This is a genomic window from Rudaea sp. 3F27F6 (assembly GCF_005503555.1).
Classification (GTDB): Bacteria; Pseudomonadota; Gammaproteobacteria; order Xanthomonadales; family Rhodanobacteraceae; genus Rudaea.
The window spans coordinates 634,387-864,106 of record NZ_SCNG01000002.1 but is presented as its reverse complement, the minus strand read 5'-3'; the positions used below and the strand labels follow the sequence as shown (position 1 = coordinate 864,106).

The window sequence follows — 229,720 nt, the reverse complement described above, 5'->3', positions numbered from 1 at the left end:
ACTGCCAGTCGAGCTGGCCGAGCGGACGGTCGTGCACGGCGATGCTCGCGGCATGGCCGTTCCAGATCGTGCCGCTGAGGTCCGAGAGGACGACCGTCTTCGACGGCTTCATCAGATAGCGGTAGCCGATGCTGGCCGGGCAGAAATAGATCGCCGCGGCGGCGGCCACGATCAGCAGCAGGATGACGACGAGAAAACGGCGCATGGGCGGGCTTCCATTGGAATGTGCGAATTCTAATCTGTTGCGGATGCGCTCTCATCCAGTCATTCGAGCCAAAGCGGGAATCCGATTCTTTCTCAATGCTCTTCGGCGAAGAGCAGGATCAGAAGCGGGATTCGCGCTTTCGCGGCAACGACGGACATGCAGGTGCGGTGTGTTGCGCCTACATCAAACCTTTGAGGCGGTAGAGCAGATCGAGCGCCGCGCGCGGCGTCAACGCATCCGCGTCGACCTCGCGCAGCGCGTCTTCGACCGCGCTCGGCTTGGCAAGTTCGAACAGGCCCATTTGCGGCGACGGTTCTTTTTCCACCGCGTTCGATGCGGATGCGCGTTGCGCGCCCTGGATCTGGCCGAAACGCTCCAGCGCGGCCAGATGCTTGCGCGCATCGGCGATCACCGCCTTGGGTACGCCGGCGAGCGCGGCGACGTGCAGGCCGAAACTGCGGCTGGCCGGGCCTTCCTTGACCGCGTGCATGAACACGAGCTGGTCGTCGTACTCGACCGCGTCGAGATGCACGTTGGCGATGCCGGAATACGCCGCCGCGAGTTCGGTCAGTTCGAAGTAGTGCGTCGCGAACAGGGTGAAAGCGCGATTCTTGGTCGCGAGCTGCACGGCGCAGGCCTGGGCCAGGGCAAGGCCGTCGTAGGTCGAGGTGCCGCGGCCGACTTCGTCCATCAGCACAAGGCTGTGCTCGGTCGCGTTGTGCAGGATGTTCGCCGTCTCGCTCATCTCGACCATGAAGGTCGATTGCCCGCGCGACAGATCGTCGCCTGCGCCGATGCGCGTGAAGATGCGGTCGATCGGCCCGATCTCGGCCGAGTCCGCGGGCACGAAGCTGCCGATATGCGCGAGCAGCACGATCAACGCGTTCTGGCGCATGTAGGTCGACTTACCGCCCATGTTCGGACCGGTGATGATGAGCATGCGCCGGCCGCCGCGTTCGGGCTCGCCGTCGAAGACGAGATCGTTCGGCTCGAACGGATCGCTGCGTACCTGCTCGACGACCGGATGGCGGCCGCGCACGATCTTGACCGCGGCCGCATCGACGAGGCGCGGCGCACGCCAGTTCAAAGCGTCGGCGCGGTCGGCGAGTGCGGCGAGCACGTCGAGTTCGGCGATCGCCGACGCGGCTTGTTTGAGCGCAGCGAGGCGTTCGATCAGGACATCGAGCAGGGCTTCGTACAGCGCGCGCTCGCGCATCAGCGCACGTTCGCGCGCCGACAACACCTTGTCCTCGAACGATTTCAGTTCTTCGGTGATGTAGCGCTCGGCGCCCTTGAGCGTCTGCCGCCGCGTGTAGTGGGTCGGCGCCTTGTCGGCTTGGCCTTTGCTGATCTCGATGTAGTAGCCGTGCACGCTGTTGTAGCCGACCTTGAGCGTCGGAATGCCGGTCGCGGCTTTCTCGCGTTCTTCGAGATCGATCAGAAATTGATTGGCGTTGGTCGACAGCGTGCGCAACTCGTCGAGTTCGGCGTCGTAGCCCTCGCGGATCACGCCGCCGTCGCGCAGCAGCGCGGGCGGCTGTTCGAGCACGGCGCGGGCAAGATGTTCGGCGGTTTCGGTGTGCTCGCCGATGCGTTCCAGCAGCGATTCGATCAGCGGCGAACCGAATTGAACAGAGTCCGCGGCCGCTTCTCGATCTTCACCGCCGGCAATGCGCGCAGAAGTGACCGCGGCGCGCAGGGCCGGCAGCGACAGCAGGCCGTCGCGCAGTGTCGACAGATCGCGCGGCCGCGCCGAGCGCAGCGCGACGCGCGCGAGGATGCGTTCGAGGTCACCGACGCCGCGCAGTACTTCGCGCAGGCTGTCGAAGCGGCGCTGCTCGATCAGGTTCTCGATCGCCTGATAACGGCGGCGCAGGGTTTCGCGGTCGCGTAGCGGCCGATGCAGCCAGCGGCGCAGCGTGCGCGCGCCCATCGGTGTGATCGTCGCATCGAGCACGCCGAGCAGGGTGTGTTCGTGGCGGCCGCTCGGGTGCGTATCGAGTTCGAGATTGCGCCGTGTCGCCGCGTCGAGCGCGATCGTCTCGTTCGGATTTTCGGCGGCGAGTCCGGACAGATGCGGCAGCGCCGATTTCTGCGTCTCGCTGACGTAGCCGAGCAGGGCGCCGGCTGCGGCGATCGCGAGCGGCATATTGTCGATGCCGAATCCGGACAGGTCGCGCGTATTGAAAAATTTGGTGATCTGGCGCTGTGCCGTCTCCGTGTCGAAATGCCACGGCGCGCGCTTGCGCAGACCGGGCAGGGACGAGACGAAGTTCGGCCAGGCGACGTCTTCGCTGACCAGGGTTTCCGCGGGTGCGAGGCGTGCGAGTTCGGAGGCGAGCTGTTCCGCGTTCGCCGCTTCGCTGAGCAGGAAACGGCCGCCGGCGAGATCGACCCAGGCGAGGCCATAGCTCGTCTTGCCCGCGGCGATCGCAACGAGAAGATTGTCGCGGCGCTCTTCGAGCAGGGCCTCGTCGGTCACCGTGCCCGGCGTGACCACGCGCACGACTTTGCGCTCGACCAGACCTTTCGCCGCCGCCGGATCGCCGATCTGCTCGCAGATCGCGACCGACTCGCCGAGCTTGATCAGCTTGGCGAGATAGCCTTCGACCGCGTGGAACGGCACGCCGGCCATCGGGATCGGCGCACCGGCCGACGCGCCGCGCTGGGTCAGGGTGATGTCGAGCAGGCGCGCGGCCTTGCGCGCGTCGTCGTAGAACAGCTCGTAGAAATCGCCCATGCGGAAGAGCACGAGCGTGTCCGGATACTCCGCCTTGGCGCTGAAATACTGGCGCATCAACGGCGTATGTTCTTGGTGCCGGGGCTCGATGGGTGGGGTTGGCGGCAAATCAGTCACTTAGCTCGATCTCGATCGCGTATCGGAAGGTTCAGCATTCCCGAATTCTTCAAAAAAGGCCCCTCGGTGTGTCCATTTTGTGTCATGGGAGAACAAAATGACCTAATATCCATGTGTCCATGAAAAACGCGAATTTCGCGGTTTCCCTGTGGACACACTTGGGCACAACCGTGGGGTCTCTTCATCATGGCAAAGGGCACGGGCGAGAAGTATCACCTGACCACTCGCGAACTGCGAGAGTTGAACGTCGACACGAGGCCGGCTCTGAACCGCAAAGGCGGAACAGTGATGGTGGAGAACCCTGGAGGGAAACCCTACCGGTTCGTGCTGGACGGGACAGGACTGACTGTCTACGTGGGCCCGAAGGGCGGCTTCTATGAGCTCCGGACGCGCATCGGGAAAAAGGCTGTTCGCATATCGCTGGGCGAGGTGAATTTGCTGACCGTCAAGGACGCGCAGCTGCTCGCGCAAGAGCACAAGATTCACATACGTCAGACGGGCGAGGATCCCCGCGAGCGCACCCGCCTTGTGGCGGCAACTCGCCTGGCGAAGTCGGCAACCGTGGGCGACGCGATGCGCGGTTACATTGAGCACCTCACCAGCCTCAAGGGCCGCGGCAAGGTGAAGTCCGCCGGCGTCGATGGCGCAAGGGATTCGCTGGCACGCCTGGAGCGGCCCGAGGTCGGGTTGGCTTCCCAGGAGATCGCTCAGCTGACAGACAAGGAAGTGACGGACGGCTGGAATCGCCTTAGGCACTCGGCCATGTTGCGATCGAACCGTCTGCCGGAAGCAGCGCGAACCAAGCTCAAGCGTCACGGTCCCTGGTGGGAGTTGGAACGCGGCGAGCTCGTGACGAAACTAGGATTGACCGGAAAAACCGTGGAGCTGGCCTACGCGGCCGGCCTGGCCGCCGCCGAGCACACCATGAGCGATGCTCGGCGCGGGGTCGAGCGCGTGCTGGCTGCGGAGCGGAAGAACGCCACGCGCGAGAACAGGACACCGGTGCTGTTCCACAACCCGTTCGACGTCCTCATCGAGACAAAGCTCTTCCGCTCGACGCGGGACCTGCGCAAGCACTACGAGGCGGCGAGGGTTCGGAACCCGCTGGGCGTCGACGACACCCAGACTGGGCAGAAGTCGCTTCCCAACGTGCTCAAGTCGTTGCTGGCACGTCGCGACATGAAAAGCGGCGCGAACTCCACCGCCATCGACTACTGTTTACTCATGCTGCTCTGGGGCACGCGCCGAAACGAGGGCGCACGCCTTCGATGGTATGACAGCTGCTCGAAGGACGAGCTCGACCTGCAACTGGCCTCGTGGGCCTGGCTGGCCCCCCGTCCGGATGTCAGGAACCCGACCACCGGACTGCGCGGGTCGCAGGTCTTCCTCCACGACACCAAGAGCGGCGAGTTCCAGCTGCTACCGGTGGCCTATTTTGCCGAAAAGGTGCTGCGGTGGCGGGCGGCCGCCCGCAAGGAAGTTGAGCAGCTCCTGGAACGCCAGGTAGAGCGGGGGAAGAAGCAGGCGGCGAAAGTGCGCGAGCAGACCATCGACTACATCAAACGAGCCAAGGCCGTTGCGTTGCACGAGCGCGCCCAGTGGCGATTGGATAACGCGCGGCGGTGGGTGTTTCCGGCGCGCAACCCCAAGGCCAAGGACGGGTATTACTCGGACAGCAAGTCCTTGCTCACCACGGTGCGTGAGGACGCGGGGTTGCTCAACCTCGCCAAGGAAATCGACATCGGCCTGACGCCGCACGACTTCCGGCGCACGATGGGACGCTTTGCCGCAAAACTCCTGCCCGGCAACGTCGTCAGCCAGCTCCTCCATCATCACAAGCCCGACGACGGCAGCGGAATGGCCAAGGTGTCCGAGCGATACTCCGAGCAAGAATGGCCAGAGCTGCGCGAGGCCATGGAAAAGGTCGACGAGGCGATCGTTCGCACCAGCCCCCGCGCTTGGAATATCCTGAAGGGGTCTGACCGCCAACTGCTCGATGAGCGGGACGATCCAGAATTAAAGGTGCCCCTTTATCGTGCCAGGCCCAGTGGAAGCAAGAAGACGACCAGAAAGCGCCGCGGAGACCATCGCGCGGCGGCGTGAGGAAGCCAAGGACCGTCTGCTCGATGACATCCAGACGCTGCGCAGGTCTGCGGCGATGCTGCGCCATCGCCACACGGCAACTGTGCTGGAGAAGCTGATTCTCAGCGGCAAGCGCTTCGTCTTCGACACCGCGGCCCAGCTGTTTGCGCCGCAACCGTGGGCCATCGACGACGCCGGCGCACTGCTGGGACATTTGCTGACCATCGACGATGAGGTGTTCGACCAGGTCGCCGAAGAGTGTTCGGTGGAGATCCTGACATTGCCCGAGGCCTTCGACCGAGCGTGGGCCGACTTGGAACAACGATCGGCCTGGGTGGCGACCTACACGGAAGCGCTGCGCGGATTGGCCGACAGGGAGGAACAGCGCGACCGCGCCGTTCGTCTTGAGCACGACCTGCGGCAATCCGTGCCGGAGCCTGGCAAGCAGCAGACTTGAGAGCCCGTTGACGGCGATTGGGCGAGCCGGTCACCATCTGGGCCATGGGCGAGCATCTCACCATCCGACGGCAGCCGCGCGATATCGCGGACCAGGCCGCCCGTGTTCCGGCGCTCAAGAAATGGCGCAAGCGATTTGAAGAAGAACATGAAGACGCCGACGCGCCGCTGTTTGCGCTCGTGGCCGACACCATGCGGCCTGAGCCCTGGGTGGTGAGCGCGGGCCGCGTGGTCGGGCACGCCTTGGCCGTCACGCAAGACGAATGGCTAGAAGCACTCGCCGGCGAGCGGCACGCCGTTGTCTTCCACTCTTTGACCGAGGTGCTGGCTTCGCACCCATGGGCTGACCAGGCCACGCGAAAGAACTACCACGCTACGCTCGATGGCGCTGTGCAAAGCAGTCTGAGGGAGAGTGAAGCGCGGGCAGCGGAAACGTCCGCGCTCGCGTTGGACGGGCTGTTCTCGGCGGCCGGCGCCGAGCGTTGCCCGAAATGCGGGAAGCCCGACCACCCGGGCGCACGCTGCAAGAGGCTCTAGGCATGCCGGAAATCGATAACTGGATCGCACACCGAGAAAGAATCCTGATCAAGCTGAAGAATAAGCGGGTGGGTGATGGCTTCGACGCACTGGTGAACGCGGTGACGTTGCTTCCGGACGACCATAAGATGCCGCCCTACATGGCCGCAGTTCGATGCCGCTTGAGAACCGTCAGCGGCTTGGCTTACCGAGAGAAAAATTTCAAGCCAATTCGTTGGATTCCGGTCAAGACTACGCACCGGGGGGCAATGTTGCTTAAAGGAGCAATGAGCAGCAGGCAGACGGGGGTTTTTAAGGGCGCTCAGCCGAAACGGATCAGCAAGAGGAAAGAACGCCGCGTCATACATGTTGATATCGCGCAGTGGAACAAGGACTTTGAGCACCACGTCCAGACCGTGTGGAGAGACGCCGCGGTTACTCGCGTGACACGCAAGAAGGAAGGCAAGGGCCCGCTGACCCGTGACGAAAGAATTAAAAGGGACCTCATAAAGCTCGCTAACCGGGAGGCCGGCGGCGATGTGGGCGCGGTCCAGAAAGTTCTGATGACTATCATTTCCCCGAGCGGCGCAATCGCCTGCTTTGCAGTCCGTCATTCCCTCTCGGTGCCAGAACTCGCCAAGATCCTGGGCGACGGCGGGCAGATCGAAAACGTTTCGTTGGACGAGGCAATCACCCGTCGCGTCTGGCTCAACCCCGACGAACGCGCGCCCTGGGCGGCCTTGTATACCGCCGCCGTCGAATCCATCCTGGCCCTGACCGAGACGGCGAAAGAGTCCGGGTAAGCCGGACGCACGACCACCCAAAGCCTTTCCTTCCCGGGCTCCGACTTTCCCGATCACCTCCTCATCCGAAGGCATCGATTCCCGGTGCTATTTGGAACAGGAGAAAGTCATGAGCGCACTTACAGTGCCACTTCGCAATCCCAACGCCACGACAACGACCACGTGGCTCACGCCGCGGTCGTTGATCGAGGCACTGGGCCCGTTTGACCTGGATCCGGCCACGCCAGAGTCGGGTATGCCTTGGCGCACAGCAACCCGTATGCTGCGCCCGAGCGATAACGGGCTCACGACGCCTTGGCCGAAGGAGTCGTTTGTGTTCCACAACCCGCCCTACGGCAAAGGGATGGGTGAATGGATGGCAAAGGCGGCACAGCATGGAAACGGCATCACGCTCATCTTTGCTCGCACTGAAACCGGCTATTTCCACCAGAACGTTTTTCGTCATCCCAACACGACGGCGATTTTTTTCTTCGCGTCGCGCTTGAAGTTCAGCGACGCAGACGGACTGGAAAAGAACGCCGCGGTCAGCCCGTCGGTTGCGATCGCTTACGGGGAAAAGGCTCGCGGGCGCCTCGTTGCTGCGGTCAACGCAGGGACTATCGAAGGTCGTCTCATCCTGCTTGGCACGGATCAGGCTGGCGTGTGGCAGAAAGGGGCGAAGTCCAGGAGCAGGAAAAAAGCAGCGTAAACGGAACGTGTAAACGTTCAATTTAAGACGGCGCCGAAAGGCGCCGTTTTCTTTTTCGCGGTGGGGAAAGACTTTCCTTCCCGCACTTCCACTTTCCCGATTGCTTGCCCCGCTTCAGCGCTGATTGCCAGCGCTCCGAAGCGAGGAGCAGACGGTGGAAACCACGAAGGCCAATTCGAACAAGCGGAGGCTTGGACAGTATTTCACGTGCGGAAACCCATTCCACCACGAGGCGTTCAAACGTTGGCGGCGCTTGTTGCCCACGGACGACCGGGCGGTTATCGAACCGTTTGCGGGGGACAACCACATCGTGCGCCTGGCCGCGCAGGCAGGATGGTTGCCTGCGTGGGCGTGCTGGGACATTGAACCCAAATCGCAATTCGCCGAAGGTTGGGCCATCCGGCGCGGCGATTCGTTGAAGAACTTTCCCGGAGGGTTCCGCGTTGCCGTCACGAACCCGCCGTATCTGGCGAAAAACTCTGCCACGCGGCGAGGCCTAGAGTTTCCTACCTTTGCGCACGACGACCTCTACAAGGTTGCACTGGACGTCATGCTCCAGCACTGCGATTTCGTGGCCGCTGTTGTGCCGGAATCGTTCATCACCGCAGGCCTGTTTCACGACCGCTTACACAGCGTGGTCTCCCTGGCCGAGCCCATGTTCCACGACACCGAGCATCCAGTTTGTCTGGCCCTGTTCGTGCCGGGAAAATGCGGGGATTTTGATGTATGGAGCGGCGACCGACTGCTCGGGCCGTATAGCCAACTCAAGAACGTGCTGCCGGCGGCTCCTGCCGCACACCGATGGAAATTCAATGCGAGCGGGGGAAGCGTCGGTTTGCGCGCTCTCGACAACCTAGCTGGGGCGAGCATTGCTTTCGTTTCCGGCGAGGAGATCCCCGGAGGCGACGTGAGCGGGAAGTCGCGTTCAATCACCCGTATTGCTGGATGCCCCCGCGGCATGGAGCGCGACGTTATCGCCGCCGCCAATCACTGGCTGAATCGCTTTCGGGAGCGGAGCGGGGACTCCTTGCTCACCGCGTTCAAGGGCTTGCGTCGCGACGGTCTCTACCGACGCCGACTCGACTATGGAACCGCAAAAAAATTGCTCGACCTGGCCTTGGCCGATGTCAAGAGCGGCCGGAACCCGAGCAAAGCCTTTCCTTCCCGAACGCCCACTTTCCCTAAAGCCTCGCTTCCACAGGGTGCCGATTGGCGGCCCCTTTTAGGCGGAGAAAATCATGAAACAAAGTGAAATGGACAAACTGAGCAGCGTGCTAAGCCTTGTGGAAGGGCGGGGCAGTATTTGCCCCGCTCTAAGGAGACCGCTCGACCGCTACGAGCTTGATGTTCTCGAAGAGATGGAAGGGCTTTCCCAGGAGGCGTTACGGGCAGCTCTCGCCGGCGCGCGCGCATGGTTCCGTCTCGATGATGAAGCGTTCGAGGAATATTTCACGGAGGCCGGCGAAGAAGCCGCCAAATACTGGAAAGGAAGCCCGGAGGTCCACGCCGAGCAGGCGGCAAAGCAGGAAGGCACGACGCAGGATTTCGTCGAGGCCTTGGTCGGGTGTCCGTATCTGTTGGACGCGCTAAGTGAAGCTTTTGGAGTCTAGCAGTGAGCGTTCAATCGCCTCATCGCTGCCATCAACGCAGGAACCATCGAGGGGCGCCTCAGCAATCCGCGGCGCGACCGAAGGCAATCAAGCGGGGGAACCAGGGGAGCTGCCGAAAGCCTTTCCTTCCCGCGCGGCCACTTTCCCGAAATCTTCGATTCCACGAGTTGCCGATTGGTGGTGCCTCTTCTAAAAAGGAGAAAGTCATGAATACCTATATGTCCGCGGCGAAATTTGATGAACTGATGCTCGGCGTGGTCGAACGGGATTTTGGTTCCAGAGTGTCCATCACTGTTAGAGAAGGAGGATGGAATGGAGGTCCGCTTAAGAAATTTCGGTTTGGTCCACAACATACGGTCATTGGCCTCGCCGCAACCCCGAGGCTGACCAGGGAGATCATTAAAGCCCTCGGGCAGTCTCAAATTAAGAGCTTCCCATTTGAAGCAATTGAGGCGTGCTATCAGTCCGTCGAAAGGGTGAATAAGACATGGACGGACGCCGATTTATTCTTTGTAAACTTCATCGGCACGGAAATTCAACTCCTCGCGTTGATGGCTCCGGCCCAACCGGACAGGTCCCTGCCGCGGATGTTGTTTATGGATCTCGCAATCAAGTCCGAAATCGAAAGCGCTGTAGAAAACTACATTAACGGACGGGAAGATGTGGCGGAGGTTTCGCCATGAGCCAGAAAGAACAACAACCAGTTAAGAAACTACAGCGCGCCATCGAGCAGCTGGCGCATGTGAAGGGAATCGAGCTGCGTGATGCACTCGGCATCACGTGCCGGATGGCCGTGACGGCGTTGACGAACGCGCTTCACCAAGCGAGGTCGGCAGGTTCCGATGAGTATGGTTTGGCGGCTTTACCGGAGTTCGATTTTGGTTTTTTTCTGGAAGAGCGGAACGTCATCGACGAGCCCTCCGTTGAAGCGGCGAGCGCCTACCTCGACGCCGTGGTGCGCGCGGAGCCGTTTGCGGACATTCTTGGTGACATGCACCAGCACTCAATTGGGTCAAGACAACTGGCCCAATTCTTCACACCTCCTAACCTCGCAACGGGGGCCGCACGGTTTCTCGACCGCGCAACCCCAATGCGACCAACACTGTATGAGGTTCTAGACCCATCCTGTGGGGCAGGTGCGCTTTTGTTGGCTCACATTCGCAGGCGCTTACAGGTGGAGGGTTCTGCGGGGGTTTGGGGCATGGTTCTTCAGGGGAATGACCTTGACCCGCTTTGCTCGCTCATGACGGCGACGCAGATTTTTGCGAACGAGATTGCTCACGGCGTCGTCGTCGGAGTCGTTTACATCTCCGTTGGCGACGGTCTCACTCTCGAAGGCCCCCCGTTGCACTGGAGCATGCGGCGAGATGTGCAACAGCACATCGCGGGCTTGGAATTGCTGCGTCGCTTGGGTGAAAAGGAACGGAGGCTTGCCGAAACTCTCCGAACCGGCTGATTGGCCTTCGATAGCTGGATCGGAACAGGGGCGTGGTCTTTCAGGAACACGCCCCCTGTTCCGCTGTAACCAGAATTCAATCAGGAAGTTAGTGGTGAAAAATCCCAACGGAACGGCGGAACAGGGGGTAGGCGCATTTGCGGTTTGCAATGGAGTTTCGCGAGGTAAGGAGTCCTCCTGCTTTTCGACAAACTCATGCAAACCCCTGTGAGGTATGTGAGGCCTGTGCTGACTCTGATTCAAAAGGATTTTTCCGGGAACAGGCGGGAACACCCCCCTGTTCCGGCGCCAACTATGGGTGGGGCTTGACGTTCGCGAATGTTCTGATTGCATCGAAAACGTATAGACAACGTATCGACGTCTGCAGCACTGGAGAAAAGTAATGAACAACGTGAGCCCACTGATGGTCCGTCGGCCAAAGCAAAACAAGATGGTGGCAATGCGACTGGACCGCACTCTCATCGACCGGTTGGACCGCGAAGCGGCTAGCCAGCGACGGACACGAACGGAGCTCGTGCGGCAGTTGTTGCTGGGTTACTTGGCGAGGCAGTCGGGACTGCGCCAGGAAAAAGCGGCCTAAAGCCAAAAAAGCACAACCCCGCCGACCAGGGCAGGGTTGCGTATACAAACTAGGAGCAAAAACATGTTCGCCCCAGAAGGCTTTGCAGTCAAGGGCCGCCCAAAAAAAGGCGGTCAAGCATCAAACGTTGTCCAATTCCCGGCTTCCAAGAACCGGGGTGGCCCGTCGTTCGAGTTGCGCTATGCCGACTCCTTTTTCGCCGACTCGGATTTGCGAATCGGTGGAAGAGCCGGTGCGGGTGAGGGATCTGAAATTGACCGAACGGTTTACCGATGGCGAGACGTCAACGGTGAGGCCTATTGGGAGGTATTGAAAACCGAGCAGGCTCACGCGCACGCGCTTCAGTGGCTCAAATCGTTCTGCCCGAACAAGTGCTCCGCTCAAGGAGCCAAGAGCGCCTCGATTACCGCCACACTCCTGGCCTCCGAAAGCAAGGAGAAGTGGGTCAACACGTCCCAGCAAGGGACCGTAATCGGTGTGCGAGGAGCCTACTTGAGGCTCGTGACGGACGAGGCGGGGAAAGTATCGCTCAAGGCAGAGAAGCCGAGCAAAGACGTTGGGCTCACCTATGTCGTGCCGGCTGTATTCGATGCGAGTCGTGTGGCTGCTGATGGCACCTACACACCACGGCCAGTGAGTCCCAGCGGGGCCTTCGGAAAATACCTCAACCTCTTTATGCCGGATCTCGACGTGCGAGGCCTGCTCCAGGAGGCCGTCGGTTCGACCGTGCTCTCACGCACTTTTGAGAAATGCTTTTGGCTCCAGGGCGAAGGAAGCAACGGAAAGTCCACTTTGCTTCACATCCTTCGGCAGCTCCATCCGCGCAATCAGGCGCTCTCGCTCCGTCATTTGGACGGACGGTTTGCCATGACTCAACTGGTCGGTGCGACGCTGGCGACCGTGTCGGAGTGTCCGGACTTTCTGGGAGGCGATGTCGAGCAAATCATGAAGGCCATCGTGTCGCGTGACCCGATTTCGGTCGAAGAAAAAAGTGGCGGCTACCGGACGATTGTCCCCCGTGCCTCACTATTTCTTGCAATCAATAAGGCATTGCGTGTTACCGACCATTCCTATGGTTTCTGGTCCAAGGTCTTGCCCATCCCCTTCCTCGTGCAGATGGACCGCTTTTCCAATGAGCGCGTTGTGGATTACCACAAGCTCATTACTGAAAACCCAGAGGAGATGGCACAGGTTCTGGATTGGGTGCTTGAAGGCGCCGTCCGTCTCGAATCGCGTGGCAACTTCCCAAACCCATTGCCCGCCGCAGTCCAGGCGCTCGCGCGCACTCAGAAATACGCTGCCGACAACGTCCTTCAATACATCGAGGACAATTCGGTGCGTCATGACCCCGAAGTGCGCACGAAGCGTCAAGACGTCTACCAGGACTACAATCAGTTCTGCCTGAACACCAATGTTAAGGCCGTTCAGAACAATGAATTTTGGACGCGGCTTTACAACCACCTCGGAAAAAACTCCGATGACATGATGGCGGGTCAGGTCTCTGAAGCCGTTGACTCGAAAAAACCGCGCCTCGTTTATCTCCATGTCAACGGCGTCAAACCCTACGCGCGGAGCATGCCGTGAAAACGATCCGGGTAATGGACGCCGCGCCCAGGGCGAAAGCTTCCGCCTTGGCGCGTGCATACCAAGCATTTGGTGAAGACAGACGTGCTGGCGCGGTGGCGGGGCGATGGGAAATTTCTGTAGAAGCTGATGGGCGCGAAGGGCTCTGGCTGGGCGGCGATCTCGACGCGGTGGCTCTGGCAGCATTGGGCGCGCAGCTCAAGGCGTTGCGCGCCGCGGTTCTCTCCGACGAGCCTTCGGCTGTTGCGGTCTATGAAGGCGGGGACCCTTTCGACTTCGACACCGACGGAAAACGTGAGCCCTGCGCATGGATGGTATCGGGTGGTGCGCGTGCAGCAGTCACGGTGAGGAGCAAAGCTGCGATGGAGAGCGAGCTGAACCTTCGCAAATGCTCTTGACAACCAGCAACCCGCTGCTTAACTGGTGACCAAGAAGGCCCCTCGTTAATAGGGCCCCCCTAAAACAGGTGCCACGATGCTTACTATCGGATGTTCTCATTATATTGCTTGCTGGAAACCCTCCACAACGAGCAAGTCAAATCAAGCGGCAGGCAAAGCGATACAAGCCTTGGTAACCCGCCGAGTCCTCCATGCGCTCGCGCAGAAGCAGGCACAAGCCTTGTCCGGGTCGATCAACGCCGGGCGCTCAGCGCCAGCTCGGCGCCGCATCTAATCCGTTAGCCCATCAAGGACTACCGTCATGTTGACCACCGGCTCTTCTCTCATCCACCTGGCTGCCATGCGGCGCAGTCCGGCGCAAATCGCTCGGGCGTTGGCGCTCGGCGACGATCCGAACCGCGAAGACTCGCTCGGCCGAACGCCGCTCCACTGCCTGCTCGCCCCTGTGAGCGCGGTGAAGAATTTTGACCAGCACGACGTGGTGCGCGAAAGCGTCGCCCTGTTGGTCGCCGCCGGCGCCGACATCGAGCGCATGAATATTTTCGGACGGGCGGCCTCGTCCGAGTTCCATCGCCTGGCCCAGCAAGGGTGGAGCGATTTGCTACCCCAGGCTGCCCCTGCGGCTCTTCGACCGCGGCCGCGGATGTAACCGCCATGGCCCTCCTGCCGTTCGACGAGCGTTGTTTGCTGAATGCCTGTTTTGCCGGCGACACGCCGACTGTGCGTCGCCTGCTGTCCCGTCCTGATCCGCCGCGCCCCGAGGTTGGCCTGTCCGGCCTCATGCTCGGATGGAGCGCGACGCGCTGGCAGGACACGTATGCGGACGAGGCAGCGGCAAAAGTCGAGCTGCGCGCCATCGTCGGCTCTTTGCTCGACGCCGGCCTTCGACTTGAGGGACCGACCGAAGCCGACGACGTGAACGCGGCGGTCGAAGAATGGAAAGCAAGGCGCAACGGTTAACTTCTGGGAGAGATGGAAAATGAATGCCTCGAAAATGGCGAAGCTGGCTAAGAAGGACGGCGTATTGATCTGGGACGGAATGGGCTCCCTCCCCGATATGGAGACTCACGGGCCTTGGCCATTTCTCATTCGAGTAATGCCATCCGGCATTCTCGAAGGATTGACGCTATCGGATATCGAGACCGCGGTCCGGGCCGTGAGTGACCATAAGCCGCAAGGCGAATGCCTCGATTGCACCGATAGCTCGCGCAAGGTAATTTCGGGTGACCATCATCCGAAAGCATGACTTCATGATTGCCATCACAAACGCCGACGCTCCGCGTCTCCCCGAACACCTGTTGGCCTCTTAGCAGTCGTGGCCGCGCGGAAGGTCAAGGCGCCCCCCGGCGCGCGGGCTGAAACGATCACCGACGGTGCGTTTGCTCCGGAGCTTTGCCGGTCGCAGAAGGAACCGCCGCGGGGCGACGACTGGCTGCACGAAACGAAATGGGACGGCTACCGCATCGTCGCCGCGGTTGCCGACGGCAACGTGCGGCTGTGGTCGCGCAATGCCATCGAGTGGACACGCAAGGTGCCGGAGCTCGCGGCGGCAGTGGCGGCGCTGAAACTGAAAAGCGCGCAACTGGATGGCGAGATGGTAGTGCTGCGCGATGGGCGGGACGACTTCAACGCGCTCCAATCCCGCCTGTCGGCCGAAACGAAAGAGCCGGCCGTCTACGTCCTCTTTGACCTGCCTCATTTGGACGGCCAATCCCTGCGTGCCGTTCCGCTGGTGGAGCGCAAGCGCTTGCTCAAAGACTTGATCGAGCGTCGCCCGCACCCCTTGCTGCGCTACTCCGAGCACGTGGTGGGGCCCGGCGCCGGCGTGTTCGCGCAGGCGACCAAGGCAGGCCTTGAAGGCATCGTCTCGAAACGCGTGGAGAGTCATTACCGCGGGGACCGAAGCGGTGCCTGGGTCAAGGTGAAGGGCCGCCCATCGGACGAGTTTGTCGTGGTGGGCTTCACCGAGCCGAAGGGTTCGCGATCGGGCATTGGCGCGCTGTTGCTCGCCAAATACCTCGACGGGCAGCTCGTCTATTGTGGGCGTGTCGGCACCGGGTTCAAAGACGAGGAATTGAAAACGTTGCGGAAGCGGGTCAACACAATGATCGTCGACGAGCCGCCGGCGAACATCACACTGATGGAACGCAAGGACCGAGCCTTGGCAATCTGGATCAAGCCCGAGCTCGTGCTCGAAGCGTTTTACCAAGGCGTCGGTGGGCAAGGGTTGCTGCGGCAACCCGCGTTCAAGGCGTTTCGACTGGACAAGAAGGTCCAGGACTTGCGCCGGGAGAGTCGAAAGAAGTCCGCTTAGCCGGCGGGCTTGTCCTTGGTGACCAAGCTGGACGGGTCGTTGACGTCCGAGCGTCGCCATTGGGCAACGTCGTTCCAGTCGCGTGTTCGTTTGCCGTCCGACAGCACGACCTTGCCGTCTTGGTATTTCCCGATTTCCGGACCCGTTTCCTCGGTGAAGTAGGCGAGAACGATGTCGTTCTGTTCGGGGCGCTCGTTGCGTTTGAAGAAGTGTTGCATGGTGGTTCCTTATTGTTGTTATCCGGCCGGTTCTGGCCGTGTGAATCTTAGACAACGAATTCGCGAAAAAGTTCCCGAATCATGACAATAAAAGGGCCCTACTTAATCGGGTCTGGCAAACACTCGGTGAAGCGGGCGGTGATGCCAAGGATGTCGTGTTGGAGCGGCTGCCGGCCGCAGATACCCACGAGCTGGAAGTAGCCAACCACGCCCAGGCCGTTTGCGTTTCTCAGCAGATTTTCGGAGAGGCCAGCAGGGTAGCCGTCTCGATGGCGGCTGATGGCGTGGATACCGGCGTGCGCGTAGGAGGTAAGGGCACGCCACGAGTTGTCCTTGAAGCGCCCCAACGCTTCGATGGCCTGCGGCGGAGCCTTGCCGGGAAGCGACGCCATCATGGCGAAAACCGAAGGAATGTTCTTCGCTGATTGTTCCGTCTCGACGTTGAGGTCCGCGCTGAGCTTGGCCACGTCGCCGTCCGTCGCCGCATAGGTCAGCCAGATGGAACGAACGGTGGCCTCGAACTGCGCGCGGTGAACCACCACTGCCGACGGAAGCATTCCCGACGCCAGCAGCGGACGCAGTCCATCCCAATGCTCATGCGCCAGAGAAACTGCTACGGCGCTCGCCGTTAGCCGTGGGCTGTCGTTGGCCAGCTCAAGGTGTTGGGTGAGCGCGAACAGTTCCTGGGCGAGGGTAGCGGAGCGTTCGTAGAGGTTAAGGTCTGGCACGAGCTTGATGGGTAAGGCGGGCTCGGCGATATACTCGCCCCCTCCCTAAGGACTTTCAACCGCGATGGATGCCCATACCCGCCAGCTGGAAGCGATTTTCGATCCGAATGTGTTCTTCCAGGTGCCGCTTTTCCAGCGTCCCTACGTCTGGAAGCAAGCCGAGAACTGGGAACCGCTTTGGGAGGACATCCAAGCACTGCTCGACCGCCAACTGCTGGGCGCCAAAGCCAAGGCGCACTTCCTGGGGGCCATCGTCCTTGAACAGCTCCCGCATTCTGCGGGATCGATCGAGACGCGCCAGGTCATCGATGGCCAGCAACGTTTCACCACCCTGCAGCTTTTCCTCTTGGCAGCGCGCAATCTCGCCAGGGCCAACGGATCAACGAAATTCGGCGACCGGTTTTCCGGCCTTGTCGAAAACGACGCGTCGCGTGTGGAGGACAAGGAAGAGAAATACAAACTCTGGCCGACGAACGGCGACCGGCCGGCGTTCCAATCCATCCACGCCTGCGGGTCGTTGAACGACGTCGACAAGGCCGTGAAGGCCAAACCCGAAGTGGCCAAGAGCAACTTGGTCGGCGCCTACCGCTATTTCCACCTCAAGCTTGACGACTGGCTGCGGGGTGCGTTGGACGAAGACGACGACAAGCCTGCGCTTGCCACAAAGACGGTGGACGACCGCCTCGATGCCGTTTGGTCCGTCGTCAAAGCGGGCTTGCAACTTGTCGTCATCGACCTTGGCCCCGAGGACGAAACGCAGGTCATTTTCGAAACGCTCAACGCACGCGGTGCCGACTTGCTGCCGGCGGATCTCATCAAGAATTACTTGTTTCGCAAGGCCCGCACCCAGAACGCCGACGTCGAGACGCTCTACGAGGACCACTGGTCCCGCTTCGAGACGGACTTTTGGCGCGAAGAGGTCAAGCAGGGCCGCCTCATACGCCCGCGCATCGACCTGTTCGTGAACCACTACCTGACGCTCATGACGCAGGACGAGGTGCGGAGCAACCACCTCTTCACCGCGTTCAAGTCGTTCGTGGAAGATGATGAGCCGGGTCAGCCGAAGGACGCGGCGGGGCACATCGAAAAGTTGGCGCAATACGCCGACGTGTTCTTCAAATTCTACGTGCCAGGCGACCACGTCGAACTCGCCCGGTTCCTCCGGCTGCTCCAAGCCATCGACACAGCGACTATCTTTCCGTTCTTGCTGTTCGCCTATGCCGAGTTGATGCCCGACAAGAAGGCGGAGTTCGATCGCGTTCTCCTCGTGCTCGAATCCTTCCTTATGCGCCGGTTGGTCACGAACTGGACCAGCAAAAACTACAACCGCTTGTTCGTCGATCTCATCAAGGCGGTCGCCCCCGCGCTGAGCGCCAACGCGGTGGCGGCGCACCTGGCCAAGGGCACAGGGGAAAGCACAAAGTTTCCCAACGACATGGAGCTGGCCACGTTCGTCCTCGAACAGCCGCTCTACGATCGCATCGCGCAATACAAGGTTCGCGCTGTTCTCGAAACTGTGGAGGAGGCCAGCCAGTCAAAGAAAAGTCCCGTGTTGCCGTTGACCGAAAAGCTCACCATCGAGCACGTCATGCCACAGACGTGGCAAAAGCACTGGCCTCTGCCTGCTAGTGTGACGGCTGATCCCATCACCGAGCAAAAGACTATCGTGAGGCGGGGAATGTTGCTCAACTCCTTGGGCAACCTCACGCTCATCACCGGCAGCTTCAACTCATCGCTTCAGAACGCGGCGTGGGCCGACAAGCGCCCGGAGCTACTCAAATACGGCAAGCTCAACCTGACCCAGTATTTCCACGGCAGCGATGCCGACGAGTGGGGCGAGGTGGCGATTCAACGGCGTTCGACACATCTGCTGAAACTCCTGGTGGGTGTGTGGCCGGACATCGCAACCTTTGCTTGAATGATGAGCGAGGCGGTTGCTTCGATTGCACCGAGAGCTCGCGCAAGGTATTTTCCGGTGATCATCACGGACCTCTTACACCCAATGGCCACCTCGAATAAGCGACAAGGCACCAAGGGCAAGGCGCGTCCCGCTGGAAAAGCTGAAAGCAAAGAGCCGGAGGCAGCCTCGGTAGTGGATCTGGCTCGCCAACTGTTCATGCGGGCGCCGAAATTCCGGGAGCTCTCGGATCACCTGAAGAAGGCGTGGGGAAGCGAAGCACCAAGCACTGCGCCCCCAAAAACTACAAAGCGAAAGGCACCATCCAAGAAAACCACAGGCGTCAAGAAAGCCAGCGCCGCCAAAAAAGCTGGCGCTCGCAAGTCGCCTAAGCGCTGACGCGAACGCGTGCCAAAAGCGCCCAGCCGCTTCGCAGCTGGGCGCCATGCTCGTCAATTCGCCTTGGGCTTCCCGACGATCGCAAAGCCGCTGGCGGCTATCTGATCGAGCGCCGCGAGGCGCTCTTTTTCGGACAACCCGCTTCGACTTCCTGGCTTGTTCAGGCTGACGGTTTTCATCCGCCTGACGGGCCTGCCGTCGTGACGGGCGAGCGACGGCGGTAGGGGATTGCCGTGCGGGACGAATGCGAAGACGCCGCGGGCGAGAGGGTAGATGTCGATTCTATTCATGTCGATTTCCTTCAGTTCGAGCCTGGCGAATTCCAGGATCTCACCTTTACTTATGATTCGCGGATTCTTGCCGGCGCATAGGCAGTAACAGCGGTGCCGGCACCAGCAAGCGGCCTATTCCAGCGTATCGGTGAGGCATGTGCCCAGGTCTGGTGACAGCGCAGGCTCGGAGCGGTTTCCATCTCCCGTCGGCTGTTCGCCTTAGAGCGCATTCGGGCACCGCCGGCGTGCCGCGCAACAGGTCTGTCCTCCTCTGCGCTGCGGCCCTGCGGGTGCGCAGCCCGCCTAGTGACGGTGCCTTCCGAACTCCACCGGCGCACCGTGCGCCGACGGGAGAAGAAAATGGAAACCTCGATCGTCAGAGACCTGCTGGGCAATTACCGCCTGGGGCACACCATCACCGACCAAGACGTGCTCGAAGCCGCCGAGCGACTGCTGGAGCAAAGGCTCGTTCGAGATGCCTGCCTAAGCCGCCCCGAAGACGCGGCGCAATACCTGCGGATGCGCCTGGCCAAATATCCGTTCGAAGTCTTCGCCTGTGTCTTCCTCGACCAGCGCCACCGAGTCCTGGCAATTGAAGAACTTTTCCGCGGCAGCATCGCCGCCTGCAGCGTCCCCATCCGCGAGGTGCTCCGTCGGGTCCTTCACCACAACGCAGCAGCCGTCATCCTGGCCCATCAGCACCCCTCCGGGGTCAGCGAGCCGAGCCAGGCTGACATCGACATCACCCGCGAGCTCAAGACGGCGCTGGGCTATGCCGATTGCCGGGTGCTCGACCACTTCGTGTGCGGCGCCACCGATCACGTGTCCTTGGCGCAGCGGGGGCTCGTATGAGCCCCTTCCAGGAGGCCGCGGAATCATCGCGGTTCACGCGATTTTCTGGTCGCTACATAGAAAGAGGCCTTTGAAACCTCAAAAAACTAACTTAAGGAAAATAAAATGAGTAAAAATAAACAAAATAATAAAATCCACAATGCAGCAATGACCGAGGACGACTTCAAGCGCATGGCAGTCGTGGCGCCGGCGGCGGCGCGCGTCCAATCGACGCCTGTGGCGGGCGGTAAGACCATTTGGCGCCTGGTGGGCAACCAGGGCCTCTACCACGACGCGAACGGCAAGACCGACTACGAAGACTTGGCGGAGCTCCACGCATTGCTTCACCGCTGCGGCTTCACGCGCTTCCACCAAGACGGAGTGCTGAAACTGTTCTTCGAGGATCCCGACTTCGCCAATGGCTGAACTGGGCGCGGGTAGGGCACGGAAGGGGGTGGCGGGCAGTGTTAAACTGAAATGCCGCCACTCCGGACCTTGGGCAATGCCAAATTTGGCAAAACTGTTGAAAGATGAAATCGTGCGGCTCGCCCGGCGCGAATTGAAGAGCCAAACCGCCGCCTTACAGCGGGCATCTACCCGTCAGCGCAAAGATATCGCTGCGTTGAAGCGCCAGCAGCTTCAGACGGAGAAGGCCTTGAAAGCGCTGGCCAAGCACGGCGGAAAAGCCACGGCGGCGGTGATGCGTCCCGAACCGGAAGGGAAGGCGGGTTTTCGTTTTCGTGCCGACGGTTTTCGCGCTCTGCGTGAACGCCTGGGGATTTCTGCCGAGCAGATGGGCAAGTTGCTGGGCGTCTCCGGGCAGTCCGTCTACGGGTGGGAACAGAAGAAAACCACGCCGCGTCGGTCCCAGCTTCCGGCCATTGCCGCGGTGCGCGCCATGGGCAAGCGGGCAGTGGCCGAACGCCTGGCTCAAGCTAAGAAGTAGCTCGGCCTGCTAATCCTGGAGCGCCTTTGCGCGCTGCCGGCAGACATTGACGACATGCGGATTCCGATCAATACCTTAAGGAGGTAGTTTTTTCGGAGTGGCGCCGTGCGCCCTTGTTCCGTGTCGCGTAGTCCTGTTCCGGCACCGCTGCCCACCGCGGTTCATAACGCTTTGCACGGAGCGCCCCAGGGCCTGGCACTCGTCGAACTCCTCCTCGTATCGGCTGTTTCGGTCGCCGTCCTGGCTGGCGGCTACATGCTTTACCAGAAAGCCGAGACAGGCGCCCAGGTCGATCGCGAGGTCGACAATGTAGGCACGGTGGCTGAAAGCGTCGTGCGCGTTTACAGCAGCCGTGGCGGCTTCCAGGGCATGACCAACGACGACGCCATGGCAGGGCGGGTGTTTCCGTCGCAGATGGTGCTTCCGAGCGGCAGCGTCATCAACACCTGGGGCGGGGCGGTCACCGTGTCGAGCGCACCGGTGTCGGTCAACGGTGCGCCGGCGAGTTCTAATAATGGTTTCAAAATCGCCTACGCCAACGTGGGCAGTTCGGCGTGCGCCAACTTCGCGATGAACGCCGGCGCCGGCTTCTACGATGTCCAAGTCGGCGGCACCAGCGTGCTCAACACGTCCACGCACGCCATCGACATGCCGACGCTCACGCGCTTGTGCGCGGCCGCTCCCGCGTCGGAGGTCGATTTCATTTACGGCGCGACGACGAATCCACTGGGGCCGAACAGCTGCTCCACGAGCTTGCCGCCGGGCCAGACGCAAACCCAAACTTTCAACTGCCCATCCGGCGAGCTCATCTCGAACGCGGGCCCCTATCAATACCTCGCCAGCGCTCCGCAGACGAGCGCACGCAACGCATTTTGTTCGGGCGGCGGCACCGTCAGCTGGACGCCTTGGAGCGCATGGTCGCCGACGTTCTCGTGCGCGCCGATTTGCACCGGCACGAGCACGCCGGAGAGCGCTCCCGCCAACTGTCCACCGGGGGAAGTTTCTTCCGCCGCGCCTTACGGTTCGACGAGCGGCACCGAATCGCGCGTCAACTCGCAGGCGTGCGCCACGCCCATCGGCCCGCTCGGCGCGCCGTCCAATCCGTCCTGGACGATCACCGGGCAATCGTGTGCGCCGGTTTGCGCCGCGCCGGCGCCGACGACGGCAACGCGAGCCGCACCATGTCCACCAGGGCAATTCGATTCAAGCGCGCCGTATGGAGCGACGAGTGGAACGCAGAGCCAGACCACCACGTATTCGTGCTCGACTCCCGTCGGACCGGTGACGTCAGCAACGGGCGCGTGGGGCGCGCCGAGCGGTCAAAGCTGCTCGCCCGCGTGCACGCCGGTTTCGACGGCGGAGAGCGCTCCAGCTCCATGCCCGCCGGGGACGATTTCTTCGACCGCGCCGTATGGCGCGACGAGCGGAACCGAGTCCCGGATCAACACGCAGACGTGTGCCACGCCCGTCGGCCCGCTTGGCGCGCCGTCGAATCCGCCGTGGACCGTAACCGGCCAAAGCTGCTCGCCTGCGTGTATCGCGCCGCCGTCGTCGACGACCACGGTGGCCGCGCCGTGTCCCCCGGGGACGGTGGCGAGCACCGTGCCCTACGGCCCGACCAGCGGCATTCAAACACAAACGACGACCTACTCGTGCGCGACTCCGGTCGGGCCGCTCAATCCGCCGTCAGCTGGCGCGTGGGTGGTGAGCGGGCAATCGTGTGCGCCGGTGTGCGCGGCGCCGCCTACGACCACTGCGACGCGCGCAGCGCCATGCCCACCAGGAACGCTGGCTTCGACCGCGCCGTATGGCACGACGAGCGGCACGCAAACCCAGACCACGAGCTACGCTTGCTCGACCCCGGTGGGGCCCGTTGTTCCGACCGTGAGTCCGTGGGGCGCGGCGACTGGGCAGAGCTGCTCGCCGATTTGCTCGGCGCCGCCGCCCACTTCGACCACCACGCCGACACCGTGCCCGCCAGGCCAGCTTGCTTCAACCGCGCCGTATGGCACGACGAGTGGATCCACGACATCGGGCATCACTTACAGTTGCTCGACGCCCGTCAGCGCGGTGACCGCAACACCTTTCACCACGACGACGCCTGGTTCGTGCTCACCCACGTGCTCGCCGACGAGTGGGACGCAGACGGCCGCGGCGCCCTGTCCCCCAGGCCAGCTGGCTTCGACCGCGCCGTATGGCGCGACGAGCGGCACGCAGTCGCGCAGCGTCAACCAGACGTGCTCTACGCCCGTCGGCCCACTCGGCCCGCCTTCGTATGGCGCATGGAGCGCACCGATAGGGCAGAGCTGCTCGCCCGCGTGTAGCGCGCCGCCGCCTACGGCGAATACCAGCCCGACACCGTGCCCGCCAGGTCAGCTTGCTTCGAGCGCGCCGTATGGCACGACGAGCGGAACGACGACGACCGGGAAAAACTTCTCGTGCTCGACACCGATCGGCCCTGTCGTTGGCACGCCGTATAGCACGTCGACGCCACAGTCTTGCTCGCCGATTTGCTCGGCGCCGCCGCCGACGGCGACCACCAACCCGACACCGTGCCCCCCAGGTCAGCTTGCTTCGAACGCGCCGTATGGCACGACGAGCGGGACGACGACGACCGGGAAAAACTTCTCGTGTTCGACGCCGGTCGGTCCTGTCGTCGGCACGCCTTACAGCACGTCGACACCGCAATCTTGCGCGCCGGCCTGTTCGGCGCCGCCGCCTTCGACGGCGACGCGACCGGGCGCGTGCCCCATCAACACGACCGGCTCGTGGACGCAGACTCAGACGACGGATTACACCTGCTCGTCGCCGGTCGGAACGGTCACGCCCACGACAGGACCGTGGTCGCCAGCGACGGCTCCGCCTGGCGCGTGTGTGGCACCACCGCCGGTGTGCGCCAGCCCGTCGAGCCCGTTCACGTATGTCAGCTGGAAGGGTTGCTCGGCGCCGGGCAGCGGCATGACCGGACAGACGTGCAGCTCGAACTCGTGCCCGTCCGGCACGCAGGGCAGCTGCGGCAACTTCAACGCGCCGCAGCTCAACGCGCAGGGCAACTACTACTCGACGTTCCAAGTCACCATCAAGTGGAACGGCATCACGAGCGTGTGTTCGTATGGACCGCGGTTCGTGTCGAGCAGCTCGACAAACAACCTCCCGGGCTCGTGCTCGCCGGCCATCCCGGGCGTCATCCCGCAATACGTCGACATCTTCAACACGGGCGGCAACACCGGCCTGAACGTGCTCGGCCCGGGACCGGGCTTGAGCGGCACGTGTCCGTGAGACCGATCACTTCGGCCTGCGCGATCTCGACGACTAAATGGAACAGGCACTCGCGAATCTTGCCGACGACGTGAAGAAATAGCGGGGAAGCCCAGCGGCGCGTGGCCACGCGCCAGAGCGTTCAACGCCTCCGCACGGCTTGTTCGGTCAAGGGCCAGCCACGGCCCGAGTCGTCGCTTTGCTCCAGCCCGCGCCAGCCGTGGCTTGCTCCTGACGTCGCCCTCCTTGACCGCGCCTCACTGCGGCCGGTTTGGCTCCCATCCGGGAGCGGTTCACACCGCTGCCCGGGAACCGGGCCAACGACCACTGAAGAGGAGAGAGTCATGTTCGAGCAACGCGACATTGTCCACACGTATACACGCGCACAGGCAATCGCTGACGGGGTGTTGGTGGACGTGAGCGAAATGGCAAGAGAGGCGGGGTTCAAGATCCCAGTGGCACTGACTTCTGCGGCGTGGGGCGATTGCGTCGAGTGGAGCGAGGCCGATACGAAAAAGACGGGCATGCCCCAGGACGAAGCGGGGCGGCTCTGGGACGTTCTGTGGATGGCAGGGCTGGCGGCAAGGCAAAAGCGAAACAGCAATGGCAGTCGGGTGCAGTTCGAGCTGCGACGGGTCGAGCGTGGTCATCGGCGGGCGACGCGCGTGACGTTGGTGATGGCAATCGGGCCAGGGGATGAAGCCGAGCCCGTGATAACCATCATGGAGCCGGGCGAGGACTGAGAGCAAAGCAAAAGAAGAGGGAAGAGAAGAGCCGGGTGAAGAGCCGGCTTTTTCGTGGGTGAGGCACAGAACGCGAGAGCGGAAAACGCGGTTGGCAGTATCCCGCTATTAAAGCGGGCCCTATAAAGTGGATGACATCATGTCATCCTCCGAATCTTGACGTTCGGGCGTTTTGTGGGAAGCTGACTTTAGTAGCTTCAAGGGTCCCCTTCGGGGGGTAGTGAGTAAAGGACTTCATTCCGGTTCCCCATCGGGGGTAGTGAGTTTCGAGTAGCCGGGCCACAGAAAAGCGTCGGTCATGGTATCGAGACTTCCCTTTGACCTTTTTGGAGACTCCCATGAAACAACCACGCCTTTTTATCCGCACCCTCACCGACGCCCAGGGCGAACCGTTGGAGCGACCCATCGAACACGGCGACTTCGCCGACGGTCCGAAAGGCCGGCAGGCTGCCAAGGCCACGCTCGATGACGATTATCGCCAGATGGATTTTGTCGCCACGTTTGCCCGCGAACATCAGGGGAAGTTTGGTTCGCCAATCATCGAACGTCGCTTTGTCGATGGCGTCCAAGAGCTTTCACAGATCCCCCATCACACCGATTTTCAGCCACACACGTTGGCTGAGGCCCGGGCAGAATCGGCCGCGTTTCAAGCTTGGTATGAGAAGCGCAGCCAGTTGTCGAGTGTGGAATCGGCGCGACTCGGTGACTTTCAGCACGCCGGATTCTCGTATCCCGAGCGTTCGGCGATCACAGACGATGAACAGTCAACGGTCATTCGTTCGGACCAGGGGATGCGCGAGCCGGAGCTGCCCCAAAAGCAAGGAGCACCGGATTGGTTGACGATGCGATCGCGGCCCACTGAACAAGCCAGGGAAACGCAAGAGAGCAAACCCGATTGGTTGCGGATGCGCACCCGCCCAGATCCCAACGTCGAGCCGGAGCGGCAGCCCGAACAAGTTCAGGAGCGAGGCCTTCTGATGCGAATGTAACGCCGACGACAACAAGAGAACGAAGCCCGCACAAGCGGGCTTCTCAATCAGGCGACAAGAAACTCTTGGCCAAGCCCTCGTTGCGCCGCTGGCGCCGGCGGGCGGCAAAGTCTTTCCTTCCCGCGCCTCCACTTTCCCCAGAGCTTTGCTCCAACGGGTGCCGATTGGCGGCCCCATCAGGAGCAAACATGACAGACAAAAACACATTGACGAGGTTCCCCGCCGGCGGCGGTGACGAGAAGGCCGGGGGCATCACGCCGAGCGTTTCGCTCGCCGACATGCTCGAAGAGCGTGAGCGGCACTTCGAGATCGCCCGCGCGAGCATTCGGACGCTGTTCGAGTTGCCGCATGGCCCAGATCTTTTCGACAGCAGATGGTGCCGTCCAGAACAACATGACGAATTGATCGGAAGCCTGTTTGAAAGGTTTCAAATCTCATACGACTGCGCCAGCTGGCAGTCGCTGATGAAGCGATCGGGTCTTTGGACTTTCATGGACGCCGAGGCTAGAGACGCTTGGAATAAGTCGTTCAATGAAGACGAGGTGCGCCGAAGCACAAAAGCGAGACTCGGCGGGGAGCCGCAGATGCCCCCCTTCACCCGCGCCGCGGTGGAGGAAATGTTTGAGAAGCTCTACCGGGCGCGAGGAGAGATGGTCGAGCGCGGCATCGTCTCTCTCTTTCGCAGCCTCTCCTGGGACTACCGTTCAAACTCTCCGGTGGCCTTCGGCCAGAAGCTCGTGTTGCGGAATGTCGCGAGATGGTGCCATTTGAGTAAGAAATATTTCGGCGATGGGAAGGGAAACGAGCTCGACGATGTGTTGCGGACCCTGTCGCTGTTGGACGGAAAGCCCGAGCCAGATTATCGCCAGAGCGTTTCGGCTGGAATTGCACAGGGCATCCTCGATGGCGAGGCTTGGAGAGACTATTTCGACCTGAAGCTTTTCCGAAACGGCAATGCGCACGTCCGATTCAAACGCATGGACCTCGTCGACCGCCTCAACGTCATCATCGCGAAGCACTACCCGGGCGCCTTAGCGGATAACCGTGAAGGGCTGGGGAAGGCTCGTAGGCGGGGGAGGCGGCGGCTCTAAGGCCACAATTTCTATCGGTATGCTAAATCATGCTTGCCCCTTTGAGCGCCGCTGTTAACGGCGCTCTTTTTTTGCTTCGTTTCTCTCGACGATCGTTCCACATGGAACGGAATTTCAGGCGGATTGACAATAATAGGTCCCTCTAAGATCTATTGACAACCTCAATATCTGGCTTAGTTTTGGTCAAGACTTCAACAATCAAGCCGGGTATATCTATGAAACGTTCCAACACCGACACAAAGGGTGGCCAGCCATGACCATCCCCGCCTTCCCCCTCACCTGGCCGGTCGGCTGGAAACGCACCGAAGCGCACGGACGCGGCGCGGCCCGATTCAGCAAGCGCGCCGGCCACTCCGGCTTTCAGCAAGGCCTGACCATCGCTGACGGTGTCGGCCGCGTCCGCGCCGAAATCGCCCGCATGGGCCTAGGCGTGGGCGAGGTGGTCGTGTCCACGAACTTGGAGCTGCGCCGCGACGGGTTTCCGCGCTCGGCCCAGTCCGAACCGGCAGACCCTGGCGTAGCGGTTTACTGGCGTGACGAACAAGGGCGAGCCCGCTGCATGGCGGTGGACCGCTACCTGCGCGTCGCCGACAACCTCGCGGCCATCGCCGCCACGCTCGACGCGCTGCGCTCTATCGAGCGGCACGGAAGCGCTGAAATTCTGGACCGGGCCTACAGCGGCTTTGCGGCTCTGCCTGCGCCCGAGTCGGCGCGTGCCTGGCACGTGGTGTTGGGGTGCGCTCCGATCGACACGGTGGACGTTGTCCGGCTGCGTTATCGCAAGCTGCGTGGAGAGAGGCACCCGGACCGCGGGGGGAGCGCGGCAGAATTTGAGGAGCTGCAGAAAGCGTGGGCGGCGTTTTGTGAGGCCCGAGGAGTGTCCGAATGAATACATCAAACCGATCTGTCAGCGGTGATGTTGGGCCAGGAAGTCCCCACGGAGACCGCCGGGGCCGGCATGCGGCAGCGGCTCTGATGGGGCTCAACTAGAGCAACCTCAGCGAGCTGGGGTCAGCTTGCATTTATACTTCCAACGCTGAGCACCAATTGGCGATGGGATTCGATGGCCGATCTGACCTACACCGAGCGGGGGAAGCTGGAGCGCTTGTTCGGCATGGGCAGCGGTTACGTGCTCAATTTTTCAAACCGCAGCTTCTCCGAATTCGTCACGGAAAGTGTCCGGCGGTCGATCTACGAAGACGTGTATATGCGAGATCACAGCGGGTCGAAGGCGAACTGTCTTCGGGCGTTCTGGAAGGTTGAGAGCAACCCCGTTGTCGGCAAGCTTCTGGGCGACCTCATTGACTTCTCCGCTGACGTTCCCGAGTTTGCGAAGGATGCGGAGCTCACCGTCCAGTGTCGTGCCATCGCTGAGCGCCTGAAACAGGGCGGCGCCATCGGAGAGCTCGACGCCCTCGTGGGGGCCGGAGACGGTAAGGATTTCGAACTACTTGCTTCCCAGGTTCGCCAGGCCATCGAGGGGGACCAGCCCGGGGCGGCGCTCGACCGCCTGCACACGTTCGTGGTGCGCTTCATCCGAAGTCTGTGCGAGGAGCAGGGGTCGGCCGCGGCGAAGGACACCGCCCTTCATGCGCTCTTCGGGGGCTACGTGAAGAAGCTCAAGGAGGCGGGGCACCTTGAGTCGGAGATGACCTCTCGGATCCTCAAGTCCAGCATCTCGGTGCTGGAGGCTTTCAACGACGTCCGAAACAACCAGAGCCTTGCGCACGACAACCCGACGTTGAATTACGACGAAAGCTTGCTCATTTTCAACCACGTGGCCGCGTCCGTTCGGTTTCTGCGCGCCCTGGACACTCGAATCAAGGCGGCCAGGGCTGCCAAAAGCCCTCCTGATTTCGACGATGAGCTACCGTTTTGATGACGCGGTGAAATCGTCGCGCGTGAGTTAATAGGGCCCTCTTATTCTTGGGGTTTGGGAAGATCCAGCGGTGGGACTTTCTTGACGGTGACGGAAAGGGAATATTCGAACAGCTCTACGTCGCCGATACTCGCGCAAGCCAGCCTCAAGTCCTCCGACATCGTCCGGCACACGATCATCCCGCGCACGCGCTGACCTTGGGCCGCCACGTTCAAGCGGAGCCAGTTCATGTAACGGAGCAATTGGCCGACAACCCGGTCATACCCGCGGGACACCTTCAATTCCAGGACCACGAGCGATCCAGACTTGTCGAGCGCGAGGATGTCGATCCGGCGGCCGCCTACTTCGAACTCGAATCCCCGCATGCCGTCGGACTCGTAAAGCACGAGGCCTGGCTCAATCGTGGAAAGGTTTTCCGCCAGATAGCGCTGGAGGTCTTTTTCAAGCAGGAACTCGCTGGACGACGCGGCGCGGGCCTCATCCTCTAAGTCAGCCTCGTCCTCGGCTTCTCGCTCCTGTTCCAGTTCTTCCTCACGCGCGACGTCGCCTTCGACGAGGTCATGGATAGGGGCCGGATCCTTTCCCGGCTCATAAAGCCGGTATTGGCTTCGTCCGATCTTGAAAAGCAGGTCATCGGCCGATGTGATGGGCGGGTGGTGAAGACGGCTCGGTTCGTTCGTGGAAGCCTGGCGCAAATGAGCGCGAATGGTCGGCTCCTGGATTTTCGGGTAACGCTGTCCGAACCATTCCAGGGCGCGGGTGGTCGTCAGGACTTGGCCCGGCTGAAGGCCGAGTTCTGCGAGCATGTCTCTGACGAGGGCGCGGGTGGTCTTTTCGTAGAGGGTCTTGGCCATGAGCGATGTTGAGAAAAGAAGAAGGAGTTTACAGCTTAGTGCTGTGGGCATCGAAACACATCCAGGCCAATCAAAGTTTACCCAGATCGTCGAGCATGAGAGTTATGGGGGCTCTCTTATTCTCTTCCCTAGGGGGCGTAAGCCCCGCCTTCTTTTCTGCCACCCGCGCTCTTCATCGCGCGCGGGGGCTGGGGAACCCAGCCAACGCGCGCGATCGCCATGCACTTGACAACCATAGTGTGCGGCTTATGTTGAATTCAGGAGCACAGAGCTCCGTCAACATAGAACTGAAGATGACCTCTCTTGCACACATCGACCTTCACCGCGCCGCTTTTGACGGCCGCTCAACCCTCGTCCGCCGGCTCATCGCCGAGGGCGCCGACCCCAATGAGCCGGATGACCACGGACGAAACGCCCTTCACTGGGCCACGGTCCCTGGCGACCGACGCAGTGCCGCGATGGTGGGTGTCTTGCTCCGCCGAGGCGGCAATCCGTTCCAGCCCGACAATAAGGGGCTCACTCCCGAAGACTGGGCGCGCGCACGCGGCAACCGAGGAGCTTTGCGCTGGATCCGCCGCGCTGGCTCCATCGACGCCGCGCGCCGCGCCTCCCGTTCCGCTGGCTTCACCCTGGTGGAAGTGCTGTGCTCGATTGCGGCCAGTGTCGTTCTATCGGCCGGCGTGTTCGGCTTCTACGGGCACGCACGGGACGCGGCCAACTTGGAAACGACTACGGAGACGGTGGTGGCCATTGTCACCGCAGCCGAGCGCGCGTATGCCGCGAGCGGCGACTACCGGAACCTTACTACCGAGTCCGCCGTGGCTGAAGGCTGGCTTCCGGAAAATGGGCGCACGCCGGCCGGGCCGGTGAACGGCTTCGAGCAACCCATCACGCTGGGCCACGCCGACGGCGCGAAGCCAAACGGCGCGTTGGTGCTCACACAGGACTTGCCGAGTGGCGCGTGCGCGGCTCTCGTAGCCAACACGGGGCCCTCGTTCAACCGCGTCCTGGTGGGCGGGCAGGTGGTCGATCCTAGCAACGCAACAGGGGTTGCCGCGGCGTGCGCCGGCGGCGACCTGGTGACGGTGGAGTTCGACCGTTGGAAGTGAGGTCAGCTGACCGGCTTTAGGTAGCGCTTCAACCGCTGGTGAACCCGTTGGCGGGAAAGGTTGAGACGTTGCCCGATCGAAGCCAGCGACTCGCCGCTGGTGCGGGCCTTCAAGATTTCGAGCTCGACCTTTTCGGATCCCGACGAAGACGCGATCGCTTTATCGATGGCGGCGAGGCTCCACTTCGGCTGCTTGTAGCGCGCCATGGTTTCCACCAAGCCGTCCAGGCCGTGCTTCTTGTAAGCCCTCAACCACTCGACCACTGTCATGTCAGCGACCTGAAGCCGCGCAGCAATGCTTTTTATCGTTTCGCCCGTTGAACGGGCCAGCACCCCCTCAAGGCGCAGCTTCTCGCGTGGCGCCTTCGACTCACCCATCCGATTGACCAATGCCTGGCGGGCACCGAAAGACAGCGCGATCGACGTGCCGCGTGTTGCCGTGATCAACGAGCGCGCGCCACCGGCGCGAAAGCGCCGCAGCCACCGCTGGACGGTTTGCGGATGGACGCCCAGCTTCACGGCGGCAACCGGCTGGCTGTCGCCGTTGAGAAACGCAAGCACGGCTTTGGCGCGCACGCGCGCGTCAGCCGGCCCCTTTTCCGCGATGCGGGCCAGCTCCTGACGCTCGGACGCGCTGATCGTCTTCTCACTCATGCTTTCGTTTTCCGGGTTCGAACCCTTGTTTTCTTGTCGGCCAAGCCAGCCAGGCCGCGGGCTTTGAAACGGGCTACCCAAAGGCTGACCGAGGCAAGCGACACATCGAGGCTCGCTGCCGTTTCCTTGAGCGACTTTCCCCCGCACAGGGAGAGCACCGATTCTAACCGCAGGCGCTCACGGCGCGACGCATGCTTCAACGCATGGGAAACGGCACGCACGGACTTGCGGTCCAACGTCGCGAATAGATGCTGGACTTGGCGAATGCCACGGTGACGTGCCCGTGCGCGGGTTGCGGCCGCGGGCGGAGAGGACTTGGAGAAAGCGTAAAGCATTACCCGCTCCGCCGCGGTAAATGTCTTCCTATTCATGACGTCGACGATCCCTTTGCGCCCTTCAAAAATTTCAAACCAGCTGCCTTAAACCACGCCGCCCAAGAGGAGACCTGGAGGCGCTGGTGTTCGGTGTTTGACTGGATCACCGAACAGATGCTGCTCGCCCTTTGCTGTGACCTTTAGCCTGTTAAGGCGAACTGTTACCTGGCCCTTTGTGAAGGGGCCGGCGTCGCGATTCACCAGCGCAACGAGTTCTTTCCTGCGCCGTTTGTTTGCCAGCGATGGATCCGACCGCAGGGCGGCGACCAATCCTTTGGACAAGGGCGAGCTTGGACGAAAAGCCGAATCCTCGGTGGCCTGAGAGAACACGACGCGCACCGGCAAACCACCACGTTCGAGTTGTTCGAAGGCGAATAAAAGGTCGCTGGAGGAAATCTGGAGAAAGTCCGTGCCGACCGATTTGACGTTGAATGTTCTCGCTTCGCTTTTCATTGCTTCCTCCGAGGGTTAAGAGTTAAGGTTCCTGGCACCAGCCGTATTCGGGGCTCATCCAATAGGGGCGCCCCCAGGGGTCCCACTCGATTTGGATTTGGTCGACGAAGTCGCTGCTCGTGCAGGCGGCCACCAATTTCGAAGGATCCGTGAAAGGCTGGACGCATACCGTTTGCTCACCCGAGCGCACGATCTCGATTTGCTGCGCGCCAAATGCATGAACGCCGTTCTGAAGAAGCTGGATACATTGCGTCGCCGACAAGTCGGAAAAGGTCGCTTGGAGCTGGAAAGGATTGAGCGTGCCATCCGGGTTGCCCAGCGACATCGTCGACCAATAGAACGGATGGCCGAACGCGTCGTTGCACAGGTAAGGCACTTTGGAAGTGTCGGACCACGGGTGGCACAGCTGGCCCGGCAACGCCCACGCGAGCTGACCGCCGTATTGAAGGTCGGACAAGAAGGAATCGTCGGTGTCGTGGTTGGGCCCGAACTGATGAGATCCTTGAAAGGCACTGATGATGTTCGTGCTTGCGGCCATCAAGAACTCCCGGTCGATTTTGCCCTGGCGCGCGTCGTTCACCATCGGGTATACGATGAAGGCGGCAATACCGAGCACCGCGATGACGCCCAGCGTAAGCACGATTTCGACCAGGGTGAAGCCGCGGACGTTCGTGTTCATGGCTTATCTCCGACGATGATGGCGCGCCAGGGATGTTTGGGGTTCGGCGTTTGCCAGAAGGCCACCCGCGTCGACCAGTGGTCGCCAGCGTCGAACTCGACTTTGCAGACGAGCTGGGCACCGGCTTGGCATCCGGAAAGCTCCACGTGCTCCACGCGCACAGGCGCCGGCCGCTTCCCGTCGGCACGAACCACGGATGCAGCGCGCTGGCTCAGCGCATCGGACAACGCCGCGGTCGCGGCCTGAGCAGAAACCGGTGGATTGTCAACGGGAACGGGCGCCTGACTCTGGCTGCAAGCGGCCAGGGCGAAGATGAGGATGACAAGGCATTGACGCATGACGCTCTTCCTTTGTGGTGCTGCTTCTCATTTTGTAAGGGCGTTTCATGGACCTGGCAATAGGGGCCCCTGCAAATACTTGACAACCATGCTTTGGGGGATTAACTGTAACGCATTAAGAGGGGCCCATTAACCCTTCACTGAGTAGCCGCTATGACCCCCGACTCGGCGACAAGTAATCCTCACACCGGCCTCTGGCCGGAAGGCGATCGACCGGCTAGCGAAGGGCGGGCGCCGACGCGGCTTCACCTGGCCGTCCTCGATGGCGACGAAACCGCCGTGCGATCGATGCTCGCCGCAGGCGAAAATCCGAACGCCGTTTCCTTCTTCGGGCTGACCCCGCTCCACCTGTGCGTGCGCCGCTACGCCCACCGCCGGACGCTGTTCAAAGAGACGGCCCGAGAAGAGCGGATTTGCGAGCAGTTGCTCGCCGCCGGCGCCAACCCGCGGGCGCGAGACTTCCAGGGCGCCATGCCTGCGGCATGGGGAGAGGGCTTTGCGCCGGGGGCGCTGCGGAACGTGATGCTTGCCTACGCCGAAAGCGGGGCTTGGCAGGAGGACTTCGAGATCGCAGAAGGACGTAACCGGCGGGTTGGCAGCGGGCACGGCCGGCTCGTGGCGAGGGTTGCCGCATGACGCGCCGGGTGAGCGTGTGGTCTTCCGGGCGCGGTGGAGCGGGCAAGACCACGCTTTCTGTGAACCTCGCCGCGGGGCTCGCCAAGCACGGCTTGAAGGTTGTGCTCGTGGATTCGGACCCGCAGGGCGGCTCCGAGCTGTGGCACTCGGTCGGGACCGAATTGGGCCGAACCATTCGTTTCCGCGTGGCACGCGGCACGCCTTCGAACACCGAAGATTATGATTGGATTATCTACGACCATGCGACGGGTCCACGCACCGTGCCCTTGCCCGCGCCGCTCGTTATCATGCCGGCGACCGCAGACGCCGTGAGCCTGACGTCGGTCATTCTGGGTCGACAGCGATTGGCGCAAGAGCGCAAGCGTTGCCTGGTGGTCGCCAACCGCTGGCGTCCGGATCTGTCAGGGCACCGCGCGGCGCTGCAGGCGCTGGGCGATGTCCAGGTGGTCCGAGACCGCGCGGTGTTCCCCACCGCTTTCAGTCGGGGAACGTCGGTATATGATGAGGACGCGCATCTGCTCAAGGCCGATGAGGCCCGTGCTGAAATCGACGCACTGGTGAAGCACGTGCTATCAGACGGAGGTCGAGTTGGTCACCAAAAGCGCCACTAGAAAACCCAAGGCACGTGCCAAGCCGGCGCCCAAAGCGATCGTGCGCAAGCCCGCCAGAGCCGCCCCGAAGAAGGCGGCTCGTGTCGTTTCCAAGGGGGCACCCAAGAAGATTGGCAAGGGTGCTTCGTGGCTCGACGTTCAAGTGAAGACCCTTCGTGCCGCGGCCAAAGCAGCACGCAAGCGGCCTCGCGGCCGGCCGGCCGGGGCACGCGATTTTGCATTCAAGCTCGTCGCCGGAGCGGGGCGGGTGGAGATGAAGACCTTCGTCTCGCGCGAGAACCGCGTGCGCGTGAGCATGCCTGAATCGGTCCGCTCAAAACTCATCGAAGCCACCAACGGCCGGCTCTACACCGCCGCGGTGTCGGCGCTGGTGGCTTGGGCGCTCCAAGAGCTGAAACGTCGGAAGCAGACCCTGGTAGTCAACCGGGATGACCGCGAGCAGCCCGAGTCGCCCCGCAAACCGGCCAAGCCGGCGGCGAAGAAACGCCGCTAAGCCGCTTTGGCGGCACGCGTCGCCGCGATGCCGCCGTATACTTTTGACCATTCGGGATCCCCGGGCGCATCGCCCGGGACGCGCACTCGATTGAAGACCGCGTGGTGCTCAATCCATTCCCGCGCCCAGCTTTCCCACGTGTCTACCGGCAGCCTCATCACGCCATCCGTGAGCACTTCGCCTCCGGCTTGCCGGGCCGAAAGCAACAGAGCGACCGAGTAAGCGGAGGCCGGCACTGCGCAGGCCACGAACACATCGGCTGACCCCAGAGCGAACACCACGGGCACGCGAGCATGGGTCCACCGGGTCTGCGACAGGTGCTCCCGGCACACCTCCATCGAGCGGGTATACTTTTTCAGAACGGGATGCTGACTAGCGAACGCGAGGGCCTCATCGCGATACTGGAGCTGCGCGACGGACAGGCGCCGGCGTTTTTCTTCGGCCCATTCCAACGCGTCCCTGGCCCCCCGTTCCCGCCGGCATGCCGCGCAAACCGGGACCATGTTCTGTATCACGACCGCACCCCCGGCGCGTTCGGGAATCACGGGCTCTGCCATCACAGCGGGTTGCCCGCACAGCCAGCACTTTGCACCAGGACGCATGACCGCTTTGAGCATCGCCCCGCGGATCTGGGTCGGTTTGGCTTGCCGAATTTTCGACACGACCGAACAGAACGCGTCTACCGGCAGCCTCTTGTCCGCGGAATAAGAGGGGCCCTCACTCATGGTGTGCGGATGCCTGCCGGTGACGTAACGCGTCTACCGGCAGCCTCTTCCCGGCGGCCCATGATGTCCCCCAGAGCTGACCCTCGATCGGGTCCACGGTTTGCCAGGGTTGAAAAACGGGTTCGGCTTGAGCGCGCATGACCAAGGTTTCCTCAAGTCGACTTGGTGCGCTTGAAGATCCCGGAGCGCGCGGGACGATGGAGGAAGCGGACGGCATACAGCGCTTCGACCTCGTGCATACGTGAGGCCGTTCGGTTGGCTTCGGGCAGAGCAGCGTGAAGCGAAGCGGCAACGAAACCGGCCGTGCTCATCTTCGAAGTCGCGGCGGCCTTGTGAACAGCATCGAGCAAAGCCCGAGGCAAAGAAACATCCAAGCGAGCCCGTGTGTCTTTGTGAACCTGCCGCCACACGTGCCTTCGATTGCGAACAGAGCTTGCCACTTCGAGCACCTCTTCAAGTGAAATAGAGCTAACTCTCACTATGGAACAGAAGCGCGACCTGGCAAGAGCGTGAGGTCGCCAAAGTGCATGAGTCACCGCTTTTCCCGCACCACCCGGAGCCCGCAAAAGAAACGAATGTGGCTCCCGTGGCATGCGTTGGGATGGCTGACTCGTCGGTTTGAGCTTGTATGACTTGGCCGCCGAGTAGCAACACACCTCTCGCACCCGAGGTGTGCAGGGCTTTGCCCTAAAACAACGTCAATAGCGAGCCAGCACAAGGCTTCGAGCCGGTGCAAGAGCCGACGCGAGCTGTCACCAAAAATAGAAACAAAATCGCCTGAAAGCCTTTGGCAGAGCCAAATTCGCCTCGTGCACTTGCCAGGTCGCCGATCTTGATTACCGTGGAATTAGAAGCCTGCGAAGAGAAGGAACGATGCGAACGAAAACAGCAAAGAGCCAGCTCGTCGTGTGGGCCGACACCGAGCTGGTCGCTGCGGTAAGGACAGAGGCCAAGAGCCGGCGTCTGTCCGCCGCCGAGTTTCTGCGCCAGACCCTGACGAACCGACTCGACACTGGTGTCATCGCGGCTGAAGTAGCTGAGGCAGCGTTCGACCGATACGCCGGCAGATTCGAACTCGCCATCCAAGAGATGTTGGAAGTAGTGCGCGAGGAAACGGCACTCGCACGCACAGAGCAAAAAAAAGAATTGCAGCAAGTGCTCGCCGTCCTAAGGGCCGCTCTCACCGGCGACCAGGTGGAGCGCGTCGCCGCCACCGATACGCCAAAGCAGCCGAGCAGCCAACAAGGCAAAGACGACTGGCTGACCAAAAAGTCACGCCCCGAAACCATCTGACAGTTTACGGAGAACGGTATGTATCGCCTCTTGAATGAAATGCTGGAAGCCCACGACCGCTTTCGCGGGTCGGTCATGGATCAACTCGGCGGCATCGTTGTCGTCATCGCTTTCGTCGCGCTCGGGCCGCAGTTCGGGGTGCCGGGTCTGATCGCTGCCGGCGTCATGGCCGTGGTTGGCCTCCTCACGCTTCCGTCGATGGTGGTCGGAGCGGTGGAAGCCATCCGCGAACGAAACGACGTCTGAAGCACTGAACAATAATTGGGGAGATAGGCAGTGAACACCGACAAGAAAAACGACCTTTTCAACTTCGACGAACTGTCGGGACCTTCGGACGATGGTCAGCATCCTGATGACAAAGTCGCGGCGCCGGAGATCCTTGAAGGGCTCCGAAACATGCGCGACGTTGCCGTTGATCTCAATCAGCGAGGAGAACGGCTGGTCCAGCGAGTCAAACAGGCGACCGCAGAAAACAGCAAACGAGTTGCGGCGCAGTCGAAACAAATCCGTTGGCCGCTTGTCCTGCGTTGGTGGGGCAGCGCGACCGCGGTCGCCCTAGTGGCGATCGGGCTCATCCTATGGAACGGGCATCGGCTGGTGGAGCAGGGCGCGGTCGAAGGGAGAAACAGCACTGAACAGGTCGAACAACATCTGAAGGAAGCGGTGCCGGCGCCCGCATCGACGATCGCCGCCGCGGGACCGACTGGCACGACTGCGAATGCGGGACAGGCTCGGACATCGCCGGTTAGCAGCGCACCGATTGCGGTGCCCGGTGCGCCCTGGCCACCCCAGGCCGTGACGGCTGAAACCTGCGTGGCAGGAATCCCATCGATCAACGAAGGGGCGCAAAACCTGAGTCCGGACAAAAGCGACTTGGCCCGACTCAATGCATGGCATGCGTTCACTGCCCGTTGCCTCGGTTTGACTCGACTGCCTTTCGACGGCAACTACGGATCCTACATCGCCCGACGTCAACCGACATTGGAACCGGCGCCGTCTCCAGAGCAAGCAACGCCGGAGACGTGTGCGGCCCGCCTTCCGATTTTCAACCAATTGCGGTTGAAGGCGAGTGGCCAGGTCGAAGGCATCCAGGAATGGAACAAATTTCAGGCGGCTTGCCAAAAATTGGCAGAGGCTGGTGGAGCGAGTGCGAGCCGCGCGCCTATGACTCCATTCAATGCAGCGGAAGCGGCGCCCATTTCGGAACCAATGGCCTCGACGGCGCCAACGCGCGCATCGAGCGAAGGGCTGGCGGAGGTGGTGCCTCCGGTTCCGCCGACTGCCACGGCGCAGACGTGCGCTCTCGGGCTCGACAGCCTCAATCGCGTCCACGAACTGAAGCGAGCACTCACGGTGCGTGAACAGGACTGGACGCAATTTGGCTACGCGTGCCTGGGCCTGTCTCCCGCTCCGCTCGTTGCCGACGCGCGTGGCTATGGCCTGGCACAGAAGTCGGCGCCGAAAGCCGCGCCGGCCACCCAGTCCGAACCGGTAGCAAGAACGCCCGCCCCCAAGTCAGCTCCCGCGTCTCCGGTGGCGGTCGCGACGGGGTCCATTGACCGTGCGACGTGCGAGGCCCGGTTGCTCGATATCAATTCGAGCAACGGCAAGACGGTGGTGGACATGACGCCCGCCCAGCGTGATGCGGTGGGCGTGGCCTCTCGCTGCCTGGCGGCTCGCCTCATCACGGCGACGCGGAACGGCTTCGTCATGGCGAAAGGCGGCGGAGCAATCACCACGACGGTGACCACGTCCGGGTCAGATGGCAAGAAATGCGTCATCAAAGGTGCGGTCGTGAGCCAGGACGGCACGCCTTTGTCCGGAGCCACGGTATCGCTCACGGGGCAGGGCATCGCGGTGAACGCGACGTTGACGACTGACGCCAACGGTGGGTGGGCGTCCGGTCCACTTCCGGACGGGTCGGTGCTCGCGGTGTTTTCCGCTGATCGCCACTTTTCTGCCAAAGCGACTCTTTCCACGTGCTCGCCCGTGGCGCAAGCCCCAGTGAGCCTCGAAACCTGCAACGCGTTCAGCTGTGCGGCGCGGCGTCTGGATGAAAAGCTTCACCTGGGCGGGCACTGAATTAAGGGGGCCTTTTAACGGGCCCCCTTGCCAGGTCCGGGACTCGTCGTAGAAAGGATAGAGACAGGGGAAAACGTTATGAAGAATGCCAATTACTCGCTGACATCGCTGCTGCTCGATTTTCTCGGACGTCGCCTGATTGCCAGCCATGAGCGGCTTGGGCTCAATGAAGAGTTCGGGGATTTTTATTTTCAACCCGGAGATCGAGCGATCGTAGACGTCGAGGACGCGAAGGTGCGCGGGCGGCTGGTCGTGAACGAACTACGCATCCGCCTCTTCCAGCGCGCAGCTTGGACGGCAACCGCCTTGGCTTTCATCCTTTCCCTCGTCGGCATGCTAGCGCTGGTGGGGATTCGGGGTGTGGGCTCTGTCTTCCATAGCGTGAGTGTATCGATAGAACAGTCTGCTCTGGATAGAGACTTGGCGAACGTCGACTGCGAGGAACTCGTGAAACGCTACGGCACCACGCAGCTAAAGCCAGAACAATTTGCCGCATTCCGCAAACGTTGCGGCGACGCGGGCCAGTCCAAACCTTCTCACTAAGAATAGGGCCAGGGGTATTCAATGAACACGAGCCAAGTTCCAACCGGGTCAGCCGGCGCTGCGACGACGACTCCGCAAGACGGTGCGAATCAACGATCGACGCGCGCGTTGTTGCGCAGTCTTCTGCCCTCGGCGTGGCTTCCCCTCGAAGAAATCATCAAGGAAGCCAAGGCGGAAGCCTTTGACATAACCGAGCGTTGGGACGTGCCGAAGATTGCTTTCCTGGCCGCCGACCTCCACGACAAACTTCCGAGGCTGTTTGGTCTGCGGTCGGGCCATCGAATTGCGGGTCGCATGCTCCCCGAAGACGCGCAGGTCGGGTTCCTGTCGGCCTCGACGCCCATCCTGTTCGCGCTGCTGCCTGTGCTCTCTGTGCTCGCCGCTCTTGGGCAAGCTCTTCTGGGCACGGCAGGGCTCGTGCTGCCGCTAATCGCTGCGGCCGGCGTCATTGTGGTCATATCGAACATTACCAGCCGGATGTGGACGATTCTTGCTGCGGTGTTCGGCGTCTTGCTTCCTGTTTTTGGCGTCCAATCCGTAGGGTTATTGGCACAGCTGCCCGGGTCCGTGGGCGTCATGGCGTGGCTATTTCCTGCCACGGTCGTCCTGTGTCTGGCCGCTGTGGTGATCAACAACTATCGCCTGAGGCTCGTGGCAAAGTGGCTCGCGGGCTTGCTCCTGCTTCAGACGATCTCGGCCCTGCTGCCGGCGGGCCTCTCCCAACTGTTTTGGATTGCGACGGCTTGTTGCCTTGCACCCGCCTATGCGCGCAGTTGCATGGTGCGACGCTGGCTTCGCTTGGAACACCAGGGCAACACCTGCCTTCTGGAAACCATTGGCCCTGCCGATCGCGGGTATGACGCGCGCTTGAAGCAAGCAAAAAACGTCGAAAGAGACCTAAGCCCTGTCATTCACTTCGGCGACTCGAAAGGCGTCTTCACGAAACGCTTCGATCCCTTCGCGCCAGACCCCGGGATGCCCATGGTGATGTCCCTGAACGACCTATCCACGCATTTTGTTTGTTTTGGAACGACTGGAGCGGGGAAGAGCAACCTGCTCAGCATCATCGCGTGGAATTACTTCAAATCAAAAATGGGTGGGATGCTCGTTCTCGACGGGAAAGGAGTGCTTCCTGCGATTTTCACTAACTGGCCCGGTTATCGGATCATTCGACCGAAAGTGTCCACGCTGGCTTTGGTGGAAGGCCTGTCTCCGAATGAAATTCGAGACGCAATCTATCAAGTTTTCAACGTGCAGGGTGACGTGACCAACAGCGGCACGAGCAACCACGGCTTCTTCGTCTCTTCGGCGAGCACGATGTTGTTTCATGCGGCGGTCTTCCTGGATGCCCTGGTTCGGTCGGAAAAGATCCGAGAGACACTGCTGAAAGAAAAGAAGCAGCACGAGATCGCTGAAGGCGAGGTGGAACCGTCAGCCGAAGCGGACGAACCTTTCGAGGTTCAGTGGCGCTGGACCTACAGCGAGATCGGCAAAGTTGCAGCATTCATCCAGCAAGATATTACGGAGGACATCAAGAGCCTTGAGAACGCCGTGACCGTGGTCAAGAACGCCTTGGCACACGAGGTGGCACAACCTGGGCGATTCAATATCGCCGACACCCTGACTTACATCAGATCAATCCCAGGCATGCCCAAAGACACGCGCGGTGGTATCTACCAAACGCTTTGTTCTTGGCTTCGGCCGATCACGGAAAACGAAGATCTGAAGCCGTGGGCGAGCGCCGAAACAGGTGTGGACCCAACCGACTGCTTGCGAGGCGCGGCCATCGGTATCCTAGTTCCGACGGCGCAATACGGGCAGGCGGGAAAAGTCATTCAGGCGCTGGTGAAGGCGCGCGTGACGACGAAACTTCGCCTTCGCGGGCCTGAGGAAGAGCCAGGCAAGATGAGCCCTTGGAAGATTCGCGGGGAAAAAACCGTTGCCATTTTGGTCGACGAAGCGCAAGAAATCGGAGTGGGAGAAGCCGACCAGGTCATGACGCAGCAGGGGCGCTCAATGGGGTGCATCTGCATCTACGCTACACAAAGCATCGAAGAGTTTGAGAAGAAACTCGGGGAAGTCGGCACCAGAGCGTTTCTTAGCAACTTTCGCTCAAGGGCAACCTTTACTACATCGGCTAAAACGATGGCGTGGTTCCAGGAACAGCTTGGGACGTCTTGGTCGCTCATCTTCGGCTCGCGTGGAGTGGCCATTGACTACCGGAACGGCTGGAAAATGCTGGCCCAAAGTCCGCTAGCCGACCCGCACCACCCGGCCAGGAAGTTCTATAACCGGCGGCGGCGATTGGGTGCAGGCACGTTCGCGGAAGACATTGGGCAGCGTGCTCCCATTGCCCTGCCCAACGGAGGCACGGCGGGGGCGTCCAGCGGGTATGACATGGAGAGCAATCTCACGCTTGCGGTGGCGCGCGGGGGCGAATGGAAGATGCAGCCAATCTTCATTGACGCCGACGCGGCGGATCTGAAGGAGCCCTATGTCGCCGTCATTGAAGTGATGCGCGGCGGCGTTCCTCGCAGGGATCTTTGCGCCATCGCAAAATTTGAGGAGCCGCAGTCGGTTGACAACACAGGCAATGCATCGGAGGTTGGTAGTAAGGCGGATTCCGTCGCCAGCAAGCCGAGCTCGACAGGGGGAGTGAAATGAGTGCGATAGACGTTGACCTCGAACAGGGATTTATCGAAGGGCTTTCGGCTCGCCTGCAAGCCCGACGCAGCCGCATGGCCGAAGCCCATCTAACGAAATCTGGGCGTTCAGGCGGGGCGGATGAGCAGCGTCAAGGTCAGTCTAATGGCGTGGCAGCAGGAGGCGACTTCGGATACGGAGGCGTGAGTTTGTCGCATGCCGGCAAGGCAAAAGATTGGACCCCGGACGAGCAGGCAGACGCGCGCCTGGGTTCGCATGCACCGAAAAAGGAGGATTGGTTAAAGCTGCGCTCCCGCCCATCGGAGCAGGCTGCGGAACAAAAGCAAGACGCGCGTGATTGGTTGACGATGCGATCGCGGCCCACCGAACAAACCAGGGAAACGCAAGAGAACAAACCTGATTGGTTGCGGATGCGCACCCGTCCCGACCCCAACGTCGAGCCGGAGCGGCAACCGGAACAAGTCCAGGAGCGCGGCCTACGGATGCGAATGTGAGATTCGACAACATCGAGAACGAAGCCCGCAGAAGCGGGCTTCTTTTAATCAGCCGACAAGAAGCGAGATATCTTTAGATGAGCATACCCTTGACAACCCATATTTCACGGCTTATTCCTGATAATAAGAGGGGACCTTTTATTCTCAAGGAGTCAAGCATGCTCGATCTTACCCATGCTGCGCCGGCAATGAGTCCTGCTGTCGCCGAACGAGCTCAAGCGGCCTACGAATGTCATGCGTCCGAGGAGGGCAGGGCTACCAGGCGTTTGATTGTCGTTGACATGAGCTTGCCCAGCTCCCGCCAGCGCCTTTGGGCGTTCGATTTAAGTGACCCCGAAAATCCGACGGTGATCGTCAAGTCTAAGGTCGCCCACGGTTCCGGATCGGACCCGAAAGACGATGGTATGCCGTCCAAATTCGGAAACCTCCTAGACAGTGGCATGACGAGCCTTGGGCTCTATCGAATCGCAGAGCGTTTCGCGAACGCAGAGGGCCGCCGAGCTTATTCCCTCGATGGCTTGGACGTCGGATTCAACGATGCTGCCAGAGCGAGGCACGTGGTTTTTCATCCATCGTCCTATGTGCAAGAGCGAAGCTACGGCCATCCAGGGCGGTCGCTTGGGTGCCCGGCTGTGGACCCGGGCGTTTTCGACCGGCTGGACAAGAGCGGCGTCGAAGGCGCACTGATGTGGATCGACGGGCCGGACCCTGCGCTCGGCAACGCACCATCGCTTTCTTGTGGCATTCAAGTCCGTCCGCCTCAGCCGGCCGTATGCACGGCGCCGGACTGGTTCGAATTGCGCGGGGGGCGACAACCCAACATGGAGCAAGCGACGTGGCAGCTATTGGCGGCTTCCTGAAGATGCTGCTCGGCATGTCGAGCGCGGCGGTGACGGTCCAATCCGACGACTTGTTCGACGGGCTGGATTCGTTCGAGCGAGACGGACACCGGAGCGTCGCGAACGAAGATCGCGGGGCGGTGGATTCCGAGAGCGAGGCGGGATGCCCGAAGAACAATCAACTGGAGAAAACCATGAAAGAAATGGAAGAAGAGCACGTTGATGATGTGCGGTTTCCGGCCGTGGCGAGTGAGGAGCCTGGGGAGCCTGATGGTAGCGACGTGTCGGAAAGTAGCGCGCGTTCCGCCCAGGAAGAGCGGCTGCGGATGTCCGCGCCACGACCGAAGTGGGCAGGCCCTCGGCCTCGGCGCGGTCAGGCGCCGAGCGGCTGACCCAGTGCTACTGAATGACATAGGAAATGTTTCTGAATGAAAGTGAGCTGCGATGTGCTTTTGCTCAACGCTTTCCTCGGATCAGCCCTGCGTGCATGTTCGGCTTCTCAAGAAGCCTTGCGCGCGCCGGCCGGGTCGGGCGCTCGTGTGCGGGCGCTTGCTACGCGAAACGGTGCGGCTGCAGAAGCCGAACAGCTCCTTGCTGAAGCGGCAGATTCCGGAGTCATCGACGTTTCTACCGTTCGCAAAATGGCTGGCCAAGTGGTCGAAATGCTCGTGGCGCAACGGGCGGCCTGGACTCGTTTGGATGCGTTGACGCGGACCATGGTCGCCTCGTGGCCATCCGAGCTTGTCTCCAAGGCACCGAGGTGAGCCGTGCTCCACGGACCTATCCATGACTGCTTCGGACCGCCGCCGGCCTCGCTGGCGCCTTCGGTGCGTGTGCGGCGATGGGACGAAGCCGCGCTAGCGGGCCTCTTCGGGTTCTCCGCCGCCTACATCTTCATTGGTCTCGCGCTATGGCGCGATCTTCCGCTGCTGGGGGAATGCCCAGGTCTTTCGTTTTTCGGATTTCTCGGAGAAGCCCTCCATCCCATCGGCGTCGTGGAAGAAGGCGCCGAACTCTGGACCCGGGCATGGCTTTCACTCGGCGCGGGTCTACTGTCCGGGTCACTTTCGTTTGCTTACGGCCTGCGCCCGCATTCGCGCCTCCGGCACGTGAGCGGCCCGCGCTTGCTGTCGGGCGACGCCGCGCGTAAGGCCGCGCGCGCGGCGGCGGTCGCCGACCGAGGCGGTAAGCCAGGTTTCCTCAAGCTCGCGCCAGATCTCGAATTGGACAGGGACCGGTTTACCCGACATCTCTTCGTAATAGGGGCGGTGGGAGGAGGGAAAACGCAAATCCTGATGAACTTGCTCGTGCAAATATTCGCAATGCCTCGTCAGAAACGACCGAAGCTCTTTTGCTTGGACGTGAAAGGCGACTTCACCCAAAAATTTAAGGCCCCTATTATTTCTCCTTGGGATGCTCGGTCGCTTATTTGGGACATCGGGCGCGACCTCGATACACCGGCGGCGGCGGCCACGTTTGCGCAGACGCTGTTGCCGGTGGAAGGCAGCAACCCGTTTTGGCCCGAGGCGGCGCGATCCGTTTTGGTTGGCGCGATTACCTCGCTCAGGATCGAGCGGGGCACGCAATGGGGTTGGGGGGCGCTGGCCGACCGTGTGAACTCCCGCCGCGAGGCAATGGCCGAACTTTTGACCGAGCACGCTCCGAAGGCCGCGGTGCTGATGGGTGATGAGGACTCGCCGACATCGCTCGGAATTCTCGCAACCCTTGCTGCCCACACCGTCTGCATCGATAACCTTGCAGCCGCCTGGGGCAACGAAGAAGGTCGGAAGAAGATTTCGTTGCGCGAATGGGCCGTAGACGAGTTTCGTGGGCCGGGCCAGTTGATCGTTCAAGCCGGTCAAGACGCGGCGCTCACGCGCAGCTACATCGGCGCCATGGTCAAGCTTCTGGAGCAGACCATCATTAACCCCGCGATGCCGGACTCAGCGGAGCGAACGCTTCTCTTCGTCCTCGATGAACTGCCCGCCCTCAAGCTGAACGTGTCAGCAGCCATCGACAAGGGCAGAAGCAAGGGCGTGGTGGTGGTCGCCGCGTGCCAAAGCATGCTCCAGCTGCAAAATGCGATGAACCAGCAGGAAGCACAAGCGTTGATGGGAATGCTTGGCACGCACGTGGTGTGCCGCATGCAAATGTCGGAAGACCGTGACCAGGTGGCAGCGCTGTTCGGTCGGCAACGGGTCTGTTTCTCCAACGGCCCGACCGCGCATGAAGAGACACGCTCCGTCGTCGATCCGAGCGTTCTTTCAACCGAACTTGGTAGGCGTCAGGTGAGCAGAAAGGTTTCGGAAACGGGCTACGCCATCCGGGCGCTGGTCGCCGGCGTCGGTCCCGACGTGCTGATGCTCGACTGGCCTGTCATCGCTCCAAAGAATGTGCGGCCGGCTCATGTGCCTGCAGCATGGACGCTGCCGGACAAGACAAGGCCTGAGTCAGGACCAAAGGTCCCTGTTCAACCAGAACCTCAAACCAAACCGACCAATGAGGTCGGTGCGGTGGTCGAGCAGTTGCTCGCCCAGCTTTCCGAAACGCCAGTCGATCAGAACCGCAAGGAGAGCGTGCCATGATGAAGATTACGGAGCTGAATGCCCAAGGCAAAACGAAGGGGGGAGAGGCCGTCATCCAATACATGCTCGCGGTCGAATACTACCGCGACAAAGACGGATTGGCCGTCTCGGCTTCGGAGTGGTGGGGCGGTGGCGCCGAAGCGCTCGGACTCAAAGGAAAGGTCAAAGAAGAGCAGATGAAATCGCTGACCCGCGGCTTCGCGCCTGGCGCTGACGGCAAAGACGGAAGAGCACTGTGCCGGAACGCAGGCCAGCCGCCTCGGGAAGAGGTCATCAAGGACAAACATGGCAACCCGCGGCTCGACAAGGACGGCAACGAACTGAAGCGTTTGCGCGGCGGCCATCGTGTGGGCGCCGACTGCACTTTCCACACGACGAAAGCGGTCGACGTCGCGTATGCGGATGCCACGCCGGAGATGCGCGACAAAATCATGAATGCCCACATCACCGCGACGAAAGCGGCGCTCGGTTATCTGGAAGAGCATGCTGAGACGAGGCGTGGGCGCGGCGGAAAACGAGTCATCGGCGCCAAAATGGTTGTCTCGATGCATCACCACGTTGGCAGCAGATCTCTTGACCCAAAAATTCACACCCATGCACTGCGCTACTCGGTCGTTCAAGGCGAGGATGGACAGTGGGGAAAGATTTCTGCGGAGGAACACTACAAGCAGCAGAAGACGGTAGGAGCATTTTACCGGGCGACCTTGGCCTACGAGATGCGCAAGTTGGGTTTCGGCATCGAGAAGCGCTATGAGCTTGACAAGGACGGCTTGCGCACTGGAAATGTATATTTTGGGATTGCCGGCATCGACAAGAGTGTCGAGGATATTTTTTCAAAGCGACGTGAGGCAATCGTCGAATACTTGAAGCAAAATCCCGGGGTGTCTTCCCAGGCTGCAACGTTGGCGACGCGCCAGGAAAAAGAGGAGCCACCTTTCGAGGAGCTCGTGGCCATCTGGGGTGAGACGTTCGCGAGCCTTCGGCGCGAAGATCCCAAGCTCTTTGCGTCCACAGAAGCCGTCGTCGGTCTGAAAGATAATTTTGGCGAGGCGGTTACCGATGAGGAGACCCTCGAAAGGCTCCACGAAAAAAACGCGGTATGGACACGTGGTGAATTGCTGGAGCGGATTGCGCTGGAGTCGATGGGGCGGCTTAGTCCCGAGGCCATGATCCAAGAAGTCGACAACTTCCTCGTGCGTAACAAGCTGGTGCAGGTGGCTGCGCCGGAACTTCACCCCGACGACGCCAGCTACCAGCTGGCGATCCGTCATCGAGAGGTCAACTTCGCCAGTCAAGAGATCCTCGACCGCGAAAAGCGGATCGTTGAAAACGCCAAGGAGCGGCGCGAGGACCAAGTGGTTCGCCTTGACCCCGTTCGGGTCGCCGAATCTGTAGCGAGCTACGAGCAACTCAAGGGTGTGACGCTCGATCCCGAACAACGCAAGGTGGTTGAATGGGCGACGACCGGCACCGGAGGTGTGTGCGTGATAACCGGAGTGGCCGGGGCAGGGAAGACCTTTACGAGTGGCGCTTGGGTGAAGGCTTTCGAGGACCAGGGACACGAGGTCATTGGCACCGCGGTCAGTTGGAAGGCAGCCAAGAAGCTTGAGTCCGAAAGCGGCATCACCTCTTACTCCACTCGCTCCCTTCTGTCGCAACTGAAAAGCGGCAAGGTCGTGCTTCACCCCCGCAGCGTCGTGGTGCTCGACGAAGCCGGCATGGCCGGCTCTCATACGGTCGACCAGCTCCAGCAACACTGCGACACGGCTGGCGCAAAACTGGTGCTTCAGGGGGACGCCTTGCAGCTGCAGCCGATTGAGTCGGGCGCGCCGTTTCGACTTGCCGTGGAAGCGGTAGGCGAAGCGAGGCTGACTGGCATTCGGCGTCAGAAGCGCCAGGTCGACCGGGATACGGCCAGCACGTTCTACGAGGAGGGTCAGGAGATCCGAAGCCGGGCCCAAAACCGCGCGCTGGGCGAGAAAATCCTGGAGAGACTGGAGGCCAACGGGCAACTGGCGCCGTATCGCACTCAATCCGATGCCGTGGACAACCTGGTGAGCGAGCATATGGCTTCTACCAAGCCCGATCGCGAAAAGCTTGTGCTCGGGTGCACGAACGAGGATGTCGCGCTGCTCAACCGAAAGATTCGCGACAGCATGCGCACGGCGGGGCGATTGAAGTCGGAAGATGTTTTGATCAAGGGCACCGAGGCCGGCAAGGATATCGACCTGCCGGTTGCGGTGGGCGACCGCATTCGGTTCGGAAAAGGCGAACGAGACATCGGGGTCGACAATGGCGATGTCGGCGTAGTCGAGCGCGTGACCCAATCGAAAGGGCGGACCAAAATCGCCGTGCGGTTGGAAAGTGATATTTCGATGAAAGACAACAACTTGGTGGAGTTTGAAGCTGATCGATACACCGATGTGAGCTACGGCTTTGCCAGCACCAACCATAAAGCTCAAGGACTAGGCATGTTGGAGGTAAGGCAGCTGGCGAACCTGGGAATGTTCGACCGGCAGTCCGTGTTGGTGAGCTTCACGCGCATGAAAGAAAACTATCGCCTGTATGGCAATGACGATGCCCTCGATCCCGAGGTGCTGGCCGAGCGCATCGGCACAGACCGGCTCAAGGTCAACGCGCTGGAACGACTGGCGCTCAAGCGCAAGCAAGACGCCGCGCGAGCTCGCAAGCCGAGGGCGCCGACTGTTGCGCGCGGAGAGCAACCCACTGCTCAGTCGCGGGACGACCGGAGGCGGCCGGGTCAGACGCGTCAGCGCCTGGCAGATGCGGTGGCTGAAAAACGGATGAAGGAACTGTTGGGCCAGGTGAAGAAGGAGCGGCAACCGCTGCGCGGTAGGAAGCCTGCGCAGGACGAGGATCGGAATCTGGCACGGAATTTCAGCAAGCTCATTCGAGAGCTGGGACAAACCGCAGAGCGATTGATCGCCCGTATCAAGTCGAGGCCGGCGCACAAGCGGGAGCACAAGCGCCAACAGGGTCAAGGGCTGGGGATGTAGGGCGAGTGCGTTCCGGCTAGCCCTGGCTGCGCAAGCCTGGGCAGACCCGCGGCATGGGCAGGTAGCAGTGCTGCGGTGATCTGGGACTGTTCTTATTTATAGGGGACCCATAAAAAACGGCAGCGGTCACCCGCTGCCGAAACACCACTTGGACCCCATGAAATCAGAACCCGACGCTGACCGCCCCACCCACCGTGCGCTGGCTACCCGCGAAAGCGACGCCGAGGGTGAAATTGATCGGGTGGCGCGTGTTGAAAATGTGCTGGTAGGCGATCGCCGTTCCCGACTGGCCGTTGAAATTCGCGTAGCCCATCGCAAAACGGTTGCCCGACGGATTGCCGGCAGCGGAGGCGGCCACGAGACCGAGGGCGGACGAAGCGGCGCCCGCCTGGTTGATTTTGCTGTTGAGCACGTTGAATTTCTGGGTGGTGTAGTCGTTGGCCTGCTGAAGCGTTTGCTGGAGCTGGCCGATGTTGGCCGCGTCGTCGGGCAGCACGCCAGGAGCGACACCGGAAATCGTTCGGCCGCCGACGTCCACCGTGTTCGCCCGGTCAGTGTAGGTGTCGTTGCCCACAATGACGCTGTTGATCGCATCGGCACCGAGTCCCGAGTTGTTGCCGAGGATTACCCCGCCGGCGACCTGGTTGGTATCGTGGTTGCCCACCACCACGCCTTGGGAAGCGGTATTCGTGTTGCCGTTGCCCACGGTGATCGTTTGATCGTTCGTAACCGTGTTGCCGTTTCCGAGAATGGCGGTGTCGCTGGCGTTCGTAACGTTGTTGAGAAACCCGTCGATGGTTCCGCGGGTCACGTTGCTGACGGTGTTCACGGAACCGTCGATCGTGCCGCTCGAACTGTCGACCTGATTGCTGCCTCCGTTGATGTTCAATCCCCAGTTTTCACCCTGGGTTCCCGTGACGGTGTTCCCCGACCCCGTGATCGAAATATTGGAATCGTCAGAGTGAACGTTGTTGGCCTCACCCGTGATCGTCAAGTTCCCGAGCTTGCCAGCTGCCGTATTGCCCCAGCCCGAAATCATGTTGTCGGCGTTGGAAGCGGACAAGGTGTTGTTGGCACCATAGATGAGATTCGAGCCGGAAACCCTTCCCGAGCCGGCGGGGTTCAGATCCTGGAAGATGTTGGACGATGCGTCGGACCCGCCGTAGATCGCCGTGCCATCGCCGTTGGCGCAAGACGTCGAGCCGGGTGCGCACGAGAAGGCTGGCGGCAGGGTTTGTCCTGGAGGCGAGGTCCCGTCGTCCGCAGGCCGCGCGAACTGCGGCGACAAGCTCGCGGTGAAAGGCCCTTTGAACAACGGTGTGGCCGTTAGCGGCTGCGGCTGGACTTGCGCGGTCACTGGACCACCGATGGCCTGCGCAGCCGACTGGCCCCACGCGTGTGCGCTGATGGCCAGCGAGGCCAGGGCGATTGAAACGCGACGAATCGAGAACATGCCAGTCTCCGGTAGTTGGTTGTCAAGGGAAAAAGTCCCCATGACTCCAGATCTACGACAGATCCCGGACCTGGCAAGCCCTCCGGATTCAATTTATTTTATTCGATTATCTAATTTTAGCTTCGACCAGCGCCGGAACATTTACAGGCCCCCTTTAATCGTCGTCCTCCACACAACTCATCCGGCAGCGTATAAGGCGAGCCCATTGACCACTGCGAACGAAGCGTTGCCACGGACACGGCGGGCATTCGGGAATTTGCGTTTGAGTATTTCGATCAAATAGGGTGATCGCGACATTCCGCCGGTTACAAAGACCGCATCCGGTGAGCAACCTATTTCGGCCAGCAGCTTGTCGAGTTCTTTTTCCAGGTTGAACCGCAGGCGATCGGAGGCGTCGAGAAGCGAAGCCTGGTCGACGGTGGCTGCCAATCTTTTCTCGATGAACCCCAGTGCGATACGGCGGCGGTCCTCGGTGGACAACTCGACCTTGGCTTGCTCGATGAGTCGCGCCGTCTTCTGCGTGTTGCCCGTCCTTTGAAGCGCGCGTAACCGAGAGAGGAATGGCTCCTCTTCTTGCTTGTAGTCGCGCTTAGCAAATTGCCGCTGGCGTTCGGGGTTGTGAATGGAAAGGGCGTCCACGTAGTGGTGAGCCGGGGCGCCCCCGTCCAGATCCCTGCCGAACAAGGGCATGACTTGCTGACCCAGGTCAAGGTCCACATCGGTTCCACCCATGGGGAAGCCGCGAGCCTTGATGACGTTTGGCTTGCGGCTGCCACCGAGTTCCACGAAGGCGAAATCGGTTGTTCCTCCGCCCACATCGACGACCAAGGTCTTGGTTCGCTCTTCGCACTTTCGATGAAAATCATGAGAAGCGGCGACAGGCTCTTCAAGGAATTCGATGTCGTCGTCGTAGCCGGCCTTGATGGCTGCTTCGGTCATGAGTGCCCGTGCCTGCTCGGTGCCAGCCGGACCGAGCGAACTGCGAAATTCAACAGGCCGGCCAATTACCGCTTTGTGAACCGCGGACCCCAATTGCTTGGTTGCCGTCAGTCGGATGTGCTCAAGGATGTGGCCCACCACGTTCAAAATTCGAGCGCGGCCAGTGGCGTTCAAATCGAATCCAAGCATGGACTTGGGCGATTGAATGAGGATGCCAGTGCCTGCGTCCAGGTAGTCATCAATGGCGTCATCTCCGAACACTGCGCGGGACGTGTCCACTTCAGCGACACTCGCCGTTCGGACTTGCTCTTCGCGCCAATGCTGGCGGGCAACCCGCAGGGCCATTTTCCGAAGGTCATTGTCATCGGGTGCCTTGGGTTCAGTCAGAAGAGCCAGCGCTCTGTTCCGAGCATTCTCGTCCCGCAGCTTCATCGCCTCTTGCCAGCGTGCGGTGGCGGTGACGAAAGCCTTGGTGGCCTGCCTCCTGTCTTGGCGCAAAATGCGTTCGAAATCTCTTTCAATTTCCGGCGTCATCTGGAACTCGTCCATGTTCGGGACGGCTTCCGGAAAATACACCGCCGTCCGGAACTGATCCCCGGCAGCGAATCGTATCTTCTCAACGCGATCGTTTCTGAAGACGGCAGCCGCCGAATAGCTCGTGCCGAAGTCGATGCCAATCCTCACGCGAATCCCCTGGAGAAAGCCCAACCGAATGATAGCGGTAGGCGCTTCTCTAGGGTGGTGACGGGTGCCCAGGGCCTATGCGCAAAGCCTTGGGCGAGGAGGGCTAGCGCCGTTTTCCGCGCGGCGGAACCTGTGCCTTGCCCCAATTCATCCATTCGGCAGCCACGCGCTCTTTTTCCGCGATCAAGGTTGGATCGGAAGCGAGAGCCCGCTGTTTTTCAGCCACCATTGGTTGGACCGCCAACGCAGGGGCGGTGGGGTCTGCTCCCCTTGGCTGCCACGCGTTCTCTAGGTGGACGACGACTTGCCACAGAGCTGTATTCCGATCGAGCAAACCCGACATCACAGCCTTGAGCGCTGCGTTCTCGTCTTCGAGCTTTATGTTTTTCCTGTTGAGCTCGCTGCACAGCATTTCGGATTGGATGACCTTTCGGGTCATGCGCATGCGAGACAGTTGCGCGGCGGCTTGGTTTTGAAGAGACAAGTTGGCCCAGCCGTTGGCCGTGATCGCGTCCAGTTCATTGCTTTCGTCGTCCCACGACATCGTTTGCGCCTTCTCGTTAGAGCGGTTCTGATTCGGTAACTACCATGCACTTAATGACACTGCAACTGGTAACGCTACCAGTTCTTCGCGCGCAGGTTTCCGTTCAGCCGCTTCGGTCTTCAGGGTGCCGCGTGGGGCGCGGCGAGGATGCGGCGCCCAGGATGCGGGCGCCGCCGAAAAAGTAGCTTTCAATCGGGGCGGCCGCTCTGTGCCCTGGCCATGCGTAGTGCGTGGCCTGCGTGGAGAGTCGAAGCCTTGCACGCGTTGAATTCGGTCACGGTGACCGAGCGCTGGTCGGCGAAAGTGACGCGCAGGTCGTAGACGCATCCATGACGGAGCGCGACCTGGACGCTCTCGCCTGGGTGGAGATCGCTCGACGAGCGCTGGTCGCCCACGTCGATGGCTTCCCACTTATTGATGCCCTCGGGTTTGAATTCGAAGGTGCGGATGGTGGCCTGGCCGTCGTTCACGACAGTCAAGTAATGGGGGGGCGAAGAAGCGGCCGGCGCGGCCGCGGAGGCAGCGCAACACGAAAGAGTCAACAGACGAAGAAGGTGCTTGTTCATGGGTTTTTCCTTGACGAGGTGTTTAGGGTTGGCGATCCTTTGCACCGCGCCCGGTGGAGCGCCGGACGTTGTAGCTAGGGTCGCGCAGTGGTTGGAGATGCCGAGGGCGCGTCAGTGAGCGGCGGCGAGGACGTGCTGGATTCGAATGAAGCGACGGGTCGCCATGGCGCCGAAGGCCAAGCCGGCGAGGCCGATGGCGATGACCAGCATGTCGCGGCTGTCGAGCACGACGGGCGGGTCGAGGGTGGAAGCCAGGGCGGTGAAGGTAACGAGCGCGGCCGAGGCGACCAGGAGCATGGCGGGGGTCAGAACGTTCATGGTTTCTCCAAGGGCGGGATGCCGATGCGAACGGTGACGCCGAGTCGGCCGGAGGTCTTCGCGTAACGCTCACGGATTGCCAACGGATCTCCCACGTCCTCCATTTCGAGAATCGATTCGGGGCGAAAACGCGAACGGTTTGGCAGGTGCAACCAATTTCGCGTGATAACGTGCAGCCGGAACACAGGAGCAGGCGATGAACCGAACAAGCACCTCCATGAGCGAGCCGGCGCGCTGGCGCTTTGGCGCCGCAGAGTTCGACGAGCTCCGATGGGAGCTGCGCGTCGCCGGAAAAGTCGTTCCGATGGAGCGCAAGCCGCTTGAAGTGCTTGGCCACTTGGTGCGGCGGGCGGGCGAGGTCGTGAGCAAGGACGAACTGCTGGACTCCGCATGGGCGGGTCGCGTCGTCGTCGAGAACGCGCTTTCGAATGCCGTGGCGAAACTGCGGCGGGCTATCGGTGATGAGCAGCAAACCGTGCTGGCCACGGTGCCCCGGATTGGTTACCGCCTCCAGGCCACGGTCGAGCGCAACGCGCCGGTCGAGCGCCCGTTGCCGGCACGACGCTTGAGCGTGTATCCGGCCGTAGGCGTCCTCATGCTCGCCGGCGCGCTCATGGGGTTCGCTCTGATTGCTTACGTCATACATCCCTGGAAAGGCTGGCTTCCAGAAGACAGCCGCGATCTCTTCATCGCGGCCGACTTCGTGGGTGGGTTCGGACTCTTCGCCGTGGCGCTGTGGCGCATACGCCAGGCCAGTAGGCCCTCACCGGCGCCGTTGGCGCCGCTGAATTCAGTCCTGGCCTAGGAACGCATCGGCGGAAACGGCGTCAGTGCTGCGTCTCGATTTCTGGGACGCGGGGTGTGCTATCTTGATTACTGAACAGTATTCAAGGGGTGCGCTGATGAAGTCTCAAGGCCACGGTGGTGCCCGAGAGGGCGCGGGGCGCAAATCCGGGTCAGGGCCCTACCGCGAGCCAACCCATCCGGTGCGGGTGCCCGAAAGCCAGACGCCGGCTGTCATCGAATTCCTGGCCGCCTACCGCGATCGCCGCACCCTCGAAGACGAGGGCGTGCGCGCAACCATGCCGCGCGGCGTCCAGCGTTCCCGGCGCTTGCGCTCCATCCCGCTAAGCGGCTTTCGAGTCGCAGCCGGGTTTGGCAGCCCCGCCGAGGACTACATCGAGGAGCGCATCGACTTCAACGCGCACCTCATCCGCCAAGGCCACGATGCGAGCACCTTCGTCGTGCGCGCGCAGGGCTGGTCCATGATTGGAGCGGGTATCCACGATGGCGACGAAATCGTGGTGGACCGTGCGTTGGAACCGAAAGACATGAGCGTCGTGGTCGCGACGGTGAACGGGGAGCTGGTCATCAAGCGGCTGAAGATGCGCGCTGGCAAAATTGCCTTGGTCAGCGACAACCCGCACTACCCAGAGCGAGTGCTGGCCGAGGGCGAGACACTGGAAATCTGGGGCGTGGCGACGCGTGTTCTCCATCCGCTATAAGGTTCACCGATGGATTCGTTTCTCGGATTGAATGCGTCGTGGGATAAGCCTGGCGTGCCGCCGTGGAAAAAACGGCGCTATTGGAGGCGCGAGTATAAAGAACCGGGACCGCGCCTTATCTACAAGTTCCGCGCTTTGCCGCCCTTGGCGGACATCGATAGGTGGAACGTTTTACGGGCGTTGCTGGTCGACGGCGAAATCTGGATGGCGGCGCCGGCGACGTTTACCGATCCGATGGACAGCCACATCCACTTCGAGTTTACGAGCACGGACGCCGTGGCGCGGCGGCAGGAGCTAGAAAAATACCTTCGAAAGGCGGGCAACTTGAACAGCACCCAGTTTCGGAAGTGGGTTGTCGCAAGCAAGGTCGACATTACGGGGATGGTGGCCGACCCAGCGAAACTCGACGCCTTCTTCGAGCGCGTCGTGAAACTTCACAAGGAAGTCTCAGGGGTGTGCTCGTTTTGCGAAACAGTGCGCCAGCTTTCGGTGTGGGATGGCTACGCGGACGGCCATCGCGGGATTGCGCTGCAGTTCGAACCATCGCGCAATCCCGCCGCCTTCCTCGGTTACTCCGTCAGATATAGCGATGATCCGCCCGTCATAAGAGACTGGATGACCAAGCGCGATACCTTGAAGTTGCTCGAAACGTTGTTGAGGAAGTCCACGGACTACGATCACGAGCGCGAATACCGTGTATTCGATCCCCAGCGGGCAAACTACGGGCGGCCCTATCGTCCCGAAGCTCTAAGGGCTGTGATTTTCGGGATGAGGTGCGACGACGCACAACGCAACCAGATGCTCGCATTGCTCGATGAACGCGAAAAGCGAACGGGCCTTCGACCGAAACTATATCAGGCCCACATGGACCCGCGGTCCGGCCGGTTGCGTTTCAAGCGCTATGCTCGTTGAGACCGCTGCTCGGCGCATCGGCCTGGTCGACGTCAATAATTTTTATGTTTCCTGCGAACGCCTGTTCCAGCCGCGTCTCAATGGCCGACCCGTCGTGGTCCTGTCGAACAACGACGGCATCGTGGTTGCCAGAAGCCAGGAGGTCAAAGATCTCGGTGTGAAGATGGGCACGCCCTGGCATCACCTGAAGGACCTCGCGCGCGAGCATCGCATTGTCCACTTTTCGTCAAATTACACTTTGTATGGCGATCTAAGTCAGCGTGTGATGTCGGTGCTTAGTGCCTTCACACCGGACCAAGAGATCTATTCGATCGACGAATCGTTTCTGGACTTCACGCGCTTGCCGCGGCTGAATCTGACGACAATCGGTGTGGAGATGAGGGAAAGGGTTCGGCAGTGGGTCGGGCTTCCCGTGTGCGTCGGCTTTGGGCCGACGAAGACCTTGGCCAAACTGGCCAACCACGTGGCGAAGAAGCGTTCGGCTTGGAAGGGCGTCTGCGATTTGTCGGTGCTCGATGAGCAGGCGCTGGCCGATTTGCTGGCGGGAATCGAGGTCGGAGAAGTCTGGGGAGTCGGACCGCGAACAGAGCCGAAGCTCCAGGAGCTCGGGATCCGAACCGTGGCCGACCTTCGCGCGGCAGGACCGTCCCGAATGCGTGCCCTGTTTTCGGTCGTGCTGGAGCGCACCGTCCGTGAGCTGCGCGGTGAGGCGTGCCAAGGGCTGGATTCGCCCGAGCCCAAGAAACAGATCATCTCGTCGAGGAGTTTTGGGGCCCCCATAAATGACCTCGAAGAGCTGGCTCAACCCGTCCAGGTTCACATGACGACTGCCGCGGAAAAACTACGAAGGCAGGACAGCGTCGCCGGCGCCGTTGGCGTGTGGCTGGAGACCAACCGTTTTCGGCCGCAGGATCGCCAGTATTCACCCCGGGCCTCGATGAGGTTGCCGGAGCCGACCGACGATACGCTGCGGTTGATCGCCGTAGCGCACGCGCTGGTTCGGCACATCTATCGGCCCGGTTACCGTTACGCCAAGGCAGGCGTGATGTTGATGGAGCTCGGCGCGAAAGCGGTCGCGCAAGGGATGCTGTTCGGTGCGGACCTTGTGAAGAATGAGCGCCGCGACCGATTGATGGCCGTCATGGACCGCGCGACAGCGCGTTGGGGTCGAGGTGTTCTAGCCCCCGGTGCGGCTGGGCTGAGCGAACGACGATGGTCGATGAACCGCGAGCACCTGTCGCCGTGTTACAAGACGCGGTGGAGCGATTTGCCCGTCGTCAGCGCTTGAGAGGCGGTCGCCTGTTGCATAATCCCGACACGGCGCCTGCGCGCGGGCGCGGGGAGGCCGCTACCCGAGAGAGACAAGCGGCCACCGATGGCTAGGCGTGGAAACCCATGAACGCGGTTGAGATTGAGGCAGCAATAACTGAGCTGGCAGCGCAGCCCTTCGATGGGGCAGAGTTTCCTTACGCCTTCCTGGCAGCCTTCGGAAACAAGGAGACCACGCTCAAGCGCTTGCGCAAGGGAGACTCAAACGCGTCGGACGTTCTGGGCGGAGTCTTGCAGCGCAACAACATTCACCTGGCAACGTGTGCGGTGGGCGAGGTTGGGCGCACACTTAGAGCACTGAAGAACAGTCCCAGGACGCTCTCGGCGAAGGCGAAGTTTGTCCTAGCAACTGACGGTGAGACCTTGGAAGCTGAGGATCTGGTTAGTGGCGAGCCCATTTCCTGCGGTTTTGTGGAGTTCCCGGACCACTTCGGGTTTTTCCTGCCCCTCGCAGGGATCACAACCGTCCGAGAAATCAAAGAAAACCCGATAGACATTCGGGCAACCAGCCGTCTAAACAAGCTGTATGTCGAGCTTCAGCAACACAACCCAGATTGGGCGAAGGCCGAACGACGCCACGATATGAACCACTTCATGGCGCGGTTAGTATTTTGTTTCTTCGCTGAAGACACCGAAATTTTCGACGGGCTGAATCTCTTCAGTGCAACCGTGGAGAAAATGACAGAGCGGGACGGGTCCAATACGCATGAGGTATTGGAAACGATCTTTCGTGCGATGAATAGCAGAAAGGAAGATCGCGATAAGGCTCGCGTGCCCCGATGGGCTGACCCGTTTCCCTACGTCAACGGTGGACTATTCTCTGGCAGCACCGACGTCCCACGTTTCACGCGAACCGGGCGTTCCTATCTATTGCGTGCGGGCGAGCTGAACTGGAAGGAGATTAACCCGGACATCTTTGGGTCGATGATCCAGGCCGTCGCCGAGGATGAAGAACGCGGCGAACTGGGCATGCACTATACGAGCGTGCCGAATATCTTGAAGGTTCTTAACCCACTCTTCCTTGATGATCTGCGCGACCAGCTGGAATCGGCTGGGGATAACAAGGTGAAACTGATCAATCTGCGCCGTCGCATGGCACGCATTCGCGTGTTCGACCCCGCCTGCGGCAGTGGAAACTTCTTGGTAATCGCCTACAAACAAATGCGGGCGATCGAGGCGGAGATCAATCGACGACGCGTGGAAGTCAACTTGCCGTCTGAGATACCGCTTACAAACTTTCGCGGCATAGAGCTCCGAGATTTTCCGGCTGAGATAGCTCGTTTGGCCCTTATCATCGCGGAGTTTCAATGCGACGTGCTCTACCGTGGCCAAAAAGAAGCATTGGCTGAAGTATTGCCTCTTGACGCTCAAAATTGGATCACGTGCGGCAATGCTCTCCAACTTGATTGGCTGGCTATCTGTCCGCCAACAGGCGTAGGCGTTCGGGTGCTGAGTAACGACCTTTTCAAAACGCCACTCGACCAGTTGGAGATCGATTTTGAGAACGAGGGCGGAGAAACGTATATTTGTGGAAATCCTCCGTATCGAGGTAGCCAATGGCAGACCGAGGAGCAGAAAAGTGACCTTGGGTCGATTTTTGAAGGGCGCGCCAAAAACTGGAAGTCGCTCGATTACGTGTCCGGTTGGTTCATGAAGGCGGCTGACTATGGTGTCAATACACAAGCTGGTTCGGCATTCGTAGCCACAAACTCCATCTGTCAAGGCAGACAGGTTGAAACACTTTGGACGCTTATTTTTTCAACCGGTCACTCCATCTCCTTCGCGCACACCTCATTTAAGTGGGCGAATCTTGCCAGCAAAAATGCGGGCGTGACGGTTGTCATCGTAGGTTTGGCGGTGAATCCCGGAAGCGCTCGGAGGATTTTTAGTGAGTCGATCGACGGCGAAGTAAGCATCAAGGCCGCCGAGCACATCAATGCTTATCTCGTGCCGGGCCCAGACATTATCGTTGGCCCTCGCACTTTGCAGCTGAGTGGGATTGGCGAGATGACCTTCGGCAATATGCCAAACGATGGCGGAGGACTGTTGCTAGAACAGAAAGACGTTGAGGAAGCGCATCGATACGGCGTGCCGGCAAAATTTATTCGGCCCTTCGTCGGATCTCAGGAATACATCCAGGGAACTGAGCGGCGATGCTTGTGGGTGGAAGACAACGAGTTTATCGAAGCGTCGTCCAATCCTTGGATGGCGGGGCGATTTGGTTTGGTGAGGGCAACACGGTTGAAGTCAGACCGCGCAACAACAAAAAACCTCGCGAAGGTTCCTTACAGGTTTGGCGAAATTCGGCAACGAGGTTCGGAAGTGGTGATAGTTGTCCCTGGCGTCAGTTCGGAGAACAGACCTTACCTTCCGGTGGGTTTGCTAGCCCGAGGAAGCATAGTAAGCAATAAAAATTTTGTATTGTTGGATGAACCACTTTGGAATCTGGCATTGATTGCTTCGCGCCTCCACTGGGTGTGGATCGGAGCAGTTTGTGTGCGAATGCGAACAGATTTCTCATACTCGAACACACTGGGATGGAACACGTTTCCGGTTCCAACGCTCACGGATCAAAATAGAGCCGATCTGACCCAATGCGCCGAGGAAATCCTTTTAGCCAGGGAGGCACAGTTTCCCGACACAATCGCCGATCTCTACGACCCGCAGCATATGCCGGAACAGTTGCGTCGTGCGCATGAGCAAAACGACGAGATATTGGAGCGGATCTACATCGGACGGAAATTTCGAAACGACACGGAACGGCTTGAGAAGCTGTTCGACCTCTACACCAAGATGAGTGCGGGTCAGGTCAAGATTAACAAGGCGAGGAAAAGCAAATGAACGAGGCAGGGAATCCCACCAACCGGTTCACCGTGCCCTCTGTCTCGATTGCGACAGCCAGGACGGGGGCCTCAAACAAGGTAAACGCGCTCGGCATGCGTCCGATGCAGGAGCGGGCCTATGCGAAAAGAGGCGAGCAATATCTACTAATCAAGTCGCCGCCGGCTTCCGGCAAGTCGCGTGCGCTGATGTTCATCGCACTGGACAAGGTCCGCAACCAAGGATTGAAGCAAGCGATCATTGTCGTTCCAGAAAAGTCTATCGGTGGCAGCTTTGCCGATGAGAAGTTGAGCGCTCAGGGTTTCTGGGGCGATTGGACCGTGCGTCCGGAATGGAACCTCTGTAACGCGCCTGGGGACGACAACGGAAGGGTATCCTCCTCGAAGGTAAAGGCGATGGGTGCGTTTCTGGCCAGCGATGATTTGTTTATCGTGTGCACGCACGCAACCTTTCGTTTTGCGGTAGATGAGTTCGGCATAGAAGCCTTCGACAACCGGTTGGTCGCTATAGACGAATTCCACCACGTCAGTAGCAACCCGGAGAACAAGCTCGGGAGTCAGCTCAAGCTACTAATCGAAAGGGGCAAAAGTCACATCGTTGCGATGACGGGTTCGTATTTTCGAGGCGATGCGGAGGCGGTGCTTTCACCTGACGACGAAGCGCGGTTCGAGACAGTGACCTACACTTACTACGAACAACTAAATGGCTACTCATATTTGAAGTCCCTTGAAATCGGTTACTTTTTCTATACAGGCCGCTACGTCGACGCGGTGATGAAGGTGCTGGACCCCCGGCAGAAGACCATCGTCCACATTCCCAACGTCAATGCGCGCGAAAGCCTGAAAGACAAGCACAAAGAAGTCGAAGAAATCATGAGTCATCTGGGGAGCTGGACCGGCGTCGATGAAAAAACTGGCTTTCACCTTATTCAGCTAAAGCCGGAGTTCGGGGGCGGTGTGGCGAAGGTCGCGGATCTCGTCGACGACAGTGACGCCGGCAAACGTTCCAAAGTGCTCGCAGCACTCAAGGGCCCCGCGCAAAACAACGACCGTGACAACGTCGACGTCATTATCGCTCTCGGCATGGCGAAGGAAGGGTTTGACTGGATCTGGTGCGAGCATGCACTGACCATTGGCTACCGAAGCAGCCTCACGGAGATTGTCCAGATCATTGGACGCGCCACACGGGATGCAATGGGCAAGGAAAAGGCACGGTTCACCAACTTGATTGCCGAGCCCGCAGCCGAGCAGAACGAGGTCGTTCAGGCCGTCAACGACACGCTGAAAGCCATCGCAGCCAGCTTGTTGATGGAGCAGGTTCTGGCACCTAGGTTCGAGTTCACTCCGAAGGACAACGGGCCGAAAGAAGGTTTCGATTACGGCGACGAAGGCTATCAGGAAGGTAAGGGCAACGTCGGTGTTAACTCCGCAACAGGACAGGTTCATGTCGAGATCAAGGGCCTTGTGATGCCCAAGTCTCCGGAGGCCGTTCGTATCTGCCGGGAGGATCTCAACGAAGTGCTCACTGCCTTTGTCCAGAACAAGAACGCGCTGGAGCGCGGGCTGTTCGACAAAGAAAATACGTTGCCCGAAGAACTCACACAGGTTCAGATGGGCAAGATCGTCCGGGAGCACTACCCGCAGCTGAGCGACGAGGATCAAGAGGCCGTCCGCCAGCACGCCGTTGCCGCATTGAACCTGACTCAGCAAGCCAAGTTGAAACTGGCGGAAGCAGACGCCAAGGGCGAGCAGGGCAACACGTCGCTCATCGATGGCGTCCGGAAGTTTGTCAACGTCAGGGACCTCGACATTGACTTGGTCGATCGCGTCAATCCTTTCGACGCCGCCTATGCGGTTCTAGCTCGGGCAATGGATGAGCGCGTCCTTCGTCAAGTCCAGGCCAGCATCGCGGCAAAGCGCGTGTCGCTGTCGGTGGAAGAAGCCCGCGATTTGGCCAAGCGCGCCGTGCTGTTCAAGCAAGAGCGAGGGCGCGCTCCTGACATTAACTCAGCCGACGCCTGGGAGAAAAAAATGGCGGAAGGCGTGGCCGCGTTGGCCCGCCACATTGCGACGCAGCGCGCTCAAGCTGCAGGTGCGTCCAATGAATGAGATGGACGACGAAGCGATCTTGGCCGAACTGGGCGTATCGGTCACTCCCCTAAAGGACGGCGCGCACACCGCGCAGGAAGAGCGCTTGATTGCCGGGTTCGAGGACATCCTGCGCTTCGTCGAGACCCATGGACGTGTGCCCGAGCACGGCGAAGATCGCGACATCTTCGAGCGGCTTTACGCGGTTCGCCTAGATCGCCTGCGCGCGATTCCTTCGGCACACGCACTATTGGCTTCCTTGGATACGCAGGGCCTGCTGGGGGCCAAGCCGGCGGTCGTGGACGTCGAAGAGCTTGAAGGGATGGACGATCAAGCACTGCTTGCCGAACTCGGCATCGCTCCGGAAGACGACATCACTCAGTTGCGGCACGTCCGTTCTTATGAAGATCGCAAAGCTGCGGAAGACATCGCGAATCGCACGCCTTGCAAGGACTTCGAACGGTTCGCGCCTCTGTTCGAAAAAGCCGAAACGGAGTTGAAAAAGGGTGAGCGTCGAGCGTTGCGCTTTGGCCGCAACGCCAGCGTCGAGGAGGGCGACTTTTTCATCCTCGGTGGGCAGGTCGTCTATGTCGCCGACATTGGCGAATCGTTTCGGACACCCAACGGGGAGACGGACGCACGTCTTCGCGTCGTCTATGGAAACGGCACCGAGAGCAACCTGTTGCTTCGCTCGTTGCAGCGCGCGCTTTACAAGGACGAAAGTGGCCGGCGTCTGACCGCTCCCGGAGCCGGGCCCTTGTTCCGTGATGTCATGGAACGCGACGACGTGGAGAATGGGACCATCTATGTGCTGCGAAGTCGGTCGGCTAACCCGTTTGTTGTCGAGCACCGCGAGCTCATCCACAAGATCGGCGTCACCGGTGGCAAGGTCGAGACCCGTATCGCCAATGCGGCCAACGAAGCCACTTACCTGTTGGCCGACGTCGATGTGGTAGCGACCTACAAGCTGTCGAACCTCAATCGGACAAAGCTGGAAAATCTCTTTCATCGTTTGTTTGCCCCGGTCCTGCTCGACCTGACGATTGAGGACCGATTCGGTCGACCTGTGAAGCCGCGGGAATGGTTCCTCGTGCCGTTGCCCGTCATTGACGAGGCTGTTGCCAGAATCGTCGATGGGTCGATTACGGGCATGGTCTATGATCCTCAGACTGCAAGGCTTGTGAGCCTCTGATTGGTATCCCAGCGCATGAAATCAAAATCCTTGCTCATTTCGAGCGCGAGGGGCTATACATGAACCAATGTCTGGATCGGGGCGCGCAATTGGATGCCCGTGGCTGACAGACTTCGCGCCGAAGCATTCTGGGTTCTGACAGGCCGAACGACCTGCTGGAAATGCATTGGAACAACTCGGGTGAGCTGTGTGCTGGTCGACGGATACGATGAGCAGCTCGATGACGGGGAATGGGAGCGCCGGGAAGAGCGAACCCTTCTCAGCTACATCGAGTCCATCAATGCCGAGGCCGCCACCGGCATCTCGGCCATCGCTCCCTGGATGAAGATGGGCCGATCCGAAACCGCGGACACGTCATACCTGGCCAACCATTGCGAGGCCTGTGGCGCTCTTCAGGGCGACTGGTTTCTTTCGAAACTGGACCACGCGTTTTTCCCTCAAGACCTGGAGGCGGCGCGACGCCTTGCCGTTCGACCGGTCGCTGGCCACATAAACGTCGAGGCCTCACTGTCGTGGTCGTCCTGGCACGACTGGCTGGCTTTGAATGATTCAGACGTCCGGCCCTCCGATTAAGAGGGCCGCTTAAATCCGTGCTATCGGATGTCAGGGCACAAACCGCGCGTAACCATTGGCGAGGAGGGATGCCTGAACAATTTCCCATGGGATGACTTGGCGAATGGCGCCGGCTCGTGCCATCTCGGTGCCGGGCGACGCAGCGATCCGCTTCGCTTGGCGCACCAAGTTGCGCGCAACGCCCGACGCGTCTGCAAGATACGCCAGCAGGCCTGGGCACACGGCGTGGTTGTAGACGAAGCGGGCATCCCGGCCGCGCGTGACTTTGCGATCGTAGGCGCCGGGGCTGTTGTAGTGAAAGAGCCAGCCAATCCAGTGCTCCTTCTGGCTCTCATACCAGGCCTCTCGCCGCTGCCGTTTGTCTTCGGGTAGCCGACCTACCGCGATCAGGAGCTCGACGATTTCCAATGACCTATCCATGCGTTGAGGTTCTCGTTGAAGCGGGCGTTGACGATATCGCTCCGTTGACGGGTGGTGACGAGGGCTACTTGGTAAACGGACGGCTATTTGCGTGGACACACTGTGCAGAGCGTTTTCGCCGTTCTTGCGATTTGGACGTCCATTTGATGTGTCCATGAGTGTGTCCATGGAAGAAATGGCGGCGAACGGCGTTCCGTAACTCGTTGATTATAATGTTGTTGGTAAAAGCAACGCGGATACTGGCGCATGGACGCCGAGTGCCGCTTATCTTCTGCAAGCTCTTGATAATTCAAGAAAAGCCGTATCCATTTTCGCCCATGCGGAGAACTAATTATATGCCCACAAGTTCTTGATCTAGCGGACTAACGAGAAAATCAATCACTTTCCCTGTCAAACCTTTGTGTGTCCATATTGTGTCCATGCCGCAATGACCGCCCGGCAACGTGTGTCCACAGCGGAAGGGCGACTTTTTTAGCTAATGGTTCGGCTATTCGGCCGATTCGCCAACGCCCTCGGTGGCTGGCACCAAGTGGCGCGGTAGCGCCAGCGATAGCAACGCGGCCAAGGCTACGAAGCCGGCCGACCACGCCAGGCACGCCCACAGCCCGGCGGCTTGAAACACCAAGCCGGAGAGCACGGTGCCAAGCAAGCGCCCCATGGCGTTGGCCATATAGTAAAAGCCGACGTCGAGCGACACCCCATCGGTTTGCGCGTAGCTGACGATGAGATAGCTGTGCAGCGAGGAGTTAATCGCAAACAATGTTCCGAAAACAGCCAGGCCACCCACCAACGTGGCTGTGATCGCGACTCCGTGCGCGATCAGCACGGCCATCACGGCCGGTGCGAAGGCCAAGACCACCGCCCATCGGAACGCAGAGCGGCCATCCGGCAGCCTACCGGTGCGGCGACCGGTCAGCGCGGGTGCCGAGGCCTGGACGACGCCGTAGCCGATGACCCACGCGGCGAGGAACGCGCCCACACCCCAAAAATCCCAGCCAAGGGTGTCGTAGAGAAACACGGGCAACGCCACGACGAACCAGACATCGCGCGCGCCGAACAAAAAGAGGCGCGCCGCCGACAGCACGTTGATCGCTCGGCTCTTTGAGAAGATGTCCTTGAACTTTGGCTTGGCCTTCGCCTTGCCCAGGTCGCGCGTCAAAGTGAGGAGGCTCGACACGCCGACCACCGCCAACACCGCGGCCATGGCGAGGACTGCGGTTCGAAATCCGAGCACGGTCAGCAGGCCTCCCCCTAAGAAAAAGCCCACGCCCTTGAGTGCGTTCTTCGAACCGGTGAGCGCGGCCACCCAGCGGTAGAGCGAGCCCTCCTGGCCCGCGGGCACCAGCAGCTTGATGCTGCTCTTGGCGCTCATCTTGTTGAGGTCTTTGGCAATGCCCGACAACGCCTGCGCGGCCATCACCCAAGGCACGGTCAACCAAACGTGGGGCACAGCGAGTGCGCCGAGCGCCACAACCTGGAGCAGCAGGCCCACGTTCATGGTGCGGTTCAACCCGATGTGTGCGCCGAGCCAACCGCCGACCAGGTTGGTGATGACGCCAAAGATTTCGTAGAACAAAAACAGCATCGCGACCTGAAGGGGCGAATACCCGAGCTCGTGGAAGTGGAGCACCACGAGCATGCGCAGCGCGCCGTCAGTCAGGGTGAACGCCCAGTAGTTGCCCGTGATGAGCAGGTATTGGCGCATGTCGGGCGAGAAGCGCGCGGTCATGAGCCTTACTTCGCGTTGCCCACCATGCGGACCAGCTCGGCCGTCCGATTCACGTAGCCCCACTCGTTGTCATACCACGCGTAGATTTTTACGTGCGTGCCGTTGACCACCAGGGTCGAGAGCGCGTCGACGATGCCCGAGCGCGGGTCTCCTCTGAAGTCGATGGAGACCAATGGGCGCTCCTCGTAGCCGAGGATCCCCTTGAGCTCGCCTTCGGCCGCGGCCTTGAGCAGGCCGTTGACTTCCTCGACGCTGGTGGCGCGCTCGACCTCGAAGACGCAATCGGTAAGCGACGCGTTGGTCAGCGGCACGCGCACGGCGTGCCCGTTCAAGCGGCCCTTGAGCTCGGGGAAGATTTCGGCGATGGCCGTGGCCGATCCGGTCGTCGTCGGGATGAGGCTGGAACCGCACGCGCGCGCGCGGCGCAGGTCCTTGTGGGGCGCGTCGACGATGACCTGTGTGTTGGTCAGGCTGTGAATCGTCGTCATGCTGCCGTGGCGAATCTTCAAGTTTTCATGGATGACCTTGACCACCGGTGCCAGGCAGTTCGTGGTGCATGAAGCGGCGGTGACGATGCGGTGGATGGCCGGGTCGAAGCGGTGATCGTTGACGCCCAACACGGTGTCGAGCACGCCGGCCTCTTTCACGGGGGCGGTCACCACGACGCGCGGCACGCCCTGGTCGAGGTAAGGCTGCAAGAGGGCCTTCTTGCGGAACTTGCCCGAGGCCTCGATGACGACGTCGCACTTGGACCAGTCGGTATCCTCGATGGCCTTGTTGCGCGAGAGCGCGATGCGTTGGCCGTCGATGACCAGCGCGTCGCCGTCGGCGCGCGCGTCATGCGCCCAGCGCCCGTGGATGGAGTCGAAATTGAGTAAGTGGGCGAGCGTGGCCGCGTCACCCGCTGGATCGTTGACCTGGACAAACGCAAAATCGGGCGAGCCCCACGCCGCGCGCAAGGTCAAGCGCCCCATGCGGCCGAAGCCGTTAATGCCCACACGAATCGTCATGATGGTTTCCGTTGGAAGAAAAATCGAATCACGAGCTGGTGCGCGCGCCGGCGTCATACCACCGTCGCGTGCCATTCACGATGCGCACCACCGAGAGCATCACCGGCACCTCGACGAGCACGCCGACCACGGTCGCCAGCGCCGCGCCCGAGTGAACGCCGAACACGCTCACCGCCGTGGCGACGGCCAGCTCGAAAAAGTTGCTAGCGCCGATGAGGGCCGAGGGACCGGCCACGCAATGGGACACGCCCAGGCGGCGGTTGAGCCAGTAGGCCAACCCGGCGTTGAAGTAGACCTGGATGAGGATCGGCACCGCGAGCATGGCGATGATGGCCGGTTGCTCCAGGATTTGCCGACCTTGGAAACCGAACAGGAGCACGAGCATCAGGAGCAACGCGACGAGCGATGCTGGCTGCAAGCGTGCCAGCAGCGCGCTGAGCGCTCGCTCGCCGCCCTGCCGAAGCACGACGCGTCGCAGGGTAGCAGCCACGATCACCGGAACGAGGATGTAGAGGCCCACCGACAACAGGAGTGTGGCCCACGGCACGGTGATGGAAGAAAGGCCAAGAAGAAGTGCGACCAGCGGCGCGAAGGCAACAACCATGATGGCGTCGTTGAGCGCCACTTGGCTCAAGGTGAACTTGGGCTCGCCCCCGCACAGGTTGCTCCACACGAACACCATCGCAGTGCACGGGGCGGCGGCCAGCAGCACGAGTCCGGCGATGTAGGCGTCGGCTTGGTCGGCGGGCAGGTAGGCGGCGAACACGTGCCGGATGAAGATGTAGCCGAGCAGCGCCATCGAGAACGGCTTGACCGCCCAGTTCACGAACACGGTCACGCCGATGCCGCGCCATTGCGCGCGCACGTCGCCGAGCGCGCCGAAGTCAATCTTGAGCAGCATCGGGATGATCATCACCCAGATGAGCACGGCCACCGGCAAGTTCACGTGCGCCACTTCGGTCGCGGCGAGCGTGGCAAACACGTCGGGCACGAAACGGCCAAGCAGCGTGCCGAGCACGATGCACAGCAGCACCCACACGCTCAGGTAGCGCTCGAACACGCCCATGCGTGAGGCCAGCGACTGCGGCGACTGAACGACGGTCGCGTTCACGCCGACACCGGTGTGGGCGCGTGCTCGTCGGCGATTTTCGCCAAAGCTGCTGCCAATGCGGGGCGGTCGAATTGCTCCACTGGCAACGCCACCAGCGCGCCTGTGCGCGCGGTGATGATGGCCAGGGTTTGCTCAAAGGCCGCGGCGATTTCCTCGGGCGTGCCGCGCACGCCGGCCGGATCGGGCAGGCCCCAATGCGCGCGCACGAAGTCGCCCAGGAACACGGGGCACGGGTCGAGCTGCGCGCTGTCGCAAAGGGTGATGACGAGGTCAAGGGGCGGGGCGTTGTCGCCAGCAAACTCGTCGAAGTTCTTGCTGCGCAACCCTGCCGTCGGGATGCCGGCGGCGGTGAGCACGGCGAGCGACTGCGGGTGGACGCGACCGGCCGGCTTGCTGCCGCCGCTGTAAGCCACGAAGCGCGGCGACCCCAGGTGGTTCAACACCGCCTCGCTCAGGATGCTGCGGGCCGAGTTGCCCGTGCAGAGAAAAAGAACGTGGATGGCCATCGCCTCACCGTCGCGCGGACGCGGTCCTGCGGGCGGGTGGGGCTGCCTTCTTCGCCACCCGCTTGGCCGGGGCCGGCGCGCATACGGGCGCGCACTTGGAGGCATCACCGCCGCAGCAGTTTTCGGTGAGGAAGTTGACGACGTTTTGGACCACGGCGAGATTGGCCGTGTAGCGGATGAAGCGACCTTCTTGCGTGCTGTCCAACAACTCGGCGTGCGTCAATTCCTTCAAGTGGAAGGACAAGGTGGCCGCCGCGAGCGACAGGTCTTCGGCGATGGAGCCGACGAACGCGCCGTCTGGCCCCTTCTCGACGAGGTAGCGAAAAATGCCCAGGCGCGTTTCCTGCGCGAGGGCGGCCAGGGCTTTGAGGGCGGCTTTAGTTTCCATAGTTCGATTATTATCGAAATCGCTGAAACAAGCAACCGCCGTGTCGACAAGGTGGAGGGTCATCGTCGGCTCAATGCTGAAAATCTGTGGCCCAGTAAGCTTCGACTTGCTGCACCAAGGTGGGCGGCAACGAGATGTATTTCAGCTCCGTGGCCTGCGCCTGGCCCGTGTCCAGCGCCCATCGAAAGAAATCGAGCGCGAGTTTCGCTTTCGCTTTGTCGGCGGACTGCTTATGCATCAGCACGAACGTGGTCGCCGTGATGGGCCAGGACGCTTCTCCGGGCGCGTTCGTGATGACGAGGTAAAAATCCTTGGCGCCCTTCCAATCGACGCTGGACGCCGCGGCCTGAAAGCTCGCCGTGCTGGGCAGGACGAACTGGCCGGCCGCATTTTGGACCGCCGCATAACTCAGCTTGCCCTCTATCGCGTAGGCCAGCTCGACATAACCGATGGAGTTTTTGATCTGCTTGACCCATGCCGCCACGCCTTCGTTCCCACGGCCGCCGACGCCCACCGGCCAGGCAACCGAAGCGGCTTCGCCGACTTTGTTCTTCCAAGCAGGGCTCGTCTTCGACAGGTAGTCGGCCCAGTTGAACGTTGTGCCCGAAGCGTCCGAACGGTGGACAACGACGATCTCTGCATCGGGAAACACAACGCCCGGATTGAGCTGGACGATCTCGGGGTCATTCCACTTCTTGACGTTGCCGAGGTAGATGTCGGCTAGCACCGCACCGGTGAAGCGGATGCCGCCCGGCGACACGCCGTCGACGTTGACCACGGGCACCACGCCGCCGATCACGATCGGCCACTGACCAAGCCCCGACTTCTGCAGGTCGTCCGGCGGCAGAGGCATGTCGGACGCGCCAAAGTCCACGGTCGAGGCGCGGATTTGCTCGACGCCCGCGCCGGATCCGATCGACTGGTAGATGACCCGGTTGCCGGTCTTCTCGTTATACCGCGCGGACCACTTGGCCAAAATCGGATACGCGAACGTGGAGCCTGCGCCGGTGATTTCTTCGGCGGCCGAAACCGTATGGACCAGCGCCAGAACCAGCGTGGCGCCAGCAAGCAATCGCGAAAGCATGGGGAACCTCCCGGAGTTGAGTGTGCAGCAGAACGTTTCGACACTTCTGCTTTACTATTATTCTATAATGATAGAATCATAGAACTAAACGATGACCGTTATGTGACTGTCGCTGGGAGATCCGCCATGTTTTTGCGCGCGGTGATGTTCTTGCTTGTGGGCGCGATGACGATGGAATGGAACCGCTGGGTGGGTGCCGACGCGTCAGTGCTGCCATGGACGTTCGTGCTCGGCGGGTTGGGCGCCGTGGCCGCGGTCGACGTGGCGTGCCGCTGGTTTCGGCGGCCGCCGCCTTGAGTGCTACGTCGCCGGCACCGATGCCTTATGCGACGATGCACGCCGCGCCATCCAGGACGCCAGCGGCCAGAGCACTGCCAGCAAGAAAGCCAGGACAGCGAAAACGGAGGCACTGCCCACGCGCTCGTAGGCGATTGCCACGCAGAACGGCCCGGCGGCTCTGGCGATGCCTTGCGCGCGGGCGATGGCCCCGTTGACTCTGCCAGCCGCGGACACGCCGAACAGGTGTGGCACAAGCCATGGGCGGGCGAGCGTGTGTAGCCCCGCGCCAATGCCGAAAGTGGCCACGCCGACGAACGCCACGACCAGGTGGCTCGACACCGCGAGCACGGCCAGGCCCGCGGCTTGGAGCAGCACCGGAGCGACGAGGAGCACGCTGGCGGGCACCGCGCGCGTGCCGCGCCACAACCACAAGCGCCCGGGCAGCTGCATCACGCCGAACGCGCTCAGCACCCAGGCCGCGCGTTCGAGCGGCTGGCCGTGATCGACCAGCATCGGGATGACGAGCGTGGTGAGCGCCATGGCTGCGAACGTCGTGGCCACGAATGGCAAGCCGGCCAACGCGACCAGGCGAGCGTCCGGCAGGGAAACCGATGCGGAGCGCGGTTGACCCATCGCGTGGGACTCGGCCGCGCGCAGCGCACGCAACGCGAAACGGTCGACAACGAGCGCGGCCAGAAACCAAACGACGGCCAGCGCGCGCAACGTCGCGCGCCAACCCCAGTGCGTGGTGGCCGCGCCGGCCAGCGGCAAGAACAGCGTGCTGGCCAGGCCGCCCATGACGGTGACGCTGGCAAGCGCGCTCAAGCGGCGTTGCGGGTCGGCCAGTGCGCGCGTCACCAGCGCGAAAGCAGTTTCATACAGGATGAGCGCCATGCACGCGCCGAGCGCGGCCCAGACGGCATACAGCATCACGACGTCGGTGGCGGCCGACCAAGCGAGGAGCAACGCGCCGCCCACCCACGCCCCGCATCGCATCAACACCACGCCGTGGCCTTCGTCGACCCAGCGGCCGACATGCGTCGCGACCATCGCGGCCACGCCCAGGCCCACGGAAAAGGCACCGGCGATGACCGCGCTCGATACACCGAACTCTTCGCGCATCGGCACGAGCAAAACCGAAAACGTGTAGTAGGCGATGCCCCAGAAAACGGTCTGGCCCGCGCCTAGGATCCAGACCGCGGGCCAGCGTAAGGTCATGCCGTGCGCACAGCCCCGCAACAGCCCGATTTTTTCGCAGGCGGCGCCATCTCGACCGCGACGGGCGCGGCGCACCCGCATCCCTCCGCGCCGCCGGCCTTGGCTTCCGCGTCGGCCACGCAACACGCGTTGGCTTCGGCGGGGGCAGGCCCGCCGCAGCAGCTTGCCGCCTGAGCGGCGACCTCCTCCTCGGCTTCGAACTGCGTGTTGCACACGCCGGTCTCGGGCAACACGAGCTCGACGCGCCGCGCCGCTTCCCAGTCGCCGGCAATAGCAGCGACCACCGAGCGCACCTGCTCATAGCCGGTCATCAGCAAAAAGGTGGGCGCGCGACCGTAGCTCTTCATCCCAACGATGAAAAAGTTCTGATCCGGGTGCTGGAGCTCCACGGCTCCGTGCGGGCGCACGCTGCCACAGCTATGCAGGTTCGGGTCGATGAGCGGAGCCAGCGCTGACGGGCTTTGCGTGCCCGGGTCGAGATCCAAGCGCACCTCGCCGGCCACCGACAAGTCCGGACGGAATCCTGTGGCGCCAATGATTTCGTCAACGGCCGGCAACGCGATGCCGTCGCCCGAGGCAAGCAGACCGTCGGCGGTTTCCTCGATGCGGTCCACGTGCGCGTTGAGGTGAACCACGACGATGCCGTCCTCAACCAGCTTGGCGATCCGCAGGCCCAGACGACCTCGCTCCTGGAGTTGGTCGTTTTCGCCGCCGCCGAGCACGCGGCGCAGCGAAGGGCGGCGCACCGCCCAATGGATCTGCGTGTCGGGTGCTTCGCGACGCAGGCGCGCCAAGTCGACGAGCACGTTGAAGGCGGAGTGGCCGCTGCCGACCACGAGCACGCGCCGGCCTGCGTAACGCGCGCGCTGCTCGCCAAGCACGTCCGGCATGCTGTAGGCGATGTGTTCGCCGGCTTCCATCTCGCCGATGGCGGGGATGCCGGCCGCGCCGATGGGATTGGGCGAGTCGATGGTGCCCGACGCGTCGATGACCGCCCGGGCCAACACGTCGTGCGCTTGCCCGCCTTCGAGGAACCGCACGAGGAACGGGGTGTTCTCACGTTGCGCGTTTTTCATGCGATCGCGCCGCTGCTTGGTGACGGCCACCACGCGTGCGCCGAGGCGAACGTGCTGGCGAAGTTCTGGCACTGCGGCAAGTGGTTCCAGATATTGCGCGACGACCTCACCCCCGGTGGGGAAGTGCTTTGGATCCGGCGGTGTCCAGCCGTGCGCGGCGAGCAACGCGGCCGACAGTTTGTCGAGGTTGTATTCCCACGGTGAAAACATGCGCACGTGCGACCAGCGTCGGATGCCGGCACCGATCTGGTTGCCGGCTTCCAGCACAAGCGGGGTGAGTCCGCGCGCGCGGACGTGGACGGCGGCAGCCAGACCCACGGGGCCGGCACCGATGATGACGACGGGGAGCACGTTCGACATGACAACCTCTCGATCAGGAAACGGGAACGGCCACTTCGGCGGCCGGGTTGGAAAGAAGGCGCTCGACGATGACCACGTCGAGCCAGCGGCCGCCGAGCTGGCCGTGCTTTTCGTAGGTGCCCACCTCGCGGAACCCGCAGGTGCGGCATAACGCGCGGGAGGCCGCGTTGAACGGAAAAATGCGCGACACGAGTTTCCAAAACCCGCGCGCCTCGGCGGTTTCGATGAGCGCGTTGAGCAGCGGCCGGCCCACGCCACGGCCACGAGCGGCGCGCTCGATGTAGATGGAAAACTCGGCGATGCCCGCGTAGCACGCGCGCGGCCGGTAGCCGCTGAGCGCCGCCCACCCGAGCACGGCGCCATCGGAATCGACGACCACGAGCACCGGGTGGTCGACGGCTTCGATGCGACGGGCCATCTCGTCGGGCGTGCGCGGCGTGGTTTCGAAGGTGGCGCCCCGGTCGGCGATCCCTTGGTTGTAAATCTCGGCGACTGCCGCGGCGTCGGCGGGAGTGGCAAGGCGAATGGTGGGATGATTTGGCATGATTGTCAGTAGCAACTAATGGTTCAAAAAAACTCAGCCGCAGGTGGTGTCGCAGCCCGGGGCGCACGAACCTACGCTAACGCCCGACACGAAGCGCGCCTGGGCCGCCTTCGCGAGGCGCCGGATGACGTCGGTCACGCCGGCGCGCACCGTGGGGTCGAGTTCGGCGAGCATCTTGGCTTGCTCTGCGATGAGCTCGCGGTTGATCTTCTCGTAGAGGCCTCGGCCGCTGCGGGTGATGCGCAATGACAGCGCGCGCCCGTCATCGGCGTCGGCGGCGCGCTCGACGTAGCCCTTCCGAACGAGCGCGTCGATGACTCGGGTCGTTGTGCTTTTGTCGAGCAGCATGATCTCGGCCAGCGCCTGGCTGCGCATGGCCCCCCGGTCCACCAGCGCTTCGAGGGCGTAGCACTGCGTGACCGAGATGTCGTAGCAGCAAATCTTGTCGCGGTCCCGGAACTGGTAGACACGCAGCAGCTCCGACAGCGCGTTGTGCAACGCTTCGGCGTCGGCCATGAGGTTCTTTGCCTGGGTGCGTGAACCTGATTTTGGTTTCAAGGCGATTAGTTGCATGTAGCAACTATATTTGGCGGCGGTGTGGCAGTCAAGTCCGGCGGCATCTAGATAAGCAACAAGCGATTGGTCGTTCCGTACAGCTCAACGCCATAGGTGAATGGGCGTAAGCAACAAACCGGCCGCTTCAATTTCGGGGTGCCCGATGCGTATAGACGTATCACCGGCTACAACTGTTTCTGTGGACACACTTTGTAAGTTAACCCATTTTTTTGCGTTATGGACGTCCATTTGGTGTGTCCATAGATGTGTCCATGAGCCAAACTAGCTCCATTAGTATTCCGTAAGTCGTTATATATCATAGCTTTCTAAAAACACACGCGGATACTGGCGCATGAGCGGTGTGTGCTCTTGCGATTTGGCCTGATTCGCAGGCGTTGGAATGTTCAATCGGGTCTGTCCAGAATGAGCTTGTCGTGCGACCGCACGCGAAATACGCTGACGATCCAAAGGTGCGAAGTTTATTCGATCGAGCCGCGTGCGGCCAAAGAGAGACGTTGCCTCGCCAGCGTGGCGATGTTGCATTGCCAGATGACTTCGGGTGCTATGCACATGCCTACTTCTCCGATGCGTCGGCGCGCCGCGCGGGGCACCATTGAAATTCCATCGATCCGAATCATTGCCTGCAAGGAAGGCAATACGCCCCGCCATGACCGAAACCTTGACCCGGAACTTGCTGCTGCTGACACCTGTCGCGGATGTGGACAGGGCGCGCCGTTTCGAACGCTTTCTTGCCGAGCAGCGCGAGGCGCTGATCGGATTCCTGCGCCATCGCACCGCGAACGAAACCGATGCGCAGGACGCGGCACAGGAAAGCATGGTGCGCCTGATGCGCTATCGCGAGCGGCAGCCGGCCGAGGCGTGGAAACCGTTGCTGTACCGCATCGCGATCAACGTCGCCCATGACCAGGCGCGGCGTCAGCACGGCCGGCGCGAAGAGGCGCATCATTCGATCGGCGAGGCCGAGCAGGAACTTCCGTCCGACCAGCCGCTGCACGAGCAGCGCGTCGCCGACCAGCAGGAGCTGCAGGCGATACGCGAGCTGATCCTGCGCCTGCCGGCGCGCTGCCGCGAGGTATACCTGATGAACCGGATCGAGGGCATGAGCTACAGCGAAATTGCCCGGCACTGCGGCATTTCGGACAAGGCGGTGGAGAAGCACATCGCGAAAGCCCTGGCCGCGCTGCGCCGTGGGTTGGGTGAACGCGGCCTGCGTGCGTTCAAGGAAACATGAAGATGGCGGCAATCACGGAGCAAGAGGCCGACGGCGCCGAGACATGGGTCGCGCGCCTGCATGCGGCCGATTGTACGGCCGCCGAGCGCGAGGCGTTCGAACGCTGGCGCGCAGCCGATCCGGCGCATGCGCTCGCCTATGCGCAGGCCGAACGCATTCATCGGCGCAGCGCGGAACTCGCGCATGACCCGCTGCTGGCGGCGGCCGCAGGCGCCGCGCGCCGCAAAAACGCGCGGGGCGGAAGCCGCCATCGCACGCGCTGGGCTCAGGCGCTGCTCGCTACGGCTGCCGTGCTGCTGGTCGCGGTCGTCGTGTGGCGCGGCATCGGCGGACGCGAGCCGCTGCAGCAGTACGCGACCGTGATCGGCGAGCAGCGCACGCTGCAGCTCAGCGACGGCACGACCGTGGTGCTCGATACCGATTCGGCGATTTCGGTGCGCTATGGCAGCGGCGGCCGCGAAGTCACGCTCGACCGCGGCCGCGCCCAGTTCGACGTTGCGCATGAGGCGCAGCGGCCGTTCCTCGTGCGCGCCGGCGCCGGCTTCATTCACGATATCGGCACGCGATTCCAGGTACGCGAGCAAACCGGCGACGTCACTGTGACCCTGATCGACGGCATCGTCGCGGTCAGCGTGCCGGCGACCGATGCGCAGAGCACGCTCGCGCCGGGCCAGCAGGTCAGCTTCGACCGCGGCGGCCGGCTCGGCACGGCGAGCGCGGCGGACTTGGCCGTCGCGCAAGGCTGGACGCGCGGCGACCTCGTGTTCAAGAACCGCAGCCTCGCCGATCTGGTCGCTGAAATGAATCGTTATTCGGATACCAAGCTGCAGCTCGGCGACGAATCGCTGCGCAAGCTGACGATCAGCGGCGTGTTCCACGCGGGCGACCAGGCGTCGCTCGTGCAGGCGCTGCGCAGCGGATGGTCGCTGCAGGCCAAGCAGACGTCTCCGCGCGAGATCGTGCTGCAGACGGCGCCGCGCTGAGGCGATCGGCTCGCGCAATCATCGCGCGCAAACGACGGGTAGGGAGATCGCCACCGCATCGCGTTACAGGTCGCAACGGCGGGCCGAGGGCCGCCGTGACACTACACGGCCTGGGGAGCGAAGCACGTGGTCAAAAGAAAACTGGCGTTGATGTTCAGCGCGGCGTTGTTGTTCGGGGTGGACGTCGCGGTATTCGGAAACTTGCATGCCGCAGCGGAAGCCGAGCAGGGCTACCGCATTCCCGCGGGTGATCTCGACAGCGCGCTGAATGCGCTGGCTACGCAAAGTCATTTGCAGATCGTCTATGCGCCCGAACTCGTCGCCGGCAAGAAAAGCGCGGGGTTGTCCGGCAGCTACGCGCCGGCACGCGCGTTGAGCCGCCTGCTCGAGGGCAGCGGCTTGAACGCCGAGGCGATCAATGCCGGCACCTACGTGATCAAATCCGCCGCCAAGACTGCGGAGCCGAAACCGGTTGCGGCGCCGCCGGCACCGGCCGCGGAACCGGCGGCCGAGAAACCGGCTGATCTCTCCGCGGTCGTCGTCACCGGCTCGCTGATTCCGCGTGCGCAGATCGAAACCGCGTCGCCGACGATTCGCATCACCGCCGACGAAATGAAGCGGCAAGGTTTCAACACAGTCTATGACGCGTTGAAGGCATTGCCGATTTCCACCGGCGCGGTGCAGGGGCCGCAGGGTGCCTCGACTTACACGACTGCGGCGCAGGCGCTGAGCCTGTACGGCCTCGATCCCGGCTTCACGCTGGTGATGATCGACGGCCATCCATTGCCCGACTATCCGCTGCTTTACGACGGCGCGAGTAACTTCTCCGATCTGTCGGGCATTCCGGTCGCGATGGTCGATCGCATCGACATCGTGCCCGGCAATCAGTCGGCGGTGTACGGATCGAGCGCGATTGCGGGTGTGGTCAACATCATCCTGAAGAAGCGCGTCGAAGGCGTGCATCTGACTTTGCGCGGCGGCACGTATTCGCAGGGCGGCGGCAACAGTCAGCGCATCGAACTGGTCGGCGGCTACGGCGGTTTCGAAGATCGTCTGCATTTGATTTACGGGTTTCAGTATTCGAACCAGCAGCCGATCTGGGCCTACGACCGCGCGCTCACGCGCAGTACGGCATCGAACCCGACTACGCCGACGCCGGTCGCGATCCAGACTTTCATGCACGGCGAGACCGACGCGAACGGCGCGACCCAATACGTCGCCCCGCCCGCCGGTGCCTGCGACAAACTCGGCGGCTTGTTCAACGGCAGCACTTATCTCGCGCATGCGCGCGCGGGCGACTACTGCGGCTCGAACGCGGCCGGCTATCGCACGATGATGAATCAGCAGCGTCAATACGTCGGCTATCTGTCCGGCACGTTCAAGATCAACGACGGCGCCGAGCTGTACGGCACGGCGCTCTACAGCCTCGGGCAATACGAGTTCGCACCGCTCGGCGGATTCATCTGGCTGCCCAATATCGCCGGCTACGGCCAGTTCCACGATGCGGGCACAGGCAAGAACGCCACCGCGTGGCGGCAGTTTTCGCCGGAGGAACAGAACTACAGCCAGTCCGTCGATCGCCAGGTGCTGCATTCGTACCAGACCGTGCTCGGCATGCGCGGCAATATCGCGGGCAGCGACTGGACCTACGACGCCTATCTCGATCGCGCCGAACAGACCATCAAGGATCGCCAGCTCTATCCGCTCAAGGCGAAGATCGACGCATTTTTCGAGAAGCAGTTTCTCGGCCCGCAGCAAGGCATCGATCCGAACAGCGGCTATCCGATCTACACACCCGACTGGGCGAAGTTCTACCAGCCGATCACGCCGGCCGACTATCGCAGCTTCAGCGACTACAAGCAGACGAATTCGTCGAGTTTGATCGAGCACGGGACCTTGCAGATCGGCAACACGAATCTGTTCGCGCTGCCGGCGGGCAATGTCAGCCTCGCCGCGCAATTGCAGGGCGGGCATCAGACCTGGAGCAATCCGACCGATCCGCGCATCGTTGCGGGGGATTTCTGGGGCCTTGCCGGCACGGTCGGTGCCGGTACGCGCAGCAACTATGCCGGCGCGCTCGAGATCAACATGCCGATCACGAGCATGCTGACCGCCGACGCCGCGGTGCGCTACGACGAATATCGCTATGCCGGGCGCAGCGACGGCAAGGTCACATGGCGCGCGAGCCTGGAATTCCGTCCGTTCGAAGGCCTCTTGTTGCGCGGCAACTACGGCACCGCGTTCCGTGCGCCGGACATGGGGCGCACCTTCCTGGGTTCCAGCGGCACCTTCCTCGCGGTCACCGACTATTACCTCTGCGACAAGCGCGAGCCCGGCGTGCCGCTGGCTGACTGCACGTATAACAATGTGAACCTCGCCGGCGTGCACGCGGGCAATCGCGACCTGAAGGACATCACGGCGAAGTCGCGCGGCATCGGTGCGGTCTGGTCGCCGACGTCCAACTTCAATCTGCACGCTGACTATCTGCACATCGCCATCGCCAACGAGATCACCGATCTCAACGTCGACCAGTTGATGCGCGACGAAGCGCAGTGCCAGAAAGGTGCGCTCGACAAGAACTCGCCTACCTGCCGCGACGTCGCCGCGCGCGTCGAGCGCGATGGCCTCGGCAATCTGCAATTGATCACGTTCGGCCCGATCAACGTGTCGACGGAAAAATTGAGCACGCTCAGCCTCGGCGGCAGCTATCGCATCGAAACCGAGCGCCTGGGCAATTTCACCCTCGGCCTCGAGTACAACAATGTGCTCAACCACACGCGCGTGCAGTACGTCGGAGATCCGCAGTTGGACCTGCTGCACGATCCGACCCAGTCGCGCGAATTCAAGACGATTCTCAACGGCAACATCAACTGGACGATCGGCGACTGGAGCGCAACCGCGTACGCCATCCGCTACGGCAAGACGCCGAACTACACGGCCACGCGCTTCGGCTACTCGGCGCCGGGCGCGGGTACGCTCGCGCCGTGGACGCTCTACAACCTCAGCGTCGGCTATCGCCTGCTGTCGAATGCGCGCCTGACTTTCGTCGCGAACAATGTCTTCGACAAGGCGCCGCCGTTCGATCGCACCTATTCGCGTTGGCCGTATTACAGCGGCAACAGCTACAACATTTATGGCCGCGCCTACTTCCTCGAACTGAACTGGGACTTCGGCGTCGACACACGCTGACATCCCGCGGTGCAGCGGTCTCCGCGCGCCGATCATCCGATTGCCGGAGAAAAACATGCACCTGATACGCGCAACGCTTCCGTTGCTGATTGCGCCGCTGCTGATGGCGGCCACGAATTCTCCTGCGGAACGCCGGGCGACGCCGCCGGCTTCGATCGAGTCGGCGGCGAATCCCGATGCCGCGCCGATTCCGGTCGATGCGCTGTATACCTCGCGCCGCGTTTCCGGCCCGGCCTGGTCGCCGGACGGGCGCGAGATCGTGTTCACGACCGACATCACCGGACGGCCGAACCTGTGGAAGGTGCCGGCCGGCGGCGGTTGGCCGATTCAGCTTTCGGTATCGAACGAGCGCGAGGAAGGCGCGGCGTGGTCGCCCGACGGCAAGTGGATCGTGTACGAGTCCGACCGCGGTGGCAACGAGATGGGGGACCTGTTCGCGCTGCCTGCCGACGGCGGCGCCGCGGTGCAATTGACCAAGACGCCAGACATCGCCGAATCGGGTCCGCGCTGGTCGCCCGACGGCACGCAGTTGCTGATCGGCTACAAAGAGAAGGCTGCGTCGGTCGCCGACGTCGCCGTGTTCCACTGGGCGACGCGCAAGACGCGCGTGATCGCGCACGAGGAGACGAAGAATCACCGCTGGGTGCCGGTTGCATGGGCGCCGGACGGCAAATCGGTGTACGCGAACCGCATCAACGCGGGATTCACCGAGTCCGAGATCTATCGCATCGACGTGGCCGGCGGCAAGTCCGAGAAGCTCTCGCCGTCGAAGGGCGCATCGCTGGACCTGGCCAGCGACGTCTCGCCCGACGGAAACACCTTGCTGCTCACGTCGAGCGCGCGCAAAGGCATCAACAACGTCGCGCTGCTCGATGTCGCGAGCAGGAAAATCACATGGGTCACCGACACGGGCTGGGAAGCCACGGCAGGCGGCTTTTCGCGCGACGGAAAATCGTTCACCTATGTGGTCAACACCGACGGCCGCAGCGAAGCCTATGTTGCCGACAGCGGGACGCTGCAGGCGCGCAGGCTCGCGTTCTCTTCGGGCATGGTCGTGCCGGGCGGTTCGCCGAGTCCGTTCTCGCCGGATGGCAAGCATCTGCTCGTCGATTTCCAGAACGCGCAGCACCCGGATGATTTGTGGGTCTATGACCTCGCCGACGACAAGGCGCGGCAGCTCACGTATTCGGCCGTCGCCGCGCTCAAGCCCGAGCGCATTCCCGAAGCGCAGCTCGTGCACTACAAAAGTTTCGACGGGCAGATGATCAGTGCGTATTTGTGGATGCCTTACAACCTGAAGCGCGACGGCAGCAATCCGGCGATCGTATTGCCGCACGGCGGCCCGACCGGACAGACCAAGGATTACTTCAACGGTCTGGCCGCGGCGCTCGCCTCGCGCGGCTACATCTGCATTGCGCCGAACGTGCGCGGTTCGACCGGCTACGGCATGGCGTTTGAAAAGGCGAACTATAAGGATTTCGGCGGCGGCGATCTCAAGGATGCCGTGTACGCCGCGCGCTTCATGGTCGATACGGGCTATGCCGACGCGAAAAAAATCGGCATCACCGGCGGCTCCTACGGCGGCTACATGACCTTGATGGCGATAGGACGGACGCCGGACGTGTGGGCCGCGGGCGTGGCGCAATACGGCATCATCGACTGGCTGGCGATGCTCGAGCATTCCGATCCGCTGCTGCGCGAATATGAAATTTCCAAGCTCGGCGATCCGGTGAAAGACAGAAAGGTCTACATCGACGCCTCGCCGATCACCTACATCAAGCAGGCAAGGGCGCCGCTGCTCGTCTTGCAGGGCGACAACGACATCCGCGTGCCGAAGTCGGAAACCGAGCAGGTCGTGCGCAGCATGAACGGGCCGGGGCAGGTCGTCGCAGCGCATTATTATCCCGACGAAGGCCACGGCTTCCTCAAGCGCGAAAACCGCGTCGATGCGCTCGAACGCACGCTGGCCTGGTTCGATCGGTATCTCAAACTCCGCGTGGCCGATCTTTCCCAAGGCAGCGGCGCGGAGGCCAAGCCTGGCATGAAACTGTCCGCGCACTACACCGGCTGGCTCTACGATCCCGCGGCGAAAGACAAGCACGGCAAGCAGTTCGACAGTTCGCGCGAGCGCAAACCGCTCGATTTCACCTTGGGCGATCCGCGCATGATCCGCGGCTGGACCCTCGGCGTCGCCGGCATGCGCGTCGGCGGTCGCCGCGAAATCGTGATCCCGGCGGAACTGGGTTACGGTGCGCGCGGTGCCGGCGGCGGCGAGATTCCGCCGAACACGGCGCTGGTGTTCGACATCGAACTGTTGAGCGTCAATCCACCCGATTCGCCCGCTGCGCCGGCGCAATAGCGATCGAGCTTCGCAGCGTCCCGGTTTGAAAATTTCTTTACCCGTCCGCGCTGAGTGCAGCTTAGGCAGTGAGCGGAGTCGAAGCGGCGCTTCGACTTCGGCGCTGCGGGCGGTAGTCTGTCCCGAGCTTGCTGAAGGGCCCAGTGCGAACGGAAATTCAAACAAAGACAGTATCGGACTTCACGCGCTTTGCGTGCGCGCGGAATCGGTGATGAAATAGGGGCGCGAACACGCCCGAATTTCCACCGATCATGTCTTCATCATCCACTGCGGGCGACCGCGAACTCAACGAACTTGCGCAGACGATCGCGTCGATCTTCGTCCAGCGCGGCGCGACACTGGCCACGGCTGAGTCGTGCACCGGCGGCTGGATCGCGAAGACGCTGACCGACATCGCGGGTTCGTCCGCCTGGTTCGAGTGCGGCGTCGTCACCTACAGCTACGAGGCGAAGGAGTCGCTGCTCGGCGTGCGCCCGGAGACGCTCGCCCAGCACGGCGCGGTTAGCCGCGAAACCGTGGTCGAAATGGTCGCCGGCGCGCTCGCACGCTTCGGCGCGACCGTGGCGGTCGCGGTCACCGGCATCGCCGGGCCGTCCGGCGGCACCGCGGACAAGCCGGTCGGCACCGTTTGGATCGGCTGGAAGCGCCGCGGCGGCTACGCCCAGGCGGAGCTGTTCCATTTCGACGGCGACCGCGAGGCGGTGCGCCGCCAGACGGTCGCTGCGGCGCTGCGCGGCGTGCAGAAAATTCTTACGAGCTGACGCGTCGATTCGCGCATGCCTCGGCGCGGGCGGGTGTGGGATAATTCACACTGTCGCAATCGGTGAGATCGTCGCACAGCACGATCCCGTTCAATCTCTTTCAAGGAACCTGCAATGGACGACAACAAGCGCAAGGCGCTCTCCGCCGCACTCGGCCAGATCGAAAAACAGTTCGGCAAGGGCGCCGTAATGCGCATGGGCGATCGCACCGTCGATGCGGTCGAAGCGATCCCGACCGGCTCGCTGATGCTCGATCTCGCCCTCGGCATCGGCGGTCTGCCGCGCGGCCGCGTGGTCGAGATCTACGGACCCGAGTCCTCGGGCAAGACCACGCTGACTCTGCAAGTCATCGCCCAGGCGCAGAAGCTCGGCGGCACCTGCGCGTTCATCGACGCGGAACACGCGCTCGATCCGATCTACGCGGACAAGCTCGGCGTCAAGGTCGAAGATCTTCTGCTGTCGCAGCCCGACACGGGCGAGCAGGCGCTCGAAATCGCCGACATGCTCGTGCGTTCGAGCGCGGTCGACGTGATTGTCGTCGACTCGGTCGCCGCGCTGACGCCGCGTGCGGAAATCGAAGGCGAAATGGGCGATCAACTGCCCGGCCTGCAGGCCCGCCTGATGTCGCAGGCGCTGCGCAAGCTGACCGCGAACATCAAGCGCTCGAACACCCTGGTCATCTTCATCAACCAACTGCGCATGAAGATCGGCGTGATGATGCCGGGCCAGAGCCCGGAAACCACGACCGGCGGCAACGCGCTCAAGTTCTATGCTTCGGTGCGCCTCGACATCCGCCGTATCGGCGCGGTGAAGAAGGGCGACGAGATCGTCGGCAACCAGACCAAGATCAAGGTGGTCAAGAACAAGCTCGCGCCGCCGTTCAAGCAGATCGTCACCGAGATCCTCTACGGCGAAGGCATCAGCCGCGAAGGCGAGCTGATCGACATGGGTTCCGAGAACAAGATCGTCGAGAAGTCCGGCGCGTGGTACAGCTACGGCGGCGAGCGCATCGGCCAAGGCAAGGACAACGCGCGCCAGTATCTCAAGGAGAATCCGAGCGCGGCCAAGGAAATCGAAGACAAGCTGCGCGCGGCGCTCGCGCCGAAGGCCAACGCGGCCGCGGCGCAGACCGAAGAGTTGGAAGAAGCCTGAGTCGAACTCTCCGCGGGCGCGGCGCGATTCCGATCTCCGCCGATCGCGAGTATCTCCCTCTGATCCAAGCCGGCCAAATTCATGGCCGGCTTTTTTTGCGCCCAAGTTCGCGGTCAGTGCGGATTGCCTGAGGCGACCGTTTCGGTGCGATTCCACCAGCCGCCGCCGAGCGCCTGGAACAAGGCGACGCTGTCGGACAGCCGCGCCGCCTGGGCCTGGACGAGCGCCATCCGCGCCTGCTGCTGTGCCTGCTCGGCGCTGAGCAGGGCGAGGTAGCTGACGTTGCCGAGAGTTTGCAGCTTCTGCGTGATCGCCAGTGTGCGCGCAGTGGCCTGATCCGCTTTTATCGCTGCGTTTTCGGCGTCCGCATCGGTGCGGATCGCATGCAGCGTGTCGGCCACGTTCTGAAACGCCGAGATCACCGTGCTGCGGTATTGCGCGGCGGCCTGGTCATAGGCGGCTTCGGCTGCGCGCTGGTTGTGCAGCAGGGTGCCGCCCTGGAAGATCGGCTGAGTGATGTTCGAGGCCAGGTTCCAGAAGATCGTGCCGTGCTTGAACAAATTGCTGAAATCCGTCGCGGCGCTGCCACCGCTGGCGGTCAACGTGATGCTCGGCAGACGCGCGGCGATGGTGACGCCGACCGCTGCGCTGGCCGAATGCAATTGCGTTTCGGCTTCGCGCACATCGGGCCGCTGTTCGACGAGCTTCGACGGCAGGCTGATCGGCAGCTCGTGCGGCAACTGGATTGTGGACAGCTCGAACTGCGCGGCGATCGTCTCGTCGGGATACTTGCCGACCAGCGCTGCGATCAAATCGCGCTGTTGCGACAACTGGGCGTCCAGCGGCGGCAAGGTCGCTTCGGCCTGGGCGAGCGCCGCTTCCTGCGCGGCCACGTCGAGCCGGGCGACCTGACCAAGTTCGAGCTGGCGATGATACGAAGCCAAGGTCTTGACCTGAGTGTCGATGATGTCGCGGGTCGCCGCGATCTGCGCACGCAGGCTCGCTTCGCCGATCGCGGCGAGCACGACGTTCGATGCGAGGCTGATGTAGGCGGCTTCGAGTTCCCATTTCTGCCCTTCGGCCTGGGCTTCGAGCGATTCGACCTGGCGCCGGTTGTTGCCGAAGATGTCCGGTGTGTACGAGATGTTCACCTGCGCCGTGTGCAGGTTGTAGTACATGCGCCCCGATGCGGCCGGGCTCGCCAATGTGCCGGCGATGCGTTGCCGCGTCGGATTGAAACCGACGCCGACCGTCGGGAAGAAGGCGCCTTTCTGCGCGAGCACGGTTTCCTGTGCCACGCGCAGGGCGGCCTTGGCCGCCTCGAGGTCGGGATTGTGCTTGAATGCTTCGTCGACCAGATCGTCGATCGCTTTCGAGCCGAACTGGGTCCACCAGCGCGCTTCGATGTCCTTGCCGAGCAGAAAGCGCTGGCTGCCGCTCAGCTCGGGCTGCGGTCCGGGCTGATACGCCTTCACCTCGGGCGGCTTGGGTCGCTTGAAATCCGGGCCGACCGCGCAGCCGGCGAGCAGGGTCGGCAGCGCGATCGCGACGGCGACGCGCAGATTGAGCCGGGAAATCCTCATGGCGTTTCTCCAGTAGCGAGACCTTCGTGGCCGCGGCGCGCGTACCAGCGCGCGAAGAACCGCTCGAAGGTCAGATAGACGGGTGGAATGATGAACAGGGTCAGCAGGGTCGCGACCGGCAGGCCGCCGGTGACCACGCTGGCGAGGCCGCGCTGCACGTCGGTGCCGACGCCGGTGGCGAGCGCGGCGGGCAGCATGCCGACCGTCGCCACGGTCGCGGTCATCAGCACCGGACGGAAACGCTCGATCGCGCCGTGGATCACCGCCTCTTCGAGCGGCACGCCCTGTTCGCGCAGGCGGTTGAAGTTGGCGACCATGATGATGCCGTTCTGCACGGCGACGCCGAACAACGCGATGAAGCCGACCGCGGTCGCGATGTTCAGCGTTTCGCCGCGCAGATGCAGCGAGACGAGGCCGCCCAGGGTCGCCGCCGGCACCACGCCGAGCAGGAGCACGGCCTGGTGCAGCTTGCCGAACATGGCGAACAGCAGGATCGCCATCAGTGCGACCACACCGCCCATGACGATGATCAGCCGCGCCTGCGCGCGCTGCTGATTCTCGAACGTGCCGGCCCATTCGAGGCGGTATTTCTTCGCGTCGAATTTCACTTTGTCGCCGATCTGCTTCGACGCGTCGGCCAGATAGTCGGACAGCGCGCGGTCGCGGTTGTCGATGCGCACCGTGACCTGGCGCTCGCTCATCTCGTGCGCGATCGTCGACTCGCCGTTCTGCAGGTGGATCTTCGCCAGCATCGACAGCGGCACGCGCGCACCGTCCGCCGAAGTCAGCGGCAGCTGGCCGATCACTTCGAGATTGTTGGCGACGCTCGGCGCGAGCCGCGCCGTGATGTTGTAGACGCGGTCCTCGACGTAGACCTGGCTGATCGGTGCGCCGCCGATCGCAGTCTGGATCAGTTGGGTGACGTCGGCGACGTTGATGCCGTAGCGCGCCGTGGCGTCGCGGTCGATGTCGACCGCAAGCTGCGGGATCGGCGGCTCCTGGAACACCGACGCGCTCGCCGTGCCGGGGATGCCCTGCAGTACGTCGACGATCTCGTTGCCGATGCGGCGCAGCTCGCGGAAGTCGCTGCCGTAGATGCGCAGGACCAGCGGCGAGTGCGCGCCGCCGATCATGTCGTTCTCGCCGTCGACGATCGGCTGGCTGATGCCGACGCTGACGCCGGGAATCTGCAGCATGCGCGCGTTGAACTTGCGCAGGAATTCGGCCTTGGTCTCGCCCCCGGGCCAGTCGTGGTACGGCTTCAGGCCGACACCCGATTCGACGTGCGACGGCGTCCACGGATCGGTGCCCGAGTCGTTGCGGCCGAGCTGGGTGACGATGTACGCGACCTCGGGGAACTCGCGCACGACGTCGCGGATTTCGCTCGTCATCTCGCTGGCCTTGTCGAGCGAGAGGCCGGAGGGCAATTGGATCTGCAGCCACAGCGTGCCTTCGTCGAGCTCGGGCAGGAACTCGCGTCCGAGGGTCAGGCCGAGCACGAGCACGCCGATCATCGCCAGGCCGCCGAGGCCGTAGGCGATCAGTGGCTGGTCGAGCAGGTGCTTGAGCGCGTCGCGATAGCGCTCCTGCAGCCAGATCAGCGGCTTGTTCTCGTAGTTGCGGTGCGGCTTGCGCAAGGCGAGGTAGGCGAGGCCGGGCACGAGCACGAGGGTGGCGAGCAGGGCGCCGAATAGCGCATAGCCGACGGTGAACGCCATCGGCCGGAACAGCCGTCCCTCGGCGTGCTCGAAACCGAACAGCGGCAGGTAGGCGGTGATGATGACCAGCGTGGCGAAGAAGATCGGGCGCATGACCTGGCGCGAGGCCGTGCTCACGTCCTCCGGCGTCAGTTCGATCTCGGGATGGGCCTCGCGCTTGCGCAGGATCGCTTCGGTGACGACGATCGCGCCGTCGACGATGACGCCGAAGTCGATCGCGCCGAGCGAGAACAGGTTCGCCGGCATGTCGGCCGCGCGCATCAGGATGAACACCGCGACGAGCGACAGCGGGATGGTCACCGCGACGACGATCGCCGCGCGCGGGCTGCCGAGGAACAGGATCAGCACGATCAACACCAGGCCGACGCCTTCCATGACAGTGTGGAAGACTTTTTCCACTGTCGCCTGGACGAGTTCGTCGCGGTCGATGTACGGCACGATCTTCACGTCGAGCGGTTCAAGGCGCTTGCGCAGTTCCTCGACCTTGCCGTGGATGCCTTCGAGCACGCGCGACGGATTCTCGTACTTGAGCAGGGTGACGATGCCCTCGACCATGTCGGGGTTGCTGTTCTTGCCGAGAATGCCTTCGCGCACCTGATGGCCGTACTTGAGCTGGCCGAGGTCGCGGATCAGCACGGGCACGCCGTTCTTCTCGGTGACGACGATCTTGGCCATGTCGTCGAGCGTGTGCACCATGCCGATGCCGCGCACGACATAGCTCTGGTCGCCGCGCGTGATGCGGCTGCCGCCCGCGTTCGCGCTGTTGCTCGACAGTGCGGTGACGACTTGGTTGACGCCGACGTTGTAGCGCATCAGGGCCTGCGGATCGAGTTCGAGCTGGAACTCCTTGGTGAAGCCGCCGAAGTTATTTACGTCGGCGACACCGGGCACCTGTTTGATCGCCGGAATCACGATCCAGCGCTGGATCTCCGACAGTTCCATCAGGTTCTTGCTCGGCGACTCCAGCGTATAGCGGTAGATCTCGCCGGCCGGGCCGGTCAGCGGATTGAGGCCCGGCGTGATGCCGGTCGGCAGGGTGATGTTGCCGAGCGCTTCGGTCACGCGCTGGCGTGAGAAGTAATCGTCGGCGCCTTCGCGGAACTGCAGCACGATCAGCGACAGGCCGAAGGTGCTGCTCGAGCGCATATGCGCCAGACCGGGCACGTTGGCGAGGCCGCGTTCGAGTGGCGTGGTGATCTGCTGCTCGATCTCCTCGGCGGCGAGGCCGGGCACCTGGGTGGTGACCTGCACGATCACGTCGGCGAGTTCGGGATACGCCTCCACGCTCATCCGCGTCCACGAGTACCAGCCGTAGATTGCGATGAGGATCGTCACGCAGATCAGCAGCGCGCGCCGGTGCAGGCAAAACTCAATGAGACGGTCAATCATTGATCAGCACTCCGCCCTGGGTGACGACGCGGTCGCCGGCGTTGAGGCCGGAGAGCACGCGCGAGGAATCGCCTTCGTCGGCGCCGAGTTCGACCTTGCGCCGCTCGAACGTCCACGGCGCGGTCTCGACGAACACCGAGGTCGAATCGTTGTTCATCAACACGGCCGACTGCGGCACGAATACCTGCGCCGCCTGCGGCAGCAGGAAGGTCGCCGTCGCGTACATGTTCGGCTTGAGCTTGCCGTCGGCATTGGCGAAGACGATGCGCGCCTTCTGCCGGCGCGTGTCCGCGCTGAGCACGTTGTCGACCGACTGCACGGTGCCGTGCAGGACGTCGTTCGGCAGCGCGGGCAGGGCGATGTCGACGCTCTGGCCCGGCTGGACCTGGCCGACCTGGTTCTCGGGCACGTTGGCGGTGACGAGCACGCTGTCGACGTTCGACAGGCTCATCATCGCGGCGTTGGGGTCGTTGACGAACTGGCCCGGCGCGACCGTGAGCATGACGACGCTCGCCGCGATCGGCGCACTGACCGTGACCGTGCGCGCGCCGCCCTTGCCGGAGGCGCCGCCGATCGCGGTCAGGCGCGAGCTGGCGCGGTCGAATTCGGCCTGGGCCTGGGTCAGCAGGCTCTGCGCGGTTTCGACGTCCTTGGTCGCCTGGCCGCCGGCCTCCTTCACCGCGCGCGCGCGTTCGTATTGTTTCTTGGCGAGGTCGATCGCGTCGCGCGCCTTGGCCACGTCGGCGTAGGCCTGGGCGGAATCGGCCGAGGCGATCGTCAGCAGGGGCTGGCCTTTGGCGACGCGGTCGCCGAGAGCGACCTTCACGTCGACGACGCGGCCGGTGGCCGGCGGCAGCACCGAGATCGTGCGCGCCGGATCGGCTTCGACCGCGGCCGGCACGCTGAGCGGATGCGGCGTGGTCTTGCTTTCGGCGCTCTTGACGATGAGCTTTTTGCGCAGCGGCGAGGCGTCGGGCACGTGCAGCTTGCCGTCCTTGTCGACGACGGCGGCCGGCGCGTCGGGCGGCGCGGATTTCTTCGAGCAGGAGACCGCGGTCACGGCGAACGCGGCGACGAGAACGGCGGGCAGGCAGAACGATTGGGCAGTTTGAATTTTCATGATTGATGATCCGAACGAACGGCATGAGAGATCGGCGCGACATCTGCTACCCCAGCAGTTGTGCACACAATGGCAAGACGGAATGTCAAAAACGGATTCGCCGACGGCCTGCGCAGCGCGCACGTGCTCCTGTCTGCCTACCTCCGCGAACGGAAGCAGGGGACATCCCCGGAAAACGCCACGTCACAAGCCCCAGAGCCTGAACTGCCCTAGTCAATCTGCGAATGTTTACCGCTGCATTACCACGGAGGCTCGCTGGGCTCGCCGCGCTCGACGGCGGCGGCCTGTTCGGTCCCGTGGACTTCATGAGTCGGGTGGTGGCGGCCGTTGCCGCCGTTTTCGGCCGGCCGGCCGATCGCATCGGTCACGAGCCGGTTCTGCAGCAGGCCCGCATGCTCGAGAATCGGGTAGGCAAGCGCGGTCAGATGCGAATGCACGCGCTTCAGATCGCGCAGGATGCGCAGGTAGACGTCGCCGCCCTCGAACCCGGGACCGCGCCGCTCGCGCGCACTGCGCACGTAGCGGTCGGCCGCGGCGGTTTCGAGATGCAGCAGCTTGTCCTTGCTCGCGACGAGCTCCTGCGCCGCGCGCACGTCGCCGTTGAGGAACACGGCAACGCCGAGGCGCAGGCTCTCGAGCACTTGGCCGTGCATCATGCGGATGTCGCGCATCTCCTCGTCGGTGAACGCGCGGCCGCGCTGGCGCTGCTTCGCCGCGAATTCGATCAAATTGTTCGCGGTGATGTCGCCGATATGCTCGATATTGAGCACGAAGGCGAGGATTTCCTGGCTGCGCGCGCCGTCGTCCTCGTTCATCGCTTCGCCGCCGAGATCGGCGAGGTACTCGCGGATCGCCGAACCGAGCCGGTCGATTGCCGAGTCCATGCGCCCGATCTGCGCGGCGCGCACCGGATCGTCCTTCTGGAAGGCGTCGATCAGGCCGCGCAGCATGTCTTCGGCGAGGTCGACCATGCGCATGGTCTCGCGCGTCGCGTTGGCGAGCGCAACGTTGGCCGAACCGAGCGCCGCCTCATCGAGATAAAGCGGCACGCCGAGATCGGTCGGGCGCGGCGGCTCGGGCAGCAGGCGCACGACGAGCTTCGACAGCGCCTCGACCGGCACGATGAAAAGCAGCGCCAGCCCAAGGTTGAACGCAGTGTGGAAGTTCACCGCCACGCGTGCGGGATCGGCCGACAGCGCGGTGAGTGCGTCGGCGATCGGGTGCAGCAGCGGCAGACAGACCAGGCAGCCGAATACGCGCACGAGCAGGTTGCCGAGCGGCAGGCGCTTGGCCACCGGCGAGCCGGCCTCGACCAGCGGCGGGATGGTGCCGCCGAGATTGGCGCCGAGCACGAGCGCGAGCGCGCCCTGAGCGTCGACTACGCCGCCGGTCGCGAGCGCGGCGATCAACAGCACGATCGCCACGCTCGAATGGCAGGCCCAGGTCAGCAGCGCGGCGATCGCGACGGCGAGAATCGGTTCGCCGGTCAGACTGTGCAGCACGGCGCGCAGGCTCGCGGCGTTCTCGACCGGCGCCATCGCGTGCACGAGCAGGGACAGGGCGAGCAGCATCAGACCGAGGCCGATGCCGACGCGGCCGACGTTCTTCCAGCGCACGTCGTCGCTGCGCCGATGGATGGCGAAGCCGATCAGGATCAGGATCGGCGCGAACGCGGCGACGTCGAACGACAACGCCTGCGCGACCAGGGTCGTGCCGACGTTGGCGCCGAGCATGACGACGAGGCCCGGAGTCAGGCCGAGAAAGCCGCTCGCCGCGAACGAGGTCGCCATCAGGCTCGTCGCCGTGCTGCTCTGGAGCAGGGCGGTGACGATGAGCCCGAACGTGAACGCGCTGAGGCGATGATTCAGATGCTTGCCGAGCCAGCGCCGCAGATCGGTGCCGTAGCCGCGCAGGACGCCCGTCGTGACCATGTGCGTGCCCCAGAGCAGCAGGGCGACGTCACCGGCGATTTCAAGCAGGACGAACGTGCCGGACATGATCGATTCCTTTCGGCTCGCGTGGGAGCTGGTCCGGCGCCGAGCGATCGTCGCTCGTGCCGACCGGCGCGGGCAGGTTGCCGCTGCGGCGGAAGTCGGTGACGCGCGTCGCCGTCGGCGTGCGCAGCGGCGGGTGGATCGGCGTCGGGCGCACCTCTTGTTTGGTGTTCGGTTGAGTGGTGTCGTGAAGTGAGCGTTCCTTCACCGCACCGTTGGCGCTGCCAACGGTCACTCCCTCTGCCGCCGTGCGGGAGAGGGGCGACGGCAGGCAGCCTTCGGTTGCCGGGATGCCAAAGGGAAAGCGGCGGATCGCTTCGGCCGGAATGGCGCTGTCGCTGGCCGGCACATCGTCGCGCAGCCAGCGGCAGGCGAGACGGCCGTCGGCACCGCGCGACCAGACGCAGCGCAGGCGCGCAGTGCGCTCGCTGCGCAGCGTGCGCGCGGCCGCTTGCGGCCGGTTCGCCGCGTCGAAACGAACGGATGGCGCGCTGATGAGCGCGCGGGTGAAGAGCAGGAGTTTCATGGCTCACCTCCAATCCCGGAACGGGGGAGGCGAGCGGAGGATCAGCTAATGGTACTTAGCGAAATCGAGCGCAAGCCCGCCGTGCGGGAGTCGTTGCAGATTTTTCCAAGGCAGCTCACAGCCGGGCGGCTAAGAACTGCGCTGGTACTCGGGTAGCTGTCCATTGATGTCCGTGGATAACTGAAAAGTGCTTCGGGCGGCCCGAAGCGGGGCGAACTGTAGGCGCCGTGCACAACGATGTCAACGAAAAATTTCTTTATATCGAAAGGCCCTTGCCGGGCCGTGCCGGAATTCAATTCGGCGTGTCGATATGCGCCGAAAATTGCGGTGGTTTGCGCGCATGTGTGGCCTGCTCGAACGCGTAGGCGTAGCCGATCAGTTGGGCTTCGCTCCATGCTCCGGCGAAGAAAGTCACGCCGACCGGCAGGCCGTGCACCGCACTCATCGGCACGGTTACTGCCGGATACCCGGCCACGGCCGCGGGCGTGGAACTGCCGCCGGTGTAGTGATCGCCGTTGACCAGATCGGTGACCCAGGCCGGGCCGCCGGTCGGTGCGATCAGCGCGTCGAGCTTGTCCTTCGCCAGCGCCGCGTCGATGCCTTCAGCACCGGCGAGGCGTTTCGATTTTGCCAATGCGTCTTTGTATACTTTTTCGTCGAGACCGCCGCGCGCCTGCGACTGCTCGAGCAACTCCTGGCCGAACCACGGCATTTCGCGGTCGGCATGGGCCTTGTTGAACTCGATCAGGTCGGCGAGGCTGCGCGTTTTCACGTTCGGCGCGAGCGCGGCGAGATAGGCGTCGAGATCGGCCTTGAATTCGTATTGCAGGACGACGGATTCGTCGTCGTCGTACTTGCCCTGGTTCGGCAGCTCGACCGGATCGACGATGACGGCGCCCGCGGCTTTGAGCGCCACAATGCTTGCATCGAACACGCGGTCGACCTCGGGGCCGACGCCGGCGAGCTTGCGCACGATGCCGATGCGCGCGCCTTTCAGGCTCTTCGCATCGAGCGCCTTGGTGTAGTCGCGGCGATGCTTGTCCGCGTCCTTTGTTGCGGCATCGCGCACATCGCTGCCGGCGAGCACGGTCAGCAGCGTGGCCGCGTCGGCGACCGTGCGCGCCATCGGGCCGGCCGTGTCCTGGCTGTGCGCGATCGGCACAATGCCCGCGCGGCTGACCAGTCCGAGCGTCGGCTTGATGCCGACCAGACCGTTCACCGACGACGGGCACACGATCGACCCGTCGGTTTCGGTGCCGACGCCGACCACGGCGAAATTCGCTGCGATCGCGGCGCCGGTGCCCGAGCTCGAACCGCAGGTGTTGCGATCGAGGGCGTAGGGATTCCTGGTCAGACCGCCGAGTCCGCTCAAGCCGCTGGTCGAATGCGTCGAACGAAAATTCGCCCATTCCGACAGATTGGTTTTGCCGAGGATCACCGCGCCGGCTGCGCGCAGCCGGGCGACGACGGTCGCGTCCTTCGCTGCAATCGAGTCAGCCAGCGCAAGCGAACCGGCGCTCGTGCTCATTTTGCCGGCGGTATCGATATTGTCCTTGATCAGCACCGGGATGCCGTGCAGCGGCCCGTACACTTTTCCACTTTTTCGCGCCGCGTCGACCTTGTCCGCGATCGCGAGCGCATCAGGATTGAGTTCGATCACCGCGTTGATCGCCGGGCCGGCTTTGTCGAGCGCGGCGATGCGATCGAGGTATTGCTGCACCAGCGTGTGCGACGTCAGTTCGCCGCGCCGCAGTTGCTGGGTCAACTGAGCTATCGAGGCTTCTTCGAGCTGAACGTGTGGAGTGCCGTTGGTTTGCCCAAAGGCTGCTGCGGCGAAAAAGCAGGATACAAGCGCACATCCGTAACGCGAACGCAGCACGTGCATGGCGACCCCCGAATTTGGACGGTGCCGCGACCGTTGCGGCCGGGCCGGACTATGTTCGCCGGGGTGCGGCGCGAATGCCAGTATCCGGCATCGGGTCGGCCAGCGCGGTTTCGCGAACGATGCGGAACCCGCGCGCGAGGTAGTTCGGCAGCGCATGCGGGTGATCGTCCGTCGCGGTGCCGAGGCGCAGTTCGCGCGCACCCGCGGCGAAGGCCGCATGCATGGCGGTCGTCAGCCAGGCGCTGCCGAGGCCAGAGCCGCGCGCGGCAGGCAGTAGGCCGAAGCCTTCGAGGCGTGCGCCGCGTTTGCCGAAAACCAGTTCGAAACAGCCGATGTCGCGGCGATCGCGGCGGCCGATGCGGAAATCGATCTCGGGGCGCGCGAGGTGCCGACGCCAGCGCGCTTCGTTCCAGCGGCTGCGTTCGGTCCAAAATCCGCGCCCGACTTCATTCCATAGCCGCGCGCAGAGCGCGGCGTCTTCTAGGCCGGCCTTGCGCTCGCGCACGAGGTCGCCGTCGTGGTCGCGCGGACGAAAATCCTGCGCCGCGCAGACCAGGAGAAACCGGCGGTGCTGCACCCGCGCACCCGCCGTGTTCACGCCGCCTGGCGCGACGCCCGCTTGCGGTCGTTCTCGGTCAGGTGCTTCTTGCGCAGGCGGATTTCCTTCGGTGTGACTTCGACCAGTTCGTCGTCCTCGATGAAGTCGAGCGCCTGCTCGAGCGAGTACTTGATTGCCGGGGTCAGCTTGATCGCGTCGTCCTTGCCCGAGGCGCGCATGTTAGTCAGCGGCTTGGTCTTGATCGCGTTGACGGTGAGGTCGTTGTCTTTGGAGTGGATGCCGACCAACTGGCCTTCGTACACCTGGTCGCCTTCGGCGGCGAACAGTTTGCCGCGCTCTTCGAGCGGCCCCAGCGCGTAGGCCGGCGTGGCGCCCGGCGCGTTGGCGATCATCACGCCATTGAGGCGCTTGGCGATCGTGCCCTGTTCCTTAGGTCCGTAATGGTCGAAGACGTGGAACAGCAGGCCCGAACCCTGGGTGAGAGTGCGGAATTCGTTTTGGAAACCGATCAAGCCGCGCGCCGGGATTTGATACTCGAGGCGCACCCGACCTTTTCCATCCGGCTCCATGTTCTTCAACTGCGCTTTGCGTGCGCCGAGTTTTTCCATCACGCCGCCCTGGTGGATTTCTTCCACGTCGACGACGAGCTGCTCGATCGGCTCCATCAACTGGCCGTCGATTTCCTTGATGATGACTTCCGGACGCGACACGGCCAGTTCATAGCCTTCGCGGCGCATGTTCTCGATCAGCACCGACAGATGCAGCTCGCCACGGCCGGAGACGAGGAATTTGTCCGCATCGGAACCTTCCTCGACGCGCAGCGCAACGTTGTGCACGCGCTCGCGGTCGAGGCGCTCGCGCAGTTGGCGGCTGGTCAGGAACTTGCCGCCGGACAGCTCCTTGTTGCCGGCGAACGGCGAGTTGTTGACCTGAAAAGTCATGCTAATGGTCGGTTCGTCCACCGTCAGCACGGGCAGTTGTTCCGGCACGTCGGGCGCGCAGATCGTGTCAGAAATGCCCAAGTCTTCGACGCCGTTGATGGCGATGATGTCGCCGGCTTCCGCCTCGGCCACTTCGCGGCGCTCCAGGCCCATGAAGCCGAGCACCTGCAGCACCCGGCCGTTGCGCTTCTTGCCTTCGCGGTCAACCACGGCGACCGGCATGTTGGTGCGCACCTTGCCGCGCTGGATGCGGCCGATGCCGATCAGGCCGACGTAGGAGTTGTAGTCGAGCTGCGAAATGCGCATCTGGAACGGGCCGTCCGGATCGACCTTCGGCGCCGAAACGTGCTTCATGATCGCCTCGTACAGCGGGGTCATGTCGCCCTCGCGCACGTCGGGGCTCAGGCCCGCGTAGCCGTGCAGCGCCGAGGCGTAGACGACCGGGAAGTCGAGCTGTTCGTTGGTCGCGCCGAGGCGGTCGAACAGATCGAAGGTCTGGTCGAGCACCCAGTCCGGACGCGCGCCGGGGCGGTCGACCTTGTTGATCACGACGATCGGCTTGAAGCCCATCTGGAACGCTTTCTGCGTGACGAAGCGCGTCTGCGGCATCGGACCGTCCATCGCGTCGACGAGCAGCAGCACCGAGTCGACCATCGACAGCACGCGCTCGACTTCGCCGCCGAAGTCGGCGTGTCCCGGGGTGTCGACGATATTGATGCGGTTGCCCTGCCAGGTGATCGCGGTGTTCTTGGCGAGAATCGTGATGCCGCGTTCTTTTTCCTGGTCGTTCGAGTCCATCACGCGCTCGGCGAGCACGGTACGTTCGCTGAACGTGCCGGACTGTTTGAGCAGGCAGTCGACGAGGGTGGTCTTGCCGTGGTCGACGTGGGCGACGATGGCGATATTGCGCAGATTTTCGATGGACATAGCGATGGGCCCGCCCTGACGGCAGGCTGTATGGGAAAGGGATGCCGCGATTATACCCGAATTTCAGCCCGATACTGCGGCGCAACAAGGCTTATCGGTTACCATTGTCTCCCTTTTGCCGGTCGCGGCGGCCCGTAAAGATCGAAGACGCCCGCTGCCGGCCCCTCTTTCAACCGACCGTCTCTTCACCGTCCTGGTCGGGGCTGAGACCCAAAGCCGCTCTCTGCGGCGCTACCACGGAGCATCAATGAGTCAAGACCTGCAAGCCCACATCAAGACCGAGCGCGGCACGATCCATATCCGCCTCACGCCCGAGCACACGCCGGTGACGGTGGCCAATTTCGTCAATCTCGCCCAGCACAAGTTCTACGACGGGCTGACCTTCCATCGCGTGATCCCCGACTTCATGATCCAGGGCGGCTGCCCGGAAGGTTCGGGGCGCGGCGGTCCGGGCTATCGCTTCGGCGACGAATTCGTCGCGCACCTGAAGCACAACAAGCCCGGCGTGCTGTCGATGGCCAACGCGGGCCCGGGCACGAACGGTTCGCAGTTCTTCATCACCCACGTGGTCACGCCGTGGCTCGACGGCAAGCACACGGTGTTCGGCGAAGTGCTGAGCGCGGACGATCAGAAGGTCGTCGACAGCATCCGCCAGGGCGACAAGATCGAATCGATCACGATCGTCGGCGATACCTCGACGCTGCTCGCCGATGCGAAAGTCGCGCCGCTGCTCGAGCAGTGGAACAAGGCGCTCGCCGCGCGCTGAGGCATTTCGCGTATCGATAAACGAAAAGGCCGCCGAAAGGCGGCCTTTTTTATTTTCCCGGTAGCCCGGTGCGCTTACATGTAGCCGAGCTGCTTGGTGACGAACAAAATGATGATCGCGCCGATGATCGACATGATGAAGCCGGCCGGATGGAACATCTGCCCGTCCGCGGGCTTCTTGAACAGGCTGCCGATCAGACCGCCGACGATCGAGCCGCCGATGCCGAGCAGCACGGTGAAAATGAAACCGAGATGCATCGCGCCGGGATAGAACCAGCGTGCGAGCAGGCCGACGATGAAGCCGATGATGATGGACCAGATGATATGCAGCATGCGATCTCCTCGAGGTGGTCGGATACAGCGTTCTGCCGGATACGCCGCGGGCAGGGCGCGGCGGAGTGTAGCAAATCGGAATGTTGGCAAATGCTTAAACCCGACGGCTTTTTCGGCGCAGGCGAAAGCGCCCAGTGGGCTGCGCGAATCCGTGTGCCGGATGGACGCTGCGCCGCAGCAAATATGCTAAGCTGCCAAGCTCCGTTTACCCATCATCGAGGAGACTGCAATGCCCTTGTTAGCCGAACGTATGAGCCGAGCCAAGCCCAGCGCCATCATGGCGGTTGCGGATAAGGCGAAAAAGCTCAAAGCGGCGGGCAAGGACATCATCAGCTTCTCGATCGGCGTGCCGAATTTCCTGCCGGGCGAGCATGTCTACGCCGCGGCGCGCGAAGCGCTCGCCCACGACAGCGGCCAGTACGGTTCCAATCGTGGCAGCGACGCGCTGCTCGACGCGTTTCTCAAGCACCTCGAAGGCAGCGGCCTGCCGGGCTACGAGCGCAAGAACCTCGTCGTCGGCGTCGGCGCCAAGCACACGCTGTACAACCTCGCCGAAGCGCTGCTCGATGCGGGCGACGAGATCGTTTTCCCGACGCCGTACTGGACCACCTACGTCGACATCGCCGACATCGTCGGTGCGAAGACGACTCTGCTGCCGTGCCCGCCCGAGCAGAACTACAAGCTCAAGCCCGAGCAGCTCGACAAGGCGCTGGCGAGCAAGCCGAAAGTGTTCCTGTTCAACAATCCTTCGAACCCGACCGGCATGGTCTACACGAAGGACGAGATCGCCGCATTGGCCGACGTGCTCGCCAAGTACCCGGACACCTGGATCATCTGCGACGACATCTACAACCGCCTCGTATTCGACGGCGTTGGTTACCACAATTTCCTCAATTTCAAGCCCGAGTTGCGCGAGCGCACGATCGTGGTCGACTCGCTGTCGAAGACCTACGGCATGCCGGGCTGGCGCGTCGGTCTGATCGCTGCGCCGGAAAAGGTCGCGCAGGCTCTGGTCACGCTCAACTCGAACCACATCACCAACTTGCCCGAAGTCGTTACCGCCGCGGCAATCGCGGCGCTGTCGGGCCCGCAGGACGTGCCGGCGCAGAAGGCGCTCGAATTCGCCGCCAAGCGCGACCGCGTGCTCGCCGTGCTCGATTCGATTCCCGGCGTGAAGTGCCCGCGTCCGCAGGGCGCGTTTTATGTTTTCCCCGACATCTCGGTCGCCTTCGGCAAGAAGCACGGCTCGACCGCGATCAACAACGACGTCGACGTCTGCAACGCCCTGCTTGAAGCCAAGGGCGTCGCCTGCGTGCCGGGTTCGGCCTTCGGCGAACCGCGCGCGCTGCGCATTTCCTATACCTGCCCCGACAAGCAGCTCGACGAGGGCATGAAGCGCATCAAGGAATTTTTCGCCGAGTTGCAGTGAGCGGTCGAGAAGTGAGCGGTGAGCGGCAACGGCTCGAGCCGCTTGCGCTCTTTCCGCTCACCGCTGACTGTTCACCGCTCACTTGAATCTGAGAGATCACGTTTCCCAGGAGTCATGCCTATGAAATCCCCCGTCCGTGTTGTCGTCACCGGCGCCGCCGGCCAGATCGGTTACGCCCTGTTGTTCCGCATCGCCGCGGGCGACATGCTCGGCAAAGACCAGCCGGTGATCCTGCATCTGCTCGAAATCACGCCGGCGCTGCCCGCGTTGCAGGGCGTGGTGATGGAACTCAACGACTGCGCGTTCCCGCTGCTCGCCGGCGTCGTCGCCACCGACGACCTCAGCGTCGCGTTCAAGGACGTCGACTATGCGCTGCTGGTCGGCGCGCGTCCGCGCGGCCCGGGCATGGAGCGCAAGGATCTGCTCGAAGCGAACGGCGCGATCTTCTCGCCGCAAGGTAAGGCGCTCAACGACCACGCCAAGCGCACGGTACGTGTGCTCGTCGTCGGCAACCCGGCCAACACGAATGCGCTGATCGCCCAGCAGAATGCGCCGGACCTCGATCCGGGCCAGTTCACCGCGATGGTGCGCCTCGACCACAACCGCGCGCTGTCGCAGCTCGCCGAGAAGACCGGCGCGCATACGACCGATATCAAAAAGGTCACGATCTGGGGCAACCACTCGTCGACCCAGTACCCGGACATCCACCACGCGACGGTCAAGGGCAACGCGGCACTGAGCCTGGTCGATCAGACTTGGTACGAGAAGGATTTCATCCCGGTCGTGCAGCAGCGCGGCGCGGCGATCATCAAGGCGCGCGGCGCCTCGTCGGCGGCGTCGGCGGCGTCGGCCGCGGTCGATCATATGCGCTCCTGGGCGCTCGGCACGGAAGAGGGCGACTGGGTGTCGATGGGCATTCCGTCCGACGGTTCCTACGGTATTGCGCCGGGCGTGATCTACGGTTATCCGGTCACGGTGAAAGACGGCAAGTACTCGATCGTGCAGGGTCTGGCGATCAACGACTTCTCGCGCGCGCGTATGGATGCGACCGAGAAAGAGCTGCGTGAGGAGCGTGCCGGCGTGGAGCATCTGTTCGCCAAGAAATAATTCGCGCTGCGTCGCCGCAGCATGACGAATGGCACAGGCCGCCCCGCGAGGGGCGGCCTTACATTTTGTGGTTCCGTATTTCCGTCGTCCCGGCGGTGCCCGAATTCCGGGCCGTAGCGCCTGCCGCGAGTGCAGGCAGGCCGCGCGAGTCGAGCGGCCGTGTTTCGGCGACGGAGTTCTTCAGCGCGGCACCGAGGGAGGCCATACAGATGATTCGCAGCGGCGGATTCCATTCGTTCTTCGCATTCGTTTTCACCGGTGCGGCGGCACTGAACGCGGCGCCCGCGAGCGCCGGCTACGATCAGCCGCCGAAGCCTCTGCTCGACGTGCTGCATGCGCCGTCGCCGCCGGCGCCGTTCGTCAACTCGCAGGGCAGCAAGATTCTGCTCGTGTCGCCGCTGCAGTATCCGGCGATGTCGCGCGTGGCCGAACCGTTCCTGCGCCTTGGCGGCGTGCGCGTCGAACCGCGCAACCGCAGCCGCCACGATACGCCGGCCGGCTACGGCATCCGCGCGTGCATGCACGACTTCACCCTGGTCGATGTCGCCACCTCGAAGGAAACCAAGGTCGCCTTCCCGCAGGGCCTGTGCCCCGCCGCGCCGTCGTGGTCGGTCGACGGCACGCAGTTCGCGTTCGAGAACGCCGCGGCCGATTCGGTCGAGCTGTGGATCGGCGATGCGAACACGGGAGAGATTCATCGCATCGACGGCGTGCGCCTCAATCCGATGTTCGACGATGCGGTGCAGTGGCTCGGCGGCGCCAAGTCGCTGCTGGTCAAGCTCGTGCCCGAAGGGCAGGGTGCGCCGCCCGCGGACAGCGGCGTGCCGGCCGGACCCGATATCCAGGAAGCGATCGGCGAGAAGGGCGAGAGCAGCACCTACGAGGCGCGCGACACGCTGAGCGGCAAGCACGACGAAGACCTGTTCGATTACTACGGTGCCTCACAGCTTGCTGTCGTCGACGCGGCGAACGGCAGCGTCCGTCGCGTCGGCAAAGCCGCGTTGTATACCGGCGTTTCCGTCGCGCCCGACGGCAATCACGTGCTCTATCAGGCGATCAAGCGTCCGTATTCGTACGCAGTGACTTATGAGCGGTTTCCGCACGACGTCGGCGTGCTCGATCTCGCGCACGACAAGGTGCAGGTGATCGCGTCGCTGCCGCTTGCCGACCGCGTGCCGGTGCACGGCGAGCCGCTCGGCCCGCGCGATTTCGACTGGCGCGCGAACGAACCTGCTACGCTGGTCTGGGCCGAGGCGCTCGACAACGGCGACTGGAAGGTCAAAGTGCCCGCGCGCGACAAAGTGATGATGCTCAAGGCGCCGTTCACGGCGAAACCGGCCGAGATCCTGCGCACCGAACAGCGTTTCGTCGGCTTTGCCTGGGGCGCCGCGCCGTCGCTCGCGTTCATGATGGAGATCGATGCGAATCGCCACTGGCGCAAGACGTCCATCGTCGACGTCGATGCGCCGAAGCAGAAGCCGCGCGTGCTGTGGGACATGTCGAGCGATGAGCGCTACAAGAATCCGGGTTCGTTCGCGTTCCGCCGTTTGCCGAACGGCGCCTATGTCGTGCGCCAGGACGGCGACGACGTGTATCTGCGCGGACAGGGCGCGTCGCCGCAGGGCGACCGGCCGTTCCTCGACCGGCTCAATTTGAAAACGCTGACGAGCGAGCGCCTGTTCCGCAGCGATGCGTCGGCGTTCGACCGCTTCCTCGCATTCGGCGCGGCGCCGGGGCAGTTCATGACCTGGCACGAGTCGATCACCGATCCGCCCAATGCTTTCATGCGCACGCTCGGCGAGAAATCCGCCAATGCCGCCGAGGGCGAGGCCGCATTCGCCTCGACAGCAGCCCCGGTCACGCATGTGCCCGATCCGACGCCCGAGCTGCGCAAGATCAAGAAGCAACTGGTCAAGTACAAGCGCGCCGACGGCGTCGATCTGTCGTTCACGCTGTACACGCCGCCCGACTACAAGGAAGGCACCAAGCTGCCGGCCGTGCTTTACGCGTATCCGCTCGACTATGCCGATTCGAAACAGGCCGGCCAGGTCTCGGGATCGCAGCAGACGTTCACGCGTCTGCCGCCGTACCGCCTGCTGCTGCTGGCGGGCTACGCGGTGATCGACAACGCGGCGTTCCCGGTCGTCGGCGATCCGAAGACGGCATACGACACGTATCTGGAACAGCTCGTTGCCGACGCCAAGGCCGCGGTCGACAAAGCAGTGGAACTCGGCGTCGTCGATCGCGAGCGCATCGGCGTGACCGGCCACAGCCACGGTGCACTGATGACGGTGAATCTGCTCGCGCACTCGGACCTGTTCCGTGCGGGCGTGGCGACGAGCGGCTCGTACAACAAGACGTTGACGCCGTTCGGCTTCCAGAACGAGCGGCGTTCGATATGGGACGCGCAAAAAGTATACCTGGACGTTTCGCCGTTCTTCTATGCGGACAAGCTCAAGCTGCCGCTGCTGCTCGTGCACGGCGAGGACGATGCGAATCCCGGCACCGAGCCGGTCCAGGCGCGCAAGCTCTATCAGGCCGTGCGTGGCAACGGCGGCACGACGCGCCTGGTGATGCTGCCGCATGAGCCGCACTGGTACACCGCGATGGAATCGAACGAGCAACTCGTTGCCGAAATGCTCAAGTGGTTCGACCGCTACGTCAAAGACGCAAAGCCGCGCGAGAAGCCGGCCGCGGCGCACTAGAAGAAGCGCTTTCGTGACCTCGGAAGAACAGGCGGCGTCGCGGACGCCGCCGTCTTCGCTCCATCCGCCTTGATCGATCGTGTTCGGCAGCCGCCTTTCTGCGTCGGTGATGCCGGCTAGGCTTATCTGAAAGGCATGTTGCCCCGCGTATCGACAGTACCGACGCCAATCGAAACAATCCGCCTACCTTCATCGGGGGAATCCCATGCTCCAAGCAACCCGTTACGCCCAGCTCGCCCTTGCCATTGCCACCGCCGTGGTCGCCATCGGAGCGTCCGCCGCCGAAGGCATGTGGACGCCTGACAATCTGCCGCTCAAGGAACTCAAGGAAAAGTATAAATTCACGCCCGACGCGCACTGGGCGGAACACGCACAGCGCGCGGCGCTGCGTCTGGCCGGCGGCTGTTCGGGTTCGTTCGTCTCGCCGACCGGTCTCGTGCTGACCAATCATCATTGCGCGCGTTCCTGCGTGCAGCAGCTTTCCACGGCCGATAAGAATTTCGTCAAGGCCGGCTTCTACGCGAAGGACGAGCAGGCCGAGATCAAGTGTCCCGAGATCGAACTCAACCGCCTCGACACGATCACCCACGTCACCGACCGCGTGCGCAAGGCGACCGACGGCAAGAGCGGCGAGGAGTATTCGAAGGCCGAAAAAGCGGTGAAGTCGGACATCGAGAAAGAATGCGTCGGCAGCGACAAGGAAGCGACGCGCTGCGACGTGGTCGATCTCTATCACGGCGGCGTCTACGATCTGTACAAGTATCACCGCTATCAGGACGTGCGCCTGGTTTTCGCGCCGGAAGAGGCGATCGCTTTCTTCGGCGGCGATCCGGACAATTTCAATTTCCCGCGCTACGACCTCGACATGGCCGTGCTGCGCGCGTACGAAGGCGACAAGCCGGCCAAGGTCGCCGACTACTTCCCGTTCTCGAAGAACGGCGCCGAGGAAAACGAGATGACGGTGACGGTCGGCAATCCCGGCGGCACCGATCGTCAGCTCACTGTCGCCGAGCTCGAATCCACGCGCGACATCGACCTGATTCCGCGTCTGTTCGACCTGTCCGAACGCCGCGGCATATTCACTCAGTTCCGTAGCGAAAGCGCCGAGAATGCGCGTGTCGCGCAGAACGACCTGTTCGGCGTCGAGAATTCGTACAAGGCGCTCAAAGGCCGCCTCGAAGCGCTGCAGGATCCGCAGGTGTTCGAGCTGAAGCGCAAACAGGAAACCGATCTGCGCAGCTACGTCGATGCCGATCCCGCGCGCAAGGCCAAGTACGGTGCGGCTTGGGACAATATCGCCAAAGCGATGGTGACCTACCGCAATCTGGAAACGCCGTTCAAATACACCAATCTCAGCGGCACGAAGTATTTCGCCTACGCGCGCACGCTGGTGCGCGCGGCGGCGGAACGGCAGAAGCCGAATGCCGAGCGCCTGCGCGAATTCACCGAGTCGAAGCTGCCGAGCATGACCCAGAGCCTGTTCTCGACCGCGCCGGTGTACCCGCAGTTCGAGAAGGTCAAATTCGCCTACGCGCTGACCAAGATGCGCGAACATCTCGGCACCGACGACGCGTTCGTCAAGCAGGTGCTCGGCAAGGAGTCGCCCGACGCGCTCTCCGCGCGCCTGATCGATGCGACCAAGCTCGGCGATCCGGCTGTGCGCAAGGCGTTATGGGAAGGCGGCGCCGATGCGATCGCGAAGTCGGACGATCCGTTCATCAAGCTCGCGATCCAGGTCGATCCGGAGACGCGCAAGCTGCGCAAGCAGATGGAAGACGAAGTCGAGTCGGTCGTCGACAAGAATTCCGAACTGATCGCCGCGGCGCGCTTCGAGAAGTACGGCACCAGTGTCTATCCCGATGCGACCTTCACCCAGCGCTTCTCGTTCGGCGAGGTCAAGGGCTGGGACGAGAAGGGCAAGTGGGTCAAGCCGTTCACCGAGATCGCGGGCGCGTTCGCGCGCGCGACCGGTTTCGATCCGTTCGCGCTGCCGCAGTCCTGGCTCGACGCGCAGAAGGCGCTCAACGGCAAGCAGCGCTTCAACTTCGTCACGACCAACGACATCATCGGCGGCAACTCGGGCAGCCCGATGATCAACGCCAAGGGCGAAGTCGTCGGGCTGGTCTTCGATGGCAATATCCACTCGCTCGGCGGCGACTACTGGTTCGACGACAAGTTGAACCGCACTGTGGCGGTGCATTCGGGCGGCATCCTCGAAGTGCTGCACAAGATCTACAAAGCCGAGCGGCTGACCAAGGAACTTGAGTCAGCGCGCAAGTAGTCCGCGGCGGGTTCAGCGCATCGAGGCGGCCCAGTCCGGGTACGCCTCGATCGCGTCGACGAAATTGTGAATGACGTCGGTATGGGCGTCTTCCTGCCATCCGCCGAGTTCGGCATGCGTCGGCAAGTCGCGCGCGCGGCCCTGCTCGTCGATGGCGTAGGCGGCGAAGTTCAGCGCGGCGCGCGCTTCGCGCGCGAGTTCGCTTGAGCCGGTCGCCTTGGCATACATCGCCAGCACCGCGCCGTAGGTCGAATTGACCCCGCCCCAGGCGTCGTGGTCTTCGTCCTGTTCGTGGCAGACACGCACGCCGAACTCGACGTGGGTCATATCGCGGCGCACGAAATCGATCAGGGTTTTCGCGTCCGCGCGCCAGTCCGGATCGAGCGCCGAGCGCTTTTCGAGCAGATAGCGTGCAAGGCTCAGCGGCGCCCAGGCGGTGCGATTCGCCGGATTGTCATGGTCTTCGAAAAACTGCGCGAACAGTGCGCCGTTGCCGGCCGCGCTCGGAATCTGCGTTTGCTTGATCCAGCGCCAGAGTGCGTCGCGCTTGGGCTTGAACTGGATATCGCCGCGCGCAACCAACTCGTCGTAGAGGCGCAGTGCGAAGACGAGATTGCCCGAAACCGGGCCGCGCGCTTCACCGTTGCGAGTGTCGACGCGGAACGGCCACGGCGAGTGCGTCGCATCGCCGTCGATCTGATTCTTCGCGAGCACGTCGGCGATGTGTCGCGACATGTCGAGGTACTTTTTCTCGCCGGTAGCGTCGTACAGCCGCAGCAGCGCGTAGCCTGCGAGCGCGCCCTTGTCGGGCTGGATTTCGTACGGCCGATCATTCTGCGAGCCGCTGTCCGCGGGCTGCGGAAAGTGCTGGCGCCGTCCGGTCGAATGCGGGAATCGCGGATACGGCCCGCTGGCAGGCGTCAGGTCCTGCTCGATCAGATAGTCGCCCATCGCGCGCGCGATGGCGAGCGTGCGCGGGTTGTGCTTGCCGCGCAACGCGTAGAACTTCAGATAGGAAAGAATGCCGGCTGCGTTCTGCGTTGCCGGAATCGTGTCGTCGCGCTCGGTCGGTTTCCAATTGCCGTCGAGAAAGGTCGTCGTGACGAAAACCGGGTAGCCGTGGTCGAGCGGCGCGGTTTCGTAGAAGCGCATTTCGCGGTCGAGTGCGGTGTTCCAGTCGATCCACGGCAGCAGATTGCCGGCCGCATCGAAGCGCAGCTCGTGTCCCGCGAGTCGAGGCGCGTCGGCGGTTGCCGCGGCCAGGGCCGGGATCGGGCTTGCGGCCGACGCAAGCAAGGCCAGCGCCGAAGCGCAGATCGCACGCGAAACCTGCGCGCGGGCCGAGCCGAGCCGCTGCGACACGCGGCCAGCGACGGCCTGATCCGAGCCAAAGAGCGGGCGTCGGGCAGACAGCCCGAAGAACGAATTCAAAGACATGCTTTTCCCCGAAAGAAAGTACCCGATACGAGCATAGACGACTTGGCGCAATTGATCCAAAGTCGCAAGCGACCTTGGCCCGGAACTGTGAGATCGTTGGCGAAGGGCGGCCTACTTTGCGTTGTGCGCCTTTGCAAATATCGTTCGATTGCGGACCATCGCTTTGGGATTGGAGTGTGCCATGAGCTACGAATCCGAATATCGCCGTTCGATCGAGCGCCCCGAGGAGTTCTGGGGCGAGCAGGCGCAGCTGATTCACTGGCACAAGCCGCCGCAAAAAATACTCGACTACACGAACCCGCCGTTCCGCAAATGGTTTGTCGGCGGCGAGACGAATGCCTGCTACAACGCGGTCGATCGGCATGTCGACGCGCGTGGCGATCAACTTGCGCTCGTCGCCGTTTCGACCGAAACCGGCGTCACGCGCGAAGTGACTTATCGCGAGCTGTACCGCGAGGTGAACACGTTCGCCGCGGTGCTCGCGTCGCTCGGCGTCGCCAAAGGCGAACGTGTCGTGATCTATATGCCGAACATCGCCGAGGCGGTGTTTGCCGTACTCGCCTGTGCGCGGCTCGGAGCGATCCACTCCGTCGTGTTCGGCGGCTTCGCCGCGCACAATCTGGCGCTGCGCATCGACGACGCGCAGCCGAAGCTGTTGATCATGGCCGATGCGGGCATGCGCGGCGGCAAGGCGATTGCGTACAAGCCGCTCGTCGATGCGGCGCTCGCCGAGGCGAAGAGTCCGCCGCCGCACGTGCTGATCGTCTCGCGCGGGATCGACCGCGACCTGCAGCGCCTCGCCGGCCGCGATCTCGACTATGCCGAATTGCGCAAGACGTATGCAGACGCCGAGGTGCCGGTCGCCTGGCTCGAATCGAATGAGCCGAGTTACATCCTCTACACCTCGGGCACGACCGGCAAGCCGAAGGGCGTGCAGCGCGACGTCGGCGGTCATCTCGTCGCTCTGGCGTTGTCGATGCGCGCGATCTTCGATGTGGGGCCGGGGCAGACGATGTTCTCGACATCGGATGTCGGCTGGGCGGTCGGCCACAGCTACAACATCTACGCGCCACTGATCGCGGGCGCGACCTCGCTGCTCTACGAAGGTCTGCCGGTCAGCCCCGACGCGGGTATCTGGTGGCAACTCTGCGAGAAGTACCGCGTGCGCACGATGTTCTCGTCGCCGACCGCGATCCGCGTGCTGAAGAAACACGACGCGGCATTTTTGCGCAAATACGATCTATCCGAGCTTAAGTATCTCTTCCTTGCCGGAGAGCCGCTCGACGAGCCGACCGCGAAGTGGATTTCCGCGGGACTCGGCAAGCCGGTCATCGACAACTACTGGCAGACCGAAACCGGCTGGCCCGCGCTGTGTCTGCATCCGGGGTTCGACCTCAAGCCGATCAAGTTCGGCTCGCCGGGCCTGGCGAATTTCGGCTACCGCTATCGAGTGATCAATGAGACGACCGGGCTCGACTGCGCGCCGAACGAGAAGGGCGTACTCGTCGCCGTGCCGCCGCTGCCGCCGGGCTGCATGACCACGATCTGGCGCGACGATGCGCGCTTCCTGCAGAGCTATTTTTCCCATTTCAAGGAATTGCTCTACTCCTCGCTCGATTGGGCGATCCGCGACGAGGACGGCTACACCTATATCCTCGGCCGCACCGACGATGTCATCAATGTCGCCGGCCACCGCCTCGGCACGCGCGAGATCGAAGAATCGGTGTCGAGTTTCGCCAGCGTCGCCGAAGCCGCAGTGATCGGTGTCAAGGATGAGTTGAAAGGGCAGGTGCCGATCGTCTTCGCGACGCTCAAGGCGGCGGTTGCCGACGCGGCGAACAAACGCGATGCGGCGAGCGGCATGCAGCAACGCGTCGTCGAGATGCTCGGCGGCGTAGCCAAGCCGGCGCGCGTCTATATCGTCAACGCGCTACCGAAGACGCGTTCTGGCAAACTATTGCGACGTTCGCTGCAGGCACTCGCCGAAGACCGCGATCCGGGCGACCTTTCCACCCTCGACGATCCGGGTTCGCTTGAGGAAGTGCGCAATGCGCTCAAGCGTGGGCCGGATGTCGGTGGCTGAGGCCCACGATGGCCGTACCCGGATGCGGGGCATCTGCCCCGATCCGACGAGTGTGTCCTCGATTAATCGCAGCCCGGCATTCCGGCCGCGCCCGTCAGCATGACAAGGCTTTCGGTTAGGTTGCCGTCCTTGCCGTTCAGGGTCGCCGTGGCCTTGCTGCAGCTCGTGAAAGTCAGCGACAGGGTACCCCAGGGCACCGGGGTTCGCACCGGTGCCTGGAACGTGCCGGAACTCGAATAGCTCATGTTCAACGTGATCGGCGTGCCGATGGTGATGGTCTTCGGGCCGGTATCGGAGACGAGCCAGAGCAACTTGCCGTTAGCATCGACGCCGAAGTAGGTGACGAGCAGGCCCGCGCTTGAAGGCAGCACGTTGAATCCCGTGCCGGTGTATTGGGGTTGATACCAGAGTCCCGCGTACGACGCAGTGTTGAGAGAGCCGGCCGGATCGACGCTGACGGAAGAATAGTTGGCGGTGAAATTGCCGCTGATCTGTGTCCCGTTAACGTTCCCTCCCCAGTAGCCGACGATGGAGTTGGTGGGGATACTGGAAGGGTTACTTGCGGCAGACCAATAATAGGAAGCCGAACTCGCCGAATTGCACGAGATCAAGTATGAAGTCGGGTTTTCCGTGCCGCTGGACCGGTAATGGAGGAACTTCGGCGTGCTCAAGAAATCGCAGGTCACGTTGCCCTGGGCGTCGATGGCAATCGTCACCGTTCCGTAGTCGTCGCCGGAATAGATGCCCGTATAGGTACCTTGGGTGATGGGGCTGGCATGACTCGCGCGGCCCGCGACGAGCAGCAGAACGATCAACACCCAGCCAACGCTGCGAAAACGGGCGAAAAGAGACATCTTCATATCGACTACTCCATTCAAATCGAACTGTCGGCTATTCCCCCCACGGGCCTATTGTGCCCCGGGTGTCGTTGCAATTCATCCTTTGGGCGTGCCGGCGCGTTCGGCATGTGGTGCGGATCGACGATGCGCGCGGCGGCGAATATCCCAAGACTTGAGCGGTTTGATCAAGAGCGGATCGGGCTTGATGGTAAAATCTGCGGCCCGTCTTCAAGGAGATTCGCATGAGCACGTCGTCCGCCGGCAGGAAGTTTCGTGAAGCGCTTGCCGCCGAATCGCCTTTGCAGGTCATGGGGGCGATTACCGCGTATGCCGGTCTTATGGCCAAGCGCGTCGGCTATAAGGCTCTGTATCTCTCGGGCGGCGGTGTTGCAGCGAATTCGCTCGGCATGCCCGATCTGGGCATTTCGACGATGGAGGACGTGCTCACCGACGCACGCCGTATCGTCGACGCGACACAGATGCCGCTGCTGGTCGATATCGATACGGGTTGGGGCGGCGCATTCAACATTGCGCGCACGATCCGTTCGTTCATCAATGTCGGCGTCGCCGCCGTACATATGGAGGACCAGGTCGGACAGAAGCGCTGTGGCCATCGTCCGGGCAAAGAGGTCGTGCCGAAAGAAGAAATGGTCGACCGGGTGAAGTCGGCCGTCGACGCGCGCACCAATCGCGATTTCGTCATCATGGCGCGCACCGACGCCGCGGCGGTCGAAGGCATCGACGCGGCGATTGAGCGCGCCGTGGCCTACGTCGAGGCGGGCGCCGACATGATTTTCCCCGAGGCGATGAAGACGCTCGACGACTACCGCAAGTTCAAGGCCGCAGTGAAGGTGCCGATTCTCGCCAATCTGACCGAATTTGGCTCGACGCCGTTCTTCACCACCGAGGAATTGAAATCGGTGAACGTCGATATCGCGCTCTACTGCTGCGGTGCGTATCGCGCGATGAACAAGGCCGCGCTGAATTTCTACGAGATCACGCGCCGCGACGGTACGCAGAAGGCCGCGCTGCCGACCCTGCAGACGCGCGAGGAGCTTTACGATTTCCTCGGCTACCACCGCTACGAGCAGAAGCTCGACGAACTGTTCGCCGCGGAAAAACCCCATGGCTGAAGGGGGGCCGAGACCCGATGCGGGCGCGGCGTCTCGTGCGCCGCGCAACTGGGACGCGCTCGCTGCAGTCGTTGCCGCGCTGATCGGTTTTCTCGCCCTGTGCGTTTCCGCCTACACGGCCTCGATCCAGCGCCAACAGGTGCGCGCGCAGGTGTGGCCTTACCTCGAAGGCGGCAACTACGACGAGGATCAGTCGTTCGTCCTCGTCAACAAGGGCGTCGGCCCGGCCATCGTGCGCAGTGCGCAGATTTTCATCGACGGCAAGCCGCAGCCGAACTGGAATCAGGTGCTGCAACTTCTCGGTTTGGAGCCGCACGGATTCTCGCAATCGACGATCAATCCGAGCGTGCTGACGCCGACCGAGCAGCTCAGGGCGATCAAGTTCAACGACAGAGTCGGTGCGTCGGAGGACGAAAAGAAAAAGCAGACGGCGCGCTGGGAACAGTTCCGCGCGCAGGCAGAGAAACGCATGACGATCGACATCTGCTTCTGCTCGACCCTCGACGAATGCTGGATGTACAGCGACCCGAATCCGATCGGCTACAAACGCTACACGCAACTGGTGAAACCGGTCGAGCGCTGTCCGCAGATCGCGGCGGCCGAAATGTTCGTCAACTGAAACGCGGCCCGCGGCGAGCGTGCTTTGCGACCCGGGCTCAGGAATACAACGAAGGAGAGAACGAAGTGAGCGAAACGAATGCGCAAACCCCCTTCAAGCCGAAGAAATCGGTGGCCTTGAGCGGCACGCTGGCCGGCAATACGGCGCTGTGCACGGTCGGCCGCAGCGGCAACGACCTGCATTACCGCGGTTACGACATCCTCGATGTCGCCACGGCATGCGAGTTCGAGGAGATCGCGCATCTGCTCGTGCACGGCAAATTGCCGACTGCCGCCGAGCTTGCCGCGTACAAGACCAAGCTGATCGCCCTGCGCGGCATTCCGGCCTCGGTCAAGGCCGCACTCGAACAGCTGCCGCCGTCGGCGCATCCGATGGACGTGATGCGCACGGGTGTGTCCGCGCTCGGGTGCGTGTCGCCCGAGAAGGACGACCACAACCACCCCGGCGCGCGCGACATCGCCGACAAGTTGATGGCCTCGCTCGGCTCGATGCTGCTCTACTGGTATCACTACAGCCACAACGGCAAGCGCATCGAGGTCGAGACCGACGACGATTCGATCGGCGGCCATTTCCTGCATCTGCTCCACGGCAAAGCGCCGAGCGAGTACTGGGTGCGTGCGATGCACACCTCGCTGATCCTCTATGCCGAGCACGAGTTCAACGCGTCCACGTTCACCGCGCGCGTGATCGCCGGCACGGGCAGCGATTTCTACTCGTGCATCGCCGGCGCGATCGGCGCGCTGCGCGGTCCCAAGCACGGCGGCGCGAACGAAGTCGCGTTCGAAATCCAAAAGCGCTACGACACGCCCGACGAAGCCGAGGCCGACATCCGCAAGCGCGTCGAGAACAAGGAAGTCGTGATCGGCTTCGGCCATCCGGTCTACACGGTCAGCGATCCGCGCAACAAGGTGATCAAGGAAGTCGCGCGCGATCTGTCCAACGAAGCTGAGAACACGAAGATGTTCGACATCGCCGAGCGTCTTGAGTCGACGATGTGGGAAATCAAGAAGATGTTCCCGAACCTCGACTGGTTCAGCGCGGTGAGCTATCACATGATGGGCGTGCCGACGGCGATGTTCACGCCGCTGTTCGTCATCTCGCGCACCTCGGGCTGGAGCGCGCACGTGATCGAGCAGCGCATCGACGGCAAGATTATCCGCCCGAGCGCGAACTACATCGGACCGGAAGACCAGAAGTTCGTGCCGATTAGCAAGCGCGGGTAGAAGACGGCAAAGGACCGGCCGGTGCGCTCAGCTTGCGCCGCCGGTTCTCGCCTCATCGCGTGGCGGCAGCCAACGGCATGCCGCCCACGCGATGACCAGGCAGAGGCTGGCCAGCACGCAACTGAAAGCCAGGTGCGAGTGCTTGGCGAATTCGAAGTAGCCGTCGCCGAACAGGGCGACCATCGGCACGCCGATCGAGGCGACGGCGCACATCGCGAGATACGCACGCGCCGCGGGACTCGCGCGCAGGCGCAGAGCGCCGAGCAGGATCAGCCACGGCAGGCACATGAGGAAAGTCGCCGTTGCCGCGCCGGTGCCGAACCATTGCGAGAGACTTGGCTGCGAACTGGGCAGCGAGCCGTGCTCTTCGCCTTCCACGAGGCCGAGGTAATCAGGAATCCACGGTAGCATCTTGTCCGGCATCTGCGCGAAGGCGCGCGCGAGTGCAACGGGTTGCATCAGCAGCGCAAGCCGTGCGCGCGCGTCGGACAGTTCCTTGATGCCGCTGCAGGTGCGCTCGAACGGCGCCGGTACGCGATACACGCCGGCCGGGCTTGCGTAGGCGGCGCAGGCTTCGCTCACGCCGAGGCGCGCGGCGGTCTCTTTCGGATCGTCGACGTTGAGCAACAGCGGGCCGAGCACGAAGTCGCCGCGGTTGGTCGTGGCGATGCCGTCCATGAGTCCCGCAGATTGGTGGCGATTGACCGCGGCAGCCGTGGCTCCGACCACGCTGCCGACGCACAGGAGCAAGGCCAGCGTGCGCGCGTTGCCGCAGGTGATCACCAAGACGGCGAAGCCGAGTAGCGCAGGCAGGGCGACGTGCTGGATCTTGCTCGTCGCGAGCAGGCAGGCGCCCAACAAGACCGCGAAATAAGCGCCTCGCCCGGGCCGCATCAGAGCGAGCGGGACCGAAGCGAAACAGAGGTAAAGCCCGAGCACGGCCGCCGGTTCGGCGTAGAACGAATTGAAGTAGAGCGAGTTCGCCGGATCGAAGACGACGAAGGCGAGTGCGGCGAGACTCGCGAGCGCAGCGGTCGGCGAACCGGCTTTCATCCATGCGCGTGCCGCCCACGCGCCGACCAGGCACCAGACGAGCACGCGCAGCACGCCGAGCTTGCGGATCGAATGCACCGGCGGCCCGCTGAAATGTTCGCTTACGCGCCATGCCCAGCTCAGCGGCGCGGTGAGGAGCAGGTCGGATGTCCAGTAGCAGGAGTCGGATATGCTTTGGAAGGAATACAAGCGCAGCGGCGCGGGCGCGTTGCCCGCATCGGCCCTGACACCGGGGCGGTGTGGCGCGAGGTCGAGGCACATGCTGAAGCGGATCTGGTCGTAGTTGTTCGCCAGTCCGAGCAGCGGCGCATGCAGCACGAGGCCGATGCCGCGCACGAAGGCGACGGTGAATAGGGCGAGCAGCGCAATGCGCAGCGCGAGCGGCGTGGCGTGTTTTTCCGCAGGCATCGTCGGTTACTTGCCGGCTGTCGGCGACGATGGCCGTGCCTTTTGCGCGACGCCCCAAGACTTGTTCGGCTGTGCCTGCATCTCGAAGTGCAGCTCGCCGCCCGCGAGGAGTTCGCCGTGGCGCAACCAACTGCGTTCGAGCGGCTGACCGTTGAGCGTCGCCTTGCCGACAAAGGGATGCGCCGCGTCGAGCGGTGCGGCGGATATCGTGAACATCTTGCCATTGCTCAGATGGATCGCCGCGCGCTCGACGAACGGCCGGCCGATCGCGTATTCGTCGCTGCCCGGCGCGACCGGATAGAAGCCGAGCGCGGTGAATACGTACCAGGCCGACATTTGGCCGAGATCGTCGTTGCCGGCGAGGCCGTCGGGCCGCGGCGCGTACTGGCTGTCCATGATCTGCTGCAGACGCGCCTGGGTTTTCCACGGTGCGCCCGCGTAGTCGTAGAGATAGGCCGTGTGATGGCCCGGTTCGTTGCCGTGCGCATACCAGCCGATCAGGCCGGTGATGTCCTCGACGTGCTTGAACTGCGCGGGATCGACTTTCGCGTCGAACACCTGGTCGAGCTTGGCGATGAATTTTTCGTCGCCGCCGAACGCTTTGATCAATCCGGCGACGTCTTGCGGCACGTACCACGAATACTGCCAGGCGTTGCCTTCGGTGTAGTCGCTGCCGTAGCCGACCGCGGCCGGATCGAACGGCTGCTTGAACTTGCCGTCGGCGAGCCGCGCGCGCATAAAGCCGGTCTGCGCGTCCCAGGCATTGCGCCAGTTGCCGGCGCGTTTGGCGAAGCTCGCGGCGATGTCGCTCTTGCCCATCGCGCGCGCCATCTGTGCAATCGTCCAGTCGTCATAGGCGTATTCCAGCGTCTTCGAGGCGCCTTCGGGCTCCTTGTCGATCGGCACCCAGCCGAGCTTCATATAGTCGCCGAGGCCGCCGTAGGGCGCGTAGCTCGCGCTCGCGACCATCGCCGCAAGCGCCCGCTCAGCGTCGAAACCGCGCACACCTTTGACATAGGCGTCGGCGATCACCGCGACGGCGTGGTAGCCGATCATGCACCAGGTTTCCAGGCCCTGATATGCCCACACCGGCAGGATGCCGAACGGGCTCGCTTCGCGTGCGGCGATCAGTGAGCGCACGAACTGCGCGCTCGATTCGGGCTTGAGCAGCACCATCAGCGGCTGCTGTGCGCGATAAACGTCCCAGAGCGACCAGGTCGAGTAGAACTCGCCGTCCTGCATGCGATGCACCTGATTGTCCGGGCCGCGATATTCACCGTTGACGTCGGAGGCGAGCGCAGGCGACAGCATCGCGTGGTACAGCGCGGTGTAGAAACTCGTGCGCATCGGCGCGGGCGCATCGATGTCGATCGCGGCGAGCGCGGCATTCCACGAGGCCGTCGCTTCGGCGTGGCGCGCGTCGAAATCCCAGCCGCTGCCGTCGCGATCGAGATTGGCGATCGCGTTGGCTTCGCTGACCGACGAGATCGCGACCTTGACGATCAGCGGCGCCTTCAGCTCGCCGAACTCGAAAACCCCGACGAGGGCTCGGCCTTGCTGCGCATCGCGATCTTGCGCCTGATTGCCGGGGCCTTTGAAACCCTTGTAGGCGACGTCGGTTTCGCGGTTGTACAGCGTACGCGTGCGCATCGGCTGCGACGTGCGGATCGCGAAACACAGCTCGCGTCCGGGCGCCCAGCCGCGCGTCGTGCGGCAGCCTGTGATCGTGCCGTCGCCGCGCACGCGCAACGACGACCAGAGCACCTTGCCCGGATAGTCGTAGATACTCGGACGCAGATCGAGCAGCAGATGCGCCGGCTTGCTTTGTGGAAAAGTATACCGATGCCAGCCGATGCGGCTGCCTGCGGTCAGTTCGGCGCGCACGCCCGCATCGGTCAGCGTCACCGCGTAGTAGCCCGCCTGCACGACTTCGTCGTCGTGCATGTAGCGCGAACGATAGCCGCTGCCCGGTTGCGCGGGATCGCCCGGCTCCAGCTTCGCCTCGCCGCTGCCCGGCATCAGCAAGACGTCGCCGAGATCGGAATGCCCCGAGCCGGAGAAGTGCGTATGCGAGAAGCCGAGGATCGACGTGTCGCCGTATTGGTAGCCGGCCGCCCATTTGTAGGCCTGCTTGAAGTTCGGCATCGCCGTGTCGGGCGAAAGCTGAATCATGCCGAACGGCACGGTCGCACCCGGAAAAGTATGCCCGTCGCCGCCCGTACCGATGCGTGGATCGACCTCGGTCGCATGGCCTTCCGTTGCCGCATTGGCGACGACAGGTATCGTGCAAAATGCAATCGACAACAGCAGGCGGGAAAATGCAATGGACATCGTCTGCGGCTCGCATAGCGGTCGGAACGCCGCACTCTAACAGCGATTGCGTCGCCGCTCGACGGGAATGCGTTTGTCGTATCGCGAACTTCGTCGTTGCATCGCTGTGCCGAATCGGCCTACCATCGAAGCGTTGCGAGGTGTGCGGATGGAACGATCGTGCGCCTGTGTTCCGCCGGGCAGGTTGCGATGCATGGCGGACTCGAGGGGGAGGGGCTGTTGCCTAACTCCATGGAGTCCTAAATGACACGTTTGCCTGTTCGCTTTTTTGCCGTTTCTTTTTCCGCTGCACTATGCGCATGGTCCGTCGGCGCGCGCGCCGCGGATTCCACGCTCGCGCTCGACCCGGTCAGCATCTGGCTCGGCGCCTACTATCCCGACACCAAGCTCGATTTCACCGTGCGCGACCGCAGCGCGGGTTTCGACAGCGGCAAACTCAAATACGATGCCGGCAATACGACGTTGCCGCGCGCGCGCATCGATATCCTTCTGTTCGGCACGCAAGGCTTGTCGTTCGATTACTACCGTTTCGATCGCAGCCGCACGGAGACCCTCGGCAGTCCGCTCGATCTTGGCGGCGGCAACGTCGTGCCGAACGCGATGGCGCGCGGCAAGTTCACCGTCGACATCGGCAATGCCTCGTACCGCTGGTGGTTCGGCGGCGACAGCGACGTCTTCGGCGTCGGCATCGGCGCGGCCTACTACAAGGTCAAGGCCGGCCTGTCGGCTTCGGCGACCGTGAACGGCCAGAATTATTCGGCCGACTATCGCTATACCGAGGACGCGTTCGCGCCGCTGGTCACCCTGGGCTATCGCCATGCGTTCTCCGACCAACTGCGTGTTTATCTCGACGCGTCCGGCGTGAAGAAGAATTCGGGCAGGCTCGGCGGCCACATCTACAACGCCGCGCTCGGCGTGGAATGGTTCCCGTGGCACAACATCGGCATCGGCGCCGAGTACGCGGCCACGCGCGTCCGCCTCAACGCCAACCGCAAATCGATCGACGGCGATCTCGACATGCGTCTCAACGGACCCTCGGCGTACCTGCGCCTGAGGTTCTAAGCGCTGCGGTCCGGTTTCCTTTCTCTTTGGCTTCCGCTGCCGGCTCCGCTTCGGGCCGGCATGCGGAACAGCGCGCCGCGCTGCGACGCTCGCCCGCTCAGCTTCGTCCAAGGCATCGCCACGTTGAATCGCGATGGCGGCGATCGAGTTCCGCAATCCTCCGAGAGCGGGGTGATGCCGCCACAGCGTTCGGTTTGCCGCAGGTGCGGCGGAGCTGCGAATTCGGTACGGATTCGCAGCTCTCCTTTCTAGCGCGCGGCGGAGATGTCCTCGAAACGCTGATTGCCGATCGCGTAGGATTTCCAGTCGCGATAGTCGAAGTGCCACCACTCGTATTCGTAGACGCTGAAGCCCTCGGCTTCCATGCGCCGGCGCAGCAGTTCGCGCCGCGCGCGCTGCGCTTCGGTGCCGCCGGCGTAGCTCGGGTAGGCGCGCTTCGACATCTCGTCGTAGAGGCTCGGCATCTCGACGGCCTTGCCGGTTTTCAGATCGTACAAAGTCAGGTCGACCGCGCAGCCGCGGTTGTGGCGCGAGCCGGTGGCCGGATCGGCGACGAACTCATGTTTGTCGGGCGGCGTTGCGTCCCAGAATATCTTGGTCACGTACCACGGCCGGTAGGCGTCGTGCACGAGCAGGCCGTAGCCGTCCTGCGCCAACGCATGCTCGACGCGTACGAGTGCTTCCGCCGCAGGACGCTGCAGAAACGCGCGCGCCTGACTGTAGAGCGGCGTGCCGAGGAAATTGCGCGTCGTTGCGTAGCGAATGTCGAGTTTGATTGCCGGGTCGAGGGTGACGAGTTCGACCAGATCGGATTGGCGAAATTCGCCTTGCTCGGCCGGCGGTTTTGCCGCCAGCGCGGCCGGCAACAATTCCGCAACCGGGCGCACCGGGTCGATATGGAAGAACGGCGCCGGGTCCGGTTTCTGCGCCGGGGCGCAAGCAACAGCGAACACAGTCAACGCAAGTGCGAGAGCGAGGCGGCATTGCATGCGTGCATTTCCGATCTGTGGCAGCGGGTGCGGTCATATTAGCCGAGCGCGTGGTTGTGGAGACGTCGCGTGGATGGGAATTACCGTGTGTTGTGTCGACGTGCGATGCGCGTCACATCGATCCGTGGATTGAACCTGTAGCGCACAAGGCGGAATAAACCTTTGCCACCGCCACCAACGTGCTGTGGTAGCGCAATCAGGGGGCAGTCAACCGGAGATTGCTATGTCTTTTTTCAAACCCCGCACGCGCCTCGTTGCCGCATTCGTTGTCGCTGGAGTCGCCATCGCCGGCGCCACGCCAGTGCTGGCGAGAGACAACAGCGCGTATCAAGTGCATACGCTGGTTTCGGACGGTTCGATTCCCGCCGACCATACCGATCCGAACCTCGTCAACGCCTGGGGCATCGCCTTCAATCCGACCGCCGTGGTCTGGGTCGCGAACAATCACAGCGGCACTTCGACCTTGTACGACGGTGCAGGTAATCCCGCCTCGCTCGTCGTCGCGATTCCCAGTCCGACCGTGGCCGACGGCGGCAGCCCGACCGGCATCGTCTTCAACGCATCGAACGGATTCACCGTGAGCAACGGCAGCACGAGCGGACCGAGCCGTTTCATCTTCGCCACCGAAGACGGCGTCATCGCCGGCTGGGCGCCGAACGTCGATACGGCACATGCGCTGCGCGCGGTCGACAATTCGGCAGGAGGCGCGATTTACAAAGGTCTCGCGCTCAGCGCGGGAGGCAGCGGGCAGCTGCTTTACGCAACCGATTTTCACAATGCCAAAGTCGATGTATTCGACGCCAAATTCAGCCCGGTCACTCTGCCCGCAGGGGCGTTCACCGATCCGCGCATTCCTTCAGGCTACGCGCCGTTCGGCATCGCGGCGATCAACGGCGATGTCTACGTCACCTACGCCAAGCAGGACGCCGCCAAAACGGACAACGTGAGCGGCCCCGGTCTCGGCTATGTCGACGTGTACGATCCGAACGGCAGACTGCTGCGCCGCGTCGCTTCGCGCGGTCTGCTCAATGCGCCGTGGGGCATCGCACTCGCACCGGCCGGTTTCGGCCGCTTCGGCGGCAGCCTGCTGGTCGGCAATTTCGGCGACGGCCACATCAATGCGTACGATCAGACGTTCGGCCTGCCGCTCGGCAGCCTGCGCGACTCACAGCGCAGGCCGATCGAGATCGACGGCTTGTGGGGCATCAGCTTCGGCAACGGCTTCGCCAGCCAGCCGGTCGATACGCTGTTCTATGCCGCGGGCCCCGGCGACGAAGCGCATGGCGCGTACGGACGCATCGACGCCGTGTCGGGCAGCGGCTACATGGACGCGAACGACGATTGATCTTCCGGCAGGGGGAACGTGCGGGAGCGCGGTTCGTGCGGCGCGATCAAAGCGTTGCCGCGAGCCGCGTTCCCTGCGCGATTGCGCGCTTGGCGTCGAGTTCGGCGGCGACGTCGGCGCCGCCGATCAGATGGGTTGCGATGCCTGCCGCCTGAAGTCCTGCGTAGAGATCGCGGCGCGGTTCCTGGCCGGCGCAGACGACGACGTTGTCCACTTGTATACATTGCTCCACGCCGTCGATCGTGATGTGGAAGCCGGCGTCGTCGATGCGCTCGTAGTTCACGCCGCCGATCATCTTCACGTTTTTCATTTTCAGCGCGGCGCGGTGCACCCAGCCGGTGGTCTTGTTGAGGCGCTTGCCGGGCGCCCCCGGCGTGCGCTGCAGCAGCCACACTTGGCGTTCGGCGGGCTCGGGCATCGGCCTCGCCAGGCCGCCGCGCTGCGCATAGCTCGGATCGACGCCCCATTCGTGCGACCAGCGCGCGATGTCCGTCGTCGGCGACGGTGCAGCCTGGGTCAGGAACTCGGCAACGTCGAAGCCGATGCCGCCGGCGCCGACGATGGCGACGCGTTTGCCGACGGGTTTGCGCCCGAGCACGACATCGACGTAGCTGAGCACCGTCGGATGGTCGGCGCCGGGCAGGCTCAGCGCACGCGGGGTGATGCCGGTGGCGAGCACGACCGCGTCGAAACCGCCTAGAGATTCGACCGTCGCCGTGGTGTTCAGGCGCAAGTCGACGCCGGTGTCTTCGATGCGATGGCCGAAGTAGCGCAGCGATTCGGAGAATTCCTCCTTGCCCGGAATGCGCTTGGCGAGATTGAACTGGCCGCCGATCTCCGCAGCCGCGTCGATCAGGCTCACTGCATGGCCGCGCTCGGCCAGAGTCGTGGCGCAGGCGAGGCCGGCCGGCCCGGCACCGACGACGGCGATCTTCTTCGGCGCGGCGGTTTTCTGCACGATCAGTTCGGTTTCGTGGCAGGCGCGCGGATTGAGCAGGCACGAGGCGAGCTTGGTCTCGAACACATGATCGAGGCAGGCCTGGTTGCAGGCGATGCAGGTGTTGATGCGCGAGCTGCGCCCGGCGCGCGCCTTGTTCACCCAATCCGCATCGGCGAGCAGCGGACGCGCCATCGACACCATGTCGGCATCGCCGTCGGCGAGAATTTTCTCGGCGACCTCGGGCATATTGATGCGGTTGGTCGCGATCAGCGGCAGCGCGACTTCGCCTTTGAGCTTGCGCGTCACCCAGGCGAATGCGCCGCGTGGAACGCTGGTGACGATCGTCGGCACGCGCGCTTCGTGCCAGCCGATGCCGGTGTTGATGATCGACGCGCCGGCCGCTTCGATCTTCTTCGCGAGCTGCACAATCTCGTCCCAGCTCTGCGCGTCGTCGACCAGATCGAGCATCGACAGGCGATAGACGATGATGAAGTTCGGCCCGACCGCCTGGCGCGTACGGCGCACGATCTCGACCGCGAATCGCTGACGGTTCTCGACGCTGCCGCCCCAGTCGTCCGTGCGCATGTTCGTGCGCGCGGCGACGAACTGGTTGATCAGATAGCCTTCGCTGCCCATGATCTCGACGCCGTCGTAACCGGCGTCCTGGGCGAGCTTCGCGCAGCCGGCGAAATCGTCGATGGTGCGTTCGACGCCGCGTGTCGACAGCGCGCGCGGGGTGAACGGCGTGATCGGCGACTTGATCCGCGACGGTGCGACCGACAGCGGCTGATAGGCATAGCGGCCGGCGTGCAGAATTTGCAGGCAGATTTTGCCGCCGTCGGCGTGTACGGCGGCGGTGATCTTGCGATGCCGCGCGACGTGCCAGGGCAGGGACAGCCGGCCGCCGAACGGCTTGAGCCAGCCTTTGACGTTCGGCGCGATGCCGCCCGTTACCATGAGCCCGACGCCGCCGCGTGCGCGCTCGGCGAAATAGGCCGCGAGTTTGGCGAAATCCTGTGCGCGATCCTCAAGGCCTGTGTGCATCGAACCCATCAGCACGCGGTTCGGCAAGCTGGTGAAACCGAGATCGAGCGCGGTGAAAAGATGCGGAAAATACGTGTTGGACGCGGGCGGAGTCTGCGCGGCGGCTGGCATGAAATATCGAACGTCCGTTTGAATTCGTGCACAATGCCTTGATCCTTATCGGCTTGCAAGTCTTCGCGCAATACTTGCAATTATGCTTGGCCTGGACATCAGCCCCGCTGCATCGGCGCATGCGTGTCGCCACCAACGGACTTGCTTCGGCGGTCGGCGCTGCGCCGTTTCTCTGTGTCGTTTATTCCCGCCTTTGAGCGCACACCAAAGCCGCGCCCGATAAACCGGCCCGCGCTCGTCGGCGCGGGGCTTTTACCCGTTCGTACAAACTGCAACACTTTTACCTGCTGTCGCCAACACTTTCATTCATGATCGACCAAGTTTTTAATTCCGATGTGTCGCGCGACGCCGCGCGCCTTGGCACGCGATTCGCCGAGGCGCAGCCGTTTCGCCACATCGTGATCGAGAATTTCCTCGCGCCCGATTTCGCCCGGCGACTGCTCGACGAATTTCCCGCATTCGAGCGAGGCAACAATATCGGCGATGATGGCCGACCCGGCGGCAAATCGACCGTCGAACGCATGAGCGTACTCGGCGCGCATTACCGCGAACTCGACACGGCGATCCAAAGTGCAGAATTCCTCAAGCTCATCGGCACGATCACCGGCATCGACGATCTGCTCTACGATCCGTTCTATCTTGGCGGCGGTACGCATGAGAACCGTTCGGGCCAACTGCTGCAGGCGCATATCGATTTCAACTACCACCCAAGCGAGCGCTGGCACCGACGTCTCAACCTGATCGTGTATCTGAACCACGGTTGGGAAGAGGGCTGGGGCGGCAATCTAGAACTGTGGCGCGATCCGTATACGGACGCGAAGCCGGCCGCGCGCATCGCGCCCGTGTTCAATCGCTGCGTGATCTTTGAGACGACCGAGCACAGCTGGCACGGCTTCGACATGATCGTTTCGGGCGACGGCCAGACGCTGCGCTCGCGCAAGTCGGTTGCGCTGTATTTCTATACCAAGAATCGGCCGGAGCAAGAGGCAGCGGGCAAGCACTCCACTCACTACGTCAATCGCCAATTGCCCGAGCGCTATGTCGCGGGCCACACACTGAGCGCCGCCGACGTCGCCGAACTGCGCGACTTGATCGCGCACCGCGACAATCGCCTGCAACAGTTGTTCGCCGAGAACGCGAACCTGCTGCAGGCGCAGGAACGTGGTTTATCGGGGAAGCTTTTGTACCTGCTCAAGCGCTTATACGTGCGCTATCGGCGCTAGCCCCGTCGTTGTTGAGCGACGGAAGACTCGACGGAACAGAACAGCGAAGCAGGCGGGTGCCGTTACTGGATAACGAAATCCGGGGCTGAGCCCCGGATTTCGTTGCGGTTGCGCTGGTTGCCGAGAAGGCGCGGTTGCTCTGCGCTCAAAGATCGAGCTTGGTGACCTTGGTGCCGTCGACCGACAGATCGCCCATCAGGCCGGCGTTGGTCAGCACGATGACGTCGACCGGAGCGGTGGCCGTGTTCGTGTCGACCGCGCCGTTGGCGCCGACCTTGACCACCGCGACCGACGCACCGGCGCCGGCCGACCAGCCGGAAGACTTGCGGAAGTCGGAGAGCGCATCGCGGGTCATGAACAGGAAAATCACCGCTTTCGACTGACCGCCGGCCTGCAGGCCGACCGAGATCGACGAGGTGTTGTAGTAGCCCTGGGTGTTTCCGCCGACTCGCAGGGCGCCGTTGCCGCTCTCGCCGCCGACGATGAGGCCGGCCTGGATCACGTTCGGAAACACGAGCACGCCGCTGGCCTTCGCGATCAGTTCGCGCGAGCCGGGTACGAGCGTGTAGGCGCGCGACAGCGTGGCGTTGACGTCGGCATCGATGGCCTGCCGTTTCGACGCATTGGTGGCGGCGGAATTGGCCTTGTTCGGCGTCGTGGTACAGCCGGCGAGGACGAGGCCGCCGGCGGCGACGGCGAGAGCGAGGTGGAGTACGAGTTTGCGTATTTGCATGATCTTCTCCTGTTGATTGGAACGATGCGAATCCCACTTGCACAATGACACCAGCGCCCCGGTTATAGCACAGGCTTGCAGTCTTGAAAGCGAACAAGTGGGTGCGATGACGGCCGCGCAGCCCCCCGTTGGCGCAAGAAAGCGTTTGAAACTTGCACGTTACGACCCATTTGTTACCTTGTGCCGCACCTGTGTGGCGGTTGGCGTCATGCCGGATGCGAGCGTTGCATCGCTTCCGGTGCCCGCAGCACCCGCTTCAATCGAATCGTTTCAAGGAAACCCCGTGACCCTGCTGACTCTTGCCGAACAACGCCTGCTTATGCCCGGCGGACTCGCCGCCACCGATCTCGACCGCGTGTTCGCCTCCCTGGTCGGGCCGTCGATCGATGCGGCCGACCTGTATTTCCAGCATTCGCGCAGCGAGTCGTGGATGCTCGAAGACGGCATCGTCAAGGAAGGCAATCACTCGATCGAGCAGGGCGTCGGCGTGCGCGCGATGAGCGGCGAGAAGACCGGCTTTGCCTATTCGGACGAGATCGTGCTGCCGGAACTGCTGACCGCCGCGAAAAGTGCGCGCGCGATCGCGCAGTCGGGCAATGATCGCGCCGCGCATGCGCTCAGCGCACGCGAGGCGCAGGCGCTATATCCGCCGCTCGATCCCGTCGAGAGCATCGGCAACGAAGAAAAAATCGCCCTGCTGCGTGAAGTGGACAAATACACGCGTTCGCTCGATCCGCGCATCACCCAGGTGATCGTGAGCTTGTCGGCGACGCTCGACACGGTGCTCGTCGCGGCGATGGACGGCACGCTCGCGGCCGACGTGCGTCCGCTCGTGCGCATGAACGTCAACGTGATCGCCGAAAAGAATGGCCGGCGCGAGTCGGCGAGTTCCGGTGGCGGCGGCCGCTACGGTTACCGCGAACTGCTCGCGGACGGGCGCGCGCACGGCTTCGCGCGCGAGGCGGTGCGCCAGGCCCTGGTCAATCTCGAATCGGTGCCGGCGCCGGCGGGCAGCATGACCGTGGTGCTCGGCCCCGGTTGGCCCGGCGTGCTATTGCACGAGGCGATCGGCCACGGCTTCGAGGGCGACTTCATCCGCAAGGGCACGAGCGCCTTTGCCGGCCGCTACGGCGACCGCATCGCCGCGCCGGGCGTCACCGTCGTCGACGACGGCACGCTGGCAAACCGGCGCGGCTCGCTCAGCGTCGACGACGAAGGCACGCCGAGCGCATGCACGGTGCTCGTCGAAGACGGCATCCTCAAGGGTTATATGCAGGACAAGTTCAATTCGCAGTTGATGGGCCAGCGCTCGACCGGCAACGGCCGCCGCGAATCGTTCGCACATCTGCCGATGCCGCGCATGACCAATACCTACATGCTCGCCGGCAAGCACGATCCGGGCGAGATCATCGCGTCGGTCGAACGCGGACTCTATGCGGTCAACTTCGGCGGCGGCCAGGTCGACATCACCAACGGCAAGTTCACCTTCTCGGCGAGCGAGGCCTACCTGATCGAGAACGGCAAGGTGACGCGGCCGGTCAAGGGCGCGACCTTGATCGGTTCGGGGCCTGAAGTGCTCACGCGCGTGTCGATGATCGGCAACGACCTCAAGCTCGACGAAGGCGTTGGCGTCTGCGGCAAGGAAGGGCAGAGCGTGCCGGTCGGCGTCGGCCAGCCGACCTTGCGCATCGATGCAATGACGGTCGGTGGAACGGCGGCGTGAGGCTTCTTCGGCTGTCATTCCCGCGCAAGCGGGAATCCAGCTTTTTCTTTTCATGCTTTTCAAAGTTGGAAGCGGATTCCCGCCTGTGCGGTGATGAAGAGCAAGCAAAAAAGATCGTAGGCGATCCATTGGACGTCTTCCGCAGCGCGCGCGCAAAAGCAGTGTTTCGCGTACGCAGACTGCGGATTGTGGCGGCGGCTTTGCTCGTCGTGCCGTTCGCCGCTCATGCGGTGACGACCGTGCGGACGGTTTCCGAGAGAAGCTGCGCTGCGCTTGCCACGCGCGTTGACGCCATAGCCGGATCGGCGCCGATTTTCCTGCGCAGCTACGATCACGAGCATGGCAGCGGAGAGCCTGCCGAGCCCGCGCTGCGCACCGCGGCATTCACCTACGACAACGCACTCGCGGTGATCGCCTTGCTCGCCTGCGAGCGCAAAGCACAAGCGCTGCGGATCGGCGAAGCTCTGCGTATCGCCGCGACCGGCGATGCGCGTCTGCGTAATGTCTATCGTGCCGGCGCAGTCGCCGACAAACCGCTGCCGAACGGCTGGTGGGACGCGCGTGAAAACCGTTGGGTCGAGGACGCGTATCAGGACGGCACGGCGACCGGCAACGTCGCCTGGGCGGCGCTCGCATTGCTTGCCTTGCACGACGTGACCGGCGACGTGCGCTGGCGTGACGCCGCGGCGAAGCTCGCGAACTGGATCGTTGCGAATACGGCCGATGCGCGCGGCGCCGGCGGTTTCAGCGGCGGCATCGACGGCTTCGACGCCGCGCCGAAAAAGATTCTGTGGAAAGCGACCGAGCACAATATCGACCTCGCGGCGATGTTCGCCTGGCTCGATCGCGCCGGCGCGCCGGGTGACTGGAAAAAGTACGTCAAGCAGGCGAGCGATTTCGTCGCCGCGCAATGGGACGCGGCGAGCGGACATTTCTTCGTCGGCACTTTGCCCGACGGCGTCACGCCGAATCGCAGCACTTCGGGCCTCGATGCGCAGCTCTGGGCGCAACTGCTGGCGAACGCGCGGCCCGAGTGGCGGCGCGCGCTGACCTATGTCGAACGCGAACATGCCGTGCCGGGCGGTTTCGATTTCAACGCCGACCGCGACGGCCTGTGGACGGAGGGCACCGCGCAGGTCGCATTAGTCTATCGCCGGCTCGGCCGTGAGGCCGACGCGGACAAGTTGTTCGCGACGATTGCGGGGCAAGAATCGCCCGGCGGATTTTTCTACGCGACGCGCGAGCCGCGCATCACCACCGGCCTCGCCATCGGCGGCGACAGCACGTCGGCCGATTTCTACTACTACCGCCGTCCGCATCTTGGCGCGACGGCCTGGGCTACGCTTGCGGCCACGCGACGCAATCCGTTTGTGCCGGCCACCGCGCCGACAGCTAAGCGGCCTTGATCCCGTGCGGGCTGCGTCGATTCCGACGGCTAACCTTATTTAAGTTTTCTTAACCCCGAAATACAAAAATATCGCCTACTTTCCGATCGCGTCGGGATTTCGCGCAGGCGCCGCCTGCGCCGTGCAATCAGGGCAAGGAGAGGACATATGCGGATTTGCGTGCGGGCAGGGGCGGGTCGGATGGCGCGCGTCGGTGCAGCGCTGATCTGTGTTTTGCTGGTTTGCCGCGCGGTCGTCGCGGTGCCGCTCGACGTCGACGTGCAGCGCAAGGTACAGCAGGCGACGTTCGAGGTCGTTGTGCCGAAGCCGGCCAAGGAGTCGGCTACGTTCGACAAGCCTTGGGAAAATCTCATCCCGTACAAAGTCCGCTCGGATCATTATTTGCCGGTCGGCACGGCGTTCTCGATCGGTCACGGGCGCTATGTCACCGCGATGCACGTGCTGTTTGCGGTGTTCGGCGACACGCGCGGCGAGCCGCTGCTGCGCGACGCGGGCGGCAACGTCTATCCGATCGGGCAGATCGTGAAGGGCTCGGCGGACAAGGATTTCGTCGTCTTCACCCTGGCCAAGGCGCCGAGCACCGCCGCCGCGTTCGATATCGAGGAAAAGCCGCAGCTCAACGAGACCGTCTACGCGGTCGGCAACGCACTCGGCGAAGGCATCGTCGTACGCGAAGGCAACTACACCTCGGATACGCCCGAGGACGAGAACGGCCGCTGGCAATGGCTGCGCTTCTCCGCGCCGATCTCGGGAGGCAACAGCGGCGGCCCGCTGCTCGACGACAAGGGCAGGGTGATCGGCATCGTGCGCGCCAAGCGCGTATCCGAAAACACCTTGAATTTCGCCGTGCCGATCGCGCTCGTGACGGGCGCGGCGGACGGCGTCGTCCAGGTGGATTCGCGCGTGGTCACCGGTGTCGCCGTGTTTGAGAAAACGCGCACGGCGCAGTTCAAGGCGGATATTCCGATGCCGAAGAGCTTCGCCGAATTTTCCGCGGCGTACATGAAATCGGTCGACGACTTCAACGCGCGCCAATTGCACGACCTGCTCGCGGAGAACGCCGGCGAGACGTTTCCGCACGGCAGCGGTAGCGAGAAACTGCTGCGGGCGCTCTATCAACGCAACCTGCCCGGCGTGATCGTGCAGAACGGCAGCGGCACGTGGACGATCGACGCGCCGCGCTATGCGCGGCTCGATCTCGGCAACGAAGGCTGGCAGGACGCGGCCTCGTTCAAAGGCGAACTGATCTATCACCGGCACAAGCCGGAGGACATCGATCAGGCGAAGTGGTACGCGGACCCGCAACTGGTCAAGGAATTGGTGCTCAAGTCCTCGCCGAGCACGATCCATGTCAACGCGGAGAACGCGAAGGTGCTTTCGTTCGGCAAGCCCGACGAAGATTCCACGTTCACCGACGTATGGGGGCGCGTCTGGCAGGTGTGCATCTGGCACGTGACCAGCTGGTTCACGAGCAATTGGCTGGTCGAATTCGATCTGCCGGTGCCGGACGGCCACGTCGGTTTCGAGCGCAACCTCGGCGCGCTCGGGCGCAGCGGCCAGATCGAACGCATGAAACTGCTGACCGGATTCCTCGCCGTGTCCTATGAAGGCACGCTCGCGCAGTGGAATGGATTCCTCGCGCAGAAAGCGCTGCTGCCGAAGGCGCTCGCGCAGCCCGTGCTGCACGTCGACTACGGCCGCAGCTTCGCCTTCGACGGCCGCCGCGTGACTTTCTCCTACGGGCCCGAGTTGCAGAAGATCGACCAGGGCAGCCGCCTGCGCCTCGACTTCGGTTTCATCCCCGACGCTCGCGGCGCGGTGCTCGACATCGCCGGCGTCGCCGCCTACGACCGCGAGGAGAAGACCGAGGTTGGCGTGTTCCGCCACGGCGCGCCCGCGCAGAGCGCCGGCGAAGACGCGAAAAACGAGTGGGACAAACGGCTTCACCACCGACATCCGTACGATGCGGTCGCGGTGAGCGCGAACGACCGCCAGTCGATCAGCACGATCTTCGGCAAGCCCGACCCGCAGCCCGCGCCGGGCGTGCTCTACACATTCCAGTATCGCGCCGAGAACGGCACGGCCCAGGACGCAATGAAGGCCAAGCTCGACCTGCTGCTGAAGAACGCCAAGGTCGACGAGCGCTGAACCGCACTGATCCGTGCGAGCGGCGCATCGCTGCGCAGCGGTGCGGAATTCCGGTATGGTAGCGGCGCGATGAATACCGTGGACGCCGCCATACTGGAACCGGACGCGCCGGCCGGCGAGCGCGAGGCGCTCGCAGCGGCGGCGGCGATCGACATCCGCAACGGCTTCGCCGACTACAACGAACGCTTCCGTGCCGTGACGCGGCGCGCGAAGCAGCGCTTCGAGACGCGCGATTTCGCTTCGGCGCGGATGGACAACGTCGAGCGCATGGATCTCTACGACATCTGCGTGCGCGCGACCACGGCACGGCTCGAACGCCTGCTGCGCGAGCGTCTGCACGACCGCGCGCTGTGGATCGAGATACGCCGCAGCTTCGCCGAGCTGATCGCGCCGCTGCTCGACCAGGAACTCAACAAGACTTTCTACAACACGCTGACGCGGCGCTTCTTCGGCACCTCGGGCGTCGATGCGCAGATCGAATTCGTCGCCCTCGACATCGAGCCGACCGACAGCATCACGCATCCGGTCGGCCGCCACAGCTATGCGGTCTGGGGCCAGTTGCCGCGTGTTTGCCGGCGCATGCTCGGCGACTACGCATTCGACGTCGCCTACGCGCATCTCGGACTGTGTGCTTTGCGCATTGCCGAGACTCTGACGCGGCGCCTCGCCGATTGGCGCACCGACGCGGGTAATGCCAATCCGATCCGCGCGATCGAACTGCTCGACACGGTGTTCTACCGTGAGCGCCGCGCCTATCTGGTCGGCCGCATCTTCGGCGCCGAGCGCATCGCGCCGCTCGTGATCGCCCTGATCAACGAAGACAGCGGCCTGCGCGTCGACGCGGTGCTGACCGAGCGCGCTCACGTCGCTCAGGTATTCGGCTACACGCGCAGTTATTTTCAGGCCGACCTGCCGACGGTCGGCGACGCGGTGGTGTTTCTGCGCACGCTGCTGCCGTACAAGCCGATCGACGAGCTTTACACCGTGCTCGGCCGCGCGAAGCAGGGCAAGACCGAACGCTATCGCCATTTCTTCCGCCACCTCGCCGCGCACCGCGATGAGCAGTTCGTGCACGCCGACGGCGAGCGCGGCATGGTCATGGCCGTGTTCACCCTGCCGTCGTATCCGCTCGTGTTCAAGCTGATTCGCGACAAGTTCGCGTTTCCGAAGGAGAGCGTGCGCGCCGAGGTGATGCAGAAGTACACCCTGGTTTTCCGCCACGATCGCTGCGGCCGCCTCGTCGATGCGCAGGAGTTCCGCTTCCTGCGCTTTCCGAAAGAACAATTCGCGCCGGCCCTGCTCGACGAACTGCTGACGAGCTGCAGCGAAACGGTGAAGATCGACGGCGCCGATCTCGTCGTCGCGCATTGCTACGTCGAGCGGCGCGTCCGCCCGCTGAACTTGTATGCGCGCGAGGCCGCCCCGGATGCCGCGATCCGCGCGGTGATCGACTACGGCCAGGCGATCCGCGATCTGGCTTCGAGCAATATTTTCCCAGGCGATCTGCTGTTCAAGAATTTCGGCGTCACCGGCCACGGCCGCACGATCTTCTACGATTACGACGAGCTTTGCCTCGTCAGCGAATGCCGCTTCCGTGAACTGCCCGAGGACGACGATCGCGGCGAGTCGTTCTATGTCGGTCCGCTCGACGTGTTCCCCGAACAGTTCCCGCGCTTTCTCGGCATGGACGCGGCGCAGCGCGCGGCGCTGCTCGATGCGCACGGCGAGATTTTCACCGTGCGCTGGTGGCAGGATCTGCAGCAGAGCCTGGCCCGCGGCCTCGTCGTCGACGTGCCGCCGTACGCGGAGGAAGTCCGCGTCGGCGCGAAATCTTTTCCGGCCGATGCCGGTCTGTAAACCACCATCCAGAGAGGGAGTACGTTTATGCGCAACACTGCAACGCTGATGCTGGCGCTCGCCGCGGCCCTGGCCGCGAATTCCGCCGCGTTCGCCGACCAGCCGAAAGCGCCGGTCTCGCCGGCTTCGCTCGGCCAGTACTCGGCGGCGGCGATGGACAGGATTCTTGCCGGCAGCTGGCGTTCCGACGCGAACAAGGCGCGCGACAAGTACCGCCATCCGAAGGAGACGCTCGCGTTCTTCGGAGTCAAGCCGAACCAGACCGTGATCGAACTCGTGCCGAGCACCGGCTGGTACAGCGAAATCCTCGCTCCGTATCTGAAAGACAGCGGGCAGTACATCGGCGCGGTGTTCAAGTCGACGAAGGCCGACGGCTCGCCGAACAAGTACTCGAAGCTGTACACCGACCGCATCGCCAAGGATCCCGCCCAGCTCGGCGCGGCGAAGGTCGTCGAGTTCGACGGCAAGGCGCCGGTGTTCGGCCCGCCCGCATCGGCCGACGTCGTGCTGACCTTCCGCAACGTGCACAACTGGACTGACGACGGCAGCGCCGATGCGATGTTCAAGGCGATGTATGCCGTGCTCAAGCCCGGCGGCACGCTCGGCGTGGTCGATCACCGCGCCAAGCCCGGCACGACGCTCGAGCAGGACAAGGATTCGGGCTATCTGCCGGTCGATACCGTGGTCAAGCTTGCGACCGATGCGGGCTTCAAGCTCGAAGCGCAGAGCGAGGTCAACGCCAACCCGAAGGACACCAAGGACTATCCGAAGGGCGTGTGGACGTTGCCGCCGAGCTACGCACTCAAAGACGTGGACCGCGAGAAGTACGCGGCGATCGGCGAGTCCGACCGCATGACGCTGAAGTTCGTCAAGCCGGCCAACTAAGACGACAACGACGAAACCCTTCCCCGCGTCCGGCGGGGAAGGGCAGACGCGAGCATGCTTGTCGCCCTCAATAAACCGTTCAACGTCCTCTGCCAGTTCACCGACCGTAGCGTGCCGCCGAGGCGCACGCTCGCGGATTTCGTCGGGCTGCCTGACGTCTATCCGGCCGGCCGCCTCGACTACGATTCGGAAGGTCTGCTGCTGACCGACGACGGCCGCCTCGCCCAGCGCCTGACCGATCCGCGCTTCAAGGTCGAGAAGACCTATCTCGTCCAGGTGGAAGGCGAACCGACGGACGCACAATTGGCGCAATTGCGCAAAAGTGTACTTTTGAACGACGGCCCGACCTTGCCGGCGCAAGCAACCTTGCTTGACGGCGCGCCGCAATGGCTGTGGCCGCGCGATCCGCCGGTGCGCTTCCGCAAGTCGGTGCCCGACGCCTACGTCGAACTGACGATCCGCGAAGGCCGCAACCGCCAGGTGCGGCGCATGACCGCGGCGGTCGGCCTGCCGACCCTGCGCTTGATCCGCGTGCGCATCGGCCATATAGCTCTGGACGACCTGAAGCCGGGTCAGATTCGCAATATCGAAGAGGGCGGTCCGGAGTGGCCGCTTCCTGAGCCGCGCGATCCGGGACGGGCGAAAAGAAAAGGGCGAGCGTCAAAATGAGCACTGCGTTCAAAGACCATTTTTCCGGCCATGCCGATCTCTACCGCGAGGCGCGGCCGACCTATCCCGACGCGCTGTTCGACTGGCTTGCCGCGCTGGCGCCCGACCGCGCGCTCGCTTGGGACTGCGGCTGCGGCAACGGCCAGGCCAGCGTCGCGCTCGCGCAGCGTTTTGACCGCGTCGTCGCGACCGATCCGAGCGCGAACCAGATCGCCGACGCCGAACAGCGTGCGAACGTCGAGTACCGCGTCGAGCCCGGCGAACGCTCGTCGCTCGCCGACGCGAGCGCGAGCCTTGTGACCATTGCCCAAGCTCTGCACTGGTTCGATCATGCGGCGTTTTACGCGGAGGTGCGGCGTGTGCTCAAGCCGGGCGGCGTGATCGCCGCCTGGAGCTACGCCGCATGCCGCGTCGATGCGGCGGTGGACAAGGTGATCGATCATCTCTATGGCGATGCGTTGACCGGCCCGTATTGGCCTGCCGAGCGCGCCTATGTCGATGCGGGCTATCGCACGATCCCGTTTCCGTTCGAAAAAATCGCCGCGCCGGAATTTCCGATGGTGATGCGCTGGAATCTCGATCAACTGCTGGCGTATCTGCGTTCGTGGTCGGCGACGCAGCGTTACATCAAGGCGAATGGCGCGGATCCGGTGGCGATCGTCGAGGCCGATCTGCGCGCGGCGTGGGGTGATTCCGCGCGGATGCGTGAGGTTGTTTGGCAGTTTCATCTGCTTGCGGGCAAGGTTTGAATTTCTACTTGCGGGAGCAGTGCAAGGCTTCCACTCGTCCTGCGGACGAGCGGGTCACTTTCTTGTCAGCAGCGACAAGAAAGTAACCAAAGAAACGCCGCCCCAGAACATTGCGCCCTTTGGGCTTCTGCCCGAAGGGTCCGCGTCAGCGGCCGGGTTCCGCTAATTGCACATCCGTGCGCAATAGCGGAATGCGCGCGATCCTCGCGCGCACCCTGCGGGCCTTTTCGTCCGCTGCCGCCGCAATGTAATAGGGACCCGGAGAAGCCAGAGCGGCGCGCATCGTGCGCGCAAAAGCTGGAGCAGAAGCTGGGGCAGAAGCCAGAGCAAAAAGCTGGATCAAAAGAGAAGCGTGTAGGGGCGCGATTTATCGCGCCCGGCTTTTCTGTTCTTGCAGACTCGGTCGGCCGCGGTCAGGGCGCCGCGGGCAAACCGAGCACTGCACGCAGTTCTTTCTGCGCCGCGGTGAATTCCGACTTGTACTCGGGCCGCGTCGTCAGCGATGCGGCGATGACCGAGCCGGCGATGCGGCCCATTTCGACGTCGGAGCGGTAGTGCACGCCGGCGATAACGCGGTTGTCGCCGTATTCCCAGGCGCGGTGCATCAGTTCGGCTTTCTTTTCCGGCAGCATGTTCGCGAGAACGATGCCCATCAGGGTGCCGAGCGTAGTGTGGCCCGACGGCCACGCGCCGGACGGCGTGCTGCTCGTGCCGGCGCGCAGCGGTTCGACGAGTTTGTTGAGCACGTAGGGGCGCGGGCGGTTGAAGCCTTTCTTCGCCGGCTTGACGACGACGTCTTCGGTCTTGATCAGGCGTTCGGACAGGGCGGCGAGTTTGGGCAGGCTGGCCGCGTTGAATTTTTCTCCGAGCACGTCGGCGAAGCGCCAGATGCTCTCCTCGCTGTCGGCGCGTGCGCGATCGGCCATGGCCGGCGTGCGCGCGACCTGGATAGTGAGGATTTCGCCGAGTTCTTTGAGCGTCTGCGCCGAGTCGTCCGCGGGCGGCGGCGGCAGGATGTGCAACAGGTCGACCGCGCTCGCATCGAGGTAAGGCTTTACTTCGGCTGCACCGGCTGTGCAAGCGGCGAGCAGGGTCAACGCAGCGAGACACGCTTTGAAAGTACGCATTCTTATTATCTCCGGGGTTGATGCGCACCGAGGGGCGCGGTGCGCGCGGGCACTGTGCCGAGGGGAAATGACGGTTTCGTTGCAGTCCGCCGTGAATCGGATCGGGTTCGAGCGACGGTAAGGAATCTGCAGCAATTCGGACATGTGTTGACCGTAAGGTGCACGGTGTTTTTGCCCCTCCTTACAAGAACTCACAGACCATGACCCAGTTCCGTTGCGTGCCGTTCTCGCCGCAGGCCGCGCCCTGCCTGTCTTCGCGCCTCGCCGGGGCCTCGCGGCTGCGGCCGCTGGCTCTCGCCATGATGCTTGCGGGCGTTGCGCCCGCCGTTTTCGCCGCCGATACCAACGTCGATCCGGCTGCGCCGGCCAATTCACCCGCGTCGGCCGATGCGGCGAACAAGCCGGCGGCCATGCAGTTGCAGGAAGTTGAAGTCAATGCCAGCTCCGCGCGTTCGGCAATCACGATGGCGCCGGTGCAGAGCGAACTCGAAGTGACTCAGCCGACTTCGGTGATCGGCCTCGACTGGATCGCCAACCACGAGCCGCCGACCGCGGACTATGCGGCGATCGCGGCGATGGCGCCGTCGGTGAGCTCGATCAGCCCAGCCGGCCCCGGCCTCGGCGAAGCCAAGCAGGTGACGATGCGCGGCTTCAACGACAACCAGTACAACGTCACTTACGACGGCATTCCGTTCGGCGACACGAACGACTTTTCGCATCACACGTCGAGTTATTTTCCGGCGAAAATGATCGGCCAGGTCTCGGTCGATCGCGGCCCGGGCGGCGCGAGCACGATCGGCGAGGCGACCTTCGGCGGCACGATCGCGCTTCGCTCGAAGGACCCGCTCGATCAGTTCGAAATCATTCCGACGCAGACCTTCGGCAGCTACTCGACCACGCTGAGCCATCTCGAATTGAACACCGGGCGCATGGAGCAGGTCGGCGGCGGCAGGCTGATCGCGAGTGCGCAGTACTACGACAGCGACACCTTCCGCACCGACTCGGGCGTGCACCGCAAGACGGCGTACATCAAGTACGTGCAGCCGATCGGCACGGACACCGAAATCACCGTGCTGAGCAACTACAACGACATCAAGTTCAACAACCCGGACAAGACCACGCTGACCCAGGCGCAGATCAACACGCTCGGGCGCAACTTCGGCCTCAACCACGATCCGACCACGACCGACTGCACCTGCTACAACTTCCAGACCAAGCAGACCGACCTGGAATACATCGGCATCAAGAGCGCGCTGACGCCGGACTGGACGGTCGACAACAAGACCTACACGTACTACTACAACAACGACAGCCACGAGTCGCCGACGATCGGCACCAACGCGTCGAAGACGAACATGGGCGGCGCCTACAAGGTCAACAAGTACCGCGCCTGGGGCGACGTGCTGACCCTGTCCTACGCGACGGCCTACGGCACGCTGCGCGTCGGCGGCTGGTACGAGATGCAGAAGAACGACCGCAACCAGGTCCTGCTCGACTACACGCTCGGCGGCATCCACGACGTGAAGCCCGGCAAGCCCGATTCGAGCGCGTACAAGTACACCATGCGCGACTGGCTGCGCACGGCGCAGCTCTACGCCGAGTACGAGTGGAAGGCGACCGACGCACTCACCGTCACGCCGGGCGTGAAGAGCCTGCAGTTCACGCGCGACATCGAGGCGCCGATCAACCAGACGACGAAGACGCCGCTGTACTACGACCAGACCTGGCGCAAGACGCTCGGTTATCTCGCGGCGAACTATCTGCTGACGCCGGAATGGAGCGTATACGGCCAGGCCGCGCAGGGCTTCCTCGCGCCGAACCTCAACCAGTTCTATGTGCCCGATCCGTCGAAGAACCGCGCCGCGCCGCAGCAGACGATGAACTACCAGTTCGGCACGGTGTACAAGACCGACCGCTTCAGCATGGACGCGGACGTGTTCTATATCGACTACAAGAACTTCCCGCTGTCGTCGGTCGATCCGGTCACCAAGGACCCGATCTTCGCGCTCGCACGCGGCGCGCGCCTGTACGGCGTCGAAGGCACGGCGACTTACTATTTCGGCAACGGCGTCAGTGCGTTCGCGAACTTCTCGACGATCGACGCGGCGTTCAGGCTGTCGAGCCTCGATATCCCGAACGTGCCGGACGGCACGATGGCGCTCGGCCTCAGCTACGAGGGCGACGGCCTGTTCGGCTCGCTCACGAGCAAGTACATCGGCGGGCAGAAGGTCTACAACAGCGGCTTCAGTCCGGACGACGCGACCACGGTGACTTCGGTCGGCAAGTCCGACGGTTTCTGGCAGACCGCGCTGAGCCTCGGCTACGGGCGCAATATCGACGGCTCGTTCATCAAGAGCTACAAGTTCCGCCTGCAGGTGGAGAACCTGTTCAACGCGCACAACCAGGTCGCCGACTCGATCAAGAACGGCAATATCTACTATCTGGTTCTGCCGGGACGTAACTGGTACGCGTCGGTGTCGCTCGGCCTCTGGTGAGGCGACGTTTGGGACAAAGAAAAGGGGGCCGATGGCCCCCTTTTTTTTTTGTTTCTGCGATTTCGCAGAGCGTCTTACATGCCGATCGCGCTTTCCGCGCTCACGTACGGCAGGCCGTGCGCTTCGGCGACCGGCTCGCAGGTGACCTTGCCTTCGAACACGTTGAGGCCGTTGCGCAGGTGCGCGTCCTGCGCGAGCGCCTTTTTCCAGCCGTTGTTGGCGAGCGAGAGGGTGAACGGCAGAGTGACGCTGTTGAGCGCGAAGGTCGAGGTGCGCGCGACCGCGCCCGGCATGTTGGCGACGCAGTAGTGAACGACGCCGTCGACGACGTAGGTCGGATCGGCATGCGTGGTGGCGTGCGAGGTCTCGACGCAGCCGCCCTGGTCGATGGCGACGTCGACGATGACCGAACCCGGCTTCATCGTGCCGAGCATGGCGCGCGTGACCAGCTTCGGCGCTGCGGCGCCGGGGATCAGCACGGTGCCGATCAGCAGGTCGGCGCGGCGCACGAGTTCTTCGATCGCCGAACGCGTCGAGAACACCGTCGAAATCGACGTGCCGAACTGGGTGGCGAGGCGCTTGAGCGCGTCGGCGGAACGGTCGACCACGGTGACCTTGGCGCCCATGCCGACGGCGATCGTCGCCGCGTGCGTGCCGGACACGCCGCCGCCGAGGATGACCACTTCCGCCGCGGGCACGCCGGGTACACCGCCGAGCAACACGCCGCGGCCGCCCTGGGCCTTTTCGAGCGCATGCGCGCCGACCTGCGGAGCGAGGCGGCCGGCGACTTCGGACATCGGCGTCAGCAACGGCAGCGAGCCGTTCGCCGCGGTGACGGTCTCGTAGGCGATGCAGATCGCGCCGGAGTCGATCAGATCCTTGGTCTGCTCCGCATCGGGGGCGAGGTGCAGATAGGTGAAGAGAATCTGGCCTTTGCGCAGCTTCTTGCGCTCGACCGCGAGCGGCTCCTTGACCTTCACCACCATGTCGGCTTCGGCGAAGATTTGATCGGGGCCTTCGACAATGCTCGCGCCGGCCGCGGTGTAGTCGGCATCGGTGATGCCCGCGCCGAGGCCCGCACCGGCCTGGACCATGACCTGATGGCCGTGGTGCACGAGTTCCTGCACGGAGGAGGGCACGAGGCCGACGCGGTACTCGTGATTCTTGATCTCTTTCGGTACACCGATACGCATGACTGAAGCTCCCTCGAGTTGGCTTGTTGGTCTTTGAGCGCGCGCGTCGGCGACGGCGCGGCCGGTGCGGCAGTATGATTGAGGCATCAAGCAATTGATCGCCGATTCTTCGTGCTTTCGGGCTTGGCTGTAGAATATTTCGCGGCTTTTCTCCTTTTTGGCGAAATTTTATGTCGATGCCGGATTTGCTCCTCGATGAACGCGATCGGGCGATTCTGCGCCTGCTGCAGCAGGACGGGCGCCTGACCAATCTGGACCTCGCCGCCCAGGTCAATCTGTCGCCTTCGGCCTGCCTGCGCCGGGTCAAGCTGCTCGAAGAGCGCGGACTCATCGCGCGCTACGTGATGCTGATGGACGAAAAGGCCGCGGGCCTGCCGGGCACCGCGTTCGTACTGGTGACGCTCGACCAGCAAGGGCGCACGGCGCTCGACGCATTCGAGGCCGCGATTAAGGATCACGCCGAAGTCACCGAATGCTGCCTGCTCGCCGGCGCGGCGGACTATATGGTGCGCGTGGCCTATGCGGACTCGGCCGATTTCGAGCGCATTCACACCGAGATACTGACCCAGTTGCCCGGCGTCGTGCGCGTGCAGTCGACTTTGGCATTGCGCACGGTGAAGAAGACGACGGAGTTGCCGGTTTAGGGGGTAAGCGATCGTCTTCATTAGCTCGTCATTCCGGCGAAAGCCGGAATCCAGCGTCTCTGCAGTTGCTTGTATCTACAAGGACAAAGGCACTGGATTCCGGCTTTCGCCGGAATGACGGTGGCTTCTTCTTTACCGCTTTGCGCGCATCAACGATTCGTCAACTGAATCTCGATGCGCCGATTCTTCGCGTAGGCGGCCTCGGTGTCCTTCGGATCGAGCGGCTGGAACTGGCCGAAGCCGTTCGCCGACAAATGGCGCGGCTGGATGCCCTGGACGACGAGCTGCTTGACGATCGCGGTCGCGCGCGCAGTCGACAGTTCCCAGTTCGACGGGAACTGGTCGGTGTGGATCGAGCGCTTGTCGGTGTGGCCGTCGATGCGCAGCACCCAATCGAGATTGGACGGAATCTCCGCGGCGACTTCGTTGAGCGTCTTGGCGAGTTTGCCCATCGAGGACTGCGCGTCGGGCGAGAGTTCGGCCGAGCCGGTCGCGAACAGAATGTCGGTCGGCACGACGAAGCGGTCGCCGACGACCTGGATGTCGGCGCGGTTGCCGAGCGCCTCGCGTAGCTTGCCGAAGAATTCCGAGCGGTACTTTTCGAGCTGGTTGACCTTGTTCGCGAGCGCGAGATTGAGCTCCTTGCCGAGCTCGGCGATCTTCACGTCCTTGTCCTTGACGTTCTTGTTCGCGATTTCGAGCGCGGCGGTGATCTGCTTGAGCTGTTCCTGCACGGCGGCGAGCTGGCGGTTGAGCAGCTCGACCTGGGCGGCGGACTTGGCGTTGAGATCGGTCGCGGAGACGAGGTCCTTCTTCGATTGGTCGAGCTGCGCGGCCATCTGCGCGACCTGCTGTTCGAGCTGGGTCTTCAGCTCGTTGAGCGCGGCGATGTCGGCCGCGAGCTTGGCCGCTTCGGCATGCGCCGTGTCGAGCGCGCTGTTGGACTGGCCGAGCGAGGCGGACAGTTCGTTGACCTTGGCGTCGAGCTTGGTCTTTGCGTCCTGCGCGAGCGACAGCGTCTGCGCGAGCTGGGCGATCTGCGCGTTGAGATCGGCGAGCGCCTTGTTCTTGCCGGCCAGCGTCTGCGACAGCACGAACTGGCCGACCGCGAACAGCAGCAAGACGAAGATCATCACGAGGATCAGACTCGTCAGCGCATCGACGAATCCCGGCCAGATATCGAGTCCCCTGCGGCGGCGTGCTAGTGAATTCATGTCAGGTCAAAGAAAGATTTGGCCACGGATTGCACGGATAAACGCGGATCGAGAAAGAGGGGCAGTTCGATTTTTTGATCTATCCGTGTTCATCCGCGGAATCCGTGGCAAAAAAAGCTCTTCAAGCACCGTTGCGCTTGCCATCGACCGCAGCGGCGATCGTGCGCGAGAGCAGGCGGAATTCGCTGCGCAGATCGTCGGTCAGGCGCGCATTGTTGTTCGGCGCGGCGGCGAGCGTTTTCAGCACGTTCTTCAACTCTTCCTGGGTCTCGCTCATGCCGCGCATCTCGCGCGATTCGCGGCCGAGCAGATCGGCGAGGCGCGCGAGCTGCGTGTTGAGTTCGCCGAGTTGCTCGGAGGAATTGCGCCGTTCGCGCTCCGATTCGATCAGCGCGCGCTGCATGCGTTCGAGGCCGTCCGCGGTCTGTTCGAGCAGCGCCTGCACATAGGCCGGCACGTTCGCCTCGCCGTCACCCTGCAACGTGCCCGACGACAGCCGCGTCTGTCCCGACAGCCATTCTTCGAGTTCGTTATAGAAGCGGTTCTGCGCATGGCCGGTCTGCAGGTCGAGAAAACCGAGCACGAGCGACGAGGCGAGGCCGAACAGCGAGGTCGAGAAGCTCGTCGACATGCCGGACAGCGGTTCCTTCAGATGATTCTTCAGGTCGTTGAACATGGCGACCGGATCGGCGCCGACGCCGAGTGAGGCGATGATGTCGGCGACCGAGCGGATCGTCACAAGCAGGCCCCAGAACGTGCCGAGCAGACCGAGGAAGATCGCCAGACCGACCAGATAGCGCGACAGGTCGCGCGTTTCCTCGAGGCGCAGGTAGATGCTGTCGAGCAGCGAACGCAGGCTGGTCGTCGACAGCGAGAACTTCGAGCGCTCGCGGCCCGAGAGCATGCGCGCCATCGGCGCGAGCAGCTTCGGCGGCGCGAGCGGACGGCTGGGATCGGAGCGCTTGAACGTCTCGATCCATTCGACTTCGCGCGAAAGCTGCAGCACCTGGCGCAAGTTCCAGACGATGCCGAACAGCAGTACGACGAGAATCACGCTGTTGAAAAACGGATTCGCCTCGAAGTTCGCGAGCAGCTTCGGCGCGAGCAGGCCGGCGAGTACGGCGACGGCGACGAGAAATCCCGCCATCCAGACGAGCACTTGGGTGGGTTTGGTCATGACAGACGTTTCGGTGGGAGGGCGCGATCGGATCGGAACTGCTCTGTGACTGTGCGCTTCGCGCATTAGTTCCGTCGGCGAGCATGCCACCGTGGCGCGGCGGATGAAAGAAGCCGGTGCGATTTCGCCGTCGTCGCGCGCGGACCGGCGCCGTTCAGCGCCGGCGCGCCCGCTTGACACGCGATACGCCGGTCGCGTAGTTTTTCCGGCGCGCTGACAGGGCGCACCGCGTCCGCGGAAAGGGATACTCCCGCCTGTACGACGCTGGTCGATTCGCTCAAGACGAACCTCTTTCGCCCCATGTTGCGCGGACCCGGGGCCGATCCTTCAGAGGAGGCATTCGTCATGTTGCAACTCGTTCCGTTTTTCCGGGCGTCCGTCCAAGGCGGTGCGCGATGAAGCACTTCGCCGTCGAACCCCTGCCGCCGAGCCCCAATCTCGAACATCAGCAAAAGCTTGCCAAGCGCCTGTTGCGCGACGCCTGGGCCGGCGAGGCTGACGCGCTCGCGCGCGTGCGCACGTTCCTGCCGCAGGCGCCGAACCCCGATACGCTGAAACTGCACGACGCCCAGCTGGTCGTCGCGCGCGGCTACGGCTTCGATTCCTGGGCCGCGATGAAGCGCAAGATCGAGTCGCTGACTGCCTCGCCGCTCGAACAATTCGACATCGCCGTGCGCGAAGGCGACGCCGCGCGTGCGCGCGAGCTGCTCGCGGCGCACGCCGATGTGCGCGCAGGCATCAACGAGCGGCGTTTCGACTTCGACTCTCCGGCGATTCATCAGGCGAAGAAGAATCTGCCGCTCGTCGACGTGCTGCTCGAATACGGTGCCGACATCAACGCGCGCTCGACCTGGTGGGCCGGCGGTTTCGGCATCCTGGAATTCGATCTGAGCCTGGAGCAGGCCACGCCGCTGATCGAGCGCGGCGCGCGTATCACGCCGTGGGCGGCGGCCGGGCTCGGCTTGTTCGACGAATTGAAATCGATCATCGATGCCGATCCGAGCGCGGTCAACGCGCGCGGCGGCGACGGCAAGACCGTGCTGCACTGCGCCGCATCGTATGCGATCGCGGAGCTGCTGCTCGACCGCGGCGCCGACACGCGCATCCGCGACATCGACCACGGCGCGACGGCGCTGCAGTATCTGATTGCGGACGAGGCGGTCGCGCGTCTGCTCGTCGCGCGCGGCGCCGAGGTGGATATTTTCGCCGCGGCGCGATTGGGCGACGGTGCGTTGGTCGAGCGCTGCCTTCGCGACCCTCCGGCCTGTGCGGAAGCGCGGATCGATCGCGGCGCGTACGTGGCACCGGGCGGCCACATCTACGGCTGGACGCTCGGCTTCGATCTTTCGCCGGCCGACGTGGCGCGCAAGTTCGGGCATGCGCAGATCGCCGAGTCGATCGTGTCGCGGCTGTCGCCGAAGGCGCGGCTGATCGACGCCCTCTGGTGCGGCGACGGCGAGCGTGTCCGCCATGAACTCGCGCAGCATCCGTCGGCATTGAAGAATCTCGAAGCCGACGAGCGCGGCCTGCTCGCCGCGGCGGCCTGGTGGTATCGGCCCGACAGCGTGCGCTTGATGCTCGAAGCCGGCTTCGATCCGCACGCGACCGGCGCACACAACGCGACACCGCTCGACCGCGCCGGCTTCCACGGCTATGCCGATATCGTCGCCATGCTGCTCGCGCACGATGCGAATCCGCCCGTGGCCGCGCTCAACGAGTTCGGCGGCACGCCACTCGGCGCGTGCATTCATGGCTCGGTACACGGTTGGACGACAGGGCACCCGCAGGATCACGTGCGCACCTTGGCCCTGTTGCTCGAAGCGGGCTCGGCGCTCGATCCGACCGAACTGCCGAGCGGCAACGACGAACTCGACACGGTGATGCGCGCGTGGCTGAAGAAGGAGAGCGGGGCAGCTTAGTCGTGCTTCGCTGCGCGAAAGTATTTGCTTCTGCTGGCTGAAATCGAACGAGCGGCACGCGGGTCTTGCATCGTCCGCGTGACGCTTGCGTCGTTCGCACTGCGGTCTGCGATACACCGTACGAAGAGTGCACAGTTGGCACTTCGCTTGTCACCGCGTTGACAAAATGAGAGATTTCGGCACGCAGGTTGTACCGAAAGATTGGGGATCATGGCCAACGGCTCCGACAGCGCCTTTGAAGTTCTCGTCAACGAAGCTCCATCCGAAGAAAGTTTCCTGACCGAGGAAGCGCAGAGCTTCGACGCGTTCTTCAAGACCCACCAGGGCGCACTCGCCGGCTACCTGCGCCGGCGCACGGCGAGCGAGGAAGACGCGCAGGAGATCGTGCAGGAGAGCTACGCGCGCATCCTCAGCTACGGCTACGGCAGCTCACGGCCGCCCGGCGTGTGGAAGTCGCTGCTCTATCGCATTGCCTCGAATCTGGCCGTGAGCCGCCTGCGCATGGACCGGGCGCATCACGTCGCCGGCCGCCAGTCGATCGACGAGGTCGACCTGGTCTGCGAGGCGCCATCGCACGAGCATCGCATCACCGCCGGCCAGGAACTCGCGCTGATCCGCGCCGCCATCGCCGAACTTTCACCGAAGTGCCGCAAAGTATTTGTGCTGAGCCGCAGCGCCGGCAAAACCTATCCCGAGATCGCTGCGCTCTGCGGCATTTCGGTGAAGATGGTGGAGAAATACATTTCGCAGGCGCTCGCCGCCTTGCGCGGGAAATTGGGGGATCGCGGCTGAGCCGCGTCTTATTGGATATGGACCACACGGACAACATGGATCGAGTGAACAAACAGGCCGAGGATTGGTTCGCGCGCCTGCTGGCGCCGGACTGCAGCGCGCATGAGCGCGCCGAGTTCGCGCGCTGGCGCGACGCGCGCCCGGCGCATGCCGAAGCCTATGCGGCGACGCAGCGCCTGTGGGACCGGCTCGACGGGCTGGCCGACGATGACGTGATCGGCCCGTTCGTTGCCGAGGCGCTTGCCGGTGCCGACGCAGCCGCGACGCATGCGACCGCACCTGCGAAGCCCGCGCCGCGCCGCGCGCTGCGGCGCTGGGCGATTCCGACGGCGATGGCCGCGAGCCTGCTGCTCGCCGCATTGGCGCTGTACCAGGGCACGCGCATTGGTGTTGTTCCCGCGAAGGAATTCCACACCGGCGACGCGATCGACAGCGTCGTTCTCGACGACGGCTCGCGCGTGCGCATGGATCTCGCCACGCGCATCGACGTGAATTTCGGCACGCAGCGGCGCGACGTCGATCTGAAAAGCGGCCGCGCCGTCTTCGATGTCGCGCGCGACGGCGCGCGCCCGTTCGTGGTCGAGGCCGATGCGGCCACGATCACCGCGCTCGGCACGCGCTTCCAGGTCGATCGCGACGCCGGCGAAATCCGCGTCTCGCTCGCCGAAGGCGTGGTGACGCTCGGCCGCGCGGGCGACGCGGCTGAGGCGATGCGCCTCACGCCCGGCGAACAGGGCGTGTACTCGTTGCGCGACAAACAGTGGGCGAAACGCAAGATCGACATCGAACCGGGAATGAGCTGGGCGCTCGGCTTCCATGTGTTCGCCGACACGCCGCTCGACGACGCGGTGCGCCAGATCAACCGCTATTCGCCGCACAAGCTGCGCCTCGCCGATCCGACCCTGGCCGCATTGAAGGTCAGTGGCAGTTTCCATATCGGCAACGCGGAGATGATCGCGCGCGCGCTGCCCGAGGTGCTGCCGGTGCGCGTGAGCAAGGACGGCGACGATATCGTCCTCGCGCGTCCTTAGAGCTTGCCGGCAAATAAGAAATCGTTCGTTCTGAGCGTAGCAAAGCTTTGCTTCGCGAAGTCGAAACACGGGGGATTTCACGGCTTGCGGCACTTCGACTTCGCGCCTTTGGCGCTACGCTCAGTGCGAACGCATTTGCGAACGGGCTATTTGTGTACAGGCTCCTGGTGAGTTCTATGCAGACGCAAATTTCCGATTCGGAAAAATTTTTCCGAATCCGGTAGGGGGTGTTGGGCCTCGAGCGTCCAAGGCAAGTATGGCCGTGCGGCAATGGTGCCGCCGGCTTGCTTTCCTCGGGGTGTCGATTCATGGGGTCAAATAGGTATAACAAGGGCGCGGCTTCGCGCCTGCGATGGGTTCTCGTTGGTTTATTGGCTTGCGCGGGCGCCGCGCAGGCACAGGCGGGTGCAGCGGAGCACGATTACGAAGTGCCGGCCGGCGATCTCGCCCAGGCGGTGAACAAACTCAGCCAGCAGAGCAAGATCCAGGTGATCTACGACCTGAGTCTGCTCAAGGGCAAGACCGCGTCGTCGCTGAAGGGCCACATGTCCCTGCATCGCGCGCTCGATCAGCTGCTTGCCGGCAGCGGCCTCAAGTGGGCGCAGACCGACGAGAACACGATCGTGCTGCAGCAGGCTGCCACGGCCGCGGAACCCGCGCCGCGCGCGCCGGCCGGCGAGGTCAAAGAACCGAAAGACAAGACGACCGTGGTGATGGAATCGGTCGGCGTGACCGCATCGCGTATCGATCGGCCCGATCTGGTCGCGCCGACGCCGTCGATCCCGATCACCGCCGAAGAACTCGAACTCGACTCGCGCACCAATATCGGCGCGGCGTTGAACGACCTGCCTTACTTCCGTGCGACCAGCTCGCCGCAGACCACCGGCTCGAACACGGGCGCGGGCAATGCGCCGGTCGACCTGCGTGGACTTGGCATCTCGCGCACGCTGGTTCTCGTGGACAGCCGGCGTATTTCCAGCGACAACGATCTGAACACCGTGCCGTCGATCCTGGTCAAGACGGTCGACGTCGTCACCGGCGGCGCGTCGGCCGCCTGGGGCTCCGGCGCCGTCGGCGGCGTGGTCAACATCACTCTGAATCACGATCTGCAGGGCGGCAAAGTCGGCATCCAGGGCGGGCGTTCAGCGTTCGACGACGCCGACGAGCGCCGCGTCGAAGCGGCCTGGGGCACCGCGTTTGCCGACGGCCGCGGCCACTTCGTGATCGGCGGCGAGTATCTCGACAACGACGGCATCGTGCCGCGCAGCGCGCGGCCGCGCGCGGGCCGCTGGGCGGTGATGAAAAATGCGAACGGGCAACTCGCGCTGACGCCCGACGTCGGTTTCTCCGATGCCGGCTACGGCGGCTTGATTCTCTCCGGCGTGCTCAAGGGCAAGGCGTTCAACCCCGACGGTTCGCTGCGCAATTTCGACTACGGCCGCGTCGTCGGCGCGGTCATGCAGGGCGGCGAAGGGCCGTCGAACGACGACTACAGTCCGCTCAGCGCGCCGCTCAAGCGCTACGCAGCCCTGGCCAGCGTGCGCTACGACTTGACCGATACCGTGCGCGCCACCGCCGACCTGCGTCATTCGCGCATGTTCAACAACTACATCTGGTTCGGCGACCACAACCGCGGCAACCTCACCGTGCAGGCCGACAACGCGTTTCTGCCGCAGGCGGTGAAGGACGCGATGGCCGCGGCCGGCGAAAGCCAGCTGCGCATCGGCCGCTTCAACGACGACATCAACTATCCGCACATCAACTACAACCGCGAGACGACGCAGGCGACTTTTGCGCTCGACGGCTACTTCGGCGAGAGCTGGCGCTGGACCGGCTACTACAGCCACGGCGATTACCAGATGAACATCGATACGCCGGGGTTCATCCTGTCGAAGGAGTGGAACTACGCGGTCGACTCGGTGATCGATCCCGCTTCGGGCAAGCCGGTCTGCCGCGTCACGCTGTCGAACCCGTCGGTGCATTGCGTGCCGATCAATCTGTTCGGCCGCGGTGCGCCGTCGAAGGAAGCCGTTGCCTACGTGACCGGCACGCCGCAACAGCGTTCGACCACCACGCTCGACACCTACGGCGCGAGCGTGCGCGGCGAACCGTTCTCGCTGCCCGCGGGTGAAGTGTCGGTTGCCTACGGTCTCGAAGGCCGCCGCGAAGCGATCGACCAGCGCGTCGGCGCGCAGGACGCGGCCAAGGCGTTCCGCTCGTTCAGCTTCAATCCGATGAAGGGCAGTTTCACGGTCAAGGAAGCATTCGGCGAAGTGCTCGTGCCGGTGCTGAAGGAAGTGCCCGGTTTTCAGAATCTCGCCTTCAACGCCGCGGCGCGCGTCTCCGACTACAGCACGACGGGTTCGATCTGGTCGTGGAAAGTCGGTGCGACCGACGAAGTGTTCGACGGCTTCCGCCTGCGCGCCGCGCGTTCGCGCGACATCCGCTCGGCGAATCTGTCCGAACTGTTCACCACGCTGACCACCGGCTGGAACAACGTGGTCGATCCGACCAACAACCAGACCGTGTACGCGCTGACCAACGGCGGCGGCAATCGCAACCTGCGTCCGGAAACCGCCGACACGACCACGCTCGGCGTGAGCTGGTCGCCGAAGTCGGTCGAGGGACTCGATTTCTCGCTCGACTACTTCAACATCGACATCCAGGACGTGATCATCGCGATCAATCCGCAGGACATCCTCAACCGCTGCCAGGCGGGCAATCAGGAGCTGTGCGCGCGCGTCGAGCGCGACAGCAGCGGCAATATCGTGCGCATCGTCAATTCGTTCACCAACCTTGCCCAGTACAAGACCGACGGCGCCGACCTCGAAGCCTCGTACAAGTGGAAGGTCGACTGGTTCGGCGTCGAAGGCCGTGCGCGCTTCCGCACGCTCGCGACCTGGGTGCACAGCCTGACCACCGACGACGGCGTGAACACTCTCGAATACGTCGGCTCGCAGGGCTATGCGTTCAACCTCGGCGTGCCGCGCTGGCGCGCGATCAGCAGCTTTTCCTACGACAGCGAGCGCTATTCCTTCAACGCGCGGGCGCGCTACATCTCGGCCGGCAAATACGACCGCAACCAGGCCATCGTCAACAACGAGATCGGCAACTACGTGTATTTCGACGTCGGCGGTGCGTACCGCTTCGGCAAGGACAACGCGTTCGAGGCGTATGCCAACGTCAGCAACCTCGGCAACAAGAAGTCGCCGATCGGTTCGACCTTCTCGCCGTACTACGACGTGATCGGACGCTATTACACCGCGGGCTTCCGCTACAAATTCTGAGGCGCAAGAGGATCGACATGAACAAACCATCGTCCACCGCGCTGCTCGCGGCACTGATCTCGATCTCGGCGGTCGCCGCGGCATCGCCGACGGTGACACCGCCGCCGTCGATCGTCGCCGATCAAGTGCCGCCGATACCGGAGGCCACGGCCGCGGCCACGCGGCGCTATCTGGAATTCCGCACCGCGAAGTTCCTTGGCTGGAACGCGGCCGACCATTCGGTGCTCGCGAAGACGCGCTTCGGCAGCACCGAGCAGTTGATCAGCGTGAGCGCGCCCGGCTCGGCGCGGCGGCAGATCAGCTTCGAGGCCGAGCCCGTGCCGTACGCGAGCCTGTCGTCGAAAGACGGCACCGTGGTCGTGCAGAAAGACCAGGGTGGCGACGAGTTCTACCAGCTCTACCGGCTCGACGCCGGGCAACTGACCCTGCTCACCGACGGCAAGGCGCGCAACTGGTTCGGCGCGTGGAGCCGCGACGGCAAATCGGTCGGCTACGCATCGAGCCGGCGCAATGGCGCCGACATGGACTTGTACATGGTCGATCCGCGCGATCCGTCTTCCGACCGCCTTATCGCGCAGGTCAGCGGCGGCGGCTGGAACGTCAGCGACTTCTCGCCCGACGGCGACAGGGCGCTCGCGGTGAACCGCATGTCGATCACGCACTCGGTCGTGGCCGAGATCGACCTGAAGAGCGGCAAGCTGCGCACGATCGCCGGCGAGAAGGAAAACGTCTCCTATACCGACGCGCACTACGCGGCCGACGGAAAATCGATCTGGACTATCTCGAACAAGGGATCGGATTTCCAGCGCCTCGGCAAACTCGATCGCGGCTCGGGCAAATTCACGCCGGTGATCGCCGCGGCGAAATGGGACGTTTCCAATGTCGCCTTCGCTGCCGACGAGAGCTTCATCGCCTACGCGACCAACGAGGCCGGCGTGTCGCGGCTGTACGTCTACGACACGGCCTCCGGCGCGAGCCGCCGCGTCGACGGGCTGCCCGCCGGCGTGCTCGACTGGAGTTTCGGCAAGCTGCTGCAGGTGGCGCCGTGGGGCGAGATCGGCCTGAGCATGTCGGCCGCACGTGTGCCGGGCGACGTGTTCACGGTTGATGCGAAGACCCTCGCAGTGAAACGCTGGACCTACAGTGAGGCCGGCGGTCTCGACGTGGCGAAAAACCGCGAGCCCGAACTCATCGCGATCAAGAGTTTCGACGGCGAAGCGATGTCGGGCTTTCTCTATCGGCCCGATCCGCAGCGTTTCCCGGGCAAGCGTCCGCTGGTCGTCGACATCCACGGCGGTCCCGAAGGGCAGAGCCGGCCGAACTATCTCGGCGAAGACAATTACCTGGTCAACGAACTCGGCATCGCCTTGTTCTATCCGAACGTGCGCGGTTCCGACGGCTACGGCGCGCGTTTCCTCGGTCTCGACAACGGGCCGTGGAAGCGTGAGGACACGGTCAAGGACATCGGTGTTTTCCTCGACACCCTAGCGGCCGATTCCGCACTCGACGCGTCGCGCTTCGCCGTCTACGGTTTCAGCTACGGCGGCTACATGTGCTACGCCTCGGCGACGCACTTCAGCGCCAAGCTGCGCTCGGCGAGCTGCGCCGTCGCGATATCGGATTTCGTCACCTTTCTGACCAACACGCAGAAGTACCGTCAGGATCTGCGCCGCGTCGAGTACGGGGACGAGCGCGATCCCAAGCAGCGCGCCAAGCTGGTCGAGATTTCGCCGATGCACAACGTCGGCAATATCCGCATTCCGATGATGGTCGCCGCGGGCGGCAACGATCCGCGCGTGCCGGCCAGCGAGGCCAAGCAGATGGTCGATGCGCTGCGCAAGCAGGGCAACGAGGCCTGGCACGTGCTCGCCAAGAACGAAGGCCACGGCTTCCACAAGCGCGAGAACAGCGATTTTATTTTCTGGACGCGTGTGGAGTTCTGGAAGAAGACTCTGCTTTCGCAGCCCTGACCGGGCCGGGGTGATTTGCCCAATGCAGGCGATCGGCGCCCCACGGCGCCGATCGCGTTTTGGGCACGCGCTTATAGCGGCGTCAGATTCGCATAGGCGAGCACGAGCCATTTCGCGCCGGCGTCTTCGAAGTTGACCTGCACGCGCGCATGCGCGCCCGAGCCTTCGGCGTCCATGACCACGCCTTCGCCGAAACTCGCATGGCGCACGCGCTGGCCGAGTTTGAGCTGGGTCACTTCGAGTGCGTCGGCGACGTAGTGATTGCTCGATAGCGGGCGCGAGACTTGCACGCGTGGACGCACTTCGTGCAGCAGTTCGCGCGGCAGTTCGTGCAGGAAGCGCGACGGGCGGTTGTAGCTTTCCATGCCGTGCAGGCGGCGCGATTCGGCGTAGCTCAGCATCAGCGTTTCGCGCGCACGCGTGATGCCGACGTAGGCGAGGCGGCGCTCTTCTTCGAGACGGCCCGGCTCGTCGAGCGAGCGCTGGCTCGGGAACAGGCCGTCTTCGAGGCCGACGAGGAAGACGATCGGAAATTCGAGCCCCTTGGCCGAGTGCAAGGTCATAAGCTGCACGCAGTCTTCCCAGGCCTCGCCCTGCGACTCGCCCGCTTCGAGCGCGGCATGGGCGAGAAACGCGGCCAGTTCGCCAAGGCCCGCGTCGAGGTCTTCGGGCGTGCGCTCGAAGCGGCTGGCGACGTTGACCAGTTCGTCGAGGTTCTCCACGCGCGATTCGGCGCTGCCGCGCGCATCGGCTTCGTAGAAATCGCGCAGGCCAGACTTTTGGATCGCGATATCGATTTGTTCGGAGAGGGGCAGGGATTCGGGATTCGAGATTCGGGATTCGGAAGAACCGGAATCTGATCCCGGCATTGTTGCGTCTGGCGACGACCCCGGCTCTTGCTCTACCAATCCCGAATCCCCAATCCCCAATCCCGGCCTACCCCCACAATCGCGTGCCAGGGTCTCGATCAGTTCGACGAAGCCGCGCAGCGCATTCTTCGCGCGCCCGGCCAATCCGCCGGTGATGAACTCGGCGAGCACGGCGTCCCAGAGCGACGAGGCGTCGCGTCGCGCGCGCTGGCGCACGGTATCGAGCGTGCGTTCGCCGATGCCGCGCGGCGGCGTGTTGACCGTGCGTTCGAACGCAGCGTCGTCGTGGCGGTTCGCGACGAGGCGCAGATAGGCGAGGGCGTCCTTGATTTCGGCGCGGTCGAAGAAGCGCAGGCCGCCGTAGACGCGATAGCGGATGTCGTGCTGGATCAGTTGTTCTTCGAAGTTGCGCGACTGCGCGTTCGAGCGGTACAGGATTGCGCAGTCGCGAGCGTTACCGCCCTGGCGTATGTGTTCGCGGATCGCTTCGATCACGTAGCGCGCTTCGTCCTGCTCGTTGTAGGCGGCATAGACTGAAATCGGCTGGCCGGCGTCGCCCGAGGTCCACAACTGTTTGCCGAGGCGGTCCGGATTGTTCGCGATGATCGCGTTCGCGGCTTTGAGGATCGTGCCGGTCGAACGGTAGTTCTGTTCGAGGCGGATCGTCTTCGCGTTGCGGAAGTCCTTGAGGAACTGATGCACGTTCTCCACGCGTGCGCCGCGCCAGCCGTAGATCGCCTGATCGTCGTCGCCGACGACGAAAACCTGGCCGGTGTCGCCCGCGAGCACGCGTACCCAGGCGTACTGCAGCGTGTTGGTGTCCTGGAACTCGTCGATCAGCAGATGCCGCCAGCGTTCGCGGTAGTGGGCGAGCAGGCGGTCGTCGGTGAGGAACAGCTCGTGCGCGCGCAGCAGCAGCTCGGCGAAGTCGACCAGGCCGGAACGCTGGCACTGTTCTTCGTAAGCCTTGTAGATATCGACCAAGCTGCGCGTCAGCGGGTTGCCTTCGCGCTCGAAGTTCGCCGGCCGCTTGCCTTCGTCCTTCGCGCTGTTGATGAACCAGGCCGCCTGGCGCGGAGGAAAGCGCGACTCGTCGAGGCCGAGCGCGGCGATCGTGCGCTTGATCAGGCGCTGCTGGTCGTCGCTGTCGAGGATCTGGAAGGTCTCCGGCAGCCTGGCCTCGCGCCAGTGCTGGCGCAGCAGGCGATGGGCGATGCCGTGGAAGGTGCCGACCGTCAGCCCGCGCGTGTTCAGCAGCGAGGAGCGTTCGAGCAGCGTCTGCGCGCGCGTGCGCATCTCGCCCGCGGCCTTGTTGGTGAAGGTGACCGCGAGTACCGACCACGGCGAGGCGCGCTCGACTTCGAGCAGCCAGCCGATGCGGTGGGTGAGCACGCGCGTCTTGCCGGAGCCGGCGCCGGCGAGAACCAGATAGTGTCCGAGCGGCGCGCTGACCGCTTCGCGCTGGGCCGGGTTGAGATCGTCGAGCAGATACGAAACATCCATTGCGGCAATTGTAATGGGGCGTGCCGTAATCTGGTCAGTGAATGATCGAGACGAAGAGGATCGATATGGCCGATATGCGTTCCGGATCGGGCAGGGCGCGCAAGCTCGCGCTGTGCTGCTGCGCGTGGCTGCTGCCGGCCATCGCCACGGCCGCGGCCGACGAAGCCTGGCGCTACCGCGCGGTGTTCGACGCGGCCAAGCAGAGCATGCGCGTGAGTGTCTGCGCGCGCGACGCGCACGCGCGGATCGCGTTCGCCGCGGATTCGGCCTGGGCGATGCGCTTTATTGCCGACATTGCCCGCGACGGCAGCGGCGCCATGACCCAAGGCTCGGGCGGCTGGAGCGCGGACGATTGGCATGCCGGCGAATGTCTGTCGTATCGCGCCGATCTCGCTGCGATCGCGGCCGAGCACAAGCCCGACGTCGGCTGGCGTTCGGGAGATGACATCGTCGCCGCGCCGCAGTTGTGGCTGCTGCGCCCCGACGCGCCGGCGGGCGAGGCGCGCATCCGCGTCGAATTGCCCGCGGGATGGTCGATTTCGGCGCCGTGGCGCAGCGTGCTTGCGCCCTCGCCGACGAAAGGTGACGAAAAGCAGCCGCCCAAGGATGTGGCGATCAAAGAATTCGTTATTCCCGATACGCCGGCCGATTGGTCGGCATCGGTCGCCTTCGGCCATTTCGACGAACGGCGCATCGAACTGCCCGGCGGCGTACTGCGCCTGTCGATTCTCGGCGGCGTCGAGCCGGCGCAGAAGGAAAAACTTGAGCGCTGGTTCGGCCGCGTCGCGCGCGCGGTGCTCGGCGCCTATGGCCGCGTGCCGCTGCCCGACGTGCAGGTGCTGATGATCCCGGTCGCCGGCCGCGGTCGCGCGGTCGTTTTCGGTCAGTCGGTGCGCGGGCAGGGCAATGCGCTGCAGCTGCTGATCGATCCGAGCCGTGCGGAAAGCGAGTTCGATGACGACTGGATGGCCGTGCACGAACTCAGTCATCTCATGCATCCGTATCTCGGCGATCGCGGTTCCTGGCTCGCCGAGGGCCTGGCGACCTACTACCAGAATGTGCTGCGCGCGCGCGGCGGTTTGCTCACGCCCGCGCAGGCCTGGGACCGGCTGGCCGAGGGATTCGGCCGCGGCGCCGGCGCGGGCGGCGACGAGACCTTGGAGCAGACCGCCGAAGGCATGGAGCACACGCACAATTTCCAGCGCGTGTATTGGGCCGGCGCGGCGTTCTGGCTGACCGTGGACCGCGATCTGCGCCGCGCGAGCGGCGGCAAGGTCGGTCTCGACACGGCGCTGTCGCGTTTCCGCGATGGTTCTCTGCCGGCGTATCGGCAATGGCGGCCGGAGGATTTCGTTGCCAAGCTCGATGCGCTCGCAGGTTCCACGCTGATCTCGGCACGCTATCGCGAATTCGCCGCGATGCGCGGTTTCCCCGACTGGCGATCTATTTACGCCGATCTCGGCATCGGCGACCGCGGCGGTCGCATGCGCTTCGACGAGCAGGCGCGCGATGCGGCGATCCGCGAGGCGATCATGCGGCCCAAGGCGAATTAATCGGCGGCAATCGCCGACGAGGTGGAATCGGATTATTCAAGCTTGTCATTCCCGCCGACGCAGGAATGACGACGAGGAATTGCTTCTAACTCGCCGCCGTTTCCATGCGCACGCGCATCGACAGATCGATCGCGCGCACGTGCTTGGTCAGCGCGCCGACCGAGATGAAGTCGACGCCGGTTTCGGCGATCGAGCGCACGCGTTCAAGGTTGACGCTGCCCGAGACTTCGAGTGCAACGCGGCCGGCCACGTGGGTGACGGCGCGGCGCATGTCCTCGGGCGAGAATTCGTCGAGCAGGATGCGATCGACGCGCGCGGCGAGCGCCTGGTCGAGTTCGGCGAAATTCTCGACTTCGACTTCGAGCAGCAGGTCCGGATGCGCGGCGCGCGCGGCCGCGACGGCGGCAGCGAGCGAACCGGCCGCGGCGATATGGTTTTCCTTGATCAGGATCGCATCGAACAGGCCGATGCGATGATTCGTCGCGCCGCCGCAGCGCACCGCGTATTTCTGCGCGAGGCGCAGGCCGGGCAAGGTCTTGCGCGTGTCCAGAATGCGCGTGCGCGTACCGCGCACGGCATCGGCGTATTGCGCGGCGACCGTGGCCGTGGCCGACAACGTCTGCAGGAAGTTGAGCGCCGAACGCTCCGCGCCGACCAGCGCGCGCGCATTGCCGCGCAGCGTGCACAGCGTCGCGTTCGCGGCGACGCGGTCGCCGTCGCGCGCTTGCCATTCGATCACGGCGGCGGGATCGCGCGCCTTGAAGCAGGCATCGAACCAGGCCGTGCCGCAGAGCACGGCGTTCTCGCGCGTGATCACGGTCGCGCTGGCGCTCGCGCTGGCTGGCAGCAGATCGGCGGTGGCGTCGCCTGTGCCGAAATCCTCGGCGAGCGCACGCGCCACGTCCTGCGCGACGACGGCGGCATCGGGTGGGCGGAAATCAGTCATCTGGGTTAGTACCTTTCGTCAAAGCGTGGCGAGCGAAGGCAGTTCGCGTGCGCACGGAGCGTAGGGGCCGGAGTGCGCAGTCGAGTACATGAGGATTCCGGGCAGCGTACGCAAGCGAAATGCCGAGCGCAGCAGCGCTGGGGACGGGTTCTCAGGCCGGAAAGTCGTGCAGCTGCGTCGTACCGATGCCTTCATCGGCGAGCATCACCGGAATATCGTCCTCGATACGGTAGATCACCTTGCCGTCGGTCGTGATCAGGCCGGCCTTGAGCGCGGCACCGACGCTCGCGCCGGCGGTCGTCTTCACCGCGTCGCGAGCGATCTCGCGGTTGAGCGCGTCGAGCTGGGCGCGATTGAGCGGCTTGACCGGAGTCTTGGTCACCGGATCGCAGAGAATGTCGAGCAGGCGTTTGTCCATGCAGTAAGGATGCGTGATTCGCGAAGTGCCCGTAGAATATCGTTTTTGCTACGGCCCCGCCATGAATCAAGACACTGCGGCAGCGCGCATCGGCATCGTCATGGGCTCGCGTTCGGACTGGGAGACGATGAGCCATGCCGCGGAAATGCTCGGCAAACTCGGCGTCGCCCACGAAGTGCGCGTGGTCTCGGCACATCGCACGCCCGATCTGTTGTTCGACTATGCCGAGAACGCGGCGGCGCGCGGCCTGAAGGCGATCATCGCCGGTGCGGGCGGCGCGGCACATCTGCCCGGCATGCTTGCGGCGAAGACCGCGCTGCCGGTGCTCGGCGTGCCGGTGCAGTCGCATGCGCTCAACGGCATGGATTCACTGCTGTCGATCGTGCAGATGCCGGCCGGTGTGCCGGTGGCGACGTTCGCGATCGGCAAGGCCGGCGCGACCAACGCCGCGCTGTTCGCCGCGAGTCTGTTGGCGCTCGAAGACGCGGCTGTCGCCAAGGCCCTGCACGAATTCCGCAGCACGCAGACCGAGGCGGTGCTGGCCAAGCCCGACCCACGGCCGTCGTGACATCTTTCCGTTGCACCATCCCCGCCCCTTGTCTTCTCCCATTAGCGGGAGAGGGGAAGGCGGTTGTGGGCCGGGCGATTTCAATCAGGCAGCTCGCCAGTCGAGTGAGTTTGTTTCTATGAAAACTGTGGGTATTTTGGGTGGCGGCCAACTCGCGCGCATGCTCGCGCTGGCCGGCGCGCCGCTCGGCGTGCGCTTCCTCGTCGTCGACAACGTTGCCGATGCCTGCGCGGGCCAGGTCGCGCCGCAGATCAAGGCGGACTGGCGCGATTTCGCCGCGCTCGAAGAGTTCGCCAAGCGCATCGACGTCGCCACCTTCGATTTCGAGAACGTGCCGGCCGATACCGCGCAGTGGCTGGCCGAGCGCGTGGCGGTATTCCCGAATCCGCGCGCGCTCGCCGCGACGCAGGACCGGCTGGTCGAAAAGACCCTGTTCCGCGAACTCGGCCTCGACACGCCCGCGTTCGCCGCGGTCGACAGCCGCGCCGATCTCGAACAAGCGCTCGCCAGGATCGGTTGTCCGGCCGTGCTGAAGACGCGCCGGCTCGGCTATGACGGCAAGGGCCAGTTCCGCATCAAGTCGCCGGCCGATATCGACGCAGCCTGGGCCGCGCTCGGCGGCGCGGCGCTGATTCTCGAAGCCTGGGTGGCTTTTGACTGCGAAGTGTCGCTGGTCGCGGTGCGCGGCCGCGATGGCGCATTTTCCACTTATCCACTTGTGCAGAATTGGCACGAAGACGGCATTCTTTCTGCGACCCTGGCGCCTGCGCCGGGCGCCGAGGCGCTGACCGCGCCCGCCGCGCAGCATGCGCGCGCGATCGCCGAGCATCTCGACTACGTCGGTACCTTTGCGCTCGAACTGTTCGTCAAGGACGGCAAGCTGCTCGGCAACGAGATGGCGCCGCGCGTGCACAACTCGGGGCACTGGACGATCGAGGGCACGGCCTGCAGTCAGTTCGAGAATCACGTGCGCGCCGTGCTCGGCCTGCCGCTCGGCGACAGCGCGGCGCTCGGTACCTCGGTGATGCTCAACTTCATCGGCGAGTTGCCGGACCCGCTGCCCGTGCTCGCCGAACCGCGCGCGCATTGGCACGACTACGGCAAGTCGCCGCGCGCGGGGCGCAAGGTCGGCCACGCGACTCTGTGCGCGCAGACGAATGCGGAGATGCGCGATCGCCTCACCCGTGTCGCGCGCGCGCTCGGCCGCGAGGCACAGGCTGCGCCGGTGCTTGCCGCTCTCTAAGAACTCGCCCGTAAACAACCGTTCGCACTGAGCGTAGCGCCGAAGGCGCGGAGTCGAAGTGCCGCAAGTCGTGGAATCCGCGGTATTTGGACTTCGCGAAGCCTCGGTACGCTCAACACGAACGGGGTATTTGTGGACAAATTCCGAGTCGCGACGAATCGGCTGCGTCGCGTTCGCTCTCGCCGCTCAGTGCAGATTCGGGTGCATCTGGAAGCAGAGCTTGTGCCGGCGGAAGTCGAGCACGTAGTCCATGTCTTCGAGCGCATTGGCGCCGAGCGTGATGGCGTAGGGAAACGTCGATTCGGTGTAGACGATGAAGTAGATGTTGAACGGCTGGCGGTCGATCTGCATCTTGACCTTGGCCGCTTCCGCGTTGGCGAACGGGTGGCTGCCGCCGACATCGTTGAGGGCGAGGCGGCCGCTGCGGATTTTCGTCACCTCGTCGAGCGCGGCCTTGCTGCCGATAAGGAAAAATCCTGCGCCGGTGTCGAGCATCACCCGGTGCGGCTGATCGTTGACGAGAAATTCGGGAATGATGCGCAGCTTGCGGCCCCAGATGTCGGTGGCCGCCTGCATGTCGCGCTCGCAGCTCGGCACCGGGCTTTGTTCGGCGTAGACCGTCAGCGCCTTTGTCGTCAGCCCCAACGTGCCGAGTGGCGCGAGCAGGTTGACGCCGATCAAGGCGTTCTTGCGCGGCGTAATGACCACCGGCACGTTGCGCAGCGTGATCGGGCCGAGCTGCAGGACGTCGAGCATGCCGCGCTGGGTCTCGACACCTTTGCTGAGCCAGCCGCTGATATGGCCGTGCGCATCGAGCGGCTTGACTCCGAGGTCGCGCGCCTGGTCTTCGCCAAGAATCATGTTGCCGGCGCCGGTGTCGAACAGCAGATCGAGGTCGCGGCCGTTGGCCTTGGCCGCGAGGATCGGCCGCAACGATTCCTTGTTGCGCGAATCGTGCTTGACCGGCAGGACCACGTCGCCCGCGGGCAAGGCATCGATCGAGAACTGCGCGACGCCGGCTTCGCCGTCGAGAAATTTCTGCATCGCGGCGAGAGAGCGTTCGATGCCCGCGCCGCCGTGGCCGCGGTAGCGGCGCACGAGTTCGGCTTCGGCATCGACCGCTTCCTGCCCCTTGCCGGCGAGACGCAGATTGCCGACGCGGAACTGGCCGCAGGCCAGGGCGATGCCGGGCTTGGTCTCGAACAGGCTGTCTTCGCAGACTTTTGCGTCCTTGCTCGCCGCTTCGAGATTGAAGCGCGTGCGTTCGATCGCAATGGCGGCGAAGACGTGGACGATCGGGTCTTTCGACTGGTAGAGATCGAACAGGGTTTTGCTGTCGGCCTCGTTCATCGCCTTGAGCACGTCGCGCAGGCCGGCGTTCTGCACGGCGGCTGCGTCGACGTCGCGGTCGGGCGTTGCGGGCGCAGGAGCGGGGGGCGGTGATTTGTCGTCGGCGATCGCACAAGTCGCGGCGCTGACGAGCAACAGGATGGATAGGCAACGTCTCGACCAGCCTCGCATGCGATGCTCCGTATCGCGGAAGTTGGCGCGAATGGTAGCGGCGATCCGCGGCGGAACTTTCAGGAGACGCTAACAATGCCTGTTGCAACGCCGGGACAACTGCGTCCGTGTTGCGCTTCGCGGCCCGACCGCACAAAAAACAAGGGCGCGATAAATCGCGCCCTTGCGTAGAACAGGAAGTTGCGCAGAATTACTTGAGCAGGCTCGCGGCGTATTCCCAGTTGACCAGATTCCAGAACGCCTCGACGTACTTGGGACGCGCATTGCGGTAGTCGATATAGTAGGCGTGTTCCCACACGTCGCAGGTGAGCAGCGGGCGGTCGCTGCCGGTGATCGGCGTCGCCGCGTTGCTCGTCGAGACGAGGCCGAGGCTGCCGTCGGCGCGCTGCACGAGCCAGGCCCAGCCCGAACCGAAGGTGCCGACCGCGGTCTTGGTGAACTCTTCCTTGAACTGGGCGACGCCGCCGAACGCTTTCACGATCGCGTCGGCGAGCTTGCCGGACGGATCGCCGCCGCCCTTGGGCGAGAGCGAGTTCCAGTAGAACGTGTGGTTCCAGATCTGCGCCGCGTTGTTGAACACGCCGCCCTGCGATTTCTTGATGATCGTCTCGAGATCGAGGTTCTCGTTCTCGGTGCCCTTGATCAGGTTGTTGAGATTGGTCACGTAGGCCTGATGATGCTTGCCGTAGTGATAGTCGAGCGTCTCGGCCGAGATGTGCGGGGCGAGCGCGTCGCGCGCATAGGGGAGGGCGGGAAGTTCAATCGCCATTGGCGTCTCCTGGCTTGGGCTTGAAGGGGTGTCGAGTATAGACGATGGCGCGGGATCGGCCGATATCAAGGTCATGGCCCGCAGCAGAGGCCGATGCGGCGAAGAACGCAGCTTCGGCGCGTGCGTGCATTCGACTTCCGGCCCGCAGTCTGCGGCCCTCAACTGCTACAATTATGCGCATCGCGGCCGCCATGGCCGCCCTAGACATTGCTGGAACCATGAACATCGAAGAACGCATCCGCCAGGTCGTGCACGACAATTCGATCGTGCTTTTCATGAAGGGCACGCCGCAGTTTCCGATGTGCGGCTTTTCCTCGCGCGCGGTGCAGGCGCTGAAGTCCTGCGGCGCGCAGTTCGCCTCGGTCAACGTGCTCGAAGACCCGGACATTCGCGCGAATCTGCCGCGCTACTCGAACTGGCCGACCTTCCCGCAGCTCTTCATCAACGGCGAGTTGATCGGCGGCTGCGACATCACGCTCGAACTCAAGGACAGCGGCGAGCTCGAACGCATGGTCAAAGACGCGCAGAAAGCGCCTGCATGACGATCGAGTTGCGCGACACCGCGCGTCTGCCCGCCGCTTGGACGGCGAAGCCCGATTCTCTGCACGGCCGCGTCGTGCTCGTCGTCGGCGCGGCCGGCGCACTCGGCAGCGCGAGCGCGCGCGCCGCGGCGCAGGCTGGCGCGAAAGTGATCCTGCTCGGGCGCAAAGTGCGTCCGCTGGAAAAACTCTATGACGAGATCGAGGTGGCGCAGCCGGGCTGCGCGGCGATCTATCCGCTCGACCTCGCCGGCGCCTCGCCGAAGGACTACGACGATCTCGCCGCGACGATCGAGCGCGAGTTCGGCCGTCTCGACGGCGTCGTCTTCGCCGCCGCGCAGTTCGACGGCCTGCAGCCGATGTTCGATGCCAAGGCCGAGGCCTGGCTGAAAACCCTGCACGTGAATCTCAATGCGCCGTTTCTGATCCTGCAGGCCTGTGCGGATTTGCTGTTGCGCGCATCGGCTGACGACGGCGAGGCGAGCGTGATCTTTACGATCGACGATCCCACACGTGTCGGCAAGGCGTTCTGGGGCGGCTACGGCACGGCCAAGCATGCCCTGCTCGGACTCGTATCGACCCTGCATCAGGAATGGGAATCGACCCGCGTGCGCGTGCACGCCCTGTTGCCCGCGCCGATGCGCAGCGCGCTGCGGCGCATGGCCTATTTCGGCGAGAATACGCTGGAGCTGCCGACCGCGGACGGCGCGGCGCAGGCGGTGGTATACCTGCTCGCGGACGAAGGTGCCGCCGCGCGCGGAAAGATTCTCGATTTGCGCTGATCCTGCGCCGTCGTTCCTGCGGGGGCGGGAGCGACGCGCTTAGCGGCATTGCCGATTCCGGGGGAAACCATGGGTACCAGCATCACCACGCTATCGGCCGGGATCATGCTGTTCCTGATCCTGGATCCGCTCGGCAATATTCCGATCTTTCTGAGCTTGCTGAAGAACGTCGCGCCGGAGCGGCGGCGCTACGTGCTGATGCGCGAGCTCGTAATCGCCCTGGTTACCCTGTTCGTCATCCTGTTCTGCGGCAGCTACGTGCTCAAGCTGATGCAACTGCGCATCGAATCGGTCAGCATCGCCGGCGGCATCGTGCTGTTCCTGATCGGCGTGAAGATGGTGTTTCCGCCGCGTGAAGGCGGCGTGTTCGGCGATGCCGGCGCAGGCGAGCCGTTCATCGTGCCGATGGCGATACCGGGCGTCGCCGGCCCCTCGGCGATGGCCGCGTTGATGCTGATGGCGAACTCGCAACCGGGGCGCACCGCCGACTGGAGTATCGCGCTGTTCTGCGCCTGGCTCGCGACCGCGCTGATCCTGCTGTCTTCGACGTACCTGTTCCGTCTGCTCGGACACAGCGTGCTGACCGCGATCGAGCGTCTCGTCGGCATGCTGCTCGTCGCCTTGTCGGTGCAGATGTTTCTCGACGGACTGACCGCCTACGTGAAGCTGAGCTGATTTTTTTTGCGCGTCGTGCGCGCGGAATCCGCGGTTCGGCTTCCTCCTGCAATGCGGTTGCGGATGCAGGCCGTTTTCGCGCTTGCCGTGCACGGCTGCAGTTCGCAGCCACTGGAATGACCGCAGTGCGCAGCCGCCCGAGCCGCGCATACGCCAGTTTGTAACAAACCCCCGCTACCTTCGCTGCAATCAAGCCGAGGGTAGCGGTGATGATCAGTGTCGAGCGCAGTTTTTTCGAGAAGTTTCCACGCCTTGCCGAAGGGCGGGTACGCAGTTTCTCGCAACCGGTCGTTGACCTGTTGCGCAAGGTGGCCTGCGAGGATCGCATCAACCGCGTCCTTGCCGATTTCGCGCCGCTGACCGGTTTCGATTTCGTCGAGCGCGCGCTGGAAAAATTCCGCGTCAGCTACCGCATCGCGCATACCGACCGCGAGAACATTCCGGCGGAAGGCCGCGTGGTCATTGTCGCCAATCATCCGCTTGGCGCGTTCGACGCGCTGGCTCTGGTGCATCTGGTCGGCAGTGTTCGCCGCGATGTGCGCATCCTCGCTAATGACGTGCTCTCGCAGCTCGCGCAGTTGTCTTCGCTGCTGCTGCCGGTCAACGTGTTCGGCGCCAGCGGTGCGTCCGCGGGACGTCTGCGCGACGCCTATCGCGCGCTCGAAAACGAACAGGCGCTGATCGTATTCCCCGCGGGCGAAGTCTCACGCATGGGGCCGGCCGGCGTGCGCGACGGGCGCTGGTCGTCCGGTTTCGTGCGCATGGCGCGGCATGCGGGTTCGCCCGTGCTGCCGGTGCATATCGCCGCGCACAATTCGCCGACTTTCTACGGCGTGTCGATGCTGGCCAAGCCCTTGTCCTCGTTGCTGCTTCCGCGCGAGATGTTCGCTCCGCAGCAGCTCGGCATCAGCGTCGGTGAGCCGGTCGCCGCTTCGGAACTCGCCTCGGCCGAGGCCGAGCCGGTCGCCCAGGCGATGCGGCGCCACGTCTATCAGTTGGCCAAGCGCCGCCCGACCGTGTTCGTCACCTCGCGCACGATCGCCCATCCCGAATCGCCGCTCGCGATCCGCCACGCGCTCAAGCGCGCCGAAGAACTCGGCGCGACCCAGGACGGCAAGCGCATATTGCTGATCGACGCGCAGCCGGACTGCCCGGTGCTGCGCGAGATCGGCCGCCTGCGCGAGCTGTCTTTCCGCCGCGTCGGCGAAGGCTCGGGCGCGCGCCGCGACCTCGACCGCTTCGACGCGCACTATCGCCACCTCGTGCTCTGGGACGAGTCGGCGCTTGCGATCGTCGGCGCTTACCGGCTCGGCGAGGGCGCGCGCATCCTCGGCGCGCAGGGCATGCCGGGCCTGTATTCGTCGACCCTGTTCGACTACGCGCCGAGCGCGCAGCAGTTCATCGCCGAAGGCGTGGAACTCGGCCGTAGTTTCGTCCAGCCGGCGTACTGGAACTCACGCAGCCTCGACTATCTCTGGCAGGGCATAGGCGCGTATCTGCGCCATCGTCCCGATCTGCGCTATCTGTTCGGCCCGGTGTCGATCAGCGCCATGCTGCCGCCCGTGGCGCGCGAATGGATCGTGCATTGTCATCGGCACTATTTCGGCGACGATTCGGGTCTGGCCGCCTCGCGCAATCCGATCCGCATTTCGCCGCACGTCGAAGCCGCGGCGACGCTGGCCTGGGCCGACAAGGACGCCAAATCGGGCCTGCTCTGCCTCAAGCGCCAGCTCGCCCAGCTCGAATGCTCGATCCCGACGCTGTACAAGCATTACGTCGATCTCTGCGAGCCCGAAGGTGTGCGTTTCCTCGCCTTCGGCACGGACCCTGCGTTCGGCCACTGCGTCGACGGTTTGATCCGTCTCGATCTGCATTCCCTGCGCGCCGCCAAGCGTTCGCGCTACCTCGAAGCGGCCTGATCGGGCCGCCCCAACCGGGTGCCAAGCGCCCGGTTGGATTCAGTTTTGTAAATTTCACTACAAAACTGGCAAACGTTAGAAAACTGTCATAAAGTGTAGTTAAGCTCGTGTTAACACGTCCTGCGCGCGTCGCGGACAGTGTCAGTACGCATCGAATCGGCCGAGCGCCGGGTCGACATTCTTTTGGGGTCGCAACGATTACCAAGCCCGCAGCGCGCTTGCGCGCCGCGATAGCCATTGGGTTTGAAAAACAGAGCTAGAAACGGTTAGGAGAAAACGAACATGATGAAGAATCAGTTGAGGGTCAAGTTGCTTGCCGGTGTGATCGCATCCGCTTTGTCGGTTGCCGCGCCGGTGTACGCGCAGGATACGACGTCGGGGCTGACCGGACGTGTGGTAGACGCCAAGGGCGCTCCCGTTGCCGGTGCGAAGGTGAAGATCGTCCACGTGCCTTCGGGCACCACGTCGAACGCGACGGCCGATGCCAACGGCCGCTATCAGGCCCAGGGTCTGCGCGTCGGCGGCCCGTACCATATCGAAGCGCAAGGCACCGGCATCAAGGAAATCGATGCCGAAAATGTCTTCCTCAACCTCGGCGAAACCTCGACCATCAACCTCACCGAGACGGCGGCGGCAACGGCCCAGCTCGAAGGCGTGACGGTTACCGCGAACGCGGCGCAGGTCGCGGTGTTCAATTCGGACAACAAGGGTCTTTCGACCAACATTTCGCACGCGCAGCTTGAAGCTGCGGTCAACGCCGACCGTTCGTTCCAGAACATCGCGCGCCTCGACCCGCGCGTCTCGATCACCGACCGCGACTCGGGCAACGTTTCCGCGAACGGCAAGAACTACCGTTACAACTGCATCATGGTCGACAACGTCAACGCCGGCGACCCGTTCGGCTTGAACGGCAACGGCCTGGCGACGATCACTGGCGCGCCGATCACGATGGACGCGATCGACTCCGTGCAGATCTCGACCTCGAACTTCGACGTGTCGCAGCGCGGTTGCGTCGGCGCCAACATCAACATGGTGTCGAAGAGCGGTACCAACGAATATCACGGCGAGGTCTACTACGGCTATCGCACGTCCAAAGACGGCTTCATGGGCGAGATCGCCCCGGTCGGCGGCAATACGGACAGCCCGTATTACGGCTGGAAGCGCGAGTGGACCGCGGGCTTCAACGTCGGCGGCCCGATCATCAAAGACAAGCTGTTCTTCTTCCTGAGCTATGAAGAGAGCAAGCGCATCGGCTACGCCGCTTCGTCGGGACCGAGCGACTCGATCACCGCCGGCACCACGCCCGTGCAGGGCATCAACACTGCGTTCTACAACAGCGTTCTCGGCAAGGCGCAGCAGCTTGGTCTCAACCCCGGCGACCAGACGCTCGCCAACCTGACCAACAAACGCTATCTCGCCAAGGTCGACTGGAACATCAACGACCAGCACCGCGCGGTGTTCCGCTACAGCGAGACCAAGGAATTCCAGCCCGTGGCGACCGGCAGCGCGACCCAGGTCAGTCCGAACAGCAACTGGTATTTCAACAATCGCAATATCAAGAGCTATCTCGGCCAGTTGTTCAGCGACTGGACCGACGTGTTCTCGACCGAAGCCAATCTGCAATATACCCACGTCGTCACCGCACGCGGACCATTGGTCGGCGGCTATCAGCCCTCGGTGTCGGTATCCAATTCGACGTCCTCCTCCACTCCGAACGTCACCCTTGGCACGGAGTTTTCGAGTCACGTCAACGCGCTCGACATCAAGCAGATTTCCGGCTATTTCGCCGGTACTTGGCATCTGGGCGAGCATACGGTCAAGGCCGGCTTCAACGGCGCGCAGGACAAGGTCTTCAACGCCTTCATGCAGGGCTACTACGGTAGCTACACGTACTGGGCACCAAGCAACAACTCGGTCGACAACTTTGCCAACGGCGCGTGGGAAGCGTATTCGATCAAGCAGCCGGCGCCGGGCTTCGATCTCAACAGCGCGCAGGCGAATTTCAAGAAGCAGCAGTACGGTGCGTTCATCCAGGATACCTGGCAGGCAACCGACCGCCTCTCGCTGACCTACGGCATCCGCATGGATGCGCCGCGTTTCCCGGGCAGCCCGCTTTACAATCCGTGCTTTGCCGCGGCGCCGGGCGCGGCGTTCACTGCGAAGAACGCGGACGGCTCGACGTTGTGCACGGCGTCCAAGGGCGGCTTCGGCTACACCAACAACACGCTGCCGAGCACCTCGCCGCTGTTCCAACCGCGCGTGTCGTTCAATTACGACTTCGATACCGAATACAAGACGCAGTTGCGCGGCGGTGTTGGCGTGTTCGTTTCCGACGTACCGACGGTGTGGTACTCGAACTCGTTCGGCAATTCCGGCCTGACTTCAGTGACGTACAGCATCACCGATCAAGCCAGTAATCCGGTTGGCACGCTGCTGTGCAGCCAGAACGGAACCTCGTTCACGAAGGCGGCGGGAGCCACCTGCCCGGCGGGACAGATTTCCTATGTCAAGCAGGCGCCGTCCTACAATGCGGGCAATCCGCTGATTCCGGGCGGCACCACGCCGGCGGCTCCGGGGGCCAGCGGCGCGCAGATGGCGGTCGATACGATCGATCCGAACTTCAAGATGCCGCGCACCACGCAGATCGCGCTTGCGTTCGACCGTGAGCTGCCGTGGATGGGGATCATCAGCTCGCTGGAACTGAACTACACCAAGACCAATGACGACATCCTGTACCAGATGCTCAACTACGGCGCGCCGACCGGCGTAGGCCCGGACGGGCGCAATCTGTACTACAAGACGATCTCTGGAACGTTCGCGACCACCAGGGCCAATGCGAACCCGGCGTTCGGCACGGTGACCAGGCTGACCAATTCGCACGGCGGCCAGTCCACCTCGCTGACCTGGTCGTTCACCAAGCCGATGTCCGACGACTGGAGTGCGATGATGGCGTTCCGCGTGGGTCATTCGACCGATGCGAACGCGGGCGCGTCCAGCGTGGCCAACTCGAACATCCAGGCCAACATGTGGGTCAACCCGAACCTGGACAGCATCACGACGTCGAACTACGACGTGCCCAAGCGCGTGATCGCCGGTGCGACCTGGCAGCACAAGTTCTTCGGCGACTACAAGACCACGGTCAGCATGTTCGCCGATCTGCACTCGGGTGCGCCGTACAGCTGGATCGCCGGCAACGACGTCAACGGCGACGGCTATTCGCGCGACCTGATCTACATCCCGAAGTCGGCCACCGACGTGGCCTGGAAGCCGGGCACGACGGCCACGCAGATCCAGCAGTTCATGAGCTACATCCAGAACAACTCGTATCTGAGTGACCACATGGGCCAGATCGCCGGCCGCAACGCGACGCGCTCGCCCTGGGTCAACCAGATCGACCTGTCGTTCAAGCAGGAAATCCCGGGCATTTTCGAGGGCAACAAGGGCGAACTGCGCTTCGACTTCTTCAACTTCGGCAACCTGCTCAACAGCAAGTGGGGCGTGGAGAAGCGTGCAACGTTCCCGCTGTTCCGTCAGCTCGCGAACGTCACCGGTATCGATCCGGCGTCGGGCAAGTACATCTACGACATCACCGGCTCGCAGTACAAGGATGCCAACGGCAACTATCGCCCGCAGCAGCTGATCGTCAACGAGACCGGCGGCGGCGGCACGTCCATTCCGAGCCAGCGCTGGTCGGTCATGATGACGGCACGCTACACGTTCTAACCGTAGACGACGCAACAACGCGATTGGGGAAACACGGCCGGCGTCCGCAAGGGCGCCGGCTTTTTCTTTTCCGAGACCTTGCGCAGAGCGAATCACGCTCAGATACTAAAGGGTCGTTTCCGCATTCAGGCGGGCGGCTCGGCTCCGACGGCATCGCCGTCGCGGGCCCGGAAGCATGAAGTACGCTTTGAGGAAAAATATACAATGTCACAGATTACGGTGAACGCCCGCATTTCCCCCGTCGCGGGCATGGACGTGCTCTCGCGCGACGAAGTCACACGTCTGCGCGACGCGAGCCAGGGCGGCCTGCATACCTTGCTGCAGCGCTGCGCGCTGGCGGTCCTCGTTTCGGGCGAGACGACCAACGACGATCCGCGCAGCATTTTCGAGCGCTATCCCGATTTCGACATCCAGGTGCTGCAGCAGGACCGCGGCGTCAAGCTCGAACTGAAGAACGCGCCGGCGCGCGCCTTCGTCGAAGGCAAGATTATCCGCGGCATCAACGAGCTGCTGTTCGCGGTCGTGCGTGACATCGCCTACGTCGCCACGCAGATGGACGCGGGACGTTTCCATCTCGGCGATTCGCACGGTATCACTCACGCGGTGTTCGAGATCCTGCGCAACGCGCGCGTGCTGCGGTCGAACACCGATCCGAACCTCGTTGTCTGCTGGGGCGGCCATTCGATCAACCGCGTCGAGTACAAGTACACCAAGCTCGTCGGCTACGACCTCGGCCTGCGCGGGCTCGACATCTGCACGGGCTGCGGCCCAGGCGCAATGAAGGGGCCGATGAAGGGCGCGACGATCGCGCACGACAAGCAGCGTCAGCGTACCAAGCGCTACATCGGCATCACCGAGCCGGGCATCATCGCGGCGGAGTCGCCGAACCCGATCGTCAATCAGCTTGTGATCATGCCGGACATCGAGAAGCGCCTCGAAGCGTTTGTTCGCATCGGCCACGGCATCCTCGTGTTTCCGGGCGGCGTCGGCACTGCGGAAGAGATTCTCTATCTGCTCGGCATCCTGTTGCATCCGCAGAACGTGAACGTGCCGTTTCCGCTCGTGTTCGCGGGGCCGAAGGAGTCCGCGGCGTACTTCGAGCAGATCGACGCCTTCCTGCGCCTCGCGCTCGGCGACGAGGTTGCCCAGCGTTACCGCATCGTCATCGACAATCCGCTCGAGACGGCCAAGGTCGTCTACAAGGGCATCGAGAAGGTGCGCGAATACCGCATCGAGAGCCAGGACGCGTTCTTCTTCAACTGGGGCCTGCACATCGAGCTGCCGTTCCAGCAGCCGTTCAAGCCGACCCACGCGAACATGGCCGCGCTGAACCTGCACCGCGACCAGCCCAAGCATTTGCTCGCCGCCGACCTGCGCCGCGCGTTCTCGGGCATCGTCGCCGGCAACGTCAAGGAAGAGGGCATGCGCGCGATCGCCGAGAAGGGCCCGTTCGTGATCGACGGCGACCCCGAGATCATGCGCGCGCTCGACAAGATGCTCGCGAGCTTCGTCGAGCAGCAGCGCATGAAGCTGCCTGGGACCGCCTACGTGCCTTGCTATCGCGTGAAGACTTGAAAACTATTTTTTGACACGGATGTATACGGATAAGATCGAACGAAAACGGGCGTGCTTTCCTGCGTCCGTCGGCGGTTTTATCGGTTTTTCTTCAGCGAGCACAGCGAAATGAAAGCGACCCAGCAACTCCATGCCCTCGGCCAGAGCCTCTGGCTCGACAACATCACGCGCGAAATCCTCGACAACGGTACGCTGCAGCGCTACATCGACGAGTTGTCGGTGACCGGCCTGACCTCGAACCCGACCATCTTCAACGAGGCGATCGGCAGCGGTTACTACGACGCCAGCGTGCGCGAGAAGGCCAAGGCCGGCAAATCGGGCGAGGCCCTGTTCATCGAGCTTGCGCTCGAAGACTTGCGTCGCGCCGCTGATCTGTTCAAGCCGGTGCACGAGCGCACCAACGGCGTCGACGGCTGGGTGTCGATGGAAGTTTCGCCGCTGCTCGCCGCCGATACGGCCGGCACGATCGCCGCGGCCGAGGAAATCTTCGCGGCCGCGCAGCGACCCAACCTGTTCGTCAAGATTCCGGGCACGCCCGAAGGCATCCCGGCGATCGAAGAGGCGATCTACGCCGGCGTGCCGGTCAACGTGACCCTGCTGTTCTCGCGCGAACAGTACCTTGCCGCTGCGGAAGCCTATCTGCGCGGCATCGAACGGCGCATCGCGGCCGGCCTCAATCCCGTGGTCGAATCGGTGGCCTCGGTCTTCATCAGCCGCTGGGACCGTTCGCTCGGTGCCGACGTGCCGGCCGAGTTGCACAACAAGCTCGGCATCGCCATCGGTGGGCGCACCTATCGCGCCTATCTCGATCTGCTCGCATCGCCGCGCTGGCAGAAACTCGCCGCGCAGGGCGCACATCCGCAGCGCCTGCTCTGGGCCAGCACGGGCACCAAAGATCCGAAGCTCTCGCCGAGCCTGTACATCGAAGCCTTCGCCGCGCCCGACACTGTCGATACGATGCCGGAAAAGACCCTGCTCGCATTCGCGAAGGACGGCAAGGTCGGTTCGGCGATGGCCCAAGACGGCAGCGAGGCCGAGGCACTGCTCGCGCAGTTCGCCAAGGCCGGCGTCGACGTCGATGCCCTGGCGCTCAAGCTGCAGGTCGACGGCGCCAAGGCATTCGTCGATTCATGGCACGAGCTAATGCAGCGTATAGCGACGAAGAGTGCCGAATTGGCGGCCGCCTGATCTCGTTGGTTGGATTTGATTGGGCTTTCTTTTAGCTCGTCATTCCGGCGGAAGCCGGAACCTAGCTTTTGCTTTTTTGCTCGTCATTCCCGCGTGTTTTTTGGCGGGAATCCAGTGACTTTGCTTTTGCTTTTGTTGGTTAAGAGCAAAGGCTTCCACTCGTCCTGGGGACGAGCGTCTTACTTTCTCTGCTCGTGCAGAGAAAGTAAGCAAAGAGACACGCCCCAGAACATTGCGCCCTATGGGCATCCTGCCCATAGGGTCCGCGTCAGCGGCCGGGTTCCGCTAATTGCACGTCCGTGTGCAATAGCGGAATGCGCGCGATCCATCGCGCGCACCCTGCGGGCCTTTTCGTCCACTGCCGCCGCAATGTAATGGGGACCCGGAGAAGCCGGAGCAGCGCGCATCGTGCGCGCCGAAACCAAAGCAAGAAGCAGGCACTCCGCATTCATGGGCGCGACTTTCGTGCGCATCGTGCTAAAGCGATCAAACCTTTCGCGCTCGGCTCTGCTTCGCTCGATGCTCTTGATCCGTCTCTTGATCTCGGGTCCCCGTCAGCCGCGGCGAGGGCATGACGGATTCGCCCGTTAGGGTCGCGCGCAGGATGCGCGCGAGTTCGCGAATGGACACGGATGTCCATCGAGCGAACCCCGGCATGACCTTGCGTACCCGTAGCGCGCAGCGCGAAGGGCGCGGCTCCCGGGGCGGCGTTTCTTTGGTTACTTTCTTGTCGCTGGAGACAAGAAAGTGACCCGCTCGTCCAAAGGACGAGTGGAAGCCTTTGCTCTGAAACCAATAACAAACAAAAGCAAAGTCACTGGATTCCCGCTAAGAGCATGCGGGAATGACGAGCAAGGGCAAGATCAGCGCACCGCCGGTATCGTCAACTTCCCAACCCGGCAAGAATTGCGCACGCGCCCCCCGCAGGACTTCACCGAGAGATTGTCCTTGTCGACGCAGATGCGCACTTCTTCGAGGGTGCCGCCGTTCTTGCATTCGACGCTGATCATGTTGTCTTCGAGGCCCGGGTTGACGTCCATGAAGGCCTGTTCGATCTCGACGGCGGACAGCGAGGGCGAGGTCGCCGGGGTCTTCAGCGCCTGTGGGATCGTCACGCGCGAGAACGCGTCTTCGGCGAGGGCGAAATAGCCTTTGGGGTCGAGGCCGGAGCAGGAGCCGTGGGTTTTCCATTCGTGTTCGATCAGGCCGCGGCTCGGCATCATCGGCAGCATCTGGGTGATCACTGCATCGTCGGGCTCGCGGCTGGTCGAACAATTTTCCGGCCAGCCGCCCTTGCGGTACTGCGGCCACAGGCCGTGCAGGACGAAGCCGTAGCCCTTGCCGCACTGCTGCGATTCGCCGGGATGCACGGCGCAATAGCTCGGCGACCAAGACAGCGAGACCACGTAATAGTCGAAGCGGCCAGGCTTGGTTTCGCCGCCGCGCTGCCCTTTGCCGCGTGCGCCGGCGTCTGGGGCCGCGGCAAGGGTGAGCAGCAGGCCGAGCGCGAGCGTGCAGAACGAGATGATCTTCGACTTGCCTGACATGGAGACTCCTTGGGTTTTGCGCTTGCGACGGCGACGGCGGGAAGAACGCCGCGGATAATAAGGGCAGGGCGGCGCAGCGGCAATCAAGATACTCAAACCCGGCGCGCGCAGACCGCGATCGCGCTATGATGCGCGCTTCGCTTCCTCGTCCGCAGCAGACTCAGAGTCATCGCATGGCCAAACGTTTCATCCGGCGTTCGTCGCCGATTCACGGCAACGGCGTGTTCGCCGCACAAGACCTCGCCAAGGGCGTTCGCATCATCGAATACAAAGGGCGCCTGCTGACCCACGCGCAAGCCAACCGGGTCTATGCGAACGATTCCGACTCCGGGCACACCTTCCTGTTCACCCTCAACGAGAAATACCTGATCGACGGCGGCGACGGCGGCAACGACGCGCGCTGGCTCAACCACAGCTGCGCACCGAACTGCGAAGCGTGGATGATCGAGGACGAGGGCGGCGACAAACGCCTCGACAAGGTCGTCATCGAGACCCGGCGTGCGGTCAAGGCCGGCGAAGAGCTGACCTACGACTACGGCATCAAGCTCGAAGAACGCCACACCCCGCGCCTCAAGGCGATCTGGGCCTGCAGGTGCGGCGCGAAGAACTGCACCGGCACCTTGCTCAAGCCCAAGCGCTGAACCGCCGCGTCCGGTCGGATGGACGCGTCCCGGCGAAAAAGTAAACGTTTCCACTGGCTTTTTCGTGCGCGGATGTTAGAGTCGGCGAGCTACACGAGGGAGGGATTCGTGGGCGGCAGGATGGTTGTGTTCGTGTAACGGGGCAATCGCGGCAGGCGGTCGGAACAAAAGAATCGTCGCCCGTTTCGAAGCACGATGGTGCGGCGACGTACGTTGCCGCGCCCGCCGGAGACGTCTTGCACCCCGCAATCCGCACGCGGCCCGGCATGCCGGGAGACAACCATCAACACGGCGGATAAGCAATGACGACACAGCAAACCCGGTGGTCGCAGTTCGGCGCCCTGATCACCGTTTTCTTCTTTTGGGGATTCGTCGCGGCAAGCAACGACATCCTGATTCCGGTCTTCAAGAAAGCATTCCAACTGAGCCAGGCGCAGAGCCAGCTCGTTTCGGTCGCGTTCTACGTCGCCTACACCGTAGGCTCGATCATCTACTTCGCGGTTTCCAAGCTGACCGGCGCCGACGTGCTCAACCGCATCGGTTACAAGAACGGCATTTGTCTTGGCCTGGTCATTTCCGCGCTCGGCACCTTGTTGTTCTATCCGGCGGCGAACGCAGGTTCGTTCGTGCTGATGATTTCGGGTCTTTTCGTCGTCGGCCTCGGATTCTCGCTGCAGCAGATTGCGGCGAATCCGCTCGCGATCGTGATGGGCGATCCGAGCACCGGCTCGCAGCGCCTGACCATGGCCGGCGGCATCAACAACCTCGGCACGACGATCGGTCCGCTGATCGTCAGCATCGCGATCTTCGGCGCCGTCGCCGCGGGTGGCACTGAGGCGAGCATCGAGAACGTGAAGACGCCGTATCTCGTGCTCGGCGTCGTGTTCATTCTCGTCGCGCTGTTCCTCTACTTCTCACCGGTGCCGAATCACATCGATCTCGACCATGTCGCGGCGGACGAGGCCGGCGACAGCTCCAAGTTGATCCAAAGCAGCTCGACCTTCGCTGCATTCAAATATCCGCAGCTCGTGCTCGGCATGATCGGCATCTTCGTCTACGTCGGCGTGGAAGTGTCGACGGTCGCCAACCTGCCGGCCTATCTCGAACAGGGACTCGGCATGCAGACCGCGCATATCGCGCCGTTCGTCTCGCTGTATTGGGCGAGCCTGATGATCGGCCGCTGGTCCGGTGCGGCCGGCGCGTTCGACGTGAGCGCGTCGGCGAAGAAGATGCTGACCTTCGTCCTGCCTTATCTCGCCTTCGGCGTGTTCCTGCTCGTCAACACGATCGCGCAGCACGACGTCCGCCAGTTCCTCGTCTATTCCGTGGTCATCATCGCGATGATCGTCGCCGCACTGCTGAGCCGTGGCAATCCGGCGCGCATGCTGTTCAACTTCGCTGTGGGCGGCATCGTCTCGCTGCTGGTCGGCATGTCCACAGGCGGTCTGGTATCGACGTTCGCGTTCATTTCGTCCGGCCTGTTCTGCAGCGTCATGTGGCCGTGCATCTTCGCGCTCGCGATCGCCGGCCTCGGCAAGAACACCAACGAAGGTTCGAGCTTCCTGATCATGATGATCTGCGGCGGCGGCTTCGTCAGCTGGTTCCAGGGTTTCGTCTCCGAGGCGATCGGCATCCATGCGAGCTATATCGTCGGCGTCGCCTGTTTCGCCTACCTCGCGTTCTACGCCTGGACCTGCTCGGGAATCCTCAAGAAGCAGGGCATCGATCTGGACAAGCTCGCCGCAGGCGGCGGTCACTGAACGTTCCGATGCGGAGCCTGCGCACGGCATAGTGCGCAGGGCGTCGAGCTGAAGTCGAGACGATCTGCTGTTGCCTCGACTTTGGCCTATGTTCGATTCCTGCGCCGCGCGGCTTCTATCGCGGCCCGAGCACGCGGCCGATGCCGCGCTCGCCGATCGCGGCGATGGCGGCTTTCACGTTGTCCGCATCGCTGCGCGGATCGTAGCCGATGCGGAAATGCAGCTCGCCTTCGGGCGTGCGTGAGGAATGAATCGAGTCGAGATTGATTGCGTGCGTTTCGAACACTTGCAGCAACGCGCGCAGAGAGCCGGGCTCGTCGAGCGGCAGGAACACGCTGATGTAGGCGGGCGACGCGATGTCGGACAGCAGATAGCCCAAACGCTCGAAACCGTAGCTGCCTTCGGCCAATGCGGCATCGCCGTAGAACGCCTGCGGCTCGACGAGCAGGCGTGAGCGCATCGCCGCGCGCGCTGTGTCGGCGCGGTCGCGCACGCGATCGCGCAGGAAATCGATATGCGCGGCGAGACGTTCGAGCATCGCACCGATATGCGGATTCTCGAACTGAATGTCCTCGTAGATCGCCGGATTGCTCGCGAGCATGCGCCGCGTGACCACGCCGTCGAGTTCGTAGCCGATCGTACGGAACGGCTGGATCGCGTCGAGGCCGCCGAGCGCGGGCGCCAGCTCGCGCAGGGTCGCGGCCTGCGCCATATGCGTGGCGTGGGTCATGCCCTGCACGACGGCCATCACCCGATCGTGCTGTTCGGGTTGAGCCTGCACGCAGTCCGCTTCGGTCGCGGCGAGGAAGGCGTCGAGCCAGCCGCGCCAGGCCTCGACGCGCGCCTCGCAGACGACGAGGACGCGGCCTTTGAGTGTCGGTGTCTTCGGCGGCGCGGTCATCGGGTGCAGGCCGACGACCTCGGCCTGCGAATGCAGCATCGCCGCGACCGGCGCCGCCTTGATCGAGGTGAGGTCGAGCCACAGCTTGCCGCGTTCGCGGCCCGCCGCGCACTCCGCGTAATCGGCGATCAGCGCCGCCGTCGCGCGGATCGGCGCGGAGAAGATGAGCACGTCGGCGCGTTCGATCAGCTCGTCGGGCGGCAGCGCTTCGTCGCCGTTCGGGTCGCGGCCGATCACGGTCAGGCCCATGTTCTGCTCAAAGAAGCGCTTGAACCAGCGCCCGAAGGCACCGGCGCTGCCGACGATGCCGACGACCGGCTTGGCTGGAACGGAAGGCGTGGACATGCGCGGCGCCGCTCAGCTCAGCAACTGGGCAAGTTGTTCCTTGAGCGCCGCCACTTCTTCTTCGAGTCGGGCGACGCGCTCGGCCAGTTCACTGTTGGCCGAAGCCGGCGCGGCGTGCGCGGCGGCGGTTTCCGCGTAGGCCGCCACGTCGAACGGCCCGCAGAGTAGGTGCATGTAGCGGTCTTCGCGCTGGCCGCCGCTGCGCGGGATACGCACGACGAGCGTCGGCTCGCGCGCGATCAGGCGGTCGAGCGAATCGCGCACGTCGTCGAGTCCCGGGAAATCGGCGAGGCGGTCGCAGCGCGCAAGCAGCTCGCTGACGGTCTGCGGGCCGCGCAGCAGCATCACGCAGAGCAGGGCGCGCTGGCGCGGCGTGACGGCGTAGACCGCGTCGAAACCGTGCGAGTAGCGCGCCGCGCGCTGTGAGAACGGATCGAGTTTTACCAAGTTCTTCGCTTCCAGCTCGCGCAGGGCATGGCCGGTTTCACCCGGTTCGAGATGCATCACGGGTTCGCGGCTGGTCTTCTGATTGCACGCCTGGACGATGGCGTTGAGCGTGAGCGGATAGACGTCGGGCGTGATCGCGGCCTTTTCGATCAGGCTGCCGAGGATGCGCGCTTCGATCGCGCTGAGGATGAGAACCGAGGGCGCCGGTTCATGGTCGGAGGTGTCGCTGGTCGGATCGGTCATGGTGGATACGGGTCTTCGTTGCGATCCGGTCGGTGCTAGCGGATCGTGGTGGTAAAAATTCGGAGTGCCGGCACTTGCCGGCATCTGCGCCGCGTCGCAGGATACGGTGCATCGAGCGGGAGGATTCTTGCATGAAGCAGCGAACTCGCGGAATACGCAATGGTTTTTTGTGTCTGTGCTTCGGCCTGGCCGCGACCGGCGCGCAGGCACAAGCGCTCGCGCAAGCCCAGGCGCCGCCGGCACAGACTCAGGCACGCGAGCAGACCGAGACGACCTTGCCCGACGTCAAAGTGATCGGGCCGAAATGGGAAACGCGCCGCGGCGGCTACCTGATTTCGAGCGACTTCAAGATCGACCCGAAGATGTCGGCCGTGATCTTTCCAGCCGAAGCGTTTCAGAAGGGCGATATCTTCGATTTCCGCACGGTGCACATGAGCGACGACGAGTATTTCGTCCTGCAGGAATGCGCCTCGCTCGACTGCACCATGGCGCGCATCCTCCAGGTCTGGACGAAGAACGGCGCGCTCGGCCTGACCAGCCGCGACCCGAACAAGTTCTGGATTCCCGACGGCGGCAAGTTCTTCATGTGGATGCAGCGCTTTCCGATGGCCGGCGGCGGCACGTTCAACGGTTTCGAGCCGAGCAGCCCGCCGCTGGTATTCAATCCGACCGGGACTCCCGAGCAGTTCCATCAATGCGATGTGACGGCTGCGCAGGAAAAGGGCCCGGAGAAAGTGGTCGAGTCCACGCACGACGGTTCGCAGATGAAGCTGCGCTTCGCGAGCGGCGCGACGGTGTTCATCCAGCGCCTGCGCACGGCGGAATGAGTGCAGCGTCACGGCCCTTGTCTGTCCGAATGGGTAGCATGTCACGGTCTTCGCGAGCCGCTGCGTCCTGAACGGCCGCGGCCCGCGCGGCCGCCGCGTCGTATGCAGCAGACAGCTCGGATGCGGCGGCCTACGCCACTGCAACGAGGAACTGGCTCATGCGTCATCTGATCACCGGCGGCAGCGGCTTCATCGGTCAAGCGCTGAGCCGTGCCCTGACCGGTGACGGACACGATGTCGTCGTGTTGACGCGCAACGCGGGTCGTGCGCGCTCGCGTTTGCCCGAGGAAGTCGTGCTGGTCGAGAACCTCAGCGAAGTGGGCGACGTCGATGTCGTTGTCAATCTCGCCGGCGAAAGCCTCGCCGCGGCGCGCTGGACGGACGCGCGCAAACAGGCGATCCGCGAATCGCGCATCGGTATCACGCGGCGTCTCGTCGACTGGATGGCGGCGCGTGAACGCAGGCCACGCGTGCTCATTTCGGGTTCGGCGATCGGCTGGTACGGCGCGCGCGGCGACGAGGAACTCGGCGAGGACGCCGCGCCGGGCGACGACTTCGCCGCCCATCTCTGCCGCGACTGGGAAGCCGAAGCGGACAAGGCCAGCGTGCTCGGCGTGCGTGTCTGCCGCATGCGCACCGGCATCGTTCTCGACGTCGACGGCGGCGCGCTCGAGAAAATGCTGCTGCCGTTCCGGCTCGGGCTCGGCGGCAAGCTCGGCGACGGCAGGCAATGGATGAGCTGGATCACGCGCAAGGACGCGGTCTGCGTTATCCGCTGGCTGATCAAGACCGAGGCCGCGCAGGGCGCCTACAATGCCGCCGCACCGGCACCGGTGACCAATGCCGACTTCGCGCGCGCACTCGGCATGGCCCTGCATCGGCCGGCGCTGCTGCCCGCGCCGGCGTTTGCGCTGCGCCTGATGCTCGGCGAGATGGCCGACCTGCTGCTGACCGGCCAGCGCGTGATGCCGCAGCGCGCGCTCGCGCAGGGCTTCCGCTTTCGCAATCCCGATCTGTCCGCCGCGCTCGGCACGATTCTCGGCTGAGCGAATTCAGCGATCGACAAAATCGTATAGCGGCCAGCCGTCCTCGTCTTTCGGCAAGTTGACCGGAGCGTATTCCAATGCAGGATCGCTCATGCGATCTCTGACGCTGCTGTGAATCCGGATGCGCTCATTGGGGCCGGGTTTCATTCCGCGCGGATACGCGATCCATTGCGACTCGAGCAGCGGCAGCCATACCCAGTATGTTCGTCGCCGCTTGTTCTCGTCGACGTAAATCATTCGGCGCGGCAGCAGATATTCCGCGAGCCACCAGGCACCTTTCAACGAGGTGTGCAACTGCGCGTTATGTTCGGGTTTTGCGTAGCGACCGCCCTTCCCGAGCAGACGTTCGCGGCGTTTGGCGTCGATGGGCAGACCGGCTTGCTCCGCCTCGGCGATCATCCACGCGAGCGGAAACTTCGACAGGCCGCTTTCCTTTTCCGGATAACCCCCGCCCACATCGGAATGCACTCCGGCGAACCAGAGCTCGCGAACGTCGGTTTTGGCTTTGGCGCCGTTTCTCCAGAGGTTCGTGCGAAAGAAGCAGCGCCTCTCGTCGATCGAGATGGCATGACGGAAAAACTTCACGCTCGGATTGTTCATCGTCCACGGAAGCTGCTTCCAGCGTATGAACCAGCCTATCGACTTGACCGTGTCGAACGCGCCGATGAAATGGATGGGAGCGGAGCGGCAGAATTGGCGCGCGAACCGCTCGCGCGTCGCGATCGGAAGACGATCGTCTCCGGCGCTGCGTTCGTAGATGCGGAATGCGTACTCGAACAGATTCAGATGCGCCGGATCGAGCAGGCCGATCGCGTGAATCATGCCGGCGATCACGCGTGCGATATAGGCGCCGCGACTGAATCCGAACAGCCAGATGCGGTCGCCTTCGACGTAATTCTCGGCGATGAAGCGGTAGCCACGCTCGACCATGCTTCGATAGCCCCAGCCGAAGGCGAGGCCGGCGACGCGCGGGGCGATCTGTTGCCACTCGAACAACGCTTCCTGCAGGCCGAACGTGCCGACGCCGGGGTCGTAGAAATGCAGTACCCGGGTCTTGTCGCGGACCAGGCAGTCGTTCAACTTGACCACGTTGCTGTTGCGGTCGCCGAACTGGTTGCCGGTACCGTCGCAGCAAATAACGAGATCGCGTGCCATGCGTTTTCTTGAACCTGCCTAAGGTGTCCGCATACGGCGGCGGCTACTCGTCATCGTGCTTCGGCTTATAGGCTTCCACGAGTTTCTTTTGCACCTGCAGCGGCACCGCGTCGTAGTGGCTGAACTCGATCGCGTAGCGGCCCTTGCCGCCGGTCATCGATTTGAGTTCGGTCTGGTAGTCGGCGACTTCGGCCAGCGGCGCCTGCGCGCGGATGACCAGTTCGCCGGCGCCGAGCGCGTCGGTGCCGTTGATCTGCGCGCGCTTGCCGGCAAGGCCGCCGGTGACGTCGCCGACGTGCGCATCGGGCACGAACACTTCGAGATTGACGATCGGTTCGAGCACCTGCGGATTGGCCTTGGCGACTGCATCGAGAAAGGCCTTCTTGCCCGCGGCGACGAAGGCGACTTCCTTGGAGTCGACCGTGTGGTACTTGCCGTCGTAGACGATGACGCGCACGTCCTGCATCTGATAGCCGGCGATCGCGCCGTGTTCGAGCACGAAGCGCACGCCTTTCTCCACCGCGGGCAGGAATTGGCCCGGAATCGTGCCGCCTTTGACTTCGTCGACGAACTCGAAACCCGTGCCGCGCGGCAGCGGCTCGATGCGCAGATAGACTTCGCCGAACTGGCCGGCGCCGCCGGTCTGTTTCTTGTGGCGATGGTGGCCTTCGGCTCTGGTCGCGACGGTCTCGCGGTAGGCGATGCGCGGCGGCCGCGTCTTCACTTCGACGCCGTAGCGCTCCTTGAGCCGTTCGAGCATCAGGCGCAGATGCAGATCGGAAAGCCCGCGGATCACCGACTCGTTGAGTTCCTTGTTGTGCTCGTAGCGGAAGCACGGATCTTCCTCGGCGAGCTTGTGCAGCGACTGCGCCAGCTTCTGCTCGTGGCCCTTGTGCGCCGGTTCGACAGCGAGGCCGAACATCGGCTGCGGGAAGGCGAGCGGGGCGAGGTGGATCTGGTCCTCGTCGTGCGAGTCGTGCAGCACTGCGTCGAAATGGATTTCTTCGACTTTGGCCACGGCCGCGATATCGCCCGGTATCGCCTGATCGATCTCGACGTAGTCCTTGCCCTTGAGCTTGAACAGATGGCCGACCTTGAACGGCTTCTTGCCGTCGTCGACGAAGAGCTGCGAGTCCTTGCGGATCGTGCCCTGGTAGACACGGAACACGCTGAGCTTGCCGACGAAGGGATCGTTGACGATCTTGAACACGTCGGCGATCGCGTGCGCGTTCGCATCGGGCTTGGCCTCGATCGGCGTCGCCGCAGCACCGACGCCTTTGACGAACGGCGGCGCATTGCCTTCGAGCGGGTTCGGGAACAATTTCTCGATGATGTGCAGGAACTCGCGCACGCCCGCGCCGGTGCGCGCGGAGACGAAACAGATCGGCACGAGATGGCCTTCGCGCAGGCATTGCTCGAACGCATCGTGCAGTTCGGCGCCGCTGAGCGATTCTTCGCCCGCATCGAGATAGCGGCCCATCACGCTTTCGTTGATCTCGACGACCTGATCGATGATGCGCTGGTGCGCGGCGGCGACGCTGTCGAAATCGGCGACGCCGCCGTGCGCGGCCGCATCCGGTTTGAAGAAGCAGTCGACGACGGTCTTGCTGCCCTGTGCGGGCAGGTTGATCGGCAGGCATTCCGTTCCGAAGGCTTCGCGCAGCTGCTCGACCAACGCGCGCGGATTGCCGCCGTCGATCTTGTTTACCACGATCACGCGCGCAAGGCCGCGCTGCTTGGCGTGGTGCATCATGCGGTGCGTGCCGTACTCGATGCCCGCGTGCGCGTTGACGACGACGGCGCAGGTTTCGACCGCGGCGAGCGCGGTCAGGGTCGGCCCGCGGAAGTCCTGCGAGCCCGGGGTGTCGATCAGGTTGATGTGGCAGTCACCCGAGTCGATCGAGGCGATGGAGGCGTTGAGCGAGTGTTGTCGCTGTTTTTCGAGTGGGTCGTGGTCGGAAACCGTGGTGCCGCGCTCGATCGAGCCGGGAATCTGAATTGCGCCGCCCGCGTGCAGCAGGGCTTCGAGCAGCGTGGTCTTGCCCGCGGCGGAATGCCCGACGAGCGCGATGTTTCGGATGCCTTCGGTGGTGTATGCCATGACGGTCTCCTTTGCGCGAAAAAGAAGCGAATGCTTCCGTTCTCCTTTTGGCAGCAGGCGCCGCGAAGGGGCGGACGAGAGAAAAACTGGGAGGGGGCGAAATCATTCGAACGGCGATTCCCTCGTCCGGCGCGGTCGCGCCACCTTCTCCGGTCGGAGAAGGAAGCCCAAGCCTTCTCCTTTCTCGGCGTCGGGTCAAGCCGCGTTGCGGCAGGACGCCGAGCGTGAGCGGCTCGGCAATTAATCCCCGGTTCGGGCAGCCGATGCGATAGTCCGGCGCCATCGACGATCCGGAGCAGGGGTATGCGGGCCTTCACGTTAGCGACGCTTTTGGCCCTCGGCGCGGTGGCTCCGCTGCATGCGGAACCGCTGGCCGATCTGCGCACCGCGCTCGCACGCCTGCAGGGCGGCGATGCGATCAGCGCCGGACTCGAAATCAAGCAGAGCGTGCGCGATTCCGGCGGGCAGAAGCCGTCGGCAGGCCAGGTCAAGCTCAATCTGCAGTCCGGCGCGCAAGGCCTGCAGCTGATTTTTCCGCCCGAGCTGATGCAGCAGGCCGAGCGCGAAGCCCAGGCGCACACCGCGAATCCCGAGCTGCCGACGCCGCTCGGCGAACTGCTTGCAGTCGTCACGCCGACGCGTGCGGCGCAGTTGCTCGGCTCGGCTCCAGGCCTGCTGCGCAGTCTCGATGGCGCGACCGTCAAGGAAAGCCGCGGCGACGCGCTCGACGGCAAGCCCGCGCAACTGCTCGTGCTCGACGTTCCCGGGCATTTGTCGGCCAAGCAGAAGGACGACCTCAAGCACTTCGAAGGCCAGCTCAAGCTCTGGCTCGATGCCGACGGCACGCCGCTGGCGAGCGAGGAAACCTACAAGTTCAGCGGACGCAAGCTGCTGATCGGCTTCGAGGGTTCGGAATCGTCGAACACGCGCTACGCCGTCTCCGCCGGCCGCCTCGTGGCGAAGACGCGCACCTCGCGTTCGAGCTTCAAGGGTTTCGGCGAGGACAACGAGACCGTCACGACCTCGACACTGAGCCTACCGTGACCGCGGCGCGTGAGCGCGAGCGATGCCAGCGTGAACGATCATGTGGACTTGGCGGAAGCGCGCGTGCACGCCGACGTGCGCCAGCGCGCCCTTGCGCACGCGCGGGCACGTACGTCGCGCGCGCCGTCGGGCTTGCGCATCGGCGCGATCGCAGCGGCGATTCTGTTGCACCTGTTCGCGGCGAGCTTTCTTTACCTGCTGATGCGCGCGCGCGCGGTGCTCGATCAAGACCGCATCGAAGTGCGCCTGCTCGATGCCGTGCCGGTCGAACCGGCGCTGCCCGAGCCGCCGCCGCTGCCGCCGAAAGCGCCGCCGCCGACGGCGGCAAAATCACCGCCTGCGCGCACGCCGGCCGCGCCGGTTCGCACCCAGCCGGCGGCACAGGCCGAAGCAGATGCACCGCCGAAGTCGATCGACACGGCGACGCTGTTCCGTGCGGATGGGTCGATTCGCTTGCCGCCGCCGGGGGCCGCAACAAAGGCGGCGCCGCACGAGGAAAACATCGAGCGCGGCCGCGCCTTGATGGCGCGCGGCCTCGACTGCGATGTGCATGCGCCGGACGATCTTGCGCATCGCGAAAGCCTCGGCGAGGAAGTCGCACGCAAATACTTGAGCTGGGTCGGCCTTTACAACCCGGCCGCTGCGCAGCATCGGGCCGAGCAAGAGGAAAAGCGGCAGACGCGTTGCCGCATGTGGAAGGGCGCGGGGCCATGACCGGGCCGGAGAAGCGCAGCGATGCCTTTCGCCAGTGGAGACGAGGGTGAAGTCCCGCCTGCGCAACCCAACGCGCTACAAAGCGCAGACGCCGGACCGTATCGTCCGCATCGCGCTGATCGCCGCGGTCGTCTTGCACCTGCTGCTCGCGGTCGCCTTGCACGATGCGATGCAGCCCGCGGCAGTCGACGAAGAACCCGGCATGCTCGTGCGCATTCTCGATGCGCCGCCGGTCGAGCCGCCGTTGCCGGAACCCGAGGCGGTGGTGCGACAAGCCAGCCGCGAGCCGGTTGCGCCGCCTCCCGCATCCGCGTTGCCGCGGGTCTCGACGCTGCGCGTGCCGGTTCCGCAGGCCGAAGAGCCCGCGCCGCGGGATTTATCGACCTTGCACATCTACAAGGCCGACGGCAGCATCGATCTACCCAAGGACATCGCCGCCGCGCCCGAGCCGAAGCCAGATTTCATCGGCCGCTCGGTCGAGCCGTCGAGTCTGATGACGCTGAAACGGCCGGTAAAAATCCGGCCCAATCATTTCGCCGGGGCGTGGAAGGCCCCGCAAAATGAAAACCTGCTCGGCGCGACTCTGCGCAAGACCTCGGAGTTCATCGACGAGAACTTGAGTGCCGAAAAGGAGTTCACCCTGCCCTGGGGCACCAAGGTGAAATGCAAGGCGAGCTTCATGTTCATCATGGCGGGCGGTGGATGCGGTTGGGGTTACGGCCCGAAGCCGTATGAGCCCGAACAGCGCTGGAAACCGGCGACGGTATTCGACGAAAAATAATCGTTGCGTCAAAAGAAAAGGCGGGCACGAGGCCCGCCCGAACAGGTACTGTTCGCGTTGTTGTCGTTATGGGTGATCCGCGTTCGAGCCGGTCGGCGATGCCAAACCCTGAGCCTTGGCGAACTCGGCCGGAGAGAGCTTGCCGTCGTGATTGAGATCGAGCTTGTCGAACTGCGAGGTCAAGGTCTTGTTCGCAGAAGCTTCGGTCTTGTCGATGTAGCCGTCATGGTTCAGGTCTAGCGCTTCGAAGCGCGCCTGCACGCTGGCCGGTGAATCGATCTGGCCGCTGCGCTGCTGCATCGGCGTGGACGGCTGAGTGGGATCGGCCGGTTCGGCCGGCGGCGCCGCGAGCGCCGCGGCACCGGCGAAGGCGAGCGCGAGGGCCGTGGAAAAAGCCAGGAAAGCGGGGGAACGGAATCTCATGGGATGCTCCTTCTCGTTGGCGAGAACGAAGGCCGTCGGCCTTCACGGAACGCCGAAGGAAGAAACACCTGCGGCGGCGCGATCCGGGACTGGATCGCTGATCGCGGTGCCTCTGCATCGAGAGGCGAGCTCGGTTTCCGATCCGCGATGTCGGTATGAATTCTGCCGACACTTCGACCATACGCGCGCGAAAACAACCTCGGCTTAATACGCTTGGGCGTTTGCCCGATAATGCGGCATGCGCAGTCGTTATGAAAAAGTGAAACCTCGCGCCGTGTTCGTGCATGGCGCCGGCGGTGGTGGTTGGGAGTGGGCGATCTGGCAGCGCGTGTTTGCCGCGCACGGTTGGCGCAGTGTGGCGCGCGATCTGCTGCCTGTGCAGAAAGGTCTTGCCGACACGCATCTGCACGATTACGCGCAACAGGTCGAAGACTGGCTGCGCGACGACGCAGATGTTCACTGTGACCTGCTGATTGGCGCGAGCCTCGGCGGGCTGCTCGCGCTCGCCGTCGCGCGCAACGTCGAGGCAGCCGCGCTCGTGCTCGTCAATTCGCTCGCGCCGTCGAATGTCGAGCCGCGGCCTGCATGCCGCGACTATGCCGAGATCGTGCCGTGGGGCAGCGCTCGCTCGCTGTCATCGACCTTGCGCGCAATGCCTGACACCGACGATGCCGCGCGTCTGCTTGCGTTTCGCCGCTGGCGCGACGAGTCGGGTGCGGTGCTGCGCGAGGCGCATGCAATGCGCCTGGACGCACCGAGTTGTCCCGTGCTCGTCATCGCTGGCGAGGTCGACGCCGACGTGCCCGTGGAAACAAGCCGGGCATTGGCGCATTTCTGCAGCGGCGAATTATTCGTCGTGCCCGATGCAAGTCACGTCGGCCCGTTGCTGGGCCGCGAGGCGGCGCGCACCGCCGAGCGTTGCCTCGACTGGGCCGAACGCACGCTCGCTGCGCGCCCGGTTGTGCAGTAGCGCAGCGGAACGCGCTGCGGAGGAATCTCAAGATAATTTTGATTTCATCGGACCTCGTCATCCCAGCGCAAGCTGGGATGCAGCTCTTCACCCAGTTTGTATAAAAGCTGGATTCCAGCTCGAGCGGCCCTTCGGTTGCTGAGAGCCGCAGGGATGACGAATAGACACCAGAACCCGATAGCTCAGAACCTTCCTAAAGAATCTTGCGCAACTGGTCGCCGATCGGCAATTCGCGCAGGCGGATCTGCGTCGCCGCGTAGAGCGCGTTGGTCAGCGCGGGCAGGGCGCTGGGCAACGCCATTTCGCCGGCGCCTGCGGGCTCCTTGTCCGAATCGATGATGACTACTTCGACGTCGACCGGCGCCTGCCCCATGCGCAAAAGTGGATAATCGCCAAAATTGGATTGTTGTACTTTTCCGTCTTTCAGGGTGATCGCGAGGTTCAGCGCGGTGGACAAGCCGTCGATCGTGCCGCCGATCGTCTGTGCTTCGAGACCGAGCGGATTGACCACGCGGCCGACGTCGATCGCGCAGACCGCACGGTGTACGACGACATTGCCGTCGATCGCCGAGACTTCGAGTGCGTGCGCCGCATAGCCGCCGAAGGTGAAGTTGCCGGCGATGCCGAGGCCGCGATCGCGGTCGAGCTTGCGTCCCCAATTGATCTTGGCGGCCGCGGCGTTGAACACGGCGGCCATGCGTCCGGTGTCGAAGCTCGGGCCGCCGTGGCCTTTGTACGGCAGTTGCCGCGGTTCGCCGAGCAGTTTCAGGCGCAGAGCGAGCGGGTCCTGTTTGAGCGCGACGGCGATTTCGTCGATGAAGCTCTGCACGGCGAATGCGGTCGCATTGTGTGCCGGCGCGCGCCACCAGCCGCGCGGCTGGCCCGAATCGAGCGCCAGCAGGGAAAGGTCGAAATTCGCGATCAGTCCGGCCGGGAAGTCATCGGGGACCAGCGTCGACGCCCACAGCGGTCGGTCCTTCATGCGCTTGTCGCGGTGGTTGCGCGGTGTCGCCGCGCAGTGCATCGACCAGGCGGTGACCTCATTCTTGCGGTCGAGGCTCGCCGCCATCTGGAACATGCAGTACGGGCGATAGAAGTCGTGGCGCAGGTCGTCGTCGCGCGTCCACAGCAACTTGACCGGCTTGTCGGTCTGCTTGGCGATCAGCGCGGCTTCGGCGATGTAGTCGTTCTTCAAGCGCCGGCCGAAACCGCCGCCCGCGCGGGTCATGCGGATTTCGATCTTGCTGCGCGGCACGCCGGTGATCGCGTTGATGACTTCGGAGGCACCCTCGGGCTCCTGCAGCGAGGCGATCAGCAGGACCTTGTCTTTGGTCACGTGGATCAGCGCAGCCGGCGGCTCCATCGTCGCGTGGGCGAGAAAGGGCACGGTGTAGCGCGCCTCGATGGTCTTGCGCGCGGCCTTGCGCGCCTTGTCGACGTCGCCGTCGCGGCGCACCGGCACGGCGTTGCCGGCGTTGGCGGGCCTGAGCAGTTCGTCGGCGCGCTTGCGCAGGCCGTCGCTCGATTCGTCGGCGAACGGGCCGGGCTTCCATTCGATCTTGAGTTTCTCGCGGCCTTTGAGTGCCGCCCACGTGCTCGTCGCGAGCACGGCGACGCCATCGACGAGCGCACCGTCGAACGATTCGCCGGGCTTGGTTCCGGCGATGCGCAGCACGTCTTTGACGCCGGCGACCTTGCGCGTCTCGGCGTCATCGACGCTGACGATTTCGCCGTCGATCCACGGGCAGCGCGCGACGACGGCGATCAGCACGTCGGCGCGGTAGGCGTCGATGCCAAACTCGGTCTGGCCGGTGACGATCTCGCGCGCATCGACCGTCGGCGTCGGCTTGCCGATGATCTTGTAAGCGGCCGGATCTTTGAGCGTACGCGGTTCGGTTGGAGGGTCGAGCTTCGACGCCGCGTCGACCAATTCGCCGTAGCCGAGTTTGGTGCCGTCGGGCGCGATCACGCTGCCCGATTCGGTGTGCAGTTGTCCGGCAGGGATATTGAGCTTGGCCGATGCGGCGACGAGCAGCAGCCAGCGCGCCGCCGCGCCGGCCTGGCGCAGATCCTTCCATGCGATTGGAATGCTCGTGCTGCCGCCGGCGCCCTGTTCGCCGTATTTGTCCCCCGGGCCCTTGTCGGTGTCGATGTAGCCGTAGGGCAACTGCTCGACGCGCACACGGTTCCAGTCGACATCGAGTTCTTCGGCGATCAGCATCGGCAGGGATGTCTTCACGCCCTGGCCGATCTCGCAGCCGCGCGCACCGATGATGACGTCGCCGTTCTTTTCGATGCGCACGAACACGCCGAGCAACTGCGGCTCGATGCGCGCGCCGAGATAGGGCAGCGCCTGCTGCGTCTGTGCCTGTGCCGCGCGCCAGCCGACGATCAGCGCGCCCGAGACGGTGGCGCCGGCAACCAGAAAGCGGCGCCGCGACGGGCTGGCGAGAGTGCGATCGCCCTTCATGACTTGCCGCCCTCGCGCGCCGCATGCTCCTTGGTGATTTCCGCGGCGCGCTTGATCGCCTTGCGGATGCGCGGATAGGTACCGCAGCGGCACAGATTGGAAATCTTGCCGATTTCCTCGTCGTTCGGATTCGGATTGCGCTTGAGCAGATCGGCCGCGGCCATGATCTGGCCGGCCTGGCAGTAGCCGCACTGCGGCACGTCGATCTCGATCCAGGCTTGCTGCAGCGGATGCAGTTCGCCGTTGGCGAGGCCTTCGATCGTCGTCACTTCGCGCTTGGCGAGGGTCTTCATCGGCGTCACGCAGGCACGCTGCGCCTTGCCGTCGACGAGTACGGTGCAGGCGCCGCAGGCGCCGACGCCGCAGCCGAACTTGGTGCCGGTCAGGCGCAGCACGTCGCGCAGGTACCAGAGCAGCGGCATCAGCTCGTCGCCGTCGAAACTGTAGGCGCGGCCGTTGATGCGCAGCGGTAGCGCTTTGTCGTCGTCGGGCTTCGCCGCGGCCGCCGGCGCGGCCGGCTTGGCGGGATGAGTCGGGGTGGTTTGCATGCTTTGCCTCGTGGGGATGCGCGCATTTTGGCATTACTCGCACGCCGCGCACACCCGCAGCCGGGCCGCCGCAGCGATTGGCTTCAGCGCGATCGGTGCCCCGTCTTTCCGGCTTGCCGCCCGGTGCAGGCCGAAACGGGCCGCGCGGGAGGCTATGATGCGGCCTTCCCGCTTGCGTCTTCCGATCCATGCCGACTCTCCGAGGCTGCCGCCTTGCCGATCTCGAAATCGATTTCGCCGGCCGCCGCGTCAACCGCGACGGGACACCGCTCGACGTCGGCGGATTGAGCTACGACCTGTTGCGCTACCTGGTCGATCAGGGCGATCGCGTGGTCGGTTTCGACGAATTGATCGAGCGCGTCTGGGCGCCGGCCGTGGTCAACGAAGAAACCGTGACCCAGCGCGTCAAGTTGCTGCGCCAGGCGCTCGGCGACGACGGCCGTAACCCGCGCTACATTCGTTCCGTGCGCGGCCGCGGCTATCAGTTGTGCGGCGTGCCGCAGCCGATCGATGCCGACTCCGTTGCGACCGCGCAGGCAAAGCGCAAGTCCCTGCCCTGGATTCCGGTTGTGGCTGTGACGGCCGCCGTAGTGGCTGCGTTGGCAGGATGGTCGATCTATGCGCCCGCGCCTCTGCGCACGCCGCCGCGCGACGAGCCGCTGGAGCGCGCGCGCTACTACGCCGGCATCGGCCAGAAGGAAAACAACGAGCGCGCGATTGCCTTGTACGAAGACGTGTTGCGTACAGATCCGAACAACGCTGCGGCGAGTGTCGGACTGAGCCGCGCGCTCAGCGCGCGCATGTGCCTGTACAACGGCGCGCCCGACTCGGTCGAGCGCGCGCAGGCACTTGCGCAGACTGTGATCGCGCGCAATCCGGACGACAGCGCGGCACACAATGCGCTGGCCTATGTCTACGACTGCCGCGGCGAGATCGATGCCGCGATCGGTGAGTACGAGCGCGCGGTCGCGCTCGATCCGGTGGGGCGTGCGGACAGCCGCGCCTCAGTGGCCAATCTCTACGCAATCAAGGGGCGGCTCGCCGAGGCACTGGAGAACAATCTCGCGGTCGAGCGCTCCGGGGCGAATCTGCGCTTTCTCGATTTGCAGATCGCGCGCAATCTCGAACTGCTCGGCTTCGCCGCGGCGGCCGAGCAGCGCTACGCGAAGATTTTCCGCCTCTATCCGGACAACGTGTTCGGCAACGTGGCGTGGCCGCGATTCCTGTTCGTGCAGGGGCGCTACGCCGAGGCCGAAGCCGCGCTGACCGAGGCGCTGAAACGCCCGCAGCATCCGCAGTTGTTCCTGCTCGCCGGCGAGCTGGCCCTGCTGCGCGGCGACCGCGCGGGTGCCGTTGAGGGGTTTGCCAAGGCCGCCGCGCTGCGTCCTCATCAGAGCTTGCCTAAGAGTCTGGTCGATCTCTACGCCACGCCGGCCGACACTGCGGCACTCGCAGCGCGCGCCACGGCACGCGCGGGCGAAGCCGGCCAAGGCGCGCCGGACGACTGGCTCGAAGTCGCCCTGCTGCGCGGCGGCGACCACGCCGCGGCGATCGATGCCTTGCGCCGCGCGGTCGCTGCCGGTTTCCGCGATCAGGCCTGGCTGCAGACCTCGCCGCTGTTCCGTCCGCTCGCCGGCGAACCCGGCTTCGCGGAGGTCGTCGATGCGATCGGCCGTGCGGTCGCCGGCGAGCGCGCGAAGGCGCTCGGGGCGGCCTGGTTTCCTCCCGATCTGCTCAGCGCGAAGGCGGCAGCGCCGCCAGGATGAAGTCGCGGAACAACTCCTGCGACTGCGCATGCGAATTGCGCTGGTTGTAGGCGTTGCTGGTGACGACGGCGACGAGTTGCAGATCGGGCAGGATGAACACGTAGTTGCCGCCGTTGCCGCTCATCGCCCAGGCCGGCTGATCCTTGCCGTCGCGCATGAAGTGGAAACGCCAGATCAGATAACCGTACTCGGCGTCGTCGCGCGCTCTCGCGTGCGGCGTCAGCATCGCCTCGACCCAGCGTTTGGAGAGGATTTGCTTGCCGCGCCAGCGTCCGCCGTCGGCGAGGGTCTGGCCGATCTTGGCGATGTCACGGCTGGCATAGCGTGCACCGCCGCCGCCCATCGCGATGCCGTCGGGCGAGAAGTTCCAGTGCGATTTGGCGATGCCGAGCGGCTTTTCGAACACCTCGGCGGCGAACGCATCGAGATGCTTGTATACGGCGCGTTCGACCAGTGCGCCGGCGGTGAACGCACCGGCCGTGCAGTAGGAGAACGCCCGACCATAAGGGCTGTCGGCCGGCTTGGTCATCCATGGCGCGAAGCCCTTGATTGGCAGTTCGAGAGTGAAGCGCAGCCAGTTTTCCGTGACGTACATGCGCTCTTCGTTGCCGGTCGAGAACTGATTGTCGTCGTCGCACTCCCATAGCGAACTCATCGTCAGCAGGTCTTCGAGAGTGAATGCGTCCTTGCGCGGATCGGCATTGCGCAGCGACGGCAGGTCGCGGAAATACGGGTAGACCTTGGCCTGCGCGTCGCCGATCAGGCCGCGATCGATCGCCGCGCCGGCGAGCATGGCGGTCAGGGTCTTGGTCGCCGAGCGCATGTCGTTGAGCGTGTCGCGCGTCGTGCCGTTGAAATAGCGCTCGTAGACGAGTTCGCCGCGCTGGGCGACGACGACGCTGGTGATGCCTTTCCAGGTCTTGTCGCCGACGCGCGTTTCGATTTCACCGAACTTGGCCGTGTTCCAGCCGAGCTTGCCGGCGTCGGCGCTCGGCCAGCCGTCGTCGAGGCGCTCGGGCGGCCGATAGTCGGCCGCGACTGGCATGGACTGGGCGAGGAAGAAGATCGCGACGGCGATATGGCAGCGGGCGAAACGGCGCAGGTACGGCATGGGACATTCCGTGGAAAGGAGCGCCGATTGGGCGCGCGGCGCGAATGAAGTGCCGGAAGCGCGAATGAAGAATTATGAAGGCCTTGATCGGCCGACGTTTTTTCTGATGCTGGTAAACTCTTGCGGCTTTTCCACTACGAGATTCCGAACCATGGACACCAGCTTAGCGCGCGACAACATCTCCGGTTTGTGGGACAAAGAAATCGTTCCGCAACTCGTCGAGTACATCAAGATTCCGAACAAGTCGCCGATGTTCGACAAGGACTGGGCCGCGCACGGGTTCATGGACCAGGCGGTCGCGCAGTTGTCGGGCTGGGCCAAGGCGCAGGCGATCGAAGGCATGACGGTCGAAGTCGTGCGCCTCGAAGGCCGCACGCCGCTGATTTACATCGATGTGCCCGCGTCGGCCGACGCGAAGAGCGGCGACGACTGCGTGCTGCTCTACGGCCATCTCGACAAGCAGCCCGAGATGACCGGCTGGGCCGAGCATCTCGGCCCGTGGAAACCGGTCATCGAAGGCGACAAGCTCTATGGTCGCGGCGGCGCCGACGACGGCTATGCGATCTTCGGTTCGCTCGCGGCGATTCTCGCGCTCAAGGCGCAGAAGGTCGCGCATGCGCGCTGCGTCGTCCTGATCGAAGCCTGCGAAGAGTCGGGCAGTTATGACCTGCCGTACTACGTCGACCATCTCGCCGCGCGCATCGGCAAACCGTCGCTGATCGTCTGCCTCGACTCGGGCTGCGGCAACTACGACCAGCTCTGGCTGACGACCTCGCTGCGCGGCCTGACTGGCGGCAACCTCACCGTGCGTGTGCTCGAAGAGGGCGTGCATTCGGGCGACGCCTCGGGCGTGGTCGCGTCGAGCTTCCGCATCCTGCGCAAAGTCCTGTCGCGGCTCGAAGACCAGGACAGCGGCAAGGTCGTGGACGAATTCCATGTCGAGATCCCCGCGCAGCGTGCGGCCCAGGCCAAGGACGCCGCCAAGGTGCTCGGCGACGCGGTGTATTCGAAATTCCCGTTCGTCGCCGGCATGCAGCCGATGAGCGACGACCTCGGCGAACTCGTGCTCAACCGTACCTGGCGCCCCGCGCTGTCGGTGACCGGCGTCGGCGGCATTCCTGCGCTCGACTCGGCCGGCAACGTGCTGCGGCCGTTCACGGCGGTGAAACTGTCCCTGCGCGTGCCGCCGACGCTCGACGCGGTGAAGGCGGGTCAGGAACTGAAGACACTGCTGGAAAAAGATCCGCCGTACGGCGCTAAGGTGACCTTTGACCTCGAGAAGGCCGGCAGCGGTTGGAATGCGCCAGCGCTCGCGCCATGGCTGGAACAGTCCGTCGATGCCGCATCGAAGGAATTCTTCGGCCCGCCGCCGGCGTACATGGGCGAGGGCGGCTCGATTCCGTTCATGGGCATGCTCGGCGAGAAATTCCCCGGTGCGCAGTTCCTCATCACCGGTGTGCTCGGTCCGCACTCGAACGCGCACGGTCCGAACGAATTCATCCACATCCCGACCGGCAAGCGCGTGTCGATGTGCGTGGCCAAAGTCATCGCCGATCATCACGCGGCCAGCGTCGCCGGCCTGACGCGCGGCGTGGCCGCGACGCATGCGCATACGGTCAAAGGCGGGGATGGCTGCTGCGACTGACCAGCGTACGCGTTATTCGTCGTATGTCTGATCGAATGCTCGATCGGTTGTCTAAGGCGGCAGCTCTGTCGATAGGGCTGCCGCTTGCTTGTGCATTGCTCGCGCGATGTGTCGTCGCAATTTGGCCTGGATGCGTAGCCGATCTGGATATGGGCGTATATGACTGCCGCGTCGGACAGTCGAATTTTGGTTTTCCGCTAGCGGTGCTTATTGAAAGCGCATCGATTGCGACCTTCATCTTTATCGTTCTAGCCGCGTTGTTCACGCCGCTCGTGGTGGGAGGCGTTGCCGGATGGCGCATGCTGCGCCGTTTTTTGTCGGATCGCGATTGAAGGAATATCGACACCAAACAACATCCGCTAGGAGTTGCTTGAATTTTTTTGTGATGAAGAATTCTAAATTTGCGATACGTGTCGCAAGTGATGGCGATGTTTCCATTTTGGCGAGACTCGCTGCGCAGCTCGGCTATCCGGTCGATGCTGCGGAGATGGGCGCGCGCTATGCGCGCGTGCGTGCGGCTCGCGTGGGAGAAGTCTTCGTCGCTGAACACATCGCAGATGAACAAGTCGTCGGTTGGACGCATGTTGTTCCACGCCTACAGTTGGAAGACGCGCCGTTTGCCGAACTGGCCGGCCTGGTCGTCGACGATGCTGTGCGCGGCGCTGGGGTCGGTGCCGTACTGTTGAAAGCGGCCGAAATGTGGGCGCGCAGCGAAGGCTTCGCCACGATGCGTGTGCGCAGTAACGTCGTGCGCGAGCGCGCGCACCGCTTTTACGAGCGCGAAGGCTACGAGCGAATCAAGGCGCAGGCGGTGTTCCGCAAAGATTTGAAGTAGGGCGTGATCGTGCCGGACCGACCGTGACGGCTCGGTGGCTTGAAATTTAGCGGGCCGCCGCTACGTCGTGTCGATGGATATTTCCCCGACTTTCGTCCTCGACCCGAGCGAGCCGCAGGGGCAGGCTTATGAGTCGCCCTCCGGCCGGCCCGCGGATGCCGAAGCGCAGGCGCTCGACGCGTATTCGAGCATCGTTACCGGTGTCGTCGAAGCGGCCGCTGCGGCGGTGGTCTCGATCGTGATTCCCGAACGCGTCGACGAGCACGGCAAATCGGTCCGCGGCGGCCAGGGTTCGGGATTCTTCTTCACTCCCGATGGTTTGATCCTGACCAATTCGCATGTCGTGCACTGTGCCAAACGCATCGAGGTGACGACGGTCGCGGGTCGGCGCTTCGCCGCCGACCTGATCGGTGAGGACATGCATACCGACATCGCCCTGCTGCGCGTAAGCGGACAGGAGCGGCACGCGCATATTGCGCTCGGCTCGACGCGTGAATTGCGTGTCGGCCAGCTCGTCGTCGCGATCGGCAATCCGCTCGGTTTCGATTGCACGGTGACTTCGGGCGTGGTCAGCGCGCTCGGACGCAGCCTGCGCGCGACGACCGGGCGGCAGATCGATGATGTGATCCAGACCGACGCGGCGCTCAATCCGGGCAATTCAGGCGGTCCGCTGCTCGACGCGCACGGGCGCGTGATCGGCGTCAATACGGCGATCATCGCCGGCGCGCAGAATATTTGCTTTGCGACGTCGATCGATTCGGTCGCCGCGGTCGTGCAGCAGTTGATGCGTCATGGACGCGTGCGCCGCGGTTCAATCGGCGTCGCGGCGCAAAATATGCACCTGCCGCAGCGCTACGTACGCTACTTCAGTCTGGAGCAAAGCGGCGCCGTGCGCGTGATGGAGATCGCCAAGAGCGGCCCCGCAGCACGTGCGGGGATCGAAGCGGGTGACATCGTCGTGGCGTTCGATGGTGACGCAGTGCACGGTATCGACGCGCTGCATCGCCAGCTCGACGAGGCGAGCATCGGCCGTTCCGTGCGCTTGACGGTGATCCGGCGCGACCGGCGCATCGAACTGACTTTGACGCCGATTGAACTGGTATAGCGAACACTGTGTTCTGCCGGGCAGGGTTGCGATTGCGCGCCGGCAGGACCACATCGTTGCCGCATGTCCGCACGCTGAACGCGCGTCGTGCAGCGGGCGGCATTCCACATTTTCTGCACGATTCGTTCTCAGACTCGCGGCCATTCGAGGAAGCGGCGCATGATGACCCAAATTTCGATGGCGGATGACGCCGACTCCTGGTGCCGCCAGCTCGGCAATTTCGCACCGATCGTTTATCGCTCAGAGGCGCAGCCGATGGCTGCAATGTCTTTTGGCGGCGCGGTGTTCGAGTCCGGCGAGGACGCCATGCCCGCGGCGATGCGTTCACAGCGCGGCGGCGCGATAGGGCATTTTCTTCTCGCCCTGCTGATCGCGGCGACGATGGCTTGGCCGCTGTCCGGTTCGGCGCAGATGCAGGGCGGAGGCATGGGCGGTCATGGCGGCGGGCACGGTAACCATGGCAATCGTCCGGCCGATTCCACGCAGAAGAATCCGGATGCCACTGCGGCGCATACGCCGAATCCGATGCGTGCAATGCTCGACGAGATGCGCAAGCTGCGCGCCGACCTGCTGTTGACGTCCACCCAGATCGGCCCTTGGTCGGCGATGGAAGACGCGCTGCGCGACTGTGTCGAACTCAACCGTTCGCGCCTGCCCGTGGTACAGGCAGGCACGGCGATCGACGCGCAGATCTATGCGCAGGATCTGGCCGACAACCAACGTGCCTTGTCCGAAGCGACGGACAAATTTTCGACCGCGACCAAGGCCGCTTTCGCCGTACTCAATCCGCGCCAGTTGCAGACCAGCAAGAGCCGTTTGGCGAGCGCGATTACCGGCGACCAGCAGAACTGACGTTGTACGGATAGTCGGTGTCGCCTGCCTGCGCAGCGCCGTTCTGCCGGATGGCGAAGGGCAGCTTTATTCCTTCTTGATTTCGTGTCCGCCGAACTGGTTGCGCATCGCGGCGAGCAGCTTGTCGGAAAAAGAATCCTTGTCGCGCGAACGCAGGCGCTCGAGCAGCGATTGCGCGATCACCGGCGTCGACACGCCAAGCTCGATCGCCTCGGCGAGGGTCCAGCGGCCTTCGCCGGAATCGGCCACATAAGGCGCGATGCCCTGCATCGTCGGGTTCTTGGTCAGCGCGTCGGCGGTGAGATCGAGCAGCCATGAACGTACGACGCTGCCGTGGCGCCAGATCTCGCCGATCTGGGCGAGGTCGAGGGCGAATTCCTTCTTGTGTTCCAAGATCGAAAATCCCTCGGCATACGCCTGCATCATGCCGTACTCGATCCCGTTGTGGATCATCTTGGTGAAGTGCCCCGCGCCGACCGGGCCGACCCGACCCCAGCCGCGATCCGGCGCCGGCGCGAGCGTGGAAAAAATCGGCGAAAGTCTTTCGACCACATCCGTATCGCCACCGATCATCAAGCTGTAGCCTTCCTTGAGACCCCAGACGCCACCGCTCGTACCGCTGTCGACGTAGTGGATCTTGTGTTCGATCAGCCGTTGCGCGCGGCGCTGGGAGTCCTTGTACATCGAATTGCCACCGTCGATAAGGACATCGCCCGGCGCGAGCAGTGGAAGCAGGTTGTCGATCGTATCGTCGACCGGCTTGCCGGCCGGCACCATGAGCCAGAGCGCGCGCGGCGGTTTCAGCGCGGCAACCAGATCGGCGAGCGAGGCGGCGGGCTCGATCCCATTCTGCGCCGCGCGCGTGCGGCTCTCGGCACTGAAGTCGAAGCCGACCACGCGATGTCCCCCGTTCACCAGCCGCTGCGCCATATTCGCGCCCATGCGGCCCAGACCGATCATGCCAAGTTCCATTGAGTGCTCCGAAAAAGGTAGAGAATTGAGCTATCGCTTGTACACATATGGGCGCATCCGGGAAGAGAAAAGGCTGTACAAGTTCGGAGCCCTGGAGACTTCTGGATCGGCTGGCCCTGCATCTTCGGGTAATAGTGTTCCGTAGTACGCGTCCGTCCTCCGAAAGCTTAAGGAGGCTATACTTTTTTGACGAACAGTTGGCATACGGCTGACCGAACAGAGTCTAGTCATCGATCACCGATAGACCGGCCTGGTGCTGCCGTAATGTTGAGCACCATCATCGCATGCGTGATGAGTGTTCGCTGTAATCCAGGGTAGGAAACTTCCTACGTGAATTTCCTATTTTCTCCATTAGGCGTCGAACAATTCTGACCTAGCCTCTACGGGCCTCGCAAAATATGCGAGGTATCCCTAAATATGAGGAGGTCTATATGATGTTGGCTCGTTCGATTCTCGCGTCCTGCCTTGCAATCGCTGCTGCCGCACCAATTCCCGCTTTCTGCGCTACTTACTCGGGCACCATGACAAGTGCGCAACTACAAGCGGGACAGTCCCCCCAGAATGTGATCGTTTCTTGTCCCGCCGGTACGTCCGCGTTAGGTGGTGGATATTATGGCGTGACGACTGAAACCGTCGGTTCCGTACTGGTCCCGTCTCTTGTCGTCTTGATCTCTCAGCCGGGCAATCCCACCGGGACGCTGGACAATAAGTGGACTTTCTGGGTCACCGCAAATCGGACAGGCACTTACTATTTCTATGCTACCTGCGCTACTTCTTAATTTCGGTTAGTGCGTACTGCTCAGTTCTTCTGACTTGAGCACGGAAGGTCCGTCATATCGACGGACCTTCCTTGGGTTCTTTATTATCTTGCGCAACGATCGGTTGCTGCATGCTCGATTGCATCGCAAACAAAGGCGCTATTGCTGCCGCGATCTAATCGCGTCTCTTCAGTTATCGGTAAATCAATGGCTGTCGGGTTATGTAGTATCGACCCGGCTTGGGGATCCCGGTCCAAATCGAGAATTCTTGCAGAGATTCGGTAATCGGGCAGCGATGCTTGACGCTGGAAGGCCCGGCTTGGGTCGAGTCGGGAGAGGTACTCGTGCCGCGGCTTCGATGGCCTGTTCATAGCCCGATGAACAAGCGAACACATATTCTCCAACTCGGACCCGGTGGCCGGACAGGGTACACTTAGCTACCGTTCACGGGGGCGTACGGGATGAGCTCAGGGGTGTATGTGTACCTGACGGAGTTGGCGTGGATTATCCCGCTGACTGGCGTCTTTCTCTTTCTCGAATATCTGCGGCCAACCTCGATTCGTCCGACTTGGCGAAACCGGGCAGAAAATTGCGTCTATCTGGTTCTCGCGCTGCCGCTGGTTTTCTTTGCGTTGTCGATTTTCAATCCGGCTTACAACTACATCGTTCGTGTTGCCGACGATGGCTTCGTCGCGCGCCTACGTATGCCTTCGCAAGAACTGCCTCGCACGGTCCTGCTGACTCTCGTCTACGCATTAATTTGGGATGTTTGGCACTATTGGATACATCGCTGGCAGCATGCTTCACCGTTCTTGTGGGAGACGCACAAGTTTCATCACAGCGATACGGCATTGAACGCGACGACGCAGGGGCGGCAACATCTCCTCGCCTATCTCCTCAATCTGATTCTTCACGCGCCGATGTTGTTCGTTCTGGGTTCGCTGAATCCGCCGGCATTTGTGGGCGTGCTTATGTTTCGCGTCTGGGGTTTCGTCAACCATGCGAACCTGCGCATGAGTTTCGGGCCGCTTACCAGTTTCATTTCCGGGCCGCAGTGGCATCGTATCCACCATTCCATATTCCCGCAGCACCGATCGAAGAACTTCGCGACATTCTTTCCGTTTGTCGACAAATGGTTCGGTACCTACTACGCGCCAGGTGCCGACGAATACCCGCCGACCGGATTGCTGGACGAAAGGCCGGAGTCGTTTTCTCGCCAGGCCACGTTTTCCCCATTGCTGGTCTGGATGGGCATATGGGGCGGCGCAATGCGATCGGCCGGGCGTGCGTGGGCTGATGTAAGAAAAGAGGGCCGCGAGCGAAAATGCAACGATCCTTGATTTATATGGCGACGGCATGCACCACGGATTACTTGAGCAATTCCGCTATCCGCTACGCGCGCGAACGACAACTCAGGGCCGGAGCATGGTTCGCGGGAAGTGAACGAAGTTGCCGGCCGCGTTTTGCGCATGAACCCCGAAGACGCGGGTAGCCGGTAAGCAGCGTCAACCTACCTCATCAAGGTCTCGTCCGGTGTGTGGCAAGTGGCCCCGGACCACTAAGCCCCGCTGGGCTTTTCGTTTCCATCCGGCGAATACCTCTACGGCTTCCTCACTGGCTTAGTCCCAGCCTTCCCGGTACAGGGATTGACGTTCCCTTTCGTAGACCAGTTGTTGCGCTTGATGCTGTCCGGAACTGTGCGCATGTGCGATGGAACGTATGCATCCTTCTTGGTTGCGTGGCTTCGAACTGAGGCCGACGAGCCTGAGGCGTGAGAGCTGCACGACCCAGAAGGCGGTAGCTGGTGCCGCGCCCGTCGCTGCTTCAAGCTCGATCGCTACATCCTGCCCCCTTCGTGCTCAGGACGCTTCGTGCGCCGAATTTGCTCTCGAGCATAGCTAAAAAGGTTGGGATTGCGATCCGCCTTCGTCATCATCGAGGCCAGGCTGTAATACGGCTCGGGTATGGAGTCATCCAATGTTTCCCGCAATCGATCAAGAACGATCTCATTGTTTGAATCCAGGGTTTCCATCATGAGAGTTCCAAATCGAAACCCGATTGGCGTCGAAGCTCGGTAAGTTTGGGGCGAATCGTAACGAAGAAACCCTTCTCTCGGCGGGCGAACGCAAGAGCGCACTGAGATTCGGCGTGAACCATGCCCGGATTCGTCACGCTTCTGCGATATGCAGAAGCAACTAGGCATGAAACAAAGAAAACCATGTTCGATGAGTCAGGGATTCATTTCTTTGCCGAGGCACCAGGTCGCGGTGGTCGTTCGTCTGAAATGATCGATGCGCAAGGCAACGACAGGCAATCCTCCATTGTGAAGTTCAAGGTGGCCGTGCTGGAAGACGATGCCGAACTGCGCGAGGACATCCTGATCCCGCAATTGCGCCAATTCGGTTTCGATACAAGGGGATTCGAAACGGCCGAAGAATTGCTTCAAGCCACGGAGGCGGCGTCTTTCGACCTGATTGTGCTTGGTGCCCATTCGCCGAAGGTCGATGGTTTCGCCATCGCGCACACGCTACGCGAAAAGGCGATCGTCGGCGTCGTTGCGCTTACCGGCACGTTGCACGGCCTCGTGCGGCGCATGCAAGAATCAGCGAAAGAGGGTGACACAAGCATGCGCTGGAGCCTGGCTGGCGAAGGCTGGCGCCTGCATGAGCCAGACGGGCGCAGTATGGCGCTCAATGCGGCGGAGCGGCGTTTGCTTGCGCGGCTGTTCGAGGCGAATGGCAAGCTCGTGGCTTACGACGAGTTGATTGCCCTCCTCGTGACGGCGGCGGAAGATGCCGATCAACATCGTCTTGAAATGCTGATCCACCGCTTGCGTCGCAAGGTGTCCACTCACCTCGGGAAAACGCTGCCGCTGCGCGCGGTGCGGGGACGCGGCTTTGTATTCCTCAATGAAGAACCGTCTCGTACCGAGCGCTGATTCGGGTGCGTCCTAGATTTTTTGTTAGCGGGGCACGGCAGGAAACTGCCACTGGACCCGAAGACATGATGACTGCCCGCAAGCACGAAGTACCCGAAGAACTTTTGTCCAGCCTGCTGGCCAACTTCAGCCGGCGCAAGCTGACCAAGCATTGCGGCGCGCTCTCGAACGACGATGCGCTGATCAATTAGATCTGCGGGTCGATACAGGCAGTCTGCTTGAGCCAATAGTTAGCTCTATAGAGAAGCGAAAGGATGTGACTGCCGTACAAGCAGGACAATATTTAGAGAGCATAAAAGCGACACGAAAACCATAGTCAAAGAGAACCCCAATGGCATTGGTGCAATCTGGCCTCGCCAAACCAGCAGTATTAGACAATACGCCAGCCCAGCGACTGCCCAGATAGTGTTTGCCAAGATGGCCAGCACAACGAACCATTGACGTGGTTGGAGATGAAAAGCCGCCAAGGCTGTGCCGAATGGAAGAAGCGTTAGAAAGCCCCCGGTGCGGCTTAATGCACAGCAAGGTCCGAGAACGAGCAGACAGATCGCGAGGCATGTCCAGTTCAGGATAAGTACGATCTTTCTCATTTGAGCTAACGTCTGAGCTGAGCGGCCGCCGTGACGGCCACCACGCTACCGCAATCGCACTTGCAGCGGTCGCTAGAGCGGATGGCTAGGAGTTACCTCAGCCATACTGTGGAGAGAGAACCGACTGCGCCAAACGCGACCGCCACCAAGCCGCCGACATATGAGTAGCGTGCCCACTGCGGCATGCAACGATAACCAAACGAGAACCAGCGGCCGGACCTGAATTGCGTGAGCTTAGCAATGGCAAAAGCAATAAATCCGCAAGCCATTATGAGGGTAGTGAGCACGAAGCTGAGACCCGAATGGAACGGCGAGAACGCGAGGATGGGTAGAGCTGCGATGATCGGCGAGAAGACGATAAGAACATTTGCGATAGCAGATGTCTTGCCCATAAGTAACGTCCAACGCTTGAGTTAAGTGGTCGTAACCGGAGATGTCAGCATACCGCAATATGTTTGAGTGTACCGGCAAAGCTAAGCATCCTTGTCGTTCGCTTGGGTGTTGCGTGTAGCGAACTCTTCATTTAAGAAATCGGAACGTAATTGGTGCGACGGCAACGAAGATGAGAGCGAAGATAGCACGGTGCTCAAAAACAGCATCAGCAAACGAAGTGCCGACAAATGGTAGGGAAGCAACGAAAATCACTAAGAATAGGGCAAGCGCAGCAGCATACGATGCGAAGGCCCATTTGATGTACCAGAGGACGGTTCGCTTGACTGCCTTGGCGTTCTGAACTTGTGAATTCATCGTGCTGATGCTTAGGTTTTGAGTTGACAGACGATGCTGGGTGGAATCTCAGGACGACTCAAATTGACGCTGTGAGCTGCTTGGGCAGATGACTACGCTGGAGCATTCCGAGAACTGCCACGAAAGGCGCGAGATATCTCACCACCCGCCAAGCCAACTAGAAACGCATTGATGGAACGTGGCCACGGAGATACCGCATGCCAAGGGTGAAAATAGTCAATGGCGAAAAATGATGCGATGAAGAGACTGGCGCCGAGCAGCCCGTACACCCAACTGCTCAAATTGAGCCAGCCGAGAAAGTAGTAAATAGCGAGCGCGACCGTCAGAGCAACACCGAACGTCAACCATGGGGAATTCATAGTCCACTATCCTGCTGTGTAGTCGAAACGGGGAAGCCAATCCTTCTGGATGTCATTAGGCCCAGGATTCCGCACCCCGTCGCAGCCGTTTGCTTGAGAGAATAGTCAAGCATGCTGCCTATTCGTCTGGAAAGTACTTGGCAACTCCTGTAATGCGATTTACGGAAATCCAGAAGAAGCACCCGGGCGGTATAGGGGGCGAGTGCTCTGATAGTAAAACATCTATTCGTTCCGATCAGTACTTAACTCTTGCGGAAATTTAGAAAGTTCATAGCGCTTTAGGTCGATTCGTTGCGCTTTCTCTCTCTCTGCAATTGCTAAAGCCTCTTCCCGCGATAAAGCTAGCGTGCTAGCCGCGAAAGACTGTCATGAGACTAGGCCAAAGACTGCGAATGTAGCGATGCGAGGCGTGCGTAATGGCAAAACTAAGCGACTTCTGCCGCGATGCACGTCAGTCTAGCGCAGACTGGCATGGGGGGCGCCTGACCGAATAGTTAGGCGCCGCCTGTCGGGAATGCGAGAACACTGCCAGCTTCTATGACTAGTACGTGCGTTGGCCCGTCACCTTTAGATTTGCAGCAAATATCCTCGATATACTCAAGCTCGATGGTATCTAGAAACTCAATTCTACTTATCTCTTGGGTATAAGGCATGCCCGAAAATGTTACGTGTATTTTTCCACCGCCCAGCAATTTCTTGAACTGTCCGGGAGCGGCACGGCTGAACCATTCCCAGCTAAATCTGTTTGGGTTCGAACCCTCTGGAAGATGTCCCACCCACAAGCCAAACCCGGTCACATCTCTGTCTAGCTTGTCTAGGATGCCGACCGAATAGCCATTGGCAATCTCTATTTGCTTTCTTGTTCCATAGGGCTTTGAATCTTTCTCCTCTAGGTGCACAACAAAATCTTTGGCAGGATCATAGATTCTTTGGCCGCTCGCAAGCGCAAAGCGCTTTCCTTCTTGGACCTTGTACAGTTCGTAAGCAATCTTCTCGTTGCCCTGCGCAGAGGTAACAACAAAAAGCAAAGCGACGAGTAGAAACCTTATGCACTGCATGGGCACCTAACGTCTGAGCTAAGCAGCCGTTGCCGCGAGGGCTGACACGCTACCGCACTCACACCTGGCGGCTCGTCTGAGCGAATAGTTAGGTATTGTCATTTTCTTTTTGATGGCGATGGAATTCGATAAGGACTTCACGCATCTCTTTTTGATACAGCTCCTGAGCAGTATCATATGACTGTCGCGTAAGTTCATTCAAGTGCGCTTGAAGCTCTTTATTTGCTTCACGCGTCGCGCTTTGAAGTCTTTGTCCCGCGAGTGACGAATAAAATTTGATAGAAGCGCGCATGTCCTCTTCTGTTGCCTTCTCGGCGAATTGCTTTGCAAAATCTTCAGAAATAGCTTCGCTGGTCGTATAGCGGCAAGATCTCTGTTGGAAGCTATCGTACACAGCTACAACCTTGCGCCAATACGATGAGCTTGGCGTTAGCCCTTCAAAACTTTGGGGGTTCGATTTGTACGCACTTAGTGCGGCAACTTGCGGATCATGAGCTCGTTTACACGCGCTTAGATCGTCGTTGAACATATCGGTTAGTTGAAGGAGTTTGACAAGCTTCCTTGCCAGATCAATCTTCGAGATGTTTGAATCGGCATGAGCTGCGACTGCAAAGGTGAGTGCAATCGTTCCGAATATTCGAGCAAGGCGCATCATGTAATACCTAACGCTTGAGTGAAGCGGTGGCTGCCGCGTGGAGCGCTAGCATACTCCAAGTCGTCTCGGCGATTCGCTTTACAAGCGTGGCTCCGAACTAATTCGGCCCACAGTTCCAGGGAGAAACTGCGGGCCGAGCGGGGTTCTATTTCGTCGCCCCTGCGGGCATTAGCTCCCTCACGCCATGCAGGCGTGAGGGCTATGATTAGACAAAACCTACGGATTGAACGCGATTGGATCGAGCTGACGCAAGGCGGGCGGGGGCGCGCTATTGGTTGCTGGGTACTGGAACCAAGTACCCCACACCAGAATCTTGTTGCTGCCTTGTGCTTGAACGATTACTTGCCCAGTGAATGAAGGCAACGTCGAATCTAGGCGGATACTCTTTGCGCCATGCGCTGGGATTGTGTAGGCGGTATCGTTTGTTGCTCCTGAGTCAGGCGCTAGCACGACATCTACTGTCACGGCGAATGATTGCGGATTGACGATTTGTACTGAGCTAAAGCTATAAGTATTGGCGTATGGGGGTGTTGACCCATTGGATGTCCCGCCGGACGCTGAGTTGTTTAAATAGCTAACGTCGGAAAATACCCATCTCACGTAGGGATTTACTCCATCGAGCCCTCCTTGCGCTAGCAATATAGGCACTTGCCATTCATATTGTGGAGCCAGCGTCCAGGTTGCGACAATAGCGCTTGAGGCAGAAAGCCTAAGATGCGAACCCTCTGGGGCAGAATATTTCTGATCAACAGCGGGAATGATGGTTCTACCGCAGGGGACAACCGATTCCGTTCCCGATGATCCGACAACGTTCCCATTATCGTCGTACCAAGTCAAAGTTACAGGTACTGCTGCGCCCCCGCACGAGACTCCAGTGGCCCATGGTTTAAACAGAACTAGCTGCTGCTGATGAACTACATTATGGATCCCGTCTAGCCCGAGAGCTGATGAGCCGGTCGCTACGATTTTTGGAATCCATAGTTGGGTTGACCAAGATGCTGCATGCAACGGCGCAGAGCAGATCGTTCCGAGACAGAAAGCGACAGTCGCGGCAAATTTACTTTGTGGAGTTGTCTTCGTTTTTGAAACTTGCATGAATCTACTCCTTAAGCGTTGTATGGAATCGCCACCTTTTTGGCGCTGCCGAATGCAACGATCATGCGGCAAACTCATCCTACTACGAAGAATATCGTATTCTTAAACCGATGAATTTTAATTAATGACAATTGAGTGATTTCGGGAAAGGAAGGTTAAGTGCGAGTTAGTCGCGGGATGAAGGTCAAAGTACTTTTGCGGTATAGTTCTCGGTTCATCTTTTTGATGACAACGAGGAACTTATGGCAATTGATCTCAAAACCCTGAATCACAAACAGCTCGCCGAACTGATAGCGAAGGCCGAGCAGCGCAAAGTGGAGGTAGCGAAAGAGAGCGTTGTAAAGGTGCGCGAGAAAATTCATGCGCTGCTCAAGGTGGAGGGGCTGACGCTGGAGGACGTGTTCGGTGGCGCTCGAAAAGGAAAGGGCAGCAGAAAGCCGGCTACGCCGAAGTATCGCAATCCAGCGGATCACTCGCAGACTTGGAGTGGACGTGGGAAGCGTCCGCGTTGGTTCAATGCGGCCCTCAAAGGCGGCAAGAAAGAGCAGGATCTTCTGATCAAGTAGCGAACGGTGCGGGCATCGCTCGCATTTCGCCGGCGCCATCAGTAGCCTTGACCTCGCGCTGAGCCCGAGATTGAGCTACGAGCACACGCATCGTCGATTTATAGCGGTAGGATAGGTGATGTACGGAGTCGCCGCAGCATCCTTCCGGGTCTGGCCGGCGTACCTTTGGGAAGCGAATTTCAAGGCGGCAGCAGTGATCTTGGTCCGGCTGCCGTTCTACACAGCAAATAGCGCGATTAGCGCACCGGCAAAGCTAAGCATCCTTGTTGCCTGCTAGACCGTATGACTACGTGGCCTCATTCTTAGAACTGCCACGAACGGCGCGAGATATCTCACCGGCCGCCAAACCCACCAGAAACGCATTGATGGAACCTGGCCACGGAGATACCGCATGCCAAGGGTGAAGATAGCCAATGGCGAAGAATGATGCGATGAAGAGACTGGCGCCGAGCAATCCGTGCACCCAACTGCTCAAATTGAGCCGGCCGAGAAAGTAGTAAATAGCGAGCGCGACAGTCAGAGCAACACTGAACGTCAGCCATGGGGAATTCATAGTCCACCTGTCCCGCTGCGCGGTCGAACGCGGAAGCCAACCATTCCCGATGCCTTGGGAGCCAGGATATCGCAACCCGTCACAGCGATCCGCATTGGCGGATAGTTGGGCATCACCTTGTGGGCTGACCTTGGAATTGAGTTGTGCTGCTACGAAGTAAAAATAACGTAACTAAGAAAGGCCAAAGCGAATTGATGGAAGAGAACACTCGTTGGGTGAGGCCCCGAAAACCATCCGGGTCTGCGCCGACAAGATTTAGCCATAGGTAAACGATTCCGGCGAAACTGATGAGCGCAGTAATGACATATGCCCTACGGTAGTTTGGCCAAGTTTTTGATTCGATGTGCGACATAGCCGGAGCAATGAGATTGGTTATTCCGATCGAGTAAAAGCCATGCATCGGATGGCCCAAGGGCCAAATCCCGTTGGTTACCATGGATAGCCCAAAAACTAACCAGCAGATAGCGCCGAGAGCGAATAGACGACCAGTTGCTAGCCACAGCCCGGCAGCAAAACCTATAAATGCTACGCCAGCCCCGATGGCTGCGATTCTGACGCAAGCATTCGGTACTCCGGAAAATTGCAATAGCTTGCTAGCATGTTGCGAGATGGAATTGTAGCCAGGTGCGAATAAGGCGCCGATGATTGTCCAGAACAGAAACCATGGAAGAGGCACTAAACCGGCTGCTAGCAGAACTTGGCGTGTTCGTGACATTCAATTTTTCCTGTATAGGTTCTATGACGCCCAACGCCTGAGCTGATCGGCCGCTTCCGCTGGGAGTGTCAGGATACCGCAGGTCATCGCGGCCACGCGCACGACAATCCAAGTAACGGAGCCACCAAAACTGCGGCCCGAACTCCATCGAGCCGGGCCGCGTGATGGCCATTGGGCGAACCTTCGTTGCCGAAATGGGGGGGGCGGCCGATCGGCATGACCCTGTAGGCGGCTATGAAGCCGCCGCGCCATTTGTAGACGTATCTGCCTACGTCGAAGCAGTGAGGGTCGATAGGCCGCGCACGATCTCGTCACGCAGGGTCTGTTCGAGTCTGGCGTTCGTCCCGCGCAAGCCACCAGCCACGCGTGCTGCCAATTGCAGGTACTCGCGCTTCCGCTCTGTTGGCCACGGCGGCGGGTTGTCGATCACGTCCCGTACGTTGCAAATCTTGTCCGCGAGCTTGACCAGCTTCGCGCCGGCGGGAAGCTGGGGTGCATGTTCGACCTGCAGCCGCTTACGTTCCGCTTTGGGGAGGCTCTTGTCGTCGGTCACGGCGAGCACGAGTTCTGCCACGCGACTGCCGAATAGAGTGCTCAGTTCCGCGGCCGTCGTTTGGGTGTCCTCGACCGTATCGTGCAGCAGCGCGGCGCAGAGAACGTCGGAATCGGTAACGCCGTGCTCCACAAGTAGATCTCGCACGGCGATAGGGTGGGTGATGTACGGAGTCGCCGCAGCATCTTTCCGAGTCTGACCGGCGTGCTTTTGAGAAGCGAATTTCAAGGCGGCAGCAGTAATCGTCGTCACGGTTGCCATTTTACACAGCAAACAGCGCGGAGAGCGCACCGGCAAAGCTAGGCGTCCTTGCCGGTCACTTGACCGAGTAGTTATGCTTAATTTCGAGAGTGAATCACATATCTCTGTGCCCGGCGGCAGCTCGAACTCGCGCTCGTAGTTGCACATGTGATCGCAACCGCCGCCGACATTGTCCCATTTGCCGCTTATCTGACATGCGAATTGACACTCGTCAATCTTGTCACATCGTTTGGCGACGAGTCGTGCGATGCATGTCCTCTTAGTCTCGCCGAATTTCGCCGTGTACGCAGCGATGTCGCATCTGGGAGATTCTTCCGTGCGCGAGAGCTTGCCGGCACAGCCAATCAAACACCATAGAAACAGCAAGACTGGCAAGAGGCGAACCATCATCATCTGAAGCCTAACGCTTGAGTAAGCGGTTGCCGCAGCGATGCGTTGCAGTCCAGCGCAGACCGGCAGCGGCAGTCCGCTTGAGCGGATAGTTAGGCGCTCACGCCGCGCGCCACACTTAGCAGCTGCGAAAGAGAGGCCCCATTGCTTGGTAGGCGAATCGCGGCCTCTTCAAACTGTGCGGGCGTTGGCGATGCGGGCCAAGCTCGGGCGAATACTCGCGCTTGCTCTTGAGGGACGTCTGATGAAGCAATGAATCCTTCGCCGGGCGAGCCCGAGGACGCTCCAACTACCAGACTGCTCAGAGCGGGAAGCGAGCCAAGGATGCAGTACGACTGGATTGGCTCTAGGAGCTGCCCCAGGCCCTGTCGGGGCACACCGATCAAGTCTCCGACCAGGTCGTAGGTAAGAACCTGTCGGTTGCGCGCGGAAAGCGCGAGCAACGGCCATATCTGCGCAGCACGCTCAAAACGATTCACGACGGATTCTCCATTGGGTGCCTAACGCTTGAGCTAAGCGGCCGCTGCCGCGATGTTTAGCATGCTACCGCAATCTCTCTATGGCGGCATGCTTGAGCGAATAGTTGGGCGTTACCGCAGCCATACTGTGGTGAGAGAACCGACTGCACCGAACGCGACCGCAACCAGGCCGCCAATGTATGAGTAGCGCCCCCATTTCGGCATGCCACGATAGCCGAACGAGAACCAGCGGCCGGACCTGAATCGCGCGAGCTTAGCAACGGCAAAAGCGATGAAGCCGAAAACCATGACGAAAGTGGCGAGCACTAAGCTGAGACCCGAACGGAATGATAAGAATGCGGGGATGGGCAGAGCGAGGATGATCGGCGAGAGCCCAATAAGAATATTCGCGATAGCAGATGTCTTGCCCATAAGTAACGCCCAACGCTTGAGCTAAGGAACTGGTACCGCCGGGAGTGTGAGGATACCGCAAGCTGTCGCAGCGGTCCGCTTGAGCGAATAGTTAGGCGGCAGACCGCAAGCGGGCGAAATTGCGCGCAAAAACAATACCGACCGCAACGACAAGGCCAAACACCAAGAACGGGATAGTTGAAGCGATAACCTCCCGAGTCTTCGCGGTGCCTGATACGTCCGGGTGGTTCGGGTCATATGCGATGATGAAGGTGTCGCCAAGTTGGACCTTGTCGATAGGTTTGCCTGTGGCCGCCGCAGGCGTGGCTCCCTCGTGAGTGATGCCATTGACCAAGTAGGTATATCCGATCCAAGCGTGGGATTGCTTGGAAACGACGATAGCTTGAACTTGCTGAGTGTGTTGAGACAGCAAGACCTCGTTGCGGAGCTGGCGAGCAGATAAGCACAGCATCGCGGCGAACATGCCGAACACGATAAGCAGTTCTCGACGAAATTGAGACATGGCGTACTGAATGCGTGAGCCCTGACGCCTAACGCTTGAGCTAAGCGGCCACCGCCGCGGGCGCCACGATCTTAGCTCAGACCGACATCGGCGGTCCGCTTAAGCGAATAGTTAGGCACCAGTTGCTCGTTGCGCCAGCAATTCCTTGGCGATCGACACTAAGGCATCGGTGTGAGCCAAGTCGTAGCCCGGCACGGCTACACCGAGATACATATGCAGATCGCAAGCTGCGCTACCAGCGTGGCCCCGCACGTACTTGTGTGAGTCGGACAGGGCCTGACTTATTACAGGCAACGCACGGCTCAGGTCGAGTTGGCGACAGGTGCGCGCGATGTGCCCCAAACCAAGAATAGCGTTACCCCGGACGTTGAAATGCGGATGATCGACCAGCCGAAAGCAAATCTCTTCGGCCCAAGCCTGCTCACAGTCGGCAGCATTCATTCCTACGACAATCGGTACATATAGCAACTCATTCGGATCGCCGCGATCCAAGACGGCTTCGACGTCCTTTTCGGTCCAGCCGCTGCTAAATGGCCCCATCTGATGCTTAATGCTTGAGCTAAGCGGCTGCTACCGCGAGGGCTGTCAGCATACCGCAATACGTTTGAGTGCACCGGCGAAGCTAAGCGTCCCTGCCGTGCGCGTGGGCGAATAGTTGGCTACCTACCGCCGCCCGCTAGCAGCGCCCCAATTGTAGGGGCCCCGAAAGCCAAGAGCGTATGCGCCGAACACCCAGGCGAAGAACAACGGCCCAAAAGCTACAAGAATCCAGCCATACCATGGATCGAAAGTCGCTAACGCGGCGGCGATTAGAAGCACAGCACCGAAGCAACCCATAAGGAGTGCCAGTGCACCTGCCAGAATTCGAAATATGAGACGACCTTGCGAACCTGAGCCCATAGATGCCCAACGCTTGAGCTAAGCGGCCGCTGCCGCGAGGAACGCCAGCATACCGCAGGTCAGTCCGCGCGATGAGCGGTTTCTCCGCCGCATGGTGATATTGATCAACGAGGCATACGAGCATGCCTCGCCATCCTATTCAGTTTACGAATTATGCGTGAGCTGAGCGCGGATCGGCTTCGTTTCGAGCAATTTAACCATTGACGGAGAATGATATGAAATCTGCTCTTTCATTTTTGGCAACGTGTTTCGCAATTGCTGCTGCAATTCCGATATCAGCAATGGGGGCCAGCTATTCGGGCGCCACAACCAGCGTGCAACTCCAAGCCGGGGCTTCCCCGCAAACAGTTATCGTCTCTTGCCCATCCGGTACCGCAGCCCTCGGGGGCGGTTACTACGGATTGACTACCGAAACGGTCGGCTCGGTACTTGTTCCATCACTTGTTGTCTTGATCTCACAGCCAGGCAATCCTAGCGGCGGTCCGCAAACTAATCAGTGGACGTTCTACGTTACGGCGAACCGCACGAATACCTATTACTTCTATACCACCTGCGCCACGCCTTAGTTGCTGTCGTGACTTACAAAAGGCCATTGAGTGCGGCCCGGACTCCATTGAGCCGGGCCGCGGGTCGCCTCAGTGCTAGCGGCCGCTTGCCGAATTTAGGACTGTTCCCACCACTCTTTCAAGGATCGACAGCGCGAATCTTTGGATAAGACATGGTGGATAGCGGATTTGGGTTGACTGCAAATTGGCAGCCTGACAAGAAAGTTTCGGTAAAGCCGTAGGTGCTGGGCGGTCCAGGTACGGGGCTATTGTTCCAGGTTAGATTTCCCGATACATACCCATCGCATGTCATGCCGGGGGCAAGCCATGGAACCGAAAAGTAAACGGAAAAAATTGTAGCCGTTGCTGATGTTCCGCTACTAACCAGTGGGGATACCAAACTCCAGGGAAGAGATGAAGTTGAAACTTGGTCGCACGAGGCGTTGCCTGTAACAGAAACGTCTGTAATCGAGGCCCCTCCATTAAGAACTAGCCACGTCATTGTGATATTGCAGGGCAGTGAACCCCCCGCATAAGAGAAGTAGACCTGCCCCGAAAACTTGGTTGAAAGTCCTGGAGCCGGACCGGTGGACCAAGAAGAAGTTGAGTTGTTCCAAATTTCGTAGTGTCCGCTTGCGGCAGCGTGGCTGCATACGAGAGAGTTGGCTAACACCACACTCACGGATGCAATAGAAAATTTCTTTCGCATTTTCATACCTGTTGCCCTCCGAATGTTTGATCAAGGTGATCATCGAGTCTTGCGAGTACCCTACTTCTCCGTGGGAGCGCAAAGAGAGTAGCCGCTATAGCGTCCCTGCGCGGCGCGATCCTACGCTTGATTTTTTTGGGAGAACATGACGATTTTCGCGCAATTCTTCGCGCGGAAATCGCGTTAGTTTCAAACGATTTCGGAAATGGTGTCGAGACGATTTTCGGGCGTGGAATACCTGCGTTGCTGCGTTTGAACAACGTCCGAAATATTTTTTAGAGGAACTCCGGCCTTGCAAGAAGAGCGGAGAAATATCCTACGCGATGGATGCGCGTACGCTCGACTGCTCGATTCCGTCGGTAGCCTTGATCTCACGTTTGGCCCGCGTCTGAGCTACGAGCGCGCGCATCATCGATTTGTACCGATAGGCTGACACCAACGCGACTGGGTGTGGCTGGCTGCTCGTGTTGCGCTTACCGCGAGGCTTGTAGACGTAGGGCATGGCGATTGCTCCGATGGGTTGAGCAAAGGCTATGCCCTCAACATCGCACAGACTGCGACGCTATTTCGATGATCGTGTTCCAACCATCAAGCCATGCGCTCCATGTTCTGCAGGTGCCACTGCGGGCGATTTTGAGTTGTTCGATGGCTGTCTTGTCGCCGCGCATGCCAGCAGCGTAGCGGGGTAGGTCGCAGCGTTTGCGACACTCGGCTCATGAGCGAATTGCGGAACGAAACCGCGATTGCGGAACAAAGAAAAGGCCCGCAAAACTTCTGCGGGCCTTTCGTTATATGGCTCCCGAGACGGACTCGAACAATGTGCTGAAAAGCGCGTTAGAGGGCGGTATTGTTGATTTTTGGAAATCCATATACCCCCAAATATACCCCCGAGGCAGCGCCATTGCTGGGGTTCTTCCCGGTCTGGATTTCTTCTGTCCGTAGGAAATTTCGCACAAGAATTGTCGGAAAGATCACGCAGCGTCGGGAGCGGGCTTCTGGCAATCTTTTCCCCAACAAGTACAGGATCCACGGGGCAGATTGTACAAGCAGAAAGCTACGCCGCAGCGGTGAGCGCTTCCAACCCTCGCGCGATCTCGTTACGCAGGGTTTTTTCAAGTTCGGCATTCGTCCCGCGCAAGCCATCGGCTGCGCGTGTTGCCCAATGCAGATACTCTCGCTTCCGATTGATCGGCCAGGGTGGCGGCCACTTGCTCACGTCGGAAGCGGTGCGTGAGTCAAAAGAATCTCGGAGCAGTAGATTTCCACTCCACGGCCCATGAGATATGGCGCGCCGAATACTTTCTGCTTCTCGTTGAACCACTCGACTATCATCTCGAAGTGCTCGCGCTTGTAGCGTCGACGGACTTCACGCTTGGCTAGCAATCGCGCCACCCTGAGATCCTTGATCAAGACGATGGGCAGCTCGGAGTCGCTATCGCTGCCGTCAGGGTGTCGCAGGGTCACGTTGGCCTTGCTCGAAAGGGCCTTTGAGGGAGCCGTATGAATTTCAACGTTGCGCATGGCGCATAGAAGGTGAATGAGCGGATTCTTAGATAATAGTGGCGCGTGGGGTCGCTCGATTCGGCTCGCTATGTGAAGATCGCGCGATAGAGCATCGCCCATCGCGCCGAATTCGGCCAGACCGCCGCGAATATACGCCTCGGCTCGCCATGTCTCGTCGCCCGTAGGTGCGTTGTGCAGAAGCATCACTGACCCGCGAGCACGATCGAGCGTCTCATCGAAGAGGTTGGCCGCAATCATCGCCCTTTCGATGTCGCGGTCGAAACCTCTGAAGATCGACATCGACTGCACTGCGGGAAGAACAGAGAAGTCGAGATCCGGTGAGGACATCTTCGGTAACAGCCCTCCTACGCCTGAGCAAAGCGACCGCCGCCGCGAAGAACCCAGCATATCGCAATACGTTTGAGTGCACCGGCGAAGCGAAGCACAGTAGCGAGCAGAAAAGAAACCCGCAGCGTCAGGAGTAGCCTGCGGGTCGAGTGCGGAATACCCCGCCATGTACCCAATACAGGGTACGACAGAACAAGGCGAAAACTGTCATCACCCGGCGCAGATCACTGCGCACCAATGCGGTTCAGAAAGAAAAGCCGCCTGGAGGCGGCTTGCTGAACGTTGTGGAACCTTCTGAGTGGCTCAGATCAAGGCTTCCTCACTGGCTTAGTCCAGACTTCTTCGGTTCCGATGCCGGTCAATTCGATTCCTCGAAAATCCTGGTGGACGAAATCCCGATTCCCGTCTAACCCTTTCTCAAGAGGCTAGCGATTGGCGCACCGCCAAAACAAACTTCCTTTTGGCCGCTTGAGCGAATAGTTATACCTCACCAAGGAAGACAGCTTGCGCCAAGAGATTTGATGAGATCATGGTCCACCTCGAACGTTAGGCGACAAGCCTGGCTGGAGCCAAAGTAGGCGCTAAACCTTTCGTCGCTAAGGCGATTTTGGATATGAATTTTGCTGTACGCCGCCTTGGCCTTTGAAAAAGGCATGCCTGGGCAGACGTTGGACGGAGTGCAATACTTTGGTGAGGTGCTTACGAGAGCGCCAGCCGTGTTGCCGCCCTCGTTGAATACGATCGTCAACCCGGCGTATGTTGCGCTCGGCATCTTTATCTTCGTTGGATCGTCGGCGCCGCTCGGCTCGCCATATTTCTCAACAACGGATTTCTTGCTATCGCCGAGGTGAATGCCACCAATTGCAAGTTCAGAAGCGAAAATCATAGACGCTCCTTGCGCTGCAAGTGCATCCGATGCAAGGAAGCTCATGACAATGAGTGCGAGCAATCTCATGAGGTATAACGCTTGAGTTAAGCGGCGGCGGCCGCTGTGCACAACATGCTACCGCAACCGCCCCGCAGCGGTCCGCTTGAACGAATAGTTAGCCGTTGGGAAGGTAGTAGAAGCTAAAGCCGTTGGATGCGAGCAGCAAGAACTGCTCAACGTTCTTTGCGCCGAATAGCTCTCGAAGTAACTGAAGATTAGCATTGCTTGCGATGAGTTGATGCTTGCCCAGCTCCCATGGCCCCACGTCGAATGCTTCTGCCAAACGGCGACTCAACGCCGTGTCGCCCTCGGCGATGAAGATGTTGGTAATAATCGACGCACCATCGTTTACCCCCTCGTACCCGTCGGGACATTCCAAGGCTGCGGCAATGTGTCTCGAGAACGGAGCAATTGCGATGATCTGTGCGCTGAGGCTCATGAGTTTGACGGCTAACGTCTGAGCTAAGCGGCCACCGCCGCGACGCATCGCAGTCTAGCTCAGACTGTCACAATAGTGAGGTGTCAACGGCAGATTTAAGAAGCGAACGGGTTGCGCCAGCCTAACCATCTGCACAAAAGCAGGTAGCTGAGGCCCCATAGGCCAATAGCAGCGATTGTGTACGCACCTGGAAGTATGGTCAGCCATACCAACCAAGCAAATACGCCGCCACAAACGATGGACGCAATACCTAGAATCAGGACAAGCGCGTCGATCAGTTTTTGAGTTCGGGCTGACATCGCATTGCCGCCTAACGCTTGAGGTAAGTGGCCGCAGCCGCGAGGGCTGTCAGCATACCGCAGTGCACCGGCAAAGCTAAGCGTCCATGCCGTCCGCTCGCGCGGCGCTGCTTCCGGTGCAAGCATAGTGCGACGCGGGTGAGGTCGATGTTATGGGCGTTTGCAGCGTCGCTGCGCAGGGGAATTCCTACGCTTTACGGCACCAACTCGAATAGTTAGCTATTGGCCCGGCGGCGAAGAATTATTTTTCCAATCGCATACCCGAGACCCGCAGCTATGCCAATGACGCAGGAGCGTGGCCACAGCGGGAATTCCTGCGAAACCATTTGGCCGACCGCCAAAGCTCCCGACAGGGAGACGAGCAGAATTGCCTCAGATGCTAATGAGCGTTGTCCTGAGAGGTTTATACCGAATAGGTGAGCCGCTGTTGCAGCGATGCTGCCACCTAAAAGTGCGGCGAGAAACGACGTAAAAAAAGTCTCCAGCATCAACCTCTCCAACAATGCCTAACGCTTGAGTTGACGTGCCGCGCGGGGCGGTAGGTTGCCGCTAGAAGTATCACGAATAGTTAGGGCGCGTTGCCATCGCTGCGCTGAGCCACCAGCCAACGGATAGCGTGGGCGTGCACACCAAAAACAACGGCACCAAGGCAAAACCAAACGATCAGGTAACTCCAATAGTAGCCAGGTTTGTGGCCCTCAGCATTGAGAATTAACGCGAAGACTATTGCGACCAGCAAGGTAGGCAATGCGTACGGCCGAGTGTGCGCTGAAAGGGAACGAAAGGCTAGCAAACCAAAGAGAAACAACCCTAGCGCTATCGCGATCGGATAGATGATCTCAGGCCCCATGGGTTTGCGCCTCAACGCTTGAGCTAAGCGGCCGCTGCCGCGATGTTTAGCATGCTACCGCAATCTCTCTATGGCTGCATGCTTGAGCGAATAGTTACGCCGGCCCGCGAAGTGGGCTTGACTTGAATTAATTGTTTGTGCGCCCCAGTGGCAAGCTGGGTGAGGGCGTAAACCAATAGATGCACTTGTCCGAAGTCGTACAAGACTTAATCGCGCCGTGAGGAAATTGCCCGGGTGGGTTTACCGAGAACTGATACGCAGGAAGTGCAGATGCAGGATGCCTCTCCAGCAATTGCCAATGTTCCTTTAGCGGTGGGGTGTAGGTGAGAGCAAAGAGTCCAAACTCTTTTTTGTCCGAAGACAGGAGCAGGAAGGCGCCGCCAATCAATTTTGTACCGTTGAGATCGGCAGGGAGACAACACGCAGCTCCGTTGGATAGGTTCGGATCAAACGACCCATCCCAACCAGGTGGCGCAACAGGTCCGCCCGCAAAAGCGGAATTGACTAAGAGCAAGAGCAATAGTGCGAGATGCCTCATAGCGTTAACGCTTGAGCTAGCGGCCGCTGCCGCGAGGAGTGTCAGCATACAGCAAGCCGTCGCAGTGATCTGCTTGGGCGAATAGCTAGCTCTTAGCACGCAGTTGCTTGCGAGCGGCAATAACTTGATCGCTCGGTGGTTCCGGCTCGGGCAGCACAAGCTGCCCACCCGATGTGTCCCAGCGGACAAAGCGAACAATGCAAATGCGCTCACGCAGCGTGGAACTGACGCTCGCAACCAATTGATCCACCGTTACGGCTGGGTCTTTGACGTAGGACTGCTCGAGGAGCGAGGGAACGGACGCGGGCGACGACGCAGCAATGTGCATGACGATATTGCGCGCGAGGCTCTTAAATTCGTCTGTTCGAGTGGCGTAGTCACTCTCACATGAGAGCTCAACTAAGACACCGATTCGACCGGCATGCACGTAGCCGTCGATGACATGTACGATATTCACGATGTGGCCCAACGCTTGAACGGAGCTATTGCCGCCGCGAAGGACTCAGCATACCGCAAGTCATTGTGATGATTCGCTTTACGAACGTGGTTCCGAAACAATTCGACCCACAGTTCTGTGGAGAAGCTGCGGGTCGAGCGGGGCTCTCTTGTTGAGAGATGTTCGTCAGTAGTTGATCTGTTGAGAGGGACTGATGGTGAAAATCCCACTCAAAGAGCAGTCGTAATGGTTCCCCAGGGCGTCATAGGCGACACCGTAGCCTGCCGGAGTGGCCTGATTCGACGGCGGCGAGCTGCTGATGTTGCTTGTATTGTTCCAAACAAGATTGGAGTAGTACGTACAGGTAATCGGAGCAGGAGCCGGACCGAAGCCGATGCGCTGATAGAAGGCGTACTTCAGGTCGAAGTTCAGCGTAAGTGTGTTCGAGTTTCCGTCCCATTCCAGAGGCATATTGGTGATCGGAAACTGAGTTGTGTCGACCTTTACGCGTACGTCGAGGAACCATTCGAATACTTACAATTGGAATCGAGTGTGGCCGAGGAGATCGTCAGGGCTCCGGTGGCGGGAGCAAATGAGCCAAGCATCGTCAATGTGCAGTTGACACCAGTGGTTGAGTAAACGGTACCGTTGATGCTCAGGGTGACGGGCGCAGAAAAGGCCGTTGATCCACCTGGGCTCACGCTCCACGCAAACGCCATAGGGGTAACACCCATGCTCGTGCAGAGGATGCCCGCGTATAGGGAAAAACTAGCCGCGACAGCAGACAGCGTTTTCTTCTTGGTCATCTTTGAATCGTACATGCACTACTCCTTGAATCCATGGATATAGGTTGAGTTCGACTTCGATTTTGAGACGGAAGAACTAGCGGAGAAGTTGACTTGAGCCTCGCAGTCAATCTCTGATTCTACAATCACGCAGATCCGGAGTTTCAAATATTGGCCCGCGAGGCCGACTAAATATACGAAGACCTTCGTTACACCGGCATGGCAGAAGTCTGATTTGCTGCGTAGGAAAATTCCTACAAAGGAATCCGAAGCGTCGGACATCATTGGAGAGAGAGCTTCGGGCAAGCTATGGTTCTGCCAATAGCAGGGGGAAAGCATGAAACCACTTATGGCCGGCGCCCTGGCGTTGTTGCTTTTGCTACCAATGGCTGCATCCGCACGCGGAGGGAGCCACAGCAGCGGGGGTAGCGTGCACGTCAGTGGCTACACGCGTGCCAACGGCACGTATGTTCACGACTACTACAGATCGGGTCCAGGCGCTGGATCTGACGTTGGTAGCTCGACGCTTTCGAGCGGAAACTCAGCGAGCAATTTCTGCGACAGCCTCGGCTCACATGAAGGCGATCAGGGCAGCTCGTCTGCATCGATAGGCTTGGCGAAGTCGGACAAGCCGACGTGCGAATTCAAGTCTGTGATGACGGACGAAGAGATTGCCAGGTGCAGGTAATGTCATCTGCCTGCGAGGCCGCTCGGAATTTCTGTACATATACCTGAGGACCAGCGACCTGTGAACCCAGCTATCCTGTGGGCACTTCTTACGTGCCTTCTGATCCTTGAAATTGTTGCTATCCATTTCGTCGGAACGAAGCTCGCGGTTCAGTACGGCGGAGATGTTCGGACGATTTGGTATTTGTTCTGGTTGGCCGTCGTCTGCACAAGCATCCTAGCTCTAGGAGCGAAATTTTATGGATCGATAGACGCGGCTGGAAATTTTCAGGGGCAGTCCGGATCGTGGCTGAAGTGGGCGCTGAATTTTACCCTCGACTTACCTGGCGATGCGGAGTTCTTCGTTGGGCTCTTCGTGGTCGTAGTGGTTCCTCAGTGGCTGAGTTGGCTTTTTAGCGGTCTATGGTTTGGATGTGCTGAAGATTCGGTATTCGTTGGAACCGCGTGGACAGTGATGATTTGGGGACTGGTCAAGTCCTGGTTAGTTGCGGCAGGCGTCTTCTTCCCTGCGCATGTGTGGGGATGCATCCTCGGCTGGCCTGACTTCAGTATGTCTTCTGTAGTCGGCTCGATTTTCCTGTCAACGTCATTGCTCTGCGTCGCATTCGTTTACCTTTCCTTCTACCGCAATTTGTGGTGGCAGACGGAAGAGAACAATACAAAGATCATGCGATTTCGCGCGTTCATGAAACGGCGGTCGACCGCGGCAGATCCACAAAGGCGTACTCTGGATGCCTCAACCAGATCCCGCCGACCTGAAGGTCTCATTTAAAGGCGTGGATGGTGTGAGCCGTACCCATCAATACATTCTGGCCAACAAATTGTTGATTTCGTAGGTGGTGTCTTCATGATTGAACTCGAACCGCGACAACCATCCTTCTGGACTGCATTGCGCGACTATCTTGAGGTCCGAGTTACGAAATTTTCACGAGACCTGGAGGAATGGGCCAAATGGGACGGACCGAAACCTTGGGTGGATTTCAGATTCAACTGGAGCGAAAACGAAACCAAAGCGTACATTCGTCGCGAGGGCCTACAGGCAGAGATCGGATTCACCTTGGGGTTGCTCATAACGCTGGAAGACGCTGCGCAATGGATGAATACGCACGAGCCTTTCCGCTCGAAGTTACGCCTCGCTGCAAATTTGGGCGGTCACGATTTCTCACGGTGGATAATTTATCGATGGTGTGACTGGATTTTTCACCACGAAGTGGGGCATTTTTTCTGTGGGCACCTATCGTCTAGCACCGCCATGTGGGTTGAGGGGGAAGTTCAACAGGGTCGAGATGTCGCTCTCACACAAGCGATGGAAGCCGACGCCGATATGTTCGCGGCCTTTCTATACTTTGATTCGCTCCATCGGCAATTAAGCCAAAATACCTACCAGGACTTCTATAGAACGAATGATCTTGAGGAAATATTCTGGGATCTGGGAATGCTATTTGCAGTCCTTTTTGTGGTTCTCGAATACATAGGTCCGAGTGACAAGGTCAGAACACACCCCAAGGCGCCGGAGCGGTTGCTCCTTTTTTTCATTGAGGGAATGTCGGTCTATAGATCTTCCTCAGGGAAGTCGACCTCCGTCGAAGAAGGAGCGATGTGGGGCGGATTTATCAATGCACTTGTCGTGATGGAACGCGCTGGTAAGGAATTTGCTGACCTATTGGTTAGCACGAAACTGCCAGTTGAAACCTGGAAGGAACTTCTGTTGAGCGCAAAAATTGACGAGCGTCGGTTGTTCAAACTTCCGAACGACTGGATCTTTCGAAGACCGTTGAATTCAACACCGCGGTCCTAGGCCAAGAGGGGCGGCCGTATCCTCCCTCTTCAAGCATCTGAGATCGCATTCGCCCGTTCGGAAAACCCCCGCTCGCGGGCACGCGCACTGCCTTGCATCCGACGCGGCTCGCCACGTTGTCTGCGAGCCCCTGGATGATCTCGACGCGATACGGCGAAATGCTCCCCATAACGTAGGAATTTGCCACAACGGCGAAATGCTCGTGAAAGGCAGCATGCTCAGCCAACATCAATTGGGCGAATTGCTCCCATTTCTTGGCTGCCTCATGCTCGGGCTCGTCGCACTCGATGCGCCAATGGACTTTCTCCGTAGGGATGAATTGCATAGCGGCGTCCTCTACAGTTGAACTACGGTGAGCCTATCGCCGATGGTGCACCACAGCGATCCTCGATGCGCTCGAACGAGGCGGCGCGCGCTGGAAGATGTCAACAACCGAATATCAGAATGCGATTCCCAAGGTGGCGACAAAGGCTGGGGCGACACCACCAAGACGCCCGAGGAAGCGCAGCGCAAGCAGGATTTACGTGCGGCGTCGGCGGCGATTCGACGAGGCGAGGATCTACACGAGCAAACCCGGTCTGCACTTACCATGCGTTTGCGCCTATGCCCGCACAAGCCAATCCATGTGCAAGTCGATCATCAGATCGCAGGTTTCTGTTTCGCAATCAATTGGCGGCATGATCTGAACATATTCAGCAGGAACGCGGCCGAAACTCTTAAGGCGAGCACACCCCTGGCAGCGGGCACTGAACTGAACGTGGGTGAATCTCGTATCAGGGCCGAATTCTGGATCCTTCGCTCGTGAAATGAGGCTTTTTCTGCACAGAGTGAATTCGGCTCGCAACAGGGTGAGCTCGTGTGCTTGAAGGGGGATTGTCTTGCCACGCTCAGTCAGCTCGCCGAAAGCTTGGCGGCTGAGCAGAGCATTGGCTCGCACACCGGCAACTCGCTTTTCAGCGTGCGAAAGTTGCGCGCCAGTCCCGCGATAGCGAGCACAAACCTTCTTCGGGTGCTCGATCACTGCATCTTGCAGCAGCGCTAGGATGGAAGAAAGAGCACTTGGCTGCAGATACCCGAGCGAACCTATCGCCTCAAGCGCGGCGTGTGCATCAAAGGAATCTTCCACGGACACTGACGACGGTCAGGATTTGTGGATGATGTACTGTGCTTCTCTGGGCGGCGAAGCTCGATACTCGATGGGACAAAGCATCGGCACGCCAAATAGGAACGCGGTCGATCGCCGCGACTGCGGATTTCGAGTATTCATGCTTCCCCCTGAATCACGACCGCCGCCTCGCACGCGACTCGTCGCCCTGTTCTTAAATCCTTGCATATTCACTCAAAGCAAACAGTGATTTTTCGCACACAGCATGCCGATCAGGGATTACCTGCATACTGGAGCAACGAAAATGCGGGTGATGTAGGAGTGCCTAGAACGGTGGCCGTGTCCAAATTCCTTAGCGTAGGCCGCAGCGATCAGCCAGCTTTCTTCCTGATCAGCACCACGTCTGCGCCAGCGCACAGGCCGTCGAGATAGTCCGCCCACGCTTGCATCATCTTTCGGCGCTCAGGCAGATGCTTCGCCCGGTTGTAAGCGGCGCGGACCTCATTGCGCTCAGCGTGCGCGAGCTGGCGCTCGATCACGTCAGCCGGCCAAACTTGTTCGTTCAGCAACGTAGACGCCATGCTTCTGAAACCATGCGCCACCATATCGCTGCCGCTATAGCCAAGGCGGCGAAGAGCTAGGTTCACTGTATTCTCGCTCATCGGCCGCGCGCGACTATGCAGGCCCGGAAACACATACCGACCGCGGCCAGTCAATGGATGCAACTCGCGCAGGATCGCTACAGCTTGCGTGGAGAGTGGCACGATGTGCGGCGCGTCCATCTTCATCTTGACCGCAGGGATGCTCCATTGCGGATGTGCGCCTTCAAGGTCGAATTCGGTCCACTCAGCGCGCCGTAGCTCTCCTGGGCGAACGAATAGCAGCGGTGTGAGGCGCAAAGCGCAACGTGTCACCAAGTTGCCCTGATATCCGTCCATTGCTCGCAGCAACTCCCCAATCTTTGTAGGATCGGTGATGGCCGAGTGATTGCGCGGCTTGTGCGTTTCCAGAGCTCCGCGGAGATCGGGTGTTGGGTCGCGTTCAGCTCGGCCCGTGGCGATGGCGTAGCGGAAGACTTGGCCGCAGCGCTGCTTCAGCCGATGTACCGTTTCGAGCTTGCCCGCGGCTTCGACACGACGTAGAACCGATTCCAGCAGCACACGCGGGGTTATCTCAGCGACGGGCCGGGATCCTATCCAAGGGAAAGCCCAGGTCTCGAACATCGCAACTGCCTTCGCGTGCGTCGTCTTTGCGAGCTTGCTGGACTGCTTCTGTAGCCATTCGCGCGCGATGGCCTCGAAAGTATTTGTGGCAGCGTCGCGAGCGGCTAGTACAGTTGCTTTGCGTTCGGCGTTCGGATCTATGCCATCCCGTAAGAGTGTGCGCGCAACCTCGCGGCGCTGGCGTGCTTCGGCAAGCGAAACCTCTGGGAACACTCCGAGTGCGAGCAACTTTTCCTTTCCGGCGAATCGATATTTCAGTCGCCAGTATTTCCCGCCTTGCTCTGTTACGTGCAGAAAAAGGCCACCGCTATCGAAATGTTTCCCAATGCTTGGAGACTTCAACGCGACTGCAGTCAGCTTGCCTTTGTCGCCTGCCATGTCCGCATCCTCGCATTGGGGGTACATGTCCCGATGGAAAGGAAAATTCGGGGGTACACCCCCAAATGTACCCCCGCGATTGGTGGGATGCAATTGGACGGCTTCGGACGGTATGAAACAAAAAACCCCGCTAGAAGGCGGGGTTTAGGGGTTTCGTTGGACTTTGTTGGACGTCCTGAAACATTCAATTGGCTCCCCGAGACGGACTCGAACCGCCGACCCAGTGATTAACAGTCACTTGCTCTACCGACTGAGCTATCGGGGAATCGCATAAGCGAGCCGCATATTCTCTTCGACTCGTTTGGTTCAGTCAATAGCTACGGAGCAAAACGGGAAAGCTACCTGCTCAGGCCGGCGCAGGCCTGGGCGGCGCGCGTGGGGTCGGGCTGGATTTCGCGCACGCGGCCGGGGTTGCTGACCACGATGGTTTTGGCTTCTTGGACTCCGCGGCGGTCGCAGACGGTGTAGGTCAGGTCGGTGCCGCTCGCGCTGCCGTCGGGGCGGTAGCGTACGAACTTGCGGCCTGCGCTCGTCGCGATGGCGACGCCCGTTTGTTCGCCGATGACTTCGAGCAGCGGTTCGTCCTCGTCGCGGCGGCCGTTCTGGTTGGCGTCCTCGAACACGATCCAGCCGCCTTGCCACGAGGCGCGGTCGGAGCAGGTCGCATGGTTTTCGCTCGGGCAGACGATGACTTCGCGGCGCACGCTGACCGCGGTCATGCGTGCGAGGCCGAGCGAGCCCAGTAGCGAGCTGCGCGCGGTGCGTGAATGCGCGCCGTGGAGCAGGTTGCCGAGCGCCGGCGCGCTTATCGAAGTCAGCACGGCGAGGATGGCGAGGGTGAAAATCAGTTCGATAAGGGTAAGGCCGAACTGATTCGATACGGGAAGATTGCGCATGACCGTTCCTCCATTGGAGTGCGGTCAAGATAGGCGGCGAAGCCGGTGTCCGAAATGTACGCTGGCCGCGCGGCGGCGTAGGAATTCCCCGATTCGATGCGTGCGATGTCGTGGCGAGGCGATGCGGGTTCGACTACTCGCGAGTCAGCCATTCGAGACGATGGTTCGCACGCGAACTGCGCGCGAGCAGGCGCACGAGATCGGGCAGAAGCTGTGCTAGCCACGCGTCGAACTGCCACGGCGCATTGACGATGACCATGCCGCAGCCGTTGAGGCGCAGCGGCGAGTCGTCGGCGTCGATCATCAGTTCGGCGGCCAGCGTCTTCTTGATGCCGCGTTTTGCGAACCAGCGGTAGAACGGCAATAGCTGTCGCCGCAGTTTGATCGGATACCAGATCGCGTAGATGCCGGTCGGCCAGTGCGCATAGGCATTTGCAAGCGCGGTTTCGATCAGGCGAAATTCGGCTTCCTGTGCCTCGAACGGCGGATCGATCAGGACCAGGCCGCGACGCTCTTTCGGTGGGACAAGTCCGGACAGCGCCGCATAGCCGTCGCGTTCGTGCACGCCGACGCGTTTGTCGGCGGCGAACAGGGTTTTGAGCGCAGTCGTTTCGGCCTGTTGGACTTCGCAAAGCGCAATGCGGTCGGTTGCGCGCAGCACCAGTCCCGCGATCAGCGGCGAGCCGGGATAGACGTTCAGATGGCCGTTTTCGTCCGCGGCATTCGCGGAGCGCAGCAGGTCGAAGTAGGGACGCAGGCTCGACGGCAGATTCGACGCGACGAGCAGGCGCTGCACGCCGTCGACGAACTCGCCGGTCTTGCGCGCTTCTTCGTCGCGCAGGTCGTAACGTCCGGCACCGGCATGCGTATCGACGTAGCAGAACGGTGCCGGCTTGAGCTTGAGCGCATCGAACAGGCCGATAAGGATGGCGTGTTTGAAGACGTCGGCAAAGTTGCCGGCATGGAAGGCGTGGCGGTAGTTCATCGCGCCATCCTAGCATTCGACGCAACTGAGCCGGCGGCCAAGTTTTTACAGCAGTACACGCGGACGACGCGTCGTCGTCCGCGTGTACGATTCAAGTCACCAATGTGGATCGATCGGTCAACGCTATCAGGGCGAAGACTCCGACCGTGCTCATGGTGGAAGCCTCAATACCAGATACGAAAGCCGGCGACGATCTGCCTGTCGAAAGCGGAGTGACCGTCGGCCCGGGCGAATTCGGCGCTGTCGCCGAAGCGCTTGGTCCACTGCACGCCGACGTAAGGCGCGAACTCGCGGCGGATTTCGTAGCGCAAGCGCAAACCGAACTGGGCGTCCGACAGTCCGCTGCCGATGCCGAGTTCGGGATCTTTCTTGCCATAGAAATTCACTTCGACTTCGGGCTGCAGGATTAGCCGCTGGGTGAACAGCAGTTCGTATTCGGCACGCAGACGCAGGGCGCTGTGGCCCGATTGACCGAGATAGGCCGTCGCCTCGAGCTCGAACCAATAAGGCGCAAGTCCTTGCATGCCGAATGCGGCCCAGGTGCGCGCCGGTCCTTCGCCGAAGTCGCGGCGCATGCCGAGCTGGGTGCTCCAGAACGTCGCCACGTTGCGGTTCCAGAACGCTTCGAGATTTCCTTCTTCGAGCCGGCCGCCGCTGCGTTCGCCTTCGCTGCGCAGCCACAGTTTGTTGACGTCGTTGCCGTACCAACCCTCGACCTCCCAGGACTGGCCGTTCGCCGCATTGCCGTGGAACGCTTCGAGTTGGTCGATCAGCAGCATCGCGTGCGGCGCATTGTCGGCCATGTCCATGCCGGTCATCGGGCCGTAGCCGATGCCGTCGGAGTAGTCCGGGCTGCGTGCGCCCGGCGGTGCGTTGCCGCCTTGCATCGGTGCCATCGAGCCGTGGTCCATGCCCGGCATCGCGGCGTGGTCGGACATTTCCGCAGACGCTTTCGCCGGCGCCGCGTGTTGGGAATGATCCATCGCGGGCGCCGCCGCATTCTGCGCGGATGGTTGGGCATTCGCTGAATGTTGCGAATGGTCCATACCCGACATCGCCGCATGGTCGTGCGTTTCCGCTGCTGCTTTCGCCGGCGCCGTGTGCTCGGAATGATTCATCGCGGGCGCCGCCGCGTTCTGCGAGGCCGGCTCGGCATTCGCTGCATGCTGCGAATGGTCCATGCCCGCCATCGCCGCATGATCGGCGTGCGATGTTTTATCCGCTGCCGCTTTCGCATCGTGGCCGGCATGTGAGGCATGATCCATCGGCGGTATTTCTTGCTGCGCCGGCGTCGTATCGTTGCTTTGCGCAATCGCGAGTGCCGGCAATGCCGACGCGATCGCGAGCATCAGTTTGCTGAGCGTCGGACTCATGACACCACCACTTCGCGGAACATGCCCGCTTCCATGTGATAGAGCAGGTGACAGTGGTAGGCCCAGCGGCCGAGCGCGTCGGCAGTCACCGAGTAGGTGATGCGCTGCGCCGGCTGTACGATGATCGTGTGCTTGCGCACCTGGAATTCGCCGTCGGGATTTTCCAGGTCGCTCCACATGCCGTGCAGATGGATCGGATGGGTCATCATCGTGTCGTTGACGAGAACGATGCGCACGCGTTCGCCGTAGCGGAAATGCACCGGCGCCGCGTCGGAAAATTTCAGGCCGTCGAACGACCAGATGAAGCGCTCCATATTGCCGGTTAGATGCAGTTCGATCTCGCGGCCCGGCGCGCGCGCGTCGATCGCGCCGCCGGGTGTGTGCAGGTCGGCGTAGGTCAGTACGCGACGCCCGTTGCCGCGCAGGCCGATGCCGGGATCGTCGAGATTGGTGCGCGGCGTGTCGACGCGCATGTCGACGGTTGGCCCGTACTCGGTGCGCGCATGATGCACGCGCGGCGCTGGCGCGGCGGATTTGGCCGCGGACATGTCGTGCTGCATGCCCGCCATACCGTCGTGCTGCATCGACGCGTGCCCCATTGCGGCGTGATCCATGCCACCCATGTCGTGGCCGCCGCCCATGCTCATCGCGCCCATCATGTCGCCCATGCTGAGCCAGGGGCGCGGATCGAGCGCGGGCACTTCGGCCTGCATCCCCGCCTGCGGCGCGAGCGTGCCGCGGGCAAAGCCCGAGCGGTCGATCGACTGTGCGAACAGCGTGTAGGCGCGGTCGTCCTGCGGTTCCACGATGACGTCGTAGGTTTCGGCGGCGGCGATGCGGAATTCGTCGATCGTCACCGGTTCGACGTATTGGCCGTCGGCTGCGACGACGGTCATTTTCAGTCCCGGAATGCGCACGTCGAAGATCGTCGACGACGAGCCGTTGACGAAACGCAGGCGCACGCGCTCGCCGCGGCGGAACAGGCCGGTCCAGTTGCCGGCCGGCGCCGTGCCGTTCATCAGGTAGGTGTAGGTATGGCCCGAGACGTCGGCGAGGTCGGTCGGGTTCATGCGCATCTCGTTCCACATTTTGCGCTCGGCCAGAGCGTTGCCGAGGCCGCTGCGGCGCGCGTCGCGCAGGAAATCGCCGACCGTCGGCTGGGCGAAGTTGTAGTAGTTGCTCTGCTTCTTGAGGCGGGCGTAGATGCGCTCGGGATCGTCGTCGGTCCAGTCGCTGAGCAGGACCACGTGTTCGCGGTCGCTGTGCACGCGGTCGTTGCCGGCCGGGTCGATGACGATCGCGCCGTACAGCCCGGTCTGTTCCTGGAAGCGCGTATGCGCGTGGTACCAGTACGTGCCGCTCTGGCGCACCGGAAACCGGTAGGTGAATGTGGTGCCCGCATCGATGCCGGCGAAGCTGATGCCGGGCACGCCGTCCATATCGGCCGGCAGGATGATGCCGTGCCAGTGGATCGAGGTCGAGGTGCGCATGCGGTTGGTCACGCGCAGCGTCACCGTCGTGCCTTCGCGCCAGCGCAGGATCGGCGCGGGCACGCCGCCGTTAACCGTGGTCGCTGGGCGCGTGCGGCCGGTGAAGTTGACCTGGGTTTCGGCGATGTCGAGGGCGAAGTCGGTGCCGGTCAATATGCCGGGCTGGGCGGAGGCGGGCGTCTCTGCGCGCAACGACGCGCGCGGCCAACCGAGTCCGGCGCCGGCCGCGCCGAGCGCAAGGCCCTGGACGAAACGTCGCCGCGCCAAATCCGGGCGCGGCGGGATGAAGATGGATGTCATGGTTCTCTCTCGGATAAATACAGGTCGCGCAAAGTCTTGCGACCGTGTGCGTGCACCGCGCGCCAACGGCGCGGTTGCGTGGAACGGCGAGCGAGAATCAGGCGGCCGGCGGCCGCAATGGCGGACCGTGGCCGCGTGTCGGTACGGGCGGAGATCCCATTGACGCAAACGTTTCGGGCGCGGAATAGCCGATCCAGAGGCGCTGGAAGGTCAGTGCGATCGGCAGGCTGCAGGTCGCCGAGCAGGTGCACGAACCGCCGTCCGAACAGCACGACGCGGCGCCTGCATGGTCCTCGTTACACGCGGAGGCGGGCTGCATATGGCAGTGCGCATGTGCGGCTGCGTGCGCGACATGTGCGTGATGCCCAGAGTGCGCCGCCGCCGGTTTCGTTGCTGCCGATTGAGGCAGCAGCGCACTCGCACCGAGCAGCAGCCACAGCACCGCAAACAGGCGGTGCATAAGCAGGCGGTGGCGCAAGGTGCTCAGGGAGAAAACCATGTGACGAGCTTACCGTTCCGGACGGGCGGACTCAACGAATCGAGAAGACGCGGGCCGCGCAGTATGGACTCTGGACTGCAGTCCAGAGTCAAGCGTCGTTGTGTTGAAGCAGGCGTCAACCGACCAGCACCGAGGTCATCGAGATCGTGCTGAAGTAGCCGACGTTGTGGAACGAAACCGCATCGTCGTTACGGCGCGCGCCGAGTACGTAGAGCAGCGGCAGATAGTGTTCGGGCGTCGGCACGGCAAGCGCGGCCTCGCGGTCGAGCGAGCGCCAGTCGCAGAGATCGTCGATGCGCCCGGCGGCGATGCGTGCGCGCACCGTTTCATCGAAGCGCACGGCCCAGTCGGTAGGCTTAGGATCGCGAAAATTCAGTGTGCGCAGGTTGTGCACGATGTTGCCGCTGCCGAGAATCAGCACGCCATCGTCGCGCAGTGCGGCAAGTTCTCGGCCGAGCGCCGCATGGAACGCGCCGGGCTGCGACGTGTCGATGCTCAATTGCAGGGTCGGCACGTCGGCGTCGGGATACATCACCTGGAGCACGCTCCACGCGCCGTGGTCGAGGCCCCATTCCGGCGTCGGCTGTACTTTTACACTTTTCACCAGGGCGGCGATGCGTTGCGCGAGTGCCGGATCGCCCGGCGCCGGATAGCGCACGTCGAACAGCGCCTGCGGAAAGCCGTAGAAATCGTGGATCGTCTGTGGCTGCGCCGCGTTGCAGACGCCCGTGCCGCGCGTCTCCCAATGCGCCGAGACGCACAGGATCGCCTTGGGTTTCGGCAAACGCGCGGCCAGCTCCCGCCAGCCGCGCGTAAAGGCGTTGTCCTCGATCGCGTTCATCGGCGAGCCGTGGCCGACGAAGAGCGCGGGCATGCGCGTGAAGCTCACTTTTAGTACGCCACCGTGATGCGCTGATGCGACTTGTCGTTCTTCTCGACGCGATCGAGGATGGCGATCGCATAGTCGGGAATGGTGATCCGGCTGTTGCCGCTCGCATCGACCAGCAGCTGATCGCCGCCGATACGGTACTGGCCGCTGCGCTCGCCGTCGACGAGCAGGGCGGCCGGACTAACATAAGTCCAGTCGATGTTCGCTTTGGAGGCGCGGAAGACGGCAAGTGCTTCGGCCTGCGCGGTCGCTTCGGGCAGCCATTCCTTCGGGAACTGCGGCGACGAGGCGACGGTGACGCCCGGTGCGGTTTCGAGGCTGCCGGCGCCGCCGACCCAGACGAAACGCTTGACGCCCGCGGCGGGCAGCGCGTCGAGCAGGGTCGCGGCGTATTTCGGGATCAGACCCGCGTCGGCGTCGCGGCGGCCGGAAACGCTCGCAATTGCCGCGTCGACGCCGTGCAGCGCCGTGGCGTAAGTCGCCGGGTTGCCGACGTCGCCGGCAACGACTTTGACTTTGGGGTTGTCGATTTTCGCGCGCGCCGGATCGCGCACGATGGCGACGACTTCGTGGCCGCGTGCCAGCGCTTCGTCGAGGATGCCGTGGCCGACGTGGCCGCCGGCACCGAACAGGGCAATGATCATGGTGTTTGCTCGAAAGGGGGAAGGAACCGATAGCATGCGTCCGCCGTCGCATCGATTCAATCTCACCGATGGAACGCTGCGTCCGCGCAGGATGACGATTGTCATTGCACGCTACTGACGTGCGCGACTGCCGGGCGGCGCCGCGATCGCCGATGCTGTGTCCACGGCGCGATGGCTTCGCGCGATCACGGAGACGAGCATGAGCATGGCAATGACGACCC

205 protein-coding genes, 1 tRNA gene and 1 pseudogene (2 of these 207 running past the window's edge) are annotated in these 229,720 nt (G+C 62.5%); 114 read left to right on the top strand and 93 right to left on the bottom strand.

All coding sequences use genetic code 11. The features are described from left to right. Nucleotides 1-205, bottom strand: the beginning of a protein-coding gene (gene gspN, locus FFS30_RS11570; protein ID WP_137913283.1) for a type II secretion system protein N. The gene continues 1,163 nt to the left of window position 1, outside the view; the window shows 205 of its 1,368 coding nt (coding positions 1-205); the start codon lies at nt 203-205; its stop codon lies off the left edge, out of view. A 178-nt stretch (nt 206-383) separates the two neighbouring features. Then, on the bottom strand, nt 384-3,002 hold the full coding sequence (gene mutS, locus FFS30_RS11565; RefSeq protein ID WP_137913282.1) for a DNA mismatch repair protein MutS: 2,619 nt from the start codon (nt 3,000-3,002) through the stop codon (nt 384-386). A gap of 246 nt (nt 3,003-3,248) precedes the next feature. Here mutS and FFS30_RS11560 point away from each other — a divergent pair, with 246 nt between their 5' ends. From FFS30_RS11560 to ligD, 15 genes are all read left to right on the top strand, one after another. Beyond that, the gene (locus FFS30_RS11560; RefSeq protein WP_137913281.1) at nt 3,249-5,165 is read left to right on the top strand and encodes an integrase family protein; all 1,917 of its coding nucleotides are present in this window, start codon (nt 3,249-3,251) and stop codon (nt 5,163-5,165) included. Then, the gene (locus tag FFS30_RS11555; RefSeq protein WP_137913280.1) at nt 5,110-5,601 is read left to right on the top strand and encodes a hypothetical protein; all 492 of its coding nucleotides are present in this window, start codon (nt 5,110-5,112) and stop codon (nt 5,599-5,601) included. Before FFS30_RS11560 ends, FFS30_RS11555 begins: the two co-directional genes overlap by 56 nt. A 44-nt stretch (nt 5,602-5,645) precedes the next feature. Further along, nucleotides 5,646-6,137, top strand: a complete 492-nt coding sequence (locus FFS30_RS11550) for a hypothetical protein (protein ID WP_137913279.1) — start codon at nt 5,646-5,648, stop codon at nt 6,135-6,137. 2 nt (nt 6,138-6,139) lie between these two features. Then, nucleotides 6,140-6,919, top strand: coding sequence for a hypothetical protein (locus tag FFS30_RS11545; RefSeq protein WP_137913278.1), 780 nt, complete (start codon nt 6,140-6,142; stop codon nt 6,917-6,919). A 109-nt stretch (nt 6,920-7,028) separates the two neighbouring features. Then, nucleotides 7,029-7,607 carry a DNA N-6-adenine-methyltransferase gene (locus FFS30_RS11540; RefSeq protein ID WP_137913277.1) on the top strand — a complete coding sequence of 193 codons (579 nt, stop codon included), beginning with the start codon at nt 7,029-7,031 and terminating at the stop codon, nt 7,605-7,607. A gap of 154 nt (nt 7,608-7,761) precedes the next feature. After that, on the top strand, nt 7,762-8,859 hold the full coding sequence (locus FFS30_RS11535; RefSeq protein ID WP_137913276.1) for a hypothetical protein: 1,098 nt from the start codon (nt 7,762-7,764) through the stop codon (nt 8,857-8,859). Then, nucleotides 8,846-9,217 carry a hypothetical protein gene (locus tag FFS30_RS11530; RefSeq protein WP_137913275.1) on the top strand — a complete coding sequence of 124 codons (372 nt, stop codon included), beginning with the start codon at nt 8,846-8,848 and terminating at the stop codon, nt 9,215-9,217. Before FFS30_RS11535 ends, FFS30_RS11530 begins: the two co-directional genes overlap by 14 nt. A 206-nt stretch (nt 9,218-9,423) precedes the next feature. After that, nucleotides 9,424-9,900, top strand: a complete 477-nt coding sequence (locus FFS30_RS11525; RefSeq protein ID WP_137913274.1) for a hypothetical protein — start codon at nt 9,424-9,426, stop codon at nt 9,898-9,900. Continuing rightward, on the top strand, nt 9,897-10,673 hold the full coding sequence (locus FFS30_RS11520; protein WP_137913273.1) for a hypothetical protein: 777 nt from the start codon (nt 9,897-9,899) through the stop codon (nt 10,671-10,673). The genes FFS30_RS11525 and FFS30_RS11520 overlap by 4 nt, the downstream gene beginning before the upstream one ends. A 643-nt stretch (nt 10,674-11,316) precedes the next feature. Continuing rightward, complete coding sequence (locus FFS30_RS11510) at nt 11,317-12,837, top strand: DUF5906 domain-containing protein (protein WP_137913271.1); 1,521 nt, start codon at nt 11,317-11,319, stop codon at nt 12,835-12,837. Further along, entirely contained in the window at nt 12,834-13,235 is a 402-nt protein-coding gene (locus FFS30_RS11505; RefSeq protein ID WP_137913270.1) for a hypothetical protein, read from the top strand. The genes FFS30_RS11510 and FFS30_RS11505 overlap by 4 nt, the downstream gene beginning before the upstream one ends. 301 nt (nt 13,236-13,536) lie before the next feature. After that, nucleotides 13,537-13,884 carry a hypothetical protein gene (locus tag FFS30_RS11500; protein WP_137913269.1) on the top strand — a complete coding sequence of 116 codons (348 nt, stop codon included), beginning with the start codon at nt 13,537-13,539 and terminating at the stop codon, nt 13,882-13,884. A 5-nt stretch (nt 13,885-13,889) separates the two neighbouring features. Beyond that, nucleotides 13,890-14,195, top strand: coding sequence for a hypothetical protein (locus tag FFS30_RS11495; RefSeq protein ID WP_137913268.1), 306 nt, complete (start codon nt 13,890-13,892; stop codon nt 14,193-14,195). Nucleotides 14,196-14,214: 19 nt separating this feature from the next. Further along, nucleotides 14,215-14,481 (top strand): hypothetical protein, encoded by a 267-nt coding sequence (locus FFS30_RS11490; RefSeq protein WP_137913267.1) that lies wholly within the window; start codon nt 14,215-14,217, stop codon nt 14,479-14,481. A 69-nt stretch (nt 14,482-14,550) separates the two neighbouring features. Further along, on the top strand, nt 14,551-15,549 hold the full coding sequence (gene ligD, locus FFS30_RS11485; protein ID WP_137913266.1) for a non-homologous end-joining DNA ligase: 999 nt from the start codon (nt 14,551-14,553) through the stop codon (nt 15,547-15,549). Here ligD and FFS30_RS11480 read toward each other — a convergent pair. Continuing rightward, a complete protein-coding gene (locus tag FFS30_RS11480; protein ID WP_137913265.1) occupies nt 15,546-15,767 on the bottom strand; it encodes a hypothetical protein in 222 nt (73 codons plus the stop codon). The two genes, ligD and FFS30_RS11480, sit on opposite strands and share 4 nt — an antisense overlap. Before the next feature lie 98 nt (nt 15,768-15,865). Beyond that, nucleotides 15,866-16,495 carry a hypothetical protein gene (locus FFS30_RS11475; protein ID WP_137913264.1) on the bottom strand — a complete coding sequence of 210 codons (630 nt, stop codon included), beginning with the start codon at nt 16,493-16,495 and terminating at the stop codon, nt 15,866-15,868. A 64-nt stretch (nt 16,496-16,559) separates the two neighbouring features. Here FFS30_RS11475 and FFS30_RS11470 point away from each other — a divergent pair, with 64 nt between their 5' ends. Together FFS30_RS11470 and FFS30_RS11465 are read left to right on the top strand one after the other, a co-directional pair. Then, nucleotides 16,560-18,413 (top strand): DUF262 domain-containing protein, encoded by a 1,854-nt coding sequence (locus FFS30_RS11470; RefSeq protein ID WP_137913263.1) that lies wholly within the window; start codon nt 16,560-16,562, stop codon nt 18,411-18,413. Nucleotides 18,414-18,497: 84 nt separating this feature from the next. After that, nucleotides 18,498-18,791, top strand: a complete 294-nt coding sequence (locus FFS30_RS11465; protein ID WP_137913262.1) for a hypothetical protein — start codon at nt 18,498-18,500, stop codon at nt 18,789-18,791. 53 nt (nt 18,792-18,844) lie between these two features. On the opposite strand, the gene FFS30_RS11460 is transcribed toward FFS30_RS11465, so the two are convergent. After that, nucleotides 18,845-19,081: a hypothetical protein gene (locus tag FFS30_RS11460; protein WP_137913261.1), complete on the bottom strand. Its 237-nt coding sequence runs from the start codon at nt 19,079-19,081 to the stop codon at nt 18,845-18,847. 342 nt (nt 19,082-19,423) lie between these two features. Between FFS30_RS11460 and FFS30_RS11455 the strand changes: the two genes are divergently transcribed. From FFS30_RS11455 to FFS30_RS11415, 9 genes are all read left to right on the top strand, one after another. Further along, nucleotides 19,424-19,915 carry a JAB domain-containing protein gene (locus tag FFS30_RS11455; RefSeq protein WP_137913260.1) on the top strand — a complete coding sequence of 164 codons (492 nt, stop codon included), beginning with the start codon at nt 19,424-19,426 and terminating at the stop codon, nt 19,913-19,915. Between the two features lie 105 nt (nt 19,916-20,020). After that, nucleotides 20,021-20,320: a hypothetical protein gene (locus FFS30_RS11450; protein WP_137913259.1), complete on the top strand. Its 300-nt coding sequence runs from the start codon at nt 20,021-20,023 to the stop codon at nt 20,318-20,320. A 76-nt stretch (nt 20,321-20,396) separates the two neighbouring features. After that, nucleotides 20,397-20,840, top strand: a complete 444-nt coding sequence (locus FFS30_RS11445) for a helix-turn-helix transcriptional regulator (protein WP_137913258.1) — start codon at nt 20,397-20,399, stop codon at nt 20,838-20,840. Nucleotides 20,841-21,011: 171 nt separating this feature from the next. Then, the gene (locus tag FFS30_RS11440; protein WP_137913257.1) at nt 21,012-24,119 is read left to right on the top strand and encodes a type 4 pilus major pilin; all 3,108 of its coding nucleotides are present in this window, start codon (nt 21,012-21,014) and stop codon (nt 24,117-24,119) included. Nucleotides 24,120-24,442: 323 nt separating this feature from the next. Next, entirely contained in the window at nt 24,443-24,841 is a 399-nt protein-coding gene (locus FFS30_RS11435; RefSeq protein WP_137913256.1) for a DUF6573 family protein, read from the top strand. Between the two features lie 338 nt (nt 24,842-25,179). Continuing rightward, on the top strand, nt 25,180-25,830 hold the full coding sequence (locus FFS30_RS11430) for a hypothetical protein (RefSeq protein ID WP_137913255.1): 651 nt from the start codon (nt 25,180-25,182) through the stop codon (nt 25,828-25,830). A 188-nt stretch (nt 25,831-26,018) separates the two neighbouring features. Further along, entirely contained in the window at nt 26,019-26,921 is a 903-nt protein-coding gene (locus FFS30_RS11425) for a DUF4942 domain-containing protein (protein WP_137913254.1), read from the top strand. A gap of 253 nt (nt 26,922-27,174) precedes the next feature. Continuing rightward, nucleotides 27,175-27,810 (top strand): J domain-containing protein, encoded by a 636-nt coding sequence (locus FFS30_RS11420; protein WP_137913253.1) that lies wholly within the window; start codon nt 27,175-27,177, stop codon nt 27,808-27,810. Between the two features lie 174 nt (nt 27,811-27,984). Beyond that, nucleotides 27,985-28,800, top strand: coding sequence for an abortive infection family protein (locus FFS30_RS11415; protein WP_137913252.1), 816 nt, complete (start codon nt 27,985-27,987; stop codon nt 28,798-28,800). A gap of 41 nt (nt 28,801-28,841) precedes the next feature. On the opposite strand, the gene FFS30_RS11410 is transcribed toward FFS30_RS11415, so the two are convergent. Next, the gene (locus tag FFS30_RS11410; protein WP_137913251.1) at nt 28,842-29,654 is read right to left on the bottom strand and encodes an endonuclease NucS domain-containing protein; all 813 of its coding nucleotides are present in this window, start codon (nt 29,652-29,654) and stop codon (nt 28,842-28,844) included. A gap of 293 nt (nt 29,655-29,947) precedes the next feature. On the opposite strand from FFS30_RS11410, the gene FFS30_RS11405 reads away from it, so the two are divergent. Continuing rightward, nucleotides 29,948-30,763 (top strand): type 4 pilus major pilin, encoded by an 816-nt coding sequence (locus FFS30_RS11405; RefSeq protein WP_171014573.1) that lies wholly within the window; start codon nt 29,948-29,950, stop codon nt 30,761-30,763. Nucleotides 30,764-30,765: 2 nt separating this feature from the next. Here the strand turns inward: FFS30_RS11405 and FFS30_RS11400 are convergent, their stop codons facing one another. From FFS30_RS11400 to FFS30_RS11380, 5 genes are all read right to left on the bottom strand, one after another. Then, the gene (locus FFS30_RS11400; RefSeq protein ID WP_137913249.1) at nt 30,766-31,416 is read right to left on the bottom strand and encodes a helix-turn-helix domain-containing protein; all 651 of its coding nucleotides are present in this window, start codon (nt 31,414-31,416) and stop codon (nt 30,766-30,768) included. Continuing rightward, nucleotides 31,413-31,751, bottom strand: coding sequence for a helix-turn-helix domain-containing protein (locus tag FFS30_RS11395; protein ID WP_171014572.1), 339 nt, complete (start codon nt 31,749-31,751; stop codon nt 31,413-31,415). Before FFS30_RS11395 ends, FFS30_RS11400 begins: the two co-directional genes overlap by 4 nt. A gap of 84 nt (nt 31,752-31,835) precedes the next feature. Continuing rightward, a complete protein-coding gene (locus tag FFS30_RS11390) occupies nt 31,836-32,243 on the bottom strand; it encodes a hypothetical protein (protein WP_137913247.1) in 408 nt (135 codons plus the stop codon). A 22-nt stretch (nt 32,244-32,265) separates the two neighbouring features. Then, nucleotides 32,266-32,922, bottom strand: coding sequence for a type II secretion system protein (locus FFS30_RS11385; RefSeq protein WP_137913246.1), 657 nt, complete (start codon nt 32,920-32,922; stop codon nt 32,266-32,268). Then, the gene (locus FFS30_RS11380) at nt 32,919-33,260 is read right to left on the bottom strand and encodes a hypothetical protein (RefSeq protein WP_137913245.1); all 342 of its coding nucleotides are present in this window, start codon (nt 33,258-33,260) and stop codon (nt 32,919-32,921) included. The genes FFS30_RS11385 and FFS30_RS11380 overlap by 4 nt, the downstream gene beginning before the upstream one ends. Before the next feature lie 153 nt (nt 33,261-33,413). Here FFS30_RS11380 and FFS30_RS11375 point away from each other — a divergent pair, with 153 nt between their 5' ends. Genes FFS30_RS11375 through FFS30_RS11365 form a run of 3 tightly spaced genes read left to right on the top strand, consistent with a single transcriptional unit; the run spans nt 33,414 to nt 35,000 of the window. Continuing rightward, the gene (locus tag FFS30_RS11375) at nt 33,414-33,896 is read left to right on the top strand and encodes an ankyrin repeat domain-containing protein (RefSeq protein WP_137913244.1); all 483 of its coding nucleotides are present in this window, start codon (nt 33,414-33,416) and stop codon (nt 33,894-33,896) included. Next, complete coding sequence (locus FFS30_RS11370; protein ID WP_137913243.1) at nt 33,893-34,507, top strand: ParA family protein; 615 nt, start codon at nt 33,893-33,895, stop codon at nt 34,505-34,507. Before FFS30_RS11375 ends, FFS30_RS11370 begins: the two co-directional genes overlap by 4 nt. Continuing rightward, nucleotides 34,485-35,000 carry a hypothetical protein gene (locus FFS30_RS11365; protein ID WP_137913242.1) on the top strand — a complete coding sequence of 172 codons (516 nt, stop codon included), beginning with the start codon at nt 34,485-34,487 and terminating at the stop codon, nt 34,998-35,000. The genes FFS30_RS11370 and FFS30_RS11365 overlap by 23 nt, the downstream gene beginning before the upstream one ends. Here FFS30_RS11365 and FFS30_RS11360 read toward each other — a convergent pair. Further along, nucleotides 34,997-35,725: a hypothetical protein gene (locus FFS30_RS11360; protein ID WP_137913241.1), complete on the bottom strand. Its 729-nt coding sequence runs from the start codon at nt 35,723-35,725 to the stop codon at nt 34,997-34,999. The two genes, FFS30_RS11365 and FFS30_RS11360, sit on opposite strands and share 4 nt — an antisense overlap. An 873-nt stretch (nt 35,726-36,598) precedes the next feature. Between FFS30_RS11360 and FFS30_RS11355 the strand changes: the two genes are divergently transcribed. From FFS30_RS11355 to mobF, 10 genes are all read left to right on the top strand, one after another. Next, nucleotides 36,599-37,018 (top strand): hypothetical protein, encoded by a 420-nt coding sequence (locus tag FFS30_RS11355; protein WP_137913240.1) that lies wholly within the window; start codon nt 36,599-36,601, stop codon nt 37,016-37,018. Nucleotides 37,019-37,036: 18 nt separating this feature from the next. Next, on the top strand, nt 37,037-37,264 hold the full coding sequence (locus FFS30_RS11350; RefSeq protein WP_137913239.1) for a hypothetical protein: 228 nt from the start codon (nt 37,037-37,039) through the stop codon (nt 37,262-37,264). Nucleotides 37,265-37,294: 30 nt separating this feature from the next. Next, the gene (locus FFS30_RS11345; RefSeq protein ID WP_137913238.1) at nt 37,295-39,100 is read left to right on the top strand and encodes a carboxypeptidase regulatory-like domain-containing protein; all 1,806 of its coding nucleotides are present in this window, start codon (nt 37,295-37,297) and stop codon (nt 39,098-39,100) included. Between the two features lie 78 nt (nt 39,101-39,178). Then, a complete protein-coding gene (locus tag FFS30_RS11340; RefSeq protein WP_137913237.1) occupies nt 39,179-39,643 on the top strand; it encodes a hypothetical protein in 465 nt (154 codons plus the stop codon). Between the two features lie 21 nt (nt 39,644-39,664). Further along, on the top strand, nt 39,665-42,307 hold the full coding sequence (locus tag FFS30_RS11335; protein WP_137913236.1) for a DUF87 domain-containing protein: 2,643 nt from the start codon (nt 39,665-39,667) through the stop codon (nt 42,305-42,307). Beyond that, on the top strand, nt 42,304-42,801 hold the full coding sequence (locus tag FFS30_RS11330; RefSeq protein WP_137913235.1) for a hypothetical protein: 498 nt from the start codon (nt 42,304-42,306) through the stop codon (nt 42,799-42,801). Before FFS30_RS11335 ends, FFS30_RS11330 begins: the two co-directional genes overlap by 4 nt. Before the next feature lie 158 nt (nt 42,802-42,959). Next, nucleotides 42,960-43,661, top strand: a complete 702-nt coding sequence (locus FFS30_RS11325) for a murein L,D-transpeptidase catalytic domain-containing protein (RefSeq protein ID WP_171014571.1) — start codon at nt 42,960-42,962, stop codon at nt 43,659-43,661. Continuing rightward, the gene (locus FFS30_RS11320; RefSeq protein ID WP_137913233.1) at nt 43,637-44,032 is read left to right on the top strand and encodes a hypothetical protein; all 396 of its coding nucleotides are present in this window, start codon (nt 43,637-43,639) and stop codon (nt 44,030-44,032) included. The genes FFS30_RS11325 and FFS30_RS11320 overlap by 25 nt, the downstream gene beginning before the upstream one ends. Before the next feature lie 375 nt (nt 44,033-44,407). Further along, on the top strand, nt 44,408-46,225 hold the full coding sequence (locus tag FFS30_RS11315) for a type IV secretion system DNA-binding domain-containing protein (RefSeq protein WP_137913232.1): 1,818 nt from the start codon (nt 44,408-44,410) through the stop codon (nt 46,223-46,225). Then, nucleotides 46,222-49,242 carry a MobF family relaxase gene (mobF, locus tag FFS30_RS11310; RefSeq protein WP_137913231.1) on the top strand — a complete coding sequence of 1,007 codons (3,021 nt, stop codon included), beginning with the start codon at nt 46,222-46,224 and terminating at the stop codon, nt 49,240-49,242. The genes FFS30_RS11315 and mobF overlap by 4 nt, the downstream gene beginning before the upstream one ends. Nucleotides 49,243-49,405: 163 nt before the next feature. Here mobF and FFS30_RS11305 read toward each other — a convergent pair whose 3' ends face one another. From FFS30_RS11305 to FFS30_RS11285, 5 genes are all read right to left on the bottom strand, one after another. Further along, a complete protein-coding gene (locus FFS30_RS11305; RefSeq protein ID WP_137913230.1) occupies nt 49,406-50,737 on the bottom strand; it encodes a YadA-like family protein in 1,332 nt (443 codons plus the stop codon). Between the two features lie 135 nt (nt 50,738-50,872). Continuing rightward, nucleotides 50,873-52,318, bottom strand: a complete 1,446-nt coding sequence (locus FFS30_RS11300) for an Hsp70 family protein (protein ID WP_137913229.1) — start codon at nt 52,316-52,318, stop codon at nt 50,873-50,875. A gap of 103 nt (nt 52,319-52,421) precedes the next feature. Beyond that, a complete protein-coding gene (locus tag FFS30_RS11295) occupies nt 52,422-52,862 on the bottom strand; it encodes a hypothetical protein (protein ID WP_137913228.1) in 441 nt (146 codons plus the stop codon). Nucleotides 52,863-53,050: 188 nt separating this feature from the next. Beyond that, complete coding sequence (locus tag FFS30_RS11290; protein ID WP_137913227.1) at nt 53,051-53,428, bottom strand: hypothetical protein; 378 nt, start codon at nt 53,426-53,428, stop codon at nt 53,051-53,053. Nucleotides 53,429-53,539: 111 nt separating this feature from the next. Then, on the bottom strand, nt 53,540-53,746 hold the full coding sequence (locus FFS30_RS11285) for a hypothetical protein (protein WP_137913226.1): 207 nt from the start codon (nt 53,744-53,746) through the stop codon (nt 53,540-53,542). A 196-nt stretch (nt 53,747-53,942) separates the two neighbouring features. On the opposite strand from FFS30_RS11285, the gene FFS30_RS11280 reads away from it, so the two are divergent. The 8 genes from FFS30_RS11280 to FFS30_RS11245 all read left to right on the top strand — a co-directional run bounded on the left by FFS30_RS11280 (nt 53,943) and on the right by FFS30_RS11245 (nt 64,185). Beyond that, nucleotides 53,943-54,551 carry a winged helix-turn-helix domain-containing protein gene (locus FFS30_RS11280; protein WP_137913225.1) on the top strand — a complete coding sequence of 203 codons (609 nt, stop codon included), beginning with the start codon at nt 53,943-53,945 and terminating at the stop codon, nt 54,549-54,551. A gap of 25 nt (nt 54,552-54,576) precedes the next feature. Then, a complete protein-coding gene (locus tag FFS30_RS11275) occupies nt 54,577-55,251 on the top strand; it encodes a S24 family peptidase (protein ID WP_249352397.1) in 675 nt (224 codons plus the stop codon). A 9-nt stretch (nt 55,252-55,260) separates the two neighbouring features. Then, nucleotides 55,261-56,163, top strand: coding sequence for a DUF2971 domain-containing protein (locus tag FFS30_RS11270; protein ID WP_137913223.1), 903 nt, complete (start codon nt 55,261-55,263; stop codon nt 56,161-56,163). Continuing rightward, on the top strand, nt 56,153-57,451 hold the full coding sequence (locus tag FFS30_RS11265; RefSeq protein ID WP_137913222.1) for a Y-family DNA polymerase: 1,299 nt from the start codon (nt 56,153-56,155) through the stop codon (nt 57,449-57,451). Before FFS30_RS11270 ends, FFS30_RS11265 begins: the two co-directional genes overlap by 11 nt. Nucleotides 57,452-57,558: 107 nt before the next feature. Continuing rightward, nucleotides 57,559-60,333: a DNA methyltransferase gene (locus tag FFS30_RS11260; protein WP_137913221.1), complete on the top strand. Its 2,775-nt coding sequence runs from the start codon at nt 57,559-57,561 to the stop codon at nt 60,331-60,333. After that, nucleotides 60,330-62,441 (top strand): DEAD/DEAH box helicase, encoded by a 2,112-nt coding sequence (locus FFS30_RS11255; protein WP_137913220.1) that lies wholly within the window; start codon nt 60,330-60,332, stop codon nt 62,439-62,441. The genes FFS30_RS11260 and FFS30_RS11255 overlap by 4 nt, the downstream gene beginning before the upstream one ends. After that, a complete protein-coding gene (locus tag FFS30_RS11250) occupies nt 62,434-63,612 on the top strand; it encodes a GIY-YIG nuclease family protein (protein ID WP_137913219.1) in 1,179 nt (392 codons plus the stop codon). Before FFS30_RS11255 ends, FFS30_RS11250 begins: the two co-directional genes overlap by 8 nt. A gap of 180 nt (nt 63,613-63,792) precedes the next feature. After that, entirely contained in the window at nt 63,793-64,185 is a 393-nt protein-coding gene (locus tag FFS30_RS11245) for a hypothetical protein (protein WP_137913218.1), read from the top strand. A gap of 30 nt (nt 64,186-64,215) precedes the next feature. Here FFS30_RS11245 and FFS30_RS11240 read toward each other — a convergent pair whose 3' ends face one another. The 7 genes from FFS30_RS11240 to pstS form a co-directional block, all read right to left on the bottom strand. Continuing rightward, nucleotides 64,216-64,593 carry a hypothetical protein gene (locus FFS30_RS11240; protein WP_137913217.1) on the bottom strand — a complete coding sequence of 126 codons (378 nt, stop codon included), beginning with the start codon at nt 64,591-64,593 and terminating at the stop codon, nt 64,216-64,218. 499 nt (nt 64,594-65,092) lie between these two features. Beyond that, complete coding sequence (gene arsJ / locus FFS30_RS11235) at nt 65,093-66,334, bottom strand: organoarsenical effux MFS transporter ArsJ (protein ID WP_137913216.1); 1,242 nt, start codon at nt 66,332-66,334, stop codon at nt 65,093-65,095. Between the two features lie 5 nt (nt 66,335-66,339). Continuing rightward, nucleotides 66,340-67,344 (bottom strand): ArsJ-associated glyceraldehyde-3-phosphate dehydrogenase, encoded by a 1,005-nt coding sequence (locus tag FFS30_RS11230; protein WP_137913215.1) that lies wholly within the window; start codon nt 67,342-67,344, stop codon nt 66,340-66,342. A gap of 28 nt (nt 67,345-67,372) precedes the next feature. Further along, complete coding sequence (arsB, locus tag FFS30_RS11225; protein ID WP_137913563.1) at nt 67,373-68,410, bottom strand: ACR3 family arsenite efflux transporter; 1,038 nt, start codon at nt 68,408-68,410, stop codon at nt 67,373-67,375. Nucleotides 68,411-68,451: 41 nt separating this feature from the next. Beyond that, entirely contained in the window at nt 68,452-68,961 is a 510-nt protein-coding gene (locus FFS30_RS11220) for an arsenate reductase ArsC (protein WP_137913214.1), read from the bottom strand. A 4-nt stretch (nt 68,962-68,965) separates the two neighbouring features. Beyond that, nucleotides 68,966-69,412, bottom strand: coding sequence for a metalloregulator ArsR/SmtB family transcription factor (locus FFS30_RS11215; protein ID WP_249352395.1), 447 nt, complete (start codon nt 69,410-69,412; stop codon nt 68,966-68,968). 7 nt (nt 69,413-69,419) lie between these two features. Next, nucleotides 69,420-70,433, bottom strand: coding sequence for a phosphate ABC transporter substrate-binding protein PstS (gene pstS / locus FFS30_RS11210; RefSeq protein ID WP_137913213.1), 1,014 nt, complete (start codon nt 70,431-70,433; stop codon nt 69,420-69,422). Between the two features lie 126 nt (nt 70,434-70,559). Between pstS and FFS30_RS23830 the strand changes: the two genes are divergently transcribed. Next, nucleotides 70,560-70,730, top strand: a complete 171-nt coding sequence (locus FFS30_RS23830; protein ID WP_171014569.1) for a hypothetical protein — start codon at nt 70,560-70,562, stop codon at nt 70,728-70,730. Between the two features lie 3 nt (nt 70,731-70,733). Here the strand turns inward: FFS30_RS23830 and FFS30_RS11205 are convergent, their stop codons facing one another. From FFS30_RS11205 to FFS30_RS11190, 4 genes are read right to left on the bottom strand one after another with little or no spacing between them, the layout of a single operon-like run. Next, entirely contained in the window at nt 70,734-71,930 is a 1,197-nt protein-coding gene (locus tag FFS30_RS11205) for an MFS transporter (protein ID WP_171014568.1), read from the bottom strand. Then, entirely contained in the window at nt 71,927-73,366 is a 1,440-nt protein-coding gene (locus FFS30_RS11200) for an FAD-dependent oxidoreductase (RefSeq protein WP_137913211.1), read from the bottom strand. The genes FFS30_RS11205 and FFS30_RS11200 overlap by 4 nt, the downstream gene beginning before the upstream one ends. A 13-nt stretch (nt 73,367-73,379) precedes the next feature. Continuing rightward, a complete protein-coding gene (locus FFS30_RS11195; protein WP_137913210.1) occupies nt 73,380-73,910 on the bottom strand; it encodes an arsinothricin resistance N-acetyltransferase ArsN1 family A in 531 nt (176 codons plus the stop codon). A gap of 33 nt (nt 73,911-73,943) precedes the next feature. Continuing rightward, complete coding sequence (locus tag FFS30_RS11190) at nt 73,944-74,426, bottom strand: MarR family transcriptional regulator (RefSeq protein ID WP_137913209.1); 483 nt, start codon at nt 74,424-74,426, stop codon at nt 73,944-73,946. 706 nt (nt 74,427-75,132) lie between these two features. Here FFS30_RS11190 and FFS30_RS11185 point away from each other — a divergent pair. From FFS30_RS11185 to recA, 7 genes and pseudogenes are all read left to right on the top strand, one after another. Further along, nucleotides 75,133-75,717 (top strand): RNA polymerase sigma factor, encoded by a 585-nt coding sequence (locus FFS30_RS11185; RefSeq protein WP_137913208.1) that lies wholly within the window; start codon nt 75,133-75,135, stop codon nt 75,715-75,717. A 2-nt stretch (nt 75,718-75,719) separates the two neighbouring features. Continuing rightward, nucleotides 75,720-76,700, top strand: coding sequence for a FecR family protein (locus FFS30_RS11180; RefSeq protein WP_171014567.1), 981 nt, complete (start codon nt 75,720-75,722; stop codon nt 76,698-76,700). 126 nt (nt 76,701-76,826) lie between these two features. Then, complete coding sequence (locus FFS30_RS11175; RefSeq protein WP_137913206.1) at nt 76,827-79,889, top strand: TonB-dependent receptor; 3,063 nt, start codon at nt 76,827-76,829, stop codon at nt 79,887-79,889. A 55-nt stretch (nt 79,890-79,944) separates the two neighbouring features. Further along, nucleotides 79,945-81,867, top strand: a pseudogene (locus tag FFS30_RS11170) (S9 family peptidase); the annotation flags it as partial. Then, a complete protein-coding gene (locus FFS30_RS24240; protein WP_249352430.1) occupies nt 81,853-82,248 on the top strand; it encodes an FKBP-type peptidyl-prolyl cis-trans isomerase in 396 nt (131 codons plus the stop codon). The pseudogene FFS30_RS11170 and the gene FFS30_RS24240, both read left to right, overlap by 15 nt. A 251-nt stretch (nt 82,249-82,499) precedes the next feature. Continuing rightward, nucleotides 82,500-83,009, top strand: coding sequence for a CinA family protein (locus FFS30_RS11165; RefSeq protein ID WP_137913204.1), 510 nt, complete (start codon nt 82,500-82,502; stop codon nt 83,007-83,009). Nucleotides 83,010-83,123: 114 nt separating this feature from the next. Continuing rightward, entirely contained in the window at nt 83,124-84,161 is a 1,038-nt protein-coding gene (recA, locus tag FFS30_RS11160; protein ID WP_137913203.1) for a recombinase RecA, read from the top strand. Nucleotides 84,162-84,274: 113 nt separating this feature from the next. On the opposite strand, the gene FFS30_RS11155 is transcribed toward recA, so the two are convergent. From FFS30_RS11155 to typA, 8 genes are all read right to left on the bottom strand, one after another. Then, nucleotides 84,275-85,744 (bottom strand): efflux transporter outer membrane subunit, encoded by a 1,470-nt coding sequence (locus FFS30_RS11155; protein WP_137913202.1) that lies wholly within the window; start codon nt 85,742-85,744, stop codon nt 84,275-84,277. After that, on the bottom strand, nt 85,741-88,851 hold the full coding sequence (locus FFS30_RS11150) for a CusA/CzcA family heavy metal efflux RND transporter (protein ID WP_137913201.1): 3,111 nt from the start codon (nt 88,849-88,851) through the stop codon (nt 85,741-85,743). Before FFS30_RS11150 ends, FFS30_RS11155 begins: the two co-directional genes overlap by 4 nt. Beyond that, nucleotides 88,844-89,971, bottom strand: a complete 1,128-nt coding sequence (locus FFS30_RS11145) for an efflux RND transporter periplasmic adaptor subunit (RefSeq protein WP_137913200.1) — start codon at nt 89,969-89,971, stop codon at nt 88,844-88,846. Before FFS30_RS11145 ends, FFS30_RS11150 begins: the two co-directional genes overlap by 8 nt. A gap of 239 nt (nt 89,972-90,210) precedes the next feature. Further along, nucleotides 90,211-91,968 carry a Na/Pi cotransporter family protein gene (locus FFS30_RS11140; protein WP_137913199.1) on the bottom strand — a complete coding sequence of 586 codons (1,758 nt, stop codon included), beginning with the start codon at nt 91,966-91,968 and terminating at the stop codon, nt 90,211-90,213. Next, complete coding sequence (locus FFS30_RS11135; RefSeq protein ID WP_137913198.1) at nt 91,943-92,491, bottom strand: hypothetical protein; 549 nt, start codon at nt 92,489-92,491, stop codon at nt 91,943-91,945. Before FFS30_RS11135 ends, FFS30_RS11140 begins: the two co-directional genes overlap by 26 nt. Nucleotides 92,492-92,783: 292 nt before the next feature. Then, on the bottom strand, nt 92,784-94,376 hold the full coding sequence (locus tag FFS30_RS11130) for an amidase (RefSeq protein WP_137913197.1): 1,593 nt from the start codon (nt 94,374-94,376) through the stop codon (nt 92,784-92,786). 49 nt (nt 94,377-94,425) lie between these two features. Beyond that, the gene (locus FFS30_RS11125) at nt 94,426-94,974 is read right to left on the bottom strand and encodes a GNAT family N-acetyltransferase (RefSeq protein ID WP_137913196.1); all 549 of its coding nucleotides are present in this window, start codon (nt 94,972-94,974) and stop codon (nt 94,426-94,428) included. Further along, nucleotides 94,971-96,803: a translational GTPase TypA gene (typA, locus tag FFS30_RS11120; RefSeq protein ID WP_137913195.1), complete on the bottom strand. Its 1,833-nt coding sequence runs from the start codon at nt 96,801-96,803 to the stop codon at nt 94,971-94,973. The genes FFS30_RS11125 and typA overlap by 4 nt, the downstream gene beginning before the upstream one ends. Before the next feature lie 247 nt (nt 96,804-97,050). Between typA and FFS30_RS11115 the strand changes: the two genes are divergently transcribed. After that, a complete protein-coding gene (locus tag FFS30_RS11115) occupies nt 97,051-97,569 on the top strand; it encodes a peptidylprolyl isomerase (RefSeq protein ID WP_137913194.1) in 519 nt (172 codons plus the stop codon). Nucleotides 97,570-97,643: 74 nt separating this feature from the next. Here the strand turns inward: FFS30_RS11115 and FFS30_RS11110 are convergent, their stop codons facing one another. Beyond that, nucleotides 97,644-97,901, bottom strand: a complete 258-nt coding sequence (locus tag FFS30_RS11110; RefSeq protein WP_171014566.1) for a GlsB/YeaQ/YmgE family stress response membrane protein — start codon at nt 97,899-97,901, stop codon at nt 97,644-97,646. Nucleotides 97,902-98,130: 229 nt separating this feature from the next. Here FFS30_RS11110 and FFS30_RS11105 point away from each other — a divergent pair, with 229 nt between their 5' ends. From FFS30_RS11105 to FFS30_RS11090, 4 genes are all read left to right on the top strand, one after another. After that, entirely contained in the window at nt 98,131-99,330 is a 1,200-nt protein-coding gene (locus FFS30_RS11105) for a pyridoxal phosphate-dependent aminotransferase (protein WP_137913193.1), read from the top strand. Between the two features lie 120 nt (nt 99,331-99,450). Further along, the gene (locus FFS30_RS11100; RefSeq protein ID WP_137913192.1) at nt 99,451-100,437 is read left to right on the top strand and encodes a malate dehydrogenase; all 987 of its coding nucleotides are present in this window, start codon (nt 99,451-99,453) and stop codon (nt 100,435-100,437) included. A gap of 209 nt (nt 100,438-100,646) precedes the next feature. Further along, entirely contained in the window at nt 100,647-103,142 is a 2,496-nt protein-coding gene (locus FFS30_RS11095; protein WP_137913191.1) for a prolyl oligopeptidase family serine peptidase, read from the top strand. Between the two features lie 205 nt (nt 103,143-103,347). After that, nucleotides 103,348-105,423, top strand: a complete 2,076-nt coding sequence (locus FFS30_RS11090; protein ID WP_137913190.1) for a S46 family peptidase — start codon at nt 103,348-103,350, stop codon at nt 105,421-105,423. Nucleotides 105,424-105,435: 12 nt separating this feature from the next. Here FFS30_RS11090 and FFS30_RS11085 read toward each other — a convergent pair whose 3' ends face one another. Beyond that, the gene (locus FFS30_RS11085) at nt 105,436-106,860 is read right to left on the bottom strand and encodes a hypothetical protein (protein ID WP_137913189.1); all 1,425 of its coding nucleotides are present in this window, start codon (nt 106,858-106,860) and stop codon (nt 105,436-105,438) included. Nucleotides 106,861-107,041: 181 nt separating this feature from the next. Here FFS30_RS11085 and prpE point away from each other — a divergent pair, with 181 nt between their 5' ends. Further along, nucleotides 107,042-108,943, top strand: a complete 1,902-nt coding sequence (gene prpE / locus FFS30_RS11080) for a propionate--CoA ligase (RefSeq protein ID WP_137913188.1) — start codon at nt 107,042-107,044, stop codon at nt 108,941-108,943. A gap of 62 nt (nt 108,944-109,005) precedes the next feature. On the opposite strand, the gene FFS30_RS11075 is transcribed toward prpE, so the two are convergent. Next, the gene (locus FFS30_RS11075; protein ID WP_137913187.1) at nt 109,006-109,803 is read right to left on the bottom strand and encodes a hypothetical protein; all 798 of its coding nucleotides are present in this window, start codon (nt 109,801-109,803) and stop codon (nt 109,006-109,008) included. Between the two features lie 221 nt (nt 109,804-110,024). On the opposite strand from FFS30_RS11075, the gene prpB reads away from it, so the two are divergent. The 3 genes from prpB (at nt 110,025) to prpC (ending at nt 112,757) form a co-directional block, all read left to right on the top strand. Then, nucleotides 110,025-110,915, top strand: a complete 891-nt coding sequence (gene prpB, locus FFS30_RS11070) for a methylisocitrate lyase (RefSeq protein WP_137913186.1) — start codon at nt 110,025-110,027, stop codon at nt 110,913-110,915. Next, entirely contained in the window at nt 110,908-111,534 is a 627-nt protein-coding gene (locus FFS30_RS11065) for a hypothetical protein (RefSeq protein WP_137913185.1), read from the top strand. The genes prpB and FFS30_RS11065 overlap by 8 nt, the downstream gene beginning before the upstream one ends. 65 nt (nt 111,535-111,599) lie before the next feature. Beyond that, complete coding sequence (gene prpC, locus FFS30_RS11060) at nt 111,600-112,757, top strand: 2-methylcitrate synthase (protein WP_137913184.1); 1,158 nt, start codon at nt 111,600-111,602, stop codon at nt 112,755-112,757. Nucleotides 112,758-112,784: 27 nt separating this feature from the next. Here the strand turns inward: prpC and FFS30_RS11055 are convergent, their stop codons facing one another. Both FFS30_RS11055 and FFS30_RS11050 read right to left on the bottom strand, forming a co-directional pair. Further along, nucleotides 112,785-114,218, bottom strand: coding sequence for a hypothetical protein (locus FFS30_RS11055; RefSeq protein WP_137913183.1), 1,434 nt, complete (start codon nt 114,216-114,218; stop codon nt 112,785-112,787). Nucleotides 114,219-114,224: 6 nt separating this feature from the next. Further along, on the bottom strand, nt 114,225-116,549 hold the full coding sequence (locus tag FFS30_RS11050; protein ID WP_137913182.1) for a GH92 family glycosyl hydrolase: 2,325 nt from the start codon (nt 116,547-116,549) through the stop codon (nt 114,225-114,227). Between the two features lie 243 nt (nt 116,550-116,792). Here FFS30_RS11050 and FFS30_RS11045 point away from each other — a divergent pair, with 243 nt between their 5' ends. Further along, on the top strand, nt 116,793-117,611 hold the full coding sequence (locus tag FFS30_RS11045) for a hypothetical protein (protein WP_137913181.1): 819 nt from the start codon (nt 116,793-116,795) through the stop codon (nt 117,609-117,611). 248 nt (nt 117,612-117,859) lie between these two features. Here the strand turns inward: FFS30_RS11045 and FFS30_RS11040 are convergent, their stop codons facing one another. Beyond that, the gene (locus tag FFS30_RS11040; RefSeq protein WP_137913180.1) at nt 117,860-118,600 is read right to left on the bottom strand and encodes a M15 family metallopeptidase; all 741 of its coding nucleotides are present in this window, start codon (nt 118,598-118,600) and stop codon (nt 117,860-117,862) included. 223 nt (nt 118,601-118,823) lie between these two features. On the opposite strand from FFS30_RS11040, the gene FFS30_RS11035 reads away from it, so the two are divergent. Next, nucleotides 118,824-119,945: a TIGR03118 family protein gene (locus FFS30_RS11035; RefSeq protein ID WP_137913179.1), complete on the top strand. Its 1,122-nt coding sequence runs from the start codon at nt 118,824-118,826 to the stop codon at nt 119,943-119,945. A 46-nt stretch (nt 119,946-119,991) separates the two neighbouring features. Here the strand turns inward: FFS30_RS11035 and FFS30_RS11030 are convergent, their stop codons facing one another. After that, nucleotides 119,992-122,040: an NADPH-dependent 2,4-dienoyl-CoA reductase gene (locus tag FFS30_RS11030; protein ID WP_137913178.1), complete on the bottom strand. Its 2,049-nt coding sequence runs from the start codon at nt 122,038-122,040 to the stop codon at nt 119,992-119,994. Nucleotides 122,041-122,342: 302 nt separating this feature from the next. Then, a complete protein-coding gene (locus FFS30_RS24235) occupies nt 122,343-122,582 on the bottom strand; it encodes a hypothetical protein (protein WP_249352387.1) in 240 nt (79 codons plus the stop codon). Between FFS30_RS24235 and FFS30_RS11025 the strand changes: the two genes are divergently transcribed. Further along, complete coding sequence (locus FFS30_RS11025; RefSeq protein WP_249352385.1) at nt 122,562-123,263, top strand: 2OG-Fe(II) oxygenase; 702 nt, start codon at nt 122,562-122,564, stop codon at nt 123,261-123,263. The two genes, FFS30_RS24235 and FFS30_RS11025, sit on opposite strands and share 21 nt — an antisense overlap. A gap of 145 nt (nt 123,264-123,408) precedes the next feature. Here the strand turns inward: FFS30_RS11025 and FFS30_RS11020 are convergent, their stop codons facing one another. Next, entirely contained in the window at nt 123,409-123,996 is a 588-nt protein-coding gene (locus FFS30_RS11020) for a YSC84-related protein (protein WP_137913176.1), read from the bottom strand. A gap of 283 nt (nt 123,997-124,279) precedes the next feature. On the opposite strand from FFS30_RS11020, the gene tldD reads away from it, so the two are divergent. The 7 genes from tldD to FFS30_RS10985 all read left to right on the top strand — a co-directional run bounded on the left by tldD (nt 124,280) and on the right by FFS30_RS10985 (nt 133,433). Further along, a complete protein-coding gene (tldD, locus tag FFS30_RS11015; RefSeq protein WP_137913175.1) occupies nt 124,280-125,719 on the top strand; it encodes a metalloprotease TldD in 1,440 nt (479 codons plus the stop codon). Nucleotides 125,720-125,907: 188 nt separating this feature from the next. Next, nucleotides 125,908-127,125: a hypothetical protein gene (locus FFS30_RS11010; RefSeq protein ID WP_212742456.1), complete on the top strand. Its 1,218-nt coding sequence runs from the start codon at nt 125,908-125,910 to the stop codon at nt 127,123-127,125. A gap of 180 nt (nt 127,126-127,305) precedes the next feature. After that, on the top strand, nt 127,306-129,273 hold the full coding sequence (locus FFS30_RS11005; RefSeq protein ID WP_171014565.1) for a serine protease: 1,968 nt from the start codon (nt 127,306-127,308) through the stop codon (nt 129,271-129,273). Nucleotides 129,274-129,342: 69 nt separating this feature from the next. Then, nucleotides 129,343-131,130 carry a bifunctional isocitrate dehydrogenase kinase/phosphatase gene (gene aceK / locus FFS30_RS11000; RefSeq protein WP_137913173.1) on the top strand — a complete coding sequence of 596 codons (1,788 nt, stop codon included), beginning with the start codon at nt 129,343-129,345 and terminating at the stop codon, nt 131,128-131,130. Between the two features lie 27 nt (nt 131,131-131,157). Beyond that, on the top strand, nt 131,158-132,015 hold the full coding sequence (locus FFS30_RS10995; RefSeq protein ID WP_137913172.1) for a class I SAM-dependent methyltransferase: 858 nt from the start codon (nt 131,158-131,160) through the stop codon (nt 132,013-132,015). A 54-nt stretch (nt 132,016-132,069) separates the two neighbouring features. Beyond that, nucleotides 132,070-132,684: a pseudouridine synthase gene (locus FFS30_RS10990; RefSeq protein WP_137913171.1), complete on the top strand. Its 615-nt coding sequence runs from the start codon at nt 132,070-132,072 to the stop codon at nt 132,682-132,684. Continuing rightward, complete coding sequence (locus FFS30_RS10985; protein WP_137913170.1) at nt 132,681-133,433, top strand: class I SAM-dependent methyltransferase; 753 nt, start codon at nt 132,681-132,683, stop codon at nt 133,431-133,433. Before FFS30_RS10990 ends, FFS30_RS10985 begins: the two co-directional genes overlap by 4 nt. Nucleotides 133,434-133,846: 413 nt before the next feature. Here the strand turns inward: FFS30_RS10985 and FFS30_RS10980 are convergent, their stop codons facing one another. After that, the gene (locus tag FFS30_RS10980; protein WP_137913169.1) at nt 133,847-134,560 is read right to left on the bottom strand and encodes a phosphatase PAP2 family protein; all 714 of its coding nucleotides are present in this window, start codon (nt 134,558-134,560) and stop codon (nt 133,847-133,849) included. 200 nt (nt 134,561-134,760) lie between these two features. Here FFS30_RS10980 and FFS30_RS10975 point away from each other — a divergent pair, with 200 nt between their 5' ends. Next, on the top strand, nt 134,761-137,055 hold the full coding sequence (locus FFS30_RS10975) for a TonB-dependent receptor (protein ID WP_137913168.1): 2,295 nt from the start codon (nt 134,761-134,763) through the stop codon (nt 137,053-137,055). Nucleotides 137,056-137,129: 74 nt separating this feature from the next. Here FFS30_RS10975 and ald read toward each other — a convergent pair whose 3' ends face one another. Further along, entirely contained in the window at nt 137,130-138,248 is a 1,119-nt protein-coding gene (gene ald / locus FFS30_RS10970; protein ID WP_137913167.1) for an alanine dehydrogenase, read from the bottom strand. A gap of 176 nt (nt 138,249-138,424) precedes the next feature. Here ald and FFS30_RS10965 point away from each other — a divergent pair, with 176 nt between their 5' ends. After that, nucleotides 138,425-138,892 (top strand): Lrp/AsnC family transcriptional regulator, encoded by a 468-nt coding sequence (locus tag FFS30_RS10965; RefSeq protein ID WP_249352383.1) that lies wholly within the window; start codon nt 138,425-138,427, stop codon nt 138,890-138,892. A gap of 149 nt (nt 138,893-139,041) precedes the next feature. On the opposite strand, the gene FFS30_RS10960 is transcribed toward FFS30_RS10965, so the two are convergent. Both FFS30_RS10960 and FFS30_RS10955 read right to left on the bottom strand, forming a co-directional pair. Next, complete coding sequence (locus tag FFS30_RS10960; protein WP_137913165.1) at nt 139,042-140,106, bottom strand: peptidoglycan -binding protein; 1,065 nt, start codon at nt 140,104-140,106, stop codon at nt 139,042-139,044. Nucleotides 140,107-140,227: 121 nt separating this feature from the next. Further along, nucleotides 140,228-141,283 carry a flagellar motor protein MotA gene (locus tag FFS30_RS10955; RefSeq protein WP_137913164.1) on the bottom strand — a complete coding sequence of 352 codons (1,056 nt, stop codon included), beginning with the start codon at nt 141,281-141,283 and terminating at the stop codon, nt 140,228-140,230. A 395-nt stretch (nt 141,284-141,678) separates the two neighbouring features. Here FFS30_RS10955 and FFS30_RS10950 point away from each other — a divergent pair, with 395 nt between their 5' ends. The 5 genes from FFS30_RS10950 (at nt 141,679) to FFS30_RS10930 (ending at nt 150,282) form a co-directional block, all read left to right on the top strand. Continuing rightward, nucleotides 141,679-143,202 (top strand): ankyrin repeat domain-containing protein, encoded by a 1,524-nt coding sequence (locus FFS30_RS10950; protein WP_137913163.1) that lies wholly within the window; start codon nt 141,679-141,681, stop codon nt 143,200-143,202. Between the two features lie 210 nt (nt 143,203-143,412). Further along, complete coding sequence (locus tag FFS30_RS10945) at nt 143,413-143,994, top strand: RNA polymerase sigma factor (protein ID WP_137913162.1); 582 nt, start codon at nt 143,413-143,415, stop codon at nt 143,992-143,994. A 35-nt stretch (nt 143,995-144,029) separates the two neighbouring features. Further along, nucleotides 144,030-145,025, top strand: coding sequence for a FecR domain-containing protein (locus FFS30_RS10940; protein ID WP_171014564.1), 996 nt, complete (start codon nt 144,030-144,032; stop codon nt 145,023-145,025). A gap of 308 nt (nt 145,026-145,333) precedes the next feature. Further along, a complete protein-coding gene (locus FFS30_RS10935; RefSeq protein WP_212742455.1) occupies nt 145,334-148,312 on the top strand; it encodes a TonB-dependent receptor in 2,979 nt (992 codons plus the stop codon). A gap of 17 nt (nt 148,313-148,329) precedes the next feature. Beyond that, nucleotides 148,330-150,282, top strand: coding sequence for a prolyl oligopeptidase family serine peptidase (locus FFS30_RS10930; RefSeq protein ID WP_137913160.1), 1,953 nt, complete (start codon nt 148,330-148,332; stop codon nt 150,280-150,282). A gap of 71 nt (nt 150,283-150,353) precedes the next feature. On the opposite strand, the gene FFS30_RS10925 is transcribed toward FFS30_RS10930, so the two are convergent. Beyond that, a complete protein-coding gene (locus tag FFS30_RS10925; RefSeq protein ID WP_137913159.1) occupies nt 150,354-152,654 on the bottom strand; it encodes a UvrD-helicase domain-containing protein in 2,301 nt (766 codons plus the stop codon). Between the two features lie 65 nt (nt 152,655-152,719). Here FFS30_RS10925 and FFS30_RS10920 point away from each other — a divergent pair, with 65 nt between their 5' ends. Beyond that, on the top strand, nt 152,720-154,207 hold the full coding sequence (locus tag FFS30_RS10920; protein ID WP_171014563.1) for a hypothetical protein: 1,488 nt from the start codon (nt 152,720-152,722) through the stop codon (nt 154,205-154,207). Nucleotides 154,208-154,292: 85 nt separating this feature from the next. On the opposite strand, the gene nadC is transcribed toward FFS30_RS10920, so the two are convergent. Both nadC and FFS30_RS10910 read right to left on the bottom strand, forming a co-directional pair. After that, on the bottom strand, nt 154,293-155,153 hold the full coding sequence (gene nadC, locus FFS30_RS10915; RefSeq protein WP_137913157.1) for a carboxylating nicotinate-nucleotide diphosphorylase: 861 nt from the start codon (nt 155,151-155,153) through the stop codon (nt 154,293-154,295). A 151-nt stretch (nt 155,154-155,304) separates the two neighbouring features. Then, nucleotides 155,305-155,571 (bottom strand): hypothetical protein, encoded by a 267-nt coding sequence (locus tag FFS30_RS10910; RefSeq protein ID WP_137913156.1) that lies wholly within the window; start codon nt 155,569-155,571, stop codon nt 155,305-155,307. A 61-nt stretch (nt 155,572-155,632) separates the two neighbouring features. Between FFS30_RS10910 and purE the strand changes: the two genes are divergently transcribed. After that, nucleotides 155,633-156,139 (top strand): 5-(carboxyamino)imidazole ribonucleotide mutase, encoded by a 507-nt coding sequence (gene purE, locus FFS30_RS10905; RefSeq protein ID WP_137913155.1) that lies wholly within the window; start codon nt 155,633-155,635, stop codon nt 156,137-156,139. 10 nt (nt 156,140-156,149) lie between these two features. Continuing rightward, nucleotides 156,150-157,382 carry a 5-(carboxyamino)imidazole ribonucleotide synthase gene (locus tag FFS30_RS10900; protein ID WP_283235204.1) on the top strand — a complete coding sequence of 411 codons (1,233 nt, stop codon included), beginning with the start codon at nt 156,150-156,152 and terminating at the stop codon, nt 157,380-157,382. Nucleotides 157,383-157,568: 186 nt separating this feature from the next. Here FFS30_RS10900 and FFS30_RS10895 read toward each other — a convergent pair whose 3' ends face one another. Further along, nucleotides 157,569-158,903: an aspartyl protease family protein gene (locus FFS30_RS10895; RefSeq protein WP_137913153.1), complete on the bottom strand. Its 1,335-nt coding sequence runs from the start codon at nt 158,901-158,903 to the stop codon at nt 157,569-157,571. A gap of 190 nt (nt 158,904-159,093) precedes the next feature. Further along, on the bottom strand, nt 159,094-159,672 hold the full coding sequence (locus tag FFS30_RS10890) for a Fe-Mn family superoxide dismutase (RefSeq protein ID WP_137913152.1): 579 nt from the start codon (nt 159,670-159,672) through the stop codon (nt 159,094-159,096). Between the two features lie 218 nt (nt 159,673-159,890). On the opposite strand from FFS30_RS10890, the gene grxD reads away from it, so the two are divergent. The 7 genes from grxD to tal all read left to right on the top strand — a co-directional run bounded on the left by grxD (nt 159,891) and on the right by tal (nt 170,073). Continuing rightward, on the top strand, nt 159,891-160,214 hold the full coding sequence (gene grxD, locus FFS30_RS10885; RefSeq protein ID WP_137913151.1) for a Grx4 family monothiol glutaredoxin: 324 nt from the start codon (nt 159,891-159,893) through the stop codon (nt 160,212-160,214). Beyond that, nucleotides 160,211-160,993: an SDR family NAD(P)-dependent oxidoreductase gene (locus FFS30_RS10880; protein WP_137913150.1), complete on the top strand. Its 783-nt coding sequence runs from the start codon at nt 160,211-160,213 to the stop codon at nt 160,991-160,993. Before grxD ends, FFS30_RS10880 begins: the two co-directional genes overlap by 4 nt. Before the next feature lie 69 nt (nt 160,994-161,062). After that, nucleotides 161,063-161,668, top strand: coding sequence for a YhgN family NAAT transporter (locus FFS30_RS10875; protein WP_137913149.1), 606 nt, complete (start codon nt 161,063-161,065; stop codon nt 161,666-161,668). 209 nt (nt 161,669-161,877) lie between these two features. Then, complete coding sequence (locus FFS30_RS10870; RefSeq protein ID WP_137913559.1) at nt 161,878-163,587, top strand: lysophospholipid acyltransferase family protein; 1,710 nt, start codon at nt 161,878-161,880, stop codon at nt 163,585-163,587. A 282-nt stretch (nt 163,588-163,869) separates the two neighbouring features. After that, nucleotides 163,870-167,310, top strand: a complete 3,441-nt coding sequence (locus tag FFS30_RS10865; protein ID WP_137913148.1) for a carboxypeptidase regulatory-like domain-containing protein — start codon at nt 163,870-163,872, stop codon at nt 167,308-167,310. Nucleotides 167,311-167,514: 204 nt separating this feature from the next. Next, complete coding sequence (gene ppnN / locus FFS30_RS10860; protein WP_137913147.1) at nt 167,515-168,885, top strand: nucleotide 5'-monophosphate nucleosidase PpnN; 1,371 nt, start codon at nt 167,515-167,517, stop codon at nt 168,883-168,885. A 108-nt stretch (nt 168,886-168,993) separates the two neighbouring features. Further along, nucleotides 168,994-170,073, top strand: coding sequence for a transaldolase (tal, locus tag FFS30_RS10855; RefSeq protein WP_137913146.1), 1,080 nt, complete (start codon nt 168,994-168,996; stop codon nt 170,071-170,073). Nucleotides 170,074-170,936: 863 nt separating this feature from the next. Here the strand turns inward: tal and FFS30_RS10850 are convergent. Beyond that, nucleotides 170,937-171,620: a ribonuclease T2 gene (locus FFS30_RS10850; RefSeq protein WP_137913145.1), complete on the bottom strand. Its 684-nt coding sequence runs from the start codon at nt 171,618-171,620 to the stop codon at nt 170,937-170,939. 173 nt (nt 171,621-171,793) lie between these two features. On the opposite strand from FFS30_RS10850, the gene FFS30_RS10845 reads away from it, so the two are divergent. Both FFS30_RS10845 and FFS30_RS10840 read left to right on the top strand, forming a co-directional pair. After that, nucleotides 171,794-172,261, top strand: coding sequence for an SET domain-containing protein-lysine N-methyltransferase (locus FFS30_RS10845; protein ID WP_137913144.1), 468 nt, complete (start codon nt 171,794-171,796; stop codon nt 172,259-172,261). Between the two features lie 302 nt (nt 172,262-172,563). Further along, nucleotides 172,564-174,021 carry an MFS transporter gene (locus FFS30_RS10840; protein WP_137913143.1) on the top strand — a complete coding sequence of 486 codons (1,458 nt, stop codon included), beginning with the start codon at nt 172,564-172,566 and terminating at the stop codon, nt 174,019-174,021. Nucleotides 174,022-174,136: 115 nt separating this feature from the next. Here FFS30_RS10840 and FFS30_RS10835 read toward each other — a convergent pair whose 3' ends face one another. Both FFS30_RS10835 and FFS30_RS10830 read right to left on the bottom strand, forming a co-directional pair. After that, complete coding sequence (locus FFS30_RS10835; protein WP_137913142.1) at nt 174,137-175,267, bottom strand: prephenate dehydrogenase; 1,131 nt, start codon at nt 175,265-175,267, stop codon at nt 174,137-174,139. Nucleotides 175,268-175,279: 12 nt separating this feature from the next. Beyond that, a complete protein-coding gene (locus tag FFS30_RS10830) occupies nt 175,280-175,957 on the bottom strand; it encodes a DUF480 domain-containing protein (protein ID WP_137913141.1) in 678 nt (225 codons plus the stop codon). 131 nt (nt 175,958-176,088) lie between these two features. On the opposite strand from FFS30_RS10830, the gene FFS30_RS10825 reads away from it, so the two are divergent. Both FFS30_RS10825 and FFS30_RS10820 read left to right on the top strand, forming a co-directional pair. After that, entirely contained in the window at nt 176,089-176,784 is a 696-nt protein-coding gene (locus FFS30_RS10825) for a hypothetical protein (protein WP_137913140.1), read from the top strand. A gap of 158 nt (nt 176,785-176,942) precedes the next feature. Further along, nucleotides 176,943-177,830: a TIGR01777 family oxidoreductase gene (locus tag FFS30_RS10820; protein ID WP_137913139.1), complete on the top strand. Its 888-nt coding sequence runs from the start codon at nt 176,943-176,945 to the stop codon at nt 177,828-177,830. Between the two features lie 6 nt (nt 177,831-177,836). On the opposite strand, the gene FFS30_RS10815 is transcribed toward FFS30_RS10820, so the two are convergent. Further along, entirely contained in the window at nt 177,837-178,985 is a 1,149-nt protein-coding gene (locus tag FFS30_RS10815) for a DUF2235 domain-containing protein (protein ID WP_137913138.1), read from the bottom strand. A gap of 43 nt (nt 178,986-179,028) precedes the next feature. Then, nucleotides 179,029-181,086, bottom strand: a complete 2,058-nt coding sequence (gene fusA, locus FFS30_RS10810) for an elongation factor G (RefSeq protein ID WP_137913137.1) — start codon at nt 181,084-181,086, stop codon at nt 179,029-179,031. A 303-nt stretch (nt 181,087-181,389) separates the two neighbouring features. Here fusA and FFS30_RS10805 point away from each other — a divergent pair, with 303 nt between their 5' ends. From FFS30_RS10805 to FFS30_RS10795, 3 genes are read left to right on the top strand one after another with little or no spacing between them, the layout of a single operon-like run. Continuing rightward, a complete protein-coding gene (locus FFS30_RS10805; RefSeq protein WP_137913136.1) occupies nt 181,390-182,130 on the top strand; it encodes a hypothetical protein in 741 nt (246 codons plus the stop codon). A gap of 30 nt (nt 182,131-182,160) precedes the next feature. Further along, entirely contained in the window at nt 182,161-182,844 is a 684-nt protein-coding gene (locus tag FFS30_RS10800; protein WP_137913135.1) for a hypothetical protein, read from the top strand. Nucleotides 182,845-182,890: 46 nt separating this feature from the next. After that, nucleotides 182,891-183,625 carry a hypothetical protein gene (locus FFS30_RS10795; RefSeq protein WP_137913134.1) on the top strand — a complete coding sequence of 245 codons (735 nt, stop codon included), beginning with the start codon at nt 182,891-182,893 and terminating at the stop codon, nt 183,623-183,625. Between the two features lie 66 nt (nt 183,626-183,691). Here FFS30_RS10795 and FFS30_RS10790 read toward each other — a convergent pair whose 3' ends face one another. Beyond that, nucleotides 183,692-184,048, bottom strand: coding sequence for an EF-hand domain-containing protein (locus FFS30_RS10790; RefSeq protein WP_137913133.1), 357 nt, complete (start codon nt 184,046-184,048; stop codon nt 183,692-183,694). A gap of 238 nt (nt 184,049-184,286) precedes the next feature. Between FFS30_RS10790 and FFS30_RS10785 the strand changes: the two genes are divergently transcribed. Further along, nucleotides 184,287-185,018: an alpha/beta fold hydrolase gene (locus FFS30_RS10785; RefSeq protein WP_137913132.1), complete on the top strand. Its 732-nt coding sequence runs from the start codon at nt 184,287-184,289 to the stop codon at nt 185,016-185,018. Between the two features lie 193 nt (nt 185,019-185,211). On the opposite strand, the gene FFS30_RS10780 is transcribed toward FFS30_RS10785, so the two are convergent. Both FFS30_RS10780 and FFS30_RS10775 read right to left on the bottom strand, forming a co-directional pair. Then, nucleotides 185,212-187,488: a molybdopterin cofactor-binding domain-containing protein gene (locus tag FFS30_RS10780; protein WP_137913131.1), complete on the bottom strand. Its 2,277-nt coding sequence runs from the start codon at nt 187,486-187,488 to the stop codon at nt 185,212-185,214. Beyond that, nucleotides 187,485-188,036, bottom strand: a complete 552-nt coding sequence (locus FFS30_RS10775; protein WP_137913130.1) for a (2Fe-2S)-binding protein — start codon at nt 188,034-188,036, stop codon at nt 187,485-187,487. The genes FFS30_RS10780 and FFS30_RS10775 overlap by 4 nt, the downstream gene beginning before the upstream one ends. Before the next feature lie 188 nt (nt 188,037-188,224). On the opposite strand from FFS30_RS10775, the gene FFS30_RS10770 reads away from it, so the two are divergent. Further along, complete coding sequence (locus FFS30_RS10770) at nt 188,225-189,802, top strand: winged helix-turn-helix domain-containing protein (RefSeq protein ID WP_137913129.1); 1,578 nt, start codon at nt 188,225-188,227, stop codon at nt 189,800-189,802. On the opposite strand, the gene FFS30_RS10765 is transcribed toward FFS30_RS10770, so the two are convergent. Further along, nucleotides 189,771-190,913: a serine hydrolase gene (locus tag FFS30_RS10765; protein ID WP_249352381.1), complete on the bottom strand. Its 1,143-nt coding sequence runs from the start codon at nt 190,911-190,913 to the stop codon at nt 189,771-189,773. The two genes, FFS30_RS10770 and FFS30_RS10765, sit on opposite strands and share 32 nt — an antisense overlap. Nucleotides 190,914-191,064: 151 nt before the next feature. Here FFS30_RS10765 and FFS30_RS10760 point away from each other — a divergent pair, with 151 nt between their 5' ends. The 5 genes from FFS30_RS10760 to FFS30_RS10740 all read left to right on the top strand — a co-directional run bounded on the left by FFS30_RS10760 (nt 191,065) and on the right by FFS30_RS10740 (nt 195,350). Further along, entirely contained in the window at nt 191,065-192,558 is a 1,494-nt protein-coding gene (locus FFS30_RS10760) for a M20 family metallopeptidase (RefSeq protein ID WP_137913128.1), read from the top strand. 23 nt (nt 192,559-192,581) lie between these two features. Next, nucleotides 192,582-192,890 (top strand): hypothetical protein, encoded by a 309-nt coding sequence (locus tag FFS30_RS10755; protein ID WP_212742454.1) that lies wholly within the window; start codon nt 192,582-192,584, stop codon nt 192,888-192,890. Next, entirely contained in the window at nt 192,851-193,393 is a 543-nt protein-coding gene (locus FFS30_RS10750; protein ID WP_137913126.1) for a GNAT family N-acetyltransferase, read from the top strand. Before FFS30_RS10755 ends, FFS30_RS10750 begins: the two co-directional genes overlap by 40 nt. 73 nt (nt 193,394-193,466) lie before the next feature. Continuing rightward, entirely contained in the window at nt 193,467-194,498 is a 1,032-nt protein-coding gene (locus FFS30_RS10745; protein ID WP_137913125.1) for a trypsin-like peptidase domain-containing protein, read from the top strand. A 159-nt stretch (nt 194,499-194,657) separates the two neighbouring features. Next, a complete protein-coding gene (locus FFS30_RS10740; protein ID WP_137913124.1) occupies nt 194,658-195,350 on the top strand; it encodes a hypothetical protein in 693 nt (230 codons plus the stop codon). A gap of 66 nt (nt 195,351-195,416) precedes the next feature. Here the strand turns inward: FFS30_RS10740 and gnd are convergent, their stop codons facing one another. After that, nucleotides 195,417-196,322 carry a phosphogluconate dehydrogenase (NAD(+)-dependent, decarboxylating) gene (gnd, locus tag FFS30_RS10735; RefSeq protein ID WP_137913123.1) on the bottom strand — a complete coding sequence of 302 codons (906 nt, stop codon included), beginning with the start codon at nt 196,320-196,322 and terminating at the stop codon, nt 195,417-195,419. A gap of 1,231 nt (nt 196,323-197,553) precedes the next feature. On the opposite strand from gnd, the gene FFS30_RS10730 reads away from it, so the two are divergent. Continuing rightward, the gene (locus FFS30_RS10730) at nt 197,554-198,420 is read left to right on the top strand and encodes a sterol desaturase family protein (RefSeq protein WP_171014562.1); all 867 of its coding nucleotides are present in this window, start codon (nt 197,554-197,556) and stop codon (nt 198,418-198,420) included. Nucleotides 198,421-198,917: 497 nt separating this feature from the next. Here FFS30_RS10730 and FFS30_RS10720 read toward each other — a convergent pair whose 3' ends face one another. Next, on the bottom strand, nt 198,918-199,115 hold the full coding sequence (locus tag FFS30_RS10720; RefSeq protein ID WP_137913120.1) for a hypothetical protein: 198 nt from the start codon (nt 199,113-199,115) through the stop codon (nt 198,918-198,920). 120 nt (nt 199,116-199,235) lie between these two features. Here FFS30_RS10720 and FFS30_RS10715 point away from each other — a divergent pair, with 120 nt between their 5' ends. Then, on the top strand, nt 199,236-200,018 hold the full coding sequence (locus FFS30_RS10715) for a winged helix-turn-helix domain-containing protein (RefSeq protein WP_137913119.1): 783 nt from the start codon (nt 199,236-199,238) through the stop codon (nt 200,016-200,018). 65 nt (nt 200,019-200,083) lie between these two features. After that, nucleotides 200,084-200,209 carry a hypothetical protein gene (locus FFS30_RS24430; protein WP_283235203.1) on the top strand — a complete coding sequence of 42 codons (126 nt, stop codon included), beginning with the start codon at nt 200,084-200,086 and terminating at the stop codon, nt 200,207-200,209. A 491-nt stretch (nt 200,210-200,700) separates the two neighbouring features. Here FFS30_RS24430 and FFS30_RS10710 read toward each other — a convergent pair whose 3' ends face one another. From FFS30_RS10710 to FFS30_RS10690, 5 genes are all read right to left on the bottom strand, one after another. Next, nucleotides 200,701-201,000, bottom strand: a complete 300-nt coding sequence (locus tag FFS30_RS10710) for a hypothetical protein (RefSeq protein WP_137913118.1) — start codon at nt 200,998-201,000, stop codon at nt 200,701-200,703. Nucleotides 201,001-201,127: 127 nt separating this feature from the next. Next, the gene (locus FFS30_RS10705) at nt 201,128-201,355 is read right to left on the bottom strand and encodes a hypothetical protein (RefSeq protein ID WP_137913117.1); all 228 of its coding nucleotides are present in this window, start codon (nt 201,353-201,355) and stop codon (nt 201,128-201,130) included. 92 nt (nt 201,356-201,447) lie between these two features. Further along, nucleotides 201,448-201,714: a hypothetical protein gene (locus tag FFS30_RS10700; protein WP_137913116.1), complete on the bottom strand. Its 267-nt coding sequence runs from the start codon at nt 201,712-201,714 to the stop codon at nt 201,448-201,450. A gap of 494 nt (nt 201,715-202,208) precedes the next feature. Beyond that, a complete protein-coding gene (locus FFS30_RS10695) occupies nt 202,209-202,742 on the bottom strand; it encodes a hypothetical protein (RefSeq protein WP_137913115.1) in 534 nt (177 codons plus the stop codon). Between the two features lie 118 nt (nt 202,743-202,860). After that, on the bottom strand, nt 202,861-203,427 hold the full coding sequence (locus tag FFS30_RS10690) for a DUF2059 domain-containing protein (protein WP_137913114.1): 567 nt from the start codon (nt 203,425-203,427) through the stop codon (nt 202,861-202,863). 1,337 nt (nt 203,428-204,764) lie between these two features. On the opposite strand from FFS30_RS10690, the gene FFS30_RS10685 reads away from it, so the two are divergent. After that, nucleotides 204,765-205,088, top strand: coding sequence for an H-NS histone family protein (locus FFS30_RS10685; RefSeq protein ID WP_137913113.1), 324 nt, complete (start codon nt 204,765-204,767; stop codon nt 205,086-205,088). A gap of 286 nt (nt 205,089-205,374) precedes the next feature. Here the strand turns inward: FFS30_RS10685 and FFS30_RS10680 are convergent, their stop codons facing one another. The 6 genes from FFS30_RS10680 to FFS30_RS10655 all read right to left on the bottom strand — a co-directional run bounded on the left by FFS30_RS10680 (nt 205,375) and on the right by FFS30_RS10655 (nt 209,492). Next, nucleotides 205,375-205,641: a hypothetical protein gene (locus FFS30_RS10680; protein ID WP_137913112.1), complete on the bottom strand. Its 267-nt coding sequence runs from the start codon at nt 205,639-205,641 to the stop codon at nt 205,375-205,377. Nucleotides 205,642-205,753: 112 nt separating this feature from the next. Next, nucleotides 205,754-206,356: a DUF998 domain-containing protein gene (locus FFS30_RS10675; RefSeq protein WP_137913111.1), complete on the bottom strand. Its 603-nt coding sequence runs from the start codon at nt 206,354-206,356 to the stop codon at nt 205,754-205,756. Between the two features lie 268 nt (nt 206,357-206,624). After that, nucleotides 206,625-207,161, bottom strand: coding sequence for an HD domain-containing protein (locus FFS30_RS10670; RefSeq protein WP_212742453.1), 537 nt, complete (start codon nt 207,159-207,161; stop codon nt 206,625-206,627). A gap of 989 nt (nt 207,162-208,150) precedes the next feature. Beyond that, a complete protein-coding gene (locus FFS30_RS10665; protein ID WP_137913109.1) occupies nt 208,151-208,450 on the bottom strand; it encodes a hypothetical protein in 300 nt (99 codons plus the stop codon). A gap of 91 nt (nt 208,451-208,541) precedes the next feature. Further along, a complete protein-coding gene (locus FFS30_RS10660) occupies nt 208,542-208,952 on the bottom strand; it encodes a DUF3592 domain-containing protein (protein ID WP_137913108.1) in 411 nt (136 codons plus the stop codon). Between the two features lie 111 nt (nt 208,953-209,063). Continuing rightward, nucleotides 209,064-209,492, bottom strand: coding sequence for a HEAT repeat domain-containing protein (locus tag FFS30_RS10655; protein ID WP_137913107.1), 429 nt, complete (start codon nt 209,490-209,492; stop codon nt 209,064-209,066). A 575-nt stretch (nt 209,493-210,067) separates the two neighbouring features. Here FFS30_RS10655 and FFS30_RS10650 point away from each other — a divergent pair. Then, nucleotides 210,068-210,418 (top strand): hypothetical protein, encoded by a 351-nt coding sequence (locus tag FFS30_RS10650; protein ID WP_137913106.1) that lies wholly within the window; start codon nt 210,068-210,070, stop codon nt 210,416-210,418. Between the two features lie 1,004 nt (nt 210,419-211,422). Here FFS30_RS10650 and FFS30_RS23825 read toward each other — a convergent pair. The 7 genes from FFS30_RS23825 to FFS30_RS10620 all read right to left on the bottom strand — a co-directional run bounded on the left by FFS30_RS23825 (nt 211,423) and on the right by FFS30_RS10620 (nt 216,918). Further along, on the bottom strand, nt 211,423-211,608 hold the full coding sequence (locus tag FFS30_RS23825; protein ID WP_171014561.1) for a hypothetical protein: 186 nt from the start codon (nt 211,606-211,608) through the stop codon (nt 211,423-211,425). Between the two features lie 710 nt (nt 211,609-212,318). Continuing rightward, nucleotides 212,319-212,957 carry a hypothetical protein gene (locus FFS30_RS10645; RefSeq protein ID WP_137913105.1) on the bottom strand — a complete coding sequence of 213 codons (639 nt, stop codon included), beginning with the start codon at nt 212,955-212,957 and terminating at the stop codon, nt 212,319-212,321. A 487-nt stretch (nt 212,958-213,444) separates the two neighbouring features. Beyond that, the gene (locus tag FFS30_RS10640) at nt 213,445-213,843 is read right to left on the bottom strand and encodes a hypothetical protein (RefSeq protein ID WP_171014560.1); all 399 of its coding nucleotides are present in this window, start codon (nt 213,841-213,843) and stop codon (nt 213,445-213,447) included. A gap of 157 nt (nt 213,844-214,000) precedes the next feature. After that, nucleotides 214,001-214,324 (bottom strand): hypothetical protein, encoded by a 324-nt coding sequence (locus FFS30_RS10635; RefSeq protein ID WP_137913103.1) that lies wholly within the window; start codon nt 214,322-214,324, stop codon nt 214,001-214,003. An 867-nt stretch (nt 214,325-215,191) separates the two neighbouring features. After that, nucleotides 215,192-215,473 carry a hypothetical protein gene (locus FFS30_RS24090; RefSeq protein ID WP_137913102.1) on the bottom strand — a complete coding sequence of 94 codons (282 nt, stop codon included), beginning with the start codon at nt 215,471-215,473 and terminating at the stop codon, nt 215,192-215,194. Between the two features lie 623 nt (nt 215,474-216,096). Continuing rightward, nucleotides 216,097-216,468: a hypothetical protein gene (locus tag FFS30_RS10625; RefSeq protein ID WP_171014559.1), complete on the bottom strand. Its 372-nt coding sequence runs from the start codon at nt 216,466-216,468 to the stop codon at nt 216,097-216,099. Between the two features lie 165 nt (nt 216,469-216,633). Then, a complete protein-coding gene (locus FFS30_RS10620; protein ID WP_137913100.1) occupies nt 216,634-216,918 on the bottom strand; it encodes a hypothetical protein in 285 nt (94 codons plus the stop codon). Between the two features lie 1,062 nt (nt 216,919-217,980). Between FFS30_RS10620 and FFS30_RS10615 the strand changes: the two genes are divergently transcribed. Both FFS30_RS10615 and FFS30_RS10610 read left to right on the top strand, forming a co-directional pair. After that, complete coding sequence (locus FFS30_RS10615) at nt 217,981-218,691, top strand: hypothetical protein (protein WP_137913099.1); 711 nt, start codon at nt 217,981-217,983, stop codon at nt 218,689-218,691. 75 nt (nt 218,692-218,766) lie between these two features. Beyond that, nucleotides 218,767-219,717: a hypothetical protein gene (locus FFS30_RS10610; protein ID WP_137913098.1), complete on the top strand. Its 951-nt coding sequence runs from the start codon at nt 218,767-218,769 to the stop codon at nt 219,715-219,717. A gap of 601 nt (nt 219,718-220,318) precedes the next feature. On the opposite strand, the gene FFS30_RS10605 is transcribed toward FFS30_RS10610, so the two are convergent. From FFS30_RS10605 to FFS30_RS10560, 10 genes are all read right to left on the bottom strand, one after another. Further along, entirely contained in the window at nt 220,319-220,843 is a 525-nt protein-coding gene (locus FFS30_RS10605) for a hypothetical protein (protein WP_137913097.1), read from the bottom strand. A 350-nt stretch (nt 220,844-221,193) separates the two neighbouring features. Continuing rightward, nucleotides 221,194-222,423, bottom strand: coding sequence for an integrase arm-type DNA-binding domain-containing protein (locus FFS30_RS10600; protein WP_137913096.1), 1,230 nt, complete (start codon nt 222,421-222,423; stop codon nt 221,194-221,196). A 189-nt stretch (nt 222,424-222,612) separates the two neighbouring features. Next, a tRNA-Asn gene (locus FFS30_RS10595) sits at nt 222,613-222,688 on the bottom strand. A 73-nt stretch (nt 222,689-222,761) separates the two neighbouring features. Beyond that, the gene (locus FFS30_RS10590) at nt 222,762-223,319 is read right to left on the bottom strand and encodes a GspH/FimT family pseudopilin (protein ID WP_137913557.1); all 558 of its coding nucleotides are present in this window, start codon (nt 223,317-223,319) and stop codon (nt 222,762-222,764) included. Between the two features lie 133 nt (nt 223,320-223,452). After that, nucleotides 223,453-224,304 carry a 23S rRNA (adenine(2030)-N(6))-methyltransferase RlmJ gene (gene rlmJ, locus FFS30_RS10585; RefSeq protein WP_137913095.1) on the bottom strand — a complete coding sequence of 284 codons (852 nt, stop codon included), beginning with the start codon at nt 224,302-224,304 and terminating at the stop codon, nt 223,453-223,455. Nucleotides 224,305-224,468: 164 nt separating this feature from the next. Further along, nucleotides 224,469-225,677 (bottom strand): copper resistance protein B, encoded by a 1,209-nt coding sequence (locus FFS30_RS10580; RefSeq protein ID WP_249352379.1) that lies wholly within the window; start codon nt 225,675-225,677, stop codon nt 224,469-224,471. Further along, nucleotides 225,674-227,467: a copper resistance system multicopper oxidase gene (locus FFS30_RS10575; RefSeq protein WP_137913094.1), complete on the bottom strand. Its 1,794-nt coding sequence runs from the start codon at nt 227,465-227,467 to the stop codon at nt 225,674-225,676. Before FFS30_RS10575 ends, FFS30_RS10580 begins: the two co-directional genes overlap by 4 nt. 97 nt (nt 227,468-227,564) lie before the next feature. Further along, complete coding sequence (locus tag FFS30_RS10570) at nt 227,565-227,966, bottom strand: hypothetical protein (RefSeq protein WP_137913093.1); 402 nt, start codon at nt 227,964-227,966, stop codon at nt 227,565-227,567. A 115-nt stretch (nt 227,967-228,081) separates the two neighbouring features. Beyond that, nucleotides 228,082-228,855: a 4,5-DOPA dioxygenase extradiol gene (gene ygiD / locus FFS30_RS10565; RefSeq protein WP_137913092.1), complete on the bottom strand. Its 774-nt coding sequence runs from the start codon at nt 228,853-228,855 to the stop codon at nt 228,082-228,084. A gap of 2 nt (nt 228,856-228,857) precedes the next feature. Then, nucleotides 228,858-229,499, bottom strand: a complete 642-nt coding sequence (locus FFS30_RS10560) for an NAD(P)-dependent oxidoreductase (RefSeq protein ID WP_137913091.1) — start codon at nt 229,497-229,499, stop codon at nt 228,858-228,860. 199 nt (nt 229,500-229,698) lie between these two features. Between FFS30_RS10560 and FFS30_RS10555 the strand changes: the two genes are divergently transcribed. After that, nucleotides 229,699-229,720, top strand: the 5' portion of a protein-coding gene (locus FFS30_RS10555) for a hypothetical protein (protein ID WP_137913090.1). Its footprint extends 269 nt past the window's final position; 22 of the gene's 291 nt are visible here — the first part of the coding sequence; the start codon lies at nt 229,699-229,701; its stop codon lies beyond the right edge, outside the window.

Excerpts from the sequence above, each read along its gene's own strand:
- FFS30_RS11355 (WP_137913240.1), top strand. The coding sequence starts at position 36,599 with ATGCGAACGAAAACAGCAAAGAGCCAGCTCGTCGTGTGGGCCGACACC.
- FFS30_RS11230 (WP_137913215.1), bottom strand. The coding sequence starts at position 67,344 with ATGACGATTCGTGTGGGCATTAACGGCTTCGGCCGCATGGGGCGCTTG.
- FFS30_RS10600 (WP_137913096.1), bottom strand. The coding sequence starts at position 222,423 with ATGGCAGGCGACAAAGGCAAGCTGACTGCAGTCGCGTTGAAGTCTCCA.
- FFS30_RS11035 (WP_137913179.1), top strand. The coding sequence starts at position 118,824 with ATGTCTTTTTTCAAACCCCGCACGCGCCTCGTTGCCGCATTCGTTGTC.
- FFS30_RS23830 (WP_171014569.1), top strand. The coding sequence starts at position 70,560 with ATGTTTTTGCGCGCGGTGATGTTCTTGCTTGTGGGCGCGATGACGATG.
- FFS30_RS10610 (WP_137913098.1), top strand. The coding sequence starts at position 218,767 with ATGATTGAACTCGAACCGCGACAACCATCCTTCTGGACTGCATTGCGC.
- FFS30_RS11050 (WP_137913182.1), bottom strand. The coding sequence starts at position 116,549 with ATGTCCATTGCATTTTCCCGCCTGCTGTTGTCGATTGCATTTTGCACG.
- FFS30_RS10765 (WP_249352381.1), bottom strand. The coding sequence starts at position 190,913 with ATGCCGTACCTGCGCCGTTTCGCCCGCTGCCATATCGCCGTCGCGATC.
- FFS30_RS10690 (WP_137913114.1), bottom strand. The coding sequence starts at position 203,427 with ATGATGCGCCTTGCTCGAATATTCGGAACGATTGCACTCACCTTTGCA.
- FFS30_RS11215 (WP_249352395.1), bottom strand. The coding sequence starts at position 69,412 with ATGACCCTCCACCTTGTCGACACGGCGGTTGCTTGTTTCAGCGATTTC.
- FFS30_RS24430 (WP_283235203.1), top strand. The coding sequence starts at position 200,084 with ATGATGACTGCCCGCAAGCACGAAGTACCCGAAGAACTTTTGTCCAGC.
- nadC (WP_137913157.1), bottom strand. The coding sequence starts at position 155,153 with ATGACTGATTTCCGCCCACCCGATGCCGCCGTCGTCGCGCAGGACGTG.
- FFS30_RS11140 (WP_137913199.1), bottom strand. The coding sequence starts at position 91,968 with ATGTCCGGCACGTTCGTCCTGCTTGAAATCGCCGGTGACGTCGCCCTG.
- FFS30_RS10875 (WP_137913149.1), top strand. The coding sequence starts at position 161,063 with ATGGGTACCAGCATCACCACGCTATCGGCCGGGATCATGCTGTTCCTG.
- FFS30_RS10850 (WP_137913145.1), bottom strand. The coding sequence starts at position 171,620 with ATGTCAGGCAAGTCGAAGATCATCTCGTTCTGCACGCTCGCGCTCGGC.
- FFS30_RS10950 (WP_137913163.1), top strand. The coding sequence starts at position 141,679 with ATGAAGCACTTCGCCGTCGAACCCCTGCCGCCGAGCCCCAATCTCGAA.
- FFS30_RS11155 (WP_137913202.1), bottom strand. The coding sequence starts at position 85,744 with ATGAGGATTTCCCGGCTCAATCTGCGCGTCGCCGTCGCGATCGCGCTG.
- FFS30_RS10980 (WP_137913169.1), bottom strand. The coding sequence starts at position 134,560 with ATGCGTACTTTCAAAGCGTGTCTCGCTGCGTTGACCCTGCTCGCCGCT.
- FFS30_RS10710 (WP_137913118.1), bottom strand. The coding sequence starts at position 201,000 with ATGGGCAAGACATCTGCTATCGCAAATGTTCTTATCGTCTTCTCGCCG.
- FFS30_RS11425 (WP_137913254.1), top strand. The coding sequence starts at position 26,019 with ATGACAGACAAAAACACATTGACGAGGTTCCCCGCCGGCGGCGGTGAC.
- FFS30_RS11500 (WP_137913269.1), top strand. The coding sequence starts at position 13,537 with ATGTTGACCACCGGCTCTTCTCTCATCCACCTGGCTGCCATGCGGCGC.
- mobF (WP_137913231.1), top strand. The coding sequence starts at position 46,222 with ATGATGAAGATTACGGAGCTGAATGCCCAAGGCAAAACGAAGGGGGGA.
- FFS30_RS11560 (WP_137913281.1), top strand. The coding sequence starts at position 3,249 with ATGGCAAAGGGCACGGGCGAGAAGTATCACCTGACCACTCGCGAACTG.
- FFS30_RS10685 (WP_137913113.1), top strand. The coding sequence starts at position 204,765 with ATGGCAATTGATCTCAAAACCCTGAATCACAAACAGCTCGCCGAACTG.
- FFS30_RS11135 (WP_137913198.1), bottom strand. The coding sequence starts at position 92,491 with ATGAAACTCCTGCTCTTCACCCGCGCGCTCATCAGCGCGCCATCCGTT.
- FFS30_RS11190 (WP_137913209.1), bottom strand. The coding sequence starts at position 74,426 with ATGGCCGACGCCGAAGCGTTGCACAACGCGCTGTCGGAGCTGCTGCGT.
- FFS30_RS11550 (WP_137913279.1), top strand. The coding sequence starts at position 5,646 with ATGGGCGAGCATCTCACCATCCGACGGCAGCCGCGCGATATCGCGGAC.
- FFS30_RS11255 (WP_137913220.1), top strand. The coding sequence starts at position 60,330 with ATGAACGAGGCAGGGAATCCCACCAACCGGTTCACCGTGCCCTCTGTC.
- FFS30_RS10780 (WP_137913131.1), bottom strand. The coding sequence starts at position 187,488 with ATGAAGGGCGATCGCACTCTCGCCAGCCCGTCGCGGCGCCGCTTTCTG.
- FFS30_RS11205 (WP_171014568.1), bottom strand. The coding sequence starts at position 71,930 with ATGACCTTACGCTGGCCCGCGGTCTGGATCCTAGGCGCGGGCCAGACC.
- FFS30_RS11490 (WP_137913267.1), top strand. The coding sequence starts at position 14,215 with ATGAATGCCTCGAAAATGGCGAAGCTGGCTAAGAAGGACGGCGTATTG.
- FFS30_RS10820 (WP_137913139.1), top strand. The coding sequence starts at position 176,943 with ATGCGTCATCTGATCACCGGCGGCAGCGGCTTCATCGGTCAAGCGCTG.
- FFS30_RS10740 (WP_137913124.1), top strand. The coding sequence starts at position 194,658 with ATGATGACCCAAATTTCGATGGCGGATGACGCCGACTCCTGGTGCCGC.
- FFS30_RS10825 (WP_137913140.1), top strand. The coding sequence starts at position 176,089 with ATGAAGCAGCGAACTCGCGGAATACGCAATGGTTTTTTGTGTCTGTGC.
- FFS30_RS11540 (WP_137913277.1), top strand. The coding sequence starts at position 7,029 with ATGAGCGCACTTACAGTGCCACTTCGCAATCCCAACGCCACGACAACG.
- purE (WP_137913155.1), top strand. The coding sequence starts at position 155,633 with ATGAATCAAGACACTGCGGCAGCGCGCATCGGCATCGTCATGGGCTCG.
- arsJ (WP_137913216.1), bottom strand. The coding sequence starts at position 66,334 with ATGACCGCGCGCTTCTCGCCCGACATGCGCCAATACCTGCTCATCACG.
- FFS30_RS24090 (WP_137913102.1), bottom strand. The coding sequence starts at position 215,473 with ATGGGGCCTGAGATCATCTATCCGATCGCGATAGCGCTAGGGTTGTTT.
- FFS30_RS11115 (WP_137913194.1), top strand. The coding sequence starts at position 97,051 with ATGAGTCAAGACCTGCAAGCCCACATCAAGACCGAGCGCGGCACGATC.
- FFS30_RS11370 (WP_137913243.1), top strand. The coding sequence starts at position 33,893 with ATGACGCGCCGGGTGAGCGTGTGGTCTTCCGGGCGCGGTGGAGCGGGC.
- FFS30_RS11430 (WP_137913255.1), top strand. The coding sequence starts at position 25,180 with ATGAAACAACCACGCCTTTTTATCCGCACCCTCACCGACGCCCAGGGC.
- fusA (WP_137913137.1), bottom strand. The coding sequence starts at position 181,086 with ATGGCATACACCACCGAAGGCATCCGAAACATCGCGCTCGTCGGGCAT.
- FFS30_RS10760 (WP_137913128.1), top strand. The coding sequence starts at position 191,065 with ATGGACACCAGCTTAGCGCGCGACAACATCTCCGGTTTGTGGGACAAA.
- gnd (WP_137913123.1), bottom strand. The coding sequence starts at position 196,322 with ATGGAACTTGGCATGATCGGTCTGGGCCGCATGGGCGCGAATATGGCG.
- FFS30_RS10890 (WP_137913152.1), bottom strand. The coding sequence starts at position 159,672 with ATGGCGATTGAACTTCCCGCCCTCCCCTATGCGCGCGACGCGCTCGCC.
- FFS30_RS11045 (WP_137913181.1), top strand. The coding sequence starts at position 116,793 with ATGACACGTTTGCCTGTTCGCTTTTTTGCCGTTTCTTTTTCCGCTGCA.
- FFS30_RS11250 (WP_137913219.1), top strand. The coding sequence starts at position 62,434 with ATGAATGAGATGGACGACGAAGCGATCTTGGCCGAACTGGGCGTATCG.
- FFS30_RS10995 (WP_137913172.1), top strand. The coding sequence starts at position 131,158 with ATGCGCAACACTGCAACGCTGATGCTGGCGCTCGCCGCGGCCCTGGCC.
- FFS30_RS10620 (WP_137913100.1), bottom strand. The coding sequence starts at position 216,918 with ATGCCTCTGGAATGGGACGGAAACTCGAACACACTTACGCTGAACTTC.
- FFS30_RS11270 (WP_137913223.1), top strand. The coding sequence starts at position 55,261 with ATGGATTCGTTTCTCGGATTGAATGCGTCGTGGGATAAGCCTGGCGTG.
- FFS30_RS11410 (WP_137913251.1), bottom strand. The coding sequence starts at position 29,654 with ATGGCCAAGACCCTCTACGAAAAGACCACCCGCGCCCTCGTCAGAGAC.
- recA (WP_137913203.1), top strand. The coding sequence starts at position 83,124 with ATGGACGACAACAAGCGCAAGGCGCTCTCCGCCGCACTCGGCCAGATC.
- FFS30_RS11145 (WP_137913200.1), bottom strand. The coding sequence starts at position 89,971 with ATGAAAATTCAAACTGCCCAATCGTTCTGCCTGCCCGCCGTTCTCGTC.
- FFS30_RS11525 (WP_137913274.1), top strand. The coding sequence starts at position 9,424 with ATGAATACCTATATGTCCGCGGCGAAATTTGATGAACTGATGCTCGGC.
- FFS30_RS11065 (WP_137913185.1), top strand. The coding sequence starts at position 110,908 with ATGGCTGAAGGGGGGCCGAGACCCGATGCGGGCGCGGCGTCTCGTGCG.
- FFS30_RS11305 (WP_137913230.1), bottom strand. The coding sequence starts at position 50,737 with ATGGGGACTTTTTCCCTTGACAACCAACTACCGGAGACTGGCATGTTC.
- FFS30_RS11495 (WP_137913268.1), top strand. The coding sequence starts at position 13,890 with ATGGCCCTCCTGCCGTTCGACGAGCGTTGTTTGCTGAATGCCTGTTTT.
- FFS30_RS11325 (WP_171014571.1), top strand. The coding sequence starts at position 42,960 with ATGCTCGATCTTACCCATGCTGCGCCGGCAATGAGTCCTGCTGTCGCC.
- FFS30_RS10880 (WP_137913150.1), top strand. The coding sequence starts at position 160,211 with ATGACGATCGAGTTGCGCGACACCGCGCGTCTGCCCGCCGCTTGGACG.
- FFS30_RS10990 (WP_137913171.1), top strand. The coding sequence starts at position 132,070 with ATGCTTGTCGCCCTCAATAAACCGTTCAACGTCCTCTGCCAGTTCACC.
- FFS30_RS10830 (WP_137913141.1), bottom strand. The coding sequence starts at position 175,957 with ATGACCGATCCGACCAGCGACACCTCCGACCATGAACCGGCGCCCTCG.
- FFS30_RS10575 (WP_137913094.1), bottom strand. The coding sequence starts at position 227,467 with ATGACATCCATCTTCATCCCGCCGCGCCCGGATTTGGCGCGGCGACGT.
- FFS30_RS10770 (WP_137913129.1), top strand. The coding sequence starts at position 188,225 with ATGCCGACTCTCCGAGGCTGCCGCCTTGCCGATCTCGAAATCGATTTC.
- FFS30_RS11520 (WP_137913273.1), top strand. The coding sequence starts at position 9,897 with ATGAGCCAGAAAGAACAACAACCAGTTAAGAAACTACAGCGCGCCATC.
- FFS30_RS10920 (WP_171014563.1), top strand. The coding sequence starts at position 152,720 with ATGGCCGATATGCGTTCCGGATCGGGCAGGGCGCGCAAGCTCGCGCTG.
- FFS30_RS11390 (WP_137913247.1), bottom strand. The coding sequence starts at position 32,243 with ATGAAAAGCGAAGCGAGAACATTCAACGTCAAATCGGTCGGCACGGAC.
- FFS30_RS11085 (WP_137913189.1), bottom strand. The coding sequence starts at position 106,860 with ATGTCTTTGAATTCGTTCTTCGGGCTGTCTGCCCGACGCCCGCTCTTT.
- FFS30_RS11055 (WP_137913183.1), bottom strand. The coding sequence starts at position 114,218 with ATGCCTGCGGAAAAACACGCCACGCCGCTCGCGCTGCGCATTGCGCTG.
- FFS30_RS11285 (WP_137913226.1), bottom strand. The coding sequence starts at position 53,746 with ATGAACGTTCTGACCCCCGCCATGCTCCTGGTCGCCTCGGCCGCGCTC.
- FFS30_RS10705 (WP_137913117.1), bottom strand. The coding sequence starts at position 201,355 with ATGAATTCACAAGTTCAGAACGCCAAGGCAGTCAAGCGAACCGTCCTC.
- FFS30_RS11470 (WP_137913263.1), top strand. The coding sequence starts at position 16,560 with ATGGATGCCCATACCCGCCAGCTGGAAGCGATTTTCGATCCGAATGTG.
- FFS30_RS10815 (WP_137913138.1), bottom strand. The coding sequence starts at position 178,985 with ATGGCACGCGATCTCGTTATTTGCTGCGACGGTACCGGCAACCAGTTC.
- FFS30_RS10935 (WP_212742455.1), top strand. The coding sequence starts at position 145,334 with ATGGGGTCAAATAGGTATAACAAGGGCGCGGCTTCGCGCCTGCGATGG.
- FFS30_RS11455 (WP_137913260.1), top strand. The coding sequence starts at position 19,424 with ATGGAAACCTCGATCGTCAGAGACCTGCTGGGCAATTACCGCCTGGGG.
- FFS30_RS11530 (WP_137913275.1), top strand. The coding sequence starts at position 8,846 with ATGAAACAAAGTGAAATGGACAAACTGAGCAGCGTGCTAAGCCTTGTG.
- FFS30_RS10930 (WP_137913160.1), top strand. The coding sequence starts at position 148,330 with ATGAACAAACCATCGTCCACCGCGCTGCTCGCGGCACTGATCTCGATC.
- tal (WP_137913146.1), top strand. The coding sequence starts at position 168,994 with ATGAAAGCGACCCAGCAACTCCATGCCCTCGGCCAGAGCCTCTGGCTC.
- FFS30_RS10635 (WP_137913103.1), bottom strand. The coding sequence starts at position 214,324 with ATGAGCCTCAGCGCACAGATCATCGCAATTGCTCCGTTCTCGAGACAC.
- FFS30_RS10945 (WP_137913162.1), top strand. The coding sequence starts at position 143,413 with ATGGCCAACGGCTCCGACAGCGCCTTTGAAGTTCTCGTCAACGAAGCT.
- FFS30_RS11030 (WP_137913178.1), bottom strand. The coding sequence starts at position 122,040 with ATGCCAGCCGCCGCGCAGACTCCGCCCGCGTCCAACACGTATTTTCCG.
- FFS30_RS10590 (WP_137913557.1), bottom strand. The coding sequence starts at position 223,319 with ATGCGCAATCTTCCCGTATCGAATCAGTTCGGCCTTACCCTTATCGAA.
- FFS30_RS10845 (WP_137913144.1), top strand. The coding sequence starts at position 171,794 with ATGGCCAAACGTTTCATCCGGCGTTCGTCGCCGATTCACGGCAACGGC.
- FFS30_RS10700 (WP_137913116.1), bottom strand. The coding sequence starts at position 201,714 with ATGAATTCCCCATGGTTGACGTTCGGTGTTGCTCTGACGGTCGCGCTC.
- FFS30_RS11420 (WP_137913253.1), top strand. The coding sequence starts at position 27,175 with ATGACCATCCCCGCCTTCCCCCTCACCTGGCCGGTCGGCTGGAAACGC.
- FFS30_RS10750 (WP_137913126.1), top strand. The coding sequence starts at position 192,851 with ATGGCGCATGCTGCGCCGTTTTTTGTCGGATCGCGATTGAAGGAATAT.
- FFS30_RS10965 (WP_249352383.1), top strand. The coding sequence starts at position 138,425 with ATGCCGGATTTGCTCCTCGATGAACGCGATCGGGCGATTCTGCGCCTG.
- FFS30_RS10870 (WP_137913559.1), top strand. The coding sequence starts at position 161,878 with ATGATCAGTGTCGAGCGCAGTTTTTTCGAGAAGTTTCCACGCCTTGCC.
- FFS30_RS10790 (WP_137913133.1), bottom strand. The coding sequence starts at position 184,048 with ATGAGATTCCGTTCCCCCGCTTTCCTGGCTTTTTCCACGGCCCTCGCG.
- rlmJ (WP_137913095.1), bottom strand. The coding sequence starts at position 224,304 with ATGAACTACCGCCACGCCTTCCATGCCGGCAACTTTGCCGACGTCTTC.
- FFS30_RS11375 (WP_137913244.1), top strand. The coding sequence starts at position 33,414 with ATGACCCCCGACTCGGCGACAAGTAATCCTCACACCGGCCTCTGGCCG.
- FFS30_RS11380 (WP_137913245.1), bottom strand. The coding sequence starts at position 33,260 with ATGCGTCAATGCCTTGTCATCCTCATCTTCGCCCTGGCCGCTTGCAGC.
- FFS30_RS10720 (WP_137913120.1), bottom strand. The coding sequence starts at position 199,115 with ATGATGGAAACCCTGGATTCAAACAATGAGATCGTTCTTGATCGATTG.
- FFS30_RS10680 (WP_137913112.1), bottom strand. The coding sequence starts at position 205,641 with ATGAATTCCCCATGGCTGACGTTCAGTGTTGCTCTGACTGTCGCGCTC.
- FFS30_RS10925 (WP_137913159.1), bottom strand. The coding sequence starts at position 152,654 with ATGGATGTTTCGTATCTGCTCGACGATCTCAACCCGGCCCAGCGCGAA.
- FFS30_RS11040 (WP_137913180.1), bottom strand. The coding sequence starts at position 118,600 with ATGCAATGCCGCCTCGCTCTCGCACTTGCGTTGACTGTGTTCGCTGTT.
- mutS (WP_137913282.1), bottom strand. The coding sequence starts at position 3,002 with ATGCGCCAGTATTTCAGCGCCAAGGCGGAGTATCCGGACACGCTCGTG.
- FFS30_RS11350 (WP_137913239.1), top strand. The coding sequence starts at position 37,037 with ATGTATCGCCTCTTGAATGAAATGCTGGAAGCCCACGACCGCTTTCGC.
- FFS30_RS11260 (WP_137913221.1), top strand. The coding sequence starts at position 57,559 with ATGAACGCGGTTGAGATTGAGGCAGCAATAACTGAGCTGGCAGCGCAG.
- FFS30_RS11400 (WP_137913249.1), bottom strand. The coding sequence starts at position 31,416 with ATGAGTGAGAAGACGATCAGCGCGTCCGAGCGTCAGGAGCTGGCCCGC.
- FFS30_RS24235 (WP_249352387.1), bottom strand. The coding sequence starts at position 122,582 with ATGCGCGCCGAGTACGCTCATGCGTTCGACGGTCGATTTGCCGCCGGG.
- FFS30_RS11265 (WP_137913222.1), top strand. The coding sequence starts at position 56,153 with ATGCTCGTTGAGACCGCTGCTCGGCGCATCGGCCTGGTCGACGTCAAT.
- prpE (WP_137913188.1), top strand. The coding sequence starts at position 107,042 with ATGAGCTACGAATCCGAATATCGCCGTTCGATCGAGCGCCCCGAGGAG.
- FFS30_RS10675 (WP_137913111.1), bottom strand. The coding sequence starts at position 206,356 with ATGTCACGAACACGCCAAGTTCTGCTAGCAGCCGGTTTAGTGCCTCTT.
- FFS30_RS10960 (WP_137913165.1), bottom strand. The coding sequence starts at position 140,106 with ATGAATTCACTAGCACGCCGCCGCAGGGGACTCGATATCTGGCCGGGA.
- FFS30_RS11415 (WP_137913252.1), top strand. The coding sequence starts at position 27,985 with ATGGCCGATCTGACCTACACCGAGCGGGGGAAGCTGGAGCGCTTGTTC.
- FFS30_RS10940 (WP_171014564.1), top strand. The coding sequence starts at position 144,030 with ATGGATCGAGTGAACAAACAGGCCGAGGATTGGTTCGCGCGCCTGCTG.
- FFS30_RS11100 (WP_137913192.1), top strand. The coding sequence starts at position 99,451 with ATGAAATCCCCCGTCCGTGTTGTCGTCACCGGCGCCGCCGGCCAGATC.
- FFS30_RS10715 (WP_137913119.1), top strand. The coding sequence starts at position 199,236 with ATGCCCGGATTCGTCACGCTTCTGCGATATGCAGAAGCAACTAGGCAT.
- FFS30_RS10650 (WP_137913106.1), top strand. The coding sequence starts at position 210,068 with ATGAAATCTGCTCTTTCATTTTTGGCAACGTGTTTCGCAATTGCTGCT.
- FFS30_RS10655 (WP_137913107.1), bottom strand. The coding sequence starts at position 209,492 with ATGGGGCCATTTAGCAGCGGCTGGACCGAAAAGGACGTCGAAGCCGTC.
- FFS30_RS11025 (WP_249352385.1), top strand. The coding sequence starts at position 122,562 with ATGAGCGTACTCGGCGCGCATTACCGCGAACTCGACACGGCGATCCAA.
- FFS30_RS11150 (WP_137913201.1), bottom strand. The coding sequence starts at position 88,851 with ATGATTGACCGTCTCATTGAGTTTTGCCTGCACCGGCGCGCGCTGCTG.
- FFS30_RS11450 (WP_137913259.1), top strand. The coding sequence starts at position 20,021 with ATGAGTAAAAATAAACAAAATAATAAAATCCACAATGCAGCAATGACC.
- grxD (WP_137913151.1), top strand. The coding sequence starts at position 159,891 with ATGAACATCGAAGAACGCATCCGCCAGGTCGTGCACGACAATTCGATC.
- FFS30_RS11460 (WP_137913261.1), bottom strand. The coding sequence starts at position 19,081 with ATGAATAGAATCGACATCTACCCTCTCGCCCGCGGCGTCTTCGCATTC.
- FFS30_RS10560 (WP_137913091.1), bottom strand. The coding sequence starts at position 229,499 with ATGATCATTGCCCTGTTCGGTGCCGGCGGCCACGTCGGCCACGGCATC.
- FFS30_RS11195 (WP_137913210.1), bottom strand. The coding sequence starts at position 73,910 with ATGCCAAATCATCCCACCATTCGCCTTGCCACTCCCGCCGACGCCGCG.
- FFS30_RS11295 (WP_137913228.1), bottom strand. The coding sequence starts at position 52,862 with ATGTCGTGGGACGACGAAAGCAATGAACTGGACGCGATCACGGCCAAC.
- FFS30_RS11090 (WP_137913190.1), top strand. The coding sequence starts at position 103,348 with ATGCTCCAAGCAACCCGTTACGCCCAGCTCGCCCTTGCCATTGCCACC.
- FFS30_RS10840 (WP_137913143.1), top strand. The coding sequence starts at position 172,564 with ATGACGACACAGCAAACCCGGTGGTCGCAGTTCGGCGCCCTGATCACC.
- FFS30_RS11340 (WP_137913237.1), top strand. The coding sequence starts at position 39,179 with ATGAAGAATGCCAATTACTCGCTGACATCGCTGCTGCTCGATTTTCTC.
- FFS30_RS11435 (WP_137913256.1), top strand. The coding sequence starts at position 24,443 with ATGTTCGAGCAACGCGACATTGTCCACACGTATACACGCGCACAGGCA.
- FFS30_RS11510 (WP_137913271.1), top strand. The coding sequence starts at position 11,317 with ATGTTCGCCCCAGAAGGCTTTGCAGTCAAGGGCCGCCCAAAAAAAGGC.
- FFS30_RS10835 (WP_137913142.1), bottom strand. The coding sequence starts at position 175,267 with ATGTCCACGCCTTCCGTTCCAGCCAAGCCGGTCGTCGGCATCGTCGGC.
- FFS30_RS11545 (WP_137913278.1), top strand. The coding sequence starts at position 6,140 with ATGCCGGAAATCGATAACTGGATCGCACACCGAGAAAGAATCCTGATC.
- ppnN (WP_137913147.1), top strand. The coding sequence starts at position 167,515 with ATGTCACAGATTACGGTGAACGCCCGCATTTCCCCCGTCGCGGGCATG.
- FFS30_RS11335 (WP_137913236.1), top strand. The coding sequence starts at position 39,665 with ATGAACACGAGCCAAGTTCCAACCGGGTCAGCCGGCGCTGCGACGACG.
- FFS30_RS10755 (WP_212742454.1), top strand. The coding sequence starts at position 192,582 with ATGTCTGATCGAATGCTCGATCGGTTGTCTAAGGCGGCAGCTCTGTCG.
- FFS30_RS10640 (WP_171014560.1), bottom strand. The coding sequence starts at position 213,843 with ATGATTTTCGCTTCTGAACTTGCAATTGGTGGCATTCACCTCGGCGAT.
- FFS30_RS10645 (WP_137913105.1), bottom strand. The coding sequence starts at position 212,957 with ATGTCCTCACCGGATCTCGACTTCTCTGTTCTTCCCGCAGTGCAGTCG.
- FFS30_RS11165 (WP_137913204.1), top strand. The coding sequence starts at position 82,500 with ATGTCTTCATCATCCACTGCGGGCGACCGCGAACTCAACGAACTTGCG.
- aceK (WP_137913173.1), top strand. The coding sequence starts at position 129,343 with ATGAATACCGTGGACGCCGCCATACTGGAACCGGACGCGCCGGCCGGC.
- FFS30_RS11445 (WP_137913258.1), top strand. The coding sequence starts at position 20,397 with ATGCCAAATTTGGCAAAACTGTTGAAAGATGAAATCGTGCGGCTCGCC.
- FFS30_RS11290 (WP_137913227.1), bottom strand. The coding sequence starts at position 53,428 with ATGAACAAGCACCTTCTTCGTCTGTTGACTCTTTCGTGTTGCGCTGCC.
- FFS30_RS11395 (WP_171014572.1), bottom strand. The coding sequence starts at position 31,751 with ATGCTTTACGCTTTCTCCAAGTCCTCTCCGCCCGCGGCCGCAACCCGC.
- FFS30_RS11465 (WP_137913262.1), top strand. The coding sequence starts at position 18,498 with ATGGCCACCTCGAATAAGCGACAAGGCACCAAGGGCAAGGCGCGTCCC.
- arsB (WP_137913563.1), bottom strand. The coding sequence starts at position 68,410 with ATGGGCGTGTTCGAGCGCTACCTGAGCGTGTGGGTGCTGCTGTGCATC.
- FFS30_RS10985 (WP_137913170.1), top strand. The coding sequence starts at position 132,681 with ATGAGCACTGCGTTCAAAGACCATTTTTCCGGCCATGCCGATCTCTAC.
- FFS30_RS10895 (WP_137913153.1), bottom strand. The coding sequence starts at position 158,903 with ATGCGAGGCTGGTCGAGACGTTGCCTATCCATCCTGTTGCTCGTCAGC.
- FFS30_RS11480 (WP_137913265.1), bottom strand. The coding sequence starts at position 15,767 with ATGCAACACTTCTTCAAACGCAACGAGCGCCCCGAACAGAACGACATC.
- FFS30_RS11095 (WP_137913191.1), top strand. The coding sequence starts at position 100,647 with ATGATTCGCAGCGGCGGATTCCATTCGTTCTTCGCATTCGTTTTCACC.
- FFS30_RS10865 (WP_137913148.1), top strand. The coding sequence starts at position 163,870 with ATGATGAAGAATCAGTTGAGGGTCAAGTTGCTTGCCGGTGTGATCGCA.
- FFS30_RS11330 (WP_137913235.1), top strand. The coding sequence starts at position 42,304 with ATGAGTGCGATAGACGTTGACCTCGAACAGGGATTTATCGAAGGGCTT.
- prpB (WP_137913186.1), top strand. The coding sequence starts at position 110,025 with ATGAGCACGTCGTCCGCCGGCAGGAAGTTTCGTGAAGCGCTTGCCGCC.
- FFS30_RS11405 (WP_171014573.1), top strand. The coding sequence starts at position 29,948 with ATGACCTCTCTTGCACACATCGACCTTCACCGCGCCGCTTTTGACGGC.
- FFS30_RS11360 (WP_137913241.1), bottom strand. The coding sequence starts at position 35,725 with ATGAGTGAGGGCCCCTCTTATTCCGCGGACAAGAGGCTGCCGGTAGAC.
- FFS30_RS10775 (WP_137913130.1), bottom strand. The coding sequence starts at position 188,036 with ATGCAAACCACCCCGACTCATCCCGCCAAGCCGGCCGCGCCGGCGGCC.
- FFS30_RS10570 (WP_137913093.1), bottom strand. The coding sequence starts at position 227,966 with ATGGTTTTCTCCCTGAGCACCTTGCGCCACCGCCTGCTTATGCACCGC.
- FFS30_RS11200 (WP_137913211.1), bottom strand. The coding sequence starts at position 73,366 with ATGTCGAACGTGCTCCCCGTCGTCATCATCGGTGCCGGCCCCGTGGGT.
- typA (WP_137913195.1), bottom strand. The coding sequence starts at position 96,803 with ATGTCCATCGAAAATCTGCGCAATATCGCCATCGTCGCCCACGTCGAC.
- FFS30_RS10665 (WP_137913109.1), bottom strand. The coding sequence starts at position 208,450 with ATGGGCAAGACATCTGCTATCGCGAATATTCTTATTGGGCTCTCGCCG.
- FFS30_RS11020 (WP_137913176.1), bottom strand. The coding sequence starts at position 123,996 with ATGCAAATACGCAAACTCGTACTCCACCTCGCTCTCGCCGTCGCCGCC.
- FFS30_RS11180 (WP_171014567.1), top strand. The coding sequence starts at position 75,720 with ATGGCGGCAATCACGGAGCAAGAGGCCGACGGCGCCGAGACATGGGTC.
- FFS30_RS10910 (WP_137913156.1), bottom strand. The coding sequence starts at position 155,571 with ATGGACAAACGCCTGCTCGACATTCTCTGCGATCCGGTGACCAAGACT.
- FFS30_RS10785 (WP_137913132.1), top strand. The coding sequence starts at position 184,287 with ATGCGCAGTCGTTATGAAAAAGTGAAACCTCGCGCCGTGTTCGTGCAT.
- ald (WP_137913167.1), bottom strand. The coding sequence starts at position 138,248 with ATGCGTATCGGTGTACCGAAAGAGATCAAGAATCACGAGTACCGCGTC.
- FFS30_RS11105 (WP_137913193.1), top strand. The coding sequence starts at position 98,131 with ATGCCCTTGTTAGCCGAACGTATGAGCCGAGCCAAGCCCAGCGCCATC.
- FFS30_RS23825 (WP_171014561.1), bottom strand. The coding sequence starts at position 211,608 with ATGCCCTACGTCTACAAGCCTCGCGGTAAGCGCAACACGAGCAGCCAG.
- FFS30_RS11385 (WP_137913246.1), bottom strand. The coding sequence starts at position 32,922 with ATGAACACGAACGTCCGCGGCTTCACCCTGGTCGAAATCGTGCTTACG.
- FFS30_RS11220 (WP_137913214.1), bottom strand. The coding sequence starts at position 68,961 with ATGGCCATCCACGTTCTTTTTCTCTGCACGGGCAACTCGGCCCGCAGC.
- FFS30_RS10745 (WP_137913125.1), top strand. The coding sequence starts at position 193,467 with ATGGATATTTCCCCGACTTTCGTCCTCGACCCGAGCGAGCCGCAGGGG.
- FFS30_RS10580 (WP_249352379.1), bottom strand. The coding sequence starts at position 225,677 with ATGAGTCCGACGCTCAGCAAACTGATGCTCGCGATCGCGTCGGCATTG.
- FFS30_RS11110 (WP_171014566.1), bottom strand. The coding sequence starts at position 97,901 with ATGCTGCATATCATCTGGTCCATCATCATCGGCTTCATCGTCGGCCTG.
- pstS (WP_137913213.1), bottom strand. The coding sequence starts at position 70,433 with ATGCTTTCGCGATTGCTTGCTGGCGCCACGCTGGTTCTGGCGCTGGTC.
- FFS30_RS11280 (WP_137913225.1), top strand. The coding sequence starts at position 53,943 with ATGAACCGAACAAGCACCTCCATGAGCGAGCCGGCGCGCTGGCGCTTT.
- FFS30_RS10955 (WP_137913164.1), bottom strand. The coding sequence starts at position 141,283 with ATGACCAAACCCACCCAAGTGCTCGTCTGGATGGCGGGATTTCTCGTC.
- FFS30_RS10975 (WP_137913168.1), top strand. The coding sequence starts at position 134,761 with ATGACCCAGTTCCGTTGCGTGCCGTTCTCGCCGCAGGCCGCGCCCTGC.
- FFS30_RS11075 (WP_137913187.1), bottom strand. The coding sequence starts at position 109,803 with ATGAAGATGTCTCTTTTCGCCCGTTTTCGCAGCGTTGGCTGGGTGTTG.
- FFS30_RS11005 (WP_171014565.1), top strand. The coding sequence starts at position 127,306 with ATGGCGCGCGTCGGTGCAGCGCTGATCTGTGTTTTGCTGGTTTGCCGC.
- FFS30_RS11130 (WP_137913197.1), bottom strand. The coding sequence starts at position 94,376 with ATGCACGTGCTGCGTTCGCGTTACGGATGTGCGCTTGTATCCTGCTTT.
- FFS30_RS10805 (WP_137913136.1), top strand. The coding sequence starts at position 181,390 with ATGCGGGCCTTCACGTTAGCGACGCTTTTGGCCCTCGGCGCGGTGGCT.
- FFS30_RS11185 (WP_137913208.1), top strand. The coding sequence starts at position 75,133 with ATGACCGAAACCTTGACCCGGAACTTGCTGCTGCTGACACCTGTCGCG.
- FFS30_RS10660 (WP_137913108.1), bottom strand. The coding sequence starts at position 208,952 with ATGTCTCAATTTCGTCGAGAACTGCTTATCGTGTTCGGCATGTTCGCC.